General features: G+C 70.1%; 187 protein-coding genes and 1 pseudogene (1 of these 188 only partly in view). 125 read left to right on the forward strand and 63 right to left on the reverse strand.

Features of this window, described 5'->3' with window-relative positions:
- From AB0M01_RS12450 to AB0M01_RS12510, 13 genes are all read left to right on the forward strand, one after another.
- Positions 1-280: the end of a YebC/PmpR family DNA-binding transcriptional regulator gene (locus AB0M01_RS12450; protein ID WP_363668533.1), read on the forward strand. Its footprint begins 482 nt before the window's first position; 280 of the gene's 762 nt are visible here — the last part of the coding sequence; its start codon lies beyond the left edge, outside the window; the stop codon is at positions 278-280.
- Positions 281-311: 31 nt separating this feature from the next.
- Complete coding sequence (locus AB0M01_RS12455; RefSeq protein WP_363668535.1) at positions 312-773, forward strand: hotdog fold domain-containing protein; 462 nt, start codon at positions 312-314, stop codon at positions 771-773.
- Between the two features lie 47 nt (positions 774-820).
- Positions 821-1,993, forward strand: a complete 1,173-nt coding sequence (locus AB0M01_RS12460) for a GNAT family N-acetyltransferase (RefSeq protein ID WP_363668537.1) — start codon at positions 821-823, stop codon at positions 1,991-1,993.
- An 89-nt stretch (positions 1,994-2,082) separates the two neighbouring features.
- Complete coding sequence (gene ruvC / locus AB0M01_RS12465) at positions 2,083-2,709, forward strand: crossover junction endodeoxyribonuclease RuvC (RefSeq protein ID WP_363669452.1); 627 nt, start codon at positions 2,083-2,085, stop codon at positions 2,707-2,709.
- Positions 2,706-3,305 carry a Holliday junction branch migration protein RuvA gene (ruvA, locus tag AB0M01_RS12470; RefSeq protein WP_363668539.1) on the forward strand — a complete coding sequence of 200 codons (600 nt, stop codon included), beginning with the start codon at positions 2,706-2,708 and terminating at the stop codon, positions 3,303-3,305. The genes ruvC and ruvA overlap by 4 nt, the downstream gene beginning before the upstream one ends.
- A 3-nt stretch (positions 3,306-3,308) precedes the next feature.
- Positions 3,309-4,361, forward strand: a complete 1,053-nt coding sequence (gene ruvB, locus AB0M01_RS12475; protein WP_363668541.1) for a Holliday junction branch migration DNA helicase RuvB — start codon at positions 3,309-3,311, stop codon at positions 4,359-4,361.
- Positions 4,362-4,608: 247 nt separating this feature from the next.
- Entirely contained in the window at positions 4,609-5,061 is a 453-nt protein-coding gene (gene yajC / locus AB0M01_RS12480) for a preprotein translocase subunit YajC (protein ID WP_363668543.1), read from the forward strand.
- Positions 5,062-5,146: 85 nt separating this feature from the next.
- Positions 5,147-6,889: a protein translocase subunit SecD gene (secD, locus tag AB0M01_RS12485; RefSeq protein ID WP_363668545.1), complete on the forward strand. Its 1,743-nt coding sequence runs from the start codon at positions 5,147-5,149 to the stop codon at positions 6,887-6,889.
- Positions 6,889-8,073: a protein translocase subunit SecF gene (secF, locus tag AB0M01_RS12490; RefSeq protein WP_363668547.1), complete on the forward strand. Its 1,185-nt coding sequence runs from the start codon at positions 6,889-6,891 to the stop codon at positions 8,071-8,073. Before secD ends, secF begins: the two co-directional genes overlap by 1 nt.
- Before the next feature lie 13 nt (positions 8,074-8,086).
- On the forward strand, positions 8,087-8,626 hold the full coding sequence (locus AB0M01_RS12495; protein WP_363668549.1) for an adenine phosphoribosyltransferase: 540 nt from the start codon (positions 8,087-8,089) through the stop codon (positions 8,624-8,626).
- Positions 8,627-8,918: 292 nt separating this feature from the next.
- The gene (locus AB0M01_RS12500; RefSeq protein ID WP_363669454.1) at positions 8,919-11,123 is read left to right on the forward strand and encodes a bifunctional (p)ppGpp synthetase/guanosine-3',5'-bis(diphosphate) 3'-pyrophosphohydrolase; all 2,205 of its coding nucleotides are present in this window, start codon (positions 8,919-8,921) and stop codon (positions 11,121-11,123) included.
- A 175-nt stretch (positions 11,124-11,298) separates the two neighbouring features.
- Positions 11,299-13,494 (forward strand): alkaline phosphatase family protein, encoded by a 2,196-nt coding sequence (locus AB0M01_RS12505; RefSeq protein WP_363668551.1) that lies wholly within the window; start codon positions 11,299-11,301, stop codon positions 13,492-13,494.
- A 13-nt stretch (positions 13,495-13,507) separates the two neighbouring features.
- A complete protein-coding gene (locus AB0M01_RS12510; RefSeq protein ID WP_363668553.1) occupies positions 13,508-14,161 on the forward strand; it encodes a hypothetical protein in 654 nt (217 codons plus the stop codon).
- On the opposite strand, the gene AB0M01_RS12515 is transcribed toward AB0M01_RS12510, so the two are convergent.
- The 3 genes from AB0M01_RS12515 to AB0M01_RS12525 form a co-directional block, all read right to left on the reverse strand.
- Complete coding sequence (locus AB0M01_RS12515) at positions 14,158-14,895, reverse strand: phosphotransferase (RefSeq protein WP_363668555.1); 738 nt, start codon at positions 14,893-14,895, stop codon at positions 14,158-14,160. The genes AB0M01_RS12510 and AB0M01_RS12515 overlap by 4 nt on opposite strands.
- A 40-nt stretch (positions 14,896-14,935) precedes the next feature.
- The gene (locus AB0M01_RS12520) at positions 14,936-15,799 is read right to left on the reverse strand and encodes a hypothetical protein (protein WP_363668557.1); all 864 of its coding nucleotides are present in this window, start codon (positions 15,797-15,799) and stop codon (positions 14,936-14,938) included.
- Positions 15,800-15,910: 111 nt separating this feature from the next.
- Complete coding sequence (locus AB0M01_RS12525; protein ID WP_363668559.1) at positions 15,911-17,137, reverse strand: DUF349 domain-containing protein; 1,227 nt, start codon at positions 17,135-17,137, stop codon at positions 15,911-15,913.
- Positions 17,138-17,372: 235 nt separating this feature from the next.
- Here AB0M01_RS12525 and AB0M01_RS12530 point away from each other — a divergent pair, with 235 nt between their 5' ends.
- The 5 genes from AB0M01_RS12530 to AB0M01_RS12550 all read left to right on the forward strand — a co-directional run bounded on the left by AB0M01_RS12530 (position 17,373) and on the right by AB0M01_RS12550 (position 23,349).
- On the forward strand, positions 17,373-18,053 hold the full coding sequence (locus AB0M01_RS12530) for an MBL fold metallo-hydrolase (protein ID WP_363668562.1): 681 nt from the start codon (positions 17,373-17,375) through the stop codon (positions 18,051-18,053).
- Positions 18,054-18,057: 4 nt separating this feature from the next.
- Positions 18,058-19,398, forward strand: a complete 1,341-nt coding sequence (gene hisS / locus AB0M01_RS12535) for a histidine--tRNA ligase (RefSeq protein ID WP_363668564.1) — start codon at positions 18,058-18,060, stop codon at positions 19,396-19,398.
- The gene (aspS, locus tag AB0M01_RS12540; RefSeq protein WP_363668567.1) at positions 19,395-21,179 is read left to right on the forward strand and encodes an aspartate--tRNA ligase; all 1,785 of its coding nucleotides are present in this window, start codon (positions 19,395-19,397) and stop codon (positions 21,177-21,179) included. The genes hisS and aspS overlap by 4 nt, the downstream gene beginning before the upstream one ends.
- Positions 21,180-21,287: 108 nt before the next feature.
- The gene (locus tag AB0M01_RS12545) at positions 21,288-22,235 is read left to right on the forward strand and encodes a glycoside hydrolase family 19 protein (RefSeq protein ID WP_363668569.1); all 948 of its coding nucleotides are present in this window, start codon (positions 21,288-21,290) and stop codon (positions 22,233-22,235) included.
- 172 nt (positions 22,236-22,407) lie between these two features.
- Positions 22,408-23,349, forward strand: coding sequence for a glycoside hydrolase family 19 protein (locus AB0M01_RS12550; RefSeq protein ID WP_363668571.1), 942 nt, complete (start codon positions 22,408-22,410; stop codon positions 23,347-23,349).
- Here AB0M01_RS12550 and AB0M01_RS12555 read toward each other — a convergent pair.
- Positions 23,312-24,013 carry a class I SAM-dependent methyltransferase gene (locus AB0M01_RS12555; protein ID WP_363668573.1) on the reverse strand — a complete coding sequence of 234 codons (702 nt, stop codon included), beginning with the start codon at positions 24,011-24,013 and terminating at the stop codon, positions 23,312-23,314. The two genes, AB0M01_RS12550 and AB0M01_RS12555, sit on opposite strands and share 38 nt — an antisense overlap.
- A gap of 78 nt (positions 24,014-24,091) precedes the next feature.
- On the opposite strand from AB0M01_RS12555, the gene AB0M01_RS12560 reads away from it, so the two are divergent.
- The 4 genes from AB0M01_RS12560 (at position 24,092) to AB0M01_RS12575 (ending at position 27,483) form a co-directional block, all read left to right on the forward strand.
- Complete coding sequence (locus tag AB0M01_RS12560; protein ID WP_363668574.1) at positions 24,092-24,541, forward strand: helix-turn-helix transcriptional regulator; 450 nt, start codon at positions 24,092-24,094, stop codon at positions 24,539-24,541.
- 9 nt (positions 24,542-24,550) lie between these two features.
- A complete protein-coding gene (locus tag AB0M01_RS12565; RefSeq protein WP_363668577.1) occupies positions 24,551-24,979 on the forward strand; it encodes a VOC family protein in 429 nt (142 codons plus the stop codon).
- 22 nt (positions 24,980-25,001) lie between these two features.
- A complete protein-coding gene (locus AB0M01_RS12570; RefSeq protein WP_363668579.1) occupies positions 25,002-25,355 on the forward strand; it encodes a GntR family transcriptional regulator in 354 nt (117 codons plus the stop codon).
- A 118-nt stretch (positions 25,356-25,473) separates the two neighbouring features.
- Positions 25,474-27,483: a GxGYxYP domain-containing protein gene (locus AB0M01_RS12575; protein ID WP_363668581.1), complete on the forward strand. Its 2,010-nt coding sequence runs from the start codon at positions 25,474-25,476 to the stop codon at positions 27,481-27,483.
- Here the strand turns inward: AB0M01_RS12575 and AB0M01_RS12580 are convergent.
- A complete protein-coding gene (locus AB0M01_RS12580; protein ID WP_363668583.1) occupies positions 27,480-28,628 on the reverse strand; it encodes an MFS transporter in 1,149 nt (382 codons plus the stop codon). The genes AB0M01_RS12575 and AB0M01_RS12580 overlap by 4 nt on opposite strands.
- A gap of 25 nt (positions 28,629-28,653) precedes the next feature.
- On the reverse strand, positions 28,654-29,232 hold the full coding sequence (locus AB0M01_RS12585) for a hypothetical protein (RefSeq protein ID WP_363668584.1): 579 nt from the start codon (positions 29,230-29,232) through the stop codon (positions 28,654-28,656).
- 93 nt (positions 29,233-29,325) lie between these two features.
- Between AB0M01_RS12585 and AB0M01_RS12590 the strand changes: the two genes are divergently transcribed.
- From AB0M01_RS12590 to alaS, 7 genes are all read left to right on the forward strand, one after another.
- Positions 29,326-30,129 (forward strand): GNAT family N-acetyltransferase, encoded by an 804-nt coding sequence (locus AB0M01_RS12590; protein ID WP_363668586.1) that lies wholly within the window; start codon positions 29,326-29,328, stop codon positions 30,127-30,129.
- Positions 30,130-30,181: 52 nt separating this feature from the next.
- Entirely contained in the window at positions 30,182-32,653 is a 2,472-nt protein-coding gene (secA2, locus tag AB0M01_RS12595) for an accessory Sec system translocase SecA2 (protein WP_363668588.1), read from the forward strand.
- Positions 32,654-32,951: 298 nt separating this feature from the next.
- Positions 32,952-34,415, forward strand: a complete 1,464-nt coding sequence (locus AB0M01_RS12600) for a replication-associated recombination protein A (protein ID WP_363668590.1) — start codon at positions 32,952-32,954, stop codon at positions 34,413-34,415.
- A gap of 34 nt (positions 34,416-34,449) precedes the next feature.
- Positions 34,450-34,746, forward strand: coding sequence for a nuclear transport factor 2 family protein (locus AB0M01_RS12605; protein WP_363668592.1), 297 nt, complete (start codon positions 34,450-34,452; stop codon positions 34,744-34,746).
- 143 nt (positions 34,747-34,889) lie between these two features.
- Positions 34,890-35,309, forward strand: a complete 420-nt coding sequence (locus AB0M01_RS12610; protein ID WP_363668594.1) for a DUF948 domain-containing protein — start codon at positions 34,890-34,892, stop codon at positions 35,307-35,309.
- The gene (locus AB0M01_RS12615) at positions 35,306-35,551 is read left to right on the forward strand and encodes a DUF6167 family protein (RefSeq protein WP_363668596.1); all 246 of its coding nucleotides are present in this window, start codon (positions 35,306-35,308) and stop codon (positions 35,549-35,551) included. The genes AB0M01_RS12610 and AB0M01_RS12615 overlap by 4 nt, the downstream gene beginning before the upstream one ends.
- Positions 35,552-35,556: 5 nt before the next feature.
- Positions 35,557-38,226, forward strand: a complete 2,670-nt coding sequence (gene alaS / locus AB0M01_RS12620) for an alanine--tRNA ligase (RefSeq protein WP_363668598.1) — start codon at positions 35,557-35,559, stop codon at positions 38,224-38,226.
- Here alaS and AB0M01_RS12625 read toward each other — a convergent pair.
- Positions 38,216-38,347 carry a hypothetical protein gene (locus tag AB0M01_RS12625; RefSeq protein ID WP_363668600.1) on the reverse strand — a complete coding sequence of 44 codons (132 nt, stop codon included), beginning with the start codon at positions 38,345-38,347 and terminating at the stop codon, positions 38,216-38,218. The genes alaS and AB0M01_RS12625 overlap by 11 nt on opposite strands.
- Positions 38,348-38,365: 18 nt before the next feature.
- On the opposite strand from AB0M01_RS12625, the gene ruvX reads away from it, so the two are divergent.
- From ruvX to AB0M01_RS12660, 7 genes are all read left to right on the forward strand, one after another.
- Entirely contained in the window at positions 38,366-38,872 is a 507-nt protein-coding gene (ruvX, locus tag AB0M01_RS12630) for a Holliday junction resolvase RuvX (protein ID WP_363668602.1), read from the forward strand.
- A 22-nt stretch (positions 38,873-38,894) separates the two neighbouring features.
- On the forward strand, positions 38,895-40,085 hold the full coding sequence (gene mltG, locus AB0M01_RS12635) for an endolytic transglycosylase MltG (RefSeq protein WP_363668604.1): 1,191 nt from the start codon (positions 38,895-38,897) through the stop codon (positions 40,083-40,085).
- 15 nt (positions 40,086-40,100) lie between these two features.
- Positions 40,101-40,913 (forward strand): shikimate dehydrogenase, encoded by an 813-nt coding sequence (locus AB0M01_RS12640; RefSeq protein WP_363668606.1) that lies wholly within the window; start codon positions 40,101-40,103, stop codon positions 40,911-40,913.
- Positions 40,900-42,381: an FAD-binding oxidoreductase gene (locus tag AB0M01_RS12645; protein ID WP_363668608.1), complete on the forward strand. Its 1,482-nt coding sequence runs from the start codon at positions 40,900-40,902 to the stop codon at positions 42,379-42,381. Before AB0M01_RS12640 ends, AB0M01_RS12645 begins: the two co-directional genes overlap by 14 nt.
- Before the next feature lie 15 nt (positions 42,382-42,396).
- Positions 42,397-43,416: a DUF2330 domain-containing protein gene (locus tag AB0M01_RS12650; protein WP_363668610.1), complete on the forward strand. Its 1,020-nt coding sequence runs from the start codon at positions 42,397-42,399 to the stop codon at positions 43,414-43,416.
- 54 nt (positions 43,417-43,470) lie between these two features.
- Positions 43,471-44,169: an A24 family peptidase gene (locus AB0M01_RS12655; RefSeq protein ID WP_363668612.1), complete on the forward strand. Its 699-nt coding sequence runs from the start codon at positions 43,471-43,473 to the stop codon at positions 44,167-44,169.
- A gap of 101 nt (positions 44,170-44,270) precedes the next feature.
- Positions 44,271-45,863: an FAD-binding protein gene (locus AB0M01_RS12660; RefSeq protein ID WP_363668614.1), complete on the forward strand. Its 1,593-nt coding sequence runs from the start codon at positions 44,271-44,273 to the stop codon at positions 45,861-45,863.
- Positions 45,864-45,956: 93 nt separating this feature from the next.
- On the opposite strand, the gene AB0M01_RS12665 is transcribed toward AB0M01_RS12660, so the two are convergent.
- Genes AB0M01_RS12665 through AB0M01_RS12680 form a run of 4 tightly spaced genes read right to left on the reverse strand, consistent with a single transcriptional unit; the run spans position 45,957 to position 51,169 of the window.
- Positions 45,957-47,054 (reverse strand): ADP-ribosylglycohydrolase family protein, encoded by a 1,098-nt coding sequence (locus AB0M01_RS12665; protein WP_363668616.1) that lies wholly within the window; start codon positions 47,052-47,054, stop codon positions 45,957-45,959.
- A gap of 19 nt (positions 47,055-47,073) precedes the next feature.
- Positions 47,074-48,033 carry a hypothetical protein gene (locus AB0M01_RS12670; RefSeq protein WP_363668618.1) on the reverse strand — a complete coding sequence of 320 codons (960 nt, stop codon included), beginning with the start codon at positions 48,031-48,033 and terminating at the stop codon, positions 47,074-47,076.
- Positions 48,030-49,073, reverse strand: a complete 1,044-nt coding sequence (locus AB0M01_RS12675) for a hypothetical protein (protein WP_363668620.1) — start codon at positions 49,071-49,073, stop codon at positions 48,030-48,032. The genes AB0M01_RS12670 and AB0M01_RS12675 overlap by 4 nt, the downstream gene beginning before the upstream one ends.
- Positions 49,070-51,169 (reverse strand): DUF4135 domain-containing protein, encoded by a 2,100-nt coding sequence (locus tag AB0M01_RS12680; protein WP_363668622.1) that lies wholly within the window; start codon positions 51,167-51,169, stop codon positions 49,070-49,072. The genes AB0M01_RS12675 and AB0M01_RS12680 overlap by 4 nt, the downstream gene beginning before the upstream one ends.
- A gap of 312 nt (positions 51,170-51,481) precedes the next feature.
- Here AB0M01_RS12680 and aroC point away from each other — a divergent pair, with 312 nt between their 5' ends.
- The 3 genes from aroC (at position 51,482) to aroB (ending at position 54,350) form a co-directional block, all read left to right on the forward strand.
- Positions 51,482-52,687: a chorismate synthase gene (gene aroC, locus AB0M01_RS12685; protein ID WP_363668623.1), complete on the forward strand. Its 1,206-nt coding sequence runs from the start codon at positions 51,482-51,484 to the stop codon at positions 52,685-52,687.
- An 80-nt stretch (positions 52,688-52,767) separates the two neighbouring features.
- The gene (locus AB0M01_RS12690; RefSeq protein WP_363669456.1) at positions 52,768-53,259 is read left to right on the forward strand and encodes a shikimate kinase; all 492 of its coding nucleotides are present in this window, start codon (positions 52,768-52,770) and stop codon (positions 53,257-53,259) included.
- Entirely contained in the window at positions 53,256-54,350 is a 1,095-nt protein-coding gene (gene aroB / locus AB0M01_RS12695; RefSeq protein WP_363668625.1) for a 3-dehydroquinate synthase, read from the forward strand. The genes AB0M01_RS12690 and aroB overlap by 4 nt, the downstream gene beginning before the upstream one ends.
- A 3-nt stretch (positions 54,351-54,353) precedes the next feature.
- On the opposite strand, the gene AB0M01_RS12700 is transcribed toward aroB, so the two are convergent.
- Together AB0M01_RS12700 and AB0M01_RS12705 are read right to left on the reverse strand one after the other, a co-directional pair.
- Positions 54,354-55,322, reverse strand: coding sequence for a hypothetical protein (locus AB0M01_RS12700; protein ID WP_363668626.1), 969 nt, complete (start codon positions 55,320-55,322; stop codon positions 54,354-54,356).
- A complete protein-coding gene (locus AB0M01_RS12705) occupies positions 55,319-55,966 on the reverse strand; it encodes an RNA polymerase sigma factor (RefSeq protein WP_363668628.1) in 648 nt (215 codons plus the stop codon). Before AB0M01_RS12705 ends, AB0M01_RS12700 begins: the two co-directional genes overlap by 4 nt.
- A 60-nt stretch (positions 55,967-56,026) precedes the next feature.
- Here AB0M01_RS12705 and aroQ point away from each other — a divergent pair, with 60 nt between their 5' ends.
- The 3 genes from aroQ to AB0M01_RS12720 all read left to right on the forward strand — a co-directional run bounded on the left by aroQ (position 56,027) and on the right by AB0M01_RS12720 (position 59,254).
- On the forward strand, positions 56,027-56,467 hold the full coding sequence (aroQ, locus tag AB0M01_RS12710; RefSeq protein WP_363668630.1) for a type II 3-dehydroquinate dehydratase: 441 nt from the start codon (positions 56,027-56,029) through the stop codon (positions 56,465-56,467).
- A gap of 795 nt (positions 56,468-57,262) precedes the next feature.
- Complete coding sequence (locus tag AB0M01_RS12715) at positions 57,263-57,934, forward strand: response regulator transcription factor (RefSeq protein ID WP_363668632.1); 672 nt, start codon at positions 57,263-57,265, stop codon at positions 57,932-57,934.
- Positions 57,935-58,615: 681 nt separating this feature from the next.
- On the forward strand, positions 58,616-59,254 hold the full coding sequence (locus AB0M01_RS12720; protein ID WP_363668634.1) for a histidine phosphatase family protein: 639 nt from the start codon (positions 58,616-58,618) through the stop codon (positions 59,252-59,254).
- On the opposite strand, the gene AB0M01_RS12725 is transcribed toward AB0M01_RS12720, so the two are convergent.
- Entirely contained in the window at positions 59,231-62,347 is a 3,117-nt protein-coding gene (locus tag AB0M01_RS12725; protein ID WP_363668637.1) for a BTAD domain-containing putative transcriptional regulator, read from the reverse strand. The two genes, AB0M01_RS12720 and AB0M01_RS12725, sit on opposite strands and share 24 nt — an antisense overlap.
- A 219-nt stretch (positions 62,348-62,566) precedes the next feature.
- Here AB0M01_RS12725 and fxlM point away from each other — a divergent pair, with 219 nt between their 5' ends.
- The gene (gene fxlM / locus AB0M01_RS12730) at positions 62,567-63,769 is read left to right on the forward strand and encodes a methyltransferase, FxLD system (protein WP_363668639.1); all 1,203 of its coding nucleotides are present in this window, start codon (positions 62,567-62,569) and stop codon (positions 63,767-63,769) included.
- A gap of 9 nt (positions 63,770-63,778) precedes the next feature.
- Complete coding sequence (locus AB0M01_RS12735; protein WP_363668641.1) at positions 63,779-64,213, forward strand: VOC family protein; 435 nt, start codon at positions 63,779-63,781, stop codon at positions 64,211-64,213.
- A gap of 1 nt (position 64,214) precedes the next feature.
- Here the strand turns inward: AB0M01_RS12735 and AB0M01_RS12740 are convergent, their stop codons facing one another.
- Positions 64,215-64,982: a hypothetical protein gene (locus tag AB0M01_RS12740; protein WP_363668643.1), complete on the reverse strand. Its 768-nt coding sequence runs from the start codon at positions 64,980-64,982 to the stop codon at positions 64,215-64,217.
- A 139-nt stretch (positions 64,983-65,121) separates the two neighbouring features.
- On the opposite strand from AB0M01_RS12740, the gene efp reads away from it, so the two are divergent.
- Positions 65,122-65,685, forward strand: a complete 564-nt coding sequence (gene efp / locus AB0M01_RS12745) for an elongation factor P (RefSeq protein ID WP_363668645.1) — start codon at positions 65,122-65,124, stop codon at positions 65,683-65,685.
- A gap of 33 nt (positions 65,686-65,718) precedes the next feature.
- A complete protein-coding gene (gene nusB, locus AB0M01_RS12750; protein ID WP_184795649.1) occupies positions 65,719-66,129 on the forward strand; it encodes a transcription antitermination factor NusB in 411 nt (136 codons plus the stop codon).
- Positions 66,130-66,644: 515 nt separating this feature from the next.
- On the opposite strand, the gene AB0M01_RS12755 is transcribed toward nusB, so the two are convergent.
- A complete protein-coding gene (locus AB0M01_RS12755) occupies positions 66,645-67,160 on the reverse strand; it encodes a transcriptional regulator (protein ID WP_344173399.1) in 516 nt (171 codons plus the stop codon).
- A 215-nt stretch (positions 67,161-67,375) separates the two neighbouring features.
- Between AB0M01_RS12755 and pyrR the strand changes: the two are divergent.
- The 15 genes and pseudogenes from pyrR to coaBC all read left to right on the forward strand — a co-directional run.
- Positions 67,376-67,936, forward strand: a pseudogene (gene pyrR / locus AB0M01_RS12760) (bifunctional pyr operon transcriptional regulator/uracil phosphoribosyltransferase PyrR); the annotation flags it as partial.
- 179 nt (positions 67,937-68,115) lie between these two features.
- A complete protein-coding gene (locus AB0M01_RS12765) occupies positions 68,116-69,057 on the forward strand; it encodes an aspartate carbamoyltransferase catalytic subunit (protein ID WP_363668648.1) in 942 nt (313 codons plus the stop codon).
- Positions 69,054-70,346: a dihydroorotase gene (locus AB0M01_RS12770; protein ID WP_363668650.1), complete on the forward strand. Its 1,293-nt coding sequence runs from the start codon at positions 69,054-69,056 to the stop codon at positions 70,344-70,346. The genes AB0M01_RS12765 and AB0M01_RS12770 overlap by 4 nt, the downstream gene beginning before the upstream one ends.
- On the forward strand, positions 70,343-70,831 hold the full coding sequence (locus AB0M01_RS12775; protein ID WP_363668652.1) for a hypothetical protein: 489 nt from the start codon (positions 70,343-70,345) through the stop codon (positions 70,829-70,831). The genes AB0M01_RS12770 and AB0M01_RS12775 overlap by 4 nt, the downstream gene beginning before the upstream one ends.
- Positions 70,828-71,949, forward strand: coding sequence for a glutamine-hydrolyzing carbamoyl-phosphate synthase small subunit (carA, locus tag AB0M01_RS12780; RefSeq protein WP_363668654.1), 1,122 nt, complete (start codon positions 70,828-70,830; stop codon positions 71,947-71,949). The genes AB0M01_RS12775 and carA overlap by 4 nt, the downstream gene beginning before the upstream one ends.
- A complete protein-coding gene (gene carB / locus AB0M01_RS12785; RefSeq protein ID WP_363668656.1) occupies positions 71,949-75,257 on the forward strand; it encodes a carbamoyl-phosphate synthase large subunit in 3,309 nt (1,102 codons plus the stop codon). Before carA ends, carB begins: the two co-directional genes overlap by 1 nt.
- Positions 75,254-76,312, forward strand: a complete 1,059-nt coding sequence (locus AB0M01_RS12790) for a quinone-dependent dihydroorotate dehydrogenase (protein ID WP_363668658.1) — start codon at positions 75,254-75,256, stop codon at positions 76,310-76,312. The genes carB and AB0M01_RS12790 overlap by 4 nt, the downstream gene beginning before the upstream one ends.
- Before the next feature lie 17 nt (positions 76,313-76,329).
- A complete protein-coding gene (pyrF, locus tag AB0M01_RS12795; protein WP_363668660.1) occupies positions 76,330-77,166 on the forward strand; it encodes an orotidine-5'-phosphate decarboxylase in 837 nt (278 codons plus the stop codon).
- Complete coding sequence (locus AB0M01_RS12800; protein ID WP_363668662.1) at positions 77,166-77,600, forward strand: hypothetical protein; 435 nt, start codon at positions 77,166-77,168, stop codon at positions 77,598-77,600. The genes pyrF and AB0M01_RS12800 overlap by 1 nt, the downstream gene beginning before the upstream one ends.
- Before the next feature lie 142 nt (positions 77,601-77,742).
- Positions 77,743-78,111 (forward strand): hypothetical protein, encoded by a 369-nt coding sequence (locus AB0M01_RS12805; protein ID WP_363668664.1) that lies wholly within the window; start codon positions 77,743-77,745, stop codon positions 78,109-78,111.
- Positions 78,112-78,188: 77 nt separating this feature from the next.
- Complete coding sequence (locus AB0M01_RS12810) at positions 78,189-78,560, forward strand: hypothetical protein (RefSeq protein ID WP_363668666.1); 372 nt, start codon at positions 78,189-78,191, stop codon at positions 78,558-78,560.
- Between the two features lie 59 nt (positions 78,561-78,619).
- Entirely contained in the window at positions 78,620-78,934 is a 315-nt protein-coding gene (mihF, locus tag AB0M01_RS12815; RefSeq protein ID WP_184795637.1) for an integration host factor, actinobacterial type, read from the forward strand.
- A gap of 44 nt (positions 78,935-78,978) precedes the next feature.
- On the forward strand, positions 78,979-79,647 hold the full coding sequence (gene gmk / locus AB0M01_RS12820; protein ID WP_363668668.1) for a guanylate kinase: 669 nt from the start codon (positions 78,979-78,981) through the stop codon (positions 79,645-79,647).
- 2 nt (positions 79,648-79,649) lie between these two features.
- Positions 79,650-79,961 carry a DNA-directed RNA polymerase subunit omega gene (rpoZ, locus tag AB0M01_RS12825; protein ID WP_363668670.1) on the forward strand — a complete coding sequence of 104 codons (312 nt, stop codon included), beginning with the start codon at positions 79,650-79,652 and terminating at the stop codon, positions 79,959-79,961.
- A 99-nt stretch (positions 79,962-80,060) separates the two neighbouring features.
- Positions 80,061-81,278, forward strand: coding sequence for a bifunctional phosphopantothenoylcysteine decarboxylase/phosphopantothenate--cysteine ligase CoaBC (gene coaBC, locus AB0M01_RS12830; protein ID WP_363669458.1), 1,218 nt, complete (start codon positions 80,061-80,063; stop codon positions 81,276-81,278).
- 18 nt (positions 81,279-81,296) lie between these two features.
- On the opposite strand, the gene AB0M01_RS12835 is transcribed toward coaBC, so the two are convergent.
- The gene (locus AB0M01_RS12835; RefSeq protein WP_363668672.1) at positions 81,297-81,683 is read right to left on the reverse strand and encodes a VOC family protein; all 387 of its coding nucleotides are present in this window, start codon (positions 81,681-81,683) and stop codon (positions 81,297-81,299) included.
- A 53-nt stretch (positions 81,684-81,736) separates the two neighbouring features.
- Between AB0M01_RS12835 and AB0M01_RS12840 the strand changes: the two genes are divergently transcribed.
- Positions 81,737-82,735 (forward strand): YafY family protein, encoded by a 999-nt coding sequence (locus AB0M01_RS12840; RefSeq protein ID WP_363668674.1) that lies wholly within the window; start codon positions 81,737-81,739, stop codon positions 82,733-82,735.
- An 85-nt stretch (positions 82,736-82,820) separates the two neighbouring features.
- Entirely contained in the window at positions 82,821-83,780 is a 960-nt protein-coding gene (locus AB0M01_RS12845) for a hypothetical protein (RefSeq protein WP_363668676.1), read from the forward strand.
- Positions 83,781-83,819: 39 nt separating this feature from the next.
- Here AB0M01_RS12845 and AB0M01_RS12850 read toward each other — a convergent pair whose 3' ends face one another.
- Genes AB0M01_RS12850 through AB0M01_RS12860 form a run of 3 tightly spaced genes read right to left on the reverse strand, consistent with a single transcriptional unit; the run spans position 83,820 to position 86,170 of the window.
- Entirely contained in the window at positions 83,820-84,596 is a 777-nt protein-coding gene (locus tag AB0M01_RS12850) for a MerR family transcriptional regulator (RefSeq protein WP_363668678.1), read from the reverse strand.
- A 15-nt stretch (positions 84,597-84,611) separates the two neighbouring features.
- Positions 84,612-85,373: an ABC transporter permease gene (locus tag AB0M01_RS12855; RefSeq protein WP_363668680.1), complete on the reverse strand. Its 762-nt coding sequence runs from the start codon at positions 85,371-85,373 to the stop codon at positions 84,612-84,614.
- On the reverse strand, positions 85,370-86,170 hold the full coding sequence (locus AB0M01_RS12860) for an ATP-binding cassette domain-containing protein (protein WP_363668682.1): 801 nt from the start codon (positions 86,168-86,170) through the stop codon (positions 85,370-85,372). The genes AB0M01_RS12855 and AB0M01_RS12860 overlap by 4 nt, the downstream gene beginning before the upstream one ends.
- A 105-nt stretch (positions 86,171-86,275) precedes the next feature.
- On the opposite strand from AB0M01_RS12860, the gene AB0M01_RS12865 reads away from it, so the two are divergent.
- From AB0M01_RS12865 to AB0M01_RS12895, 7 genes are all read left to right on the forward strand, one after another.
- Positions 86,276-87,286, forward strand: a complete 1,011-nt coding sequence (locus AB0M01_RS12865) for a 1-aminocyclopropane-1-carboxylate deaminase (RefSeq protein WP_363668685.1) — start codon at positions 86,276-86,278, stop codon at positions 87,284-87,286.
- A 62-nt stretch (positions 87,287-87,348) separates the two neighbouring features.
- On the forward strand, positions 87,349-88,485 hold the full coding sequence (locus AB0M01_RS12870) for a winged helix DNA-binding domain-containing protein (RefSeq protein WP_363668687.1): 1,137 nt from the start codon (positions 87,349-87,351) through the stop codon (positions 88,483-88,485).
- A gap of 80 nt (positions 88,486-88,565) precedes the next feature.
- Positions 88,566-88,868 (forward strand): helix-turn-helix domain-containing protein, encoded by a 303-nt coding sequence (locus tag AB0M01_RS12875; protein ID WP_363668689.1) that lies wholly within the window; start codon positions 88,566-88,568, stop codon positions 88,866-88,868.
- A gap of 202 nt (positions 88,869-89,070) precedes the next feature.
- Positions 89,071-90,264, forward strand: a complete 1,194-nt coding sequence (gene metK, locus AB0M01_RS12880; protein WP_363668691.1) for a methionine adenosyltransferase — start codon at positions 89,071-89,073, stop codon at positions 90,262-90,264.
- 96 nt (positions 90,265-90,360) lie between these two features.
- Positions 90,361-92,394 carry a primosomal protein N' gene (locus tag AB0M01_RS12885; RefSeq protein WP_363668693.1) on the forward strand — a complete coding sequence of 678 codons (2,034 nt, stop codon included), beginning with the start codon at positions 90,361-90,363 and terminating at the stop codon, positions 92,392-92,394.
- 128 nt (positions 92,395-92,522) lie between these two features.
- Complete coding sequence (locus AB0M01_RS12890; RefSeq protein ID WP_363668695.1) at positions 92,523-93,053, forward strand: GNAT family protein; 531 nt, start codon at positions 92,523-92,525, stop codon at positions 93,051-93,053.
- A gap of 73 nt (positions 93,054-93,126) precedes the next feature.
- A complete protein-coding gene (locus AB0M01_RS12895; RefSeq protein ID WP_363668697.1) occupies positions 93,127-93,660 on the forward strand; it encodes a hypothetical protein in 534 nt (177 codons plus the stop codon).
- Here the strand turns inward: AB0M01_RS12895 and AB0M01_RS12900 are convergent, their stop codons facing one another.
- Positions 93,661-94,794: a DUF5937 family protein gene (locus AB0M01_RS12900; RefSeq protein WP_363668699.1), complete on the reverse strand. Its 1,134-nt coding sequence runs from the start codon at positions 94,792-94,794 to the stop codon at positions 93,661-93,663.
- 94 nt (positions 94,795-94,888) lie between these two features.
- Here AB0M01_RS12900 and AB0M01_RS12905 point away from each other — a divergent pair, with 94 nt between their 5' ends.
- The gene (locus AB0M01_RS12905; protein ID WP_363668701.1) at positions 94,889-96,109 is read left to right on the forward strand and encodes an MFS transporter; all 1,221 of its coding nucleotides are present in this window, start codon (positions 94,889-94,891) and stop codon (positions 96,107-96,109) included.
- Here the strand turns inward: AB0M01_RS12905 and AB0M01_RS12910 are convergent.
- A complete protein-coding gene (locus AB0M01_RS12910; RefSeq protein ID WP_363668703.1) occupies positions 96,044-97,090 on the reverse strand; it encodes a hypothetical protein in 1,047 nt (348 codons plus the stop codon). The two genes, AB0M01_RS12905 and AB0M01_RS12910, sit on opposite strands and share 66 nt — an antisense overlap.
- A gap of 81 nt (positions 97,091-97,171) precedes the next feature.
- On the opposite strand from AB0M01_RS12910, the gene AB0M01_RS12915 reads away from it, so the two are divergent.
- Entirely contained in the window at positions 97,172-97,795 is a 624-nt protein-coding gene (locus AB0M01_RS12915; protein ID WP_363668705.1) for an HAD family phosphatase, read from the forward strand.
- Between the two features lie 24 nt (positions 97,796-97,819).
- Here the strand turns inward: AB0M01_RS12915 and AB0M01_RS12920 are convergent, their stop codons facing one another.
- Entirely contained in the window at positions 97,820-98,992 is a 1,173-nt protein-coding gene (locus AB0M01_RS12920) for a hypothetical protein (RefSeq protein ID WP_363668707.1), read from the reverse strand.
- Between the two features lie 4 nt (positions 98,993-98,996).
- Positions 98,997-100,382, reverse strand: a complete 1,386-nt coding sequence (locus AB0M01_RS12925; RefSeq protein WP_363668709.1) for a C39 family peptidase — start codon at positions 100,380-100,382, stop codon at positions 98,997-98,999.
- A 197-nt stretch (positions 100,383-100,579) separates the two neighbouring features.
- Between AB0M01_RS12925 and def the strand changes: the two genes are divergently transcribed.
- Genes def through AB0M01_RS12945 form a run of 4 tightly spaced genes read left to right on the forward strand, consistent with a single transcriptional unit; the run spans position 100,580 to position 104,469 of the window.
- Positions 100,580-101,128 carry a peptide deformylase gene (gene def, locus AB0M01_RS12930; protein ID WP_363668711.1) on the forward strand — a complete coding sequence of 183 codons (549 nt, stop codon included), beginning with the start codon at positions 100,580-100,582 and terminating at the stop codon, positions 101,126-101,128.
- Entirely contained in the window at positions 101,125-102,054 is a 930-nt protein-coding gene (gene fmt, locus AB0M01_RS12935; protein WP_363668713.1) for a methionyl-tRNA formyltransferase, read from the forward strand. Before def ends, fmt begins: the two co-directional genes overlap by 4 nt.
- Positions 102,051-103,424 carry a transcription antitermination factor NusB gene (locus tag AB0M01_RS12940; RefSeq protein ID WP_363668715.1) on the forward strand — a complete coding sequence of 458 codons (1,374 nt, stop codon included), beginning with the start codon at positions 102,051-102,053 and terminating at the stop codon, positions 103,422-103,424. The genes fmt and AB0M01_RS12940 overlap by 4 nt, the downstream gene beginning before the upstream one ends.
- Before the next feature lie 49 nt (positions 103,425-103,473).
- Positions 103,474-104,469 (forward strand): DMT family transporter, encoded by a 996-nt coding sequence (locus tag AB0M01_RS12945; protein ID WP_363668717.1) that lies wholly within the window; start codon positions 103,474-103,476, stop codon positions 104,467-104,469.
- 62 nt (positions 104,470-104,531) lie between these two features.
- Here AB0M01_RS12945 and AB0M01_RS12950 read toward each other — a convergent pair whose 3' ends face one another.
- The 3 genes from AB0M01_RS12950 to AB0M01_RS12960 are packed head-to-tail and all read right to left on the reverse strand — an operon-like array spanning position 104,532 to position 107,061.
- On the reverse strand, positions 104,532-105,353 hold the full coding sequence (locus AB0M01_RS12950) for an aminoglycoside phosphotransferase family protein (RefSeq protein WP_363668719.1): 822 nt from the start codon (positions 105,351-105,353) through the stop codon (positions 104,532-104,534).
- A 13-nt stretch (positions 105,354-105,366) separates the two neighbouring features.
- On the reverse strand, positions 105,367-106,023 hold the full coding sequence (locus AB0M01_RS12955; RefSeq protein WP_363668721.1) for a hemerythrin domain-containing protein: 657 nt from the start codon (positions 106,021-106,023) through the stop codon (positions 105,367-105,369).
- Between the two features lie 60 nt (positions 106,024-106,083).
- Positions 106,084-107,061 carry a DMT family transporter gene (locus AB0M01_RS12960; RefSeq protein ID WP_363668723.1) on the reverse strand — a complete coding sequence of 326 codons (978 nt, stop codon included), beginning with the start codon at positions 107,059-107,061 and terminating at the stop codon, positions 106,084-106,086.
- 108 nt (positions 107,062-107,169) lie between these two features.
- Between AB0M01_RS12960 and AB0M01_RS12965 the strand changes: the two genes are divergently transcribed.
- From AB0M01_RS12965 to AB0M01_RS12985, 5 genes are read left to right on the forward strand one after another with little or no spacing between them, the layout of a single operon-like run.
- Positions 107,170-108,360 carry a cysteine desulfurase-like protein gene (locus tag AB0M01_RS12965; protein WP_363668725.1) on the forward strand — a complete coding sequence of 397 codons (1,191 nt, stop codon included), beginning with the start codon at positions 107,170-107,172 and terminating at the stop codon, positions 108,358-108,360.
- 21 nt (positions 108,361-108,381) lie between these two features.
- On the forward strand, positions 108,382-109,404 hold the full coding sequence (locus AB0M01_RS12970) for a hypothetical protein (protein WP_363668727.1): 1,023 nt from the start codon (positions 108,382-108,384) through the stop codon (positions 109,402-109,404).
- 24 nt (positions 109,405-109,428) lie between these two features.
- Positions 109,429-111,036 (forward strand): hypothetical protein, encoded by a 1,608-nt coding sequence (locus tag AB0M01_RS12975; RefSeq protein WP_363668729.1) that lies wholly within the window; start codon positions 109,429-109,431, stop codon positions 111,034-111,036.
- A 30-nt stretch (positions 111,037-111,066) separates the two neighbouring features.
- Complete coding sequence (locus AB0M01_RS12980; protein ID WP_363668731.1) at positions 111,067-112,434, forward strand: ROK family transcriptional regulator; 1,368 nt, start codon at positions 111,067-111,069, stop codon at positions 112,432-112,434.
- Between the two features lie 31 nt (positions 112,435-112,465).
- Positions 112,466-113,740 (forward strand): glycoside hydrolase family 125 protein, encoded by a 1,275-nt coding sequence (locus AB0M01_RS12985; RefSeq protein ID WP_363668733.1) that lies wholly within the window; start codon positions 112,466-112,468, stop codon positions 113,738-113,740.
- Here AB0M01_RS12985 and AB0M01_RS12990 read toward each other — a convergent pair.
- The 6 genes from AB0M01_RS12990 to AB0M01_RS13015 all read right to left on the reverse strand — a co-directional run bounded on the left by AB0M01_RS12990 (position 113,737) and on the right by AB0M01_RS13015 (position 118,999).
- Complete coding sequence (locus AB0M01_RS12990) at positions 113,737-114,522, reverse strand: PIG-L family deacetylase (protein WP_363668735.1); 786 nt, start codon at positions 114,520-114,522, stop codon at positions 113,737-113,739. The genes AB0M01_RS12985 and AB0M01_RS12990 overlap by 4 nt on opposite strands.
- Before the next feature lie 17 nt (positions 114,523-114,539).
- Entirely contained in the window at positions 114,540-115,385 is an 846-nt protein-coding gene (locus AB0M01_RS12995) for an ABC transporter permease (protein WP_363668737.1), read from the reverse strand.
- Positions 115,375-116,292, reverse strand: a complete 918-nt coding sequence (locus tag AB0M01_RS13000) for an ABC transporter ATP-binding protein (RefSeq protein ID WP_363668739.1) — start codon at positions 116,290-116,292, stop codon at positions 115,375-115,377. Before AB0M01_RS13000 ends, AB0M01_RS12995 begins: the two co-directional genes overlap by 11 nt.
- Before the next feature lie 165 nt (positions 116,293-116,457).
- A complete protein-coding gene (locus AB0M01_RS13005; protein ID WP_363668741.1) occupies positions 116,458-117,123 on the reverse strand; it encodes a response regulator transcription factor in 666 nt (221 codons plus the stop codon).
- Positions 117,124-117,149: 26 nt separating this feature from the next.
- Positions 117,150-117,812 carry a response regulator transcription factor gene (locus AB0M01_RS13010; RefSeq protein WP_363668743.1) on the reverse strand — a complete coding sequence of 221 codons (663 nt, stop codon included), beginning with the start codon at positions 117,810-117,812 and terminating at the stop codon, positions 117,150-117,152.
- Between the two features lie 14 nt (positions 117,813-117,826).
- On the reverse strand, positions 117,827-118,999 hold the full coding sequence (locus tag AB0M01_RS13015) for a histidine kinase (RefSeq protein ID WP_363668745.1): 1,173 nt from the start codon (positions 118,997-118,999) through the stop codon (positions 117,827-117,829).
- A 158-nt stretch (positions 119,000-119,157) separates the two neighbouring features.
- On the opposite strand from AB0M01_RS13015, the gene AB0M01_RS13020 reads away from it, so the two are divergent.
- A complete protein-coding gene (locus AB0M01_RS13020) occupies positions 119,158-119,589 on the forward strand; it encodes a DUF6069 family protein (protein ID WP_363668747.1) in 432 nt (143 codons plus the stop codon).
- Positions 119,590-119,602: 13 nt separating this feature from the next.
- Complete coding sequence (locus AB0M01_RS13025; protein ID WP_363668749.1) at positions 119,603-120,154, forward strand: class I SAM-dependent methyltransferase; 552 nt, start codon at positions 119,603-119,605, stop codon at positions 120,152-120,154.
- Here AB0M01_RS13025 and AB0M01_RS13030 read toward each other — a convergent pair.
- Positions 120,144-120,854: an FCD domain-containing protein gene (locus AB0M01_RS13030; protein WP_363668751.1), complete on the reverse strand. Its 711-nt coding sequence runs from the start codon at positions 120,852-120,854 to the stop codon at positions 120,144-120,146. The two genes, AB0M01_RS13025 and AB0M01_RS13030, sit on opposite strands and share 11 nt — an antisense overlap.
- Positions 120,855-120,935: 81 nt before the next feature.
- Here AB0M01_RS13030 and AB0M01_RS13035 point away from each other — a divergent pair, with 81 nt between their 5' ends.
- Positions 120,936-122,147, forward strand: coding sequence for an alpha-hydroxy acid oxidase (locus tag AB0M01_RS13035; RefSeq protein WP_363668753.1), 1,212 nt, complete (start codon positions 120,936-120,938; stop codon positions 122,145-122,147).
- Here AB0M01_RS13035 and AB0M01_RS13040 read toward each other — a convergent pair.
- The 3 genes from AB0M01_RS13040 to AB0M01_RS13050 all read right to left on the reverse strand — a co-directional run bounded on the left by AB0M01_RS13040 (position 122,127) and on the right by AB0M01_RS13050 (position 125,209).
- Positions 122,127-123,269: a sensor histidine kinase gene (locus AB0M01_RS13040; RefSeq protein ID WP_363668755.1), complete on the reverse strand. Its 1,143-nt coding sequence runs from the start codon at positions 123,267-123,269 to the stop codon at positions 122,127-122,129. The genes AB0M01_RS13035 and AB0M01_RS13040 overlap by 21 nt on opposite strands.
- Positions 123,270-123,347: 78 nt before the next feature.
- Positions 123,348-123,986, reverse strand: a complete 639-nt coding sequence (locus AB0M01_RS13045) for a pyridoxamine 5'-phosphate oxidase family protein (RefSeq protein WP_363668757.1) — start codon at positions 123,984-123,986, stop codon at positions 123,348-123,350.
- The gene (locus AB0M01_RS13050) at positions 123,986-125,209 is read right to left on the reverse strand and encodes an MFS transporter (RefSeq protein WP_363668759.1); all 1,224 of its coding nucleotides are present in this window, start codon (positions 125,207-125,209) and stop codon (positions 123,986-123,988) included. Before AB0M01_RS13050 ends, AB0M01_RS13045 begins: the two co-directional genes overlap by 1 nt.
- 120 nt (positions 125,210-125,329) lie before the next feature.
- Here AB0M01_RS13050 and AB0M01_RS13055 point away from each other — a divergent pair, with 120 nt between their 5' ends.
- On the forward strand, positions 125,330-125,866 hold the full coding sequence (locus tag AB0M01_RS13055) for a hypothetical protein (RefSeq protein ID WP_363668761.1): 537 nt from the start codon (positions 125,330-125,332) through the stop codon (positions 125,864-125,866).
- A 13-nt stretch (positions 125,867-125,879) separates the two neighbouring features.
- Here AB0M01_RS13055 and AB0M01_RS13060 read toward each other — a convergent pair whose 3' ends face one another.
- Positions 125,880-126,524 carry an alpha-ketoglutarate-dependent dioxygenase AlkB gene (locus tag AB0M01_RS13060; protein WP_363668763.1) on the reverse strand — a complete coding sequence of 215 codons (645 nt, stop codon included), beginning with the start codon at positions 126,522-126,524 and terminating at the stop codon, positions 125,880-125,882.
- Between the two features lie 145 nt (positions 126,525-126,669).
- Here AB0M01_RS13060 and AB0M01_RS13065 point away from each other — a divergent pair, with 145 nt between their 5' ends.
- The 4 genes from AB0M01_RS13065 to AB0M01_RS13080 all read left to right on the forward strand — a co-directional run bounded on the left by AB0M01_RS13065 (position 126,670) and on the right by AB0M01_RS13080 (position 129,173).
- Complete coding sequence (locus AB0M01_RS13065) at positions 126,670-127,974, forward strand: amidohydrolase (protein WP_363668765.1); 1,305 nt, start codon at positions 126,670-126,672, stop codon at positions 127,972-127,974.
- Entirely contained in the window at positions 127,971-128,480 is a 510-nt protein-coding gene (locus AB0M01_RS13070; protein WP_363668767.1) for a hypothetical protein, read from the forward strand. Before AB0M01_RS13065 ends, AB0M01_RS13070 begins: the two co-directional genes overlap by 4 nt.
- Before the next feature lie 23 nt (positions 128,481-128,503).
- Positions 128,504-128,797 carry a DUF3027 domain-containing protein gene (locus tag AB0M01_RS13075; RefSeq protein ID WP_363668769.1) on the forward strand — a complete coding sequence of 98 codons (294 nt, stop codon included), beginning with the start codon at positions 128,504-128,506 and terminating at the stop codon, positions 128,795-128,797.
- Positions 128,798-128,879: 82 nt separating this feature from the next.
- Complete coding sequence (locus tag AB0M01_RS13080) at positions 128,880-129,173, forward strand: DUF3027 domain-containing protein (protein ID WP_363668771.1); 294 nt, start codon at positions 128,880-128,882, stop codon at positions 129,171-129,173.
- Between the two features lie 5 nt (positions 129,174-129,178).
- Here AB0M01_RS13080 and AB0M01_RS13085 read toward each other — a convergent pair whose 3' ends face one another.
- The 4 genes from AB0M01_RS13085 to AB0M01_RS13100 form a co-directional block, all read right to left on the reverse strand.
- Entirely contained in the window at positions 129,179-130,174 is a 996-nt protein-coding gene (locus AB0M01_RS13085) for a cobalamin-dependent protein (RefSeq protein ID WP_363668773.1), read from the reverse strand.
- Entirely contained in the window at positions 130,162-131,544 is a 1,383-nt protein-coding gene (locus AB0M01_RS13090; RefSeq protein WP_363668775.1) for a SpoIIE family protein phosphatase, read from the reverse strand. The genes AB0M01_RS13085 and AB0M01_RS13090 overlap by 13 nt, the downstream gene beginning before the upstream one ends.
- A gap of 149 nt (positions 131,545-131,693) precedes the next feature.
- Positions 131,694-132,410, reverse strand: a complete 717-nt coding sequence (locus tag AB0M01_RS13095; RefSeq protein ID WP_363668777.1) for an anti-sigma factor antagonist — start codon at positions 132,408-132,410, stop codon at positions 131,694-131,696.
- Between the two features lie 272 nt (positions 132,411-132,682).
- On the reverse strand, positions 132,683-135,535 hold the full coding sequence (locus tag AB0M01_RS13100) for a S8 family serine peptidase (RefSeq protein ID WP_363668779.1): 2,853 nt from the start codon (positions 135,533-135,535) through the stop codon (positions 132,683-132,685).
- Between the two features lie 184 nt (positions 135,536-135,719).
- Between AB0M01_RS13100 and AB0M01_RS13105 the strand changes: the two genes are divergently transcribed.
- Positions 135,720-136,529, forward strand: coding sequence for a dienelactone hydrolase family protein (locus AB0M01_RS13105; protein WP_363668781.1), 810 nt, complete (start codon positions 135,720-135,722; stop codon positions 136,527-136,529).
- A 15-nt stretch (positions 136,530-136,544) separates the two neighbouring features.
- Here AB0M01_RS13105 and AB0M01_RS13110 read toward each other — a convergent pair whose 3' ends face one another.
- Together AB0M01_RS13110 and AB0M01_RS13115 are read right to left on the reverse strand one after the other, a co-directional pair.
- The gene (locus AB0M01_RS13110; RefSeq protein ID WP_363668783.1) at positions 136,545-137,768 is read right to left on the reverse strand and encodes an epoxide hydrolase family protein; all 1,224 of its coding nucleotides are present in this window, start codon (positions 137,766-137,768) and stop codon (positions 136,545-136,547) included.
- Between the two features lie 69 nt (positions 137,769-137,837).
- Positions 137,838-138,326: a MarR family transcriptional regulator gene (locus AB0M01_RS13115; protein WP_363668785.1), complete on the reverse strand. Its 489-nt coding sequence runs from the start codon at positions 138,324-138,326 to the stop codon at positions 137,838-137,840.
- A 333-nt stretch (positions 138,327-138,659) separates the two neighbouring features.
- Here AB0M01_RS13115 and AB0M01_RS13120 point away from each other — a divergent pair, with 333 nt between their 5' ends.
- The gene (locus tag AB0M01_RS13120; protein WP_363668787.1) at positions 138,660-139,916 is read left to right on the forward strand and encodes a hypothetical protein; all 1,257 of its coding nucleotides are present in this window, start codon (positions 138,660-138,662) and stop codon (positions 139,914-139,916) included.
- A 52-nt stretch (positions 139,917-139,968) separates the two neighbouring features.
- On the opposite strand, the gene AB0M01_RS13125 is transcribed toward AB0M01_RS13120, so the two are convergent.
- Entirely contained in the window at positions 139,969-141,492 is a 1,524-nt protein-coding gene (locus AB0M01_RS13125; protein WP_363668789.1) for a glycoside hydrolase family 71/99-like protein, read from the reverse strand.
- Between the two features lie 214 nt (positions 141,493-141,706).
- On the opposite strand from AB0M01_RS13125, the gene AB0M01_RS13130 reads away from it, so the two are divergent.
- The 8 genes from AB0M01_RS13130 (at position 141,707) to AB0M01_RS13165 (ending at position 156,131) form a co-directional block, all read left to right on the forward strand.
- On the forward strand, positions 141,707-142,987 hold the full coding sequence (locus AB0M01_RS13130) for an ROK family transcriptional regulator (protein WP_363668791.1): 1,281 nt from the start codon (positions 141,707-141,709) through the stop codon (positions 142,985-142,987).
- A gap of 187 nt (positions 142,988-143,174) precedes the next feature.
- Positions 143,175-144,683 (forward strand): sugar ABC transporter ATP-binding protein, encoded by a 1,509-nt coding sequence (locus tag AB0M01_RS13135; RefSeq protein ID WP_363668793.1) that lies wholly within the window; start codon positions 143,175-143,177, stop codon positions 144,681-144,683.
- On the forward strand, positions 144,683-145,798 hold the full coding sequence (locus AB0M01_RS13140; protein ID WP_363668795.1) for an ABC transporter permease: 1,116 nt from the start codon (positions 144,683-144,685) through the stop codon (positions 145,796-145,798). Before AB0M01_RS13135 ends, AB0M01_RS13140 begins: the two co-directional genes overlap by 1 nt.
- Before the next feature lie 36 nt (positions 145,799-145,834).
- Complete coding sequence (locus AB0M01_RS13145; protein WP_363668797.1) at positions 145,835-146,887, forward strand: substrate-binding domain-containing protein; 1,053 nt, start codon at positions 145,835-145,837, stop codon at positions 146,885-146,887.
- A 17-nt stretch (positions 146,888-146,904) separates the two neighbouring features.
- Positions 146,905-148,068 carry a Gfo/Idh/MocA family oxidoreductase gene (locus tag AB0M01_RS13150; protein ID WP_363668799.1) on the forward strand — a complete coding sequence of 388 codons (1,164 nt, stop codon included), beginning with the start codon at positions 146,905-146,907 and terminating at the stop codon, positions 148,066-148,068.
- Complete coding sequence (gene xylA / locus AB0M01_RS13155; RefSeq protein ID WP_363668801.1) at positions 148,065-149,225, forward strand: xylose isomerase; 1,161 nt, start codon at positions 148,065-148,067, stop codon at positions 149,223-149,225. The genes AB0M01_RS13150 and xylA overlap by 4 nt, the downstream gene beginning before the upstream one ends.
- Before the next feature lie 113 nt (positions 149,226-149,338).
- Positions 149,339-154,732 (forward strand): ThuA domain-containing protein, encoded by a 5,394-nt coding sequence (locus AB0M01_RS13160; RefSeq protein WP_363668803.1) that lies wholly within the window; start codon positions 149,339-149,341, stop codon positions 154,730-154,732.
- Positions 154,733-155,129: 397 nt separating this feature from the next.
- Positions 155,130-156,131 carry a sugar phosphate isomerase/epimerase family protein gene (locus tag AB0M01_RS13165; RefSeq protein WP_363668805.1) on the forward strand — a complete coding sequence of 334 codons (1,002 nt, stop codon included), beginning with the start codon at positions 155,130-155,132 and terminating at the stop codon, positions 156,129-156,131.
- 186 nt (positions 156,132-156,317) lie between these two features.
- Here the strand turns inward: AB0M01_RS13165 and AB0M01_RS13170 are convergent, their stop codons facing one another.
- The gene (locus AB0M01_RS13170) at positions 156,318-157,259 is read right to left on the reverse strand and encodes a DUF1996 domain-containing protein (RefSeq protein ID WP_363668807.1); all 942 of its coding nucleotides are present in this window, start codon (positions 157,257-157,259) and stop codon (positions 156,318-156,320) included.
- A 311-nt stretch (positions 157,260-157,570) separates the two neighbouring features.
- Here AB0M01_RS13170 and AB0M01_RS13175 point away from each other — a divergent pair, with 311 nt between their 5' ends.
- Both AB0M01_RS13175 and AB0M01_RS13180 read left to right on the forward strand, forming a co-directional pair.
- On the forward strand, positions 157,571-159,730 hold the full coding sequence (locus tag AB0M01_RS13175) for a discoidin domain-containing protein (protein ID WP_363668809.1): 2,160 nt from the start codon (positions 157,571-157,573) through the stop codon (positions 159,728-159,730).
- A gap of 94 nt (positions 159,731-159,824) precedes the next feature.
- Positions 159,825-160,823, forward strand: coding sequence for a LacI family DNA-binding transcriptional regulator (locus AB0M01_RS13180; RefSeq protein ID WP_363668811.1), 999 nt, complete (start codon positions 159,825-159,827; stop codon positions 160,821-160,823).
- Here AB0M01_RS13180 and AB0M01_RS13185 read toward each other — a convergent pair whose 3' ends face one another.
- Positions 160,824-161,576: a hypothetical protein gene (locus tag AB0M01_RS13185; RefSeq protein WP_363668813.1), complete on the reverse strand. Its 753-nt coding sequence runs from the start codon at positions 161,574-161,576 to the stop codon at positions 160,824-160,826.
- 66 nt (positions 161,577-161,642) lie between these two features.
- On the opposite strand from AB0M01_RS13185, the gene AB0M01_RS13190 reads away from it, so the two are divergent.
- The 3 genes from AB0M01_RS13190 to AB0M01_RS13200 all read left to right on the forward strand — a co-directional run bounded on the left by AB0M01_RS13190 (position 161,643) and on the right by AB0M01_RS13200 (position 163,474).
- Positions 161,643-162,134 (forward strand): MarR family transcriptional regulator, encoded by a 492-nt coding sequence (locus AB0M01_RS13190; RefSeq protein WP_363668815.1) that lies wholly within the window; start codon positions 161,643-161,645, stop codon positions 162,132-162,134.
- Positions 162,135-162,208: 74 nt separating this feature from the next.
- A complete protein-coding gene (locus tag AB0M01_RS13195; RefSeq protein ID WP_363668817.1) occupies positions 162,209-162,388 on the forward strand; it encodes a hypothetical protein in 180 nt (59 codons plus the stop codon).
- Positions 162,389-162,517: 129 nt separating this feature from the next.
- Complete coding sequence (locus AB0M01_RS13200) at positions 162,518-163,474, forward strand: LuxR C-terminal-related transcriptional regulator (RefSeq protein ID WP_363668819.1); 957 nt, start codon at positions 162,518-162,520, stop codon at positions 163,472-163,474.
- A 29-nt stretch (positions 163,475-163,503) separates the two neighbouring features.
- Here AB0M01_RS13200 and AB0M01_RS13205 read toward each other — a convergent pair whose 3' ends face one another.
- Positions 163,504-164,094 carry a dihydrofolate reductase family protein gene (locus AB0M01_RS13205; RefSeq protein ID WP_363668821.1) on the reverse strand — a complete coding sequence of 197 codons (591 nt, stop codon included), beginning with the start codon at positions 164,092-164,094 and terminating at the stop codon, positions 163,504-163,506.
- Positions 164,091-164,900, reverse strand: a complete 810-nt coding sequence (locus tag AB0M01_RS13210; protein ID WP_363668823.1) for a metalloregulator ArsR/SmtB family transcription factor — start codon at positions 164,898-164,900, stop codon at positions 164,091-164,093. The genes AB0M01_RS13205 and AB0M01_RS13210 overlap by 4 nt, the downstream gene beginning before the upstream one ends.
- 89 nt (positions 164,901-164,989) lie before the next feature.
- Between AB0M01_RS13210 and AB0M01_RS13215 the strand changes: the two genes are divergently transcribed.
- The 3 genes from AB0M01_RS13215 to AB0M01_RS13225 all read left to right on the forward strand — a co-directional run bounded on the left by AB0M01_RS13215 (position 164,990) and on the right by AB0M01_RS13225 (position 166,314).
- Positions 164,990-165,160 (forward strand): hypothetical protein, encoded by a 171-nt coding sequence (locus AB0M01_RS13215; RefSeq protein ID WP_363668825.1) that lies wholly within the window; start codon positions 164,990-164,992, stop codon positions 165,158-165,160.
- Positions 165,161-165,263: 103 nt separating this feature from the next.
- The gene (locus AB0M01_RS13220) at positions 165,264-165,656 is read left to right on the forward strand and encodes a YciI family protein (protein ID WP_363668827.1); all 393 of its coding nucleotides are present in this window, start codon (positions 165,264-165,266) and stop codon (positions 165,654-165,656) included.
- A 43-nt stretch (positions 165,657-165,699) separates the two neighbouring features.
- Positions 165,700-166,314: a methyltransferase domain-containing protein gene (locus AB0M01_RS13225; protein WP_363668829.1), complete on the forward strand. Its 615-nt coding sequence runs from the start codon at positions 165,700-165,702 to the stop codon at positions 166,312-166,314.
- Between the two features lie 13 nt (positions 166,315-166,327).
- On the opposite strand, the gene AB0M01_RS13230 is transcribed toward AB0M01_RS13225, so the two are convergent.
- On the reverse strand, positions 166,328-167,131 hold the full coding sequence (locus tag AB0M01_RS13230; RefSeq protein WP_363668831.1) for an SGNH/GDSL hydrolase family protein: 804 nt from the start codon (positions 167,129-167,131) through the stop codon (positions 166,328-166,330).
- Positions 167,132-167,211: 80 nt separating this feature from the next.
- Positions 167,212-167,808 (reverse strand): nitroreductase family protein, encoded by a 597-nt coding sequence (locus AB0M01_RS13235; RefSeq protein ID WP_363668833.1) that lies wholly within the window; start codon positions 167,806-167,808, stop codon positions 167,212-167,214.
- A 110-nt stretch (positions 167,809-167,918) separates the two neighbouring features.
- Here AB0M01_RS13235 and AB0M01_RS13240 point away from each other — a divergent pair, with 110 nt between their 5' ends.
- Complete coding sequence (locus AB0M01_RS13240; protein ID WP_363668835.1) at positions 167,919-171,029, forward strand: hypothetical protein; 3,111 nt, start codon at positions 167,919-167,921, stop codon at positions 171,027-171,029.
- 39 nt (positions 171,030-171,068) lie between these two features.
- Here AB0M01_RS13240 and AB0M01_RS13245 read toward each other — a convergent pair whose 3' ends face one another.
- The 3 genes from AB0M01_RS13245 to AB0M01_RS13255 are packed head-to-tail and all read right to left on the reverse strand — an operon-like array spanning position 171,069 to position 174,374.
- Entirely contained in the window at positions 171,069-171,692 is a 624-nt protein-coding gene (locus AB0M01_RS13245; protein ID WP_363668837.1) for a hypothetical protein, read from the reverse strand.
- A 14-nt stretch (positions 171,693-171,706) separates the two neighbouring features.
- Positions 171,707-173,512, reverse strand: a complete 1,806-nt coding sequence (locus tag AB0M01_RS13250; protein ID WP_363669460.1) for a tetratricopeptide repeat protein — start codon at positions 173,510-173,512, stop codon at positions 171,707-171,709.
- A gap of 46 nt (positions 173,513-173,558) precedes the next feature.
- A complete protein-coding gene (locus tag AB0M01_RS13255) occupies positions 173,559-174,374 on the reverse strand; it encodes a class I SAM-dependent methyltransferase (protein WP_363668839.1) in 816 nt (271 codons plus the stop codon).
- Positions 174,375-174,713: 339 nt separating this feature from the next.
- On the opposite strand from AB0M01_RS13255, the gene AB0M01_RS13260 reads away from it, so the two are divergent.
- The 14 genes from AB0M01_RS13260 (at position 174,714) to AB0M01_RS13325 (ending at position 194,234) form a co-directional block, all read left to right on the forward strand.
- A complete protein-coding gene (locus AB0M01_RS13260) occupies positions 174,714-176,552 on the forward strand; it encodes an ABC transporter substrate-binding protein (RefSeq protein WP_363668841.1) in 1,839 nt (612 codons plus the stop codon).
- The gene (locus AB0M01_RS13265) at positions 176,549-177,643 is read left to right on the forward strand and encodes an ABC transporter permease (RefSeq protein ID WP_363668843.1); all 1,095 of its coding nucleotides are present in this window, start codon (positions 176,549-176,551) and stop codon (positions 177,641-177,643) included. The genes AB0M01_RS13260 and AB0M01_RS13265 overlap by 4 nt, the downstream gene beginning before the upstream one ends.
- 5 nt (positions 177,644-177,648) lie before the next feature.
- Positions 177,649-178,524, forward strand: coding sequence for an ABC transporter permease (locus AB0M01_RS13270; RefSeq protein WP_363668845.1), 876 nt, complete (start codon positions 177,649-177,651; stop codon positions 178,522-178,524).
- A complete protein-coding gene (locus AB0M01_RS13275) occupies positions 178,517-179,335 on the forward strand; it encodes an ABC transporter ATP-binding protein (protein ID WP_363668847.1) in 819 nt (272 codons plus the stop codon). The genes AB0M01_RS13270 and AB0M01_RS13275 overlap by 8 nt, the downstream gene beginning before the upstream one ends.
- The gene (locus AB0M01_RS13280; RefSeq protein ID WP_363668850.1) at positions 179,332-180,219 is read left to right on the forward strand and encodes an ABC transporter ATP-binding protein; all 888 of its coding nucleotides are present in this window, start codon (positions 179,332-179,334) and stop codon (positions 180,217-180,219) included. The genes AB0M01_RS13275 and AB0M01_RS13280 overlap by 4 nt, the downstream gene beginning before the upstream one ends.
- 390 nt (positions 180,220-180,609) lie before the next feature.
- Positions 180,610-182,025, forward strand: coding sequence for a family 2B encapsulin nanocompartment shell protein (locus AB0M01_RS13285; RefSeq protein WP_363668852.1), 1,416 nt, complete (start codon positions 180,610-180,612; stop codon positions 182,023-182,025).
- Positions 182,026-182,031: 6 nt separating this feature from the next.
- Positions 182,032-184,410 (forward strand): germacradienol/geosmin synthase, encoded by a 2,379-nt coding sequence (locus AB0M01_RS13290; protein WP_363668854.1) that lies wholly within the window; start codon positions 182,032-182,034, stop codon positions 184,408-184,410.
- Positions 184,407-185,798 (forward strand): family 2B encapsulin nanocompartment shell protein, encoded by a 1,392-nt coding sequence (locus tag AB0M01_RS13295; RefSeq protein WP_363668856.1) that lies wholly within the window; start codon positions 184,407-184,409, stop codon positions 185,796-185,798. The genes AB0M01_RS13290 and AB0M01_RS13295 overlap by 4 nt, the downstream gene beginning before the upstream one ends.
- A gap of 10 nt (positions 185,799-185,808) precedes the next feature.
- Positions 185,809-186,882, forward strand: coding sequence for a family 2 encapsulin nanocompartment cargo protein polyprenyl transferase (locus AB0M01_RS13300; RefSeq protein ID WP_363668858.1), 1,074 nt, complete (start codon positions 185,809-185,811; stop codon positions 186,880-186,882).
- Positions 186,883-186,895: 13 nt separating this feature from the next.
- A complete protein-coding gene (gene ispH / locus AB0M01_RS13305; protein WP_363668860.1) occupies positions 186,896-187,882 on the forward strand; it encodes a 4-hydroxy-3-methylbut-2-enyl diphosphate reductase in 987 nt (328 codons plus the stop codon).
- A 32-nt stretch (positions 187,883-187,914) separates the two neighbouring features.
- Positions 187,915-189,057 carry a flavodoxin-dependent (E)-4-hydroxy-3-methylbut-2-enyl-diphosphate synthase gene (gene ispG / locus AB0M01_RS13310; RefSeq protein ID WP_363668862.1) on the forward strand — a complete coding sequence of 381 codons (1,143 nt, stop codon included), beginning with the start codon at positions 187,915-187,917 and terminating at the stop codon, positions 189,055-189,057.
- Positions 189,054-189,821, forward strand: coding sequence for a hypothetical protein (locus AB0M01_RS13315; RefSeq protein WP_363668864.1), 768 nt, complete (start codon positions 189,054-189,056; stop codon positions 189,819-189,821). Before ispG ends, AB0M01_RS13315 begins: the two co-directional genes overlap by 4 nt.
- Before the next feature lie 192 nt (positions 189,822-190,013).
- Positions 190,014-191,240 carry a hypothetical protein gene (locus AB0M01_RS13320; protein WP_363668866.1) on the forward strand — a complete coding sequence of 409 codons (1,227 nt, stop codon included), beginning with the start codon at positions 190,014-190,016 and terminating at the stop codon, positions 191,238-191,240.
- Between the two features lie 294 nt (positions 191,241-191,534).
- Positions 191,535-194,234 carry an AAA family ATPase gene (locus tag AB0M01_RS13325; protein WP_363668868.1) on the forward strand — a complete coding sequence of 900 codons (2,700 nt, stop codon included), beginning with the start codon at positions 191,535-191,537 and terminating at the stop codon, positions 194,232-194,234.
- Positions 194,235-194,279: 45 nt separating this feature from the next.
- Here the strand turns inward: AB0M01_RS13325 and AB0M01_RS13330 are convergent, their stop codons facing one another.
- Complete coding sequence (locus AB0M01_RS13330) at positions 194,280-196,334, reverse strand: phosphocholine-specific phospholipase C (protein WP_363668870.1); 2,055 nt, start codon at positions 196,332-196,334, stop codon at positions 194,280-194,282.
- A gap of 189 nt (positions 196,335-196,523) precedes the next feature.
- On the opposite strand from AB0M01_RS13330, the gene AB0M01_RS13335 reads away from it, so the two are divergent.
- Positions 196,524-197,171, forward strand: coding sequence for a histone deacetylase (locus AB0M01_RS13335; RefSeq protein WP_363668872.1), 648 nt, complete (start codon positions 196,524-196,526; stop codon positions 197,169-197,171).
- Here the strand turns inward: AB0M01_RS13335 and AB0M01_RS13340 are convergent.
- The 3 genes from AB0M01_RS13340 to AB0M01_RS13350 all read right to left on the reverse strand — a co-directional run bounded on the left by AB0M01_RS13340 (position 197,140) and on the right by AB0M01_RS13350 (position 201,329).
- Positions 197,140-199,797, reverse strand: a complete 2,658-nt coding sequence (locus tag AB0M01_RS13340; RefSeq protein WP_363668875.1) for an ABC transporter permease — start codon at positions 199,795-199,797, stop codon at positions 197,140-197,142. The two genes, AB0M01_RS13335 and AB0M01_RS13340, sit on opposite strands and share 32 nt — an antisense overlap.
- Positions 199,794-200,552 carry an ABC transporter ATP-binding protein gene (locus AB0M01_RS13345; protein ID WP_363668877.1) on the reverse strand — a complete coding sequence of 253 codons (759 nt, stop codon included), beginning with the start codon at positions 200,550-200,552 and terminating at the stop codon, positions 199,794-199,796. The genes AB0M01_RS13340 and AB0M01_RS13345 overlap by 4 nt, the downstream gene beginning before the upstream one ends.
- 120 nt (positions 200,553-200,672) lie before the next feature.
- Positions 200,673-201,329, reverse strand: a complete 657-nt coding sequence (locus tag AB0M01_RS13350; protein ID WP_363668880.1) for a DUF2306 domain-containing protein — start codon at positions 201,327-201,329, stop codon at positions 200,673-200,675.
- A gap of 141 nt (positions 201,330-201,470) precedes the next feature.
- Here AB0M01_RS13350 and AB0M01_RS13355 point away from each other — a divergent pair, with 141 nt between their 5' ends.
- Positions 201,471-202,337, forward strand: coding sequence for a phosphotransferase (locus tag AB0M01_RS13355; RefSeq protein ID WP_363668882.1), 867 nt, complete (start codon positions 201,471-201,473; stop codon positions 202,335-202,337).
- Between the two features lie 25 nt (positions 202,338-202,362).
- Here AB0M01_RS13355 and AB0M01_RS13360 read toward each other — a convergent pair whose 3' ends face one another.
- From AB0M01_RS13360 to AB0M01_RS13380, 5 genes are all read right to left on the reverse strand, one after another.
- The gene (locus AB0M01_RS13360; protein ID WP_363668884.1) at positions 202,363-203,316 is read right to left on the reverse strand and encodes an NAD(P)-dependent alcohol dehydrogenase; all 954 of its coding nucleotides are present in this window, start codon (positions 203,314-203,316) and stop codon (positions 202,363-202,365) included.
- The gene (locus AB0M01_RS13365) at positions 203,313-203,477 is read right to left on the reverse strand and encodes a helix-turn-helix transcriptional regulator (RefSeq protein WP_363669462.1); all 165 of its coding nucleotides are present in this window, start codon (positions 203,475-203,477) and stop codon (positions 203,313-203,315) included. The genes AB0M01_RS13360 and AB0M01_RS13365 overlap by 4 nt, the downstream gene beginning before the upstream one ends.
- Positions 203,478-203,530: 53 nt before the next feature.
- Complete coding sequence (locus AB0M01_RS13370; protein WP_363668886.1) at positions 203,531-203,956, reverse strand: hypothetical protein; 426 nt, start codon at positions 203,954-203,956, stop codon at positions 203,531-203,533.
- A 135-nt stretch (positions 203,957-204,091) separates the two neighbouring features.
- Positions 204,092-206,224 carry a M6 family metalloprotease domain-containing protein gene (locus AB0M01_RS13375; protein ID WP_363668888.1) on the reverse strand — a complete coding sequence of 711 codons (2,133 nt, stop codon included), beginning with the start codon at positions 206,222-206,224 and terminating at the stop codon, positions 204,092-204,094.
- A 139-nt stretch (positions 206,225-206,363) separates the two neighbouring features.
- A complete protein-coding gene (locus AB0M01_RS13380) occupies positions 206,364-207,413 on the reverse strand; it encodes a hypothetical protein (RefSeq protein WP_363668890.1) in 1,050 nt (349 codons plus the stop codon).
- Between the two features lie 171 nt (positions 207,414-207,584).
- On the opposite strand from AB0M01_RS13380, the gene AB0M01_RS13385 reads away from it, so the two are divergent.
- Entirely contained in the window at positions 207,585-208,943 is a 1,359-nt protein-coding gene (locus AB0M01_RS13385) for an NAD-dependent succinate-semialdehyde dehydrogenase (RefSeq protein WP_363668892.1), read from the forward strand.
- The last annotated feature ends 136 nt before the right edge of the window (positions 208,944-209,079 follow it).

Below are 209,079 nucleotides of genomic sequence, written 5' to 3' on the forward strand. Positions count from 1 at the left end.
CCTGGAGGCCGGCGCCGACGAGGTGAACGACCTCGGCGAGGCCTTCGAGGTGATCAGCGAGGCGACCGACCTGGTCAAGGTCCGGACCGCGCTGCAGGACGCCGGGATCGACTACGAATCGGCCGACGCGTCGTTCGTGCCGTCGATGACGGTCGAGCTGGACGCCGACGGCGCGAACAAGATCTTCCGGCTGATCGACGCGCTCGAGGACAGCGACGACGTGCAGAACGTTTACGCCAACTTCGACGTCTCCGACGACGTCATGGCCGAGGTTGGCTGACAGTTAGTTAACTCGCGGGTAACCTGAGGTCATGACGACTCAGGTACTCGCGCTGTGGGACAAGTTGCGGACCGTCCCGGGCGGTCCGCGGCTGTTCTCGTTCGTGTTCAGCCGGCGGGCGCCGTACTTCGGGTCGATCCGCCCGCGGTTCGTCCAGGTCAGCCCGAACTTCGCCTCGCTCGTGCTGCCCAAGCGCCGCGCGGTCCAGAACCACATCGGCACCGTGCACGCGATCGCCGTCTGCAACGGGCTCGAGGCCGCGATGGGCGCGCTCGCCGAGGCGACCGTCCCGGCCGGCAAACGCTGGCTGCCCAAGGGCATGGACGTCGCCTACCTGGCCAAGTCCACCTCGGACCTGACCTGCACCGCCGAGACCGACCCGGCCGCGTGGACCGCCGGCCCCGACGTACCGGTGCACGTCAAGGCGACCCGCGACGACGGCACGGTCGTTGTCGAAGGCACCATCAAGCTCTGGGTCACCGACCGCAAGTAGGCGGTATTGCTGTCGCCCGGTTCAGGTGGGCGACGTAGGGTCTGGGCGTGACCGATGCGCTGCGACTTGTCGACATCACCGAGGACCATCTGGACGCCGTACTGCGGGTGCGGGCGCGCTCGTTCGGTCCGTTACCCGCGTCGTCGCGGGAGCAGTGGACCAAGGACGCGGTCGAGTTCCTCACCGACGGCCGGTACGTCGGTGTCGCCGACGGCGACGAGGTGGTCGCGGCCGCGCGGATCTGGGACTTCCAGCAGTGGTGGGGCGGTCGCCAGGTGCCGATGGCCGGGATCGCCGGCGTCGTGGTGTCGCCGGAGTACCGCGGGCGCGGGGTCGGCAGCATGCTGATGCGCGGGGTGATGCAGCGGTCGATCGAGCGCGGCTGCCCGCTGACCGCGCTGTACCCGGCGACGACCGTGATCTACCGCAAGCTCGGGTACGAGTTCGGCGGCGGGCGGTACCGGTTCTCCTTCCAGGCGGCGGATCTGCGGTCGCTGGGCGGGCGCGGGGTGTCGATCCGGCGGGCCGGGCCGGCTGATGCCGGGCGGTTCCTGGAGTTGGTCGCGGAGGCGCACGAGGGTGCGCGCGCGAGCGGCGTACTGGGGTGGCCGGAGGCGAAGGTCGCGGAGTGGCTGGCCGACGACGAGGACATCTTCGCGTACCTCGCCGACGACGGGTTCGTGGTCTACAACTGGGACGGCAACAACCTGCGGGTCGACGAGCTGATCGCGCACTCGGAGGAGACCGCGCGGGCGCTCTGGGCGACGGTGGGGTCTGGGTCGTCGACTGCTCGGACTGTGCACGCGTACGTGTCGCCGAACGACCCGGTGCACCTGCTGGCGCAGCTGGAGGCCGACAAGGAGATGCAGGTGCAGCACTGGATGCTGCGGCTGCTGGACGCACCTGCTGCTGTTGCTGCGCGGGGGTTTGCTCCTGGGGTTGCGGTGGAGGCTGAGCTGCAGCTGGACGACGCTGAGGTGCCGGGGCATGCGGGGCGGTGGCAGCTGTCGGTTGCTGATGGCGCTGGCAAGCTGACGCCGTCGTCGGGGACTGGTGACGTGCTGCGGCTCGGGGCTCGTGGACTGGCCGGCCTGTACGCCGGTACGCCGCTGGCTTCGCTGCGGGCGTCGGGGCTGGCGACGGGTGGGTCGGTGCGGGACGACGGGGCGCTGGACACGGCATTCGGGGGCCCCGCGGCGTACATGCTCGACTTCTTCTGATCGCGTTGTCCACAAGCGCTCGGCGCGTCGATTTCCTGCTCGCTCGGCCTGCCGCATAGTGTTTGTCGAACAAACGTTCGGAGGTGTTCATGCGGGTGCTCGGCGTCGACCCGGGGCTGACCCGGTGCGGTCTCGGCGTGGTCGAGGGCGCGCCCGGACGGCCCCCGAAGCTGGTCGCCGTCGGTGTGGTCCGGACGCCTGCTGACCTGGACGTCGCGCGGCGGCTGGTCCAGATCGAGGCCGGCATCGAGCAGTGGATCGAGGAGCACCGGCCGGACGCCGTCGCCGTCGAGCGGGTCTTCGCGCAGCACAACGTCCGTACGGTGATGGGCACCGCACAGGCGTCGGGCATCGCGATGGTCGTCGCCGCCCGGCGAGGCCTGCCGGTCGCGCTGCACACACCGAGCGAGGTCAAGGCCGCGGTCACCGGCTCCGGCCGGGCCGACAAGGACCAGGTCACCACGATGGTCACCCGGATCCTCCAGCTGCCCGAGCGCCCGACCCCCGCGGATGCTGCCGACGCCTTGGCCCTCGCGATCTGCCACGTCTGGCGCGGGGGAGTGACAAGCAAACTGCAAGCGGCCGCACAGTCTCAGCTGGAAGTGCGGGCACAAGCACAATCCAGAGCACAACTGGCGAAGGTTCAAGCGGCGCTGGTGCAGGCGACCGCGGCCCGGGAAGCACAACTCCGGGCAGTACGAGGAGGTAAGCGATGATCGCGTTCGTGCGGGGCCCGGTGGCGGCGATCGGGCTGGACAGCGCCGTGATCGAGGTCGGCGGGGTCGGCCTGCAGGTCTACTGCCACCCAGGGACCCTCGCCGGGTTGCGGCCCGGGCAGGAGACCCAGGTGTTCACCTCGATGGTCGTCCGCGAGGACTCGCTGACGCTCTACGGGTTCGCGGACGACGACGAGAAGAGCCTGTTCGAGCTGCTGCAGACCGCCTCCGGCGTCGGTCCGAAGCTCGCGCAGGCGGCGCTCGCCGTACTGAGCCCTGACCAGCTGCGCCAAGCCGTTGCCTCCGAGGACCTGGCGATGCTGGTGAAGGTCCCCGGGATCGGCAAGAAGGGCGCCCAGCGGATCGTCCTGGAGCTCAAGGACAAGATCGGCGCACCCTCCCAGACCGTCGCCGGCCGCCCGCTGCAGACGGCCGAAGCCTGGAAGGACCAGGTCCAGGCCGGTCTCGTCGGCCTCGGCTGGTCGGCCCGCGACGCCGAGGACGCGGTCGTCGCCGTCTCACCGCTGGCCGATCAAGGCGAACCCTCCGTCCCCGACCTGCTGCGCGCCGCGCTCCGCGTGCTCTCGAAGGCGTAACGGATGGAAGAGAACGTCAGGCCACTCGTCTCCGCGGACGCGGTCGACCTCGAGGAACGCAAGATCGAGTCGGCGCTGCGCCCGCGCACGCTGGCCGAGTTCGGCGGCCAGCGACGGGTCAGCGAGCAGCTCGAGCTCGTCCTGCACGCGGCCCGTGGCCGCAACCGTGCGCCCGACCACGTGCTGCTGTCCGGCCCGCCCGGTCTGGGCAAGACCACGCTGGCGATGATCATCGCGGCGGAGCTGTCGGCGCCGCTGCGGATCACCAGCGGCCCGGCGATCCAGCACGCCGGCGACCTGGCGGCGATCCTGTCCGGGCTGAGCGAGGGCGAGGTGCTGTTCCTCGACGAGATTCACCGGATGTCGCGCCCGGCCGAAGAGCTGCTGTACATGGCGATGGAGGACTTCCGGGTCGACGTGATCGTCGGCAAGGGGCCGGGGGCAACGGCGATCCCGCTGGAGATCCCGCCGTTCACGCTGGTCGGCGCGACGACCCGGGCCGGGCTGCTGCCGGGACCGCTGCGCGACCGGTTCGGGTTCACCGGGCACCTGGAGTTCTACGAGTCGGCCGAGCTGGAGAAGATCGTCAACCGGTCCGCCGCGCTGCTCGACGTCGACATCACCCCCGAGGGCGCCGGCGAGATCGCTTCCCGCTCCCGCGGCACACCCCGGATCGCGAACCGGCTGCTCCGCCGCGTCCGCGACTACGCCGAGGTCCGCGCCGACGGCATCATCACGATCGCGCTGTCCAAGGCCGCCCTCGACCTGTACGAGGTCGACCGGATGGGCCTGGACCGCCTCGACCGCAGCGTCCTCGACGCGCTCTGCCGCCGCTTCGGCGGCGGCCCGGTCGGCCTGTCCACCCTCGCGGTCGCCGTCGGCGAGGAACGCGAAACCGTCGAGGAAGTCGCCGAACCGTTCCTGGTCCGCTCCGGCTACCTCGCCCGTACGCCGCGCGGCCGCGTCGCCACACCAGCGGCCTGGCGTCACCTTGGCCTCTCCGTCCCCAAGAACGCCACCTTCGCCGACACCCTGTTCGACGCCGAGGAGGAGTAGGGAACTGCGGGGCCCGCCGTGCACGTTGAAGCAGTACACCGTGCACCCAGTGCGGTGGACCGGGTACAGCAAGCGCACCGGACCGGACGTACGGTGCGCGAGTAACGCAAACGTGACCCGGTGTCATGCGGCACTTGTTGCCGCTCAGGGTTAGACTCCCCGGTGGCCTGACCTCGGCCATCCCGTGACGACCTGCGCGCGCAGAGCGTGCCGGGCCCCCGCAATCGACGAAGGATTCTGAGTCCCGATGCAACTGCTCGCCGTACCGATGGCCTCTTCCGGAGGTGGCGGGGGTTTCACGCTCCTGCTCCCGCTGATCCTGATCGTCGGCATGATCTGGTTCATGAGCCGCACCCAGCGTAAGCAGCGGCAGAAGCAGGCCGACACCGTCGCCGCGCTGACCCCCGGTACCAAGGTGGTCACCACCAGCGGCATGGTCGGCGTGGTCGAGGAGGTCGACGACGAGTACGTCACCCTCGAGGTCTCCGACGGCATCCTGGTCCAGTTCGTGAAGGCCGCGGTCGGCCGGGTGCTGCCCGACGACGAGCCGGCCGACGAGGCGGTCGAGGCCCCGGCGGCCGACCCGGTGGAGGACCGGGTCACCGACGAGGTGGCCGAGCGCGACACCGTCGACGTACCGGAGACGGGCGAGGCCAAGGCGCAGGACAAGAAACTGCCGCCGACGCACACCGAGAACTGAACTTCCCCGTCCTATCGGCGTGCGGCGCGCCCCGGCGTCACCCTGACACCCCGGCGCGCCCAGAAGCGCAAAGGTTGAATCCACAGTGGCATCAACGACGACATCCCGCCCAGGGCGGCTCCTGATCGTGCTCGGAGTCATCCTGGTCCTGCTGTTCGGGATCATGGGGCTGACCAAGCACTGGGAGCCCAAGCTCGGCCTGGACCTGCGCGGTGGCACCACCATCACGCTGACCGCGAAGTCCCTGGCCGGCGGCGGTGGTGTCACCGCCGAGCAGCTGTCCGAGGCGAAGAACATCATTTCGCAGCGGGTCAACGGCGCGGGCGTCGGCGAGGCCGAGATCACCACCGCGGGCCGCGACCACATCAACGTCGCGGTCCCCGGTGCCAACCAGGACAGCCTGATCAAGCAGGTCGGCCAGACCGCCCTGCTGTACTTCCGGGTCGTGTACGACGCCCAGCAGGCGGTCCCGCCGCCGGTGCCGTCGGCAACCCCGACCGGCAAGCCGTCCACGACGCCGAAGCCGAGCACCACGCCGACCGCGTCGACGACGCTGAAGCCGACCGGTTCCCCGTCGCCGAACGGCCGGGCCTGGAGCAGCGTGCTCGGCAAGGCCGCGACGCCGACCCCGACGCCGACCGCGAACCCGAGCACCCCGCCGGTGACGCCGCCCCCGGCCACCCCGCCGGCCAACCCGGGCGACCCGCTGAGCTGGCAGCCCGATGCGGCCACCACCGCGGCCTTCGCCACCTTCAAGTGCCCGGACGCCAAGACGGCCAAGCCCGAGGACAACCCGGACAAGCCGCTGATGTCCTGCGACAAGGCCGGTACCAGCAAGTACCTGCTCGGCCCGGCGATCCTCAAGGGCACCGACCTGACCGACGCCAGCGCGGGCATCCCGCAGGGCGGCTTCCAGTGGCAGGTCAACCTGAACTTCAACGGTGAGGGCGGCGACAAGTTCCTGAAGGCCACCACCGCCATCTCCCAGCGCGGCCAGGGCAACAACCTGTTCGCGATCGTGCTGGACGGCGAGACCATCTCGACGCCGAGCGTCGACGGCCCGATCCCGGGCGGTCAGGCGCAGATCAGCGGCAGCTTCACCGAGACCGAGGCCCGCGACCTCGCCAACGTGCTCAAGTACGGCGCGCTGCCGGTCTCCTTCGACGTCTCCTCGGTCGAGACGATCTCGCCGCAGCTCGGCGGTGACCAGCTCTCGGCCGGCATCACCGCGGGCATCATCGGCCTGGCGCTGGTGATCATCTTCTCCTTCCTGTACTACCGGGGCCTCGGCCTGGTCGTGGTCGCCTCGCTGGCCGCCGCGGCGGCGCTGACCTACGCGTCGGTGGTGCTGCTCGGCCAGGCGATCGGGTTCACCCTGACGCTGGCCGGGATCGCCGGTCTGATCGTCGCGATCGGTATCACCGCTGACTCGTTCGTCATCTACTTCGAGCGGCTCCGCGACGAGGTCCGCGAGGGCCGCAGCCTGCGCTCCTCGGTGGAGACCGGCTGGGCCCGCGCCAAGCACACGATCATCGCGGCCGACTCGATCTCGCTGCTGGCCGCCGTCGTGCTGTACATCCTCGCGGTCGGGGGCGTGAAGGGCTTCGCGTTCACGCTCGGCCTGACCACGCTGATCGACCTGCTGGTGGTCTTCATCTTCACCAAGCCGCTGGTCACGCTGCTGGCCCGGACCGACTTCTTCGGCCACGGCCACAAGCTGTCCGGTCTCGACCCCGAGCACCTCGGGGTGGAGCGGCTGCCCGGCCAGATGAAACCGTCCGCCCGTCCGGCCAAGTCGACGCGTAAGCCCGTGGGAGGGGAGGTCTGATGTCGAAGCTCGGAAACATCGGTGCGAAGCTGCACCGCGGTGAGGTCTCCTACGACTTCATCGGCAAGCGCAAGGTCTGGTTCGCCGTCTCGCTGATCCTGGTCGCGGTCTCCGTGATCGGCCTGGCCGTCCGCGGCCTGGCGCTGGGCATCGAGTTCAAGGGCGGCACCGAGTACCAGACGTCGGTGCAGGTCACCGACTCCACGATCGACGACTTCACCAACGCGGTGAAGGCGACCAACGCGCAGGACCTCGGCGACCCGGTCGTCACCACGATCGGCAGCGACAAGGTCCGGATCCAGACCCGGCCGCTCAGCCAGGACGACATCACCAAGGTCCGGGTCGCGATCGCCGACCAGGCCGGCGTCGCGGAGAACCAGGTCAGCACGTCGCAGATCGGTGCCTCCTGGGGTGACCAGATCGCGAACAAGGCCGTCCTCGCGCTGATCGTCTTCCTGGTCCTGGTCTTCCTGGTGATCTGGATCTACTTCCGCGAACCGAAGGCCTCGATGGCTGCGATCATCGCGCTGGTGCACGACGTGCTGATCACGGTCGGCGTCTACGCGCTGGTCGGGTTCGACGTCACGCCGGCCACCGTGATCGGCGTCCTGACGATCCTCGGTTACTCGCTGTACGACACCGTCGTGGTCTTCGACAAGGTCCGCGAGAACACCCGCGGGATCACCGGCTCGAACCGCTTCACCTACAGCGACGCGGCCAACCTGGCCGTGAACCAGACCGTCGTCCGCTCGATCAACACCACGCTGATCGCGCTGATGCCGGTCGGCTCGATCCTCGTCGTCGGCACGGTGGTGCTCGGGACCGGTCCGCTGAAGGACCTGTCGCTGGCGCTGTTCGTCGGGATCGCGGTCGGTGCGTACTCCTCGGTCTTCATCGCCCCGGCGCTGCTGGCCACCTTCAAGGAGCGCGAGCCGGGTATGCAGGCGCTGCGTCGCCGGGTGCTCGCCAAGCGCGCCCAGCAGAGCGGTACGGCGGCTCCCGCCGCCGCGGGCGCGGAGCCGGCGGGTGCGCTGGTCGGCGGCGGTACGGCGACCGCCGTACGGCCGCAGGACCGTGCTCCCAAGGCCGGTACGCCGGTGGCGTCCAGCCGCCCGGTGAAGTCGACCGGCGCGGCCGGCCGGCCGCAGCCGAGCCGTAAGCCGCGCTCCAAGCGCGGCAAGTGACGAAGGGTCGTTGATGCGTTCGCTGGAGCAGGTCCTCACCGAGGGCATCCGCGACATCCCGGACTACCCGCAGCCGGGGGTGGTGTTCAAGGACATCACCCCCCTGCTGGCCGACCACACCGGCTTCACCCAGGTGGTCGAGGCGCTGGCCGCGTTCGGCAAGGACGACGACGGCGAGGTCGTGGTCGACAAGGTGGTCGGGATCGAGGCCCGTGGCTTCATCCTGGCCGCCCCGGTCGCGCTGGCGCTCGGCGCCGGCTTCGTGCCGGTCCGCAAGCAGGGCAAGCTGCCGTCGGCGACGTTCGCCGAGTCGTACGAGCTGGAGTACGGCGAGGCGACCATCGAGGTGCACCAGGACGCGTTCGCGCCCGGTGACCGGGTGCTGGTGATCGACGACGTGCTCGCCACCGGCGGCACGGTCGAGGCCTGCCTGCGGCTGGTCCGGCGCTGCGGCGCCGAGATCGTCGGCACCGGCGTACTGATCGAGCTGTCCTTCCTGCCCGGCCGGAAGCGGCTTTCCGGCGAGCGCGTGGACGCTCTCGTCACTGTCTGAAGCCGGTCCGTACGCCGGTCCGGCGTGTTGTCCACAGGCCGTGTCCACCTCGTTGGCCGTGACCCCCTAGACTGGTGGTCTGTCGGCGGAGGGACACAACGTGGGCGAAGACCCGGCGATGACGTCAGCGGTACCGGATGTGGTGCCGCACGAGCCCCCGCGCGCGCCCGCACCGGTGCGCCCGGTCAGCTCGGCGCCGCCGCCTGCCGCCCAACCGCCGCGGATCGCGCCCGCCCGGGTGCGTGCGCGGCTGGCCCGCCTCGGCGGGACCCGGCACCCGAACCGGGCGCCGATGCTGGAGCCGCTGTTCCGGGTCGTCCGGGCCACGCACCCCAAGGCCGACCTGGGGATGATCGAGCGGGCCTACCGGACCGCCGAGAAGCACCACACCGGCCAGCTGCGCAAGAGCGGTGACGCCTACATCACGCACCCGCTCGCCGTCGCGACCATCCTGGCCGAGCTGGGTATGACCGCACCGACGCTGTGCGCCGCGCTGCTGCACGACACCGTCGAGGACACCGACTACACGATCGACGAGCTGACCAAGGACTTCAGCGAAGAGATCGCGATGCTGGTCGACGGCGTCACCAAGCTGGACAAGGTCAAGTACGGCGAGTCCGCGCAGGCCGAGACGATCCGCAAGATGGTCGTCGCGATGGCCAAGGACATCCGGGTGCTGGTGATCAAGCTCGCCGACCGGTTGCACAACATGCGCACGCTGGGCTTCCTGCGCCAGGAGAAGCAGGAGCGGATCGCCCGCGAGACGCTGGAGATCTACGCCCCGCTGGCCCACCGGCTGGGTATGAACACGATCAAGTGGGAGCTCGAGGACCTGTCGTTCTCGACCCTGCACCCGAAGGTGTACGACGAGATCGTCCGGCTGGTCGCCGAGCGCGCGCCGTCGCGCGACGAGTACCTGGCCTCGGTGATCGACCAGGTGCACGAGGACCTGCGCGCCGCCAAGGTGAAGGCCACCGTCACCGGCCGGCCCAAGCACTACTACTCGATCTACCAGAAGATGATCGTCCGCGGCCGCGAGTTCGGCGACATCTACGACCTGGTCGGCATCCGGGTCCTGGTCGAGTCGGTCCGGGACTGCTACGCGGCCCTTGGTGTGCTGCACGCGCGGTGGAACCCGGTCCCCGGCCGGTTCAAGGACTACATCGCGATGCCGAAGTTCAACATGTACCAGTCGCTGCACACCACCGTGATCGGCCCGCAGGGCAAGCCGGTGGAGCTGCAGATCCGGTCATTCTCGATGCACCGGCGCGCGGAGTACGGCATCGCCGCGCACTGGAAGTACAAGGAGGACCCGAACGCCCCGGTCCCGGAGGTCGGCGCGGGCGCCGCCCCGAGCACCGACGTCAGCACCCCGAACGAGATGCCCTGGGTGCGGCAGCTGGTCGACTGGCAGCGCGAGACCTCCGACCCGTCGGAGTTCCTCGACTCGCTGCGCTTCGAGATCAACAACTCCGAGGTCTACGTGTTCACCCCGCGCGGCGACGTGATGTCGCTGCCGACCGGGTCGTCCCCGGTCGACTTCGCGTACGCGGTGCACACCGAGGTCGGGCACCGCTGCATCGGCGCCCGGGTGAACGGCCGCCTCGTCCCGCTGGAGAGCACCCTCGAGAACGGCGACGTCGTCGAGGTCTTCACCTCCAAGGCCCAGGGCGCCGGCCCGTCGCGCGACTGGCTCGGCTTCGTCAAGAGCCCGCGCGCCCGGAACAAGATCAAGCACTGGTTCTCCAAGGAGCGCCGCGACGAGGCGATCGAGCACGGCAAGGACGCGATCGCCAAGCAGCTCCGCAAGGAGGGCCTGCCGCTGCAGCGCCTGCTGTCGCACGAGACGCTCACGGCGGTCGCCAACTCGCTGCGGTACCCGGACGTCACCGGCCTGTACGCCGCGGTGGGGGAGAGCCACGTCAGCGCCCAGGCCGTCGTACGGCGGTTGATCGAGACGTACGGCGGGGAGGAGGGCGCGGCCGAGGACCTCGCCGAGGGCCTGCGTCTCCCGCAGACCCGCGAGCGCCGCAAGCGGACCGCCCGCGGCGACGCCGGCGTCATCGTCAAGGGCGCCACGGACGTGCTGTCCAAGCTCGCCCGCTGCTGCACCCCGGTCCCCGGTGACGAGATCATCGGCTGGGTCACCCGCGGCGCCGGCGTCTCGGTGCACCGCGCCGACTGCGCCAACGTCGAGAACCTGCAGACCCAGCCCGAACGCATCGTCGAGGTCGAGTGGGCCCCGACCGCGCAGTCGGTCTTCCTGGTCGCCATCCAGGTCGAGGCGCTGGACCGGGCGCGGTTGCTGTCGGACATCACCCGGGTCCTGTCGGACTACCACGTGAACATCCTGTCGGCGGCGCTGACCACGACCCGGGACCGGATCGCCAAGTCCCGCTTCACCTTCGAGATGGGCGATCCGACCCACCTCGGGCACGTGCTGAAGGCGGTGCGCTCGGTCGAGGGCGTCTTCGACGTCTACCGCGTCACCCAGTAGTTCCTTTCTCGAGTCCGTCCGTCGGCTCGCGGCCCGGTCCGGGCCGCAGCCGTCGTACGGAATGCCCGTCGGCGTCGGTCGGCATTGGGGCCACGTTCACCTGAGCGGAGAAATGTCGCCGAGGGCCGTCGCGCACGCAGCGAGCGGCGGCAGACGCGACGAGGAAGGCACAGGCGTGACCTCAGGAGAACGAACAGGCGACCTCGACGAACCGACGACCGACCCGGCCGGGATCCGGCGGCGCTCGGTGATGCTGGGCGGCGCGGCGGCCGTCGGCGCGGTCGGGCTGGGCAGCCTGGCGAACACGGCGGCCGCGCAGGCCGCCACCGACGGCCGGCCGCACGGCATCACGAAGACCATCCGGGACCTCAAGCACGTGGTGATCCTGATGCTGGAGAACCGGTCGTTCGACCACTACTTCGGCATGATCCCCGGCGCCCGCGGGTTCGAGGACCGGCAGATGCTGCAGTACCCGGACGGCACCAACGTCTTCCAGCAGCCGGACCCGACCCGGCCGGAAGGCTACGTGCTGCCGTTCCGGATGGACTCGGCCCGGATGAACGCGCTCGGCGGCTGGGACCTCCCGCACGGCTGGCCCGACGGCCAGCGGGCCTGGAACAAGGGCGCGAACAACGGATGGGTGCAGGCGAAGTCCCCGCGCACGATGGGCTACTTCACCGAGGCCGAGATCCCGTGGGCCTACGCGGCGGCACAGGCGTGGACGGTCTGCGACCACTACCACTGCTCGATCTTCAGCGCGACGTACCCGAACCGGTACTACCTGATGTCGGGCACCATCGACCCGAGCGGCGGCAACGCACCGGGGCGCGGGTTCCAGTCGGCGTACAACAACAACGGCACCGGTTCGCCGTACACGTGGCCGAGCTTCGTCGAGCAGCTCGAGACCGCGGGCGCGTCCTGGAACGTCTACATCAGCCGGTCTCCGGGGACGAACTACGGGCTCAACATCCTGAACAAGTTCAAGGGCGTGCGGGACTGGTTCGCCTCCAGTGCGGACGTGCCGTTCGGCGCCACGACCGAGCCCGCGAAGACCGCCGCCGAGCGCGGCGGCTACCACTTCGATGCCAACGGCAAGCAGATCTTCCCGGAGCCGACGCCGCCGAACACCGACGACTTCGGGCCGGCGTACCTGAACGCCTACCTGCAGGACTTCATCACCGACTGCAAGCAGGACACCTTGCCGCTGGTGTCGTACCTGATCCCGCCGGACGCCTACCAGGAGCACCCGAGCGGCGGCGAGCGCGGCGGCTCGTACGTCAGTCGCGTCATCGAGGCGCTGGCGTCGAACCCGGACGTCTGGAACTCGACGCTGCTGATCGTCAACTTCGACGAGGCCGACGGCCTGTACGACCACGTGCTGCCGCCGGTCCCGGAGGCGGGCACGACGGACGAGTTCCTGCCGGCCTCCGGAGCCAACCCGGCCGGGCACATCGGCCCGGGTCCGCGCGTCCCGGCGCTGCTGATCTCGCCGTGGACCCGCGGCGGGCACTCGTACTCCGGCGTCATGGACCACACCTCGACGCAGCAGTTCATCGAGGACTGGCTGCTGCAGACTCAGGGGCTGAAGGTCCGGAACCCCAACATCACCGAGTGGCGCCGGAGCCTGCTGAACAACCTGGGCGGCGCGCTCGATTTCGCCAACCCCGACTTCTCGGTCCCGGCGCTGCCGAACCCGGCTCCGGAGCGCGACCGCTTCCACATGGACGCGACACTGCCGCCGATGGCGCCGCCGGCCGTCGAGCAGTCGATGCCGGTCCCGGTGACGTCGCAAGGTGGGGTGACGCCGAAGCCGGCGCCGTACCAGCAGCACGCCTTCGTCACCGTCCACCGCGGTGCCGGCAAGGTGGTCGCCACGCTGTCGAACGACGGCGGCCGGACGTCGACCGGCGTCTCGATGGCGGTCTACCCCGACGAGCACTTCCCGTTCGAGGCCACGCCGTACACGGTGCTGCCCGGCCGGCAGCGCACGCACGAGTGGGACACGACGGCCACCGACGGCCGCTACGCGTTCTCGATCTACGGGCCCGACCGGTTCGTCCGGACCTTCGCGGGCGCGGTGGTCGCGACGTCCGAGCGCGGCATTCCGGTGGTCGACGCGCACCTGGAGACCAAGGGGCCGAACCCGGTCCTCGGTCTGGTCCTGCGGAACGAAGGCAAGCACGAGTTGGTGTTCACGCTGACCCGCAACGACTACGAGGGCCGGCCCCGCACGGTCGCCGTACCGGCCAACAAGTCGCTGCGGATCGACTGGCCGACGGACCGTTACGGCTTCTACGACGTGATCATCACCGACGACAGCGAGACCGGCTTCAAGCATCGGTACGCCGGGCGCATCGCCGGGCACCGCTGAGGAAACCGAGACGATGGACAGCCTGGTCGGTGCCGCGCTGCAGTCGAGCGTGCTCGCCGCGATGACGACCGGACTGGCGACGACGGCTGACACCGTCACGCCGTCGTTCGAGACCCTGCCGAGCGGGGAGCCGATCACTTCCGGCTCGGCGGGGTCCCTCGTCAGCTATTCGATCCGCGACACGCTGATCGCGACGTGGGAGTTCCGCGTGCACCCGCGCGACCCGAGGGTGGTGCTGGGCATGCTCACCCCCGAGGTCTACGAGGAGCGCTACAACGGCTACCGCAACCTCGACGCGATCCACCGCCAGGTGCTCGACAACCTGTCCGGGACGCCGTGCACGCTACGGTCGAGCTTCACCGGCACCGGGGCTGTCGAGTGGGTGCCGTACTACGACTGGGCGCCGGACCTGACCAACCTGCACGCGACGAACTTGCAGCACGCCGTCGAACGCGTCCATCACGCTGCCCGGCTGCAAATCGTGTGGGCCGCCACGGATCTGCCGAGGCGGGTCCTTGAATTTGGTGGTGCCGGGAGCTGGCGGGACCTGATCACCAGCACCACTCCGGAATCCCTCTTCACCGGCCTGAACACGATCAACGAGCACCTCGGCCGCACGGTCTTCTCGACCCTCACGAGCTGGCACGGTGAGCGGGTGATTCTCTAGCCGTTGCGCCGCAGTACATCGAGCTCGCCACCCGGCGCATCGACGTCGAACCCGTGCTCCACCAGCCAACGGATCGCCGTGAGACTGCGCAGCGCCCACCAGCCCCGGATCACGTCCCGGTCGACGTCGTCGCCGTAGCCGGCGAGGAAGTCGTCGAGCCGCTCGGGGTGCACGAGCGTGACGCTGGCGACGTCGTACATCCCGTCACCCTGCCCCGCCTCGGACCAGTCGAGTACGCCGGTCACCCGGTCCCTGTCGACGAACACGTGCGCGACGTGCAGGTCCCCGTGCATGAACACCGGCTCCCACGGCCGCAACGCGGCCTCGGCGATCGCGCGGTTCCGCTCGATCAGCTCCGCCGGCAGCACACCGTTCGCCAGCAACCAGCCGCACTCCTCGTCGAGACTCACCGCCTTCGCGTCGATGCTCCGCCCCCGCCACCCCGGCAACGGCGCCTCGTGCAACCGCCGTACCGCCACCCCCGCCGCCCGCCAGGCCTCCACCGAAGCCGTCGAAGGCGACCCCAACCGCCCGAGCGGCACCCCCGCCACCCGCCCCAACGCCAACACCGGCGCCCGCCGCCACAACACCTCCGCCGTCGGCACCGGCGCCAACTCCATCGCCGCCACCTCGACATCGGTCCGCGCCTGATCCCCGTCAACCTTCAAGAACACGTCCCCGACCCGCAACGTCGCACACTCATGATGCGCCAGCACAACCTCGACGTCGTCCATCCGCGCAGTCTCACCAATCCCACCGGGCCTCACAACACGATTACCACCGCCGCGGGAGCCGGGGTTGCTGGCTGAGGTAGCTACCGACCGCTAGCTCCAGCGCGGGGTATCGGCCCCACAGGTCGGTGCGGCGGACGGAGATGATGTGCCAGCCGAGCGCGGCCAGCTCGTTGCGACGGCGTTCGTCGCGGGCTTCCTCTCGGGGGCGGGAGTGCCATTTGTCGCTGTCGTACTCGAGGCCTAAGCGGCGGCCGTCTTCCAGCGGCTCTGGGTAGGCGAGGTCGATGCGGTACTCGCGTTCGGGTCCTCGCACACGGGTCTGGAGGTTGAGGCGGCCGAAGCCGGCGTCGAGGAGGCGGAGGCGGAGCCAGGACTCGCCGGGGGACTCGGCTCGGCGGTCGGCGTAATACAGGATCTGGCGGGCCTGGAAGATGCCGGGGCGGCCCTCGTACGCCGTGGAGGCGGCACGGACGGCCCAGCGGTCGGCTTTGCCGGCGCGGAGCATCGCGTCGACGGCGGACAAGGCGAACGGGCGGGGGAGTTGCATCGCCAGCTCGACGGTGGTGGAGACCGGGCTGGTGACGCGGACTCCGGCGACTTCGACGGTGTCGTCGGAGTCGCGGGTCCACTGCAGGTTGACCTGCTCGGAGGGGCCGAGGGCGGTGGTCTCGATGCCGTGGATCCAGGCGGCGGTGCGGCCGCAGGCGATGGCGTCGGGTGGCACGAGGAGTGTGAACGCGGACGCGCGGAGCTCGGGGGAGTCGGGGACGCGGACGTCGACGTACACGCCTTTGAGGACCGCGCGGATCTCACCGGCGCCCAGCAGCCACCGCAGCTTGCTGCCGACCTGGCGCGCGGTGAACGGAATGCCGCAGAAGTAGAGCGGCGCTTCGTACGGGAGCATCCCCGCAGGATGACCGAAAGGCCTGTGGCCGTGCTTTCAGTTGTCCACAGGCAGGTGCCGCACCAGCTGGTACCGGCGCTCGACAGCGAGTGGTCGAGCGCCGGTACGACGTCAGCTGAAGTCCGACAGCGCGTTCTGGGCCTGCGTCAGCCACTCGCGCCGAGCCGCGATCGCCTCGCGGGCTTCCTTCGCCTTCCGCGCGTTGCCCTGGGAGTCATGCTTGGCCGCCTGCTTCTCCAGGTCCGTGATGAGGGACTGGAGCTGCTTGACCGTCGCCTCGGCGCGGGCTCGGGCCTCAGGGTTGCTGCGGGCCCAGACGTCGTCCTCGGCGGACTTGACGGCTTGTTCGACGGCGCGCAGGCGGGTGTCGATGGGGCGCATCGAGTCGCGGGGGACCTTGCCGATCTCGTCCCAGCGGTCGAGGAGGCCGCGGAGTTGGTCGCGGGCGGTCTTGGCGTCGGTGACGGGGAGGATCGCCTCGATCTCCAGCAGGAGGGCCTCCTTGGCCTGGAGGTTGGCCTGCTGCTCGACGTTCTCCTCGGCCTGTACGGCGTCCCGCGCACCGAAGAAGGTGTCCTGGGCGCTGCGGAAGCGGGCCCACAGCTTGTCGTCGACCTCGCGCGGGGCGGGGCCGGCGGCTTTCCACTGGCGCATCAGGTCGCGGAAGCGGCCCGACGTCGGGCCCCAGTCGGTCGACGAGGCGATCGCCTCGGCCTCGGCGGCCAGCCGCTCCTTGACCGTGGCGGCCTCGTCGCGCTTCGACGACAGCTCGGCGAAGTGCTGCTTGCGGTGCCGCGTGTACGTCGTCCGGGCCGACGAGAAGCGGTGCCACAGCTCGTCGTCGCTGGACTTGTCCAGCCGCGGCAGCGCCTTCCACTCGTCGAGCAGCTCGCGCAGGCGGGTGACGCCGTGCCGCCAGTCGGTGCCGGCGGCGATCGTCTCGGCCTCGGTGGCGATCTTGGTCTTGGCCTCGCGGGCCTCCTCGACCTTCGCCGCGCGCTCGGCCTTCTTCTTCTCGCGCTGCTGGGCGACCAGCGGGGTGAGGGCCTCGAGCCGGCTCAGCAGGCCGTCCAGGTCGCCGACCGCCTGGGCGTCGGTGATCGAGCTGGTCACCTTCTTCACCGCGGCGCGGGCGTCGTCGGGCGACACCGTCCCGGCCTGGACCCGCTTCTCCAGCAGGTCCACCTCGAAGGCCAGCGCGTCGTACCGGCGGGTGTAGAAGGCGAGGGCCTCCTCCGGGTTGGCGTCGGGCCACTGGCCGACCGCCCGCTCGCCGTCCTTGGTCCGGACGTACACCGTTCCGTCGTCTGCTACCCGGCCCCAGCTCTCCTCGGCCACAACTCGCCCCTTCCGGCGGTATGTACTGCGCTCGTGCCCATTCTGGTCGGCCCCTGGTCCAACTCGGTGCTCAGGGCCGCCCCGGGCGCGTCGGGAGCCTGTCCCGACAGCTATCACTGAACAATCACAAACTCCCCGCCCGGACGCAACGGTGTTGCGTCACAATCCGGTGCGAGATCGCGCCGCGGCGACCGGTAACCTTGGATGGTCCCGCACCCGTTCAGGAAGGTCAGTCGTGCTCATCGCCGGGTTCCCCGCCGGATCGTGGGGTACGAACTGCTACGTCGTCGCGACCGGCCAGGGCGCGGAGTGCATCGTGATCGACCCCGGTCAGGACGCCGCGAGCGGCGTCGACCAGGTGGTCCGGGAGAACAAGCTGAAGCCGGTCGCCGTACTGCTCACGCACGGTCACATCGACCACATGTTCTCGGTGCTCCCGGTCTGCGGCACGTACGACGCGACCGCCTGGATCCACGCCGACGACCGGCACCTGCTGAAGGACCCGATGGCCGGGATCAGCAAGGAGTCGGCCGCGCTGCTGCTCGGCGGCAACCACACCTTCGCCGAGCCCGACGACGTCGCGGAGCTGACCGACGGCCAGGGCCTCGAGCTCGCCGGCCTGCGGTTCACCGTCGACCACACCCCCGGGCACACCAAGGGCTCGGTCACCTTCACCACCCCGTACGACGGCCCCGAGGACGTCCCGGCGGTGCTGTTCTCCGGGGACGTGCTGTTCGCGGGCTCGATCGGCCGGACCGACCTGCCCGGCGGTGACCATCCCACGATGCTGCATACGCTGGCCACCAAGATCCTGCCGATGCGCGACGAGATCGTCGTCCTGCCGGGTCATGGTGGCCAGACCACCATCGGCCGGGAGAAGGCGACCAACCCCTACTTGCAGGACCTGGAGACATAGAGCAATGGCAAAGGTGACCCCGATCAGTGGGTTCCCCGAATTCCTTCCGTCGGACCGGATCGTCGAGCTGCAGTTCCTCGACACCATCCGGGAGACGTTCGAGCTGCACGGTTTCGCCTCGATCGAGACCCGCGCGGTGGAGCCGGTCGAGCGGCTGTCGAACCAGGGCGAGGACGCGGACAAGGAGATCTACGCCGTCCGGCGGCTCGGCGCGCCCGCGGACGAGAAGGTGGACCTCGGGCTGCACTTCGACCTGACGGTCCCGTTCGCGCGGTACGTGCTGGAGAACGGCGGCAAGCTGGCGTTCCCGTTCCGGCGCTACCAGATCCAGAAGGTCTGGCGCGGCGAGCGCCCGCAGGAGGGCCGGTACCGCGAGTTCACCCAGGCCGACATCGACATCGTCGGGGACGGCACGCTGCCGTTCCACTACGAGGTCGAGCTGCCGCTGGTGATCGCCGACGCGTTCAGCAAGCTGCCGATCCCGCCGTTCCGGATCCAGGTCAACAACCGGCAGATCCCCGAGGGGTTCTACCGCGGCCTGGGCATCGAGGACGTCACCGCGGTACTGCGGATCGTGGACAAGCTGGACAAGATCGGCCCGGACAAGGTGACCCAGCTGCTGACCGCGGCCGACGGTCCCGCGCTGGCGGCCGAGACGGCCAAGCAGGTGCTGCGCCTCGCGGAGATCTCGAGCACCGACACGGCGTTCGTCGAGCAGGTCCGGGCGCTCGGCGTCGAGCACGAGGTCCTCGACGAGGGGCTGGAGCGGCTCGCGGCGATCATGACGGCCGCCAACGAGCACGCCCCCGGCCTCCTGGTCGCCGATCTGAAGATCGCGCGCGGCCTGGACTACTACACCGGCACGGTCTACGAGACCCAGCTGATCGGCCACGAGTCCTACGGCTCGATCTGCTCGGGCGGCCGGTACGACTCGCTGGCCAGCGACGGCAGGACGACGTACCCCGGGGTCGGGATCTCGATCGGGGTGTCCCGGCTGATCGCCCGGCTGTTCAGCCAGGGCCTGGTCAAGGGCTCCCGCAGTACGCCGACCGCCGTCCTGATCGCGCTGAACACCGAGGACGAGCGCGCCGGGGCGATGCGGACCGCGGCGGCGCTGCGGCAGCGCGGCATCCCGGTCGAGGTGGCCCCGGCGGCGGCCAAGTTCGGCAAGCAGATCAAGTTCGCGGACCGCCGCGGGATCCCGTTCGTCTGGTTCAGCACCGACAACGGCCCCGAGGTGAAGGACATCCGCAGCGGCGAGCAGGTCGCGGCCGACCCGGCCACCTGGGCGCCGCCGCAGCACGACGTACGACCCGGCATCGAAACCCCTCAGGAGAACTCGTGATCCGTACCCATTCCGCCGGCTCGCTCCGAGCCGAGCACACCGGCCAGACCGTCACGCTGGCGGGCTGGGTGGCGCGGCGGCGCGATCACGGCGGTGTGGCGTTCATCGACCTGCGCGACTCCAGCGGCACCGTCCAGGTGGTCATCCGCGACGAGGACGCGGCGCACGGCCTGCGCTCGGAGTACTGCCTGAAGATCGTCGGCACCGTCGCGGCACGCCCCGAGGGCAACGCGAACGCCGACCTGCCGACCGGTGAGATCGAGATCATCACCGAGGAGATCGAGGTCCTGAACGAGGCCGCGCCGCTGCCGTTCCCGGTCGAGGAGCACCACGCGACGCCGGTGAACGAGGAGGTCCGGCTCAAGTACCGGTACCTCGACCTGCGCCGGCAGGGCCCGGGTGCCGCGCTGCGCCTGCGCAGCAAGGTGAACAAGGCCGCCCGCGACGTGCTGGCCAAGCACGACTTCGTCGAGATCGAGACGCCGACGCTGACCAAGTCGACGCCGGAGGGCGCTCGCGACTTCCTGGTCCCGGCGCGCCTGCAGCCGGGCTCCTGGTACGCGCTGCCGCAGTCGCCGCAGCTGTTCAAGCAGCTGCTGATGGTGGCCGGCATGGAGCGCTACTACCAGATCGCCCGCTGCTACCGCGACGAGGACTTCCGCGCCGACCGGCAGCCGGAGTTCACCCAGCTCGACGTCGAGATGAGCTTCGTCGACCAGGACGACGTCATCGCGCTGTCCGAGGAGATCCTGGTCGAGCTGTGGAAGCTCGCCGGGCACGAGGTGCAGACCCCGATCCAGCGGATGACGTACGCCGAGGCGATGGCCCGCTTCGGCTCCGACAAGCCCGACCTGCGGATGGGTCTGGAGCTGGTCGAGTGCACCGAGTACTTCAAGGACACCCCGTTCCGGGTCTTCCAGGCGCCGTACGTCGGTGCTGTGGTGATGCCCGGTGGCGCCGACCAGCCGCGCAAGCAGCTGGACGCGTGGCAGGACTGGGCCAAGCAGCGCGGCGCGCGCGGTCTCGCGTACGTGCTGGTCGGTCAGGACGGCGAGCTGGGCGGCCCGGTCGCCAAGAACCTGTCGGACCAGGAGCGCGCGGGCATCGCCGACCACGTCGGCGCGAAGCCGGGCGACTGCATCTTCTTCGCCGCCGGCCCGGTCAAGACCTCACGGGCGCTGCTCGGCGCGGCCCGGCTGGAGATCGGCCGCCGCGGCGGCCTGATCGACGAGTCGGCCTGGTCGTTCCTGTGGGTCGTCGACGCGCCACTGTTCGAGCCGGCCGACGACGCGACCGCGGCCGGTGACGTCGCGGTCGGTTCGGGCGCCTGGACGGCGGTGCACCACGCGTTCACCTCGCCGAAGCCGGACTCGCTGGCGACCTTCGACACCGACCCGGGCTCGGCGCTGGCCTACGCCTACGACATCGTCTGCAACGGCAACGAGATCGGTGGCGGGTCGATCCGTATCCACCGCGAGGACGTGCAGAAGCGGGTCTTCAAGGTGATGGGCCTGACCGACGAGGAGGCGACCGAGAAGTTCGGCTTCCTGCTCGACGCGTTCAAGTTCGGCGCCCCGCCGCACGGCGGCATCGCGTTCGGCTGGGACCGGATCACCGCGCTGCTGTCCGGCGCGGACTCGATCCGCGACGTGATCGCGTTCCCGAAGTCCGGCGGCGGCTACGACCCGCTGACCGCGGCGCCGGCCCCGATCACCCCGGAGCAGCGCAAGGAGGCCGGCGTGGACGCCAAGCCGGAGGAGAAGTCCGAGGCCAAGGGGTAGTTGCCTACTTGAGCAACGCCCTCCTGCGCGTGGGACGGTGACAACGCCGTACGAACCTGACACCAGGCTCGTACGGCGTTTCCCGTCCCTCCCGCCCCAGGAGACGCCATGCTCAAGCGAACTCTGTCCGCTGTCCTCGCCCTCGCCGGCCTCGGGCTCGCGCTGACCGCCACGCCCGCGCAGGCCGTCGGCTTCCGGACCACCGCGACCGCCCTCAACATCCGCTCCGACGCCTTCCTGTCCGCGTCGGTGGTCAAGGTGCTCGCCGGGCCGGTGAACGTCGACGTCGACTGCCAGAAGGCCGGCGACACCGTCACGGTCGCCGGCCGGCCCGCGACCCGGTGGTGGGCGCACCTGCCCGCGCACGACGGCTACGCGACCGTCGCGTACATCGACACTCCCGGCGACAAGCTGCCCGGCGTACCGGAGTGCGCGGTCAACCCGAACCCGCCGACCGGTGACGTGACGCTGGCCGACGTCCAGGCGATGTTCGGCAGCCGGATCGCCAACCCGTCGCTGGTGCAGACCGGGCTGCCGTCGCTGAACCAGGCGATGCGGGACGCGCAGATCAACACCCCGAGGCGCAAGGCGGCGTTCCTCGCGACGCTGGTGCACGAGTCGCGGCTGGAGTACAACATCCGCGAGATCGGCGACACCAGACTGTACGGCGGCCGCGGGTACATCCAGCTCACCGGCGACTTCAACTACGGCCCGGCCGGCCGCTACTTCGGCATCGACCTGCTCGGCAACCCCGAGTTGGCCCGCTCGCTGCAGTGGTCGGCACCGATCGCGCGCTGGTACTGGACCGTCGCCCGCAACATCAACCCGATGGCCGACGCGCTCAACATGGGCAAGGTGAACGCCGCGATCGGCTACCCGGCCGGCGCGGAGGACCAGCGACGCTGCGACTCGTTCAAGAACGCGCTGCGCTACCTGTCCGGGTCGGTGCCGTCGGGCGTGATCTGCACCCGCTCGAAGGCGTACGCCGGTGACACCAGCAAGCTCACCCGGGCGCAGTTCGACGCCCTCGGGCAGGCGCCGGGCACCGTCGGCTGAGCCTCCTGAAGCGCGGTGCCGTGGCAGCTACCGGCCACGGCACCGTGCGACGGGCATGGAAAGGGTTGAGTGTCGCCCAGCGTCGGGTGGAAAGTGACTACGTCGCCTCGTGGGGTAGACAACTTTTCACGACGCGACGCTCCGTCCGCCCTTCCCGCCCCGGGAGCACGTCATGCGCAGAATCCGTCATCTCCTCACCGCCGTCGTGGCGCTGACCGGCCTGACCGTCGCCGGCCTCGTCACCGCCACCCCCGCCCAGGCCGCGGTCTTCCAGACCTACGGCACCGGCGTCAACGTCCGGGCCGACGCCTTCCTGTCGTCGCCGGTCGTCCGCACGCTGCCCGGTCCCACCTCGATCGACGTCGACTGCCAGAAGCTCGGTGACCTGGTCACCGTCAGCGGCGGCTCCAGCCGCTGGTGGGCGCACGTGCCCGCGCTCGGCGGGTACGTCACGGTCGCGTACGTCGCGATCCCGCAGGACAAGCTGCCCGGAGTCGCCGAGTGCGGCGGCAACCCGAACCCGCCGACCGGCGACATCACGCTGGCCGACGTCCAGGCGATGTTCGGCAGCCGGATCGCCAACCCGTCGCTGGTGCAGACCGGCTTGCCGTCGCTCAACCAGGCGATGCGCGACGCACAGATCAACACGCCGTACCGCAAGGCCGCCTTCCTGGCCACGCTGGTTCACGAGTCGCGGCTGGAGTACAACATCCGCGAGATCGGCGACACCCGCCCGTACGGCGGCCGCGGCTACATCCAGCTGACCGGTGACTTCAACTACCGGCCCGCGGGCCAGTGGCTCGGCATCGACCTGATCGGCAACCCGGAGCTGGCCCGCGACATCCGCTACAGCGCCCAGATCGCGCGCTGGTACTGGACGGTGGCGCGCAACATCAACCCGTACGCCGACCAGCTGAAGATGGGCCGCGTCAACGCGGCGATCGGCTACCCGGCGGGTGCCGAGGACGGCCGCCGCTGCGCGAGCTTCCAGGCGGCGATCGCCTACCTCACCGGCCAGCCCGCGCCGGCGGTCAACTGCAGCCGCACCGGCAAGATGGCCGAGGACACGAGCCGGCTCACCCGAGCGCAGTTCGAGGCGATCGCGGGCGAGTAATCAACCAGGTGTGGTCTGGGGTCAGGTAGGTGACTGACCCCAGACCCGCCTCGGCGAGCATGGTCTCGAGCTCCTCGTCGGTGAAGTTCTGCACGACCACGCGCTGGGACCAGGTGTCGTCGCCGACGACGTGGGTCATCGTGGCGGCGTCGATGTCGCCCGGGAGGTGCTCGACGTCGGTGATCTCCAGCCGGTGGCCTGGGCGTTCCAGCACCGCTGGTTCCGCGAAGGATGCCCGGTCGTGGCGCTGCAGGACGACGACGCCGCCGTCCCGGACATGCTCGGCGCAAGTCGCCAGCAGGCGCTCGCGGGCCTTCGGGTCGGGGGCGTTGATCAGGAACGACATCATCAGCACGACGTCGAAGCGGCGGTCGAGGCGCAGGGTCTCGATCGGGCTGCAGACGGTCTCGGCGGAGACGTGCGCGAGCATGTCGGCGGACTCGTCGACCGCGACCACCTGGTGGCCGTGGGCCAGCAGCGGCCGGGTGATCCGGCCAGTGCCGCAGCCCAGTTCAAGAACTGTTCTGTGGTCACCGATTGCTCGGAGGACGATCTCGTCGTCCCCGTTCGGCTCGGCGTCGATGTACAGGGCGACCGGGCTCCCGTCCGGCGTGATCGCCCCCGGTCCCTCACCCCACTGGCCCGAACTGCTGCGGATCTCCATGACGGTCAGCATTCACCCACCCCCGACCCACCCGCCAGACTTTCGGCAACTCCCGAAACTCGGGTTAGCCTCAGCAGCATGACCTCGGTGCCGGCCGACCTGCTCCCGCACCTGCGCCGCGCCCGCGACGTTGCCGACCGCAACTACGCCGCCGCGCTCGACCTCGCCGCGCTGGCTGCCGCCGCGGGGGTCTCGAAGTACCACTTCCTGCGCTGTTTCGCCGCCGAGTACGGCGAGACGCCGATGCAGTACGTCACCCGGCGCCGGATCGAGCGCGCCACCGATCTGCTCCGGGCCACCAATCTGACCGTCACCGAGGTGTCCACGATGGTCGGGTACGCCGCGCTCGGCTCGTTCACGCGGCGGTTCACCGAGCTGGTCGGGGTCAGTCCGTCGGAGTACCAGCGCACGCAGACCGGCGCGCGCATCCCCGGCTGCTACGTCTTCATGCTCGGGCTCAGCTCCGCAATTCCGGCGAAGCCGGACGGGCGCCCGTCGCCGTACGGTCGAAGCACCGACGACAGCTGAGGAGCAACAGTGATCACCAACGTCCACCTGGTCACCGTCTACGTCAACGATCTCGACGAGGCGAAGGCGTTCTACACCGGCACGCTCGGCTTCGTGCTGCGCAACGACATCACGCTCAGCCCGGAGTTCCGCTGGGTGACGGTCTACCAGCGCGACCACCCGGAGCTCGAGTTGGCGCTGATGCTGCCCGGTCCGCCGATGGACGAGGAGTCGGCGGCGGCGATCCGCCGGATCATGGCCAAGGGCATGATGCACGGCGTCGGCATCGCCACCGACGACTGCCGCAAGACCTTCGACGAGCTGGTCGCGAAGGGCGTCGAGCACATCCAGGAACCGTCCCAGCGCCCGTACGGCGTAGAGGCGGTGCTGCGTGACAACTCCGGCAACTGGCTGGTCCTGGTCGAGCAGCACCCGTACGCCGCGGAGGACTTCGCCTGAGCGAGGTGGTTGGATCGGCCGGGTGGACATCTCGGTGGATCCGGCCGGCTCCGAGCCGCCGTACGAGCAGGTGAAGAAGCAGGTCGAGCAGCTGATCCGGAGCGGGGAGCTCGCGCAGGGGACGCGGCTGCCGACCGTCCGGCAGCTCGCGGGCGATCTCGGCCTGGCGGTGAACACGGTCGCCCGCGCGTACAAGGAGCTGGAGGCGGACCGCCTGGTCCGCACTGAGGGCCGGAACGGGACCTTCGTGCTCGCCGCGCGCAGCCAGGTCGACGACGAGGAGACCCGGACGGCGGCCGAGGCGTTCGCCCGGGCCGCCCGCCGGGCCGGGATCAGCCGCTCCGAAGCCGGCCGGATCCTCGACGAGGCCTGGTAGCTCGGAAACGATTCCAGATTCTCGCTCGACAACGTTGTCGAGCCCTGTACACCACGTAGCCGCGTTGTTACTGTCGCCCGCATTTGACAGCGATGTCAGCGACAGGAGAGTGGTCACGATGGTCTCGAGACGAACATTCCTGGCGGGCAGCGGCGCGGTGGCGGCCGGGGGACTGGGCTGGTTCCAGACCGGTTCGGCCGCCGCGGTGAACGCTGCGAGCACGACCGGAGGCCGCCGCTTGCTGCCGGCCTTCGCCCGCCCCCAGCACCTGCACCACGGCGATGTCAGCAAGCTGAGCGGAGGCGACCAGACCCTCCTCACCACCCTGCAGGGCGTGGTGAACCGCAGCCGCCCCGAGCTCTACTTCCTCTACTCACCCGGTGGCCCGGACGGCGTCGACGCGCGCTGGCTGCGCAACACCGGCGTCCCCACCACCCAGTACGCCGACCCGCTGGCGCTGGTCGCGAAGTACAAGCACCGCGTCCGCGGCGCGATCCTGCACGACCCCGACGTCCCCGACTCGCTCAACATCGCGACCACGCTGGCCGGACTCGAGAACGCCGTCGTCGCCGACGCGGCGCAGGCCAAGGCGCACGGGCTCCGCGTCGTGAGGGACCTGCGCGGGATGTTCGACGACGACCGCGTCAAGACCTATCGCTGGCAGCTCACCCACCTCTTCCCGCGCTGCTCGCACCAGCTGCTCGCCGGGCTCCCGCCGACGATGGTCGTGCAGGAGGAGAACCTGAACTGGCGCGAGATCGCTCGCGAGACCCGGCAGATCCGCGACGAGTCCAACCGCGGGATGTTCACCCTCGACGTCTCGCCGGCGCTCGGCAAAGGCACGGTCTACGTGCGCTTCCAGGACTCGTTCGGCGACGACGGCTGGGGCCCGTCGGTCCTCTCGGTCACCGCCAAGGCCAACGGCGCGACGATCGCGACTTTCGCCCCCGGTACGCCGGAGGAAGCGCCGTACCTCTTCGACGGCGGTAACTCCTCGATCGGCGGCGCGGGCAACCGGTTCGCCGACGGCGGCGGCTACTTCATCTACCAGTTCACGCCGCCCGCCGGAACCACCAGCCTGACCGTCACCGTCGAGATGTGGAACCAGTACCTGGTCACGGCGACCGACACCGCGCCGACCCGGATCGAGCCGTTCCCGTACTTCCGCGACTACGTGGTCGCCACCAAGGCGCTGGTCAGCTGGCTGCCGCCGAACGGCCCGACCGGCGACCTGCTCCGCGAGCACTTCGACAAGGTCGCCCCGACCACGCCGTACGCCGGCTGGTTCGCGAACGACGTCGCGGGGGAGTGGAGCGGGGTCGACCTGGCCGCGCAGGGCGGTTCCGAGGTGCTGCCCGCGGACTTCTACATGAACGGGACGGTGCACTCCGGCGTCGCGGCGCCGATCTCGGACAAGGTCAAGAAGTTCACGCCGATCAAGCCGCAGAAGAAGATCTACGTGACGCTGACCTTCGGCGAGGGCGACAACGTCCAGTACTGCCAGCGGCACATGCGCGACCTGTGGGACGACCCGCGGCGCGGCGACGCCCCGGCGAACTGGACGGTCAGCCCGCTGCTGGCCGACGTCGGTCCGGCCATCCTCAGCCACTACCAGCGCACCGCGACCAAGAACGACCTCCTGGTCTGCGGCCCGTCCGGCGCCGGCTACACCTACCCGGGCGCCTGGCCCGCCGACCAGATGGACGCGTACCTCAAGCTCTCCGGGACCTACGTACGCCGTACCGGCATGGATCTCGTCTACGCCTACAACCACCGCGAAGGTGACGCCTGGGTCCCGTTCTCCGAGGCAATCGGGCGGGCGTACGCGAAGCACACGCCGATCCGCGGCATCATCCAGTCCTGGGAGAAGGGCGACCTCCTGGTCCGCCGGGGAGGCCTGCCGGTGATCGGCAACTTCTCCCCGCCCGGCAAGGCCGCGGAGTACAAGGCCGCGCTCGACGAGCACACCAAGACCTGGACCGGCGACGCGCCGCTGTTCATCGCCGGGGCCGTGAACGCCTGGTCGTGGACACCGTCGGACGTCGCGGAACTGGCCGAGCTGCTCACGGCGCCGTACGAACTGGTCCTGGGCAACGTCTTCTTCGACGCCCTCAACAAGGTGCTCTAGGGCTCGGTCCGGGGGAGGACCGCGGAGATCGCGACCAGGACGGCGGACAGTGCCAGCGGGAGGAACATCGCCTGCTGGATGCCGACGCGCTCGACCAGCTGGCCGATGATCGCCGGGCCGACCAGGAAGGCGGCGTACCCGAAGGTGACGACGATCGCGAGCATCCGGCCGCCGCCGACGTGCCCGGCGACGGCGTACACCTGCGGAGCGACCAGACCGACCCCGAGACCGACCAGCGCCCAACCGGCCAGCAGCAGCGGGAGCGGGTCGGTGAACACCGTGACGAGGTAGCCGGCCACGGCCGTCACGCCGCCGACCCGGACGACGGCGCGACGGCCGAACCGCGCGACCACCTGGTCGCCCAGCAGCCGGACGACGACCATGAACCCGCTGACCGCGACCAGGCCGAGGGCGCCGGTCGACGGATCGATCCGGGCGACGTCGGTGACGTGCACCGACGACCAGTCGACCGCCGTGCCCTCGGCCAGGCCGAAGCAGAACGCCATCAGGCCGAGCGCCCAGGCCAGCCGGGGGATCGCGATCCGGACGCCGTTCGCCTTGTGCTCGATCCGGCGGCCGGCGGGCACGATCCGGTACGCGACCGCGATGCCGGCCAGCCCGAGCACGGCCAGCGTGCCGAGCGCCGGCCCGACATTTCCGCCACCGGAGCGATCCAGCAGGCGGCCGACCAGGACGACCGTGCCCGCGGCGGTCAGGTTGCCGAGGCTCCAGAACGCGTGGAAGCGGCTCATGATCGGCTTCGGCCGGGACTGCTCGACCTCGACGCCGAGCGAGTTCATCGCCACGTCCATCGCACCGTTGCCGAGCCCGGCCAGGATCATCCCGGCGATCGCCCACGGCAGCGAGTCGGTGACCGCGAGCGTGCCGACGCCCGAGGTCAGCAGGCAGAGCGTGACCAGCGCGACCGGCCGCGCCCCGATCCGGTCGGCCAGCCGGCCGCCGATCTGCATCGAGACCACGGCCGACACGGCCAGGCAGAACAGCAGCAGCGACAGCCCGGACGCGCTGACCCCGAGCCGGTCGCGCATCGCGGGCAGTGTGCCGCCGACACCGCCGATCAGCGCGCCGTTCACGCCGAAGAGCAGGAAGACCGCGCCGGCCGCCGTACGGGAACCCATCTGCATGGGTTCATTCGATCATGGCAAACGATTACCAGCGGTGTGCGACGTCCACGACGAGACGGTGGGCGTTGCCCGGGCCGGTCAGCAGGTGGGTCTGGAACGGCAGCCGGGCCCGGACGCCGAGCGCCAGAGTCGTCCGGCCCTCGAAGCTGCCGCCCCAGGCCACCTGGCGGAAGGTGTCGTAACCGGTCACGGCCGACACCTCGCGAAGGTTCTTCAACGGGTACGTCGGGCGCCCGGCGTCGTCGTAGGCCGGAGCCTCCACGTCGATCCGCAGCGTCGCGCCGCCGCGCGCGGGGATCGGGTCGCCGGAGCCCTCCTGGTACACGACGGGCACGTACTGCACCCGGTACGCCGTGGCCGGCCCGGCCAGGTCGACCACCAGCCGGTCGAAGCAGGCGTGCCGGCCGGTGCGGACGTTCTCGACGGTCGCCCGCCGCAGCGTATTGGTTGCCTCAGGCAACGAGCCCCAGCCCTTGGCGCAGTCGGCCGACGGTCGCGCCGACGAGGTGTCGGGAGCCGCGGCGACCGCGGCGCCGGTGGGGAGCGCGGCGACGGCGAACGCGGCCAGGCCGGTCATCGTGGTGCGGACAGGGTGTCTGAACATGGTCGTTCTCCCTTCCGATGCTCTTCTGGTGCCCACTGAGGAGACGCTCTAATAGGATGACGGTTGACGGCCGGGCGAGGAAGATGACTCCCGATGACAACTTCCGATGAGCTGCTCGACGTCTTCCACCGCCGGATCCGGCTGCCCGACGCGGACACGATCCCCGGCTGGAAGGTCGAGCACGACGGCCTCGTCCACCGCTCGTACGCCGAAGGGCCGGGTGGTGGCGGCTTCGTCGAGACCCCGCGCGGTCTCGGCGCCGACCCGGACGCGGTGATCGAGCGCGAACTGGCCTTCTTCCGCGACCGCGGGCTCGCCTTCGAGTGGAAGACCTACGCCTACGACGAACCCGCCGACCTCGGCGAGCGCCTGGTCCGGCACGGGTTCACCGCCGAGGACCCGGAGACGCTGATCCTCGGTGCCGTCGACACGATCCTGCAGCGGCCGCTGGCGCTGCCGTCGAAGGTGGTGATCCGCGACGTCGACTCCGCCGACGACTTCCACCGGATCGGCGTACTGACCGACACGCTGTGGCACAACGGGACCGAGCGGATCGAGGAGCAGCTGGCCGGGGAGGCGCGGATGTTCCCCGACCGGCTGGTGGTCAGCGTGGTCGAGGACGCGCTCGGCGGGCCGGTGCTGACCTCGGGGTGGATCCGGTTCCACCCGGGGACCGGGTTCGCCAGCCTGTGGGGCGGCGGGACGCTGCCGGAGTGGCGGCGGCGCGGGCTGTACTCCGCGATGCTGGTGCACCGGGCCCGGATCGCGCGCGAGCGCGGGTACGAGTACCTGCGGGTGGACGCGTCACCGGACTCCAGCCCGATCCTGCAGAAGCTCGGGCTGCACGCGGTGACCACCACCACGCCGTACACGTGGAGTCCGGCGGGCCCGCAGTAACACGCGGGTCGGCGTACGGAACGACCGGGGCACGTTGTACGTTTCCCAGACCATGGCTCTGAAACTCACCTCGCGCTTCCGCCGGCTCCTGCAGCGCCCCGGCTCGATCGACCTCGGCCCGTACGAGAAGCTGACCGCGGCGGTCGGCGAGGCGGGCGAGTCCTCCACCGGGCTCACCGACGAGGAGCTGACCGAGGTGGTGGCCGAGCTGCGCACCGAGGGCGGCCTGGACGAGGACGGCCTGATCGAGTTCCTGGCGCTGGCCCGCGAGGCCGGCGAGCGGGCGCTCGGCGAGCGGGCCTTCGACGGCCAGATCGTCGGCGCGCTGGCGCTGCTGCAGGGCCGCGTGGTCGAGATGGCGACCGGTGAGGGCAAGACCCTGGCCGGCGCGTTCGCCGCCGCCGGGTACGCGATCGGTGGCCGCAAGGTGCACGTGCTCGCGGTCAACGACTACCTGGCCGAGCGCGACGCGGAGTGGATGGCGCCCCTGTACAAGCTGCTCGGCGTCACGGTGAGTCATGTCGGGCAGGCGTCGACGCCCGAGGAGCGGCGTACGGCGTACCAGGCCGAGGTCTGCTACGCCCCGGTGAGCGAGGTCGGGTTCGACGTCCTGCGGGACCGGCTGGCCGGTGACGTCGCGGAGCGGGTCTCCGCGGAGCCTGACGTCGCCCTGGTCGACGAGGCCGACTCGGTGCTGATCGACGAGGCGCGGGTGCCGCTGGTCCTCGCGGGCGCGACCCGGTCCGAGGAGCTCGACGACGACGTGGTCCAGCTGGTCCGGACGCTGCGGGCCGGTGTCGACTACGAGATCGACGGCGACGGCCGCTCGGTCGCGCTCACCGACAAGGGCACCGACACCGTCGAGGAGCACCTCGGCGGCATCGACCTGTACGACGACGCCAACCTGGACAAGATGACCCAGGTCAACGTCGCGCTGCACGCCGAGGTGCTGCTGCGCCGCGACGTCGACTACCTGGTCCGCGACGGCAAGGTGCACCTGATCAACAACAGCCGCGGCCGGATCGCCAAGCTGCAGCGCTGGCCCGACGGCCTGCAGGCCGCGGTCGAGGCCAAGGAGGCCGTGCCGGTCAGCGAGAGCGGCGAGGTGCTCGACAGCATCACCGTCCAGGCGCTGATCAAGCGGTACCCGAAGCTCTGCGGCATGACCGGTACGGCGGTCGTCGTCGGCGAGCAGCTGCAGGAGTTCTACGACGTCGAGGTCGCGGTCGTCCCGCCGAACAAGCCGAACATCCGGATCGACGACGCCGACCGGCTCTACCTGACCGTCGAGCAGAAGAACACGGCGCTGGTCGAGCACATCAAGCAGATCCACGAGACCGGGCGGCCGATCCTGATCGGCACCCACAGCGTCGAGGAGTCCGAGCAGCTCAGCGACCTGCTGGAGGCCGCCGAGGTCGCGCACGTCGTACTGAACGCCAAGAACGACGCCGAGGAGGCCGCGATCGTCGCCGAGGCCGGTGTGCCGGAGACGGTGACCGTGTCGACGCAGATGGCGGGCCGCGGTACGGACATTCGGCTCGGTGGCCGTGACGGGTCGAACGGGCGCGAGCGGGCCGCCGAGCTGGGCGGTCTGTACGTCGTCGGGACCGGTCTGCACGCCTCGCGGCGGCTGGACGACCAGCTGCGCGGTCGCGCCGGGCGGCAGGGTGACCCGGGCGGGTCGCTGTTCTTCGCGAGCCTGGCCGACGAGCTGGTCACGCGGTACTCGATCACCTCCGGGCTGCGGCCGTCGCCGGACAAGGACGGGCGGCTCACCGACCGGAAGGCGATCGGGACGCTGGAGCACGCGCAGCGGGTCGCCGACGGCGCGAACGCGGAGCTGCTGCGGACCACGTGGTCGTACAGCCGGCTCACCGAGCAGCAGCGGGCGATCGTGCTGGACACGCGCGAGAAGGTGCTCGCGGAGGATCTGGCTGGGGAGAAGCTGGCGTCGCTGGCGAAGGAGCGCTACGACGAGCTGGTCGAGGCGCACGACGAGGACGTCGTGAAGGACGCCGCGCGCCGGATCGCCCTGCACCACCTGGACCGCCGCTGGACCGACCACGTCGCGTACCTCGGCGACCTGCGCGAAGGCATCCACCTGCGCTCGCTGGCCGGCGGCATCGTGCACCAGAAGCCGATCGACGAGTTCAACAAGCTGGCGATCGAGTCGTTCAAGACCCTGATCGACGACGCGTGGAAGGACGCCGCGGAGTCGCTGGAGTCCGCCGAGATCGGCTCGGAGGGCCTGGACGAGGAGAAGTCCGGCGTACCGCGCCCGACGGCGACCTGGACCTACCTGGTCAACGACAACCCCTTCGGCACCGAGGCCGACCGCATCCTCGGCCGCCTGCGCAACGCCATCAAGGGCAACGAACTGGTCACCGTCGAGGACGACACCCCCGTCGAGCTCGACGACGAGGACCTCCCCGAGGAACTCCGCGACCTGGACGAGGACGAACTGTCCGACGAGCTCCCGGAGGAGCTCCGCGAAGACGACGAGGACGACGACAAGAAGAAGTAGCCGCCCGGGGCGCGTCAGCACCAGCCGGGGCCGTGAACGGGAAGCCGGGGCCTTGGACAGGTTATTTCGTGTTCACGGCCCCGGGGTGGTATTGCCGGTCTTCAGCCGGTTGGGTGAGCGGTGCCCGGTACGGCGGGGTGTCGGTGGGCGTGGCCGGGCCGCCGACGCCGCCGACCAGAAGAAGTAGGCACCTACATCGCCTTCCGGCCGGAGCGGTCTGTAGTTGCAGGGCCTCTCCGGCCGCATCACAGCGGACCTCAGCCAACTCTCTGTCTGTCCTCCTAGGTAGGCTCGTCGGGTGACCGAAGGCTTGTTCGATCTTCCTGGTGCTCCTGCTCCCGCGCGCGGGGGTGGGAGCCTGGCGGACGCCGATCACACCTCGGCCCCGCTCGCCGTGCGGATGCGCCCGCGAAGCCTGGACGAACTGGTCGGGCAGCAACACCTGCTGGCGCCCGGATCGCCGCTGCGGCGGCTGGTCGAGGGCGACCAGCCGATGTCGCTCCTGCTCTGGGGACCTCCAGGAACAGGCAAAACCACGATCGCGGCGGTCGTCTCGCACCAGACGAACCGCAAGTTCGTCGAGCTGTCCGCGGTGACCGCCGGCGTGAAGGACGTTCGCCAGGTGATCGACGCCGCCCGCCGCGAGCTCTCGCGCCCGGGGGGTGCGGTCGAGACCGTGCTGTTCATCGACGAGGTGCACCGGTTCACGAAGGCGCAGCAGGACGCGCTCCTGCCCGGCGTGGAGAACCGCTGGGTGACACTCGTCGCGGCGACGACCGAGAATCCGTTCTTCTCGGTGATCTCCCCACTGCTCTCCCGCTCGCTCCTGCTGACGCTGGAGTCGCTGACCGACGACGACATCGCCGTACTGCTCGATCGCGCACTGACCGACGAGCGCGGGCTGAACGGTGAGTACGAGCTGGCCGCGGACGCGAAGGACCACCTGCTCCGGATGGCCGGCGGGGACGCGCGCCGGGCGCTGACGTACCTGGAGGCGGCCGCCGGGGGAGCGAAGGCGAAAGCCGCCGCCGCGGAGCCGCCGACCGCCAAGGGCGAGACCGCCACGGGCGAGACAGGCGACGGCGAGACCGCCGACGGCGAGACAGGCGACGAGCGTTCCGCCGTACTGATCGACCTGAAGACCCTCGAGACCGCCGTCGACCGCGCCGCCGTCCGGTACGACCGCGCCGGCGACCAGCACTACGACGTCACCTCCGCGATGATCAAGTCGATCCGCGGCTCCGACGTCGACGCCGCGATGCACTACCTGGCCCGGATGGTCGAGGCCGGTGAGGACCCGCGGTTCATCGCCCGCCGGCTGGTGATCTCCGCGAGCGAGGACATCGGCATGGGCGACCCGACCGCGCTCGGTGTCGCGATCGCCGCCGCCGAGGCGGTCCAGCTGATCGGCATGCCCGAGGCGCGCATCAACCTCGCCCAGGCCGTCGTCGCACTGGCCCTCGCGCCGAAGTCGAACGCGGTGATCACCGCGATCGACTCCGCGATCGCCGACGTGAAGGCCGGCAAGGTCGGCCCGGTCCCGCCGCACCTGCGCGACGCGCACTACGCCGGCGCGAAGAAGATCGGCCACGGAGCGTCGTACCAGTACTCGCACAACGACCCCCGCGGCGTGCTCCCGCAGCAGTACGCCCCCGACGTCGTCGACCAGGTCGACTACTACCAGCCCACCCGCCGCGGCGGCGAAGCGGCGTACGCCGACCGGGTCGCCGCGATCCGCAAGATCCTCCGGGACCGCAAATGACAACCCCGTACGCCGAGACCTGCCGAGCCAGCCGATGAGCCGGTCGACCGACCACGTCGAGGCCTTCAACACCGCCGTCACCACCGGTGACTGGGACACCTTCGCGACCCGCTTCGCCGCCGACGCCACGATGACCTTCACCAACGTCCCCGCCGGCCCGTTCCACGGCCGCGCAGCAATCGCCGAGGCCTACCGCACCAACCCACCCACCGAGACCATGCGCCTCCTCGACGACACTCGCTTCGCCTGGGCCTCCGGCCCCACCGGCACCATGCACCTCACCTGGACCCCCACCGGCCACGTCCAGTCCCTCACCATCACCTTCGACTGAGCCGGTTCGTCCACAGGGCCGGGAAACCCGAGTTGGTGGGGGACTGTGATCTGGGGGATGGTGTCCTGGAGCGGAGTGCGGTAGGGGCGCGCGATAAGGTCGGGCGGTCCACGTGGTCGCAACGGGAAGGTGGATCGTTTCCAATGAGCGTCGGTGAAGTCGCGGGCCTGATAGCGGCCTGTGCACTGCTCATCCTGGTGGGCCTGCTGGCCTATCCGATCCTGAAGCTGGGCAAGGTGCTCGACGAGACCCGGATCATGGTCAAGGGCGTCTCCGACTCCAGCGTCCCGTTGCTCGGCGAGGTCACCGAGACCGTCGCGACGACCAACGCGCAGCTGGCCAAGGTGGACACCATCACCGACAACGCGACCACCGTGACCACCAACGCGGCGGCCCTGGCGTCGCTGTTCGCGGCGACCGCCGGCGGTCCGCTGGTGAAGGCGGCCGCGTTCACGTACGGCGTCCGCAAGGCGCTCGGCGACAACCAGCGCCGCGACGTGGCCCGCCGGGTGAAGGACGACATGAAGGCCGAGCGCAAGGCGCGCAAGCGAGGTGACCTGTGATCAAGCGGATCCTGTGGTTCGTGATCGGCACCGCCGTCGGCGTCTACGCGGTGACCCGGCTGAAGAAGCGGGCCCAGGTGCTGGCACCGGAGAGCCTGCAGCAGTCGGCGGAGAAGGTGGCCAGCGCGATCCGGCACTTCGGCGACGAGGTCCGGGCCGGGATGGCCGAGCGGGAGACCGAGCTGCGCGACGCGCTCGGTATCGACACAGCAGATTCGACACAGCGTGAGGGCGACCGGTAACACCCATGGAAACCAGTGAGATCAGGCGGCGGTTCCTGCAGTACTTCGAGGACCGCGGTCACACCGTCGTACCGAGCGCGCCGTTGCCGTCGCCGGACCCGAACCTGCTGTTCAACGTGGCCGGCATGGCCCAGTTCGTGCCGTACTTCGTCGGCCAGCAGACGCCGCCGTACGCGCGGGCGACCAGCGTCCAGAAGTGCGTCCGGACCCTCGACATCGAGGAGGTCGGCAAGACCACCCGGCACGGCACCTTCTTCCAGATGAACGGCAACTTCTCCTTCGGCGACTACTTCAAGGAAGAAGCGGTCCGGTTCGCCTGGGAGCTGGTCACCAAGCCGCAGAGCGAGGGTGGCTACGGCTTCGACGAGTCGGTCCTGTACGCCTCGGTGTACTACGAGGACGACGAGGCGATCGACATCTGGAAGCGGGTCGCCGGGCTGCCCGACGACCGGATCGTCCGGCTCGGGATGAAGGACAACTTCTGGTCGATGGGCATCCCGGGCCCGTGCGGCCCGTGCTCGGAGATCCTGATCGACCGCGGCCCGCAGTTCGGCGCCGACCGGGACTGGGAGGCGGGCGACCGCTACCTGGAGTTCTGGAACCTGGTCTTCATGCAGAACATCCGCGGCGAGGGCGGCGGCAAGGACGGCTACCCGATCCTCGGTGAGCTGCCGAAGAAGAACATCGACACCGGCCTCGGCCTGGAGCGGGTCGCGTACCTGCTGCAGGGCGTCGACAACATGTACGAGATCGACGAGATCTTCCCGGTGATCGAGAAGGCCGCCGAGCTGAGCGGCCGCAAGTACGGCTCCGAGCACGTCGACGACGTCCGCTTCCGGGTGGTCGCGGACCACGTCCGCAGCGCGCTGATGCTGATCGGCGACGGCGTCACCCCGGGCAACGAGCAGGGCGGCTACGTCCTGCGCCGCCTGCTGCGCCGCGCGATCCGCTCGATGCGCCTGCTCGGCTACGAGGACCCGAGCCTGGTCGAGCTGCTGCCGGTCAGCCTGCAGCAGATGAAGAAGTCGTACCCCGAGCTGGAGGCCGACTTCGGCCGGATCAGCCAGGTCGCGTACGCCGAGGAGGAGGCGTTCCGCCGGACCCTCACCGCCGGTACGACGATCTTCGACGTCGCGGTCAAGGAGACCAAGGCCGGCGGCGCGCACCAGCTCGAGGGCGCGAAGGCGTTCCAGCTGCACGACACCTACGGCTTCCCGATCGACCTGACCGTCGAGATGGCCGCCGAGCAGGGCCTGAACGTCGACACCGAGGGCTTCCGCTCGCTGATGAAGGAGCAGCGCGAGCGGGCCAAGGCCGACGCGCGGGCGAAGAAGGCCGGCCACGCCGACACCTCGGGGTACCGGGAGCTGCGCGAGTCCGGGATGACCGAGTTCACCGGGTACACCGAGCTGGCGACCGACTCGCGGGTCCGCGGGCTGCTGCGCGAGGGCGTGGTGGCGAACGTCGCCGAGCAGGGCGAGACCGTCGAGGTCGTGCTGGAGAAGACTCCCTTCTACGCCGAGTCCGGTGGTCAGATCGCCGACGAGGGCCTGATCGTCGCCGACGGCGTGAAGCTGAAGGTGCTCGACGTCCAGCGGCCGGTGAAGGGCCTGATCGTGCACCGCGTCGAGGTGCTCGAGGGTGTCCTGCAGCCGGGGATGGACGTGCACGCGCAGGTCGACCACGACTGGCGGATCCAGGCCTGCCAGGCGCACTCGGGCACGCACGTCGTGCACGCCGCGCTGCGCCAGGTGCTCGGCCCGAACGCGCTGCAGAGCGGTTCGTACAACAAGCCCGGCTACCTGCGGCTCGACTTCGCGTGGTCGTCGGCGCTGGACCAGGCGACCCGCTCGGAGATCGAGGAGGTCGCGAACCTCGCCGTCCGGCAGGACCTCGCGGTGTCCGCGCAGTACATGACGCTGCCGGAGGCGCGCGAGTGGGGTGCGCTGGCGCTGTTCGGTGAGACGTACGACGAGCAGGTGCGCGTCGTCGAGATCGGCGGCCCGTGGTCGCGCGAGCTCTGCGGTGGGACGCACGTGAAGCACTCGTCGCAGGTCGGTGCGCTGACGGTGACGAGCGAGTCATCGGTCGGCGCCGGCGTACGCCGGATCGAGGCGTTCGTCGGCATGGAGGCGCTGCACTACCTGGGCCGCGAGCGGTCGCTGGTGCGGCTGCTCAGCGAGAACCTGAAGACCCGCCCGGAGGAGCTGCCGGCGAAGGTCGCGGATCTGGCCGAGCGGCTGCGGGCGGCGGAGAAGGAGCTGGAGAAGGTCCGCGCCGGTCAGGTGCTGGCGGCCGCGGGTGACCTGGCGAAGAGCCCGAAGGACGTCTTCGGGGTCGCGTTCGTCGGGGCCCGTACGCCGGACGGCGTCGGCGGCGGCGACCTGCGGAAGCTGGCGCTGGACGTGCGCGGCCGGATGCCCGCGGACAAGCCGGCCGTGGTCGCGCTGGTCGGGGTCAACGACGGGAAGCCGGCTGTCGTGGTCGCGCTGAACGACGTCGCCCGCGAGTGGCGGCTGAAGGCCGGTGACCTGGTCCGGGTCGCGGCCGAGCAGCTCGGCGGCCGTGGCGGCGGCAAGGACGACGTCGCCCAGGGCGGCGGCACGGACCCGGCGGGTGTCGACAAGGCGCTGTCCGCGGTCGAGCACGCCGTCGGCCAGCTGGTCACGGGCTGAAGACGATGAGGAGGTCGCCGACCGCCGCCCCCGCGTCGGCGACCGCCGGACCCGAGGCGTGCGCGCCCCGGGGTCCGGTCGGCCGGCGGTCCGGCGTACGGCGTACGCGCTTGTCCTGCACCCTGTCTGGGGCACACTGATGCGCCGGGGGGTGCGGGTCGCGCTGGACATCGGGGACGCCAGGATCGGGGTCGCCAGTTCTGATCCGCACGGGATCCTGGCGACGCCGGTGGAGACCGTGCGCCGTGGACCGGGGGACCTTGACCGGATCGTTACGCTCGTACACGATCTGGAGGCGTTCGAGGTCGTCGTCGGGCTGCCTCGCTCGTTGAACGGGGGTGAAGGGCCGGCGGCGGTCCGGATCCGGGAGACCACCGAGCTGATCCGCCAGAAATTGGTGGCCAGTGAGGCGGCCCGGGACGACAACCAGATCGCGACGGACGGAGTGGAACAGGTGCGGACGACGGCGGTACGGATGGTGGACGAGCGGTTCACCACGGTCACCGCCGAGCGGATGCTGCGGGAACGGGGAAAGAAGGGTGCCAAACGGCGTGCGGTGGTCGACCAGGCCGCGGCGGTCGTGATTCTGCAACACGCGCTCGACTTCGAGCGGGAGACCGGCAACCCACCCGGGAGGCCCCTGTGAACGGAACAGCGGTGGTCGAAGGATGAGCAGGACGTACGGCGACGTGGACGAGGGCGACGACCTCGACGTCGATCTCGGGCTGCGCCCGGTCAGCCGGGCCGAGCAGCGCGCGAACCGCAAGAAGCAGCGCGCCCGGCGCGGCTTCGGCTGCTTCGCGGGCATCGTGTCGCTGCTGGTGGTGGCCGGCCTGATCGGCGGCCTGATGTTCGGTTTCGGCAAGGGCCGCGACTACCTGGAGGGCCTGTTCGCCGCGCCCGACTACGAGGGCGAAGGCACCGGCTCGATCCAGGTCGAGGTGACCAAGGGCCAGAGCGCCCAGGCGATCGCCGACACGTTGGAGAAGAAGGACGTGGTGAAGTCGGCCCGCGCCTTCGAGCGGGCCGCCCGCGAGGACCCGCGCAGCACCCAGATCCAGGCCGCGACGTTCACGCTGCGCAAGAAGATGTCGGCCAAGGCCGCCCTGGCGCTGATGCTCGACCCGGCCAAGTCGGTCCGGGTCACCCGGGTCGGGGTGAACTCCGGCTGGACCAAGGACCAGGTCGCGCAGAAGCTCCAGGAGAACAAGAACGTCAAGCTCCCGCCGGGCTCGGTCGCCGCCGCGCTGGCCAAGCCGTGGTCGCTCGGGCTGCCGTCGTACGCGAAGAACAACCCGGAGGGCTTCCTCTACCCGGGCACGTACGACGTCCCGAAGAACGCTACGGCGTACACGATCCTGAAGCTGATGACCGCGCAGTTCGCGAAGACGCAGGCCGAGCTGAAGCTGCCGCAGGTCGCGCAGCGCAAGAAGGTGGACCCGTACCAGGTGGTGATCGTGGCCAGCATCATCGCCGCGGAGACCAACCGGTCGGACGACTACGGCAAGGTCGCGCGGGTGATCTACAACCGCCTCGCCCGCAACATGCGGCTGCAGATGGACTCCACGGTGCACTACGTGGCCGGTCGCAGCGGCGGCGTCTACACCAGCGACGAGGAACGCGACATCGACTCGCCGTACAACACCTACAAGTACCGCGGGCTGCCGCCGACGCCGATCAACTCGCCCGGCAAGGACACGCTGCGGGCCGCGCTGAACGCGACACCGGGCCCGTGGCTGTACTTCACGCTGGTCAACCTGGACACCGGTGAGACGGCCTTCGCGACCACCGACACCGAGCACCAGGCCAACGTGGCGAAGCTGCAGGCGTGGTGCCAGGCCCACAAGGGACGGTGCTAGTTGGTCAGGTGTGCCGTGCTCGGCTCGCCGATCGCGCACTCGTTGTCGCCGGCGATGCATCGGGCGGCGTACGCCGAGCTCGGGCTCGATTGGCGGTACGACGCGTTCGAGGTGGCCGAGGACGAGTTGCGCGGGTTCCTGAGCACGCTCGGGGACGACGTGCGCGGGCTGTCGCTGACGATGCCGTTGAAGCGGGTCGCGCTGGAGCTGGCGGACACGGTCGACCCGGTCGCGGAGCTGATCGGGGCGGCGAACACGATGCTGTTCGAGCCCGATGGGTCGCGCTCGGCGCACAACACCGACGTACCGGGGCTGGTCTCGGCGTTCGCCGAGCGGGGGATCACCGGCGCCGACACCGCCGTGATCCTCGGCGGCGGTGCGACGGCCGCGTCCACGCTCGCAGCGCTGCGCGGCGGGTTGAAGGTCAGCGAGGTGACGCTGGTCGTCCGGGACGTCGCGAAGGCCGAGCGACTGCTGGATCTCGCGGCCGCGCTCGACCTGAAGACCTCGGTGACCGACTTCCAGCAGGTCGAGCAGATCGGCGGCTTCGACCTGTGCGTCTCGACGCTGCCCGGCGGTGCCGTCGACCCGTGGGCCGAGCATTTCGCGCAGGTCGCGCCGGTCGTCTTCGACGTCGCCTACCACCCGTGGCCGACGCAGCTGGCGATCGTCGCGCACCGGATCGGTACAGAGCTGTTGAACGGTCTTGATCTGCTCGTGCATCAGGCGACCTTGCAGGTCGAGATGATGACCGGTAGGTCACCCGCGCCGCTGGCGGCGATGAGGGCCGCAGCGCGTGAGGAGCTCGACGAACGTGAGCCGCAGTGAGGATCTCTGGAACCGCCGTACCGTCCTGAAAGCCGGTGGCCTGCTCGCCGCGGGCGCGCTGGCGACCGCCGCGGGGGCGGAAGCCGTGCACGCCGCGACCAGCGGCGCCGACGCCGCCGCGGCGCCTGACTGGGCCGCGCTCGACCGCGCCCTGAAGGGCCCGCTGTTCCGTCCCGGCCAGACCGGGTACGCCGCCGCGCACCAGCTGTTCAACCCGCGCTTCGACTCGATCCAGCCGGCCGGCGTCGTCCGGGCCGGCAGCGTCGAGGACGTCCGCCAGGCGATCCTGTTCGCCAAGAAGAACAAGCTGGTCTGCGTCCCGAAGGGCGGCGGCCACTCGTACGTCGGCGCCTCGGCGGTCACCAACGGCCTGATGGTCGACGTCGGCCCGCTGCGCGGCCTGACCTACGCGAACAACGCGATCCAGATCGGCGCCGGCGCCCGCTTGTACGACGTCCACGCGTACCTCGACAAGTTCGCCCGGTCGCTCCCGACCGGCACCTGCCCGACCGTCGGCATCGCCGGCCTCGCGCTCGGCGGCGGGATGGGCATCCACACCCGCACGTACGGCCTCACCAGCGACCGCGTCCTGTCCCTGCAGGTGGTGACCGCGGACGGCGTCGTCCGGACCGCGAGCCCGACGCAGAACGCGGACCTGTACTGGGCGCTGCGCGGTGGCGGCGGCGGGAACCTCGGCATCGTCACGTCGTTCCGGCTGGCCACGATCGGCGCCGGCAAGCTCGGCTTCTTCCGGCTGACCTGGCCGGAGTCGAAGGCGGCTGCGGTGCTGAAGGGCTGGCAGCGGTTCGCGAAGGAAGCTCCGTCGACGACGTGGGGCAACCTGCACATCACCGGGACCAGCAGCGGCGCGCTGTCGATCCATGTCGTCGGCGTCTCGACGACCGGCTCGGCGACGGCCGCGGCCGCGCAGCTGGAGTCGTTCGTCGGCGCGAAGGGCTCGACCCGCTCGATCACCGTGAAGACACACATGGAGGCGGTGAAGTACCTCGGCGGCGGCACGACGAGCCCGCGGCAGGGCTGGCTGGCCGGTTCCGACGTACTGCGTGGTCCGATGGACGCCGCGACGATCAACGCGCTGATCGGCGCGGTCAAGACCGCGGCGAAGGCCAAGGTCGCCGCGTCCGCGATCCTCGACCCGCTCGGCGGCCAGGCGGCGAAGCAGCCGCCGGGCGGTTCGGCGTGGCCGTGGCGCTCGGCGCTCGGCGTCATCCAGTGGTACTCCGGCCTCCCGGCGCACCCGACGACCGCGCAGCTGCGCGCGGCCCAGTCGTTCCTCACCAACGGGCATCACGCGGTGACGAAGTTCTCCGCCGGCGGCTACATCAACTACCTCGAGGCCGGCCGCTCGAACGCGTCGTACTACGGCGGCAGCCTGGCGCGGCTGCACGCGATCAAGCAGAAGTACGACCCGACGAACTTCTTCCACGCTCCGTACACCTTCGCCTGAGTAGTGTTCCTCGCCATGAGGACATGGCGGGGGTTGGCGGGGGTGCTCGCGTTCGGGGCGGTGCTGGCCGGGGTGACACCGGCCTGGGCCTGCGCGTGCGGTGGTTACCTGGCCGACGCCGAGTCGCGGGCACGGTCGAACGGCGAGCACGCGCTGGTGTCGTTCGACGGCAGCACCGAGCAGATCGTGCTGTCGATGGCGATCCAGGGCTCGTCGAAGAAGGCGGCCTGGATCATGCCGGTCCCGTCCGCCGCCGAGGTGACGCTGGGGGAGGCGTCGACGTTCGACGAGCTGGCCCGGGTGACCGCGCCGAAGGTGGTCGAGCGGACGACGTACTGGCCGTTCCGCGACCTGGAGCTGTTCGGTGGTCGCGGCGGTGACACCGCGGGCGCGCCGCCGGGCGCCGGGGTCGACGTGCGCGGGCAGATGCGGCTCGGGCCGTTCCAGGTGGTGCGGCTCGGCGGGACGAGCCCGACCGACGTGACCGGATGGCTGCAGACCAACGGGTACGCCGTACCGGAGTCGCTCGGCACGAACCTCACGCCGTACCTGGCGGAGAAGTGGGAGATCGTCGCGGTGAAGCTGGCCCCGGAGGAGACCGACGGGGCGCTGAGCGGGGAGACGCCGCCGCTGAAGCTGTCGTTCGCGGCCGACAAGATCGTGTACCCGATGCGGTTGAGCAAGGGCGCGAGCACCAGCCAGGCCGTCACCGTGTACGTCGCGGCGCCGTACCGGGTGGATGCCTCGACCGTGCCGGACGCCTCGCTCACCCCCGAGCTCCTGTACGCCGGACGCCTCGACAGCGGCCTGCTCAAGGCGCCGGCGACCTTCCTGACCGCCTACTCGTCCTACTTCGCCCAACCCGCGAAGATCACCGACGACTACGAGTTCACCCGCGCGGCGACCGACGACTCCTTCCAGCGCACGACCTACGTGACTCGCAACGAGAGCTTCTGGAGCACGCTCGGTGTCGTGGTCGGCGGCCTGCTGCTGATCGGCGGCGGCGCCGCGGTGGTCGCCCGCCGGATCCGCTGAGGTCGTCCACAGGGTCACCCGAACGGCGGTCCGGATCGTCTAGGCTGCGGCATCGTGCCTGATCTGATCGCCGGACTCGTCGCAGCGGTGTGCTGCGCCGTCGCGGCGTACCTGCTCGGGCCCTGGCTGCTGCGACGGATCCCGGAGCCGATTCTCGACGAGGGCGACACCAAGCTCCTGTACGCCGAGCTCGCGACGCCTCGGGCCGCGGTCTGGTGCGCAGTGCTGGCCGGGCTCGCGGGCGGGTTGGTCGGCTGGCGGATCGGGTTCTCCGGCGGGTACGTCGCGTGGGTCGCGCTGGCGATCGCGGGCGCGGTGCTCGGGTACATCGACGCGCGGACGCGGTACCTGCCGTCGGCGATCATCTGGCCGACGTACGGGGTGGTGTCGGTGGCGCTCGTCGTCGCGGCGGCGGTGACGGGGGAGTGGGGTTCGCTGCGGCGCGCCGCGATCGCGGGGCTGATCGGCTTCGGCGTGTTCTACCTGCTCTGGTTCGTGCTGCCGGGCGGTGTCGGCTTCGGGGACGTGCGGCTGTCGGGGCTGCTCGGGATCGCGCTCGGTTGGCTCGGCTGGGGCGAGTTCGTCAGCGGCCTGTACGGCGGGTTCCTGCTCGGCGCGGTGCTCGGGATCGTGCTGACGCTGGCGCGGGTGTTCAAACGCAAGGAGATGTTCCCGTTCGGGCCGTTCATGCTGGCCGGCGCGGTGGTCGGTGTGTTCGCCGGTGGACCGTTGGAACGCCTTTACCTGGGGTGAAACCGGCCGGTCGGGGGATGTTCGGGATCCGCCGTCCGGGTGATGTGGCGGCCCGGTCGCGCCGACTACGGTCGAGAGCTCCACCGACCAAGGAGTCCGCCGTGCCGAACCTCAGTCGTCGTGGGCTGCTCGCAGGCAGCGCCGCCCTGATCGCCGTCCCCGCCACCGCTACCACAGCATCCGCCGCCGGCACTCAAAGCCGTGGTGGTCCGGACAAGATCCTCCCCACCGACGCCCGCTTCGCCGACCTCACCCAGCGCGGCACCAACCGCCGCTTCATCGCCGCACCCGACTACGCCCGCGTCGTCCGCTCGCCGCAGGACGCGGTCGACGCCGTCCAGGAAGCGGTCCGCGCGCACAAGCGGATCGCGGTCCGCGGCGGCGGTCACTGCTTCGAGGACTTCGTCGACCACAGTGACGTCGAGGTGCTGATCGACATGTCGCAGTACGACGAAGTCACCTTCGACGAGCGCCGGCGCGCGTTCTCGATCGGTGCCGGGGCGACGCTCGAGACCGTCTACAAGGCGCTGTTCTACGGCTGGGGCCTGACCGTGCCCGGCGGCGGCTGCCTCGGGGTCGGCGTCGGCGGCCACTTCAGCGGCGGCGGGTACGGGCCGCTGTCGCGCCGCTACGGCTCGGTCGTCGACCACCTGTACGGCGTGGAGGTGGTCGTCGTGGACGCCCGCGGCCGGGCCCGCCTGGTGCTGGCGACCCGGGACAACGAGCACCGCGACCTGTGGTGGGCGCACACCGGCGGCGGGGGCGGCAACTTCGGCGTCGTCACCCGGTACCTGCTGCGGACCGCCGGCGCGCGCGGATCGGACCCGGCCAATTTGTTGCCCAAGGCCCCTTCGTCGCTGCTCTCGACGATCACGGTCTACGACTGGAACACGATGACCAAGGACGGGTTCCTGCGCACGCTGCGGAACTTCTTCGCCTTCTACCAGCGGCACAACGCGCCGGGTTCGCCGTACGCGACGCTGTACAGCCCGTTCATCCTGACCCACAAGTCGGCCGGCGGGTTCCTGCTGTCGACCCAGATCGACGCCGGGGTGCCGAACGCGGCGAAGCTGCTCGCCGACTTCAACGCGGCGATGGTCGAGGGCGTCTCGCCCGCGCCGCAGCTGATCGACCAGGGCGAGGGGCCGTTCCTGCAGCGGACGATCCAGCGCTCGATCGCGGAGGACGTCGCGCCCTCGCGCGCGAAGTACAAGGCCGGCTACCTGCGCCGCAGTTACAGCGACACGCAGCTCGAAACGATCTACCAGCACCTCACCGACCCGGCGTACCAGGGACCGGAGACCAGCCTGCTCTTCGTCCCGTACGGCGGCCAGGTGAACACCGTGCCGTCGGACGCGACCGCGACCGCGCAGCGCGACGTGATGATGAAGATGGTGATGTCGGCCAGTTGGGAGGACCCGGCGCAGGACGCGACGCACCTGGAGTGGACGCGGGCGACGTACCGCGCGATCTACCGCGAGACCGGTGGCGTCCCGGTGCCGAACGCGGTGAACGCGGGGTCGTACATCAACTACCCGGACGTCGATCTGGCCGATCCGGCGCAGAACACGTCCGGTGTCCCGTGGCACGACCTGTACTACCTCGGTAACTACCCGCGGTTGCAGCGGATCAAGAAGGCGTGGGATCCCGGAAACGTGTTCCGGCACCGGCTTTCCATCGAACCCGCCGAGTGAGAAGCTGTCCCGGCCCGTTTCGCTGACGGGCTCTTCGACCGGCCGGGGCGCCGGGCCTGATCCTCGGGGGACGGGCCGGACGCCCCGGTCGATTCACCAACCGGGGTAGCGGTTCCGCCAGGTGGTCTCCGGCCCGTACTCGCCGTGCAACCGCTCGCGCCGGGTGAACTCGAGCACCAGGTCGTCGGCCAGCTGCAGGATCACGCCGCGACCTTCGACGGCGAACACCAGCTCGGCCGGCAGCGCGGTCTCGCCGTGCAGCGCGCCGAGGATGTTGCCGCAGATCGCGCCGGTCGAGTCACTGTCGCCGGAGTGTGTGACCGACAGTGCGAGCGCGTCGAGGAACTGGCCGGGCTCGGGATGCCTGAGTGCCGCGTAGACACCGATCGCGAGCGCCTCTTCAGCGATCCAGCCGCCACCGAGTTGCTCCAGGTCGGTCGATCCGGCAGCCGCCAGCTCTCGCGCCTTCAGCAGCGCCGCAGTCGTCTCCTCGTGCTGCGCCTTCTCTCCAAGTAGCTCCAGCGTGGCATCCAGCGCAGCGTCGAGCCCAGCCCCCTGCATGATCTCGTACACCAGCAACGCCAGCGCCCCGCTAGCGAGCTTCCCTGTCGGATGCCCGTGCGTGTACCCCGCCGACTCCGCCGCCGCATCGAACACCCAAGCACCGTTGCCCTCGTACGGCAGCAGCCCGAACGGCGCCGACCGCATCACCCCGCCGCACCCCTTCGATTCGTTCACCGCCTGGATCCCGAACGTGCCCTTCGCCCGCGCCGCGGTGAGCGCGGTCAGACAGGTGTTGCCCGGTGCCCGGCGTACGTACAACCACTGCTCGGCCTGCAACCACCCGTCCCGCTCACCGCTCGGCTTGTCGAGCAGCTGCGTGTCGAGCCAGCGGTCGAACGCGTGCTGCGTGACCGCGACGGTCAGCCCGAGCCCGCGATCGGTCCGGACGCCGGCCCGGATCAGCCCCTCGACCGCGAACAGCGTCATCTGGGTGTCGTCGGTGACCGTGCCCGGCGGCCAATTGTTGCCTCCAGCAATGAAACTCCGGACGCCGAGCGGGAACGCCGCGTCGATGCTGTCCCGGTCCCAGAACTCCACCGGCCCGCCCAGCGCGTCCCCGATCGCGCCGCCGAGCAGACAGCCTCGGACCCGCGACCGGTACGCCTCTTCCACCCCACGCTCGATCATGCGGGGGACTGTAGTCGGCTCAGGAGGGCACCGGCTCGAACCCTCCCGCGGCCCAGCGCCGCTCCGACACCTCCTGCACCCGCTGCGTCAGCGAGTGCTCCCGGGCGTTCTGCAGCGCCTGCTGCAACGCCTCCGGCAGTTCCGCCGCCAGGACCTGACCCGGTACGTCGACCCGCGCCGCCGCGCTGATCTCCCCGGCGAGCAGGTCGAGCCGCGAGCCGGCGGTGACCAGCGAGCGCGGGTCGAGATCGGCGAGCAGGTCCTCCAGCTCGTACTCGACCTTGTGCGCGTCGCGCGGGACGCCGATGTTGACGCTGGTCGCCGGGCGGCGCCCGCAGTTCTCGCCGACGTGGTAGTAGCTCGACGGCCAGTAGAGCAGGTCGCCCGGCTCCACCTCGACCGCGAACGACGACGGCACGAAGCGCTGGTAGTCGACCACGCTGCTGACCGGCTCGTCCCACGGCCGCTCGGCCCAGAACCGCATCCGCTTGCGCTCGCGCAGCCCGAACATGAACGTCGCGAACCGGTCCTTGTGCACGCCGACCGGACTGTGGTCGTAGTTGCCGTGGAACATCGTCGTGATCGCGCCGGTCAGCGGCAGCCCGACCTGCGCCCACAGCCCGGCGAAGAACTCGCGCTCCCGGCTCCACAACTTGCGGTCGAACGCGTGGAAGCCGCTGACGATCAGCGCGTACCCGCGGTCGCCCAGCCGTTCCGTCAGCCGCTCCTCGTACTGCGCTAGCGACCCGTCGGCCTGCTGCGGCAGCAGCTCCTGCCGCTCACCCTGCTGCGTCCGCTCGACCGTGAACTGCGCAGTGGGCGCCCCGTCGTACTCCTGCGCCCGTACGGCGGCCGCGAACACCTCCTCCGCCACGAACGGCACCGGCTGCACCCCACGCACCAGCACCGGCCGCTTGTCCCAGTACTCCTCAGCGAACTCAGCCCAGTCCAGCCTGTCGACAGTCACCAGGTCGTTCATGCCACTACCTCCACTGCCCGTAGCGAGTGCAGCCGCCGCAGCAGCGGCAGGTACGCGTCGTCCCGTACGTCGACCTCGCCGCGCTCCAGCTCGGCCAGCAGCGCGTCACCGCCGCCGATCGCGAAGGCGTGCCCGTTGACCGCCCACAACCACCTGTCGCCGTCCGGCATCCGGTAGATCGGTGCTGTCTGCTTCACTCGCTGTCCAGCAGCCAACTCCGACCGCTGCGGCGCCGGCACCGGCTCCAGCGCGGCTGCGCTGACCCGGCTGGCCCACTGCACGCGCAGACTCCGCTCTGTCTGATCGCTGCTGCTCAGCTCGGCCAGGCCGTCAGCTGTCTCGGCGAGCGGCTGCATCAGCTCGCCGGTTGTTGCTGTCGGCAGGTACGGCGTTGCGTCGGTCCCGCGCTTCCTGTCGAGCCCAGCGAGCAGCAGGTCGGTCACCTGCTTCGCCGCCAGCTTCCCGTCGACAGGCACGAGCAGCCGCAACCAGAGGCAGTCGGTGCCCGTCACCTCGACCGGACCGCTCGGCCACGACAGGAGGTCGCCCGCCTCCGCCAGCGCCTCTCCGGCTTGGAGCCGACCGTGCAGCACCCAGACCAGCGTCAGGTATCCGTCAGCGTTGAGCTGCTGCGGCAGCCCGTCCGTCACCACCAGCTCCGACGCCACCGGCACCACCGGTACGCCGATCTCCCGCCACAGCGGCTCGACCAGCTCCCGCACCTGCGACCAGACTGCGTAGTCGAGCATCAGCGGCTCCCGCACCCGCAGCACGAACGGCTCAGCCTGCCGGCGATGCAGGTACTCCTTCAGCGACTCGTCCTCCCGCCCGGGCAGCAGCTCACCCGGCGCACCGATCCGCCCGCTGCGCTGCTGGAACCGCACCTCCGGCAGCGCCAGGAACCGCGTCCCGTCCCGGAACGGCGCTGCCGCGCGCCGGACCACGTCGTACGCCGTACTGGCGTCGAGCGCCGGCCGGCCCTGGAGATGCTGGGGTTCGGTCGGCCAGGGGAGTGCCGTGAAGGCCGTCCAGTCGGTCATGAAACCTCCTCCGAGAGGGTGAAACGCTGCCGCAGGCGTGCGGCGTAGTCGGCGATCGGCTCCAGGCCGAGCGCTCTGCGGCGGTCGTCGACGGTGTCGGGTTCGTGCAGCGGGCAGGGGACGAGCTCGCCGTCGACGGCTTCGAACTTGGTGCCGTAGAGCTGCGGGCGTCCCTCGGTGAGGTGGAGCGCGTCGGTGAGGTAGGCGACGTGGCGCCTTGGTACGTCGACGGCTGCCGTGCACAGGTCCAGGCAGGTGCGCTGGAAGTCGGCCTGGTCCTCCAGGTGCTGCACCAGCCGGCAGGCGGCCTCGGCAGCCTCCTCGCCGACCAGCAACGGACCGGGCCAGCCGTGCTCGTCGATGACCTGCTGCAGCCAGGCTGCTCCGGCAGCGGTGAGCTTGGTGAGCCGCTCGGCGATGGTGTCGTCGGTGAACCCGCCTGCTGCCCACTGGGAGCGCCAGCCTGCGTCTACCTGATTGAGCTTGAGTAGGCGTTGCTGTACTGCGTTGAGGTCGGCGAGCGCGGCCAGCTTGAGCTGGACCTTCTCACCGGACCAGCGGTAGCTGATCAACCTCGCGGCCCACTGAAATGCCACAGCGCCGTGGTCGGCGTCCTGGATGGCTACACGTGTTGCTGGGTCGAGCAGGAGGCACGGGGTGGCGACGGGTGCCACGGCGTCGCGCAGGGCGATGCCTAGGCGGGACAGGGTGAGGCCCTTGGCCCAGTCGTGGCTGCTGGTACCGGCGAAGTACGGGACGTCGTGCCGTTCGAGCTGGTCGCGCTCGCTCGCGGTGAGGTCGTCCGGGAAGGGTGTGCCGTTGAGGAGCCAGTCGTCGAGCATCTCGGTGTACTGGTCGGTGGAGCGCAGCAGGACTCGGGTGGTGGCGGGCTTGTCGAGTACTGCGCGCAGCTGCGGGATGTTGCTGCACATCAGCGTCCAGGCGTCGAACATGCCGCGCAGGAGGCTGGGGAGGTGCGCGCCGTAGCCGACGTGGCCGGTGGTGTCGGCGACGACCGTGCGGGTCTCCTGGCGGGCCCAGGGGCTGGTTCGGCGCCAGGTGCTCAGGCCTTGATCGTCCTCTGTGAGGCACAGCGTCGGGCCGTCGGCCGCGCAGAGGCGTGGCTCGGTCTCCAGCCCGACGTGGTGGTGCTGGGCGCCGTCCCCGGCGATCAAGCCGGTCTCCGGCAGGCGGCGTACGTCTTGGAAGGCCAGCTCGAGGTCGATCGGGTAGAGCAGCGGGTCCGGGCCGCCGACGTACAGGTTGCCCTCGCTCAGGTCGGTGATGCCGAAGCCGAAGCAGGCGGCGGTCAGCGAGCCGGCGCGGTGCCAGAACCGCGTCGGGTCTGCGACCACCGCGCCGTCGAGCCCCTCCCGGATCGTCCCCCACTGGTCGGGCCGCTCGATCCACTCGTGCCAGGAGTAGCCATCGCGGGTGACGAGGTCCGTCACCGGCAGCCGGACGGTGCCGTGGTGGTTGAGGAAGGCGAAGGCGGAGCCCTCCCGCGCCAGGAACAGGCGGTCCACGTCGGCCGGGCGCGGCTTGTAGGCGACGCTGCGGTCGCCGAAGTCGACCCGGAGCACCCGGCGGCCGCCGTTGTGGGTCTCGCCGTCGTGGGCGGTCAGGCCGGTCACCGGGAGTCGCGCCGCGAACCAGAGCCGGCCGGCGTCGTCCTCGAGGCGCTGCAGGAACTCACGCAGGAATGCCAGAAACGCGCCGGCCCGGCGTACCGGCTGAAAACGGTCGGCGGCGCCGGAAAGGCAGCCGAGAAATACCGGGCCGACCAGCGGGCCGAACAATGCACCGTTGGTCGCTCGAAGAATTCCCGGAGCGGTCGTCCGCGGGAATTCCTCGCGCAGGTTATCGCAGCCCTCAGTGAGGACCACAAGCATTTGCAGCAGGTTCGAAAAGCTGGGCCGGTCGAGCAGCTCCGCGACCAGCTCGGCGTCCCCCCGGCCGCCGAGCTGCCGGGACGCCCGGACCAGACCGTCCGGTCCGGGCGTCACCACGGGTGGAAGCAGTCCGGCCGCCGTACGGGCGCGCACCGCGGACACCAGCGCGTCGCGGGCCGCTCGCGCGGCGGCCGGGTCGCTCACCGGGTCAGAAGTCGCAGTAGACCCGCACGCAGGTGCCGTTGGCACCTTCCGCGCCGGTGACCGGCAGCTCCGTCTCCAGGTCGCCGATCACCAGGTCGAGCTCGTGGGCGTTGTCCATGATGGTCCTCCTCGAATTGTCGAACGGTTCGCACTCTCTACGAATGCGGCGGCCGAAAAGTTGCCCCTTGCAGCATGCTGTCAACAGCTGGACGGATGGCCGGATCTTTGTTATGCGGGCATTTGTCCGGCGATTGATTCCCACTCCCCGGACCCCGGTCTCGCATCCTGGGGCGCCCGTGAAAGAATCGGGGCATGCTGCGCTGGCTCACCGCCGGCGAGTCGCACGGACAAGCGCTCGTCGCCGTACTCGAAGGTCTTCCCGCAGGCGTTCAGGTCACCACGGACCACGTGGCCGACGCCCTGGCTCGTCGTCGGCTCGGCTACGGCCGAGGCGCCCGGATGAAGTTCGAGCGGGACGAGGTGACGTTCCTCGGCGGGTTCCGGCACGGGCTGTCGCTCGGCAGCCCGATCGCCATCCAGGTCGGCAACACCGAGTGGCCCAAGTGGCAGCAGGTGATGGCCGCCGACCCGGTCGACCCCGAGACCCTGGCCGACCTGGCCCGGAACGCGCCGCTGACCCGGCCGCGGCCCGGCCACGCCGACCTGGCCGGGATGCAGAAGTACGGCTTCGACGAGGCCCGCCCGGTGCTCGAGCGGGCCAGCGCGCGGGAGACCGCCGCCCGGGTCGCGCTCGGCGAGGTCGCCGCGCGGTTCCTGCGGCAGGCGTACGGCGTGACGATCGTCAGCCACGTCGTCGAGCTCGGTACCGTCAAGGCGCCGTACGGCGTGCTGCCGTCGATCGCCGATGTCGAGAAGCTGGACGCTGACCCGGTTCGCTGCCTGGACGCGGACGCGAGCAAGGCGATGGTCGCCGAGATCGACGCCGCGCAGAAGGCCGGCGACACCCTCGGCGGCGTCGTCGAGGTCGTCGTCGACGGCCTGCCCCCGGGCCTCGGCAGCTACGTGCACTGGGACCGCCGGCTCGACTCGAAGCTGGCCGGCGCCCTGATGGGCATCCAGGCGATCAAGGGCGTCGAGCTCGGCGACGGCTTCGAGCTGGCCCGCACGCCCGGCTCGAAGGCGCACGACGAGATCGTCGCCGAGGACGGGACGGTACGGCGTACGAGCGGTCGCTCGGGTGGTACCGAGGGCGGGATGAGCACGGGGGAGACGCTGCGCGTGCGCGCGGCGATGAAGCCGATCGCCACCGTGCCGCGGGCGCTGCGGACGATCGACACCGCCACCGGTGAGGCTGCTGCGGCGCATCACCAGCGGTCGGACGTGTGTGCTGTGCCGGCGGCGGGGATCGTGGCGGAGGCGATGGTCGCGCTGGTGCTGGCCGAGGTGTCGCTGGAGAAGTTCGGCGGGGACTCGGTGGTGGAGACGACTCGCAACCACCGGTCGTACCTGGCTGGGTTGCCGGAGACGATCCAGCCGCGCGAGTGGGGTGCGGAGTGAGCGACTCGGCCGGCTCCGCTGCTGCTCCTGGCTCCGCTGGGGCTTCCGACTCCGCTGGGGCTTCCGGCTCCGCCGGGCCGGTGGTCGTCCTGGTCGGCCCGCCTGGCTCCGGCAAGTCCACGGTTGCTGCGCTGCTTGCGGCCAAGTTCGGCGTTGCCCACCGCGACACCGACACCGACGTGGAGACCGGTGCAGGCAAGCCGATCTCCGACATCTTCGTCGACTCCGGCGAGCCGGCCTTCCGCGCCCTCGAGCGCGCCGCGATCGTCACGGCGCTGGCGGACGACGGCGTCGTCCTGTCCCTCGGCGGCGGCGCCATCCTCGACGCCGACACCCGCGCCGATCTCGCCGGCCACACCGTCGTCTTCCTCGACGTCTCCGTCGGCGAGGCCGCCAAGCGCGTCGGCCTCGGCGTCGCCCGCCCACTGCTGCTCGGCAACGTGCGGACCCAGCTCAAGAACCTGATGGACGCCCGCCGCCCGCTGTACGCCGAGGTCGCGAAGCACACGGTCACCACCGACCACCGCGCCCCCGAAGAGATCGCCGACGAGATCGCGGAGCTGCTCGGATGACCAACCGAACCATCCGGGTCGAGGCGGCCGCGCCGTACGACGTTGTCATCGGCAACAATCTCCTCGGCGAGCTCCCCGGCCTGCTCGGCGACGGCGTCCAGCGCGTCGCCGTCATCCACCCGCGCGCCCTCCGCACCAGCGGCGACGCCATCCGCGACGACCTCGTCTCGGCCGGCTACACCGCGCACGCGATCGAGATCCCCGACGCCGAGGAAGCCAAGTCGGCCGAGGTCCTCGCGTACTGCTGGTCGGTCCTCGGCCAGGCCGGCTTCACCCGCTCCGACGCGGTCGTCTCCATCGGCGGCGGAACCACCACCGACCTCGCAGGCTTCGTCGCCGCCACCTGGCTGCGCGGCGTGAAGGTCGTCCACATCCCCACCACCCTCCTCGGCATGGTCGACGCGGCCGTCGGCGGCAAGACCGGCATCAACACCGCCGAGGGCAAGAACCTCGTCGGCGCCTTCTGGGAGCCGGCCGGCGTCCTCTGCGACCTGGCCGCCCTCGAGACCCTCCCGAGGAACGACTACGTGAGCGGCCTCGCCGAGGTCGCCAAGTGCGGCTTCATCGCCGACCCGACGATCCTCGACCTGATCGAGAAGGACCCCGAGGGCGCCACCACCCCGGCGTACGAGCACACCGAGGAACTGATCGCCCGCGCGATCCAGGTCAAGGCCGACACCGTCGGCGCCGACCTCCGCGAGCGAACCACCACCGCCGGCGGCGCGATCGGCCGCGAGGCCCTCAACTACGGCCACACCCTCGGCCACGCCATCGAACGCACCGAACGCTACAAGTGGCGCCACGGCGCCGCCATCAGCATCGGCATGGTCTTCGTCGCCGAGCTCGCCCGAGCCGCCGGCCGCCTCGACGACCCCACCGCCGACCGCCACCGCACCGTCCTGCAGTCCCTCGGCCTCCCCGTCACCTACCGCCCCGACGCCTGGCCCCACCTCCAGGACGCCATGAAACTCGACAAGAAAACCCGAGCCGACCGCCTCCGCTTCGTCATCCTCGACGCCCTCGCCAAGCCCACGATCCTGGAAGCCCCGGATCCCAGCCTCCTGATCGCCGCGTACGCCGAAGTCAGCTGAGGACTACGGGAACGCCAGCGTCGGGAACCCGTCCGGCCCGTCCGTCACCGTCCCCACGTCAACCCGCGTCGTCCCCGGGCTCCGCGTCAACCCTCCACCGCCCTTGAGCTGCGCCGGCGCGTCCAGCAGGTTGCCCTGGGCATCGACCACCTGGGTCTCCACCCGCACCCGGTCGCCCTTCCGCAGCACCTGCTGCTTGTCCCACGACCTCAAAAACACATACCCGTCGATCGCCCCACCGACGTACCAAGGCCCCACCCGATCAGCGAACACATACCGCTGCCGCACCAGCGCCACCCGCGCGTCCACCTGGTACCACCCCGCCGTCATCAGTACATCCGGCTCCCGGTCGTACGCGATGTAGGCCTGCACCGACCCCGTCCCGTCCCGCGGTGCCGCCGGGTGTCGCGCGTCCGGCGCCTCGATGGTGATCTTCGGGGCCTTGCCCTGCAGCAGCGTCAGCTCGAAGCCGTCGACGGTCTGCCCGGTGCGCGTCTTCTTCGTCGGCTCGCCGACGCACCCGTACACGCGATCGGTCGACGGGTCCTCGACCACGACGCTGTTCTCCGTCTGGCCCCCCTCGGCCCAGCTCCGCAGTTTCAAGGCGCGGCTGATCCGCCCGACCGAGTCGGCGCAGGCCCGGGCCAGCGCGTTCGCGTCGGCCGGGCTCGAAGGCCCGAGATTCAGTACGACGTCCGCCGGCTGCTTCCCGCTCTCCGCCGCCGCAGTCGGCGTACCGGCGGTCGGTGCGGCGCTCGTCGGCGTACCAGCGACCGGCGGTTCCCCGCCCACCCGCGGATCGTCGCCCAGGGCAACCACCCCGCCGACGATCACCGCGATCCCCGCCGCGGCCGACACCGGCACCACCCACCCGCGCCGCCGCCGTACCGCGCCCTCCTGATCGGCGAGCACCCGCTCCAGGATCTCCTGCCGGTTCGGCAGCGTGCGCTCAGCCGGGATCCGCGTCGTCATACCAGTCCCTCCGTGTCGAACTCGAGCAGTGATTTCCGTGCGCGGTTGAGCCGCGACTTGACGGTGCCTTCCGGTACGCCGAGCGCCCGCGCCGCCTCGGCCATCGAGCAGTCCGCCCAGACCACCAGCTCGACGACCTCGCGCTGCTTGGCCGGGATCCGGTCGAGGATCCGCCGGACCGCGCTCATCGCCCGCTCGTCGTCGACCCGCGCGACCGCGGCCGCCGAGTGGTCCGGCTCCGTGCCGTCCCGGTCGACCAGCTCCAGCCGCCCGACCAGCGCCGACTGCCGCCGCGCCGACCGCAGTACGTTCCCGCACTCGTACCCGGCCATCACCAGCAGCAGCGGCCGCGCCGACTCCAGCTGCAACGCGTCGACCTTCCGCGCCCGGGCCCGCCGCCAGAGGGCGGTGAAGGTCGCTTGTACGACGTCCTCGGCCGCCGCCCAGGACGAGGTCCGCCGGAACGCGAAGTTGTAGACGGCGTCGGCGTACCGGTGGAACAGGACGGTCAGCGCAGCCTCGTTACCCTCGCGGAGCGCCGCCCACGCCTCCTGGTCGGTCTCCAGGCCGCTCACCTGGCCCGGTATCGCCGTGGTTCTTCGCCCCATCCGCCGTACCCCCAGCGTCGCCGATCGTGTGCTCATGTCCGGGAAGAGTCCGGCACCCGGCCGGGTGGTTCGGCCGCCGGCCACTAAGGTTGCCTCGTGACCGCGCGCAAGGTACTCGTACTGAACGGACCCAACCTAGGCCGTCTCGGCTCCCGCGAGCCCGACGTGTACGGCGCGACGACGTTCGCCGACCTGGTCGCCGACTGCGAGAAGACCGGCGCCGACCTGGGCCTGACAGTCGAGGTCCGCCAGACCGACGACGAGTCCGAACTCGTCGCCTGGCTCCACGAGGCCGCCGACCACAAGTACCCGGTGGTCCTCAACCCGGCAGCGTTCACCCACTACTCGTACGCCCTCCGCGACGCCTGCGCCCAGCGCACCGCCCCCCTGATCGAGATCCACATCAGCAACCCGGCCGCGCGCGAGGAGTTCCGCCACACGAGCGTCGTCGCCGCTGTCGCGACGGGGACGATCGCGGGCTTCGGCGTGGACTCGTACCGCCTGGCCCTGAGGGCGCTGACGACGCTGACGGACTAGCGCTCCGGGGCGGAGTGCGACGCCCAGCACTGACCAAGTACTGCTCACCGCAGCGGCCGCGACCCGCCCACGCCTGTCAGCGCCGTCGGCGGGTGGTTGATCAGTGGTTGATCAGTGGTGCACGTCGGTCACATGCCTCTCAGCTCACCCAGCCCGTCTGCTCCGGCCTGCGCCTCTGGCGACTAGTGCGACGCCCACCACCCACCAAGCACCATCCGCGACCCCGGTCCCCGCTCAACCGACCTCGGTCGACGGCTGTGATCCAGGGGTTGATCGGTGGTGCACGTCGACCACCTGCGCCTTCGCGGACACCCACCACTCACCAAGTCCTCGCGGCAGGCGCGAGTGGCAATTCATCAGGCGGGCGCTCACTCGGCGGGTGCGCGTTGGTGAGTGGTGGGGATCCACTCGCAAACCGCCCGAAAACTGCATACAGCCCGTCCCCAGCAGGTTGCACGCAGCGACCGGCTTGCCCGATCGGCTGGCTGCCAGGGCAGACCGGCCGGGCAGATCTCACGCGCGCAAGGGCATGAAACGGGTGTGAGACGCCCGTGAAACGGCCCTCGGGCAGGCTGTGTCGCGGGTCGGGGTCCCGGGGGAACGGCGCAAGCCGCCGGGCCGCGGCGGTCGAACCTTGCGGATCCATCGGGGGACCTCAGGGCACGACCGCGGCGGCCCGCGGCGAGTGCCGGAGCTGCCCGTACGGGCACACCGTTCGGGACCACGACGAATCGACGAGCCTTGGGGGTTCCTGTGACTGCGGATGCGATCCGTTCCGTTCAACACTCTGGGGGAGTGCTGCCCGCGAAACAGCGCCGGATACCGGTCTGGGTGAAGGCGGCCGATCCGCTCTCGCAGTTCGGCCTGGTGCACGCGCTCCGCCCGCGCCCGGAGGTCGCGCTGGTCAGCGACGCCGACCTGCCCGGGATCCAGCAGCCGACCGACAAGCGCACCGCCCCGCCAGTGGTCGCGCTGATCGCCGTCGACTCGCTCGATCCCGTCGCGGTCCAGCTGCTCCGGTCGGCGGCGCAGCGCGGCTGCCGGCGTACGGTCCTGATCAGCAGCACCATCGACGACGACGCGCTGATGACCGCGGTCGAGCTCGGCGTCTCCGGCGTACTGCGTCGCGCCGAAGCGACCGGCGACCGGATCGTCCACCTGCTCCAGACCGCCGCCGCGGGCGACGGCAGCCTCCCGCCCGACCTGCTCGGCCGGCTCCTCGGCCAGGTCTCCCGCATGCAGCGCCACGTCCTCGCGCCGCGCGGCCTGTCCCGCACGGGCCTGTCGGACCGCGAGACCCAGGTCCTCAAGCTGGTTGCCGATGGCAAGGACACGCAGGAGATCGCCCGCGAGCTCTCGTACTCCGAACGCACGGTGAAGAACGTCCTCCACGACGTCACCAGCCGCCTGCAACTCCGCAACCGCTCCCACGCCGTCGCCTACGCACTCCGCGAAGGCCTGATCTGATCCACCCGCCGTCCCCACGGACGGCCCTTGTTTCTCCACCCGGCGCTGGAGGGTGACGCCGGGAGGAGAAGTCACACCCGAACGCCGGCCAGCCCACCGGCCCTTCGGTCCCGCGTCGGCGCCGCAAGTAGGCGCCGACGCGGCGTGCGTTGCGCGGGTAGTGAGGCGCCGACGCCGCGTGTGTTGGTGCGGAAGGTAGATCGCTGATGCGCCGATGCGCTGTGCGGGCGGCGGGGGCGCAGACCCGACGTGCGACTTCGTCCGCGGGGTTCGCGCTGCGCTGAGGCGAGACCGTTGCCCGCGTTCGGCCCGGCGTACGCGCCAGACGCTGCTGCGACCATGGACACCGTCGCCGTCCCCGGGTACGACGACCCGAACGTACGGCGTTCTGGTCAGCAGCGGAGCCGGCCGCTCGGGGCGTCGGCTGGTGGTGGCGCCGCCGACGCGGTGTGCACGCGGCGTGCGATGGCTAGTGGCGGACCGGCCCCCGGCGCGGCGTGCGTTGGTGCGGCCAACCCAGCGCCTGCCGGATCGCTGGGCGCTGACTGGAGCGCTGCGCGGGTGAGCGCGGCGACTGTCCGCGTGTGCGTCAGGCTCTGCAGCAGCTCGGCGACGGGATGCGCTGACACCCCCACGCCGTGTGGGCGAGCAGTGCACCGAGCATGTGGAAGTCTCCGTCGCATGCGGCGGATTCATCTGGTGACTCATCCTGAGGCTCAGCATCATCTGGATGGGCTTGTGGGTGGGTGGTTCGACTCTGAGCTGACTGAGCGGGGGCGGTTGCAAGCCGGGCGGATTGCTGAGGTGTTGGCGGGGCGGGTTGGTGGGCGGGTGGTTGAGGTTTGGGCGTCAGATCTGCGGCGCGCGGCGGAGGCTGCGGAGGTGATCGGGCGGCGGTTGGGGGTGGGGGTGACGACCGATGCGCGGCTTCGGGAGCGGTCGAACGGGGAGGCCGATGGGAAGCCGCAAGCCTGGTTGGAGGAGCGGCGGGTGCCGTTGCCGGAGTTCGGGGATCGGTTGGGGCATCACGACGGGCCGACTGGGGCGGAGACTCGGCGGGAGTTGGTGCAGCGGTTGTATCCGGTGCTGGAGGAGATCCTCAGGCAGCCGGTGCAGGAGCAGGTGGTGGTTTCGCACGGGTCGGCGTCGAGTTATCTGATCGCGGCGTGGATCGGGATGCCGATGGAGGCGACTGGGCGTGGGTTCTTTCCGCTCAAGGCGGGGAGCATCACGACGTTGGTGCGGAACGACAGTCATTTCAGCCATCAGGTGGTGGCGCTGAACGAGACCGCGCACCTAGGGGAGGTAGCGGGCGGCTAGCTCGTCGAGGGGGAGTTCGCGGGAGGCCTCGGTGATCTGGTCGGCGATCGGGCCGAGTGCGGCGTACGCCGTACTGCGGACGGCTGCGAGGTCGGCGAGCTCGTCGGGGACCTGGACGGGGAGCCCGAACTTGTCGCGGTGATGGGTGGTGGCCGCGAGGAGCTGGAGCGCTTCCTCGGGGCGGCCCTCGGCGACGGCCAGGCAGGCGATCGACTCCAGGGCGCCGCACATGCCCATCGAGAACGCGCTCTCTCGTGCTCTCCGGAGGCTCTCGATCGCCCAGGTGCGGGCGAGGTCGTGCTGGCCGGTCTGGCGGGCGACGATCGCGAGGTTCTCCAGGGCGATCGCTACGCCGCCGAAATCCTCCATCTCCTGCCAGTGGTCGCGGGCCGCCTCGAAGAGCACAGTGGCCTGGGGTGCGTGGCGGAGATTGCGGTGGGCCAGGCCCATGTAGTTGAGGGCCGAGGCGCGGGCCCGGCGGGTGACGCGGTCGGTGGCGCGGCAGCGCTGCTCGACCTCCTCGGCGTGGGTGAGGGTGGCGACCATGTCGCCCTGTGCGAGGCAGGTGCGGGTCAGCGACATCAGGCCGATCGTCACGCGCTCCTCGTCGCCGAGAGCGCGGAAGGCCGCGAGAGAGCGCTCCCCGATGGATCTCGCCTCGGGGATCAGGCCGCGGTTGCGGGTCAGACTGGCGAGAGTGCTGAGGCCGGCGGCGTACTCCTCGGAGTCCTCAGAGAGAACAGCCAGAGAGCGCTCCAGCCAGTCGGAAGCCTCGACCATGAGGCCACGGGCCGGCCAATACCACCAGAGTGGGGAGACGAGAGCGCTCACTTTCGCGGCCTGGTCGCCGGTGGTGAGACACCAGTCGATGGCGGCGAGCAGGTTGGCCTCCTCCGCGCCGACACCGGTGTTGTTGCGGGCGCCCATGCCCTCGAACTGGCGGACGAAGAAGCCGCACCACTCGACGTGGCGGTCGCGGAGGGGTTCTTCCTCAGCGGCTTCGCGGAGACGTTCGGCGGCGTAGTCGCGGACGGTCTCGAGCAGCCGGAAGCGGATGCTCTCGGCGTCGCCTTCGATGGTGAGGATGCAGCGCTCGACGAGTTCGGCGAGGACATCGCCGATCTGCTCGGGGTTGAGGTGCTCCGAGGGCTCGTACGCCGGGGAGAACGCAGCGAGGGCGGACGAGCTGTTGCTCGCCGGGGATGTGGGCTGGGGAGTGGAGGGCTGAGGCCCCTCCGGATTGGCGATGACCGCTTGGGCGGCTTCCGCGGTGAAGCCGCCGGCGAAGACGGACAGACGTCTCAGAGCCACGCGTTCGGGGAGATCGAGGAGTTCGTGGCTCCAGTCGAGGGCGGCGCGGAGGCTGGTGTGGCGGATGCCGGCGTCGCGGGGGCCGCGGACGAGGAGGCGGAGGCGGTTGTCGATGCGTTCGGCGAGCTGGGCCACCGAGAGGGTCCGGGTCAGACCGGCGGCCAGTTCGATCGCGAGGGGGAGGCGGTCCACGGCGGCGCAGATCGCGTCGACCTCGGGGCCCGGTTCGGCGCCGCTGCGGTTGCAGAAGAGCTCCGAGGCGGCTGCTGCTTCGAGGGGGCCGACGCGGCGCTCCTCCTCGGCGGAGATCCGGAGCAGGCGTTGCGAGGTGACGATGATCGACGTCGCCTCGCCGAACTTGAGCAGGTTCTCGACCAGCGCCGCGGTGTTCTCGACGAGGTGCTCGGCGTTGTCGAGGATCAGCAGCCCGCCGGCCAGCTCGTCGGCGCAGCGCGCGAGCGGATCCTCGGAGCTGCCGTCGACGCCGAGGATCGCGGCCAGTACGGCGACCAGGCTGTCGGTCGCGCCGAGCGGGCCGAGGTCGACCCAGCCGACGCGGCGGCCGCGGGCGCTCTCGCGGTACGCGACCTCGCGGGCCAGGCGCGTCTTGCCGACGCCCGCGCCGCCGGTCAGCGTCACGACCCCGGCGTACGGGCCCTCGCCGCTGACCTGGGCCAGCAGGTCGGCGTACTCGAGATCGCGGCCGACGAACGCTTTGTGGGCCTGGGGCAACGAGATGGTGATCGCTGGGCGGGGAGGGGCCGGTACGGCGGCTGGGCCGGTGCCGGTGCGGAGCTGGGTTTCGAGGGCGACGGTCTCGGGGGAGGGGTCGATGCCGAGCTGGTCGGCGAGGCGCTCGTGCAGGTGGTGGAGCTGGGAGAGCGCTCCCTGGAGATCTCCGGCGCGCGCCGCGGCGGTCGCGGCGAGGCGGACGGGGCGTTCGTGAAGCGGGTACTGCTCGATGAGTTGCTGGAGCTCGGATTCGATGCCGGTGGCACCGACCTCGAGGCCGCTCTCGACGCGGTCGAGGCGGAGCTCGACGCGGAGGGAGTCGAGGCGCTGGCGCTCGGCGAGGACGAAGGGGAGGTCGGGGAGGTCCTGGAGGGGGTCGCCGCGCCAGGCTTCGAGGGCGGTGGAGGCGGCGGTGTGGGCGTCGGGCCAGTTCGTCGTACGGCGGGCTGCTTCGAGGTGGGTGACTTGGTGCTCGACCTCGGTGAGGTCGACGGCGCTTGCGTCGAGGCGGAAGCCGGCGGCGGTGCGGTCGAGGGCATCGCTGTGGTCGCCGAGGGCGCCGCGAAGGCGAGAGGCGAGGACGCGGAGGCGGGCCGAGGGGCGGGAGAGTTCTGCGTCGCCCCAGAGGTCGCGGACGAGGATCTCGTCGGAGACGGCGTCGCCGTGAGCGAGTGCGAGGCGGACGGCGAGGGCGCGGACGAGGGGTTGGCGCAGGGCGATCTCGGCGGGGGCTGCGGGGTCGGTGGGGACGAGCGCGCCGGTGCGGTCCGCGGAGGGCGGGGCTGCGGAGGTGGCGGACGCGAGGGCGTCGGCCGGGTCGGCTGAGAGCGTGCTCGCGGCCGGGGTCGGGGCGAGTGGGGATGGAGTCGCGGATGCGACGGTTTCGGTTGGGCTGACCGAAGGCGCGCTCGGGGTCGGGGTCGGCGTGAGTGGGCTCAGCGTCGCGGGGGTGGCGGCTGGTGTGGGCGTGATGTGGGTCGGGCCCAGTACGCGGAAGAGGAGCCTCGGGGGTTGGTGCTGTGTGTTGTCACCACCTTGCCGGGCTGCCATCTGGAGATCCTCCCACGGGGTGGCGGGGGGAGTCAGGGGTGATGGGGTCGTCTTCGTCACGGGGAGAGGGAGAGAGCGCGGGTAGAAGGAGGTCGGGAGAGGGAACCGTAGGAGGGGCTGGAGCGGGGGCGGTGGGGGACGAGGGGAGGTGCTCCGGGGGCGGGGGCTAGTAGCGTGGAGGGTTCCAGGGGAGTCCCGGGACGGATGTGGTGGCGGCTGATGGGTGCTTTGGGCAACGAGTCTGAGTATGCGGCGGCGTTGCGGGCCGGGTTGGTCGTGGGGCTGCGGAAGCAAGGGGTGCTGTCCGACGCGCGGGTGGCGGACGCGTTTGCCACGGTGCCGCGGCATGTGTTCGTGCCGGGGGTGGCGGTTGAGGCGGCGTACGCCGATGACGTGGTGCTGATGAAGCAGGACGGCGCGGGCGTGGCGATCAGTTCGGTGTCGCAGCCTTCGATTGTGGCGTTGATGTTGGAGCAGGCGGGCGTGGAGCCGGGGCAGCGGGTGCTGGAGGTGGGGTCCGGCGGGTACAACGCGGCGTTGTTGTGGGAGCTCGTGACGCCGAACGGTGCGGTGACGACGGTTGACATTGATGGGGAGGTGACTGAGCGGGCGGGCGCGACACTAAGAACGGCCGGGTACGACGGGGTGGAGGTCGTCCGGGCGGACGGGGTCGAGGGGTGGAAAGGCAACGCGCCGTACGACCGGATCGTGGTGACGGTGACGGCGGCTGATGTGGCGCCGGCTTGGGTGGATCAGTTGGCGGTGGGCGGGCGGATCGTGGCGCCGCTGCGGGTGCGGGGGCAGACTCGGTCGCTGGCGCTGGATCTTCAACCGGACGGCTCGTTGCGGAGCCGGTCGAGTGTGAACTGTGGGTTCGTGGCGATGCAGGGGCCGCGCGCCGAGTACGAGCGAGCGGTGCGGGTGGTTGGCGACGACGTCGTACTGCGGACGGATCAGGATCAGGAGATCGAGGCGCCGGTGCTCGACGGGCCGGGGTTCGTGCGGTGGACGCGGGTGTTGATGGATCGGGACGAGCCGTTCTGTCAGCTCGATCTGTGGTTGGCGTCGGTGTTCGAGGAGTACTGCGTGTTGGCGGCGAGCCGGGCGGCGGTGAAGCGGCGGCTGGTCCGGCCGGCGTTGCGGTGGGGTGGGGCGGCGGTCGCGAAGGACGGGTCGATCGCGTACCTGACCTCGCAGGCGGGGCCGAAGCGCAATCTGGTCGAGCTCGGCGTACGGGCGCACGGGCCGAGCGCCGTGCTGCTGGCGGAGGAGGTCGCGGGGCAGGTTCGGCACTGGGATTCCGTGCTGCGCGGCGGGCCCGATCCGGTGTTCCTGGTGCATCCGGCCAGTACGCCGGACCTCCCGGAGGGGCCGCACTTCCGGACCAGAAACTGCGTCGTCACGCCGATCTGGGCGCACTAGGGTGGCGAGATGGCAACGGTCAGGCAGTTCCAGGTCACGTTCGACTGCGCCGACCCGGAGCGTGTCGCGCGCTTCTGGTGCGAGGTGCTCGGGTACGTCGTACCGCCGCCTCCGCCCGGTTTCGACAGTTGGGAGGCCTTCAACGCGTCGCTGCCGGCCGAGGCTCAGGGGTCGGCGTTCGCCTGTGTCGACCCGGACGGCGCTGGGCCGCGGCTGTTCTTCCAGCGGGTGCCCGAGGGCAAGGTCGTGAAGAACCGGGTGCACCTCGACGTACGGGTCGGGACCGGGCTGGTCGGTGCCGAGCGGCTGGCGACGCTGGAGGCCGAGCGCGACCGGCTGATCGCGCTCGGTGCGGTCGAGGAGCGGGTGCTGGTCGCGGACGGGATCAACGAGTCCTGCATCGTGATGCGGGACGTCGAGGGCAACGAGTTCTGCCTCGACTGAGCTAGCTGATCTCGCGGCCGGGGGAGCGGCCGTGGTCGCGGACGGTCTGCCAGAGCTCGTCCATGTCGGAGCGGTCGTCGGGCTCCGGTACGTCGGTCCAGCCGCTGGCCCAGGTCTCCTGGTCGTCGCGGTTGGTGTCGAAGAGGGACTCGGCGAAGGCCGAGGAGCCGACGTACCGGGTCTCCTGCTCGGGGGCGGAGTCGGTGGAGGGAGAGGCAGCGGAGGAGCGCGACGCGGGGGAGGCCTGACGGCCGGGCGCGTTGCCGCCGTTGCCGTTGGAGGCGAGCGCACGAGCGCGCTTCTGCGCGTCGATGATGCCGAGGTCCAGCTCGTCCGAGAGCAGGCGGACGGCCGCTACCTCGTTGCCGGACTTCATCAGCTCCCGGACCTGGCTGTCCAGGTCGCGCTGGGAGGGCCGGGCCTGGACTCCACGCTGAGGAGAGGTGTGCGGCGCAGGCCACGGGGAGGACTGCTGAGGCTGCTGGAACTGCACAGGCTGCTGGAACGGCCCGGGCTGGTACTGCCCCTGCTGGTACTGCTGCGGCGGCTGGAACTGCCCCGGCTGCGCGTACGGCATCGCCTGCCCGCCGGCCGGTTGCGTGTACTGCCCCAGCATCTGCGGCTGCACACCCTGCTGCGCCTGCATCCGCTCGATCAGCCGCTGGACCCGCGGCGACGGCGTCCCCGGGGTCTTGCCGCGGTTCTGCGCGTTCAACCGGCTGACGACCGTGACCACGATCACCACGATCAGCGGGATCAGGAACTCCATCGTGCGGACCCCTCTCGTACGGCGGCTGCGGACCTGCGGTTCCAGCCTAGGGCCCGCCGGGTCCGCACGAATCGGCCGATCGGCGTCGCGCCCGCTACAATCCGGTGTACCGCTGATCGATTTCGAAGGGTTCCCACGCGTGGCATCGACGAACGACCTCAAGAACGGCATGGTGCTCAACCTGGATGGGCAGCTGTGGTCCGTCGTCTGGTTCCAGCACCACAAGCCCGGTAAGGGCGGTGCCGTGATGCGGACCAAGCTCAAGAACGTGCTGTCCGGCAAGGTGGTCGACAAGACCTTCAACGCCGACGTCAAGGTCGAGGTGGCCAACGTCGACAAGCGCGACATGACCTACCTGTACAACGACGGCTCGGCGTACGTCTTCATGGACAAGCAGACCTACGAGCAGCTGTCGATCCAGCCGGACACGGTCGGCGACGCGTCGCACTTCCTGCTGGAGAACCAGGACGCCATCGTCGCGGTGCACAACGAGCTGCCGCTGTACGTCGAGCTCCCGGCCTCGGTCGAGCTCACCGTCGAGTACACCGAGCCGGGTCTGCAGGGCGACCGCTCGACCGGTGGCACCAAGCCGGCCAAGCTGGAGACCGGGTACACGATCAACGTCCCGCTGTTCCTGACCACCGGCGAGAAGGTCAAGGTGGACACCCGGACCGGGGACTACCTCGGCCGCGTCACGTCCTGACCGCCCGTCTTCGGCTGGAGCTGACAACCGAACATGTCTGCCCGTAGCAAGGCCCGCAAGCGCGCGCTGGACGTGCTGTACGAGTCGGAGGTGCGCGGCCTGCCGGTCGGCGGCACCCTGTCCGATCGCGTGGCCGACAACGACCCGCCGGTGAACGAGTTCACCGTGGCGCTGGTCGAGGGGGTCGCGGAGCACATCTCCGCGATCGACGACCTGCTCGGGACGCACTCGGTCGGCTGGACGCTGGACCGAATGCCCGCGGTCGACCGCAACATTCTGCGGATCGGCGTGTACGAGCTGCTCTTCGACGAGCAGGTGCCGGACGTGGTGGCGGTCTCGGAGGCGGTGTCGCTGGCGCGGGACCTGTCGACCGACGAGTCCCCGGCGTTCGTGAACGGACTGCTGGCCCGGCTGCTCCAGCTGAAGCCGACGCTGGGGGTTTGAGCGCCTGGAAGTAGTTGCTGCCGGGATGGATCGGTGGCAACTACTTGAAAGACGCGCGCGGGGGCGGGCTTGAGGACGCGCGCGAGGCGCGGGTTTGAAAGACGTGCGCGCGAAGCGGGATTCGCGACCCGCGAAGGATTCGGGCCCGGTACCGCCTCGGTGCGGTGCCGGGCCTGCTGACGTTCCGGTGCGGCGCGGGGGGAACGGCCCCGGCCTGATCGAGCAGTCACCGTGACCGGTGCCGGCTCGTGCTGCCGTGTGTGCAGCTCTTCCTCACTAGGTGTTTCCTGCTGAGACCCGTACGCCGCCACGCTTGGTTTTCAGGGTGCGTGGCCGGCAGAGGTGGTTCCCCGGCCGTGGAGCGCCGAGGACTTGCGGGTCAGCTGGGCGAGCGACGGGCACGTCCAGCTGCTGACAGCAGTTCGTTCAGGGGGCCCACCACAGTGAAGTGGGGCGGGCAGGCGGCCGTGGGCAAGCTGCTACGAGCCCCGACCGTCTTGGTCACGCCGTGGTACTCAGGCTCCGGCGGCCTCGGACGCGTCGTCGACGTCGCCCTTCGCCTCCGGGTTCAGCACGCCCCAGGAGATGAAGCGCTCGGTCAGTGTGGTCGGCGACTCGTCGTAGATCACGGCGAGCGTGCGCATGTCGTCCTGCCGGATCGACAGCACCTTTCCGTTGTAGTCCCCACGCTGAGCCTGGATCGTGGCCGCGTACCGCGTCAGCGGACCGGCCTCGCTCGCGTCGAGGTGCTGCAGAGCCTCCAGGTCCAGGATCAACCTGGGCGGAGCGGCTGCCGCGGCGGCCGCGCTGGCGGATCCGGGCAGCAGCTCACGGATCGGCACGCCGTAGAAATCGGCGAGCTCCGCGAGCTTCTGGACCGTGACGGCCCGATCGCCACGCTCGTACGAGCCGACGACGACCGCCTTCCAGCGACCCTTGGACTTCTCTTCCACGCCGTGCAGCGACAGTCCTTGCTGCTGGCGGATGGCGCGTAGCTTGCCACCCAGTGTCTTCGCGTATTCGCTAGGCACGCTGGTTCTTCCCTCCGACTTGTGGTCATTTCTCGGTGAAAACCAACGACCCCAGGTATGGGCCGTCGGTCGAACCCCCCACGGTTACACAGAGTAACAATATTCCGGCCCGGAGGCCAGCGTCAAGACGGCGTGTCACTTCCGATACCATGTCAAGTGGTCCGAACGTCCTTTAAAGACCCGTCCGGTGAGGCGGGAAAGGAGGAACGGTTGCGATGAACCCTGCCCCGACGACGCACGAGTCACCCGACCCGCACGCCGCGCGCACTGTTCTTGATGCATCCGACATTTCCCGGGCACTGACCCGGATCGCGCACGAGATCCTCGAGCGCAACCGGGGTGCCGACCCGGTCGTCCTGCTCGGCATCCCCACCCGTGGAGTGGGCCTGGCGGCCCGGATCCGCGACCGGATCGCCGCGGTGGAGGGGCGCAGTGTGCCCACGGGGTCACTCGACGTGACCATGTACCGCGACGACATCGGCCTGAAGCCGGCCCGCGCGCTGGAGCACACCGACATCCCGCCGGGCGGGATCGACGGCAAGGTCGTCGTCCTGGTCGACGACGTGCTGTTCTCCGGCCGGACGATCCGCGCCGCGCTGGACGCGATCGGCGACATCGGCCGGCCCAAGGCGGTCCAGCTGGCGGTCCTGGTCGACCGCGGCCACCGCGAGCTGCCGATCCGCGCCGACTACGTCGGCAAGAACCTGCCGACCTCGCTGGTCGAGCGGGTCACCGTCCACCTGAGCGAGTACGACGAGGAGGACGCGGTGGTGATCGCCGACAAGCCGGCCGCCGAGCGCCGCCCCGCCGGTACAGGTCCGGCCGCCTCCGGCGGCCGGTCTGCGGGGGAGGGATCGGGAGCGTCCGCCTCCGGCGAAGCGTCCACGGGAGTCGCCTCCTCCGACAAGGAGTCCGGCAGCGAGCAGAGCAAGGCTGACCAGGAGGTGCAGGCGCGGTGAGGCATCTGTTGAGTGCGGGCGATCTCTCCCGCGACGACGCGCACCTGATCCTGGACACCGCCGAGGAGATGCGCTCGCTGGCGGACCGGCCGATCAAGAAGCTGCCTGCGCTGCGTGGGCGCACGGTGGTGAACCTGTTCTTCGAGGACTCCACCCGGACGCGGATCTCGTTCGAGGCCGCCGCCAAGCGGCTGTCGGCGGACGTGATCAACTTCTCCGCCAAGGGCTCCAGCGTGAGCAAGGGCGAGAGCCTGAAGGACACCGCGCTGACGCTGCAGGCGATGGGTGCCGACGGGGTCGTCTGCCGGCACGGGTCGTCCGGTGCGCCGCACCTGCTGGCGACGTCGGGCTGGCTGAACGGCTCGGTCGTGAACGCCGGTGACGGCACCCACGAGCACCCGACCCAGGCGCTGCTCGACGCGTTCACGATGCGCCGCCACCTCGGGTCGCTGGAGGGCCGGCGGATCACGATCGTCGGCGACGTCCTGCACTCCCGGGTCGCCCGCTCGAACGTGCTGCTGCTCTCGACGCTCGGCGCCGACGTGACCGTGGTCGCGCCGCCGACGCTGCTGCCGGTCGACATGACCAGCTGGCCCTGTACGACGTCGTACGACCTGGACGCCGCGCTGCCGAAGAGTGACGCGGTGATGATGCTGCGGGTCCAGCGCGAGCGGATGGGCGACGCGTTCTTCCCGAGCGCCCGCGAGTACACCCGCCGGTACGGCCTGGACGTGCACCGGATGGCGCAGCTGCCCGACGAGGCGATCGTGCTGCACCCCGGCCCGATGAACCGCGGGATGGAGATCAGCGCCGAGGTCGCCGACTCGACCCGCTCGGTGATCGTCGAACAGGTCACGAACGGCGTGGCGATCCGGATGGCCGTGCTCTACCTGCTGCTGTCAGGAACCAACGAAACCACCGAGGAGCAAACCGCATGACCGCCTACCTGATCACCGGAGCCAAGATCGTCGGCGGTGAGGTCGCGGACATCCTCCTCGACAACGGCGAGATCGTGGCCGTCGGCAACGACATCCAAGCCCCCGAGAACGCTGAGCGCATCGACGCGACAGGCCTGATCGCGCTCCCCGGCCTGGTCGACCTGCACACCCACCTGCGCGAGCCCGGCCGCGAGGACGCCGAGACGGTCCTCACCGGAACCAGAGCGGCGGCGGCCGGCGGCTTCACCGCCGTGTTCGCGATGGCCAACACCGACCCGGTCGCCGACACCGCGGGTGTCGTCGAGCAGGTCTGGCGGCTGGGCCGCGAGGCCGGGTACGCCGACGTCTTCCCGATCGGCGCGGTCACCGTCGGCCGCCAGGGCACCCAGCTCGCCGAGCTCGGCGCGATGGCCGACTCCGCGGCCCGGGTCCGGGTCTTCTCCGACGACGGCGACTGCGTCTGGGACGCCGCGCTGATGCGCCGCGCGCTGGAGTACGTGAAGGCCTTCGGCGGCACCATCGCGCAGCACGCGCAGGAGCCCCGGCTGACCAAGGGCGCGCAGATGAACGAGGGAGCGCTCTCCGGCGTTCTCGGCCTGACCGGCTGGCCGAGCGTGGCCGAGGAGTCGATCATCGCCCGCGACATCCTGCTGAACGCGCACGTCGGCTCGAAGCTGCACATCTGCCACCTGTCCACCAAGGGCTCGGTCGAGATCGTCCGGGCCGCGAAGAAGCGCGGGCTGGAGGTGACCGCCGAGGTCACCCCGCACCACCTGCTGCTCACCGAGGACCTGGCGGCGTCGTACAACCCGGTCTACAAGGTGAACCCGCCGCTGCGCACCAAGGCCGACGTCGAGGCGGTCCGCGAGGGCCTGGCCGACGGGACGATCGACATCGTCGCCACCGACCACGCGCCGCACCCGGTCGAGGACAAGGACTGCGAGTGGAGCGCGGCCGCGTTCGGGATGACCGGGCTGGAGACCGCGCTCAGCGTCGTGCAGCACACGATGGTCGACACCAAGCTGCTGACCTGGGACGACCTGGCCGACCGGATGAGCTACCGCCCGGCCGCGATCGGGCAGATCAGCGACCACGGCCAGCCGCTCGAGGCCGGTGCCGCGGCGAACCTGACGCTGGTCGACCCGGCCGCGCAGCGCACCGTCGTCCCGTCGGAGAGCACCTCGCTGTCGCGGAACACGCCGTTCGAGGGCATGACGCTGCCGGGCCGGGTGGTCGCGACCTTCCTGCGCGGTACGCCGACCGTCCTCGACGGGAAGCCTGCGAAGTGAAGAACGTCCTGGGCATCGCCGGCACCCTCCTGGTGCTGGCCGTCGCGTACTACGGGATGCTGCGCGGCTGGCGCAATCGCAAGAACCGCCAGGCCGGCCTCGCGCCGCTGCCCGCCGTACCGGCGGACGACACCGAGGGCGTCGAGGGCGAGTACGTCTCCACCACCACCGCGGGCGACTGGATGGACCGGATCGCCGTGCACGAGCTGGGAGTCCGCAGCCACGCGGACCTGGCCGTGTCACCGGCCGGCCTGATCTTCCACCGCCAGGGCGCCGCGGACGTCTTCATCCCGGTCGACCACCTGACCGGCGTACGGACCGACAAGGGCATCGCCGGGAAGGTCACCGCCGACCGTTCCGGCCTGCTCGTGGTCACCTGGCGGCACGACGGCCGGGACCTGGACACCGGGTTCCGCCCACGGCACAAGGCCGACACCGCCGCCCTGACCGCATCCATCACCACCCTGATCGGAGCCGAGAAATGAGCCAGAACGCACTGCTGGTCCTCGAGGACGGCCGCGCGTTCGCGGGGACGTCGTACGGGGCGACCGGCGAGACCTTCGGCGAGGCGGTCTTCAGCACCGGGATGACCGGGTACCAGGAGACGCTGACCGACCCCTCGTACCACCGCCAGATCGTCACCCAGACCGCACCGCACATCGGCAACACCGGGATCAACGACGAGGACGACGAGTCGCAGAAGATCTGGGTCGCCGGGTACGTCGTCCGCGACCCCGCCCGGGTCCCGTCGAACTGGCGGGCCACCCGCTCGCTCGACGAGCAGCTGAAGGCGCAGGGCATCGTCGGCATCTCCGGGATCGACACCCGGGCGCTGACCCGGCACCTGCGTGAGCGCGGCGCGATGCGGGCCGGGATCTCGACCGAGATCCTCGACCCGCAGCAGCTGCTGGCCAAGGTGCTCGAGCAGCCGGCGATGGCCGGCGCCGACCTGGCCGCCGAGGTCACCACCGTCGAGCCGTACGTCGTACCGGCCGAAGGCGAGAAGCGCTTCACCGTCGTCGCGCTGGACCTGGGCATCAAGTCGATGACGCCGAAGCGGATGGCCGAGCGCGGCATCGAGGTGCACGTGCTGCCGGCCACGGCCTCGCTGGAGGAGGTGCTGGCGGTGAACCCGGACGGCATCTTCATGAGCAACGGCCCCGGCGACCCGGAGACCACCGAGCACCCGACCACGCTGCTCAAGCAGCTGCTCGAGCAGGGCAAGCCGTACTTCGGCATCTGCTTCGGCAACCAGGTCTTCGGCCGTGCGCTCGGGCTCGGCACGTTCAAGCTCAAGTACGGCCACCGCGGCATCAACCAGCCGGTGCTCGACCGGGCCACCGGCAAGGTCGAGATCACCTCGCAGAACCACGGCTTCGCCGTCGACGCTCCGATCGAGGAGTCGATCCAGACGCCGTACGGGACCGCCGAGGTCAGTCACGTCTCGCTCAACGACAACGTGGTCGAAGGGCTCAGGCTGACCGGGAACGACGGCCGCGTGCTGGCCTTCTCGGTCCAGTACCACCCCGAGGCCGCCGCCGGTCCGCACGACTCGGCGTACCTGTTCGATCGCTTCGTAGAGCTCATGGAAGGGCGGAACTGATGCCACGCCGTACAGACATCGACTCGGTGCTGGTGATCGGCTCCGGCCCGATCGTGATCGGCCAGGCCTGCGAGTTCGACTACTCCGGCACCCAGGCCTGCCGGGTGCTCAAGGAGGAGGGCTTCCGGGTCGTCCTGGTCAACTCCAACCCGGCCACGATCATGACCGACCCGGAGTTCGCCGACGCCACCTACGTCGAGCCGATCACCCCGGAGTTCGTCGAGAAGGTGATCGAGAAGGAGCGCCCGAACGTCCTGCTGGCCACCCTGGGCGGCCAGACCGCACTGAATGCCGCGATCGCGCTGCACGAGAACGGCGTCCTGGAGAAGTACGGCGTCGAGCTGATCGGCGCCTCCGTGGACGCCATCCAGCGCGGTGAGAACCGGCAGTCGTTCAAGGGCATCGTCGAGAAGCTCGGCGCCGAGGTGGCCCGCTCGGTGATCTGCCACTCAATGGACGACGTGCTCGGCGCGGCCGGGCAGCTCGGCTACCCGCTGGTCGTCCGGCCGTCGTTCACGATGGGCGGCGTCGGCTCCGGGATGGCGTACGACGAAGCCGACCTGCGCCGGATCGCCGGCGCCGGCCTGGCCGCCAGCCCGACCACGGAGGTCCTCATCGAGGAGTCCATCGTGGGCTGGAAGGAGTACGAGCTGGAGGTGATGCGCGACAAGGCCGACAACGTGGTGATCATCTGCTCGATCGAGAACGTCGACCCGATGGGCGTGCACACCGGCGACTCGGTCACCGTCGCGCCCGCGATGACGCTGACCGACCGCGAGTACCAGGTGATGCGCGACCTGGCGATCGGCATCATCCGCGAGGTCGGGGTCGACACCGGCGGCTGCAACATCCAGTTCGCGGTGAACCCGGCCGACGGCCGGCTGATCGTGATCGAGATGAACCCGCGGGTGTCCCGTTCGTCCGCGCTGGCCTCGAAGGCGACCGGCTTCCCGATCGCCAAGATCGCCGCCAAGGTCGCGATCGGCTACACCCTGGACGAGATCCCGAACGACATCACCCAGCAGACCCCGGCCAGCTTCGAGCCGACGCTGGACTACGTCGTGGTCAAGGTGCCGCGGTTCGCGTTCGAGAAGTTCCCGGCCGCCGACGCGACGCTGACCACGCACATGAAGAGCGTCGGCGAGGCGATGGCGATCGGCCGCAACTACACCGAGGCGCTGCAGAAGGCGCTGCGGTCGCTGGAGAAGCCGGAGGCCCGGTTCTCCTGGGCGGGCTCGCCGGCCACCGAGCTGGAGCCGCTGATCGAGCGGATCAGGACGCCGCACGACGGCCGGCTGCGGACGATCATGGACGCGATCCGGGCCGGCGCCACGCCGGAGCAGATCTTCGACGCGACCAAGATCGACCCGTGGTTCGTCGACCAGCTCTTCCTGCTGCACGAGACCGCCCTGCAGGTCGCGGCGGCGCCGCGGCTGACCCCGGATGTGATCCGGCTGGCCAAGCGGCACGGCTTCTCCGACCTGCAGCTGGCCGAGATCCGCGACCTCACCGAGGACGTCGTCCGCGGCGTCCGGCAGGCGCTGGGGATCCGGCCGGTCTACAAGACCGTCGACACCTGCGCGGCCGAGTTCGCGGCGACCACGCCGTACCACTACTCGTCGTACGACGAGGAGACCGAGGTCGCGCCGCGCACCGAGCCGGCCGTGCTGATCCTGGGCTCCGGCCCGAACCGGATCGGCCAGGGCATCGAGTTCGACTACTCCTGCGTGCACGCGTCGATGGCGCTGCGCGAGGCCGGCTACTGCACCGTGATGGTGAACTGCAACCCGGAGACGGTCTCCACCGACTACGACACCTCCGACCGGCTGTACTTCGAGCCGCTCACCGCCGAGGACGTCCTGGAGATCGTGTACGCCGAGATGCAGGCCGGCCCGGTGGCCGGGGTGATCGTGCAGCTCGGCGGCCAGACGCCGCTCGGCCTGGCCCAGCGCCTCGCCGACGCCGGGGTGCCGATCGTCGGTACGTCGCCGGAGGCGATCCACCTGGCCGAGGAGCGCGGCGCCTTCGGCAAGGTGCTCGCCGACGCGAACCTGCCCGCCCCGAAGCACGGCACGGCGCTGTCGGCGCCGGAGGCGCACGCGGTCGCCGAGGAGATCGGCTTCCCGGTGCTGGTCCGGCCGTCGTACGTGCTCGGTGGGCGCGGGATGGAGATCGTCTACAGCGACGCCGAGCTGGCGGCCGCGCTGGAGCGGCTGAGCGGCGGGGCCAACGCCTGGGAGCACCCGGTGCTGATCGACCGGTTCCTCGACGACGCGGTCGAGATCGACGTCGACGGGCTGTTCGACGGCGAGGAGCTGTTCCTCGGCGGCGTGATGGAGCACATCGAGGAGGCCGGCGTGCACTCCGGCGACTCGTCCTGCGCGCTGCCGCCGATCACCCTCGGGAACGCCGACATCGAGAAGATCCGGCAGTCCACCGAGGCGATCGCGCGCGGGGTCGGCGTACGGGGTCTGCTGAACGTGCAGTACGCGCTGGCCGGGGACGTGCTCTACGTCCTGGAGGCCAACCCGCGGGCCTCGCGGACCGTGCCGTTCGTCTCCAAGGCGACGGCGACGCCGATGGCCAAGGCCGCGGCGCGGGTGATGCTCGGCGCGACCATCGCCGAGCTGCGCGCCGAGGGCATGCTGCCGGCTTCCGGAGATGGCGGGACGCTGCCGCCGTCGACGCCGATCGCCGTCAAGGAAGCGGTGATGCCGTTCAACCGGTTCCGGACCATCGACGGCGGGTCGGTCGACACGCTGCTCGGGCCCGAGATGCGCTCCACCGGCGAGGTGATGGGCATCGACGACACCTTCGGTACGGCGTTCGCCAAGTCCCAGGGCGGGGCCTCGCAGCCGCTGCCGGGACAGGGCAAGGTCTTCGTGTCGGTCGCCAACCGCGACAAGCGGCACATGATCTTCCCGGTCAAACGGCTCGCGGACCTGGGCTTCCAGATCTACGCGACCGAGGGCACGGCCGACGTGCTGCGGCGCAACGGGGTCGAGGCGGTCACGGTCCGGAAGAGCTCGCAGGGTCCGGGGCCGAACGGGGAGCCGACGATCGTCCAGATGGTCCAGGACGGCGAGCTCAACCTGATCGTCAACACCCCGATCGGGATGACCCAGGGCGGCTCGCCGCGGATCGACGGCTACGAGATCCGCAGCGCGGCGGTGGCGCGGAACATCCCGTGCATCACCACCGTCCAGGGTCTGGCCGCCGCGGTCCAGGGGATCGAGGCGCAGCGCGCCGGTGACATCGGGGTCCGGTCGCTGCAGGACTGGGTGTCACGGATCCGCGGTCAGCAGTGAGTACGGCGTACCGCAAGGTGGTCCGGCCGGTCCTGTACCGGCTGGGCCGCGGTGACGCCGAGATCGCCCACGAGCAGACGCTGCACGGGCTGCGGCGGCTGTCGAAGGTGCCGGGCGCGGTCCCGGTGCTGGCGTCGACGTACGGCGCTCTGCCGGCGGGTGTGGACCGGACCGTGTTCGGGCTGCGCTTCCCGAGCCCGGTCGGGTTGGCGGCGGGGATGGACAAGAACGGGGTAGCGCTGCCGGCGTGGCGCGCGCTCGGGTTCGGGTTCGTCGAGGTCGGGACCGTGACGGCGCTGCCGCAGCCGGGCAACGAGAAGCCGCGGCTGTTCCGGCTGGTCGACAGCGAGGCCGTGATCAACCGGATGGGGTTCAACAACCTCGGCTCGGAGGCGCTGGCCAAGCGGCTGGCGGCGTACGGGGATCTGGGGTACCCGCTGGGTGTCTCGATCGGGAAGTCCAAGGTCACGCCGCTGGCCGACGCGGTCGAGGACTACGTGACGTCACTGCGGCGGCTGCACGCGTACGGCGACTACTTCGCGGTCAACGTCAGCTCGCCGAACACGCCGGGGCTGCGGGAGCTGCAGGACGCGGGGCATCTGCGCGAGCTGCTGACGGCGCTGAAGGCCGAAGCTGTTGGGAAACCCGTCCTGGTGAAAATCGCTCCTGACCTCACCGAGTCGGCGATCGACGAGCTGCTCGGCGTCTGCACCGACGTCGGCATCGCCGGGATCATCGCGACCAACACCACCATCGGCCGCTCCGGCCTGGCGCCGTCGGACGAGTGGCTCGCGACCGAGACCGGTGGGCTTTCGGGTCGGCCGCTTAGCGAGATCTCGGCCAAGACCGTCGCGCACATCCACGCCGCGACCGGGGGAGCACTGCCGATCATCGGGGTCGGCGGCATCCTCGAGCCCGACGACGCCCTGCGGCTGTTCGACGCCGGGGCTAGCCTGGTGCAGCTCTACACCGGCCTGATCTACCGCGGTCCCGGCCTGGTCCGGACGACCAACCGGCGACTGGCTTCCGACTCCCGGCAGGGAGAACTTTCATGAGAGAGCGTGATCTTGCGATGAGCAACCAGCCCTTCGGAACGCGCCTGCGCGCGGTGATGAACGAGCGCGGGCCGCTCTGTGTGGGGATCGACCCGCACGCCCACCTCCTGGACGCCTGGGACCTGCCCGACACCGCCGAGGGCCTGGCCTCGTTCACGTACGGTGTGGTCGACGCGCTGGCCGAGCAGGTCGGCGTGTTCAAGCCGCAGTCGGCGTTCTTCGAGCGCTTCGGCTCGGCCGGGATCGCCGTCCTGGAGCAGGCCACCGCGCGGCTGCGCGAGGCCGGCGCCGTGGTGATCATCGACGCCAAGCGCGGCGACATCGGGACGACGATGGCCGGGTACGCCGCGGCGTACCTGTCGGAGAAGGCGCCGCTGGCCTGCGACGCGCTGACCGTCAGCCCGTACCTCGGGTTCGGCTCGTTGCAGCCGGCGATCGACGAGGCACAGGCGGCGGGCGCCGGGCTGTTCGTGCTGGCGCTCACGTCGAACCCGGAGGGCCCGCAGTTCCAGAGCGCGCGGACCGCCGACGGCTCGACCGTCGCCGGTGCCGTGCTGGACGGACTGCGGGAGCTGAACGCCGGCGCCGAGGACCTCGGGTCGTTCGGGGCGGTGGTCGGCGCGACGATCGCGAAGACGACCGAGAATCTCGACATCCGCGGGCCGCTGTTGGCGCCGGGTCTCGGGGCGCAGGGCGCGACCGCTGAGAGCCTCCAGGAGGTCTTCGGCGACGCCGTACGCAACGTCGTACCGTCGAGCTCCCGGGAGATCCTGGGAGCCGGTCCGGACGCTGTGGCGCTGCAGGACGCCGCCGCCCGCGCCAACGACGCCTACCGCACCGTTCTGGGCTACTGATGGCCGCCTCAGGCACGACCCGCAAGGTCGCAGCAGGCGTCGCCCTCGTCGTGGCGCTCGCGATGGGTGTCACGGCCCTGATCGGCCCGATGGCCGGTACGTCGGGCGGCGGTGGCAAGGACAGCCGGGCGGAGTACTGCGCCGGCCTGCAGACCTACGTCACGCAGCTGAACACGTTCCAGGACCCCTCCGACGCCGCGAAGCTCGACCAACTCATCGCCGACGGCAACAACTTGTCGAAGTTGGCGCCGGGCGAGCTGACCGACGACTGGGGGCTGCTGGTGCAGTACCTGGAGCAGATCAAGGCCACCGGCGGCGACCAGGCCAAGCTCCAGCAGCTGAACGCGTCGATGGACCCGGGCATCGCCCAGGCTCTGCAGGCGATCCCGGCGGACGGTCAGCAGAACTGCACGACGCCCGCGGAAGATGCCTGACGCGTCACGTCACGAGCTGGTTCCGGTCCGGGGGTGCGACGTTGTTCACGGCGTGCCGTGGTGGCTGTTGACCCCCGGATTCGGAACTGTTGCGTCGACGGGCGGCGAGGGGCCGCCCGCGAGCGACAGTTAGGAACGCGCAATGCGCAAGGTGGCAGCCCTGGTGGCAGCGGTGATGATGAGCGCCGGGGTACTGACGGCGTGCTCGGGCGGCGACTACTGCAGCGAACTGCAGAACTACGCCGAGGCGGTGAAGAACCTCGACGTCAAGGACACCGAGGCGGTGGACCGGATGCAGGGCGAGGCGAAGAAGCTGTCGAAGTCGGCGCCGGACGACCTCAAGGACGACTGGAAGGTCGTGCTCGACTACGCCGACAAGGCCAAGGACGCCAAGGGCGACTCGGCCAAGCTGCAGGAGCTGGCCAAGGCCGACGGCGAGAAGATCGCGGCCGCCTCGGCGGCGATCGGCAAGCAGGCCAAGGACACCTGCAAGGTCGAGATCGGTAGCTGAAAAGCATCTGTTCACGATGGGTTGGTCACGGCCGGTAACGTCGTGACCAACCCCTCCACGACCCCCGAGGACTCACGATGCGTACCGCAGTACTGACCGCGACGATGCTCGCCACCGCCGCCGGCCTGACCGCCTGCACCGAGGAGCAGGCCTACTGCGTCGACCTGGCCGGGTACGTCGCCTCCGCGGCGAACGTCGACCCGGCCAACGTCGCCGACTACCCGAAGATCCTCGACGACGCCCGGAAGCTGCGCGAGAGCGCGCCGGCCGACGTGAAGGACGACTGGGCCGCGGTGATCGCGTTCGCCGAGAAGGCGCAGAAGGCGGGGACGGATCGTGTCGAGCTGGCTCGGCTGAGCAAGGAGACCGGCTCGGTCACCACGGCGTACTCCGCGATCGCGGCGCACGCCAAGGACGCGTGCAAAGTCGACGTCCCGGCACTGGGTTGAGCCTGCCTGGTGCCGTGTTAGGTTCACCTGCGAAGCAACCCAACGGGACAGGTGAAACGGTGCCACTTCCTTCTTTGACCCCGGAGCAGCGCGCGGCCGCTCTGGACAAGGCCGCGGCCGCACGGCGTGAGCGTGCGGAGATCAAGAACCGGATCCGGCACTCCGGAGCGTCTCCCACCGAGGTGCTGCACGAGGGGCAGACCAACGAGGTGATCGGCAAGATGCGGGTGAGCGCGCTGCTGCAGTGCGTTCCCGGGGTGGGCAAGGTCCGCGCGCAGCAGATCATGGAGCGGGCCGGGATCTCCGAGACCCGCCGCGTCCGTGGCCTCGGTTCGAACCAGATCGCCGCGCTGATGCGCGAATTCGCCGAGTGACCCGGACCGAAATCCGCGCTGCGTCGTTGGACACTGGTATGAAGATGACCATGGACAGGCCGAGCGCCACCCCGGAGGAACTGGACGCTGCTGCCCAGGCGGGCAGCGGTGCTGCCCCGACGGGCAGTGGTGAGGCGCCGGGGGAGGCGCGGCTGACCGTGCTGGCCGGCCCGACCGCGGTCGGCAAGGGCACGGTGGCCGCGGAGATCCGTGAGCGCTTCCCCGACGTCTGGATCTCGGTCTCGGCGACCACGCGCAAGGCGCGGCCGAACGAGGTACACGGGGTGCACTACCTGTTCGTCTCCGACGAGGAGTTCGACCGGATGATCGCCGACGGCGAGCTGCTGGAGTGGGCCGTGGTCCACAAGGCGGCCCGGTACGGGACGCCGAAGCAGCCGGTGCTGGACAAGCTGGCCGACGGCCGCCCGGCGCTGCTGGAGATCGACCTGCAGGGCGCCCGCCAGGTCCGCGAGACGATGCCGGAGGCGCATTTCGTGTTCCTGGCCCCGCCGAGCTGGGACGAACTGGTCCGTCGCCTGGTCGGTCGCGGCACCGAAACCGCCGAGGAGCGGGAGCGCCGGCTGGAGACCGCGGTGCTCGAGCTGGCGGCCGAGAAGGAGTTCGACGTGACGATCGTGAACGCCTCGGTTCGGGAGGCGGCCGATCAGTTGGTAAAGTTGATTCGATCACCCAACATCTCTGGAAAGAGCTGACTTTGTCTGGCAACCAGCCTGTCGCGATCGGCATCACCTCCCCGCCGATCGACGACCTGCTCACCCACACCGACTCCAAGTACAAGCTGGTCCTGTACTCGGCCAAGCGGGCGCGGCAGATCAACGCCTACTACTCCCAGCTCGGCGAAGGCCTGCTGGAGTACGTCGGACCGCTGGTCGAGACCCACGTCCAGGAGAAGCCGCTGTCGATCGCGATGCGCGAGATCAACGACGGCGTGCTGACCTGCACCGACATCGACCCCGAGGCCGAGGCGGAGGCCGCCGCGGCCGCTGCGGAGAAGTCGGCCGAGTAGTCACTCCCGATGACCGTGGGTGAGACGCCCGACAGCCCTGGTGACGCGGTCACCGGGGCTTCTGGTGTTTCCTCCGGTGCGGCGGTCAAGAAGACGTCGGTGGTGCTCGGCGTCGGCGGCGGGATCGCGGCGTACAAGGTCTGCGACCTGCTCCGGCGGCTGACCGAGTCGGGGCACAGCGTCCGCGTCGTACCGACCGCGGCCGCGCTGGAGTTCGTCGGCGCGGCGACCTGGGCGGCGCTGTCCGGCCACCCGGTGACCGCGGACCCGTTCGACGACGTGCAGGAGGTCCCGCACGTCCGGATCGGGAAGGGCGCCGACCTGGTCGTCGTCGCCCCCGCGACCGCGAACCTGATCGCCAAGGCCGCGCACGGCCTCGCCGACGACCTGCTCACCAACACGCTGCTCACCGCGCGCTGCCCGATCCTGTTCGCCGCCGCGATGCACACCGAGATGTGGGAGCACCCGGCCACCCAGGCGAACGTCGCGACCCTGCGCGCCCGCGGCATCACGGTCCTCGACCCCGCCGTCGGCCGGCTGACCGGCAAGGACACCGGCCGCGGCCGGCTGCCCGAGCCGTCGGAGATCTTCGCGATCAGCCAGCTGATGCTCGCCGACTCCGCCTCCCGCGCCGCGGGGGAGCGGGTCGCCGACCTGACCGGCAAGCACGTCCTGGTCAGCGCCGGCGGCACCCGCGAGCACCTCGACCCGGTCCGTTACCTGGGCAACTCCTCGTCCGGCAAGCAGGGCTACGCGCTGGCCCGGATCGCCGCCGCGCGCGGCGCGAAGGTCACGCTGGTCGCCGCCAACTCCGAGCTCGCCGACCCCGCCGGCGTGCACGTCGTACCGGTGACCTCGACGCAGGACCTGTACGACGAGATCACCGGTCGTGCGGCTGACGCCGACGCGATCGTGATGGCGGCCGCGCCCGCCGACTTCCGCCCGGCGAGCTTCGCCGAGCACAAGATCAAGAAGACCGACGACGGCGCGGTGCCCGCGGTCAGCCTGGTGCAGAACCCGGACATCCTGGCGACGGTCGCGCACGATCGGCAGCGCGACGATCAGGTGATCGTCGGGTTCGCGGCGGAGACCGGTGATGCTGAGCACTCGGTGCTCGATCTTGGTCGGGCCAAGCTGGAGCGCAAGGGGTGCGATCTGCTGGTCGTGAACGACGTGTCGGGTGGCAAGGTGTTCGGGAGCGACATCAACGAAGCGGTCATCTTGGATCGCTCGGGGACGGCGGTGCCGGTTCCGTCGGGGAGCAAGGACGCTCTTGCGGGCGTCATCTGGAACTTGGTCGCTACGCACTGGCACTAGGGTCGCGGGCCACTGGCACTAGGTCGCGGGGCTGACCTCCGGTCGTGTGAACAGGTTGACGAGGTTGCCGTCGGGGTCGCGGAGGATTGCCGAGCGGTTGCCCCACGGCATCGTCGTCGGCTCCTGAACAAACTCCAGGTCCTGTAGGCGAGCGAACTCCTCGTCGACGTCGCGCACCTCGAACTCGAGGAACACGCCGCGGTTGGCGACCGCCTGCACGAGCTGGTCGCCGTACAGGGTGGTGGTCAGCGTGCTGCCGGTGATCGCGAGCGTGCCCGCGGTTGTCCTCAGCTCGGCGAAGACTGGTGCTGGGCGTTGTGCGGTGATCTGAGTGAGGCGTTCGTAGAACGCGGTCATCCGGTCGACATCGTCGGTGACGATCCGGACTGAGGCGAAAGTTGTCATGCCCTGAGGCTAGGATCAATACCGGACAGATTCCGCCCGGTATTCTCAGGAGTGTGACGAGGCCGACCTCCCGAGTGCTCGCCCTCCTGGAACTGCTCCAGGCCGGCGGCACCCGCCGCGTCGGGGATCTCGCCGACCGCCTCGGCGTCGACGAGCGCACCGTCCGCCGGTACGCCGAGCACTTGGTCGACCTGGACATCCCCGTCCGCTCGATCCGAGGCCGGTACGGCGGCTACCGGCTCGCCGCGGGGTACCGGATGCCGCCGCTGATGCTCACCGACGACGAAGCCGTCGCGGTGGCGATCGGCTTGGTGGTCGGCCGTCGCGCGGGCCTCGTCCCGGACTCGAGCGCATCGGAGAGCGCTCTCGCGAAGCTCCACCGCGTTCTGCCGGCGCGCTTGGCCGACCGCCTGGGCGCGCTGCTCGCGATGTCGTCGTTCACCGCACCCCTACGCCCCACGCCGCACGTCGACACCGACATCCTGCTGACCCTCGCGACCGCCGCCCGCGACCGTCTCTCGGTCGCCCTCGACTACACCGATCGCCAGGGGCGCACCAGCGCGCGAACGATTTCCCCGGCCGGCGTGGTCGCTCACGCCGGCCGCTGGTACGTCGCGACCCCGGACCGCACCTTCCGCCTGGACCGAATCATCAGTGCAACGTTGCTAGAGGCAACAAATGATGGACTGTCGGTGGACCCTGCGAGCGCCGTACTGGAATCTCTAGCCACCACCCCCTGGACTCACCACGTGTCCGTTCGGGTGGCAGGCACCGCCGACGACATCGAGCGCCGCCTCCCACTCGGCCTCGCGATCGTCACTCCGCTCGACTCGTCCGAGGTCCGCGTCGAGCTCCGCGCCGAACGCCTCGACTGGGTCCCCGCCCTCCTCGCCGGCCTCGGTCGCCCGTTCGTCGTCGAGCATCCGCTTGAACTACGCGAACAGGTCGCCGCCCTCGCCCACCGCCTGGGCCGAAGCGTCAACGCCTCAGACCTCAGCCGGCGCGACGCGGCGTTCGAAGACCGCGTTCAGCCCGTCCTCGACCGCGCCTGAGTCGTCCTGACACTGACCCGCCACCCAGCGGCGCAACATCCCGCCCCGTGCAGGCATCGAGCGTGGTGAGACCAGGAGGTTCACCATGAACAGTTCGTCCCCGCGCCGATTCCTCGCGGTCCTGCTCGCCGCCGTACTGCTCGGCCCGGCGCTTCCGGCAGCCGCCGACGACCCGGAGTGCCCGATCCCGCCGGTCGCCGACGTGTACGCCTACCAAACCCCGGACGCGACCGCCCTGACCGGACGCATCGCGCCGGTCCCCGCCTGCCCGACCATCGCCACCGTGAAGAAGCTCGACGGCAGCGCCGAGATCAGCTTCGAGGGCGACACCTTCGAGCTCCCGCTCGGTACCGAGTCCGGGACCTGGTACCTCGCGTCGATCACCACCTGGCCCGGCGACACCCGCACCTTCGAGCCGGTGGCGCCGAACCTGCTCCGGGTCCTCGACCTGACCCGGATCACTTCGACCGCCCCGACCGGCTTCGCGGCGTACGGCGACCGCTTCACCGTCTCCGGCTACCTCGAAGGCTGGACCCCGGCCGGCGGCTGGCAGCGGATGCCCGGACGCCCGCTGACCATCCGAACCGGCAACGGCTGGGACGGCAACCCGACCGTCCCGACGGTCACCGACGCTTCCGGCGAGTACCGCCTGACGGTCCCGCTCTACAACACGTACGGCGGTGCCGCCGTCTTCGCCGGCGACGAGCAGTGGCTGAGCAGCGCCAGCTTCAACGACGTCCAGGTGCATGGTCTGGTCGACGCGAAGGCCAGCGACCGAACCCCGAACGTCGGAGAGCGCGTTCTCATCTCCGGCAAGGTCGCGCCGGGCGCCGTACCGGTGTGGCTCGAACGCCTGGTCGGCACCGAGTGGGTCAAGGTCGGCCCCACCGTCACCGCCGCGGCGAACGGCCGATACCGCCTCACCTACCGTCCGACCACCCGCGGCGTTCACCAGCTCCGGGTCTGGAACGACGGCACCGACCCCGAGACCCGCCTCGGCGTACAGCCCGCTGTTGCGAACCTCAGACTGGTGGCGCACCGCTGAGTAGTTGCCTCAGGCATATAGAGCCTGCTGCTGCGAGCATCAAACTCGTGGCGCACGGTCAGGCACTCGCTCCACCCGCGTCCAGCCCTTCCAGCCGCGCTCGGCGAGGATCTCCAGCAGGCGCGCGGCCAGCGGGGACGACTCCAGCATCGTGGTGTCCAGCAGGTCGACGAACGTGTCGTCGAAACCGTCGACCTGCAGGGCGCCGGCCTCGACCGCGAGGATCAGCCGCCGCTCGACGATGTCGGCGACCTCGATGATCCGCGGGTCGTCGAGGTCCCAGTCGAGCGCGCCGCCGACGAGTTGGTAGAACCGGACCATGTCCGGATCGTCCAGCTCCGCGTGCTTGGTCGCGATCACCGCTTCGATGTGCTGCGGGACCTGCGCGGCGACCATGATCCACGCATCGCGTTCAAGCTCGACGTACTGGTCGCCGGCGCCGAGCTCGCGCAGCTTGTCGAGGTAGCTGACGACGCTCGCGGGCAGCGCCAGGTGCTCACCTGCGGCGAGGCGCGCGAGCCGCTTGCGCGTCTCCTGCAGCCGGCGGACCTCGGCGCGCAGCTTCTTGTCGATCTCCTGCACGCCTTCGGCGAACTCCTCGGCGCCCGCGTCGAGCAGCTCCTGCACCCGCGCCAGCGGCACGCCCGCGTCGGCCAGCGTCCGGATCCGGATCAGCCGTACGACGGCTGCCGCGTCGTACGTGCGGTAGCCGGAGTGGTCGCGCGCGGGCTCGGGCAGCAGTCCGATCCGGTGGTAGTGACGGATCGCGGGCACCGTGACCCCGGCGTACGCGGCGAGCCGGCTGATGGTGAGCACGAGGGCCAGCCTGCCTCAGGCGAACCGGCGGCGGTAGGCCACCATCGCCAAGCCGTAGGCGACGACGAGCACGCCGACGCACCAGCCGAGGGCGACCCAGAGGCCGTTGCCGACCGGTTGTTCGGCGTACAGGTCGCGGACGGTGTTGACGATCGAGGTCATCGGCTGGTTCTCGGCGAACCAGCGCACCGGGCCGGGCATCGTTGCCGTCGGCACGAATGCCGAGCTGATGAACGGCAGGAACAGCAGCGGGTACGAGAACGCGCTCGCGCCGTCGACCGACTTCGCGGTCAGCCCGGGGATCACCGCGATCCAGGTCAGCGCCAGCGTGAACAGGACCAGAATGCTCACCGCGCCCAGCCAGGCGCCGATGCTCGCGCCGGTCCGGAAACCCATCAGCACGGCGACCGCGGTGACGACGACCAGCGAGACGACGTTGGCGACGACCGAGGTGAGCACGTGCGCCCAGAGTACGGCCGACCGCGCGACCGGCATCGACTGGAAGCGTTCGAAGATGCCGCTCTGCAGGTCGAGGAACAGCCGGAACGCGGTGTACGCGATCCCGGAGGCGACGGTGATCAGCAGAATCCCGGGCAGCAGGTAGTTGATGTACGCCGGAGAGCGCGATCCGGTGTCGATCGCGCCGCCGAGCACGTAGACGAACAGCAACATGAACCCGATCGGCATGATCGCGGTGGTGATGATGGTGTCCGGGCTGCGAGCGATGTGGCGCAGCGAGCGACCGGTGAGCGCGACGGTGTCACGGAGGAAGTTCACCGGAGTTCTCCTGCTGTGTCAGAGCCGACGAGCGCGAGGAACACGTCCTCGAGCGTCGGCTGCTTCTCGACGTACTCGACCTTGGCGGGTGGCAGCAGCTGCTTGAGCTCGGCGAGCGTGCCGTCGACGAGGATCCGGCCCTGGTGCAGGATCGCGATCCGGTCCGCAAGGTGCTCGGCCTCGTCCAGGTACTGCGTCGTCAGCAGCACCGTCGTCCCCGCCGCGGCGAGCGTCTCGACGGTCCGCCAGACCTCGATCCGCGCCTCGGGGTCGAGACCGGTGGTCGGCTCGTCGAGGAAGATCACCGGCGGCGCCCCGATCAGGCTCATCGCGATGTCGAGCCGGCGGCCCATCCCGCCCGAGTACGTCGCCACCCGGCGCCGCCCGGCCTCGGTCAGCACGAACCGCGCGAGCAGGTCGTCGGCGACAGCGCCCGGGTCGGGCAGATGCCGCAGCTTGGCGACGAGCACCAGGTTCTCCCGCCCGGTCAGTACTTCGTCGACCGCGGCGAACTGCCCGGTCAGGCTGATCGACCGCCGTACGTCAGCCGCCTCTCCGTTGACGTCAAAGCCGTTCACGGTCGCCGTCCCGGCGTCGGCTGAGAGCAGCGTGGAGAGGATCTTCACGACTGTCGTCTTGCCCGCGCCGTTCGAGCCGAGCAGCGCGAAGATGCTCCCGCGGGCGACGCTGAAGTCGACGCCCCGGAGGACGTCGAGCTTCCCGTACACCTTCCGCAAGCCCGCGACGCTGATCGCCGCGTCGGCTACGCCGGTTGATGGGTCGCTGGTGCTGGTCATGGTGGGTCTCCTGTTCGGTTGCGAACAGAGTGCGGGGTTGATGCAGCATCAAGGTCAACCCACCACCACTGGACAACCAGGCTCCCGCAGTGTGCAATATATTGCATGTCGCAACTCAAGAACTTCGAGCGCTACCCGCTGCTGTTCGGCCCGAGCCCGGTGCACCCCCTCGACCGGTTGACCGCGCACCTCGGCGGCGCGCGGATCTGGGCCAAGCGTGAGGACGTCAACAGCGGTCTCGCGTACGGCGGCAACAAGACCCGCAAGCTCGAGTACCTGCTCCCGGACGCGCTGGCCCAAGGCGCCGACACGCTCGTGAGCATCGGCGGCGTCCAGTCGAACCACACCCGCCAGGTCGCCGCCGCAGCCGCGAAGGCGGGGCTGAAGGCCGTGCTCGTGCAGGAGAGCTGGGTGGACTGGCCGGACCCGGTCAACGACAAGGTCGGCAACATCCTGCTGTCGCGGATCATGGGCGCCGACGTCCGGCTGGTCCGGGCCGGCTTCGGGATCGGCTTCAAGGAGAGCTGGCAGCAGGCGCTCGACGACGTCCGCGCGGCCGGCGGTACGCCGTACGCGATCCCGGCGGGCGCGTCCGACCACCGGCTCGGCGGGCTCGGGTTCGCGAACTGGGCGGACGAGGTGGCCGCGCAGGAGCGCGAGCTCGGGGTGTTCTTCGACACGATCGTGGTCTGCAGCGTCACCGGCAGCACGCACGCCGGGATGATCGCCGGGTTCGCCGGGCAGGACCGGCCGCGCCGGGTGCTCGGGATCGACGCGTCGGCCAAGCTCGCCGAGACCCGGGCGCAGGTCGCGAAGATCGCGCACGCGACCGCGGAGCTGATCGGCCTCGGCCGCGCGTTGCGCGACGACGAGATCACCGTGCTGGAGGGCTGGGCGGGGGAGAAGTACGGAATCCCGGTCGAGTCGACGATGGACGCGATCCGGCTCAGCGGGCGACTGGAGGCGATGATCATCGACCCGGTGTACGAGGGCAAGTCGATGGCCGGGCTGATCGACCTGGTTCGGTCCGGCGACATCCCGAAGGACTCGAACGTCCTGTACGCCCACCTCGGCGGCCAGCCCGCACTCAACGCGTACAGCGGGCTGTTCCAGTAGCCCCCGGCCTGTTCCAGTAGTTAGGCCAGAAGCTGACCGCTTCCCCTCCTAGCCTGGGCGACATGGACATCCCCTGGTCGGCCGTCGTCGCACGCCGCATGCAGCGCCACTACCTGCAGGAGCCTGGCGCTGATCCGGTCGACGTCGTACGGGCGCTCTGCGGTGCACACGCGCAGGTGCTGTCCGCCGGTGAGGTGTCGGTAGCAACCAGGCTGGGCAAGGCAACCAGGCGCACAGTTCAGCAGGCCCTCTGGGAAGAGCGCTCTCTGGTGAAGACCTTCGGCCCGCGCGGCACCGTGCATCTGCTGCCGACCGAGGATCTCCCGCTCTGGACGGGAGCGCTCTCCGCGTTGCCGCGGTCCGGGGGCGCGGCGACGCCGGAGATGCGGATGACACCTGACCAGATCGCCGAGGTGATCGAGGTCATCGGGGGAGCGCTCTCCGCGGATGATCTCACCGTCGACGAGTTGACCGACGAGGTCGTCGCACGCACCGGCCCGTGGGCGGGCGACCTGGTGATGCCAGCGTTCCAGGAGTTCTGGCCGCGCTGGCGGCAGGTGATTCCGGCCGCCGCGACCGCGGGTGTGCTCTGCTACGGACCGAACCGCGGCCGCAAGACGACGTACACGAACCCGCATCGCTTCACGCCGCCGTTCCGGCCCGAGAACGGCGAGGAAGCGCTCTCCGAGTTGCTCCGGCGTTACTTGCACGCCTACGGCCCGGCGACCCCGCAGCAGTTCGCGAAATGGCTCAGCACCACACCCGGCTTCATCGCCAAGCTGTTCGAGACCAGCGGCCTCGAAGAGGTCGAGCTCGACGGCGAGCCGGCCTGGCTGGTCGAAGGCGACACTGACTTCCCTGACGAGCCGGTGAAAGGCGTCCGCCTGCTCCCGTACTTCGACGCGTACGCCGTCGGCAGCCACCCGCGCGACCTCGTCTTCCCCGGCGAAGCCTCGACCCGCGCCCTGGCCGGCGGTCAGGCCGGCAACTACCCCGTGCTCCTCGTCGACGGACTCGTCGCCGGCGTCTGGCACCAGCGCCTGTCCGGCCGCAAGCTGCACGTCACCGTCGAGCCGCTCCGCACCGTGAAGCCCGCGCAACTAAGGGCCCTGGACAACGAAGTCGAACGCCTCGCCGAGATCGTCGACGCCCGCGCGACGCTCACCCTCGGCCTGATCACCGTCGGGCCGCATGCCTGAAAATCCCTGCCGGACAAGGACGATCGGCTAAACTGCTACCGATTCGATAGCGCAAGACACCTGCACCGCAAGGGGTTGCGATGGCGCCGACACACACCGCACCGATCACGGCCGCGTTCGACCTGCTCGGCCGGCGGTGGGCGCTGCGCGTGCTCTGGGAGCTGCGCGACGGGCCGGTCGGATTCCGCGCGCTGCAGGAGCGCTGCGACGACGTCTCCCCGACCGTGCTGAACGCCCGCCTGGCCGAGCTGCGCGACGCCGGGCTGCTCTGGCAGGACGAGTCGAAGGCCCACCAGCTGACCGCGACCGGCCGCGATCTGTCCCGTTCACTCAAGCCCTTGCTGGCCTGGTCGGAGCGCTGGGCGGCCGAGAACCGGCGCTGAAACAGTCGCTCGACCACGCTCACCTGAGCACCGCTGACCACGATGTAAGACGACAGTCCCACGAGGCGGACGAATCCGGTGTCCGGCACCGCACCCGGCCCGAAGTGCTGGCATACTGCCGAGGAGCATCGCCGGTGGCGGTGCGTGTGGGGCGGGGCTCAGGCTCCGCCGTGTGGACACCGAACAACCCTGAGGGAGAACCGTGGCACGGCGCCTTTTCACGTCCGAGTCGGTGACGGAAGGTCACCCGGACAAGATCGCTGACCAGATCAGCGACTCCATCCTCGACGCACTGCTGGCCGAGGACCCGAAGAGCCGCGTCGCGGTGGAGACCCTGATCACGACCGGACTGGTGGTCGTGGCCGGCGAGGTCACCACGTCGGCGTACGTGGACATCCCCGGGATCGTCCGGAACCGGATCCTCGAGATCGGTTACGACTCGTCGCTGAAGGGCTTCGACGGCGCCTCCTGCGGAGTGCAGGTCGCGATCGGCAGCCAGTCGCCGGACATCGCGCAGGGCGTCAACACGGCGTACGAGACCCGTGCAGACTCCTCGCAGGACGAGCTCGACCTGCAGGGTGCCGGCGACCAGGGCCTGATGTTCGGCTACGCGTCGAACGAGACCCCGGAGCTGATGCCGCTGCCGATCACCATCGCGCACCGGCTGTCCGAGCGGCTGTCCGAGGTCCGCAAGGACGGCACGATGGCCTACCTGCGGCCCGACGGCAAGACCCAGGTCACGGTCGAGTACGACGGTGACAAGGCCGTCCGGATCGACACCGTGGTGGTCTCCAGCCAGCACGCCGCCGACATCAGCCTGGACTCGATGCTGACGCCGGACGTGAAGAAGCACGTCGTCGACCCGATCCTCGAGCAGTTCGAGATCGACTCCACCGACTACCGGCTGCTGGTCAACCCGACCGGCCGCTTCGAGATCGGTGGCCCGATGGGCGACGCCGGCCTGACCGGCCGCAAGATCATCATCGACACCTACGGCGGCATGGCCCGTCACGGTGGCGGCGCGTTCTCCGGCAAGGACCCGTCGAAGGTCGACCGCTCCGCGGCGTACGCGATGCGCTGGGTCGCCAAGCACATCGTCGCCGCCGGCCTGGCCGCGCGCGCCGAGTGCCAGGTCGCCTACGCGATCGGCAAGGCCGCCCCGGTCGGCTTCTACGTCGACACCTTCGGCACCGAGACCGTTGCCGTCGACAAGATCACCGACGCCGTGCTCGAGGTCTTCGACCTGCGTCCGGCCGCGATCATCCGCGACCTGGACCTGCTCCGCCCGATCTACACCCAGACCGCCGCCAACGGCCACTTCGGCCGCACCGGCGACGACTTCACCTGGGAGAAGCTCGACCGTGTCGACGCGCTGAAGGCCGCCGCCGCGAAGTAGTCCTGCCTGCTGATCGCCCGGACCCGCTGGGTCCGGGCGATCGGCGTTTTCCACAGGGTGCGTGTCGTCGGGGGAGCGGCGGACTAGAGTTCCCGAGTGGCACCGAACGGGGACTCTCCAGAGCAGCTGACGCTGCTGCGTGAGACCGTCCGGCGTTCCCGGACCAAGCAGCCCGCCGACATCACCACGACGCTGCCGATCGCGCGGGTCGCGGTCGACGTGTCGCTGCCGCACCTGGACCGCCCGTTCGACTACCTGGTGCCCGAAGACCTCGCGGCCGAGGCCCAGCCGGGCGCTCGCGTGAAGGTCCGGTTCGCGGGCAAGGATCTCGACGGGTTCGTGCTGCACCGGCTCGAGACGTCGGAGCACGACGGCAAGCTCGCGCGGCTCCGCAAGGTGGTCTCACCCGAGCAGGTGCTCACGCCCGAGGTCGCGGATCTCTGTCGCGCGGTCGCCGACCGGTACGCCGGAGTCCTCGCCGACGTGACCCGCCTGGCCGTTCCGCCGCGCCTCGCGAAGGTCGAGGCCGAGGCGCTGCGCTGCACGCAGCCGACCCGCCCGGTCGAGTCGGCCTCCCGCTCCGAGTGGTCGCCGTACCCGCACGCCGACGGCTTCCTCGACGCCGTACGCCGTACCGAAGCACTGCGCGCGATCTGGACCGCCGTACCGGGCGCCGACTGGGCGCTCGCGTTCGCCCAGGCCGCGGCGGTCTGCGCGGCGACCGGCCGCGGCGCACTGTTGCTGGCCCCTGATGCCCGCGATCTCGAACGCCTCGCGCAGGCTTGTACGGCGGTCCTCGGCCGCGACGGCTTCGTCACGCTCTCGGCCGACCTCGGCCCGACCGCGCGGTACCGCGCCTTCATCTCCGCCCTCCGTGGCTGCACCCGCGTCGTGATCGGGACGCGCGCGGCCGCCTTCGCGCCGGTCGCCAACCTCGGGCTGGTCGCGCTCTGGGACGACGGCGACGACTCGTACGCCGAGCCGCGCGCGCCGTACCCGCACGCCCGCGAAGTGCTGCTGCTGCGCGCGCACCGGCAGAAGTGCGCGGCGCTGCTCGGCGGGTTCGCGCGATCGGCCGAGACGGCGGCGCTGCTCGAATCAGGCTGGGCGAACGAGCTGATCGCTGATCGCGCGGTCATCCGCGCTGCGGCGCCGGCCGTGCACATCGCGGGGGAGTCGGACCGCGATCTCGCGCGCGATCCCGGCGCGCGGGCGGCGCGGCTGCCGCACCAGGCGTTCGAGGTCGCGCGGGAAGGGCTGAAGACCGGACCGGTGCTCGTGCAGGTGCCGCGCGCCGGATACCTGCCGAGCTTGGTGTGCCAGACGTGCCGGACGCCGTCGCGCTGTACGACGTGCGGCGGGTCGTTGCGGCGTACGGGGTCGTCGGGGCCGGCGAGCTGCAGCGTGTGCGGGCGGCCGGCGACCGATCACCGGTGCCCGGAGTGCGGCGACACGCGCATGCGCGCGGCGGTTGTGGGTGCTCGGCGGACGGCGGAGGAGTTGGGGCGGGCGTTCCCGGGCGTCGTCGTACGGACGTCGGGCGGGGATCACATGCTCGACGAGATCGAGGCCGAGCCGGCGTTGATCGTGACGACGCCGGGGGCCGAGCCGGTTGCGCCGGAGGGGTATTCGGCTGCGTTGTTGCTCGACACCTGGTTGCTGCTGGCGCGGCCTGATCTGCGGGCGCCGGAGGAGGCTGTGCGGCGGTGGTTCAACGCGGCCGCGATGGTGCGGTCGGCGCGGGATGGCGGCAAGGTGATCATGGTCGGCGAGCCATCGGCGATGCCGTTGCAGGCCGTTGTCCGGTGGAGTCCTGAGGGGTATGCGACGCGCGAGCTGGAGGAGCGGCGGGTCGCTCGGCTCGCGCCTGCGGCGAAGCTGGCCGAGTTGGTCGGGTCGTCGGATGCGGTGGCGGACATGGTCGCGCGGGTTCGGGAGTTGGTCGATCCGGGGGCAGGGCTTGAGGTGCTCGGGCCGGTCGATGTCGACGACGAGACCGTGCGGGCCGTCGTACGGACGCCGCGGGCCTACGGACTCGCGCGGGTGCTGAAGGAGGCGACCGCGGCGCGGGGGACGAAGAAGCTGCCCGGTCCGCTGCGGGTGCAGGTGGATCCGGCGAGCTTCGGATAATTCGGTGGCTCGGTGTGGTGAGGCGAGCTAGGGTCGCCGGACCTGGTTTCCCGAAGGAGGTTGATGAATATGACTGCCGTGGCAGCCGTGTTCGTCATGCCCACTTTCGCTGAACCAGGAGATTTTCCATGTCACACGTCATCTCTGCCGACCTGACCACCGAGCGCCTCGTCCTGCGGTCGTGGACCGCGACCGATGTGGCCGCCGTCCTCGACGCGAGCAGCGCGAGTCAGTCGTCGCAGCTCGCCGTCCTGCGGCCGGGCCTGCGCCCGGAGCACTGGGCCGGCGACTTCCCCTCCGACGGGGACCGCGTGATCGCGGGCCTGCTCGCGACCCAGCCCGAGTGGCTCGGCGCCTTCGGCCACCGGCTCGTCGTCGAGCGCGCGAGCGGTCTGGTGGTCGGGTCGATCGGCCTGTTCTGGCCGCCCACCGACGGGGTGGTCGAGCTCGGGTACGGCGTGGTCGAGTCGGTCCGCGGCCGCGGCTACGCGACCGAGGCGACCGCCGCGCTCACGGCGTACGCGCTGAGCTCGCCGGAGGTCCACACGGTCCAGGCCGGCGTCGAGCTGTCGAACCCGGCGTCGGTCCGCGTGCTGGAGAAGGCCAGCTTCCAGCGGGTCAGCGCCGATCAGGAGACGGCTCGGTACGAGCGCCGGTAGTCCATCGAACGGGGGACCCTGTTCCCTCCGGTGGGGGATCCGTGCGGCGGGCTGCGCTGGAAGAGTCGTCGGTATGACGGGCACAGCTCAGTACGCCGTACGTTCGCACGGCGGTCTTCAGCCGCAGGCTTGGGTGGTCGGCGTCGCGCATGTCGCGGCGCTGACTGCCCTGCCCTCGTGCATCTGGCGGCTCTTCCTCGCCGCCGGCTTCTCCATGGGCTACCAGCCCGAGTGGATGGCCGCCAACGCCGGTGACGCGGCGGACAAGATCTACCTCGTCGCGCTGAGCCTGCTCACCGAAGGTCTCGCACTCCTGACCCTCGGCCTCGTCCGCCCCTGGGGCGAGATCGTCCCGTCGTGGATCCCGCTCATCGGCGGCTGCCGCGTCCGCCCGATGGCCGCCGTCGTACCGGCCTCACTGGGAGCGGTCGCACTCACGCTGCTCTGGGGCCTGAACCCGTTGATGTACACGGACCTCTTCCACGACCCCCTCGAACCACAAGGCGGCTGGCAGATCCTGATGGCCACGGCGTACCTGCCGCTGATCTTCTGGGGCCCGCTGCTCGGCCTCGTCACCTGGGCGTACTACCGCCGCCGCTGCACCTGATCAGGCCGTCTCGCTCAGCTCGTACCCCGACGCCGCGAGCAGGTGGTTGCCCAGCGCGGTCCGCGAGTACAGCACCGTCCGTCCGTCGCGGCGCGAGTCCACAACACCCGCGTTCCGCAGAATCCCCAAGTGCACGCTCAACGTCGGCGCCGACACGTCCAGCGCATGCGCCAGATGCGTCGTCGACATCGGCAGATCCAGGTGGCTGACGATCGCCGCCCGCGTCCGCCCGACCAGCTCCGCCAGCGGCGACCCCACCATCTCCTGCTGGCTCTCCCACAACCGGCCGAGCCCACGCGGGGGATAGGTGATGGTCGGCACGTGCGGTGCCCCTGTCACCGGCAGGGCCGCCGGCCACGTGAACACGCACGGCACCAGCAACACCCCCTGCCCAGCCGTCGGCACCCCGTCCGGACACACGAACGGCCGGTCGATCTCGATCCGATCGCCGCTGAGCCGCACCGACGGATGCAGATTCCGGAACAGGCGGGCGAGCCCACCCGCCGCGAGCTCGTCGAGCCGGAACGCGAGATCCTCCTGCAGCAGCGCGCGCATCCGCCGCCAGTCCGGCTCGACCGCGCGCTGCCAGTAGGTCCGGAGCGCGGCCGTGATCCGAGAGAGCGCTTCCCCGGGATCTGCGATCAGCTCCGGCAGCAGGGCGTTCGGGTTCCCGTCGTGCGTTCGCTGGAGCTCGTCCACCACCAGCTCGTACGGCGTCGCCTCGATCGCGGCCAGCCCGGCGTCGAACCCGGTCGACCTCCGCGGCGGCGCCGGCGTGATGAAGTCCGGGATGTAGCCGATCGGCGGGATCAGGGCCCGCAGCAACCGCAGCGCCTCTGCGAACTCGTAGTCGCCGCCTGCAGCGAACCCCTGGAGCTCGTCGCCGGCGGGCGAGGTGGTGCCCCGGCGGTCCGCGGTGTTGCTGCGTGGGCGGATCGCGGCGTTGGACGACGTCGAGGTGCGGTTGATGACGTCGTCACCGAGCAGCGGGCGAACCTTGCGCAACCACGGCCCGTGCACGCTGCCTGACGAGTTGTTGCTCAGGGCCCGCACGCTGGTGACCGTCTCCCAGACCGGCGAGAACGCGAACCGGATCCGGCTGACGTCGTCGGTGTTGAGCCTGATGCTGATCACGCCCACCACTCTAAAACCCGCTTGACGCCCGCGCGAGGATTAGCCCAGGAACTAATGTTCGACAGCGTCGCGACGTACCGGAAGGCTTGGTCCCATGACTGTGATCGGCTCTCCGAGGGAGCGCTCTCCGCTGCCCACCGCGTTCTGGGCGCTCTGGGTCTGCCAGCTGGTCAACCGCCTGGGCAGCTTCGTCCAGCCGTTCCTCGTGCTCTACCTGACCCAGGACCGGCACCTGTCCGCCGGTACGGCGGGCGCTGTCGCCGCCGCGGTCGGCGCCGGGTCGGTGGTCTCCCAGCTCGTCGGCGGCTGGCTCTCGGACCGGATCGGCCGCCGCCGGACCATGCTGATCGGCTTCCTCGGCACCGCGGCCGCGCTGATCCTGCTCGGCTCGGCGCGCTCGCTGGAGACCATCGCCGCCGCCGCGTTCGTGGTCGGCCTGACCGGCGACCTGTTCCGCCCGGCCGTGCAGGCCACGGTCGCCGACCTGCTCCAGCCGAGAGAGCGCGTTCGCGCGTACGGGCTGCTGTTCTGGGCGATCAACCTCGGCTTCTCGGTCTCCACGGTCAGCGCCGGCGTCCTGGCGAGCATCGGCTACAACCTGCTGTTCTGGATCAACGCCAGTACGTCGGTGATCGCGGCGCTGGTGATCTGGCGGATGGTCCCGGAGACCCGGCCGGTGCTCGACGACGAGACCCCGCGGCGCGCGCTGCTGCCCGTCGTCCTGCGCGACACGACGTTCCTGCTGATGGTCCTGCTGCAGATCGGCTACGCGACGATCTACTTCCAGGGCTACTCGACCCTCCCGCTTGCGATGGCCGCGGACGGCCTGCCGAGCTCGACGTACGGGTTGGTGATCGGGCTGAACGGCGTGGTGATCGTCGTCGTGCAGCCCTTCGTCAACCGGCGCCTCGCCGCGCTGGACCGGCCGAAGCTGCTGGCGGGTTCGATGCTGATCGTCGGCGTGGGCTTCGGGATCGGGGCTGCGGTCGACAGCTGGTGGGGGTACGGGCTGTCGGTCGTCGTGTGGACGATTGGTGAGATCGGCTTCGCGGCGGTGATCGGCGCGGTCTTCGCAGATCTCGCGCCGGTCGATCTCCGCGGCGGCTACATGGGCCTGGCCGGCAGCATGTCGTTCGGCCTCGGCAGCGTGATCGGGCCGCTCCTCGGCACCAACACGCTGGAGCACGCCGGCCCGATCGTCGTCTGGCTGGCCTGCGCCGGGCTCGGCGCCGTGTTGTTCCTCGGCCAGCTAGCGCTCTCCCCGGCCCTGCACGCAAGAGCCGCCGAGAACGCCGCCGCTGTTCCCGCGCCCTGACCACAGGACCTCTTGCAGATGCTTGCCGGCGTCGTTGGAACCCATTCTTGAAGCTGCACGCAGCAAGACTTCGGAGTCCCGCGACACCGCGAACCCGCTCACCTGCGGCACGATCTCCGGCACCAGCTCGACAGCACTCCTCAGGTCCCCGGCCCGTACGAGCGAAGCCAACAGATACCCCGACAAGCTGTACCGGCTCCGCGCACCCGTCGCCGTCTCCAGCGTCTCGGCGAAGATCCGCGCCGCCCGCTCGTCCTCCCCGAGCCCCGACCACATCGTCGCCTCGAAGATCGCGAACTGCCGCGGATCCACCCACCCCGCCCACTCCGGATCCGACCCCGACGCACCATCGAGGTACCGGCTCTCAGCCCGCGCGAACGCCCGCGTCGCCTCGCGACGCAACCCCATCAGCGCCAGCGCCTGCGCCTCCCGCGCCAGGAACAACGCCGACACCAATCCACTCGCCCCATCCAGCACGGGCCGCACCAACTCGAGCACCCGCTCCGGCCGCCCAGAGGTCAGCGCCTGCAACGCGAGGTTCTGCACCGTCAGCAGTTCCAAACTCCGATGCCCAGCCCGCCGCAACAACCCCAGCGCCCGCCAACTCGCCCGCTCAGCCGCTGCCGCGTGCCCCGCATCGTGCAGAAACCACCCGTACACCTCAAGCAACTCACCCAGCCCTGCCTGCAGGTCCCGCCCGACCCCGCGCTCCGCGGCCGCGCTCTCCCCGCGTTCTGCGGCCGCACTCGCCCGGCGCTCCGCGGCCGCACCCGCGCTGCGTTCCGCGGCCGCGCTCTCCCCGTGCTCCGCCGCCCCGCGCTCCGCCCCCGCGCCGGCCCCACGCCCGACCGCCGCCCCCGCCAACCCCTCGTACGCCGTACGCACCACCGGCCGCGCAACCCTCGCCGCCTCCGCCCCGCCCCACCGCTGGTCGACCTCGAGCAACCTCCGCACCACCTCGTGCAGCTCGTCCGCGACCACGCTCCGAACCTACCCACCCACCCCCAGCACCCGCCCGGACACGGCGACTCCTCGCCAACCCCGTCGCATAGGGTTGCCCCCATGACGGAGCCGACGATCGACGTGGTGGTGTTCGACATCGGGGGAGTCCTCCTGGACTGGAACCCGAACTACCTGTACGCCGACCTGATCCCCGACGACGACCAGCGCCGGCACTTCCTGACGGCGATCACCACGCCCGACTGGAACATGCAGCAGGACGCCGGCCGCCCCTGGGCCGAGGCCGTCGAGGAGCTGACCGCGCTGCACCCCGAGCACGCCGAGTGGATCGCCGCCTACGACACCGGCTGGCTGAAGATGGTCAAGGGCCTGCTCCCGGGGACGCCCGACCTGCTGAAGGAGCTCCAGGAGCTCGGCGTCCCGACGTACGCGCTGACGAACTTCTCCGGCGAGAAGTGGGAGATCGCCAAGGAGACCTTCCCGATCCTCGACTCGTTCACCGGTGAGATCGTCTCCGGCCACGAGCAGGTCGTGAAGCCCGACGAGAAGATCTACCGCCTCCTCGTCGACCGCTTCGCGCTGGACGCCACCCGCACGTTCTTCACCGACGACGTCCAGCGCAACATCGACGGCGCTCGCGCCGCAGGCCTGCAAGCCGAGCTGTTCACGTCCGCGGACACCCTCCGCGACAAACTCCGCGACCGCGGCCTCGCACTCAAGCCCTAGCCGGCCACGCACGCCCTGGCGCGTTCAGCTCGCTCCGACCGCCAGGGCCTCCGTGTACTTCGACCCGCCACCAAGGTGCGCGGCCTCGACGATCAGCATGTCGTCCTGGCACGTCGGCGCGGTGATCGCCGTGTCCGGCGGCGTGCTGTAGATGACCTCCGGCTTCGCCACCCCCGGCCGCCACCGCTGGATCTGGTACGACTCCACCCCGCCCGTCATCAGGCGGACCTCCCAGTGGATCCAGCTCCCACAGGCGACGATCGTGTCGGTGACGATCGACCCGAGCGCTCGCGCCGCACCACCCGGAGCCTCCCGCAGGTAAGCCCGGCTCTGGTACTGATCAGGATCATCCGCCCCGATCTCCGACCAGACCGTTGCCCCGCGCAACGTTGCCCCGCTCCACTGGATGCAGTTCTTGCTCGCGGCAACCGGCTGCGCGGCGCCGCCGGCCAGTGGCGCCGTGAACAACCGCTTGCACCGCTGCGAGCTCTGCGGCGCGGTGATCGTGCTGTACGTGACCGAGTCCGCCGACACGACCGGATCCGCGATGTACCCCGGATCCGGCACGCACGTCACGGTCCGCGCCGCCAACGTGTCCAGCGAGGCGATCACCAGGCACGACCGCTTCTTCGCGTCGGTGCTGCTGTAGGCGAACGTCCCGTCGTACGCGCCGATCTCCGGCTCGGAGATCCGGGGGAGCGCTCTCTGCGTCGCGAGATCCGTTCTCGCGCCGGTCCCGAGGTCGTAGCGGAAGGCCCGGATCTGCGGGTTCGGCCCGTCGGAACGGATCTCCTCGATCAGCGCCCAGCGGTCGTCGATCACCACCGGCGACTGCGCGACGAACCCGGCCGGCGGAGCGTGCCGTACGACGACCTTCTTGCTGGCCCGGTCGGTCACCGTGGTGATCCCGGCCTCGTCGCTGCCGCGGGTGACCAGGTACTTGCGCTGCTGGGTGACGACGTGCTGCCCGTCGACCGGCTGGCGCAGGAACTTCGTCCACACCGGCTTCCCCGTCGAGGTCCCGGGCGTCGGCGTACCGGACGGCGGCTGGCTCGGCGTACCGCCGGGTCGCGGCGGCGTGCTGCTCGGCGTACCGGACGGGCTCGGAGAACCGGAGGGAGCGCTCTCCGGTGATCCCGAGCACCCGGCCGCCAGGACGGCGACCGCGGTGACGGGGATCAGGATTCGGCGACGCATCGGCCTACAGACCGATGTTCTTGAACTGGTTGGCCAGCGTCGCGTTGAACATCGCGGTGGCCGGGATGTTGCGCGGGCCGTCGGTCACGTTGCCGCGGCTGTTGAAGCGGCGCTCGTTGAACACTTCGAAGATGCCGATCGTCTTGGCCTTGGTGTCGTAGCCGCGGCCGACCTGGTAGTGCCCGCTGTGGTTGAAGGCGAGATACGGGAAGTACCGCTTCAGCAGCTGCACGTGCTCGATCACCGGCGCCGGGGCGCCGTCGCCGAGATGGTTCTGGTGCACCTGGAGGAACTTGGCCGGCGTCCAGTGGCCGACGTTCTGCACGATGTAGGTGCCGGCCGCCAGGTCCCAGTTGGTCTTCAGGTTGGTCTGCTTGACCATCGCCGAGATCGCCGTCCCGGAGGTGGTTGCGCCGAGGTCTTTGGCCCAGGACGCCTGGGTGTCCTTCTGGTTGTCGTCGGCCCAGTCGATCGACTGGAAGGTCGCCGGGCCGCACCAGTACCCCTTGTCCTGCGAGGTCTGGAAACCCTTCATGATGTAGTTCGCGGCCGGCTTCGGCTTGGAGACCGTCGGCGGCTTCATCGGCGGCGGCGTCGGCTTGGTGGTCGGCCCACCCGGCGTCGGTACGACGGTCAGTCCGGCACTCGGCGGCGCGACGCTCGCACCGCCCGCCGGTACGCCGGTCCGCGTGTCCCCGCTCGAGGCGGTCGCCGGCTCGTCAGCGACCTCCAGCTCCCGCAGCGCCCGCGCCTTGTCACGTCCGTCCCACGCCGCCTGCATCTCCTCCAGCTCGGCGTTGGTCCGCTCGCCCTTCGTCATCGCCGCCCGCTCGGCCACGAACGCCGCCGGGCTCAGCGCCCCGGTCGCGATGTCCTGCTCGGCCGACACCCCGGCCCGGAGGTCGTCGCGCGTCGCGTCCGGCTCGACCACCGTCGAGCTGATCTGTGCTCCGGTCGGCAGCGTGTCCACGAACCCGAGCCCGAGACAGTAGTTCTCGGTCTCCAGCTTGAAGCACCGCATCACCTGCTTGGACTGCTCCGCCGCCGTCGCCCGCAGCGTCAGGTTGCTCGGCGACGTCGCCGCGACCTGCCCGGCCAGCTCGCTCCAGCTCCGCGCCACCGGCGGCTCGGCCACCGTCGCGTCGTCAGCCGGCGGCGTGGACGGTGTGGACGGCGTCGAAGGCTCGGCCGACGGCGACGCGTCGCCGGCCGGCGTCGTACCGTCCGTGGGCTCGACCCGGTCCGAGACCGGCGGCACCACCTCGCTCGGCCCGCTCGCCGGCGCGGCACCGTCCCTGGGCACGAACTCGTAGGCCCGGGCCTGCGGTGCCTGCGTGAGCAGGACCCCCAGGGTGATCAGTGCGGCAGCCCCCCGTGTCGCTGTGCGCATGTTAACTCCCGTTGGGCGTGTGACTTGTGTGACTGTAGGTACGCCTGAGGCCACACTACGTGCTCACGGCAACAACTGGGAGTGGCGTCCCCGAATTACAACGGTGTGATCGCTCGCCACCCCCGAACCCACCGCGCCGTGGCCCGGTGGGAGCCCGCCACTAGACTTACGTGGTCCTGCCCCGCGAAGGAGTCTGTGTGTCGGTCCAACCCATCCGCCTGTTCGGCGACCCCGTGCTGCTGACCAAGGCCGACCCGGTCGTCGACTTCGACGCCGAGCTGCGCCGCCTGGTCGCGGACCTGACCGACACCATGCAGGCCGCGCCCGGCTCCGGCCTGGCCGCGCCGCAGATCGGCGTCGGCCTGCGGGTGTTCACCTACAACGTCGACGGCGAGATCGGTCACCTGGTCAACCCCGAGCTCACCCTCGGCACCGAGGAGCAGTTCGGCCCGGAGGGCTGCCTGTCGATCCCCGGCCTGACCTTCGACTGCCGCCGCGCCGAGCACGTGATCGCCCGCGGTTTCAACATGTACGGCGACCCGGTGCTGATCGAGGGCGACGACCTGCTGTCGCGCTGCATCCAGCACGAGACCGACCACCTGGACGGCGTCCTGTTCGTCGACCGGCTCGACCGGGAGACTCGCAAGGCCGCGATGAAGGCGATCCGCGAGGCGGAGTGGTCGGGCCTGTCCGGCCCGCCGCAGATCAAGGTGTCCCCGCACCCGACGAACGGATTCGGCCTGTGAGACTCGTCTTCGCCGGCACCCCCGAGGTGTCGGTCACCGCACTCGAAGCGATCGTTGCCAGCGGCCATGAACTCGTTGCCGTCGTCACCCGTCCCGACGCGCCCGCGGGCCGCGGCCGCAAGCTGGTCGCCTCCCCGGTCGCCCAGTACGCCGAGCAGCTCGGCGGCGTCGAGATCCTCAAGCCGGTCAAGCCCAGCGACCCCGAGTTCCTCGCGCGGCTCGCTGAGATCGCCCCCGACTGTTGCCCCGTCGTCGCGTACGGCGGACTGCTGCCGCAGGCCGCGCTCGACATCCCGCCGCACGGCTGGATCAACCTGCACTTCTCGGTGCTGCCCGCCTGGCGCGGCGCGGCGCCGGTGCAGCACTCGATCATCGCCGGCGACGACGTCACCGGCGCGAGCACGTTCCGGATTGTGAAGGCGCTCGACGCGGGTCCGGTGTACGGCGTACTGACCGAGCCGATCGGCGCCCAGGACACCTCCGGCGACCTGCTGACCCGGTTGTCGAAGTCCGGCGCGAAGCTGCTCGTCGACACCCTCGACGGGATCGAGGCCGGCGTCCTGCAGGCCGTCGAGCAGCCGGCCGACGGCGTCACGATCGCGCCGAAGCTGACCGTCGAGGACGCCGAGATCAACCTGAACCACCCCGCGCGGCAGATCGACCGGCTGGTGCGTGGGTGCAATCCCGCGCCCGGCGCGTGGACCACGTTCCGCGGCGAGCGGCTGAAGGTGCTCGCCGTCGCGCTGACCGACGAGGAGCTGGCGCCCGGCGTACTGGACGCGGCGAAGTCGTCGGTCAAGGTCGGCACCGGCAGCAAGGCGATCGAGCTGGTCACCGTCCAGCCGCAGGGCAAGAAGCCGATGGCCGGGGCCGACTGGGCCCGCGGCGTCCGGATCACCGCAGACGACCAGTTGGGCACCGAGTGAGCGACCGCAGTCCCCGCAACCGCGCCCCGCAGAAGCGCCCCGACAAGGTGCGGCAGGTCGCGTACCGGGTGATCCGTCAGGTGAACGGCGAGGACGGCTACGCCAACCTCGCCCTCAACAAGGCGCTCCGCGACCAGCGCCTCGGCGGCCGCGACGCCGCCTTCTGCACCGAGCTCGTCCACGGCACGCTCCGCTGGCAGGGCACGTACGACGCCTTCCTCGCCCGCAGCGTCTCCCGCCCGCTCGCCGACCTCGACCCGGAGCTGCTCGACCTGCTGCGACTGGGCACGCATCAGCTGCTGCGGATGCGCGTCGACTCGTACGCCGCGGTCAACGAGATGGTCACGCTGACCCGCGCGGAGGTCGGCCAGAGCCGCAGCGGTTTGGTGAACGCAGTCCTCCGCAAGATCAGCCAGCGCAACCTCGACCAGTGGATCGCCACGGTCGCCCCGAAGCCGGAGGAGGATCGCCTCGGCTACCTGGCGATCGCGAAAGCCCATCCCCGCTGGGTCATCGAAGCTTTTTCTCAGGTCCTGGATGAGGTAGAACCCGTCCTCGACGCTGACAACGAACCGCCGAAGGTCACCCTTGTCGCGCGCCCCGGGCTCTCCGACGTCGACGAGCTCATCGAGGCCGGCGCCAGCCGCGCCCGCTGGTCGCCGTACGCCGCCGTGCTGCAAGGCGGCGGCGACCCCGGTCGCATCCAGGCCGTCGCCACCGGCCGCGCCGGCGTCCAGGACGAAGGCTCGCAGCTCGTCGCCACCGCTCTCGCCACCGCGCCAATCGAGGGCAACGACGCCCGCTGGCTCGACCTCTGCGCCGGCCCCGGCGGCAAGTCCGCCCTGCTCGCGGCGCTCGCCAACCAGGGCGAGGCGGTCCTCACCGCGGTCGAGCCGCAGAAGCACCGCGCCGAGCTCGTCCGCTCGAACCTGCGCGCGATCCCCGGCGAGCACCAGGTCCTGGTCGGCGACGGCACCAAGCCGACCTGGCCCTCGGGCTGGTACGACCGCGTCCTCGCCGACGTCCCGTGCACCGGCCTCGGCGCGCTGCGCCGCCGCCCGGAGGCCCGCTGGCGCCGTACGCCGGACGACGTCGCCGAGCTGCGCCCGCTCCAGGAGGCCCTGCTCGCGGCGGCGATCACCTCGGTCCGCCCGGGCGGCGTCGTCGCGTACGTGACCTGCTCGCCGCACCCGTCGGAGACCCGCGGGGTCGTCGATGCCGTGCTGGCGCGCCGGCCGGACGCCGTACTGGAGGACGCGCGGGCGCTGTTCCCCGGCGTACCGTCGCTCGGGGACGGCCCGGACGTGCAGCTCTGGCCGCACCTGCACGGCACCGACGCGATGTACCTGGCGCTGATCCGCCGGTCCTGAACCGTGGACCGGTGTCAGGCGCATTGAGTCGAACGGTCATGATGGAGGGGTGACAACGACCGACACCCGCCCTGTACGCAGCAGCCAGCAGCTCCAGATCCTCGGGCTCGCCGCGTCCTTCGGCATCGGTCTGCTGGTCGCGATCCAGTCCCGCGTGAACGGCGACCTCGGCAACCGCCTCGGCGACGGCGTCGCCGCCGCTTTGATCTCGTTCGGCTCCGGACTGGTCGTGCTGCTGGTTGTCTCCGCGCTCGTCCCGCGCGTCCGCGAAGCACTCGGCCAGGTCTGGCACACCATCCGTACGCCGTCCGCCGGCGCGGGCGGCCCGCTGCGCTGGTGGCAGTGCATCGGCGGCCTGGCCGGCGCGTTCCTGGTCGCGACCCAGTCGATCACCGTCGCGGTGATCGGCGTCGCCGTCTTCACCGTCGCGGTCGTCGGCGGCCAGGCGATCAGCAGCCTCGTCGTCGACCGCCTCGGCTTCGGCCCGGCCGGCCCGCAGCCCTACACCCCGCTGCGCGTGGTCGGCGCGATCGTCGCCCTGCTGGCCGTCGTACTGGCAGTTTCCGACCGCCTCAGCCACCCGTCAGGCCTGCTGCTGGCGATCCTCCCCGCGGTCGCCGGCATCGGCACCGCCGTCCAACAAGGCATCAACGGCCGAGTCGCCCGCACCGCCTCCGGCGACGCCTTCGGCGCCCTCGCCGCCGGCACCATCAACTTCATCGTCGGCACCAGCGCCCTGCTCGTCGTCTTCCTCGTCGACCTGGCTTTCCGCGGCGCTCCCCGCCCGCTCCCGACCGACCCCTGGCTGTACGTCGGCGGCCTCTGCGGCGTCGTCTTCATCAGCTCCGCGGCTGCGGTCGTCCGCATCGTCGGCGTGTTCGTCCTCGGCCTGGGCACGATCGCGGGCCAGCTCATCGCCAGCCTCCTGATCGACCTCTTCGCCCCGGCCGCCGACACGGAGGTCACCTTCTCGGTCGTCGCTGGCACGTTCCTCGCCCTCGCGGCGGTGGTCATCGCCGCGATCCCGAACCTCCGCCGAAGCTGAGGGTCAGCGGCACGCCGCGATCCCCAACGTTCACCGAGCCCAACCGCCGCCGAAGCTGACGGTCAGCGGTACGCCGCCCGCAGTTCGGTGATCCACTCATGGGCGAACTGGCGGCCGTTCGGGAACTGGTCGCCGAGGTCCCAGCGCCAAGTGGTGATCATGGCGAGGACGAGCAGGCGGCAGTCGCGGACCAGCGACTGGTCGGCATCGGGATAGTGGGCGTCGACCTCCTCCGGCGCGTGCGCGAGGTCGAACTCGACCGGCCCGCGGCAGCAGGTTTCGAGGTCGATGAAGCGCGGGCCTGTCGTGGTGGCGAGCAGGTTGCCGGGGTGGGGTTCGCCGTGCAAGAGCTGCTCGGCGGGGCGGCGGGCCTGGATCGCTCGCGTGAGGTTCTGGAGCGAGGTCGTGAGGAACTCGCGGTCCTCGGCGCCGAGGTCTGGCGTTTGGCTCGGGTCGGAGAGCAGTGCGAGAGCGCTCTCCACGCGATCTGTGTAGTGCGGCGACGGGAGGTCGACCTTGCGCATCGCGGCGTGGAGATCGACCAGCGCTTCGGCGTACGCCGGGGGAGTCGCCGCGGGCAGTGGGTCGTAGAACGTCCACAGCGTGACGACGAAGCCGTCGCGTTCGTAGGTCCGCGGCGCGACCCGCGGTTCGAGGGCCGCGATCGGGCCGCCGAGGTCGGTCAGGCGCAGCGCGAGGTCGATCTCGAACTGCGCGACCTGCTCATGCTCGGGCGCGACCCGGGCCAGGACGTCGGCCGGGAGCACCCGCAGGATCAGCTTGTTGGAGTTGTTGAGGACAGTGGCGTCCTCGGCCGGCAGTCCGAGCTCCGCGGCGATCGACAAGGTCGCCGTGACGGCACGCTGGATCTCTGTCGGCTCCATGGAGTCCTTTCGGTCAGGTGTTCCTGATCAGTCGGGTGTACCCGCCGTACGCGCGCTTGCCGAGCAGCGGCCAGAGCACGCGCCCCGGCGCGGGCAGTTCGCCGAGGAAGTCGCGCTGCTCCTGCGGCGTCGCGTCCTCGAGGATCGCCCCCAAGAACAGCAGCCGTTTGCGCTTGTCCGCAACGGATTTCGCGCCGCGCTCACCGACCTTGCCCCACTCCTCGACGCTCAGGTGCTCCGCGATCACCGGCAGGATCGCGCTCTCTTCCTCTCCCATGTGCTCTTCGAGGACCGCCGAAGCCTCCCGTACGGCGGCCGCCAGCTCCCGCGCCTCGACCAGGCTCGCGCTCCGTCCCCACTGCGGCGTCAGCTTCTCGATCCGGTCGAGCGCGGCACCGAGCGCCGCGTGCTGCGCCTCCATCCGGTGCACGAGGTCGAGGTGCAGCGTCGCGCGCTCCAGCAGCAGCGGCCAGATCAGGTCGTCCTCGGCCTCGTGGTGGTGGTGCAGCGCGGCGACGATGTCGGTGAGGTGCTCGGCGAGCACCGCCGCGCGCTCGGTGTCGCCGGCGCGGACCCCTTCGATCAGGCCCGGTAGCAGCCGGAACTCGCGCCGGAACACCCGGTGCACCACGACCATCGTGTGCGTGTCGGGTCTGGTAGCAGTGCTCATGGTGTCGCCCCCTGTGCGGTGAAGCCGGCGGCCGCCCTCCCCGGGACCGCCGGTTTCAGCTCACGGTACCGGCGCGGCCTCGGGTTGCAGAGGGGTTTTCCGCTTCCTGCCCGAACGGGCCGGACGCCGTACGACGCCCTGTGACACCGCGACTCCGGTGAGCACGACCAGCGCACCGACCGGCTGGTACCAGGTCAGGTGCTCGCCGAGGATCAGGACGCCGACCGCGATCGCGAAGATCGGCATCAGGTAGGTGACCATCGACGACATGGACGCGCCGATCAGCCGGATGTTGCGCATGCTGAGTACGAACGCGATCCCGCTGCCCAGCCCGCCGAGCGCGAGCACGCTGCCGATCACCTCCGGCGACAGCGTCCACGGCATCGGCGGCGCCTCGCCGGTCACGATCGGCGCCACCACCGCCAGCTGGACCGTTGCGCACAGCAACAAGCTCGCGGAGAGCGCGGTCCCGGACAATGTGCTCCCGGCAACGAACCGCTTCTGGTACGGGACAGCGAGCCCGTAGCAGACCGCGGCGGCCATGCAGAGCAGCTGACCGGTCAGGTCCGCGCCGCCCTCGATGTTCCAGGCGCCGAGCACGACCAGCATCCCGAGGAACCCGATCAGCAGCCCGGCCACCCGCTGCGCGGTGAACTTCTCGGTCCGGAACACCAGGACGGCGACCGGGAGCACGACCAGCGGGGTGATCCCGTTCCAGATGCCGGCCAGCAGCGAGGGGACGCGCTGCTCGCCGTACCCGAACAGCGTCCACGGGATCGCGGACCCGATCGCGCCGATCACGAACGTGTGAGCCCAGAGCCTGGGATCGCGGGGGAGCGCTTCCCGCTTGATCACCAGGATCGCCACCAGCACGGCGGACCCAGCGATCACCCGCCCGAGCGCGAGGTACATCGGGTGCAGCTCACGCACACCGACCGAGATGAACAGGAAGCTGCAGCCCCAGATCGCGGCCAGCGTCAACATGGTGGGAAGCCAGGCCCGGACGGGCGGCTTGTCAGGAGTCGTCAGGGTGCTCACTCCTGACATCTTGCAGTACGCCGGGGACAATTTCCTCTTTCGTTCCGGAATTGGGCAGATCCTGACCTCGTGCTCGCGCTCTCCGGTCGGGCAAGGAAGGATGGGGGTATGCCTGACTTCGATGTCGACGCCGTCCGTAAGCAGTTCCCGGCTCTCTCTGAAGGGGCAGCGCACTTCGACGGCCCCGGCGGGTCGCAGACTCCGCAGGCCGTCGCCGACGCCGTGGCGCGGACGATGGTCTCGGCGATCTCCAACCGCGGCCGGCTCACCCCGGCCGAGCGGCGCGCCGACGACATCGTGATCGAGGCACGCCAGGCGATGGCCGACCTGCTCGGCGCCGACCCGGGCGGCGTCGTCTTCGGCCGCAGCATGACGCAGTTGACCTACGACATCTCTCGCGCGCTCGCCAAGACCTGGGGGCCGGGCGACGAGGTGATCGTCACCAAGCTCGACCACGACGCCAATGTCCGCCCGTGGGTGCAGGCGGCCGAGGCGGCCGGCGCGACCGTCCGCTGGCTCGCGTTCGACCCGGCCACGACCGAGCTCGACGACATCACGCCGCTGCTGTCCGACCGAACCAAGCTGGTCGCGGTCACCGCGGCGTCCAACCTGCTCGGCACCCGCCCCGACCTCGACGCGCTCGCTGCCGCCGTACGGCGTACCGACGCGCTCCTGTACGTCGACGGCGTCCACCTCACCGCCCACGCGCCGGTCGACATGGCGTTCGCCGACTTCTACGCGTGTTCGCCGTACAAGTTCTTCGGCCCGCATTGCGGTGTCCTCGCCGCCTCCCCGGCGCTGCTCGAAACGATCACGCCGGACAAGCTCCTCCCGTCCAGCAACGCCGTTCCGGAGCGCTTCGAGTTCGGCACGCTGCCGTACGAGTTGCTCGCCGGGACGACCGCCGCGATCGACTTCATCGCGGGCCTCGGAGGCGTCGGCGAGAACCGGAGAGAGCGGTTGCTGAGTTCTCTGATGTTGCTGGAGATCCACGAGGACACGCTCCGCGCCGAGCTCGAGTTCCGGCTCGCCGCGATCGACGCGGTCACCCTGCACGGCAAGGCCGTACGCCGTACGCCGACGCTGTTGTTCAGCGTCGCCGGCCACGAGCCCGCGGCGGTCTCGGCCGCTCTCGCCGCCCGAGGCGTGAACGCGCCGTCGGGTTCGTTCTACGCGATCGAGACCGCGCGCCACCTCGGCCTCGGCGACACCGGCGCGACCCGCGCCGGGCTGGCGCCGTACACGAACCAATCGGACGTCGACCGCCTGGTCGAAGCTGTGGAACACCTCGTGAACTGACCGCCAAGGAGGCACCGCCCCATGCCGACCAAACCGATGCTCGTCGCCGCGCTCGCGGCCGCCTTCCTCGTCTCTGCCCTGACGTCCCCAGCGGAGGCGGCTCCGCTGGCGGCGCCCTCCGATCCGGCCCGCGCGGAGCTGCGCGGGATGCTCGAGAACGTTGTCGGTGCCACCGGCAAGCGGTACAACACCCGCGACGACGCCGGCCACGTGATGGACACCGTCAAGATCATCCAGGACAGCACCGGCGGCTACCTCGCCGTCTCGCACCACCTGGCGACTGACGGGCACTTCCGGGTCAATCTCGCGACCTCGACCGATCTCCTGAACTGGCACTGGGAGCGCGAGCTCGCGGGGAGCAACACCGGCCCGGCCTCCCAGCCGACGATCGCCCAGGCGTCGAACGGCGGTTTTGTGCTCGCCTGGGAGCAGGAGCGGCCCGGGGGAGGCGACAACCACCTCGCCTTCCGGTACTACGCCAACCGCGCCGACCTCCTGACCGGTCGTGTCGGCCGTTCGTTCGACGCCCCGCGGCGGCTCTCCACCTGCGCCGAAGGAACGCCGAACATCTACAAGATCACGCTCTCTCCGGACATCGACCACTCGACGATCGACCTCGGCGGCCACTTCTGGTCGAACTGCGACGTCGACCGCCAGCAGCGCGGCACGCTGCGGAACTTCAACGCCTGGACGACGTCCGCCCAGCCGACGTTCGACAACGCGCTGCTGCACTGGGGCGTCAAGGGCAACATCGGCGACCGGGACCAGATCGGCTTCCGCGGTTACAGCTTCGGCCTGATCGAGGGCCAGTTCACCAAGGGCGACTTCGGCTCGTGGCGGACGTTCGTCTACGACTACCAGACCGGCAACGCGGACCAGACGACGATCCGCACCGACGGCGGCAGTACGGCGTTCGCGAACCCGACAGTGAGCGCTCTTCGCGCTCCGAACGGCGCTCCCGCGCTGCTGTTCACGCTGTTCGTCCCGAGCGAGGGTGCGGCGCCGGGAGAATCAGGAGAACTCGTCTACTACAAGACTTACTAAAGTCTGTGGGGTAAATTCGCTCCGGTGAGCGAACCCCGCCAGGTCTTCGTCCAGGTCAACCCCACCGACGCCCTCGCCGCAGCGACCCGCGAGGGCGACCGGTGGACCACGCGCGGCGCCGAGATCACCTGGTCCGAGGCCGCCACGCCGAGCGTCGCGCCCGGCGACGCTCGCGGTGGTCAGATCACCGTCAGCGCTCCCGGCGCGATTTCCCGCGTCGCGCTCCGCTGGGAGCGCGCTCTCCCGGAGCACGCGCTCGTTCTCGGCGACGCCTGGGAACGCTCGTACGGCGATCTCCAGTGGCGCCACCTTCAGCCCGAGCGCCTCCTCCCGTGGTACTGGCTCGCCCACGACCAACTCACCGGCGCAACCACCGGCATGGGCGTCGACGTCCACCCGGCCGCCTTCTGCTCCTGGACCGTCGACCGCACCGGCGTCACCCTCTGGCTCGACCTCCGCAACGGCGGCGGACCGACCCACCTCAACGGCCGCAGCCTGAAAGCAGCAGTTGTCCGCGAGTTCCCAGACGCCGGCACCCCTTGGAAGACCCTCGAAGCCGCCACCGAAGCAATGAGCGCCCACCTCCCAGCGCTCCCCGACATCGGCCCGGTCGTCGGCGCGAACAACTGGTACTACGCCTACGGCGAAGGCTTCGACGAGAAGGCCGTCCTCCAGGACGCCGCCACGATCGTCGAACTGGCCGACGGCCACCCGGTCAAACCGTTCAGCGTTGTCGACGACGGCTGGAACCCGGGCGGCAACGGCTCCGGCGGCCCCTGGGAGAGCGGGATCCCGGGGCTCTTCGACGACATGGCCGGAACAGCAGCCGCGGTCAAGCAGCTCGGCGCACGCCCCGGCCTGTGGTTCCGCCCGTTGCTGTCCCGAGAGAGCGGTCCCTGGGGACATCCCCTCGGCGGCGAAGCCCCGGGCCGCGCGCTCGACCCGACGTACCCAGAAGTCCTCGACCTGGTTCGCGGCGACCTCCAGCGGTTCCGCTCCTGGGGCTTCGAGCTGGTGAAGCACGACTTCAGCACGTACGACGTGTTCGGCCGTTTCGGCCCGGCGATGGGTGCGCGACTGACCGACGCCGGCTGGCAGTTCCACGACCCGACCCGGACCACCGCCGAGATCGTGCTCGACTTCTACCGCGAGATCCGCGCCGCCGCCGAGGACCTCGTCCTGATCGGCTGCAACACCGTCGGGCACCTGGCCGCCGGGCTGGTCGACGTACAGCGCAGTGGTGACGACACCTCCGGACGCGACTGGGAACGGACCCGGAAGATGGGCGTGAACTCGCTGGCTTTCCGCTTGCCTCAGCACCGCCGGTTCTTCACCCTCGACGCCGACTGCGTTCCCTGTACGCCGCAGACGCCGTGGGCGCTCAACGCGCGCTTCCTGGACCTGGTCGCGCGCTCGGGGAGCGCTCTCTTCGTTTCTGTGGACCCGGCCGCCCGGACCGCGACCACCGATCGGGAGCTGAGCGACGGTATACGGTTGGCGCTCAGTGGGGGTGATCAGCTCGAGCCGCTGGACTGGCTCATGAACACGACGCCGAACTCCTGGGGGACCAGCGCCGGCACCATCCACTACGACTGGTCGCTGCCGTGGGGCGCCGACCCGGCTGCCGGGTGAGGTGAGCGCGGTGCGAGGACAGGGGGAGTGGTGAGCACCGAGCAGCCGCCGGCTGTGGTCCGCCGGGGTACGAACCTGGACCGCGTCGGGGGATTCAACGACAGCGTCGTCCTGGACGCGATCCGCCGCGCCGACCAGCTGCTGAGCCGCGTCGAGCTCGCCGCCGCGACCGGTCTGTCCGGCCAGGCGATCTCCAACATCACCCGCCGCCTGCTCGACGCGGGTCTGGTCCGCGAAGCCGGCCGCCAGAAGAACGCCGGCCTCGGCAAACCGCGCACCCTGCTGGAGCTGGAGCCCACCGGCCAGTACGCCGTCGGCGTCCACCTCGACCCCGCGGTCGTCACGGTCGTCGTCCTAGACCTCACCGGCGAGATCGTCGCCCGCCGCCGCGCCGAAACCGAAGTCGTCGCGGCCTACGCCCAGCACTCGCCGCCACCCCGCGAGACAACAGCGCCTTCCCGCGACGACCCCGACGCGCTCATCAGCGGCATCGCCGCGATGGTCGAGGAGGTCATCACCGAGGCCGGCGCCCCACGCGACCGCATCGTCGGTCTCGGCATCGCCGCCCCCGGCCCGATCGACGTCGAGCGCGGCGCGGTCGTCGATCCACCGAATCTCACCGCCTGGCACCGCGTCCCGCTTCGCGACGCCCTGCGCGACCGGACCGGCCTGCCCGTCCTGCTCGACAAGGACGTCACCGCCGCGGCCTCGGCCGAGAAATGGGCCGGCGGCCCGAACGGCCGCGGCAGCTTCGTCTTCTTCTACCTCGGCACCGGCATCGGCGCCGGTCTGGTGATCGCCGACGAGGTCGTCCGCGGTACGTCGGGCAACGTCGGCGAGATCGGCCACGTGATCGTCGACCCCGACGGTCCGCTGTGCTTCTGCGGCCGCCGCGGCTGCGTCGGCGAGACCAGCCAGCCGCGCTACCTGGTCCAGCAGGCCGTCCACTCCGGATTCATTGCCCGCGGCATCAACCTCGACGACCGGCACGCCGTCGACGTCGCCTTCGCCGAGCTCTGCGCGACCGCCGCCGACCAGCCCGGCGCGGCCCGCGAGATCGTCACCGCGCTGGCCGGCCGGATCGCCAAGGTCGTCGAGGACATCGCCAACCTGCTCGACCTCGAACGCGTCGTCTTCGGCGGCCCGCACTGGGACCGCCTCGCCCCGTTCTTCGGCGACTCGATCCGGGAAACGCTGAGAGAGCGCTTCCTGGTGCGCTCGGTGCACCCGTTCGACGTCGCCGGCACGGCTCTCGGCGCCGACGTCGGCGCGGTCGGCGCTGCCAGCCTGGTCCTCGACCACACGTTCTCGCCGAACCCGTCCGTGCTGCTGCTCGGACCACCGGAGAGCGCTCCCTCCGGATCCCGTCCCGCTCCCGGTGTGAACACTGCCGGGTGAAAATCCTGTCCCGCTGAAAGGTGATGTGTTGATGATCGACCCCGACGTGCTGGCCCGCGCCACCGAGGAGGTCCGCCAGGCCACCGGCGACCCGGTGATCGCGACCATGTTCCAGCAGTCGATGGCGCAGAACCTGCCGGCCGTGGCCGAACGGCTGCCCGACGGTACGACGTTCGTGCTGACCGGTGACATCCCGGCGATGTGGCTGCGCGACTCCGCCGCGCAGCTGCGGCCGTACCTGGTGCTGTGCGCCGACGACCCCGGCCTGCAGGACGTGCTGATCGGCGTACTGCACCGCCAACTGGAGTACGTCGCGCTCGACCCGTACGCGAACGCCTTCAACCGCGAGGCCAACGGCGCCGGCCACACCACCGACCTGACCGAGATGTCGCCGTGGGTGTGGGAGCGCAAGTACGAGATCGACTCGCTGTGCTTCCCGCTCGACCTGGCGTACAAGCTGTGGAAGATCACCGGCCGCGCCGACGTGATCGACGAGCGGTTCCGGACCGCGGCGGTCGCGATCCTGGACCTGTGGACGGTCGAGCTCGACCACGAGGCGAACTCGCCGTACCGGTTCGAGCGGCACGGCGAGCCGGCCACCGACACGCTGGTCCGCGAGGGCCGTGGCCGCTGGACGCAGCCGACCGGGATGTCGTGGAGCGCGTTCCGGCCCAGCGACGACGCGACCGAGCACGGGTTCAACGTGCCCGGCAACATGTTCGCCTCGGTCGTGCTCGGGTACGTCGAGGTGATCGCGACCGAGCTGCTCGGCGACCCGGCGCTCGGCGCCCGCGCCAAGGAGCTGCGGGCCGGCATCGACGAGGGCATCGCGCGGCACGGCACCGTCGAGCACCCGTCGTACGGGCGGGTCTTCGCGTACGAGGTGGACGGCGCGGGGGAGCGGTTGCTGATGGACGACGCGAACATGCCGAGCCTGCTGTCGGCGCCGCTCAGCGGGTACGCCGCCGTCGACGACCCGACGTACCTGGCGACGCGGAAGCTGCTGCTGAGCCCGGAGAACCCGTACTACTACAGCGGTACGCACGCGTCGGGGATCGGCAGCCCGCACACGCCGCCGCACTACGTCTGGCACATCTCGCTCGCCGTCCAGGGCCTGACCGCGACCTCGGCCGAGGAGCGCGCGCAGATCCTGGAGACGCTGCGCGACACCACCGGCGGGACCGGGCAGATGCACGAGGGCTTCCACGTGGACGACCCGAACCAGTACACGCGTGAGTGGTTCTCGTGGGCCAACGCGATGTTCTGCGAGCTGGCGCTGGCGCACGCTGGGCGCCGGTTGATCTAGAGGCGCTCGAAGAGGTCTTTGTTCCACCCAGCGACATCGAGGACGGCTCGGAGAAGTACGGAATCCCCGAGCCGTCCTGTCAGTAGTTCTTCGATGGGTGCTGTGCCCAGCCCAGGTCGGTAGACATCCAGTGCTTGTCGTCGACGCTGCTCCGCGCTGTGCCCGCTCTCCCGGCCCGCGCTCTCCACACCCACGCTCTCCTGGCCTGCGCTCTCCTTCTCACCGCCGGCCCGGATCTCCTCCAACGCCACATCGTCGCCGGCTCCCACTACCCGCCCCGACCCAACCGGCCGCCCGGCCAGCTTCTCGACAGCCTCCCGCCCCGCGACCACATCCGCCGCCCGCAGCCGCGCCCCCAGCGCCGTCCCGTCGGTTGCCTCCCGCACCGCCGTCCCGATCGCCACATGATCCGGATGCCCGGTCAGCCCGTCCCGCCCCACGCTCAGCACCAGCTCCGGCCGCACGTCCACCAGCGCCCGCCGTACGGCCTGGACCAAGATCGCGCTCTCCGCCGCAGCAACGCTTCCCGCCCCAGCGCCCCCGCGATCCACCCACTCGCCGGCCTCCCCGAGCCACCCCCACTCAGCGATCCCCAACAACGCGCACGACTGGCTCAGCTTCTCGCCGCGAACCCGCCGCGCCTCCGCCTCACCCAGCCCCGCATCCTCCGACGCCTCCCCACCGGTGGCGACCCGCAGCACCACCCGCCAGCCCGCGTCGGAGAGCGCGATCACCGCCGCTCCCGTCGCGAACACCTCGTCGTCCGGATGTGCATGCACCACCAGAGCAGTCCTCACCGCTACACGACATCACGCCGCCGGGTCGTCACCATCGCCAGCCCGGCGAACACCACGCCGTACGCCGCCAACGTCACCAGCGCCCGCCCGCCGCCAACGGCGTCCCGCACCCCAGGCGGCGCATCCACCGCGACCATCCCCGTCACGCTGAACACCAGCGCCCCGGCGTTCGCCCCCGGCAACGCGTCGGTCAGCACCTCCAGATCCGGCAGCAGGCTGCTCGCGACCCCGGCGAGCAAGGTCTCGATCCCGAGGATCCACACCACCCCGAGCCCGATCGGCAGCGCAACGTTGCGGAAGGCAACAGCCAGCAACGCGCCCGCCAGACACCAGATCGCCAGCACCAACCATCCACCAGCCAGCGCGCGAACGATCTCCAGCGCACCCGGCCACGCCATCGACCCACCCTCGGCCGCTGCGATCCCGATGCTGCACAGCGCACACGCCACGAAGATCCCCAACACCCACACCGCCAGCATCGTGAACAACCCGAGCAGCTGCCCGCCGAGCACCGAGATCCGCCCAGACCGCTGCGTGAGCACGGTCTTCAACGTTCCCCACGTGTACTCCCCGCCGACCACGATCGCGCCGAGAACAAGGGAGAGCGCTCCCGCGAACACCGGGAACCCACCGATCGTGTTGTCCAGCACGCGCCCCGGCAACAGCCCTCGCAACACCTCGGCCGGCGGGATCCCCGTCGTCTCCGGGTTCCCGTCGCCGGCCAGGTAGCCGACGTACGGGAGCACGTACCCGAAGATCAGACTGAGCACGAGCCCGGCCCCGAACAGCACCCAGACCGCCGACCGTTTCCGCAGCTTGATCAGCTCCGCGCGATAGCTACCTAGCATGAGCCTTCTCCTCCGTGGTCAGCTCGAAGAACACGTCCTCGAGCGCTCTCTCCGTACTGCGCAGTTCCGACACCGCGATCTCCGCCTGCACCAGCAGCCGGTTGATCTCGGCGGCGCGGTCCGGCGAGACCTTGGCGCGCAGCGTGTCGTCGTACTGGTGCACCGCGTCGGCGCCGAGAACATCCCGGAGAACCGAGTGAGCGCTCTCCAGCGGTCTCGCGCGGATCACCAGCTCCTGCTGGCCGCGCAGTTCGTCGACGTCGTGCTCGGCGACCATCCGGCCGGCGTTGATGATCCCGACCCGGTCGCAGACCTGCTGGACCTCGCCGAGCAGGTGGCTCGACAGCACGACGGTCCGCCCGTCCGACCCGAGCTCGCGGATCAGCCGGCGCATGTCTCGCATCCCGGCCGGGTCGAGCCCGTTGGTCGGCTCGTCGAGGATCACCAGCTCCGGGTCCTTGAGCAGCGCCGCCGCGACCCCGAGCCGTTGCTTCATCCCCAGCGAGTACGTCGAGAAGCGGTCCTTGGCGCGATCGGCCAGGTCGACCAGTTCGAGCACCTCGCGGACCCGGGCACGCGGCACCTCGGCGTACTCGGCGAGCAGCCGCAGGTTGTCGAGACCGGACAGGTACGGGTAGAACGCGGGCGACTCGATCATCGAGCCGGTCCGCGCCAGGACCCGCGCCTGACCCGGTGCGCCACCGAGAATCTCGACGCGGCCGCTGGTCGGCGCGATCAGGCCGGTGAGAATGCGCAGCGTCGTGGTCTTGCCGGCGCCGTTGGGCCCGAGGAACCCGTAGACCTCACCCGGCCGGACCACCAGATCGACACCATCGACCGCGAGGGTGTCGCCGTAGCGCTTGGTCAGGCCGTGCACCTGAACCATCGGAGCAACTGTCGTTTCCATGCTCCGACAGTGCCGTTCCGGAGGCGGTGCGCGCGTCGCCCCGGAGGAGGCATCGGTCGTACCGCCGGGGGAGTACTACCCGAGCCCGGCCGGGCTCCTGCCCCAGGTGGCGCGGGCTGCGTTGGCCCCGCAGGCTCCGTGGACTCCGCCGCCGGGGCCGGACTGCTACCCGAGCCAGCCCGGCCGTACCAGCCCGGTCTGGTACGCCAGCACCACCAGCTGCGCCCGGTCCCGCACCCCGAGCTTCACCATCGCCCGGCTCACATGCGTCTTCGCCGTCGCCGGACTCAACACCAGCCGCGCCGCGATCTCGTCGTTCGACAACCCCTCGCCGACCAGCGCGACGATCTCCTTCTCCCGCTCGGTCAGCACGTCGAGCTCCTTGCTCGCGTGCGGCTGCCGGCTCCGCGTCGCGAACTCGGCCACCAACCGCCGCGTCACCCCCGGGGACAGCAACGCGTCTCCCCGCGCCACCACCCGCACCGCCTGCAGCAGCTCCACCGGTTCGGTGTCCTTCACCAGGAACCCACTCGCCCCGACCCGCAACGCCTCGAACACGTACTCGTCCAAGTCGAACGTCGTCAGGATCACCACGTGAACATCAGAGAGCGCTTCCTCGGCCCCGATCTGCCGCGTCGCCTCCAGCCCGTCGGTCCCCGGCATCCGGATGTCCATCAGCACCACGTCAGGCTTCTCCGCCCGAGCCACCTCGACCGCCGCGGCCCCGTCCGAAACCTCACCGATCACGGTGATGTCGTCCTCGGCGTTCAGCAACGCCCGGAACCCGGCCCGCACCAGAGCCTGATCGTCCGCCAGCAGCACCCGAATCATGCCGCCCACGCTAGGGCATCGAACGGTCAGGCAAGTCCCGCGTCGTGGGCCAGCAGCGCGATCTGGGTCCGGTTCCCCAGCTCCAGCTTGGTCAGGATGTGCGAGATGTGCGCCTTCACCGTCGCCAGGCTCATGAACAGCTCCGTCGCGATCTCCGCGTTCGCCTTGCCCTGCGCGACCGCCAGCATCACGTCGTACTCCCGCGGGCTCAACCGGGAGAGCGCTCCCTGCGCCTCCGTGTGCGCGTCAGCCTGCGTCGCGGCCCGGTCCATCAACCGCCGCGTGATCGCCGGCGACAGGATCGGGTCACCGGCAGCGACCCGCCGTACGGCGTCCACGATCTGCGCCGGCGGCGTGTCCTTCAGCAGGAACCCACTGGCCCCGGCCCGCAACGCGTGCAGCACGTTCTCGTCGGTGTCGAACGTCGTCAGCACGATCACCTCCGGCGGGTTCTTCCGCTCCCGCAACCGCCGCGTCGCGACGATCCCGTCCACCCGCGGCATCCGCAGATCCATCAGCACCAGGTCGGGGAAGTGCGCGTCGATCGCGCCCGGCACCTCGTCCCCGTCGGCCGCCTGCGCGACCACCGCGATCCCGTTCGCCCCGTCGAGCATCATCTCCAGGCTGGCCCGGACGAGCGCGTCGTCGTCCACCACCAGCACCCGGATCGCCGCCGCTGTGTCACCCATAGGCGCCACCGTAGTCACTCCGGCCAGGGCAACGCAGCATGTAGCCGGAACTCGCCCGCCGTCTTCCCGTGGTCGAGCGTCCCGCCGGCCAGGTTCACCCGCTCGGTCAGCCCGACCAGCCCGGTCCCGCTCCCGGGCGCAGCTGGTACGCCGTTCCCGCCCGGGTTCCGCAGCTCGATCACCAGCCCGTCACCCGGCCGCCCTTTCACGACGACGCTGACCGGCCGCCCGGCCGCGTGCTTGCGCGCGTTCGTCAGCCCTTCCTGCACCACCCGGTACGCCGTGCGCCCGGTGGCCGGCGGCAACGTCTCGGCCGCGCTGACCTCGGCGGCGTACGAGATCGCGCTCCCCGCGTCTCTCGACTCCTGCACCAGCGCGTCGAGATCGCCGAACGTCGGCTGCGGCCGCCCGCCGGGCAGCTCGTCGATCTCGCCGTCGCGCAGCACGCTGATCACCTCGCGCAGTTCGTCGAGCGCCTGGTGCACCCCGGTCCGGATCACGCCCGCGGCCTGCGCGAGCTTCTCCGGCGACGAGTCCGGCCGGTACTCCAGCGCTCCGGCGTACGTCGCGAGCAAGGACAGCCGGTGCGCGAGCACGTCGTGCATCTCGCGCGCCATCTTCGTCCGCTCCAGCATCCGGGCCTCGGCCACCCGCCGGCCTTGCTCGCTCTCGGCCCGGAGAGCGCGCTCTCTCAGTGATCCGAGCAGCGCCCGGCGCGCCTGCGCCCACTGCCCCCAGGCCATCAGTGCGGCGTGCACAGCGACATCGACGATCACGTACCAGAAGAGGTTCAGCCCCTCGACCGGCCGCCAGAGCCACTGGATCAGGTGCCCGACGGTCCCCGCGAGCGCGATCAGCACGGCGGTCTTGAGCGGCCGCCGCTGTGCGACCGTGAGCGTCCCGACCGTCGACGGCGGCGTCGCGGCGGGGGAGAGGACGGCGAGCGCGGCCAGCGCGAGCGCGGACTGCACCGGACGCCGGGCCAGCGGGACAATGAGGCCGACGGCAACGATCCCGACGATCACGTCGAGGATCAGGTACCGCGATCCGTCCGGACCGGACTGCCGCCCGAAGATGGTGGCGGCGGTGAGCACCCCGACCGAGGCCACCCCGACCACGTCGCCGACCCACCGCGGGGGCTCGCCCGGGATCCGCAGCTCGGACTCGTTGGAGCAGGTCGCGTTCATGCCCCGAGCCTAGATCCGGCCCGGGCGGGCGACCACCGACCAAAGTCGATACCGGACCGACTTCCGGGCAGGCGGCGACAGCCCCGCGGCCGATGCCCGGGATCGCGCTCTCCGGCGACTCTGGTCGCACATCGCCCCGCTCACCGGAAGGCACGAAGATGACCATCACAACGAACAAGCCCCGCACCCGCGTCGAGGGCAAGAGCCGTCTGGCCGTCGTCGGCGCGACCTCGGCCGCGGCCCTCGTCGCCTGGGCGATCCTCGGCCCGCTGGCCGGGATCGACCTGCAGGCCGAGCAGGGCTCCTCCACGATCGACATCACCTGGGTCTCGGTCTTCGTCTCGGCGACCCTGATGGGGTTCGCCGGCTGGGGCCTGCTGGCGCTGCTCGAGCGGCGTACGGTCAACGCTCGCAAGATCTGGACGGTCATCGCGGCCTGCGCCTGCATCATGTCCCTCGGCAGCCCGCTGGTCGCCGGGATCGGCATCGGCGCCAAGCTGGGGCTGGCGTCCCTGCACCTGGTCGTCGGCGCGATCGTGATCACCGGGTTGCACCGCACAGCCCTGTCGCCGTGCGAGCGCCGCAACTAGCATGACCACCGAGATGAGGAACTGGAGCGGCTACCGGACGGCGAAGCGGGACCTGATCCGCTCGCTGTCCGGCACGGTCCTCGAGATCGGCGCCGGCAGCGGCGCCAACTTCGCCGACCTGCCGGCCGACGTCGACTGGATCGGCCTGGAGCCGAACCGCCGGGCGCGCGCCCAGCTCGCGCGGACAGCTCCTCGACGCCAGGTCCTGGACGCCGGGGCCGAGCAGATCCCGTTGCCCTCAGCAAGCATCGACGGCGTTCTGTCGACCGTCGTGCTCTGCTCGGTCGCCGACCTCCCCGCGGCGTTGGCCGAGCTGCACCGAGTCCTCCGTCCCGGCGGCCGCTTCGTCTTCGTCGAGCACGTCGCCGCACCGCGCGGCAGTACGACGTACCGTCTGCAAAAGCTCGCCGCCCCGATCACCCGCCGCTTCGACCGCGGCTGCAACCCGGCCCGCGACATCCAGACCGCCATCGACCTGTCCGGTTTCAGCACGCTCCAGCTGGAGCACTTCACGATGCCGGGCCTGATCCCCATCCCGTTCATCGCCGGCGCCGCTACCAGGTAGGCGAGGACAGCCGAGCCGCCCGGTAGAACCCCTCGATGTGCTCAGTCACCAGCTGCGCCGCATCCTCACCCCGGCCGCTCCTGATCGCCGCCACGATCCCGTGGTGCTCAGCCCGTAGTGCGACCGCCGTAGCGTCCCAGTCGGGCAGGTTCGGTACGGCGGCCAGCACGTACTGGTGGATGGCCGACCGCAACGACCCCATCACCGCAGCGATCAGCACGTTCCCCGCCAGCCCCGCCAGCGCGACGTGGAACTCCGCGTCGAGCAGGTGGAACTCCTCCGGCGACAGCCCGTCCGCATCCATCCGCTCCAGAAGCCCCTCCGCCTCGGCTAACTGCAACCCGGTGTCAGAACCGAACCGCGCCGCCGCCTCCCGCGCCGACCACGACTCCAGCAGCACCCGCGTCTGCACGATGTCCTGCATCGGCAGATGACTGGTGGCAAGGTGCAACCGCAGCAACGCCGTCAACGGCGCAGCAGGCTCAGCCACGATCACCGCGCCCGCCTCCGGCCCAGACCCAGTAGCAGTCCGTACGACGCCCAGCGCCTCCAGTACCCGCACCGCCTCACGCACCGACGGCCTGCTGATCCCCAGCTGCTCAGCCAGCGCCCGCTCACCCGGCAGCCGCCCACCCAGCCGCAGTCGCCCGGCTGCGAGGTCAGCCTCGACCTGCTGCAGCACCAGCTCGTAGTTCTTCACAGCCGCGAGTCTAGCTGTGTGGTCGGACCACAGGCTATGCTGTGGTCCGACCACACTCGCGCGACTTCCGAGGATGCCCCGATGACCGAACGCCAGATCCCTCGCTGGTCCGAGCTGAAGCCGCTGCTGCGGGCCAAGCCGGTCACGGTGAACCCGACCGAGCGCCGGCTGGAGAAGGCGCTCACCATCGCGGACCTGCGCGCGATCGCCAAGCGCCGGACGCCGCGCTCGGTGTTCGACTACACCGACGGCGCGGCCGAGTCCGAGATCAGCCTGCAGCGGGCCCGCCGGCTGTTCGCCGAGATGGAGCTGCAGCCGTCGATCCTGCGTGACGTCGGCGACCTCGACCTGAGCACCGACATCCTCGGCCGCCGTTCCGCGCTGCCGTTCGCGTTCGCGCCGACCGGCTTCACGCGAATGATGAACCACGAGGGTGAGAGTGCGGTCGTCAAGGTCGCGCAAGACGTCGGCATCCCGTACGCGCTGTCCACGATGGGCACCACCTCGATCGAGGATGTCGCTGCCGCCGGCCCGGATGCCCGCAAGTGGTTCCAGCTGTACGTGTGGCGCGACCGCGACGCGGGGGAGGACCTGGTCAAGCGCTCGGCCGCCGCCGGGTACGAGGCGCTGATGCTGACCGTCGACGTACCGGTCGCCGGTGCGCGGCTCCGCGACGTCCGCAACGGCTTCACCATCCCGCCGTCGCTGACCGCCAAGACCGTGCTCGACGCGTCGCTGCACCCAGCCTGGTGGGTCAACCTGCTCACCACTCGCCCGCTGACCTTCGCCTCCCTGTCCAGCTGGGGTGGCACGGTCGCGGAGCTGCTGGACCAGCTGTTCGACCCGACGATGACGCTGGACGACCTGAACTGGATCCGCTCGATCTGGGACGGCCCGCTGATCATCAAGGGCATCCAGACCGTCGAGGACGCCCGCCGGGTGGTCGATGCGGGCGCTGACGCCGTCGTACTGTCCAACCACGGTGGCCGCCAGCTGGACCGGGCGCCCACACCGCTGCGGATCCTGCCGGACGTCCGCAAGGCCATCGGCTCCGACGCCGAGGTCTACCTCGACACCGGCATCATGAGCGGCGCTGACATCGTCGCAGCGATTGCTCTGGGCGCTGACGCGTGCCTGGTCGGCCGCGCGTACCTGTACGGCCTGATGGCCGGCGGTCAGCGCGGCGTCGAGCGGGCAGCGCAGATCCTCACCACCGAGGTCAAGCGGACCATGGCGCTGCTGGGCGTCCCCAGCGTGGCTGATCTGAACCCGTCACACGTCCGCTTGCCCTGACGCGTCCAACGGCAGGTGGGCGATCACGCGCAGCCCACCTGTCGGCGTACGGCTGGCAGTCAGTGTGCCGCCGAGCGCTGTCGCCCGCTCCCGCATCCCGGCGATGCCGTTGCCCTCGCGGGGCGGACCGGCCAGCGACTCACCGTCGTCGTCGACCTGCAGCACGAGCGTCTCCTCGCCGTACTGGATCCGGACGGTGGCAGCTGTCGCCTTCGCATGCCGTACGACGTTCGTCAGCGACTCCTGGATGATTCGGAACGCCGCCCGGTCCAGCCCGGTCGGCAGCGGCCGCGGATCGCCATGCACGACCGTGTGCACCTCCAGCCCGGCGCGCGACGTGTTGCCGATCAGGTGATCGAGCCGCTCCAGACCAGCGACCGGCTGCCGCGGCGCTGACTCGTCGGACTGCCGCAGGATGCCCACGATCGACCGCAGCTCGACCAGCGCCTCCTTGCTCGCATCCTTGATCGCCGACAGCGCCGGACCGGCCTGCTCGGGCTTGCGATCGACCAGGTGCAACGCGGTCGACGCCTGCACGTTGATCAGTGAGATGTGGTGCGCGACGACGTCGTGCAGCTCCTGGGCGATCCGCAGCCGCTCCTCGCTGGCGCGGCGCAGCTCCTCCTCCTCGCGGGTCTTCTTCGCCGCCATCACCCGGTCGCGATGCGCCCGGAACAGCTCGGCGAGGAACCCGAGGACGAGGAAGCAGGTGCCGACGAGCAGGATCTGGTACACGTTCTGGTCGTTGATCCCGAGCACGAAGCGGCCCAGGACGTGGCCGGCGTACAGGGCGGCGATCGCCGTCCAGCCCGCTGACCGATGGCCGGCGCGGATCGCGGCGAAGACAGCGATCACGAAGCTGAAGATCACCGGCCCGTACCCGTACTCGCGCAGCATGTAGAACAGCGTGGAGACGGCCGTCGCCCACAGCACCGGCACCGGGTGGGTCCGGAGCCAGTACAGCGACACCGATCCGATCAGCACGAGCACGACCAGCAGCCAGTCGGCCGCGCGGCGGCCCGGCTGGTTGTTGCTGGCGCCGATCGACCCGACCACGGCCACGAGTGAGACGAACGCCGGCAGGGCGATCCGTCGTACCTGGGGCCAGAAGGTCGTCGTCACTCTCAGAACACTAGAGGCCGCGACGCCGACGTGTCGTCGTCGCCACGGAGTACTCGCGCCTGCTTCACCCGGAGTACGTCAGTACTTGACGTTGTAGATGCCTTCCTCGTACGTCGGCCCGTAGTACTGCTCAAGCTCGGCCAGGTCGTCGTTCGGCCGGTCCAGCGCCTTCGCGATGGTGGCCCGGTTCGGGACGGCGTCCGGCTCCCAGTTCTCGGGCTTCCAGACCTTCGAGCGCAGGAACGCCTTCGAGCAGTGGTGGAAGATCTCCTCGATCTCGACCAGCAGGGCCAGCTGCGGGCGGTTGCCCTTGACCACCATCTGGTCGAAGAACGGCGCCTCCCGGACGATCCGGGCCCGGCCGTTGATCCGCAGCGTCTCGCCGCGGCCCGGGATCAGGAAGATCAGCCCGACGTTCGGGTTGGTGACGATGTTGGTGAAGCCGTCGATTCGCCGGTTGCCGGCCCGCTCTGGGATCGCGATCGTGCTGTCGTCGAGGACCAGTGTGAAACCGGCCGGGTCGCCCTTGGGGGAGACGTCGCAGCTGCCGTCGGCCGCCGACGTCGCGATCAGGCAGAACGGCGATGCGGCGAGCCAGTCCTTGTCGAGGTCGTGGAGCTCCTTGCGGACCTTGGCCGACGCGTGGGAGAGCGGCTCGGGGACGACCTCGCGCAGCTCTTCGTGGGTAGTGATCTCGACCAGTCCGGGGATGTCCATCAGGCGGCGTACTCCTCTACCGGTGAAGGCTGGACCGCCTGGCTGGCGGGCCGAGTCCGTGCGGCCCATCGTACGGCGGGACCAGTCGCGCAACTGGTCCCCAGGAACAGCGCTCCGACCACCAGCCACCCGATCGGACCCCACCCGAGGATCAGCGTGGTCAGCAGCACCGGGCCGAGCATCCGGGCGATCGCTGGGCCGGTCCCGAAGAATCCCTGGTACTGGCCCTGCTGCTCGGCGGGCGCGAGCCCGAAGCTGATCTCCCAGGAACCGGAGGCGAGTTTCATCTCGCCGAAGGTCAGCAGGGCGGCAGCCGCACCCAGTACGACGGCCGTCGCGGCCGGGGGAGCGCCGAAGGCGGTCAACCCGAACACCGCACAGGCGGCGAGCATCGCGATCCCGGCGACCCGCACCGACCGTGTCGCCGTCCGCAGGTTGGTGACGCTGCGCGCGACCCGGACCTGGAACGCGGTGACCCCGAGCGTGTTGATGACCAGCAGCGACGCGACGACCCAGCCCGGGGCGTTGGTCCGCTCGACGATCCACAACGGCGCGATCAGGCTGAGCAGCGGCATGAACATCAGCATCACTGCGTTCAGGAGCGCCAGTACGGCGTACGGGCGGTCGCGCAGCACCGCGAGCCGCGGCTCACCCTGCACCCGTACGGCGACCTGGACGCGCGGCACTCGGGTGAGCAACACCGCCGCGACCAGGAAGCTCACGGCATCGATCGCGAACACCGTCAGGTACGCCGGGGCCGTGTCGAACTTCAGCGCGACGCCACCGAGCGCGGCCCCCACGGCGAGCCCACCGTTCGCCGTCGCCTGCAACGTCGCCCGGATCCGGGTCCGCTCAGCCGGCGAAACGAGCCCCGCCAGCAAAGCCTGCCGCGCCGCGGTCAGCCCGGTCTGGCTGCTCGCATAAGCGATCGCGGCCACGATGAAGAGCGGGAAGCTCCGGACCACCAGGAACGATGCGACTGAGAGTGAGGTCGCCAGCGCCAGCACGATCGCCACCACCCGCGGCCCGCACCGATCGGCGAGATGCCCCAGCGGCACTCCGGTCAGGAACCCCACCAGCCACGCGATCGTCAGCCCGAGGCCGACCTGACCGGTCGACAACCCGACCACCCGCGTGAAGAACAAGGCCGACGTGACGATGAACGCCCCATCGCCCACCGAGCTCACCAACTGCGCCGCCGCCAACCGCTTCGAGGTCGTCATACTCCGACCCTAAATCTGCAGCGGCCCAACAGTACGGTCCATTCTGGGTGCACTCAGATGGGCCAATATTTCCCTGTGGACAACCGCGGAATCTCCCGGTTTTCACGGCATCTTCTCTGCATGACCTTCACAGACCTCCCCACCGACTGGCGCCTGCGCGCCCTCACCGACCCGACCCTCACCCGCGACGTCGTCGACCTCTACTCCACCGCCGGCGACCGCAGCCGAGGCGCCCTGACCCTGATCATCTGCGACCACCACGACCACTTCAAAGGCGCCATCGCCATCGACCTCCGAGACCTGATCCCCGACCCGACCCCGGGCCAAGCAGTCCGCCACCGCTCCCGCCGGCGGCACCCCACCATCGCGGCGCCCACCGCGATCGCGCCCACCTCCGCACGCCCCATCAACAAGGCCGCCGCCCTACGCCCCGTCATCCGCCCACTGCAGGTCTACCCCGGCGGCTCGCTCGTCCTGGCTCTAGGCCGCCGAGGCCCCTCCACAACAACCGTCACCGACCGCGAATGGGCAGACGCCGCCACCCGAGTCTGCCGCTCCCTGGGCGTCCGTCTGCTCGGCTTCTACCTGGCCTCCCGCGACACCGTCTTCCTCGCCGACCTCACCACCGAAGCCGCCGACCTACCGATCGCCGCCTGAGGAGCACCCCATGTCACCGCACCCCGCGAGGCCTGAACTGCACACTGATCCGCGGCCCGATCCGCCCGGACGCCTTCGGAATCGCATGCTCCCAAGTCCGCTGACAGGACCCACCCATCACGATCAGATCCCCATGCCCCAACGGATACCGAATGGTCGACCCGACCGGCCCACTCACCGACCCCGGCCGAGGCCGCAACGCCAGCACCCGAGGCTCACCCACCGAAAGGATCGCGACCATCGTGTCCTCCCGCTCCCCGCGCCCCAGCTTGTCCCCGTGCCAGGCCACGCTGTCGCGCCCGTCCCGGTAGTAGCACAACCCGGCAGTCCGAAACGGCTCACCCAGCTCCTCGGCGTAATGCTCGCTCAACATCTCCCGAGCCTCGTCCAGGATCGGCAGCGGCAACGTCACGTTCTCCCCGTAGAAGCACAACAACCGCGGCACCTCGACCATCCGGTCGTACATCTGCCGCCGCTCCTCCCGCCACGGCACGTCCACGGCGAGCCGCTCGTACACCTGGTCGGCTCCCGACAACCACCCCGGCAGCACGTCGATCCACGCTCCGTGGCTCAGCTCCGTCCGCTGCACCGCGTCCAGCGACCCCAGCTCCGGATCAGCGAACGCATCCAGCAAGGACGCTTGAAGGTCAGCACCCATGCCGCCACTGTACCCGAGATTCGAACATACGTTCCCCTGACCGTCGATCGTTTGACCGACGCCCACCGGCACCTGAAACCAGTGGTGCCCCTGAGGCGAATGAGGCACCTTCCACCCTGCCCCTCACCCACGAAAGACTGCCCCCATGACCAGCACCCTGATCCGGAACTGCGCAGTCCTGGTCACCCCCGACTCAGGCGACTGCTCCGTTCAAGACGCCCAGGACATCCACATCACCGACGGCACCATCAGCGCCATCACCCCCACCCGACAGACCCCACCGTCTGACGCAGAAGTCCTCGACGCGACCGGGCTCCTGGCCATCCCCGGCCTCACGAACGCCCACACTCACACCCCGATGGTCCTGATGCGAGGCGCCGCCGAGGATCTCTCCCTCGACAACTGGTTCAACCAGAAGATCTGGCCCATGGAAACCAACCTCACCCCGGAACGAGTGAGAATCGGCGCCCGCCTGGCCTGCGCAGAAATGCTCCTGTCCGGCATCACGTCCTTCGCCGACCACTACTTCCACGCCGACCAAGTAGCCCAAGCAGCCGCGGAACTAGGCATCCGAGCCGACTTGGCCCCCACCTTCTTCACCTCCACCGGCCCCGAAGCAAGAGAAGCCTCCTTCGACACAGCCCGCCAGATCCGCGCCCTGAGCAATCCCCGAATCACTGCGAGCCTAGGCCCGCACGCCCCCTACACCGTGTCGGAAGAAGACCTGACGCGCACCGCAGAAGTAGCCCGCTCCGAGAACTTCCGAATCCACCTCCACGCAGCAGAAACCCAAGAACAAACCACCTCCTCCCTGACCCACCACAACGCCACCCCCATCCGACTCCTGCACCGCACCGGCATCCTCGAAGCCGGCGCCCACCTGGCCCACGCCTGCGCCCTCGCCGACGAAGACGTAACCCTCCTGGCCCAACACGCCGACCGCACCGTCATCGCGACCTGCCCCAAGATCTACCTGAAACTTGCCATGGGCAACACAACCCCCATCCGGAGCCTCCAAGCCGCAGGCATCCCGATCTCGATAGGCACAGACGGAGCAGCAGCCCACAACACCCAAGACATGTGGGAATCCCTCCGCCTGACGGCCCTCACCGAAAAGCACAAGGAACAGGACGCCACCTGGATGTCCCTCTCCCAAACCCTCCGCCTGGCCACCCACCCCAACACCCTCACCCCAGGCCACCCAGCGGACATCACCCTGGTAGACCTCTCAGCCCCCCACAACCAGCCCCTCCACAACCCCCTGGCAGCCCTCGTCTACTCCATCCGCCCCGCCGACGTGATCCACGTCCTGGTAGCCGGCCACCTGGTAGTCCACAACCAGTCCCTGACCACCGCCGACCTCCCCGAGATCCTCAACCAGGCCAACGAAGTAGCCGACTCGCTGGTAACCCTCACCACCCCCGACACGATCCAGCACTACGCCCCATGACCCCCACCGACAAGGACTTCAACGTCCTCCGCCCCTCCATCAACCGCGAGTACGGTCCCAAACCACTCCCATCCCACCGAGACCACCAGATCCACACCCTCCTGTCCGCCGCCGTCCCCGGCCTCTCCTTCCAAGCCCTCAAACTCAAAATGCCCCTGGGAGCAGCCGGCGTCCTGGCCACCTACGCCGAACGCGCAGCCTCCCTGGCCGTCCGAGACAGAGACGCCAACAAGATCCGCACCGCCCTGATCGCAACCGCCATAGCTCTGGACCTCACCGACGACTTCCGCGACGTCATCCCGTCCCTGGCCCTCCTCTACCGAGCCGCCGAACTCATCGACCTGGACCCACCCACCGAGTTCCGCACAGCCGCCACCCTCCTCGACCTCCAAGCCCCCGAACTCACCCAGTTCCCCAGGCGTTCGCCAGCAGACCGCTCGATCCAAGCCATGGCCTACATCGAATCCACCGACGACCAAGGCTTCAGATTCCAACGAACCTGGTAACAACACCCACCCCAGGAGCCCCCGTGCCGAACCCAACCCACCACGCCGGCACCGACCCCGCCGAACGCAAAGCAATCCACCGCCGCTGGGTCCAACACCGAACCCGCTTCCCCGGCGACTCCGGCTACCTCGACTCCTGGACCGAACAACAGTGCGGCGCCTGCCGCTTCTGGTTCCCCCTGGCCGGCAACCTAGGCAACGACTACGGCGCCTGTGCTAACGCCACCTCCCCGCATGACCGGACCGTCATGTTCGAACACGACGGCTGCGACGCCTTCACCCCCTCAGGCACCTGGGCCATCCCTGAAGAGATGTAGCCGAGCAGACTGGCCACCTCCAACCGCTCCCTGGTACCGCCTTCTACGAACCCAGTAGCCCCGAATCCACCCAGGAGTCTCAGTGCCGAACGCACCCCACGACGCCGGCACCAACCCCGACGAGCGGGATGCCATCCACGCCCGATGGGTCGCCCCAAGAACGCGGTCCACCGCCGACCCCGCCTACCTCGAGGCCTGGTACGACGAACAATGCGGCGCGTGCCGCTTCTGGTTCCCCCTCGCCGGCGACCTCGGTCACGACCACGGCGCGTGCGCAAACCCCGCGTCGTCCCACGACCGCGCCGTGATGTTCGAACACGACGGCTGCAACGCATTCAGCTCGTCAGGCACCTGGGCTGTCCCCGAGGAGATGTGAGCCGGTCAGGCCCCCGTCGGCCAGGACTCTGTGACGAGCTTGTGGGAGAGCGGGTAGTCGCGCAACTCCGTCCTCAGGTGGAGGCCCAGGGCAACGGTGTCAGACGGGTCAGCTCGACGCGCACCGAGCAGCTCCGCGATCCACTGCGCGGTCTGCGGGATCGGGCGCGGATCGCCGGTCAGCAGCGCGGCCCACACGGCGTGCAGTGTCTGGTTGACCGCGTCCTCGACGATCTCAAGGCTGGGGTCGACGTCCCAGGCCGCCTGCAGACGCCCGGCGATCTCCCGATGGGACAGCTCCAGCGTCGCCTGCTCCGCCGACGCTTCGGCAGGCAGTGGTTCGGCTGCCGGCACAACCGTCGGCAGTTCACGCGCAGCCAGTACGGCGCTCGGCGCGTCGGCGGCCCACGCGGTCGCGCCGAGAGCGCGAGCCCGTACGTCGTCCAGCCCGAACGCCGCTCCGCCCACCACGATCGGGATTCCCGCCGTCGTACTGGCTTCCACGAAACGCCGCGTCGTCGGCAGCGCTCCCAACATCGAGCAGCTGACCGCCAACGCGTCCGGCCCGTGATCCTGCAGGTACTGCCCGAGCCGCAGCGGCGAAGTCGATGCGCCGAGCAGCGTCGTGTCCCATCCGTCGGCCCGCAGCGCGCAGTCGATGATCATCGCCGGCAGCGCGTGCCACTCCCGCTCAGCGCAAGCCACCAGCGCCTTGCCCCGAGTCACCGGCAGCTGCCGCGTGTACCGCGCGACAGCCTCGGTCGCCGCCGCAGCCACGGCCGTCGCGGCGTGCTCCTCGGCGACCGTCCAGTCGCCGCGCTGCCACCGCGTCCCCACATTGCGCTGGGCAGTCGCAACAACGTCGGTCAGTACGACGACCGGCGGCACACCCTGCGCCAGCTGGTTCTCCACGACCTCCAACGCCGCCGACGTGTCGACGGTCGCCAGCGCGAGCTCAAACGCGTCGAGAGCGTCGTTCGCCGGTACGGTCAGCTCTGCCATCCGAGTGATCCTCCGCAACTGATCGCCAGCAGCGCGATGTCGTCATGAGCGCGGCCGTCCAGGTGCTCGACGACGTCCTGCTCGACGGCGCCGCAGATCGCGTCAGCGCCCGCACCGGCGTACTCGCCGAGCAGTCGCAGCAGCCGGTCCGTTCCGTAGAACCCATCCGCACCGCGCGCCTCCTCGACGCCGTCGGTGGACATCAGCAGCGCATCGCCCTGCTCCAGACGCACGGTGATCGCCGGGTACGCCACCTCGGGTACGACGCCGGCGACGGTGCCCTCGATCGGCAGCTGCTCGGCACGCCCGTCAGCCCGGACGAGGACGGGCCCGGCATGACCTGCGACAGCGACCTCGACCTCAGCGGACAGCCCGTCCGCGGCCGGGCGGATCCGCAGACAGACCAGCGTGATGAAGCGGTTCGACGGATCCTGCGAGAACACCGTGTTGAACGCCGACAGCAGTGCACCCGGCTCGCGCTCGAAGTGCGCGGCCGTGCGGATGCTCTGCCGGGCGCGTCCGGTCAGCACCGCGGCATCGACGCCCTTGCCGCAGACATCACCGAGGACGGCGAGCCATTCGTCACCCGCGCGGAACACGTCGTAGAAGTCACCGCCGATGTCGAGGTGCTCCACCGCCGGCCGGTATCTCGCGGCGAGATCCACGCCCGGGACCGTGGGAAGCTCCGGCGGCACGAGGCTCTCCTGCAGCGCGGCCGCGACCCGGCTGCTCTGCTCGTACAGCCGCGCGGAGTCGAGGGCGAGCGACGCCCGCGCCGCGAGCTGCTCACCGATGGCGACGTCAGCCTCGGAGAAACCGCGCCCCTGACCGCGAACCATCACCAGCGCCCCGAGAGTGACTCCACGCGCCGTCAACCCGAGCCCCAGCACGTCGACAGGACGCAGAGCCGCGGCCTGTTCCCGCAGCGCGGCGTGCGGAACCATGCTGGCCAGCGCGTCGGAACTCATCTCCTCGAGCGCCACATGCAGCAGCTCGGTGTGCCCGGTCGTCAGAATCCGCTCGAGCACCTGCCCGGCGATCATCCGCCGGGAAACCTTCACACTCGCCGCCGGGTCCTCACCACCCCAGACCGTCAACGCCCCGGTCCGCGGGTTGATCCACACCAGCACAGCCCACTCAGCAAGCTCCGGCTGAACCCCCGTCAGCAACTGCAGCACACACCGCCGCAGATTGAGCGACCCGGTCATACTGACCCCGATCTCCTCGACGATCTCCGCCCGCACACCAGCCGACTCCACCGGCACGCCGAACGCCTCGCCGCGGCCACCAACCAACTCACCGCGTACGCCGGACGCGTCGCCGCGGACGTGAACGGACTCACTCCGTACGCCGGACGACTCCGCCCGCACATCGCCAGGACCTGCAGCGTCACCTTCAGCGCGGTGGACTGCGCGAGCTGCGGCTGACTCGGCTGCAACGCCAGCCGCCTCCGCCCGCACCCCGGACGCCTGCTCCAGCAGCGAGCCCCCGGTCTCACCCGGTCCGCTCTCCCCGGGCATCATCCGCGATCACGATCCCGCCCCGGCGGCGGCCCCTCAGCCTGTGGCACTCCAGGCGCAGGCGACGCCCCACGACCCTCCGGCGAGTACGGCACGGACGGTGCATCTGGCAAGTGAGGCAAACGAGTCTCCTGAGCTGAGCCCGGCGCCTGCACTGCACCTGGCGGGTTGGACGAGCGGGGTTCCTGCGCTGGGCCTGGCATCTGCGCGGGGTCTGACACTTGCGTGGAGCTTGGCACCTGCACCTGGTCCGGCATCTGCGCCGCGTCTGGCATCTGCGCCGAGCCCGGTACCTGCGGTGGACTCGACGGCTCCTCGGCGGATCCGCTGGCACCACCTTCACCAGCCGCAGCAAGCTGCTGCTCGGCAAGAACAGCAGTCAGCCCGTCAAGCGTCGGATAAACCGTGAACACCTTGTCCAGCTTCGTGATCCGCAGAATCTTCTGAATCCGCGGTCGCGGACCAACGACAACCAGCGCCCCACCATGCGCGAGCGACTCCTTGTGCGCCCCCACCAGCACCCCGAGCCCAGAAGAGTCCATGAACTCGACCTCAGCCAGATCCACCACGATCGGATGCGCCCCGAGCAGTGTCTTCAGCAGTCCGGTCAGCTCCGGCGCCGTCTCCAGATCGAGATCACCACAGACCCGCACCAGCGGACCAGGCCCGGAAGTATCGAGTTCGAGAGTGAAGGAGGTTTCGTCGTCGGTGAGCACGTCGGCTCCTCACCCCGTCACCCGCCGTGGTGCCAGGAGCCGGTCAGACGACCCACAGAACGCGGGCCAGGGCAGTGGCTACAGGTCCGAACCACCGAATCGACCCTCACATCTATCACCCACCACCGACCGGTTCAACTACCCCGGCGCGCCACCACCCGCCGTACACACGCCCTCAACACAACTGCACCCCCTGTGATAAGGACCAGCAAGCACCACGCGCCCTGCCCGAGAAGAACCGGGCAGGGCGCGTCGTGGTCAGGCGAGCGACGTCAGCTCACCGTGAAGCTCTTCGCGGGACTGACTCCGGTGGCGTGGTCGCCGTCGGACTGGAAGACGACGCGGTAGGTGTAGCTGGCGCGGGCGGTGGGCTTGATGGAGAAGCCGTAGTTGCCCGTCGAGTTCAGCTTCGTCGACGTGATCGTCGTCCAGGTCGACCCGGTGGACCGCTGCAGGTACACCGGCGAACCGGCGTGCTGCGGGCGGACGTAGCCGTAGAACGTGGTCGACGCACCGAGCTTGATCGCCGTCGCCGACAGGTTCGCGGTCAGCGTCGGGCGGACGTCCGTCGTCCAGTTGCCGGTGCGGGAGCCGAGCAGCTCCGGCGAACCGTTGTAGCCCCACGCGAAGATCGTGGAGTACGTCGGCTGGTAGGTGACGGAGTACGTACCGGTGGCGCTCGTCGTGACGCGGGTGATCTCCCGCCAGGTCGAGCTGTTCTTGTTCCGGCCGTACAGCGACACCAGTACGCCGGCCAGCGGCGCCTTCGTGTCGACCCGCACAACGCTGCCGCTCAGCGTGACCTTGCCGCCGAAGTCCAGCGCGGTCGCGTTCGCGGTCATCGTCGTGTACGTCCCGGTCAGGTTCGCCGCGACCGACGAGCTCCACTTGCCGCTGCGGTCCTTGACCCAGGCCCGGAACGCGTAGCTCGTGGCGTTCGCCAGGCCGGTCGCCGTCGCGCTCGACGCCGGACCCATGTACGCCGGGGTCCCGGTGTTCGGGGCGCCCGGAGCAACCGTCCCGGCGTTGCGCCGGACGACGACCTGGTCGAGGTCGGTGATCCCCGGCAGCGTCCACTTCATCGCGGCCGCGGCGTACTGCCCGGTCACGGTGAAGTTGGTGATCGGCGCCGGGGCGACGTCGACGGTGCGGAAGAAGACGAAGTACGAGCCTGGCATCGTCGCGCCGCCGGTGTCCTTCACCGCGCCGACGACAACCCGGTACGGCGTGTTGTCCTGCAGCGTCGCGGTCGGGTCGATCGTGAGCTTCTTGGTCGCCGGGTCGTACGACGGCGTGCTCGCGACGACCGCGCCGGTCTTGCCGTGCAGCAGGCGGACCGTCGTGGTGTTCACGCTCGCCGGGTCGAGGTCACGCTCGAAGGTGAACGTGGGGGAGGCGGTCTGCGAAACGCCACCCGCGAGGTCGGCGGGGGAGGTGTCGCGGACCCAGTAGCGGTCGCCGACAGCCGAACCGCCGGTCGAGCTGGCGGCGACGGACAGCGTGTACGGACGGCTGTCGCGGGAGCCGTTGAAATTGGTGACCTTGAAGTAGGCGCGCCCGGCGGGGAGCGTCAGCCGGACGGTCTCGGGGTTCTCGTCACTGGCGTCGGCGAAGCCGATGAGCTGGAGCTGGTCGTTGTAGATCCACAGGATCGGGTCAAGGTTCTGAGCCCGGTTATCGTCGTCGTAGGTCGGCGGAGTCAGCGTGACGAGGACGTTGCGCGCGGCGGCCGACTGTGCGGAGTACCAGTCTTCCTCGCCCTCGGTGCCGATTGCACCGGTGATGGACGCGTGCGCCATCGGCGTCGCCCGGACCGCGACGTCGTTGCCGTCCGGGCCGGCGGCCCAGAACTCGGGCGCCCACGTCGCACCGAGCGCGTTGGCGGCGTCGAGAATGCCGGCGCCGTAGAACGGGTCGCGGCCGCGCGGACCCGCGTCGCGGGCGGTGTTCTTGAGCTGCGCCTCGATCTGAGCCGGGCTCCAGCTCGGGTACTTGTTCCGCAGCATCGCCGCGACTCCCGCGACGATCGGTGCGGAGAACGACGTGCCGGCGCCGATGCCGTAGGGAAGCTGGTTCGGCTGCGTGAAGCGTCGCGGCAGCGCGGACAGGATGTTCCAGCCCGGAGCAGCGATGTCGACATTGTCGCCCCAGGAGCTGAATGTGGTCAGCACGCCGTTGGAGTCGGTCGCGCCGACCGACAGCACCTCGGGGAGGGAGCCCGGGTAGTGCGCGACGTTCGAGTACTCGTTGCCCGAGGAAACGACCACGACGATGCCCTTGGCAATGGCCGCCTTGATCGCGTTGTGCATCACCGCGTTGTAGCTCGGGCCGCCGAGGGACATGTTGATCACCCGGGCGCCGTGCGAGGCGGCCCAGTTGATGCCGTCGACGATCGCCGAGTCGCTGCCCGAGCCGTTGGCCTGGAGCACCTTGACCGGCAGGATCCGCGCGTTCCAGGCGACACCAGCCATGCCGCGGCCGTTGTTGGTGTTGCCCGCGATGATGCCGGAGACGAAGGTGCCGTGACCGTTGTCGTCGTCGGTGGCGCTGTTCTTGAGGAAGGCGTTGTAACCGCTCAGGATCCGGCCCGCGAGTTCCGGGTGGCCCGCGTCGACGCCGGAGTCGAGCACGGCGACGGTCTGCGCCCCGGCGGACTTGCTCAGGTCCCACGCTTGCGGCATCCGCACCGTCGACAGGTATCCCTGGTCGCTGCGGTAGTACTCGTCGTTCGGCGTCGCGTCGGCCTGGCGGGTGTAGTCGAGCGATGCAGCCTCGACGCTCGGTTCGGCCTGCAGCTTCTTGAGCAGCTCAGCCGCGGGGGCGGAGCTGGAGACCGTCACGTAGTCGCCGGTCGACAACGACGCCGCCTGGCGGCTGTTGTGCTTGGCAAGCACCGTGCTGCGGGCCTTGCTGGTCGACTTCGCCGAGAACTTGACCATCACGGTGTGCGGGTCGAAGGCCTCCGGCGCGGCACCCTTCGCGGGCGCGGCTGGTGCGGGCAGGCGCTTGAACGCGGTCGGCTGGGCCGCGGTGACGCTGGCCGAGCTGAGCACGACCAGGCCGGACGCGACCAGCGCGGCCGGTAGGCCCAGCTTCAGGAGGTGGGACGGGCGGATGGGTAACACAGGACCCCCCCAAGGGTCTCAGAGTGACATTCTGGGCCGGAGTATGTCAGAGCCAGGGGACAGTTTTGGGGGCGCCGGGATGTCAATAGCTGCAATTCTTGGCACCGGGGGATTCAGTACGACGTACGCGGGGAATCGCCGCCGGCGGTTCCAGGGTGGGTTCACCGGTTGAGGAGTCGTGGCGATGGCTGATGGGGCTGCACCGAGGGCCGAGCTGGCGGGGTGGGCGAAGGCTCCGTTCGCGGGTGGTGGGCTGACCTTCGACTGTTACGAGAAGGGGGCCGGGCCGGGGGTGGTGCTGATCCCGGAGATCCCGGGGATCACGCCGGAGGTGCTCGGGCTGGCGGAGCATCTGGTGGCGGAGGGGTTCACGGTGGTGGTGCCGTCGCCGTTCGGGACGCCGGGGCGGGAGGCGACCGTCGGGTACGGCGCGGCGGTGTTCGCGCGGTTGTGCGTCACGAAGGAGTTCCGGGCGTTCGCGGTGGACGCGGAGCGGCCGATCACGAAGTACCTGCGGGCGGTCGCCGCTGATCTTGCCGCGCGTACGCCGGGACGCGGCGTCGGCGTGATCGGGATGTGCTTCACCGGTGGGTTCGCGTTGGCGACCGCGGTGGAGGACGTCGTCCGGGCGCCGGTGATGAGTCAGCCGGCGACGCCGTTCCCGCTCGGGTCCGCCCGGCGGCGGGATCCTGGGGCGTCGCGGCAGGAGCTCGAGCTGATCGCGGAGCGGACTCGCAGCGACGGGCTGTGCGTGCTGGGGCTGCGATTCACGAAGGACCGGGCGGTGCCGGCGGAGCGGTTCGCGACGTTGCGGGAGTGGCTCGGGGACGCGTTCGAGGTGATCGAGCTCGACTCCGGGCCGGGGAACGCGGGTGGGTTCGGGAAGGGTGCGCATCAGGTGCTCACCGCCGAGGTGCGGGAGACGCCGGGGCACCCGGCGCTCGCGGCCCGGGCCCGTACGGTCGAGTTCCTCCGCGAGCAGCTCGGCAAATAATGGCGCCCTGGGCAACTATCGGAGGGTGCGGAAAGTACGACGTACGTCGTCTGTCCATTCCTCAGGGATCTCCCACGGGATGAAGTGCCCGCCACGCGGGTGGCAGGTGATCGAGGTGTGGTTGTACCGACCCGCCCGGTCGCTGGCGAGAAGGCTCTCGATCCGCTCCGAAGCACTCCCGACCCCCGGCGGGTTCTCGTAGTCGACGAACGTGATCCCGGTCGGCGCCTCGACGACCGGCTGCCGGTCGTGCGAGGGCGCCCAAGGGTAGCGGTTGTTGTTCGCGTACGTGCGGATCGACGTCTCGATCGCGTCGCCCGCCCAGAAGATCGTTGCGTGGGTCAACAGCTCGTCCGGTGAGAACACGGTCAGCACGTCCCCGTCGTCGTCGCTCCACTTGTCCCAGCGCTCGAGCAGCCAGGCGAGCAGGCCGGCGGGGGAGTCGGAGAGCCCGAACGCGAGCGTCGTCGGTGCGAGCATGTGCGCCGACAGATGCACGGCGAAGCGCTTCTCGACCTCGAGCAGACGAGCCCGGACCTCAGGCGAGAGCCCCTCGGGAACAGGTCGACCACCAGTGATGTCCCAAGCGCGTTCGCCGTTGAAGAAGTCCAGCTTCAGTGCAGACCCGATGTGTATCCCCAGCAACTCGTCCGCGTACTTGTGGCCGAGCTGTCCGGTCACCAACGCGCCCACATCGTTCCCGGCGGCGGCGTACCGGGAGTACCCGAGCACCTCGGTCATCAGCGAGTGCCACACATCGGCGATCTTCCAGAAGTTCAGGTCCGGCTGCGCGAGCGGCGTCGAGAAGCCGAAGCCCGGGAGCGACGGCACGATCACGTCGAAGGCGTCCGCGGGATCACCGCCGTACGCCGCCGGGTCGGCGAGCCGGTCGATCACCTTCGCGAAATGCCAGAACGTCCACGGCCAGCCGTGGCTCAGGATCAGCGGGACCGGCCGCGGCCCGACGCCGGCCTTGCGCAGGAAGTGCACCGGTACGCCGCCGACGTCGACCCGGTAGTTCGGGAACGCGTTGATCGCGCTCTCCGACGCTCTCCAGTCGAACCCGTCGGCCCAGTACGCGACCAGCTCCTGCAGGTCCGTACGCCGTACGCCGTAGTGCCCGTCCTCGTTGCCCGCGTCGAGCGGCCACTTGGTCGCGCGCAACCGGGCGCGAAGGTCGGCGAGGACCTCGTCGGAGACGTGGATCGGAGTCGGGTCGAGCGGGAACGGTGTCGGCATGGAAGGCCTCACAAGGAGCGGTTGGAGCGGTCGGAGCGGTCGGAGATTGGGGCGGTCGCGGCGTTCGAATCAGTCGGCGTGGTCGCGGCGGTCTGATCGGTCGAGGCCGTCGCGGCGGTCGGAGCGGTCGGCGGAGGCGATCTCGGTCAGGCGTTGCAGCACCCCGGCGGATCCCGCCAGGAGAGCGCGATCTTCGGGGCTCAGCTGGTTCACCAGCTCGGTCAAACGCTCGACCCGGCTGGTTCGGCGCGAGTCGACGATCGCCCGGCCCTCGGGGGTCAGCGACAGCAGCATCGCGCGCCCATCGCGCGCATCGGGAGCACGCGAGACCAGGCCGTCGCGTTCGAGCTTCGCGACCAGGCTGGTGAGCGCCGGTTGCTTGAGCTGCTCGGTGGCGGTCAGGTCGGTGAGCCGGAGCGGGCCGCGGCGGGCGAGCGTGTGCAGGACCGACAGGGTGGAGAAGTTGAAGCGGCGGACGGACGGCAGCCGGATGAAGATCGTGGTGAAGTCCTCGATCGCCGTCGTCAGGGCCTCGAGATCGGGGGTCTGCGCGTCCACGGAGGCAACCATATCAATTTTCGATGTAACCGGGAGCGCTGGACGACCGGCCGGTTTCGCTGCGTGTGGTTACCGACACGTGCTGACGGCAAGTGTTAAGGGCGCGTTGGGAATTACGCCCGCGGGATTGCCCGGGAGCCCTGCGGGCATTGGAAGAGGTGGACGAGGTGACCGTCGCGCCCAGGTCGATCAGGCGCGTCGCACCGGCTGGGGTCGTTGCTCTGCGCAAGGCTTGTTCAGCCCTGTGTGACGCTCGGTGATTTGCTCTGGTCGCACCCCCTGCGGGCATGGCACCATCGGCCACCGGGGAGACACGTCATCAGGGGGCGGCGAATGGCGAGAGCCAAACGAGCGAACCGCGGCGACACCGAGAGGTCGCGCTGGTCGAACGGTACGACCGACGACAGCCGGCACGATTCCGGCTGGGGCAGCCAGGTGGTCGTGGGCGGCACCCAAGCTCAATCACCAGGCGGTACCTGGGCACCCGGTACGCCGATGCCGATCGCGACCGGTGGCACTGGTGAGGCCGCCGCTCCGAACCTGGCCGGCGCCGCCGCGAAGAAGACCGCGGACGACGCGACGCCGAAGCCGGAGGGCGCGGGCGCAACCAAAGCCGCTCCCGGCGCATCAAGCCCCACGGGCGATCCCGAGACCGAGAACCAGTCCCACAGCACGACGGATGAGACCGCCGGGAAGAACTCCGGTCAGGCCGCCGCAGCGAGAACAGGTGAGACCGCCGCAGTGAGCACGGGTCAGACGGCCGGCGTGATGCCGCCCGAGAACGCGCGGGAGCGCTCTCCCGAGAACGCGGGAGCAACCGCGCCGCGCAACGCAAACGCACCGCACAACGCGAACGCGGCGCAGAACGCAGCCGCTCCGCAGAACGCGAACGCGCCGCAGGACGCAGCCGCTCCGCACAACGCGAACGGGCCGCAGAATGCAACCGCGCCGCCCAACGCGAGCGCTCCGCCCAACGCGAACGGGCCGCACAACACCGACGCTCCGCACAACACCGACGCTCCGCACACCACCGACGCCCCGCGCAATGTGGACTGGCAGTACCAGGCCGCGATCAACGGGCGCACGGTCCCGGTCGGGCCACGCCAGGCCGGGTTCGGTACGCCGGTCCGCGTGGACGAGATCGCGCTGGCCGCGAAAGCGCTCTCCGAGGATCTGCTCGCCGCGACCCAGGGGATGCCCGAGACGGTCGAGTCGCGCCAGCTCCGCCGGGACCTCGACGAGGCCGTCGAGACCTTCCGCGCGGTCGCCAGCGAGCTGCAGTCGACCGCGGGAAGCCTCGTCCGTCTCGCCGCGAGCGAGGGACAGGTCTGTGGCGTGACCTGGGGTGTGTGCCCCGATCACGGCCTCACGCTGATGAACGTCGGCGGCGAGGTCGCGACCTGTCACGTGCTGGGCTGCCACCACGAGCAGCAGGGCCCGAGCGAGCGGTGCGCGCAACCGGTCGCGTACAAGGTCGTCGACGTGGCCGGTCCCGCGCTGTTCACCTGCGCCGGCCACGCCATCGCCTGCCGCCTGCACCTGGACGGCGCCGTCATCACCCTCGCGACGGACAGCCTCGAGCTCCTCTGACGCACAAACGACCCCAGCCTGCAGAGGCTGGGGTCGTCTGCACAGAGAAGAGTCAGGAGATCCGGCAGGACGTCAGCTGATCGTTCGCGTTCGGTGACAGCGTCGTGAAGTTCGGCTGGTTCGCGTTCCACGTCCACGCCTGACCGCCGAAGTTGTCCTCGCTGTACGCCGTGACCGTCCACCCGGCCGGGATCCGCACCGACGAAGCCCAGTTGTCCTGCACGCCGGCCGCCTGCAACGCAGCCCGCGTGTAGTTGCCCTTGGCAAGCGCAGCCCCCGCGGCGCCCAGGTAGTCCACGTGCTCGAAGAACACCACCCCACCGGTGCCGGCAGAAACCACCGGCGGTGTAGGCCGGTTAGGTGTCAACGGGATCTGCCCCTTGAACATCCGCCCACCGTCGTTGGTCAGCCGCAGGTAGTAGTCCGAGGAGCAAGCCGTCCCGTCCTCGTCCAGCGCCCGGATCCCCGACCCGGAAGGAACGAAGGCCGCGCTCTCCGCGGTCTTGGCGATCTGGTTGCCCTCGTTGTACTCGTCGAACATCGAGATGTACATCCCCTGCACGCCGACCCGCGTCAGGTTGTAGAACTGCCGCCACATCAGGTCGCCGTGCCGCCGGTGCCCGGACTGCAGGTCGCCCGGGATCACGCACGGCTGGTAGTCGATCCCGAAGGCGTTGCAGTCGGCCTGGTCCTGCTGGTTCACGTTGTTGTAGTAGTGATCCGCGCCCGCGACGTCCTGGATCCGCCCGACCATCCACGGCGAGATCATGTCGAACGCGTGGTACACATCGAGGTAGCCGGAGCGTGAGTCCTCGACCCCGCGCCGCCAGTGCGTCGGCACCCCGCCGATCACGTAGCACCCCTGGCCCTTGAACCAGTTGACGACGTCCAGGCACACCGACGCCGGGAACGCCTTGTTCGGCTCGTTGAAACCGAACCCCCAGATGCAGACGACCGGCTTCCCGTTCTGCTTCGCGTACATCGGCGAGGCCGTGTACGCACGCATCTTGTTGGTCCAGTCCTGCTTCATCTCCGACTGCATGTTCTGCCAGTCGGTCGCGTCGTACATGATGTAGAACTTCCGCCCGTACTGCTCGGCGGCCTGCCGCACCTTCGCCGCCATCGCGTCGCGGGTCGGCCCCTCACCGCCGAACGGGTTGAACCGCTGCAGCGCGGCGGTGTCACAGCCGTGCTGCTGCATCCACTGGAAGTGCGTGTTCACCGTCTGCTGGTCGTACGACGAGAACAGCCGCGCGGGCTGCCCGTTGCCGAGGTTCGCGTACGCCGTCTGGTACGTCGCGGAGTAGTCGCGGACGTCGGGCCAGCTGCCGAGCGCGTTGTTGGACGGGGACGGCGGCTGTCCCCAGTTCCGGCTCCAGTGCCACCAGCCGTTGATCGGGGCGCCGTCGCCGGCGCAGGCGAACCAGCCCTGGTAGCCGACGGTGATCTTGCCGACCACGTCGCCGGGCGGGCTGGCCTGCGGGGCCGCGGAGGCGGACAGAGCGGTGCCGGCCGTCGAAGCGGCGGCGGCGGTGGCCGCGGAGGCGGCCAGGAACGTACGTCGAGTCAGTGTCATGGTGCAGGCTCCTGAAAGGGGCGGACAGGACTGCGGAGAGTGGCCGCAAAATATCAACAACAGAATGAAAATCCAAGATCGAAACTGTTTCGCTCCGACCTCTTGACGGCAACCACGCGGGTACTTAGTTTGTTGCCTCAACAGACTAAGTCTGTGACTGGCATCACACTAATGGGTGCCGTTCTCCTGTCGGGGGAGAAGGGGTGGGGGTCTGGTGACGCTGACCGACGGCAGTCGGCCGGGCGGTGGCGTGGTCGCGGCCGACCATGTCTCCCTGCGCCGCAACAACCTCTCCGTGGTCCTGCGGCACGTCCGGTCCGCGGGACCGAAGTCGCGGGCCCGGATCGCCGCCGACACCGGCCTGAACAAGGCCACCGTCTCCAGCCTGGTCGCCGAGCTCGTCGAGCGTGGTCTGCTCCGGGAAGGCCGCGCCGAGTCCGAGCGCGGCGCCCTCGGCCGCCCCGGCCAGCTGGTCGAGCTGGACGGCAGCGCGGTCTGCGGGGTCGGCGCCGAGATCAACGTCGACTACCTGGCCGTCACCGCGCTCGACCTCAGCGGCGACACCGTGATCGAACGCCGCGTCCCGCTCGACGTCGCCCACCTCGACCCCGGTACGACGCTCGACCACCTCGCCGAGCTCGTCGGTGAGGCGGTCACCGCGGTCGAGGCCCGCGGCGGCCAGACCGCCGGCGTGACGCTCGCGGCGCCCGGCCTGGTCGAGAGCTCGACCGGCGCGCTGAAGCTCGCGCCGAACCTGAAGTGGGGCGAGCTGCAGATCGTCGACGCGATCCGCGACCGCCTTGGCGGTCCGGCGTACCCGGTCCGGGTCGACAACGAGGCGAACCTGGCCGCCCTGGCGGCGTACTCGGAGCTGCGCAAGGACGCCGGGAGCAAGGTCGAGGACATCGTGCTGCTGACCGGCGCGATCGGTGTCGGTGGCGGGATGGTCGCCGGCGGGCACCTGCTGCGCGGCGGCAGTGGCTTCAGCGGCGAGGTCGGGCACATGCCCGTCGCTCCGGCCGGTGGGATCTGTGGCTGCGGCCGGACCGGCTGCTGGGAGACCGTGGTCGGGCTGACCGCGCTGCTCAACAAGGCGACGGACGCCGACGACCCCGTGCGTGACCCGTCGCTGGACGTCGAGCAGCGGCTCGCCGAGATCACCCGGCGGGCCGAGGCCGGGGGAGCGCGCACCCTGCGCGCGCTGGCCGACGTCGGGACCTGGCTGGGCATCGGCGGCGCGATCCTGGTGAACATCCTGAACCCGGACGTCCTGGTCCTCGGCGGCTACTTCGCCGTCCTCGGGCCCTGGCTGAAAGAACCGCTGGAGAGCGCGATCCGCGACCGCGTGATCGCTCCGGACGGCGGCGGCTGCCGGGTCGTCCAGTCCGAGCTGGGCTTCACCGCGGCGGTCCGGGGCGGCGCGCAGATCTCGCTCGACCAGGTCTTCCTGGACCCGACCCTGATCGGCCGCGAGGCGACCGGAGTCGCGCAATGAGCGAAGCGGCGGTGGGACGTGGGTCGCGAGGCGACCGGAGTCGCGCAATGAACGAGGCACGCGCGGGACGAGGGTCGCGAGGCGACCAGAGTCGCGCACTGAACGAAGCACCCGCGGGACGAGGGCCGCGGCGATGAGCACGGCGGGGACGAAGGATCTGGGCGGGGCGAGGACGAGAGGTGATGGGGTGGCCGACGAAGAACTGTTGCGGATGACCGGGATCGTCAAGGAGTTCCCCGGCGTCCGGGCGCTGGACGGCGTCGATCTCGACGTCCGCCGGGGGGAGGTGCACTGCCTGCTCGGCCAGAACGGCGCCGGCAAGTCGACGCTGATCCGGGTGCTGACCGGCGCGCACCAGCCGGACCAGGGCACGATCGTTGTCAACGGCAACGAGGTTGCGCTGAACAGCCCGACCGCCGCGATCGATCTCGGGATCGCCGCGATCTACCAGGAGCTCGACCTGGTGCCGGACCTGAGCGTCGCCGAGAACGTGTTCCTCGGCCACGAGCCGGCCCGGTTCGGGATGACCCGGCGGCATGAGGCCAACACCAGGGCCCGCGAGCTGCTCAAGGGCCTCGGCCACGGCGAGATCCCGGTCGGCCGGACCGTCGGTCTGCTGCCGGCCGCCGGCCAACAGGTCGTGAGCATGGCGAGAGCGCTCTCCCGTGACGCTCAGCTGATCGTGATGGACGAGCCCTCCGCGGTGCTCGACTCCGAGGAGGTCGGCAACTTGTTCCGCGTGATCCGCGACCTCACGTCGCGCGGCGTCGCGGTCATCTACATCTCGCACCGCCTGGAGGAGATCCGCGAGATCGGCGACCGGGTCACCGTGCTCAAGGACGGCGCGACGGTCGCCACCGGCCTGGACGCGCGCCAGACCGCGACCTCGGAGCTGATCCGGCTGATGACCGGCCGCTCGATCGAGTACGTCTTCCCGCCGCGCGCCGCGATCGACAAGAACGCGCCGACGGTCCTGGAGGTCACCGGACTGTCCCGCCCGCGCGAGTTCGAGGAGATCGGGTTCGAGGTCAAGGCCGGCGAGATCCTCGGCTTCGCCGGGCTGGTCGGCTCCGGGCGGTCCGAAGTACTGGAGACCGTGTACGGCGCGCGCAAGGCCGCGACCGGCGAGGTCCGCGTCGACGGCGTCACGCTGCGCCCGGGCCGGGTCCAGGCCGCGGTCAAGGCCGGCGTCGGGCTCGCGCCCGAGGAGCGCAAGAGCCAGGCGCTGCTGCTCGACGAAGCGGTCTACAAGAACATCACCGTCTCGACGATGCAGCGCTTCGCCAGCGGCGGGTTCCTCAACGGCCACGCCGAGAAGAAGGCCGCCGAGGAGTTGACCAAAGCGCTCGACGTACGGCCGCAAGGCGTCGACCATCCGGTTCGCAACCTGTCGGGCGGCAACCAGCAGAAGGTCGTGCTGGCCCGCTGGCTGCTGCGCGACTGCCGGGTGCTGCTGCTCGACGAACCGACCCGCGGCGTCGACGTCGGCGCGCGGTCGGAGATCTACGCGCTGATTCGCAAGCTGGCCGCCAACGGGGTCGCGATCGTGCTGGTCTCCAGCGAGGTCGAGGAAGTGCTCGGTCTGGCCGACCGGGTCGTGGTGATGCGGGAGGGGCGGGCCGTGCACACCGGTCCCGCGCAGGACATCGACGAGCACCGGGTCCTGGACCTGGTGATGGAAGGAAGTGCCGTGTGATGAGTGAGGAAGTCGCACGTTCGGAGCCGGACGCGAAGGTCCAGGACGCGGTCCCCGGTACGACGCCAGCCGGTACGACGCCCGCCGGTACGACGGCCTCGACGCAGGCCACCACCCGCCAGCCCGGCGCCCCACGCAACGGCGGCGGTACGGCGGCGCTGCTGCGCTCCGGGATGGGCCGCAACGTCGGACTGATCGTCGCGCTGGTCCTGCTCTGCGTGGTGGGCCTGATCACCGCCGGCGACACCTTCGCCACCAGCGCCAACCTGCTGACGATCCTGCGGCTGGCCGCGGTGATCGGCGTGGTCAGCATCGGGATGACGTTCGTCATCACCGGTGGCGGCATCGACCTCTCGGTCGGCGCGATGCTCGCCCTCGCGTCGGTCTGGGCGACCACCCTGGCCACCCAGCAGATGGCCGCCGACTTCCACTGGATCTTCATGGTCAGCACCGCCCTGCTGGTCGGCGCCGCCTGCGGCCTGGTCAACGGCCTGCTGATTGCCTACGGCAAGATCGTCCCGTTCGTCGCGACGCTGGCGATGCTGGCCGGAGCGCGCGGCCTGGCCGAGATCATCTCCGACCGCAAGACCCAGATCATCACCGTCAACCCGTTCCTGGACGTCTTCGGCGGCTCGGTGATCGGCGTACCGGTGCTGGTCTGGATGTTCGTGATCGTCGCCGCGCTCGGCTGGGTGCTGCTCAACCGGACCACCTTCGGCCGCCGGACGTTCGCGGTCGGCGGCAACGCCGAAGCGGCCCGCCTGGCCGGTATCAAGGTCCAGCGGCACACGGTCGCGCTCTACGTCCTGGCCGGTCTGTGCTGCGGCATCGCCGCCGTGATGCTGATGGCCCGGACGACGACCGGCAGCTCGACGCACGGTCAGCTGTACGAGCTGGACGCGATCGCCGCGGTCGTGATCGGCGGGACGCTGCTGTCCGGCGGCCGCGGCACGATCGTCGGCACCGTGTTCGGCGTACTGATCTTCACCACGCTGAACAACGTCTTCACCCTGAACAACCTGAGCATCTCCGCACAGTCGGTGGCCAAGGGCGTGATCATCGTGATCGCGGTCCTCCTCCAGCAACGGCTGGCCGCCCGCTCGAGCACCACCTAGATGTCGAACACAACCCTGCACACGAGGAGGACAAGGATGTCCGCACGACCCGCCCGCTTCCTGAAGGTGGCCGGTATCGCCGGCCTGAGCTCGCTGGCGCTGATCGCCTGCACCAGCAACACGCCGGAGGCCGAGAAGACCTCCGACACCGGCGCCACCCAGGCCGTGGCCGGCGGCAAGAACGACGAGCCGGGCAAGAAGGTCCGGATCGGCTTCTCGGCCCCGGCCGCCGACCACGGCTGGATGGGCGCGATCACCAAGGCCACCCAGGCCGAGGCGAAGAAGTTCTCCGACGTCGAGCTGATCGTCGCCGAGGGCACCAACGACGTGAACCTGCAGATCAGCCAGGTGGAGACCTTCATCAACCAGAAGGTCGACGCGATCGTGCTGCTGCCGTTCGACGGTGCCGCGCTGACCGCGGTCGCCACCAAGGCGATGGACGCCGGGATCACCGTGGTCAACGTCGACCGCGAGTTCGGCAGCACCTTCGCCGCCCGGACCACCGTGCTCGGTGACAACAAGGGCATGGGTGTCTCGGCCGGCACCTACATCTGCCAGGAGCTGAAGGGCAAGCCGGACGCGGTGGTCGCCGAGATCGCCGGCATCGACTCGCTGCCGCTGACCCAGGCCCGCAGCCAGGGCTTCAAGGAAGCCCTCGCGGACTGCGGCCTCAAGGTCAGCAACCGGGTCCCGGCCGAGTTCACCGTCGAGTCCGGTGAGAAGGCCGCCGCGAACCTGCTCCAGGCCGCGCCGAAGATCGACGCGATCTGGAACCACGACGACGACCAGGGTGTCGGCGTCCTGGCCGCGATCAAGAACTCCGGCCGCAAGGAGTTCTTCATGGTCGGCGGCGCCGGCTCGGCCAACGTGATGCGCGACATCAAGGCCGGCAACACGGTGATGCGGGCGACCGTCATCTACCCGTCCACGCAGGGTGCGGACGGCGTCCGGCTGGCTCGGCTGCTGGTGCAGAAGAAGTCCCTCGGCGACCTGGTGGAGGTCGAGGTGCCGCGCACCGTCCAGCTGTACGCCCCGGTCGTCACCAAGGACAACGTGGACCAGTACCTCCCGACCGCGTTCGAGAGCTGAGAAAGGGAACACACGGTATGACGAACCTGGGCATCGGCCTGATCGGCTACGCCTTCATGGGGGCCGCCCACTCGCAGGCCTGGCGCAACGCGCCGCGCTTCTTCGACCTGCCGCTGCACCCGGACCTCAACGTCCTGTGCGGCCGCAACGCCGAAGCGGTACAGGCTGCCGCCGGCAAGCTCGGCTGGAGCACGACCGAGACCGACTGGCGGGCGCTGCTGCAGCGTGACGACGTCCAGCTGGTCGACGTCTGTACGCCGGGCGACAGCCACGCCGAGATCGCGATCGCCGCGCTCGAGGCCGGTAAGCACGTGCTCTGCGAGAAGCCCCTGGCCAACACGGTCGCGGAGGCGGAGGCGATGGCCGACGCCGCGGCCAAGGCGGCCGCGCAGGGGATCAGGTCGATGGTCGGGTTCACCTACCGCCGGGTCCCGGCCATCGCGCTCGCGCGCAAACTGGTGGCCGAGGGCAAGGTCGGGACCGTCCGGCACGTCCGGGCGCAGTACCTGCAGGACTGGATCGCCGACCCCGAGGCGCCGCTGTCGTGGCGCCTCGACAAGGAGAAGGCCGGCTCCGGCGCGCTCGGTGACATCGGCGCGCACATCGTCGACCTGACCCAGTTCATCACCGGTGACCGGATCGCGGAGGTGAGCGGCCGGCTGGAGACGTTCGTCAAGGAACGCCCGAAGGCCGAGGCGCACAGCGGCCTGTCCGGTACGGCGAGCGCCGAGCGCGGCCCGGTCACCGTCGACGACGCCGCGGTGTTCATCGCGAACTTCCGCGGCGGCGCGCTCGGCGTCTTCGAGGCGACCCGGTTCGCCACCGGCCGCAAGAACGCGATCCGGATCGAGATCAACGGCTCGAAGGGCAGCCTGGCCTTCGACTTCGAGGACATGAACCTCCTCCACTACTACGACGCGACCGAGGACGCCGAGACCGCCGGCTTCCGGCGGATCCTCGCGACCGAGCCCGTGCACCCGTACGTCGCCGCCTGGTGGCCGCCCGGCCACCTGCTCGGCTACGAGCACGGTTTCACCCACCAAGTGGTCGACCTGGTCACGGCGATTGCCGAGGGCAAGGACCCGGAGCCGTCGTTCGCCGACGGCCTCCAGGTCCAGCGCGTGCTCGCGGCCGTCGAGGACAGCTCGAACTCCCGAGAATGGCAGGAGATCCCCGAATGAACGCATACACCCCGAGCAAGGCCGACAAGTTCTCGTTCGGACTCTGGACGGTCGGCTGGGAAGGTGTCGACGTCTTCGGTACGGCGGTCCGCGCGCCGCTCGACCCGGTGCTCGCGGTCGAGAAGCTGGCCGAGCTGGGCGCCGCCGCCGTCTCCTTCCACGACGACGACCTGGTCCCCGACGACGCCCAGCGCCAGGCGGTGCTGGCCCGGTTCGGCAAGGCGCTGTCCGACACCGGCCTGGTCGTCGAGATGGCCACCACGAACCTGTTCAGCCACCCGGTCTTCAAGGACGGCGGCCTGACCGCCAACGACCGCGACGTCCGGCGCTACGCGCTGGCCAAGATCCTGCGCAACGTCGACCTGGCCGCCGAGCTCGGCGCCTCGACGTACGTGCTGTGGGGCGGTCGCGAGGGCGCGGAGTCCGGCGGCTCGAAGAACGTCCGGGCCGCGATGGACCGGTACAAGGAGTCGATGGACCTGCTCACGACGTACGTGCGCGAACAGGGCTACGACCTGCGGTTCGCGCTGGAGCCGAAGCCGAACGAGCCGCGCGGCGACATCCTGCTGCCGACGATCGGGCACGCGATCGCGTTCATCAACGACCTCGAGCACCCCGAGCTGGTCGGGATCAACCCCGAGGTCGGGCACGAGCAGATGGCCGGGCTGAACTACGCGCACGGGATCGCCCAGGCGCTGTGGCACGGCAAGCTGTTCCACATCGACCTGAACGGGCAGCACGGGCCGCGGTTCGACCAGGACCTGCGCTTCGGTGCCGGCAACTTGCGCGAGGCGTTCTGGACCGTCGACGTCCTGCAGGGCGCGGAAGGCCAGCCCGGGTACGACGGCTACGTGCACTTCGACTACAAGCCGCCGCGCACCGAGGACCTCGACGGCGTTTGGGAGACCGCCCGCGGCTGCATGCGCAACTACCTGATCCTGCGCGAGAAGGTCGCGGCGTTCCGGGCCGACCCCGAGGTCCAGGAGGCGCTGGCCGCGGCCCGCGTGGCCGACCTGTCGCAGCCGACGCTCGGCGCGGGGGAGTCCCTCGACGAGCTGCGCAAGGCGACGTACGACCCGGAGACGCTGGCCGCCCGCGGCCTCGGCTTCGAGAAGCTCGACCAGCTCGCGATGGACCACCTGCTCGGCGTCCGCTGACGCACTTTCTGCAAGTAGCTGTTCGCAAGTAGCTGTACCAGGGCCGACGCCCGGGGACCCGCCCCGGAAACCGATGGAGCGCGCACCTTATCCGACCCATAAGGAGCACCCTCATGCACCAGCTACGCAGGCGCCTGCACGGCACGGTGGTCCGTGCCGTGCTGCTGGCGCTGATCGCCGCCTTGGCGATCCCGCTCAGTGCCTTGCCCGCGCGGGCCCACCCGGGCCACGGGGACGAGACGTTCAACGCGCTGATCTTCAGCAAGACCGCCGGGTTCCGGCACGACTCGATCCCGGCCGGGATCCAGGCCATCAAGGACTTGGCCGCGGGCAACAACTTCACCGTCACCGCGACCGAGGACGCGGCGATGTTCAACGACACCGAGCTGGCCAAGTACGAGGTGGTCATCTGGCTGTCGACGACCGGTGACGTGCTGAACGCCGACCAGCAGGCCGCGTTCCAGCGCTACATCCAGGGCGGCGGCGGGTACGCCGGTGTGCACGCGGCCTCGGACACCGAGTACGAGTGGCCCTGGTACGGCAAGCTCGTCGGCTCCTACTTCGACAGCCACCCGGCCGGTACGCCGAACGCCAACGTCAAGGTGGAGGACCACGCGCACCCGTCGACCGCCGAGGCGCCGACGACGTGGAACCGCACCGACGAGTGGTACAACTACCGGACCAACCCGCGCGACAGCGTGCACGTGCTCGCCTCCCTCGACGAGACGTCGTACGCCGGGGGCAACATGGGCCCCGAGCACCCGATCGCGTGGTGCCAGGACTACGACGGCGGCCGGGCCTGGTACACCGGCATGGGCCACACCATCGAGTCGTACGCCGACCCGGTCTTCCGCACCCACCTGCTCGGCGGCATCAAGACCGCCGCGGGCGTGCAGCCGGCCGACTGCGGCGCGTCGCTGAGCGACAGCTACCAGAAGGTTGCCCTCGACGACGACACGTCGAACCCGATGGAGCTGACCATCGCCAAGGACGGCCGGGTCTTCTACATCGACCGCAACGGCGCCGTGAAGATCGTCAAGACCGACGGGTCGGTGGTCACCGCGGGGACGCTGAACGTCTACACCGGTCAGGAGTTCGGGCTGCTCGGGATCGCGCTCGACCCGGCCTTCGACACCAACGGCTTCCTGTACCTGTACTACTCGCCGGCCGGCGCCGAACCGTTCGACCGGGTGTCGAGGTTCAAGGTGAACGGCGACACGCTGGATCTGGCGAGCGAGAAGCAGGTCATCCGCGTCGACACCCAGCGCGACCAGTGCTGCCACGCGGGTGGTGCGCTGGAGTTCGACAACAACGGCAACCTGTTCATCGCCACCGGTGACAACAGCAACCCGTTCGACTCCGACGGGTACTCGCCGATCGACGAGCGGGCCGGCCGTTCTGCCTGGGACTCCCAGCGCAGCGCGGCCAACAGCAACAACTTCAACGGCAAGGTGCTGCGGATCCACATCGAGGCCGACGGCTCGTACACGGTTCCGGCGGGCAACATGTTCCCGCCTGGCACCGAGAAGACCCGGCCCGAGATCTACGCGATGGGCTTCCGCAACCCGTTCCGGATCGGCATCGACCCGACCACCAACCACCTGTTCGTCGCCGACTACGGCCCGGACGCCGGGCAGGTCTCGCCGACGCGTGGCCCGGACGGCCGCGTCGAGTGGGACATCCTGGACAAGCCGGGCTTCTACGGCTGGCCGTACTGCGTCGGCAACAACACGCCGTACAACGACCACGACTTCGCGACCGGGACCTCCGGTGCGACGTTCAACTGCGCGGCGCCGGTGAACAACTCGCCGAACAACACCGGCATCACCCAGCTGCCGGCCGCGATCCCCGCGAGCCTGTGGATGGGCAAGTCGACCACCGGCGTACCGGAGATCGGTGGCAGTGGTGCGCCGATGACGTCCGGTGCGTACAAGTTCGACCCGGACAGCGACTCCGACCGCAAGTGGCCGCAGTACTTCGACGGCAAGGCGGTCTTCGCGGACTGGAACGACAGCCGGCTGTTCTCGGTGCAGCTCAACGACGACCGGAACAAGGTCGCCGACGTGTCCCGGATGCTCGGCAAGCTGAACTTGATCCGGCCGCACGCGCTGCAGTTCGGGCCGGACGGCGCGCTGTACGTGATCGAGTGGGGCAGCGGGTTCGGCGGCAACAACGCCGACTCCGGCATCTACCGGATCGACTACGTGCAGGGCAACCGGGCGCCGATCGCGCAGTTCACGACCGACAAGGTCTCGGGTCCGGCGCCGCTGACCGTGGCCTTCGACAGCACGGGATCGCGCGATCCCGACGGGCAGCCGATCACGCTGGCCTGGGACTTCGACGGCAACGGGACGACGGACTCGACCGAGGCGAAGCCTTCGCACACGTACACGACACCGGGTGTCTTCACCGCTCGGCTGACGGTGACCGACAGCGATGGCCGGACGGCGGTCTCGAACCGGTCGATCACCTCGGGCAACACCGCGCCGACGATCTCGATCGAGGCCCCGCTGGACGGCGGCTTCTTCGACTTCGGCGACACCATCAAGTACAAGGTGACGGTCACCGACCCCGAGGACGGGACGGTGAACTGCCAGGACGTGATCACCCAGCCCGCGCTCGGCCACGACGAGCACGCGCACGGGTACGAGCAGTACCACGGCTGTGAGGGGACGTTCCCGCTTCCTGGTGACGAGGGGCACGTCGGCGCGAACATCTTCGGCATCGTGACGGTGAAGTACACCGACAAGGGTGCCCCCGGCACCGGTGCGATCACCACCGAGAAGGTCGTGCAGCTGCAGCCGAAGACCCGCGAGGCGGAGTACTTCGACGAGACCGGTGGACCGGGCTCCACGCCCGGCGTACAGGTCGAGGACACCGGTGACACCGCCGGTGGCGGCAAGAACATCGGGTTCATCGAGGACGGCGACTGGTGGGGCTGGAAGCCCACCAACCTGACCGGTATCGACCGGATCGAGCTGCGGGCGGCCTCGCCGGACGCGGGTGCGACGGTCGAGGTTCGGCAGGGTTCGCCGACGGACGGTCCGGTTGTCGCGACGATCCAGGTGACGCCGACCGGCGCTTGGCAGACGTACGGGAACTTCTCGGCGGCGGTCAGTGGTGCCGCGCTGACCAGCGGGCCGCTGTACTTCGTCAAGACGACGGGTCAGCTGAACGTGAACTGGGTGAAGTTCCTCGGCAAGGGCGTCACCGAGAACCAGCGACCGTTGGTCACGGCAACGGCTTCGGTTGTCCAGGGCAAGGCTCCGCTGAAGGTGGACTTCACCTCCGCGGCGACCGACCCCGAAGGGGACCTGCCGCTGTCGTACGCCTGGAGCTTCGGCGACGGCGCGACCGGGACCGGTGAGTCGCCGAGCCACACCTACACCGTGGCCGGGACGCACACCGCGACCGTCACGGTGACCGATGCGCGCGGTGCGAAGGGGACCGCGAAGATCGTCATCAAGGTCGACTCGCCGGCACCGCCGACGTGTCTGACCGGCCGCTCGGACGGCTTCGAGGGCACCGCTCTCGACACCGGCCGGTGGAGCGAGGTTGTCCGTGGCAACCAGGAGCTGACGGTTGCCGGTGGCAACCTGGTGCTCCCGCTGACGGCGACCGACATCTACGGCACCGGCAACACCGGTACGCCGAACATCGTGCTCCAGCCGCTGCCGGCCGGAGCCTGGCAGGCGACGGCGAAGCTGACCATGCCCGCACGACTGGCCTACCAGCAGGCCGGCCTGATCGTGTACGGCGACGACGACAACTACGCCAAGATGGTGCTGCAGGGCCGGTCGACCGGCGCTCCGTCGGCGAACGACCGGATCTTCCAGTTCATCCGCGAGGAAGCCGGTACGCCGAACGAGGTGGCCGCGTCGAACACCGCCAACCTGGGAGCGGCCTACCCGGACACGGTCTGGGTCCGGTTCACCAGTGATGGCGCCAACCTGAAGGCGGCGTACAGCGCGGACGGTGCGACCTTCACCGAGATGAGCGAGACCAAGCAGTTGGCCGGGATCAGCAACCCCCGGATCGGTCTGTTCGGCCTGGCCAACCGGACCGAGGCGCTGCCGCTGTCGGCACAGTTCGACTACTTCAGCATCACGCCGGACGACACGGCCGAGGTCCCGACCCCGGACGACGAGTTCGCCGGTACGGCGCTGGACGCGTGCCGCTGGTCCGCGATCGTGCGGCCCGACCCGGCGGCGTACCGGGTGACCGGTGGTGCGGTCGAGATCGACACCAGCAATGGCGACATCTACCAGGGCACGGCCACGAACCCGAAGAACCTGCTGCTGCAGCCGGCTCCCGACGGTGACTGGACGATCGAGACCAAGGTGGACGGCTCGGCGTTCAACGAGGCCTACCAGCAGGGCGGCCTGATGGTGTACGGCGACGACGCGAACTACGTGAAGCTCGACTACCTCGCGACCAACGCCGCGGGCTCCGCGGTGACCCGGGGGATCGAGCTGCGCAGCGAGGTGAACGACGTACTCGTGTCGCCGCAGCCGAACGCTCCGGCCCCGACGCAGGGAGTCTGGTACCTGCGGCTGGCCAAGAGCGGGACGACGTTCACCGGCTCGTACAGCGCGGACGGACTGGCCTGGACCGCCCTCCCGGCCGTGACGAACCCGGCGCTGGCCTCGGCGAGCTTCGGCATCTACGCCTTCGGGGTCGACCAGACCGCGTCGAAGACGGCGAAGTTCGACTACTTCAAGCTGGTCCGGGACACGGTCGCTCCGCAGGTCAGCCTGTCGCTGAACCCGTCGGCGCCGTCCGGGCTGAACGGGTGGTGGAACGACGCGGTCGTCGCCACGGCGATGGCGACCGACAACCAGCCGGGGCAGGTGTACCTGGAGCAGAAGGTCGGCGACGGGGACTGGTCGGAGTACACCGCTCCGGTCAGCTTCGGGACCGACGGGACGCACACCATCCAGGTGCGCGCCTCGGACACCGCGGGCAACGTGTCGGCGCCGGAGTCGGTGACCGTGAAGGTCGACCGGACGGCGCCCAAGTCGGTGGTGACCGGCTTGGCGGCCGGTGGGAAGCTCGGCGTCGCGTCGACGGTCGCGGTCGCCGCGACCGCCGAGGACGCGCTCTCCGGGCTCTCCGCGGTGACGCTGCGGGTGGACGGCAAGGCGCTGCCCGCCGGCGGGAAGCTGGACGGCGTCGCGCTCGGGCTCGGTGCGCACGAGCTCACGGCGACGGCGGTCGACAAGGCCGGCAACACGTCGGTGACCAAGGTGCCGTTCACCGTGGTCACGTCGTACGCCGAGGCGGTCAAGCTGGTCGAGCGGTACCGGGTCGCCAAGACGTTGCCACTGGCAACGGCAACGGTGATGAAGGTGCAGCTCGGCCTGGCCGAGCAGGCGCAGCGCAAGGGCCTGAAGGTGGTCGAGAGGGTCGCGCTGGACCTGTACCTCGCCCAGGCAAGGACGGTGCGGGACGTTCCCGCCCGGACCCTGCTGACAGCTGTCGGGCAGGACCTGAGGAAGAAGATCTGACCCGATGAAGACGTCGCTGAGCGGGACCGCACCCTGTCCGACGCGGAGAGGCGTGCAGGAGCTCCCGAGCGCCCTGGTGGTTCGGCCCCACCTGGACGCACGGGAGAGCGGTCCCGCCCAGCGCCGGGGGCTTCACCGCCCCGTCCCCGGCGCCCGGCCAAGCGCTCCGGCCAGGCGCCGGGGACATCCCCTGAACCCTGCGAGGCAACTGCCTGGCTCGACGGGTGCTCACCAACCAAGTACCGGCCACCGACCGAGGGTTGGTACTTGAAAACCCAGCCCCTTCCGACCTCCCACCCGCAGGCCCTCGTCCGCTCCACCGCTTTCCCTCACCTCAGCTTTTCCCGCCCGCCCCAGCCCGGCTGTTCGTCGTACCAACTGAAGGAGTACAAGGAAAATGGCTCGACCGATCACCCTGTTCACCGGCCAGTGGGCCGACTTGCCGTTCGAGGAGGTGGCTCGCCTGGCCTCGGAGTGGGGCTACGACGGGCTCGAGATCGCCTGCTGGGGTGACCACCTCGACGTCCGGCGCGCGGCCGAGGACGACGCCTACGTCCAGAACCGGCTCGACATCCTCGAGAAGCACAACCTCAAGGTCTGGACGATCTCCAACCACCTGCTCGGCCAGGCGGTCTGCGACGACCCGATCGACGCCCGCCACCAGGCGATCCTGCCCGCGCACATCTGGGGCGACGGCGACCCCGAAGGCGTCCGGCAGCGCGCGGCTGAGGAGATGGGCGTCACCGCCCGCGCCGCCCGCCGGCTCGGCGTCGACGTCGTGGTCGGCTTCACCGGCTCGGCGATCTGGAAGACGGTCGCCATGTTCCCGCCGGTGCCGCAGTCGATGGTGGACGCCGGGTACGCCGACTTCGCCGACCGCTGGAACCCGATCCTGGACGTCTTCGACGAGGCCGGCGTGAAGTTCGCGCACGAGGTGCACCCGTCGGAGATCGCCTACGACTACTGGTCGACCACCCGCGCGCTGGAGGCGATCGGCCACCGCGAGGCGTTCGGTCTGAACTGGGACCCGAGCCACTTCGTCTGGCAGGACCTCGACCCGGTCGGCTTCCTGTGGGACTTCAAGGACCGGATCTACCACGTCGACTGCAAGGACGCCAAGCGCCAGGTCGGCAACGGCCGCAACGGCCGGATGGGTTCGCACCTGGCCTGGGGCGACCCCCGGCGCGGCTGGGACTTCGTCTCCACCGGCCACGGCGACGTCCCGTGGGAGGCCTGCTTCCGGATGCTCAACACGATCGGGTACGCCGGCCCGATCTCGGTCGAGTGGGAGGACGCCGGCATGGACCGCCTGGTCGGCGCCGCCGAAGCCCTGCAGTTCGTTCGCACCCTCGCCTTCGACCCACCCACCGCCTCCTTCGACGCCGCGTTCTCCTCCTAGTCAGCCGTCTCCTCCTCACCCCCCGCCCCCGCAATCGCGAGCCCAACCGGGGGCCTTGAACACCAATTCGGGGCCTTGAACAAGACATACCTTGTTCGAGGCCCCCAGTTGGTGTTCAAGGTCGCGTGTTGTGGTGGGGCGCCTGTGGTGCCGAGGTCCTGCCCAGACCCCGGCACCACAGGTGTTCTAGGGGCGTCCGGGCAACCGGTAGTTGTCGCCGAGGACCTGTCCGCGGTTGGGCTTGTAGAGGTCGAAGCCCTTCGAGTTGCACTGCAGGCCACCGTTGATGCAGTGGCTCACCAGGGCCGCCAGCGTCGGGACGTCCCAGGCGTTGAAGAAGTCGTAGTGCCAGGTGTACCCGCGTCCGCTGGCCAGCCGGACGTCGGTCACGTCCCCGTCCGCGGGGAACGCGATCTTGAACTCCAGCATCGGCACCGGGTTCGGGTGACTGGCCGGGCAGGAACCGTTGACCGGGTAGGCCATGTGGCTCTTGTGGTCCGGGGTGTCCAGATCACGTCCGTTCCAGCAGCTCGGGGCCTGGTACCGGATGTTCAGCTGGGTCCCGGCGGGGCAGTTCGTCGGGAAGTCCCAGTTGTGCGTGCTGTCGCCGCACTCCCAGCCCTCGACGGCGCCGGGTGAGGTCCTGAAGTCGTTCAGGGTCGCGGTCGGGCTGCCGACGACGTACCGGAGGCCCGGCGGGAACGGCCGGACTGCCTGGTAGTCGAGGATGCCGGACTTGTAGTAGATGACCTGGTGCCAGGTCTGCTGCACGGGCTGGCTGCTGCCGGGTCCGCGGAACATCGTCGGCCACCAGTACGCCGACAGGTCGTCGGGGTTGAGGCAGGTGGTCGCGTAGGCGCCGGCAGCGTTCAGGCTGCCGAGCGTGGTGGAGGCGTTCGTCGTCTTGTTGCCGACGAAGCTGTGCTCGTGGGACGCGCCAGGCATGTTGGGGAACACGATGGGGTCGTCGGTGGCCCGGTGGTTGACCGTGCAGTTCACCTGGAACTCGTGGTGGGTGACCAGGTCGTCGGCCTGTGCCTGGGTGCCGGCGACGGCGGTGAGGACAGCGCTGAGGGTCAGGGCGGCGGTGCCGCCGGCGAACAGGATCTTCTTCCTTCTGCTGAACACGGATCTCCTCCTGTCGGGGGATTCCGCGGGGCGGTGGGCAGGAACTGGGTACTACGCGGCCCGCGGTCTGGGAATCGCGGGAGAGCGCTCTCTGGAACAGAGTCGATCGGGCCGTCCGCGCTGTCAAGTGGTCCCCGGTTCCGGAACCGGCTGAGCGTGAACGAGCGGTTGACAAGGCGTCCGGCGGCGGCCACGATCGGACCGCGAGAGAGCGCTCTCTGACTCTCGCGCACCGTTCCCGGCGGCTGCCCCGCCGGGTTCCGGTCGCTGTGCCGTACCGCCTCACGCACACAGCGAAGGAGCACCACTCGATGATTTCTCCTACTCCGCCACGACGACGAGTGCGGTCTTTGCTCGCGGCAACTGTCGCGGCCTCCACCCTCTTGCTCGGCAACCTCGTCCTGCAGGCCGCACCGGCCCAAGCGGCGACCCTGCTCTCCCAAGGCCGCCCGGTCACCGCCTCCTCCTCCGAAGGCGCCGGTACGCCGGCCGCCGCCGCCGTCGACGGCGACCTCAACACCCGCTGGTCCAGCGTGTTCAGCGACCCCCAGTGGCTGCAGGTCGACCTCGGCTCGGCGGCGACCGTCAGCCAGGTCGTGCTGCGCTGGGAGGCCGCGTACGCGACGGCGTACCGGGTGGAGATCTCCGACGACGCCCAGACCTGGCGGCCGCTCGCCAGTACGGCGACCGGCGACGGCGGCACCGACACGCTCGCCGTCAACGGCTCCGGCCGCTACGTCCGGATGACCGGCACCCAGCGCGTCGGCGGCTACGGCTACTCGCTCTGGGAGTTCGAGGTGCACGGTACGCCGGGCACCGGCGGCCCGCCGCAGGGCAACGGGACCGTCCAGGTCGCCGGCAGCCAGGGCAACTGGCGGCTGCTCGTCAACGGCCAGCCCTGGCAGGTCAAGGGCCTGACCTGGGGACCGGCCGCGGCCGACGCGCCGCAGCACCTCCCGCAGCTGAAGTCGATCGGCGTCAACACCGTCCGCACGTGGGGAACCGACGCGAGCTCGAAGCCGCTGTTCGACTCCGCGGCCGCGAACGGGATGCGCGTGATCGCCGGCTACTGGCTCCAGCCCGGTGGTGGACCCGGCAGCGGCGGCTGCGTCAACTACGTCACCGACACGACGTACAAGCAGAACATGCTCGGCGAGATCCGGCGCTGGACCACGGAGTACAAGGACCACCCCGGTGTGCTGCTGTGGAACGTCGGCAACGAGTCCGTGCTCGGGCTGCAGAACTGCTACTCCGGCGCGGAGCTGGAGACGCAGCGGATCGAGTACGCCAAGTTCGTCAACGAGGGCGCCAAGGCGATCCACGCGATCGACCCGAACCACCCGGTCACCTCGACCGACGCGTGGACCGGCGCCTGGCCGTACTTCAAGCAGTACTCACCCGATCTCGACCTGCTCGCGGTCAACTCGTACGGCAACGTCTGCCAGGTCAAGCAGGACTGGATCAACGGCGGCTACACCAAGCCGTACATCCTGACCGAGGGCGGGCCCGCGGGTGAGTGGGAGGTCCCCAACGACGCCAACGGCGTACCGAACGAGCCGACCGACCTCCAGAAGCGCGACGGCTACCTCCAGGCGTGGAACTGCATCACGGGGCACACCGGGGTCGCGCTCGGCGCGACACTGTTCCACTACGGCAACGAGAACGACTTCGGCGCGGTCTGGTTCAACATCGCACCGGGCGGCGAGAAGCGGCTCTCGTACTACGCGATCCGGCAGGCGTACGGCGGCCCGGCGGGCGGCAACACGCCGCCGGTGATCACCGGGATGTCGCTGAGCCGGACCACCGACGTACCGGCCGGTGGGACCATCTCGGTGAACGTCGCGGTCAGCGACCCGGACGGGGATCCGCTGACGCACGAGTTCAAGGTCGGCGGCAAGTACATCGACAACAGCGGGTCGCTGGTGACGACGCCGTCGTCGGGCAACGGGCCGTTCACGGTGACCGTGCCGCAGCGGCTCGGGGTGTGGAAGCTGTACGACTACGTGCGCGACGGCAAGGGCAACGTGGGGATCGAGACCCGGTCGTTCCGAGTCGTCGCCCCGCCGGTCCAGGGCACGAACGTCGCCCGGGGCAAGCCGGTGACGGCGTCGTCGTACCAGCAGGTCGGCAACGGTGCGCCGTACCCGCCGTCGAACGTGACCGACGGGAACAACACGACGCGCTGGGCCAGCGACTGGTCGGACCCGCAGTGGATCCAGATCGACCTGGGGTCGGTGCAGTCGTTCGACCGGCTGCAGCTGATCTGGGAGGGCGCGTTCGCGCGGGCCTACCGGGTCGAGGCCTCCGACGACGGCGCGAACTGGCGGCAGGTCTACACGACCGCCGACGGGAACGGTGACGTCGACGATCTCGCGGTCGCGGGGTCGGGGCGGTACGTGCGGCTGACCGGGACCCAGCGGGGGACCGGGTTCGGCTACTCGCTGTACGAGTTCGGCGTCTACCGGCGCTGAGATCCTCCTCGGTCCGGCGGCCTCGTGGGGAGGCCGCCGGGCCTGTGGACAACCGACAGGGGACCGAGCGTTGCCAGAGATAACATCCGTTGCCATGACCCGGACGCCCACTTTGGAAGACGTCGCGACGGTCGCCGGCGTGTCCCGGGCGACCGTGTCGCGCGTGATCAACGACGTCGCCACCGTCGCCCCTGCGCTGCGCACGAAGGTGCAGCACGCGATCAAGAAGACCGGCTACCGCCCGAACTCGGCCGCGCGTGCGCTCGCGGGCAGCCGTGCGGGCGCGGTCGTGCTGGTCGTCTCCGGCTCCGACGGCACCGCCGAAGAGATCTTCGACGATCCGTTCTTCGGCCGGGTCGCCGGCGGCATGATCGCGCACCTGGGCGCGCTGGGCATCCCCCCGATCGTCGTCGCCGCCGACTCCGACCGGGCCCGCGCCGACTCCGTCGCCCTGATCCGCCACGGCCGCGCCGACGGCGCCGTCCTGGTCTCCACCCGCGCCGACGACCCGCTGCCCGGCGTCTTCGTCGACGCCGGCATTCCCGCCGTACTGTTCGCCCGTCCGGCCCTGCCCGCCCCGATCAGCTACGTGGACCTCGCCCACGAAGCAGGCGCTGCCCTGGCCGCCGACCACCTCGTCACCAGAGGCTGCCAACGAGTCGTCACCATCGCCGGCCCCACCGACGTACTGGCCGCTCAGGACCGCCTCACCGGCTTCCGCCAGGCGATGGCCCGGCACGGCCACGCCCACGTAGCAGTAGCCCACGGCAACTTCACCCAGGACAGCGGCGAGTCCGCCATGCACCACCTGCTCTCGACGGTCCCCGACCTCGACGCCGTCTTCGCCGCCAACGACCTGATGGCCGTCGGAGCCCTCCGAGCCCTCCGCGACACCGGCCGCCCCGACGTAGCCGTCATCGGCTTCGACAACAGCAAACCGGCGATCAACGCCGACCTCACCACCATCGCCCAGCCCCTGGAGGACATGGCCGCCGAGATGTCCCGCCTCCTCCTGGCTCAGATCGCCGACCCCACCCAGGGTCCACAGTGCAGGATCTTCGAGCCCAGCTTGGTCATCCGCGCGACGGCTTGATCAGCCGAGCAGCGGTTCGGTTTGGTCCTGCAGGTAAGGGATGTGGAGTTGGTGGGCCCAGCGGTTGACCTCGGTGGCTAGTGCCTTGGCGGCTTCTTGGTTGCCTTCGTCTTTGGCTAGGACCGCCAGGAGCGCCTGTTGGGCGAGGGTGGCGGGGACGTGGCCGGCGGTCTGGCGTTGTTCGGTGGAGAGTTGCCAGTGGGTACGGGCTCGGGGGAGGTCGCCGGCGGTGTGGGCGTGGTCGCCGAGGTGGCGGTGGGCGTAGGAGGCCTGGAGGGTGTCGCCGGTGGTGTTGCAGAGGGCCAGGGAAGCTGAGTACCGGGTGAAGGCTTCCTGGGGGAGGGCGTTGAGGTTGTCGGCGATGAGTCCTTGGTAGAAGAGGATCGTGGCTCGGCGGGAGTCGTCGGGGGCGGTGGCTTCCAGAGTTTTGGCTTGGGTGGCCAGGGCTTCGTCGGGGGCTGGGGTGAGGAGCTTCAGGAAGTAGGAGTGGCGGAGGTCGAGGAGGGCGCGGTCCCAAGCCTGGGTGGGGGTGAGTTCGAGGGTGGCCAGGGCGGCCAGTGCGGCGGGGGAGTGGGTGGTGCGTTGGGCGAAGTCCTGGTCCACGGCCAGGTCGGCGAGGGCCAGGGCGAAACCAGGACCTTCGGCAGGGCTGACCTCGGCTGACTCGAGGAGCGCGCGGGCGGCGTCCCACTGGGCTGCTCGGGCGAGCAGGGTGGCGGCGGTGAGGAGCTGGGGGAGCGGGAGTTCGGCCATGGCGCGAGGGTATTTCGACGTCGAAAAGTTTGACAACTAAGCTTCAGTCGCTGAACAGTACGACGGGTGAAGGATTCGATCGACGACCACATCGCGCTGTGGTCGCAGGAGCAGGCCGATCTCGACGGGCGGGTCGAGGGGATCGTCGTGCGGATGCAGGTACTGACGCGGTACCTGGATCGGCGGCGCGACGCGGTGCTGGCGGCGTACGGGTTGCAGTGGTGGGAGTTCAAGACGCTGCACATGTTGCGACGCGGCGGTACGCCGTACCGGACGACGCCCGGTGCGCTCGCGAAGCAGCTGGGGATGTCGCCGGCCGCGATGACGAACCGGCTCGACGCGCTCGAGCGGCACGGGTACGTCGAGCGGACGCACGATCCCGACGACCGGCGGAAGGTGGTCGCGACGTTGACGCGGGCCGGGCGTGCGGTGTGGGAGCGGGGGATCGACGAGATCCAGCAGGTCGAGCAGGAGCTGGTGCGGACGCTGACGGCGAAGGATCAGGACGTGCTGGAGGCGCTGCTGCGGCGGCTCGTCCAGGTGACCGAGGACGAGTGATGTCATGAACGGGGGTTCTGGTTCGACGTACCGGTGAAGGCACCGACGGGGTGCCGGGAGCTGGAGGTCGGGCGATGGACGGGTTGGGGCTGTTGGTGGCGCGGGAGAACGTGACGCAGCAGGTGCGCGAGGGGGACCCGGGGAAGGACCGGCGCCTCGGGCCGGTCATCCAGGTCGGGTGGCGCTGGGTCGTCGGAGTCGTGCGGGAGATCGGGCGACTGGAGACCCGGAGGCGTGGCACAGTCCTGCGTTGACGGAGAAGACCACGCCGTACGTCTTCCGGACGGTCACGGCGGTCACGAGCAGTAGCGTGCCGTAGATCTCCCGCTCCCGGCACCCGGGAGATCTACAGTGGTGCGGCGTTCAACTGGTAGACAGGACAGATGCAGCAACTCCGCGCGCTGGGGATCTCAGCTCAGGCCGAGGCCATCTACCTCGACCTGATCGCGCGTGGTGCCCTCGATCTCGCCGATCTGGCCGAGCGGCACGGGACCGAGCTCGACGTCCCGCTGGGTGAGCTGGCCGCGGTCGGGCTGGTCGAACGCTCCGACGACAAGGTGCTGCCGCAGCCGCCGCACCGCGCGATGGAGGCGGTCGCGCAGTGCCGGACGAAGGAAGCGGAGCTGGCCCGGGAGAGCGCTTCCTTGCTCTCCGAGCTGTGGACCGCGGGGATCGGCCAGCAGACGTACGTCGAACTGCTGCCGTCGCTCGAGGTGACCCGGAGCGTGATCAACTCCGTCCAGGTCGACGCCGAGCAGCGGGTCCGCGCGATGACGGTGGGCAACATCGCGACGCCGACCAATCCGCAGATCGTCGAGGGCCTGTTCGACGCGCTGGCCCGCGGCGTCACCTACGAGGTCATCTACGGCACCCGCGTCCTGCAGGACGCGAACGCGCTGCGGATGGTCCAGCAGTGCGTCGACGCCGGCGAGCAGGCCCGCGTCTTCCCCGACATCCCGCTCAACCTCACGATCGTCGACGACCGCTGGGCCCTGCTGGCCGCCCGTACGACGGTCGGCGAGATCGTGAACTCGGCAGCGATGGTGGTCCACCAGTCACCGTTCCTGACCGGGCTGGTCGGGATCTTCGATGCGCTCTGGCGGGTCTCGGTGCCGATCACCGGGGGCACCGAGAACACCGAGGCGATCGGGGCGCCGGCGCTGGAGACGAAGCGGTTGCTCACGTACCTGAGCGCGGGCCTGACCGACGAGTCGATCGCGCGGGAGTTCGGCGTCAGCGAGCGGACGATCGCGCGCCGGATCAGCAGGCTGCAGGAGACGCTGGGCGCCCAGACCCGTTTCCAGCTGGGCGTCCAGGCCTCGCGGCAGAACTGGCTCTGACCCCGGTACGGCGTACCGGCTCGCCCGCCTCAGCGCGCCCGCTCGTAGACCAGCGCCATCTCGCCCAGCTCGCCCGTCTCCTGGTGCGCCAGCGTCCACTTCGTCGCCGGCAGCCCGTCGTCGAACAGCCGGGCGCTCCCGCCCGCGATCTCCGGCACCACCATCAGGTACAGCCGGTCGATCAGGTCCGCGGCGAGCAGCGGCTTGATGACGCTGGAGCTGCTGCAGACGAGGATGTCGCCCTCGCCGTTCTCTTTCAGCTCTGCGACGACCTCAGGAGCCGGCGCGTTCACCAGCCGGCTGTGCTCACCCGGCGGCTCGGTCAGCGTGGTCGAGAAGATCACCTTCTCCACGTCGGTCAGCCAGCGCGCGTATCCGCGGTCGTGCGGATCGGCGGTCTCGTCCTCGGCCAGCGGGGGCCAGTAGCCGAGGAAGCCCTCGGCGTTGAGCCGGCCGAGGACGCAGGTGGTCGCGCCCTCCCAGATCCGGGTCAGCTGGTCGCGAGCGACCTTGGTGGTCACGTACGGCCCGATCGCGGCGAAGTCGGCGGGCCCGCCGGCGCCGTGGTACCGGCCGTCGAGGGTGATCGCCAGGTTCGCGCGCACGGTGCGATTGCTCATCTCGGTGTTCCTTCTTCCTTGATTCGTTCGGTGAGGTTGTCGAGCACCTGCGTCCAGCCGGTCTCGATCCCGGCGATGTACGGGACCGCGTCCACGGTCGTCTCGGAGATGCTCACGTCGAGCCGCAGCCGCGTTCCGTCCGGTACGGCGGCCAGGCTCAGGTCGTAGTCGGCAGAGAACGAGATCGCGCTCTCCGCGTCCAGAACGGACAGCCCGAAGCTGAGCCGGCGCGCGTTCTCCGCGCGCCGGACCACGCCCTCGGACCGGTACCGCCCACCGTCGGCGTCGCCGTACACCAGGACGACGCGACCGCCGGCGGCCGGTTCGAGCAGGCACTCGACGACGGTCAGCGAGGGCGGGGCCCACCAGTTCGCGAGCAGCTCGGGCTCGGTCCAGTGCCGCCACACGGCGTACGGCGTACCGGCGAGGACTCGCTCGAAGGTGAAGCCGCGGCCGTCGGCCCAGCGGTCGGCCTTCGCGAGCACCGTGTCGGCCTCGATCGCCGCCCGGTACCGCTCGAGGACGTCGCGGTCGCCTGCGTGCGCCTCGGTGGACTCGACCAATGCCTGCAGCCGCAGCCCGAACGCCCGCAACGGCTCGGTCTCGAGCGCGTAGACCCGCCGCTGTCCCAGCGGGACCACCGCGACGACGCCTGCGCGGGCCAGCGTTTGCAGATGCTTCGTCGTCTGCGGCTGGCGGAGGCCGGCCAGTTCGGCCAGCTCACCGACCGTCCGCGGGCGCTCGGCCAGCAGCTCCACGATCCGCCATCGGGCGCGGTCGCCGAGGGCTGCTGCGATCTCTTCCATGCCTTGAGTATTCACCGATCTGAATATTCTTGTCAATGAATATCTAGGCACTGGTTTGGTGACGGCGCGCTGAGGCTAAGATGCCCAGGGTGACCGAGGGGACAGGCGCTCATGCGCAGCGCTCGCAGACCTGTGGTGCGACCGCCGAGATGAACACACCAGGCGTCAGCGCGCACGACCAGCACATCTGCCGCCGGCCGGCGGACCACGGCCCGGACCACCGGTGCTCGGTCTGCCCGCACCAGTGGACGGCCAGGTAGCCCTGCCGGATTACCGCTCCGCCTGAGGGTGTCGAGAACGCGATATCGGCTCCGACGTTGCTGACGGAGGCGCCGAGGTGGCGCCGTACCGGGAGGAGCTGGAATGAAGTACATGCTGCTGATCGACTCGAACAAGCGGGACTGGGACGAGATGCCGACCCTCTGGTCTGACCAGGACGTCAAGGTGATGGTCGAGTACATGCACGACCTCAACCGCGACCTGCAGGCGTCCGGTGAGCTGGTCGAGGTCCGCGGGCTGACCGGCCCGGCGAACATGAAGACCGTGCACGCCGACGACGACGGCGAGGCGATCGTCACCGACGGCCCGTTCACCGAAACCAAAGAGGTCCTGGCCGGCTACTGGGTGATCGACGTCGCGAGCGAGCAGAGAGCGGTGGAGATCGCTCTCCGGGTCTCTCTCACGCCGGGTCCGGGCGGCCGCCCGACCAACCAGAACGTCGAGATCCACCCCGCCGACGCCGAGCCCCCGGCGTAATTCGCTCGCCGGGCCGCGGCCCGGCTGGCTAGCGTCGGCGCTCATGGATCCGAAGGAGATCGTCCGGCGCGGGTACGACGCCTTGTCGGAGCGCTACGACAAGGCGTACGACGGGGAGTCGAAGTACCGGGGCTGGATCGACCAGCTGACCGCGCGCCTCGACGCCGGGAGCCGGGTGCTCGACATCGGCTGCGGCAGCGGCCTCCCGCTAGCCCGCGAGCTGGCTGCTGCCGGTCACGCCGTGACCGGGGTCGACATCAGCGAGGTCCAGATCCGGCGGGCGCGGGAGCTGGTGCCGGCGGCGGAGTTCATCCAGGCCGATGCGGCGTCGCTCGATTTCGCTGCCGCGTCGTACGACGCTGTGGTGTCGTTCTACGCGTTGATCCACCTGCCGCTGGACGAGCAGCAGTTGTTGCTCGCGAAGATCGCGCGGTGGTTGCGGCCAGGTGGGTGGTTCGTCTGTACGACGGGCGACCGGCCGTGGACCGGTGTCGACGACGACTGGCTCGGCAGTGGCGTCACCATGTGGTGGAGCCACGCCGACGCCGACACCAACCGCGCGTGGATCACGGCGAGCGGGCTGACGGTGGAGACTCAGGAGCGCGTGCCCGAAGGAGCGAACGGGCACGCGCTCTTCTGGGCGCAACGGCCGGAGTGATCCGGGCTGCGGCCTAGGCCGGCCCGTCCTCGAGCTGCCGTACGACGTACTCGGCAACAGCCCGCATCCCCGCCTCGTTCGGGTGATACGGAACGACCCCGCCGAGCCGCGGCGACCGCAGACTGAACCCGGTGGTCCACGGCTCCGCCGACCCCACCGCGTGCTCCTTGCTCACCCCGGAGACCGCCACCAACTCGGCCCCCGACTGCTCCGCGGCAGCCGCGAACACCCCCGCGAGCCGGTCAGCCATCAGCGCAACGCTCGGGAGCTGTTCCTCGTTCAGCGGTACGTCAAGGCGCGGCCGCGTCATCGGCCCGATCACCGCGAGGTAGTCGACGAGCAGGATCCGCGCCGAGGGAGCGCGATCTCGGATCTCACGGACGATCTCGGCGAGTCGCGCGGTGGTTTCGTCGTACGCCGTGTCGTCGCGCAGGTAGCTGACCCGGGCGCGGATCCGGTTCGCGACCCGGCGGCCGAAGAGCGTGGCGGGCTTGGCGAGCGTGTTCATCAGGCTGCCGCGGATGAACGCGCCGATGTACTCGAGATCGTTGCCCCCGGCGGTCACCGTCACCAGCGCGGTCTCGGGTCCGACGGCATCGATCTGCGGCGCCGCGTCGTCCTGCCGGTCGGTCAGCAGGTGCGCGGTGGTCGCTCCGGAGTACGTCACGTCGACGAGATCCAGCCCGAGCCGCTCGGCGACCAGGCGCGGATAGTTGCGCCCCGACCGCCCGGCGGCCTTGTCGACCACCGGCGAGATCCCCGGCCCGGCCGCGAACGAACTGCCCAGCGCGACGTACCGACTCCCAGAAGCGATCACCCCGCCAACCTACCGGCGCCCCGGGATCGCGCTCTCAGGTGGCCAGCGATCGCGCTCTCAGTTGGCCGGCGATCGCGCTCTCAGCTGGTCCAGCGGCCGCGGTGGACCAGGTCCTCCGTCGGCTTGCGGCGCTTGCTGAGGTTGCGGGGTGGTTCGTCGGAGTAGCCGATCGAGATGGCGCCGATCGGCATGAAGTTGTCCGGTACGTCGAACTGCTCGCGGTAGACCGGGATGCGGTCGGCGGGCAGTCCGAAGAAGCAGGCGCCGAGGCCCTCGTCGACCGCGGTCTGCAGGATCAGCAGCGCGGACATGCCGGCATCGATGTCCCAGTAGGGAACCGGCCACCAGTCCTCGGCGCGGTCGGTGTGGCCCTTGTCGGGTTCGGCGTAGCGGTCGAGGTAGGCGTCCTTGTTGGAGTGGACGACGATCAGCAGCGGGGTCTCGATGTTCGCGGCCAGCCAGTTCTCCGGCTCCTCCTCGGGTCGGGCGGCGTCGCGGAAGCGCGCGATGTCGTCCTGGGTGTCGAGCACGAGGTACCCGAAGCCCTGCGAGAAGCCGGCCGACGGCGCGCGGAGCGCGTTGTCGAGGATCCGCTCGACGATCTCCTCCGGCACCGCCCGCTGTACGTCGTACCGCCGAACCATCCGCCGCCGTCGCACCACATCCTGAAAGTCCATGGGGGCAAGGTACGTGCTCAGCCGTCGCCGCGGTACGGGAATTGGCGCCGGACGGCGAGGCACCGGCGCCGATGTGCCGCGAGCCCGCCGGGCGCGGCATACTCCACGCCGTGAGTGACGACTTCGGGAGTTCCGGGATCAGAGAGCGCGTTCTGGCGGGCTGGGCGGCGGCGCCGGTGCGGTTTCGGGAGGACGCGAACGCCGAGGAGGATCTCGCGCTCGGCGGGTACCTCGACCGGGTGGTGGTCGAGCTGGCGCAGAACGCTGCGGACGCGGCCGTGCGTGCGGGGGTGCCGGGGCGGGTGCGGTTCTCGTTGCGCGGGCAGACCCTCGTCGTCGCGAACACGGGTGCGCCGCTGACGGCGGCCGGAGTCGAATCGCTGGCGACGCTGCGGGCCTCGGCGAAGCGGGACGATGATCTGGAGCGGTCCGGCGGGGATCTGCGGCAGCTCGATCCGCGGGCGGTCGCGGTGGGACGGTTCGGGGTCGGGTTCGCTGCGGTACTGGCGGTGAGTGATGAGCCGGTCATCCTGTCGCGGAGCGGTGGCGTGCGGTTCTCGCGGGCGGATACTGCGGCGGCGGTCGCGGCGGTCGGGTCTGATGGGCTGGATCTCGAGGTACGCCGACGCGACGGGCAGGTGCCGGTACTGCGGCTGCCGTTCGAGGCGGAGGGGGAGGCGCCGGAGGGCTTCGACACCGCGGTGATCCTGCCGCTGCGCGACGACGCGGCGGCTGAGCTCGTACGGCGGTTGCTCGCCGACGCGGGCGATCCGCTGCTGCTCGCGCTGCCCGGGTTGGAGCGGATCGAGATCGACGTCGACGGCGAGGAGCGGATGCTCGCCGACGTGCTGTCGCGATGGACCGTACGGCGTGCTGCGGGAGTCCTCGACGAGAACGCGAGAGAGCGGTTGCTGGCGGACCGGACGACCGAGGAGCGAGCGCGGCCGTACTGGTCGGTGCTGTGGGCGCTGCCGCGGTCCACGGAGACGCTGGTGCCGCGGACGGTGTTCGCACCGACGCCGACGGACGAGTCGTTGTCGCTGCCTGTGTTGCTCTTGGCAACCTTCCCGCTGGATCCGTCGCGGCGGCACGTCGCGAAGGGTGCGCTGACGGATCACCTGGTGGAGAAGGCGGCACAGGCGTACGCGAGACTGCTGGAGACCCAGGCCGAGGCGGGCGCGGACGTACTGCCGCTGGTGCCGACCGGGCTCGCGGCCGGTGCGCTCGATGGGGCGCTCCGCGTGGAGATCATGAAGGTGCTACCGGGGACGCCGCTGCTGCGGGGACTTGGTGGCGACGACCAGGGCGAGGAGATGCACGCCGAGGCGCTTCCGCGCTTGGTGGCGCCCCGGGATGCCGTGGTTGTGGCCGGCGCTGATGAAGCCTTCGACGTCGTGCTCGCGCCGATGGTGAGTGGGCTGGTTCGGGAGCGGCGGCAGGATCGGGCTGCTCTCGAGGCAATTGGCGTGCGGCGGCTCGAGCTGGCTGAGGTCGTCGACCAGCTCGGCCAGGTGGCGCAGCCTCCGGCGTGGTGGCGGGAAACGTATAGAGCGCTCTCCGGGATGGTCACGGATGCTCTCCTGCGTGAGTCCTTGGGGACGTTGCCGGTGCCGCTCGCTGACGGGCGGCTGGTACGCGGCGTTCGTGGGCTGCTGCTGCCGGGGCGCGAGCTGCCGAACGACGTGCTCGCGACGTTCGGTGAGTACGGCGTACGGGTGGTGCATCCGGACGCGGTGCACGAGACGCTGGAACGGCTGGGAGCGCTCCCCGCGACTCCGCGGACGTTGCTGGAGGACAGCGCGGTGCGCGCGGCGGTGGAGAACTCGGCGGACGCCGACGCCCCGGAGTTGATCGCGTCTGCCGTGCTCGGCGTGGTCGCGGTTGATCCGGCGCAGGCGGACGGGCTGTGGTGGTTGTCCGACCTCGTCCTGCGTGACGCCGACGGCGAGCTGGTGCCGGCGAACGCGTTGGTGGTCGCCGGGTCCGAGGCCGAGGCGGTGCTCGACGAGGAGGAGGTCGCGCCGATCGCGGGCGACCTGCTGGAGCGGTACGGCGTCGAGGCGCTTTCAGCCGTTGGCGTGCTGAGTTCGCTTGGCGTCGTTGCCGCCGCTGACGTGGTGCTGGACGAGCTGCCGGAGGAGCTGGCGGATCTCGACGGGATCGAAGACTGGGCCGACGATGTGGCGCCGGACGGGTCGCGGTACGGCGTGACCGTTGGCGAGCTGGTCGCCGTACGGGATCTTGACTGGGTCGTCGACGACGCCTGGCCGCGGGTGCTGGAGATGTTCGGGACGTCGCCGGAGCTGCGGCGTGCGCTGGTGGACCGGCCGCGGGTGGTCGGACCGGATGATCGGGCGTACGGCGTACCGTCGTATGCCGCGTGGTGGATCCGCGAGCGAGTGCTGCTGGAGGACGGCGAGCCGCTGGCGGGCCGGGCTGACCCGGAGGTCGATCCGGTGCTGGCGAGCCTGCTGGACCCGGCGCCGGAGTGGACGAGGCGGTTGGACCCGGAGGTGCGAACGGCGGTCGGGCTGGTACGGACTGTGGCTGACCTCGATGTCGACGGCGTCGGCGAGTTGCTGGACCGGTTGGCAGATCCGCGGCGGGAGATCGGAGAGAGCGCGATCCTGCAGCTCTGGCAGCAGCTGGGAACGCTGAAGGTGTACCCGGACACCGCACCGGACCGCGTGCGGGTGCTGGGCGGAGAGGCCGAGCTGCCGAACTCCAATGATGACCTGCACGGTGTCGAGGGGGAGGTACTGAGTCGGGTGGTCCCTGCAGCGGACGCGGTGGTTGCCGACGGTCCGATGTGGCTGCAGCGAACGGATCTCGGTGGGTTTGTGGTTGCGTTCGGAGTCGTCGCCGACGGACTGAGTGATCTGCTGGAAGTGCCGATGGCCGGCGAGGTTGCCGGGGGCAAGGTCGAGGGGACGGGAACGGCGGCCGAGGTCCCCGCGATCGTGCGGGAGTTGGTGCCTCAGGTGCCTGAGATCTGGTGGGAGCACGAGGAGCTGCTGGTCGACGGGGTCGAGGTCTCGTGGTGGGTCGACGAGAGTGGTGAGCCGCACGCGGCGACGTTCAACGGGCTGGCGAAGGCGCTCGCTTGGGCTGCCGGACGTTGGGATCAGCGGCACGTGATCCTGGCGATCCTCAGCAACCCAGGTCGCGCGTCGGAGCTGCGGATCGACGCAACGTTCGACCTCGCTCCGCCGAGCGCCTGAGGAGATCAGGAGGGGAGCGGAGTCTACGGCGAGCTGAATTCAGCTCGCCGTGACGCCCTGCTGGTAGTCGCTCGATTGCTCCTCGGCGTCGAGCGGGCGACCGGCCGGCAGCGCGTCCAGGACCTCGCGCGGCGCCAGCGAACGGTACGCCGCATCCGGCCGCGCGCCGAGGGCGTCGTTCACCGTCGAGAACGCGATCCGCAGCGCGACGAACACCGTGAGGCCGAAGATCTGGCGGTCGGTCCAGCCGGCCGCCCGGAGCGGCTCGAGATCCGCAGCCGTCGTTGCGTTCGGGTCGCGGGTGATCTTCCGGGCCCACTCGGAGAGCGCGATCTCCGCCGGGGACAGCGGAGCGTCGTCACCGCCAAGGACGGCCGCCGCATGCGCCCCCGAGGTCTCCCCGGCCAATTTGGTGCCCCAGGCAACGGAACAGTAGGTGTCGCCGAGCGTCGAGGCCATCGCGGTGACCAGGATCCCGCGGGTCCGGAAGTCGAGATCGTGTTCCTCGACCACCGAGCCGATCACCGCGAACAACGCGTCCTTCAGACCCGGTTGGTACGACCACAGCCGCGTCAGGTTCATCACGAACCCGAGATCCTCCTGCTCGGCGGCGAAGCTCGCCTGCATCGCATCGTCAGGCGAAGGGAACGGCAGAAAACTCATCAGAGCAAGTCCAATCAAGAAGAGAAGGAATCGAAGAGCCCCTGCAGCAGCGGGTTCTCGATGTCGGCCGCGATCAGTCGCGCCGAGCTGACCGCCTGGGTGTCACCCACCCGGCCGAGATGCAGGTTCCCGCGGACGAGCAGTTCGCGCATGTCGCACCGCGCCGCCAGCCCGACGAGCTGGGTCGCAAATGACCGCGACCGCTCCACATCCCCATGATCCAGAGCAGTCTGAGCCGCAGCATCGAGCACATGCCCATGGATCCACTGATACCGGTCCGGCTCGCGACTCGACCGCAGCGCGGCCTGATCGAACCAGTGCACAACGCCCGGATAGTCCCCCCGCGCAGAAGCCAGCAACCCGAGCCCCCGGGCCGCGATCCCTTCCCAGCAAGGATCGCTGACCTGGCACCCCAACGCCCAAGCCTGCTCGAACCCGTCCGCCGCGGCATCAACCTCCCCGGCGTACAGATCCAGCTCCGCCAGCAAAGCCTGCGGCCAAGGCAGGAACGCGACCCACCGCTGCTGCCGCACGAGATCCAGCGACTCGGCAACGACCGCCCGCGCCTGGCTGTAGCCCCCACGCAGTAAGTGCGCCCGCCCGAGAATCGACAGCGACCACGCCTGCTGCCGCGCATCACCGCAGCGCGCGGCCAGCTCGACCGAGTCGCCCAGATGCCGCAGCGCGGCCGGATAGTCGCCGAGGTCCGACGCGTTCATCCCCCGTACGCCGAGAATCGCCGCGTTCTCCTCGTCGCTCTCCGCGAGAGCAGACGCCCGCGCGAGCCACGCCTCGGTCGTCGTACGCCGCCCGGCCTGGACCTCGACGAACCCCAGCTGCCGGTACGCCGTCACAACCGTCGCGCGATCACCAGCGCGCTCGGCGACGAGAACCGCCTCCTGCAACGTGATCGCGCCCTCCTCGTCGCGTCCCCGTACGGCGTGCACGAGAGCGCCGCCGAGAGCGACGAGAGCGCGACCTTGCAGCTCCGTGTCGCCGCAGCGCGCGGCCTCGGAGACCGCTCTCCGAAGGCACTCCAGCCCCGACTCGACAACCCCCGCGGCAACCGCCGCGCGGCCGGCTTCGAAGGCGCTCAACGCACTCGCCCGGCTGCCGACCGCACTCAGCGTCGGGCCGCGATCGACGGTCGATGCCTGGCGCAGCGTGGCCGACGCCTCGACACCCAGCTCGCGTCGCAGCATGTCCTCGCAGACCGCGACCTGCCGCAGAGCCGCCGGCCGATCGCCCGCGACCGCGAGGCTGCGGACGAGGAGTTCGTGGTTGCCTTGTTCGAGCGGGTTGGCCGCGACGGCCCTGCTGGCGAAGGGGATCGCGTCCCGTGCCCGCCCCGCCGCGACGAGCCCGACGGCGGCTTCCCGCAGCCGGGACTCGACGGCGGAGGCGACCCGGTGCCGCTCGACCATCAGCCAGGACTCGAAGTCCGGGCAGCTGTCGAGCTCGACCCCTTCGAGCAGCTCGCCGTCGATCTCCAGCAACTGCGCGGGCTCGGCGAGCGAGAGCACCTGCAGCACGTCCACACTCAGGCCAGCATCGAGCGAAAGCGTGACCGGATCGCCGGAAAGCATTGGAGAATTGAAGGCCAACGCCCTCCGCAACTCAGCCAGCGTCCACCGCAGCGCCCCCAGCGGATCCTCGGCATCCGCGAACAGCAACTCCGCAAGCCGTTTCCGCGACGGCGGACGCTCGGCGAGCAGGACGTAGGCGAGCAGCGCCCAACTCTTCCGCCCCCGCGGCGCCCGCACGGCGACTCCGTCGTACAAGATCGCCGGCCGGCCCAGCAGCCTGATCTGCCCCTCCATACGTCCCACCCCCGATCCTCAGTGTGGACCAGCAGGTCCGCAGTTGTCAGCGACGGACGCCGACCGCCTCCAGGTACTCCGCGTGCGCGGCGATCGTCCCGTCGTCGGCCTGGTTGAACGACCGCGGTACGTCGGCCAGTTCCGCCGCGAACTGCGCGCGGTCCGGCTCCGACAACGTCGAGGCCAGCTTGGTGATCGGGCCGTAGAACTCGCGGAACCACTCCGAGAAGTGCTCGGCCGAGTGGTAGCGGAAGACATACTGCCGCCGCGACAGCGCGACCCACTCGACCCGGTCGCCGAACAGCTCGTTCAGGTGCTCCTCGGTGCCCCACAGCACGGCGGGCTTGACCCCGGCCGGCGGCGGCGCCCACTTGCCGACCACCTTGAACATCTGCCCGATCATCCCGGTCGGGGTCCAGTTGGAGAGCGCGATCTTGCCGCCCGGCTTCGTCACCCGGACGAGCTCGTCCGCGGCCCGCTGGTGGTTCGGCGCGAACATCACGCCGACGGTGCTGAGCACGAGGTCGTACGCCGCGTCCGGTACCGGCAGGTTCTCCGCGTCGCCTTCGGTGAAGGTGACGGGCAGGTGCTCGGCGGTCGCGCGCTCACGGCCCTGCTCGAGCAGGTTGGTCGCGTAGTCGACGCCGGTCGCCTCGGCAAAGCGCCGAGCAGCGGCGAGCGCCGCGTTGCCCTGGCCGCAGGCGACGTCGAGGGCGCGCTGCCCGGCCCGTACGTCGGCCGCCTCGACGAGCAGCTCGGCGATGATCTGCAGGGTGTTGCCGACCCGGGGGTAGTCCCCGGTCTGCCACCCGGCGCGCTGCTTGTCCTTGATCGCCTCGAAATCGACGGTGGTGCTGGTCATCAGTGGTCTCCCCCTGGAAGTGGTTGGTGGAGCCAGTCGACGCAGCCACCGTGTGACGCGCCGTGTGACAGCACGAAAACCCCAACGATCACAGAGCGCGAGCCATCGTTGTCAGAGGTTGGTATATCGACTGAGCAGCGGATATCGGCGAATTCTCCAAGCCAGGCAGCAAAGTCTTGCCATCGTTGTCATCGCTACTTATAGTCCGAGAAACGTTTCAATCCGTGATCCCGCAGCCAGCGCAAGTGAAACGGAGACGCCTTACGTCACACCGGCCGGGCGCGATCCACCGCGCCGTCCGCGGCCGAGAACCACCCTCGGACCGAAGGAGATCCGATCGTGAACGACGCACCCCGCCCGCAGTTCGAAGACGTCCAAGCCGTTGTGCGCCACCAGTTGAGTCGGCGCAGCGTGGTCGGGGGAGGTGCGGCGCTCGGGCTCTCCGGTCTGCTGGCCGCCTGCTCCGGCGGCGGAGGCTCGTACTCCGACAAACCGGCCAACCAACCGGCCGCCACCAAGTCGGTGCAGATCGGCAAGGCCAACATCCCGACGCCGCGCGACCAGACGGTCGTGATCGGCCAGGTCGAGTACAACGTGTTCGACAGCTTCAACACGATGATCCCGAACGGCTGGCAGTCCGGCGCCGGCTTCGAGTCGGTCTGCCGGGAGGCGATGTTCTACCTGAACCTGGCCAGCGGCGAGCTGAAACCGTGGCTGTGCAAGGAGTACAAGTACAACGACGACTTCACCGAGCTGACGCTGAACTTCGAGCCGAAGGCGAAGTGGAGCGACGGCAAGCCGCTGACCGCGAACGACTTCAAGTTCACGGTGCTGCTGCTGAAGGACCGCAAGGACCTGTTCGGCGGTGGCGGTGACCTGGGCGAGTTCGTGCAGTCGATCGACGTACCGGACGACCACACCGCGGTGGTGAAGCTGAAGAAGCCCGGCCCGCGGATGCACTACAACTTCATCGCGGCGATCGCGAGCCCGATCATGGAGATCCTGCCCGAGCACGTCTGGAAAGGGCAGGACCCGACCAAGTTCAAGGAGAACCCGCCGACCCGCAGCGGCCCGTACAAGCTGAAGCAGACGATCCGCAGCCAGCGGATGTTCGTCTGGGAGAAGAACCCGGACTACTGGGCCAAGGACGAGGTCGACCCGCCGCCGCAGTACATCGTCTACCAGAGCACGGCCAAGCAGCTGGACTCGGCGGCGCTGGCCTTCGAGCGCGCCGAGTTCGACGTCGGCTCGATCGACGAGCAGCACGCCAAGCAGCTGCGCAACACCGGCTACCCGGCGATGGTCACCACCCAGTTCCACGACCCGAACCCGCGGATCATCTGGCCGAACTGCGACCCGGCCCGCGGCGTGATCGGCGAGCCGAAGATGCGGCAGGCGATCAACTACATGATCGACCGGGAGAAGATCGGCACCTCGATCTGGCCGGTGAAGGTGCCGGCCGCGATCTACCCGTGGGCCGACTACCCGAGCAACGACCCGTGGAAGAACGACGCGCTGGCCGAGAAGTACAAGTTCGAGTACAGCCCGGACAAGGCGACCGCGCTGCTGGACGAGATCGCGCCGAAGAACGCGGCCGGCAAGCGCACGTACAAGGGCAAGGAGATCAACCTCGAGATCATCACCGCGGCGCCGGTCGACGGTCCGGAGTACGCGATCGCGAACGTGATCAAGACCGACCTGGCCAAGGTCGGCGTGCCGGCGACGCTGCGCAGCCTGAGCGGTCCGGTGCACAGCGAGAAGTTCGAGCGCGGCGAGTACGACCTGGACTCCAACTGGGACGGCTTCGCCTTCGACCCGCAGCAGCTGTACGCGAACTGGACCAGCGACAAGGCGCAGCCGATCGGCAAGAACGCCGCCGGCAAGAACAAGCAGCGGCTGAAGGATCCGGCGCTCGACGCGGTCTCGGCCAAGCTCGCCGTGCTTGACCCGAAGAGCGACGAGGCCAAGCCGCTGCTCGAGCAGGCGCTGGAGATCTACTTCCAGCAGCTGCCGCTGATGCCGGTGATCCAGACCGGCTACCCGTCGTACTTCAACACCACGTTCTGGACCGGGTGGCCGACCGACGAGGACCTGTACCAGGTGCCGCTGAACTGGTGGCCGCACTTCATCTTCGTGCTCGGGAAGCTGAAGGCGACCGGTCAGAAGGGACCGGCGTGACCGCAACCGCGCCGCCGGCCGAGGCCGTGGGGGAGAGCGCGGAGAGCGCTCCCTCCCACGGGATCCGGGCCTGGCTGGCGCGGCACCCGCTGGCGGCGTACGCGATCCGCCGGTTCGGGCTCTACCTGGTCGAGCTGTGGGGCGCACTGACGATCGCGTTCTTCTTCTTCCGGCTGATCCCGGGCGACCCGATCCAGACGCTGATCCAGACCCTGCAGCAGAACTACGTGTACAACCAGCAGGCCAGCGCGGAGGTGATCGCGCGCTACCAGACCGAGTTCGGCCTGGACGGCAACATCTTCAGCCAGTACCTGAAGTACATGGAGAACCTGATCCTGCACGGCGACCTGGGACCGTCGCTGATCAACTACCCGACGCCGGCCCAGGACGTGATCCTCAGGTCGTTGCCCTGGACAATCGGTCTGCTCGGGATCGCCGCAGTACTCAGCTGGGTGTTCGGCGTGGTCATCGGCGCCGTGGCCGGCTGGCGGCGCGGCAAGCTCAGCTCGACGATCCTGACCAACCTGTCGATCGCGCTCTCTCATGTCCCGTTCTTCTTCGTCGCGCTGATCCTGGTCTACGTGTTCGCCTACACGCTCGGGCTGCTGCCCGCGCGATCGGCGTACGACTCGACGATCAGTCCCGGGTTCAGCCCGGACTTCATCGGCAGTGTGCTCAAGTACGGCTTCCTGCCGGCGATGTCGATCGTGCTGATCGGGACGTTCAGCTGGATCCTGTCCACCCGGATGCTGATGGTCCCGGTGCTCGGCGAGGACTACCTGGTGTACGCCGAGGCGAAGGGCCTGAAGCCGTGGCGGATCCTGACCCGGTACGCGCTGCGCAACTGCTACCTGCCTCAGATCACCGCGTTCGGGATCTCGCTGGGATTCATCTTCAACGGCAACGTGCTGGTCGAGCAGCTGTTCAACTACCCCGGACTCGGGACGACGCTGGTGACCGCGATCCAGCAGCTCGACTTCAACACCATCCTCGGTGTCACCGACATGGCGATCTTCTCCGTGCTGACCGCCGTGCTGCTGCTCGATCTCCTGCTGCCCCTGCTTGATCCTCGCGTCAAGTACTGGAAGTGATCGCGATGAGACTACTGACCGCGACCGGACACACGATCCGGCACAGCCCCCGGCTGGCGACCGGGCTGGCGATCCTGGCGGCGATGGTGCTGCTGGCGGTCTTCAGCCCGCTGATCGTCGGTGCCATCGGCAACGGTGACGACCCGCTCGAGTTCGCGGCGTACGAGAAGTGGCTGGTGCCCGGGCCGGACCACCTGCTCGGCACCGACCAGTTCGGCCGGGACGTGCTGGCGATGGTGGTGAGCGCGACCTCGGTCTCGCTGCAGATCGGCGCGATCGCCGGCGTGATCTCGACCGTGGTCGGGGTGATCGTCGCGTTCGTGGCCGGGTACAAGGGCGGCTGGGTGGACGGCGTGCTGTCCACGTTCACCGGGATCCTGCTGGTGATCCCGACCTTCCCGCTGCTGATCGCGCTCTCGGCGTACGCGAAGAACGTCAGCCTGTTCCAAGTCGGCGTGATGATCTCGATCTTCAGCTGGCCGTTCGCGGCCAAGACGATCCGGTCCCAGGTGCTCAGCCTGCGCTCCCGCCCGTACGTCGACCTGGCCCGGGTCAGCAAGGCCCGGGACCTGGAGATCATCGTCACCGAGCTGCTGCCGAACCTGCTGCCGTTCATCGGGGTCGGGTTCGCCTCGTCGGCCCTCGGCGCGATCTTCGGCCTGGTCGGCCTGGAGGTGATCGGGCTCGGGCCCGGTGGCGTCATCGATCTGGGCCAGATCATCTTCAACGCGATCAACACCGGCGCGCTGACGCTCGGCGCCTGGCCGATGTTCGTGGTCCCGATCGTGCTGCTGACGTTGCTGTTCGCGGCGCTGAACATGATCAACATCGGCCTCGAAGAGGTCTACAACCCGCGGCTGAGAGGAGTGGCCGGTGAGTGACGACGAGATCGTCCTGGACATCTCCGGTCTGGAGGTCGCCTACTCCACGAACAAGGGCGAGGTGAAGGCCGTCGCCGGTCTCGACCTCGCCGTCCGCCGGGGCGAGATCCTCGGTATCGCGGGGGAGTCCGGCAGCGGCAAGAGCACGCTCGCCGTCGCCCTGCTGCGGCTGCTGAAACCACCGGGCAAGGTCACCGCGGGGAGCGCGATCTTCCGTCCCCGCGGGCGTTCTCCGGTCGACCTGCTGAAGGTCGACGGCGAGGAGCTCCGGGTCCTGCGCTGGAGCGCGCTCTCGTACCTGCCGCAGGGATCGATGAGCTCGCTGAACCCGGTGATGCGGATCGGCGACCAGTTCCGCGACGTCATCCTGGAGCACGCGCCGGAACGCAAGAACACGCTCTCCGAGCTGATCCCGCGGTTGCTCGGGCAAGTCGGGCTGGAGCCCGAGGTGGCCCGGATGTACCCGCACGAACTGTCCGGCGGCATGAAACAGCGAGTGCTGATGGCGATCTGCGTCGCCCTCGAACCCGACCTGGTGATCGCCGACGAACCGACCACGGCGCTCGACGTGACGATCCAGCGCGTGATCCTGCAGAGCCTGGTCGACCTGCAACGCGACTTCGGCGTCACGCTCGTGGTGATCTCGCACGACATGGGCGTGCACGCGCAGCTGGTCGACCGGGTCGCGGTGATGTACGAGGGCAAGCTCGTCGAGGTCGGCGACGTACGCCAGGTCTACAAGCGGCCGCAGCACGAGTACACCCGGCAGCTGATCGAGTCGATCCCGCGTCTGGGGAGGAGAGCATCGTGACCAAGACGATCGAGCTCAGTGGCGTCCAGCAACGGTTCCACGCCCGCGGCGCCGCCGGCGGTTACCTGACCGCGGTCGAGGACGCGAGCTTCACGCTCTCCCCGGAACCGCCGCAGGTGGTCAGCCTGGTCGGCCAGAGCGGCAGCGGCAAGTCCACGATCGCGCGCAACGTGCTCGGCCTGCAGAAGCCGACCAGCGGCACCGTCAAGTACGGCGGCAAGGACATCTTCAAGCTCGACCGCACCGAGTACGACGACTACCGCCGCAACGTGCAACCGGTCTTCCAGGACCCGTACGCGATCTTCAACCCCTTCTACCGCGTCGATCGGGTGCTCTGGAAGGCGGTCAAGAAGTTCGGCCTGGCCAAGACCCAGGCCGACGGCCTGAAGCTGATCGAGCGGTCACTGGAAGCCGTGAAGCTGGAGCCCGAACGTGTCCTCGGCCGCTACCCGCACCAGCTGTCCGGTGGCCAGCGGCAACGGGTGATGCTGGCAAGGATCCACATGCTCCGGCCGGCCTTCGTGATCGCCGACGAACCGGTGTCGATGCTCGACGCCCAGGTCCGCCGGTTGTTCCTCGACATCCTGCTGGACTTCCAGCGCGAGCACGGCATGACGACGCTGTTCATCACCCACGACCTGTCCACCGTCTACTACCTCGGCGGCCAGGTGATGGTGATCAATCGTGGCCGGATCGTTGAACGAGGCCCGGTCGACACCGTCATGCACGAACCCTCGCACCCGTACACGCAGCTGTTGCTGGACTCGATTCCACAACCCGACCCCGACCAGCGCTGGACCGGCCGGATCGAGGTCGACGAGCTGTCCGGTACGGCGGAAGCGGGCACGCCGAAGGCGGCCGCACCGGAGACCCCGATCATCTGAAAGACGTATTGAGTCGGGGTGCGGCAGCCATTAATTCGGGGTCGTCAGGGCTTTGCAAGATCGTCACTCTGTGCGTCTCTTGACGCCCGAGGTGAGGGCTCGGTTACCGTGAGTTCGTATCCAGCCGGACTGGCCGAGCGTGGGGCGAACTGGGCGCCCCGAGCAGTCGTCCGCCGGCCAGTTCCGTCCCGCACCGGTGTTGCCGCCGGTGCCTGGGCGGGCGCTCGGCTGGACCACTCGCCGTCGAACCACTGACTGCTGCCTGCCCACAACGCCTTTCTGCCTGCCCGAGTAAGAGCCGTCCGTCCGATCGCTGACGCCTGCCCGGATGTCCCCGGGCCGCTGCGTGCTGCGACCGGGCGGTCCGAACCGAATGGTGGTGCATTCCGCGTGACCCTGACCGAACCGGCGTCGTCCGACGCCCAAGCGCAGCGACCGCAACTCAGCCTCGGGACCGCCGCCGCGCGGAACCTGGCGACCACGACCAAGTCCGAGCCGCAGATGCAGGGCATCACCTCGCGGTGGCTGCTGAAGATGCTGCCCTGGGTGCAGGTGAACGGCGGCGCGTACCGGGTGAACCGCCGGCTCAGCTACGCCGTCGGCGACGGCCGGGTCACCTTCACCACCAGCGGTGCCGAGGTCCGGGTGATCCCGCAGGAGCTGTGCGAGCTGGCGCTGCTACGCAGCTTCGACGACGTCGAGGTGCTGACCGCGCTGGCCGATCGCTTCGAGCAGCAGGAGTTCCAGCCCGGTGACGTGATCGTGGAGCGCGGACGGCCCGCGGACCGGATCTGCCTGATCGCGCACGGCAAGGTGAACAAGATCGGCGCCGGCAAGTACGGCGACGAGTCGGTGCTGGAGACGCTGGCCGACGGCGACCACTTCACCTACCGGGCGATCCTGGAGTCCGAGGACTACTGGGAGTACACCGTCAAGGCGATCACGCCGTGCACGCTGCTGACGCTGTCGCAGGACTCCTTCGAGGACCTGGTCGGCCGCTCGGACAGCCTGCGCGCCCACATCGAGGCGTTCCGGGCCAACCCGCAGCCGGAGTCCGACGAGTTCGGAGAGGCCGAGATCGCGCTCTCTGCCGGTCACGAGGGTGAAGCCGACCTGCCCGGTACGTACGTCGACTACGAGACGACGCCGCGCGAGTACGAGCTGAGCGTCGCGCAGACCGTGCTCCGCGTGCACAGCCGGGTCGCCGATCTCTACAACCACCCGATGGACCAGACCGAGCAGCAGTTGCGGCTGACCATCGAGGCGCTCCGCGAGCGCCAGGAGCACGAGATGGTGAACAACCGCGACTTCGGCCTGCTGCACAACGCGGACCTGAGCATGCGGATCCCGACCCGGAGCGGTCCGCCGACCCCGGGCGACATGGACGAGCTGCTCGGCATGGTCTGGAAGGAGCCGGCCTTCTTCCTCGCCCACCCGCGGTCGATCGCGGCGTTCGGGCGCGAGTGCACCAAGGCCGGGATCTACCCGGACAGCGTCGACTTCGGCGGGCACCGGGTGCCGGCCTGGCGTGGCGTCCCGATCTTCCCGTGCAACAAGATCGGCGTCAGCGAGACCCGGACCAGCTCGATCATGCTGATGCGCACGGGGGAGGACAGCCAGGGCGTCGTCGGCCTGCAGCAGACCGGCCTGCCCGACGAGTACGAGCCGGGGCTGTCCGTGCGCTTCATGAACATCAACGAGAAGGCGATCATCAACTACCTGGTCAGCGCCTACTACTCGGCCGCCGTCCTGGTGCCGGATGCGCTCGGCATCCTCGAGGGTGTCGAGATCGGCCGCGAGGGCTAGTACCGGATGAGAGCGCCGAAACCACCGGGAGCCGCCGCCCGGCTCGTCTCCCACGTCGGGCGGGACGCGACAGACGAGCCGGGCGGCCCACCACCGGGTCAGCACACCAGTACGCCGGCCGCGAGGGCCGAGAGCAAGCAGCCGTACCAGCTTCCCGACTTCTACGTCCCGTACCCGGCGCGGCTCAACCCGCACCTGGAGCAGGCCCGCGAGCACAGCCGTGCCTGGGCGTACGCCTTCGACATGATCGACGTACCCCAGGACGGCAAGGCGATCTGGGACCTGCACGACTTCGAGTCCCACGACTACGCCCTGCTCTGCGCGTACACGCACCCGGACGCGAGCGCCGCCGCGCTCGACCTGGTCACCGACTGGTACGTGTGGGTCTTCTACTTCGACGACCACTTCCTGGAGCTGTACAAGAAGACCCAGGACACCGCCGGCGCGAAGGCCTACCTGGACCGGCTGAACGCGTTCATGCCGGTCGAGGGGCCGATCACGGAAACGCCGGAGAACCCGGTGGAGCACGGTCTCGCCGATCTCTGGAACCGGACCGTCCCGTCGATGTCGGCGGGCTGGCGGCGCCGGTTCGTCGACACCACCGAGGCGCTGCTGGCCGAGTCGCTGTGGGAGCTGTCGAACATCACCGCCGGCCGGCTGGCCAACCCGATCGAGTACGTCGAGATGCGCCGCAAGGTCGGCGGCGCACCGTGGTCGGCGAACCTGGTCGAGTACGCCGTCGAGGCCGAGGTCCCGGACGAGGTCGCGCACCTGCGGCCGATGAAGGTGCTCAGCGACACGTTCTCCGACGCGGTGCACCTGCGCAACGACCTGTTCTCCTACCAGCGCGAGGTGGAGACCGAGGGCGAGCTGAACAACGGCGTACTGGTCGTGGAGCGCTTTCTCGGGTGCTCTCCGCAGCGCGCGGCCGATCTGGTGAACGACATCCTCACCTCGCGGCTGCACCAGTTCGAGAACACGGCGCTGACCGAGGTGCCGCCGTTGCTGGAGGAGCACGGCGTCGGTCCGCAGGGCCGGCTCGACGTCCTGGCGTACGTGAAAGGCCTGCAGGACTGGCAGTCCGGCGGGCACGAGTGGCACCTGCGGTCGAGCCGGTACATGAACGACGGCGGTCAGGCGGCGACGCTCGGGCCGAGCGCGTTCCTGGACGGCCCGAAGGGGCTCGGGACGTCGGCGGTCCGGATCCTGCAGTCGATGGTCTCGTCAGCGCCGTACCGGGTCCGCAGTCACACGCACCGCCCGTACGACGTGGCCGAGCCGTACGAGCTGCCCGAGCTCTACATGCCGTACGACGCGAAGCTCAGCCCGCACCTCGGCCGGGCCCGCGCCAACGTCCTGGAGTGGGGCGAGCGGATCGGGATCACCGACGGGCTGGTCTGGGACCGGCACCTGCTGGAGATCGCGGACCTCGCGTTGTGTGCCGCCGGCATCCATCCCGACGCCGAGCCGGACGCGCTCGACATCTCCACTCAGTGGCTGGCCTGGGGGACGTACGCCGACGACTACTACCCGGTGGTCTTCGGAAGAACGCGCGATCTGGCCGGTGCGAAGGCGCAGAACCAGCGGTTGTCGCGGCTGATGCCGCTGGACGTCTCCGGGGAGGCCGGTGCGGGAGCGGCCGGCGGGATCGCTCCCGCGAACGGGCTGGAGCGCGCTCTCTCGGATCTCTGGACGCGGACCGCCGGGCCGATGACGCCCGAGGCGCGGACGGCGTTCAAGGCCGGGATCGACTCGATGACCGACAGCTGGCTGTGGGAGCTGGCGAACCAGACCCAGCACCGGATCCCCGACCCGGTCGACTACCTGGAGATGCGCCGGCGCACCTTCGGGTCCGACCTGACGATGAGCCTGTGCCGGATCGGGCACGGCCGGACGGTTCCGCCGCGGATCTACCGGACCCGGCCGATCCGGGCCCTGGAGAACGCGGCCGCCGACTACGCCTGCCTGCTGAACGACGTGTTCTCGTACCGCAAGGAGACCCAGTACGAGGGCGAGCTGCACAACGGCGTCCTGGTGGTCCGGAACTTCCTGGACTGCGACCTGCCGACCGCGTTCGCGACGGTGGCCGCGCTGATGGAGGCGCGGATGAAGCAGTTCGAGCAGCTGGTCGCGGTCGACCTGCCGGTGCTGTTCGACGACTACGACCTGGACGACGACGCCCGCCGGGTGCTCACCGGGTACGCCGAGGAGCTGCAGAACTGGATGTCCGGGATTCTCGTCTGGCACCAGGGCTGCGGCCGGTACGACGAAGCCGAGCAACTGCACATCCCCCGGAAGCTGCTGGGCGGCACGCCCGGGCTGGGGACGTCGGCGGTGCGGATCCCGCGCCCGGCGAGTGAGAAGCGACTGGAGGGTGCACTGTGACGACATCCGAGACCGAGACCAAGCCGCAGCTCAGCCTGGGCACCGCGGCGGCGCGGCAGCTGGCCAGCACGACCAAGTCCGTCCCGCAGATGCAGGGCATCTCGCCGCGCTGGCTGCTCCGGGTGCTGCCCTGGGTGGAGACCAAGGGCGGCGCCTACCGGGTGAACCGCCGGACCAGCTTCGCGGTCGGCGACGGGCGGCTGAGCTTCTCCGTCGCCGGTGCCGACGTCCGGGTGATCCCGCAGGAGCTGACCGAGCTCCCGCCGCTGCGTGAGCTGGACGACGCGGATCTCCTGCAGGAGCTGGCGAACCGGTTCGGGCTGGAGGAGTACGAGCCGGGCTACGCACTGACCGAGTTCGGCAGCCGGATCGACGACGTGCTGCTGGTTGCCCACGGCAAGATCAGCAAGGTCGGCGTCGGCCGGTACGGCGACGGCACCGACCTGGGGACGGCGGCCGACGGCGACTACTTGGGCGAGCAGCTGTTCCTCGACCCGCCGGAGAGCATCTGGGAGTTCACCGCCCGGACGACGACCCGGTGCACGGTGCTGCGGCTCACCAGGCAGTCGCTCGACGACCTCAAGGACCGCTCCGAGACGTTGCGGACGTACCTGGACGAGATCCGGTCCCGGCCGCGGCAGCCGCAGAACAAGAACGGAGAGGCCGAGATCGCGCTCTCCGCGGGACACGCCCTGGAGGACGACCTGCCGGGGACCTTCGTGGACTACGACCCGGCGCCGCGCGAGTACGAGCTGAGCGTCGCGCAGACGATCCTGCGGGTGCACACCCGCGTCTCCGACCTCTACAACCACCCGATGAACCAGACCGAGCAGCAGCTCCGGCTGACCATCGAGGCGCTGCGCGAGCGCCAGGAGCACGAGCTGATCAACAACCGCGACTTCGGACTGCTGCACAACGTGGACTTCAAGCAGTGCCTGTACCCGCGCAGCGGTCCGCCGACGCCGGACGACTTCGACGAGCTGCTGACCCGGCGCCGCAAGCCGCGCGCGCTGATCGCGCACCCGCGGGCGATCGCCGCGTTCGGCCGTGAGTGCACCAAGGCCGGCGTCTACCCGGAGAGCCAGCTCGTCGACGGCCACCGCGTCCAGTCCTGGCGCGGGGTTCCGATCCTGCCCTGCAACAAGATCCCGATCCACTCCGACAACACCACGTCGGTGCTGGTGATGCGGACCGGGCTCGAGGACGAGGGCGTGATCGGGCTGCGCCAGACCGGGATCCCGGACGAGGTCGAGCCGGGGCTGAACGCCCGGTTCATGGGGATCGACGAGAAGGCCGTCACGTCGTACCTGGTCAGTACCTACTACTCCGCCGCGGTGCTGGTCCCGGACGCCCTCGGCGTCCTCGAGCACGTCGAACTCGGCGGATGAGGAGCGCGCGATGACGACAGTCGAACAGACCGGACCGTCCACCGACCCACCGGTCCAGCGGGTGCAGAGCACCGAAATCCCGGCCCAGCAGTTGCTGGCCTGGTCGCGGGACCAGGTCGAGCCGGCGCTGCGCGAAGCGGTCGGAAGGATGCCGCTGGCCACGCAGCGGATCACGAACTACCACTTCGGCTGGGAGGATGAGGACGGTACGCCGACCCGCGCGGACGGCGGCAAGGCGCTGCGCCCAGCGCTCGCGCTGCTCGCTTCACAGGCCGTCGGCGGTACGGCTGCGGCCGGCGTACCGGCCGCGGTGGCGGTCGAGCTGGTGCACAACTTCTCGCTGCTGCACGACGACGTGATGGACTGCGACACCACCCGCCGGCACCGGCCGACGGCGTGGACGGTCTTCGGGCTGGGTCCGGCGATCCTGGCCGGTGACGCGCTGCTCAGCCTGGCGTTCGACGTACTGGTTGCCAGCGGCCACCATGCTGCCGACGAGGCGGCGAAGGTCCTCGGCCAGGCGGTGCAGGAGCTGGTCGAGGGGCAGTTGGCCGACGCACACTTCGAGACCAGAAACGAGGTCGCGCTCTCCGAGTGCGTCCGGATGGCCCAGCTGAAGACCGGCGCGCTGCTCGGCTGCTCGACCGCCCTCGGTGCGTTGCTGGGTGGTGGACGGCCTGATCAGGTCGATCACCTGCGGCTGTTCGGCGAGGACCTCGGGCTCGCGTACCAGTACGTCGACGACCTGCTCGGGATCTGGGGCGATCCGCGGGTGACCGGCAAGCCGGTGCACTCCGACCTGCGGCGGCGCAAGAAGTCGTTGCCGGTGGTCGCCGCGCTGACCTCGGGCACGGAGGCCGGCCAGGCCCTGAGCAGCTTGTACGGCGGGACGCAGGACCTGTCCGACGCCGAGCTGATCCGCGCGGCGGACCTGATCGAGCAAGCCGGATCGCGCTCTCAGAGCCAGGCCCAGGCCGACGCGCTGCTGACCGCTGCCCTGGGGGAACTGCGGTCGGCGGCGACCGGGCGGCCGGCGGACGACCTGGAGCGGCTGGCGCGATTGGCGACCCGCCGGGACCGATGAGTTGGGGGGAGCTATGCCGAGAAGTACCGAGGATCCGAGCGGACTGACACCTGAGCCGCCGGCTGCGACCGCGCGCACGATCCTGCTCGCGTCTCCGCGCTCGTTCTGTGCGGGGGTGGAGCGGGCGATCGAGATCGTCGAGCTGCTGCTGGACCAGCGCCGGCCGCCGGTCTACGTGCGCAAGCAGATCGTTCACAACAAGCATGTGGTCGCTGATCTGGAGAGCCGGGGAGCGGTGTTCGTCGACGAGCTCGACGAGGTCCCGGACGGCGCGACCGTCGTGTTCTCCGCGCACGGCGTCGCGCCCGCCGTCCGGGCCGAGGGAGAGCGGAGGGGGCTGGACGTGGTCGACGCGACCTGCCCGCTGGTGACCAAGGTGCACGCCGAGGCCCGCCGGTACGCCGCCCGCGGCGACACCGTGGTGCTGATCGGGCACGCCGGCCACGAGGAGGTCGAGGGCACGATGGGTGAGGCGCTCGACCAGACGGTGCTCGTGGAGAGCGTCGAGGACGTGGCCGCGCTGGAGGTCGAGGACCCGACGCGAGTCTCGTACCTGACCCAGACCACGCTCGCCGTCGACGAGACCAGCGCGATCCTCGATGCCCTGCGCAACAAGTTCAAGGGGCTCCGGGGACCGGACTCGGCGGACATCTGTTACGCGACCACGAACCGTCAGGAGGCGCTGGGAGCGCTCTCCGAGGAAGCCGATCTCGTTCTCGTGGTCGGTTCGGTGAACTCGTCGAACTCGGTCCGCCTGGTCGAGCTGGCCGAGCGCCGGGGCACTCCGGCGTACCTGATCGACGACGCGTCGGGGGTGCGCGAGGAGTGGCTCGACGGCGTCCGGGTGATCGGTCTGACCGCGGGGGCGTCCGCGCCGCCGCGGCTGGTCGAGGGCGTGATCGAGGCGTTGCGTGCGCGCGGTCCGGTGGAGGTGGTGGAGCGGGAGGTCGCCCAGGAGACCATCCACTTCACGCTGCCGGTGGCGGTGAGGAACCCGTGACCGCGGTGCAGGGTGCGCCGGCTGGAGGTGCGGTGTCCGATGCGCCGGCAGGACGTGCTGCGTCCGGCTCCCCGGTCTCGCTCGGGGTGCCGACGCTGCCGCCGGCCCGGCGGAAGTCGCGGCAGTTGATGGTCGGCAACGTTCCGGTCGGCGGTGGCGCGCCCGTCTCGGTGCAGTCGATGACGACGACGCCGACCTCCGACGTGAACGCGACACTGCAGCAGATCGCGGAGCTGACCGCCGCGGGCTGCCAGATCGTGCGGGTCGCCGTACCGTCGCAGGACGACGCGGACGCGCTGCCGGAGATCGCGCGGCGCTCGCAGCTGCCGGTGATCGCCGACATCCACTTCCAGCCCAAGTACGTGTTCGCGGCGATCGACGCGGGCTGTGCCGGGGTCCGGGTGAACCCGGGCAACATCCGCAAGTTCGACGACCAGGTGGCTGGGATCGCGCGGGCCGCCGGGGCGGCCGGCGTACCGATCCGGATCGGGGTGAACGCGGGGTCGCTCGACCAGCGGCTGCTGGCGAAGTACGGGAAGGCGACACCGGCCGCGCTGGTCGATTCGGCGCTGTGGGAGTGCTCGCTGTTCGAGGAGCACGGGTACCGCGATCTCAAGATCTCGGTGAAGCACCACGACCCGGTGGTGATGATCGCGGCGTACCGGGAATTGGCCCGGCGCTGCGACTACCCGCTGCACCTCGGCGTCACCGAGGCCGGGCCGTTACTGCAGGGAACCATCAAGTCGGCGGTCGGTTTCGGCGTACTGCTGGCCGAAGGCATCGGAGACACGATCCGGGTCTCGCTGTCGGCGCCGGTGGTCGAGGAGGTCAAGGTCGGTGCGGGAATCCTGGAGTCGCTCGGGCTGCGGGAGCGCTCTCTGGAGATCGTCTCCTGCCCGTCCTGCGGGCGCGCGCAGGTCGACGTCTACACGCTGACCGAGAAGGTCGCGGCGGCGTTCGAAGGTTTCCCGGTGCCGTTGCGGGTCGCGGTGATGGGTTGCGTCGTGAACGGGCCCGGAGAGGCCCGCGAGGCCGATCTCGGGGTCTCGTCGGGCAACGGGAAAGGACAGATCTTCGTCCGGGGTGAGGTGGTCCGGACGGTACCGGAGAGCCAGATCGTGGAAGCGCTGCTCGAGGAGGCGCTGGCCCGCGAGTGGGGAGGAAACGACGAATGACGATGACCTTCAGCGGTCTGTTCTGGGTGGTCGGGCTGATGATCGTGACCGCCGTCCTGGCGGTGATCCTGCGCAAGGCCCGGCAGCGGTTCGGGCGGGAGGCCAACAACGAGGTCGCCGGCCAGGTGTTCACGATCGTCGGCGGGGTGAACGTCGTGATCGCGGCGTTCGTGCTGATCTCGCTGTTCGACGCCACGTCGTCGGCCAAGGACAACACCTACCAGGAGGCGAACTCGCTGGTCGCGGTCCGCTGGGCCAGCGACTCGCTGGCCGAGCCGGCGCGCTCCAAGATCGAGGATCTCGCGCAGCAGTACGCGACGCAGGTCGCGGAGGAGGAGTGGCCCGATCTGCGCACCGGGGCGCCGGTGAGCGAGCGTGGCTGGGAGCTGCTTTCCCAGCTGCAGAACGAGGTGGAGCGCGTTCCGACCAAGACCGATCGTGAGGAGGACAGCCGGGTCGAGGCGTCCACGCAGCTGTGGAACGTGTACCAGGCCCGGCAGGTGCGGCTGAACTCCGCCGGGAGCGGGGTGAGCGCGGTCGTGTGGTTCGCGATCGTGGTCGGCAGCGTGATGTCGATCGGGCTGATGTTCATGTTCGGCGGGCCCGGGGTCTACTCGTACGCCGTGATCGTGGCGATGTTGTCGGGGGCGATCGCGTTGATGGTGTTCGCGATCTACCAGCTGCAGAACCCGTTCAGCGGTGGGGCGAACGTCGGGCCCGATGCGTTCGTGGCGGCGCTCTCGCGGTTGAGTCGCGGAGGGTGAGTGCGGATGCCGGGTGGGGCTGTTCGTGAGGTTTCGGGTGAGGCCGGAGGCGCTCGTCGGGTGAGGCGATCGCGGCGGGGTAGAGGATCTCGCCTTGTCGGCCTGGTGCTGCCGGAGTTGCAGAACCCGATCTTTCCGCGGGGCAGGGGGTCTCGCCTTCGGCGGGGTGGCGCCTTGGGGTTGGCGGCCGGGTTGGCGGTCCTTCCCGTCGTGCTGGTCGCGGGGGAGTCGTCGGCTGACTCGTCGTGCTCGGTGCTGCAGGTGGACGCCGGCGGGCCGGTGTCGCTGTCGCGGCTGCGGCGGATCGAGCTGCCGTCGGGGCGAGTGAGCGATCTCGGCCGGCTCTCGTACCAGGTCGATGCGTTGGGGTACTCGCGTACGCAGGACCTCGCGTACGGGATCGCGGTGCGCGACAAGCACGGCTGGCTGCACCACGATCCGCACCTGGTGTCGATCACCCGGCGCGGGACCGTGACCGATCTCGGCGAGATTCGCCGCGGGGTCGGCGGGATCGCGGACCCGGTCGCGGGAGCGGTCTCCGGGAACCGGCTCTATCTGCGTGACACGCTGCGGCTCTACACGGTCGACATCGACCCCGGCAGCCCGACGTTCAAGAAAGTCCTGCGAGTGGTCAGGCTGAAGACGCTGATCGGGACGCTGACGCTCGACGACTTCGCCGTCGACTCGTCGAGCGGTTTGCTGTACGGCGTGTCGACGCTCGGGATCGGGCCGGCGAAGATCGTCAGCATCGATCCCGGCAGCGGGACGATGCGGGCGGTCGCCGTGGTGCGCGGCGTGCCGTCGATCGCGTCGTACAGCTCGGTGGTGATGTCGGGCCGGACCCTGTACGCCGTGCACACGCATCCGGGGCTGCGGAGCCGGATCGTGAAGATCGCGCTCTCCGGGGAAGCTCGTGAGGTCGGGTCGCTGCCGTCGGTGTGGAGCGGGGACGCTGCTGGTTGCCTTGGGCAAGTGGTCGTGCCACCGCCGCCTCCGCCGCCACCACCCCCACCGCCTCCGCCTCCGCCCTCGAAGCCGCCGAAGCCGCCGAAGGTGACGCCGAAGCCGCCTTCGCCGCCGCGGACCGTGCGCCCGCCCGCGCCGCGACCGACGCCGAAGCCGCCGTCGGTGGTGCGGCCGACGCCCACACCCACGCCTCGGCCGACGCCCACCCCGACGCAGGCGATCGAGCTGCCGCCGCCTCCGCCGCGGACGACCCCGACGCCTCGGCCGACACCCAGGCCGCGGCCGCCGGAGGTGACGCCGCCGCTCGTCAGCGCGGCGCCGCGGTTGGCCGCCGTACCGAAGGAAGAGGACCGGACGGTACAGGTGCTGCGGCGGTGGTCGATGGCGACGTTGCTGGTGATCCTGAGCGGCGGTGCCGCGATGGCAGCCCAGCGCCGGATGCGGAGGTCGTGACGTGCGCGGACGCGCGGGAGTGGGGAGGTGCGACCAGGTCGCGTGAGGAGGCGGCCTGGTGGGGAGATTGAAGATGAGTCCGGCTCAATTCGACTGGGGGTCGGCGGTGCTCGGAAACAGGGAGCGGTCACACTATGTGCGTGAAGCGGTTGACTCAGCGTAGTTTGAACGACACAAACGGCCAGCGGGCCGCCGGACGGACACGGAGGGTGGCCATCGGCCGCCCGGTGGGGACGTTCTAGGCGAGTGGCGGTGCGTAGGGCGAGTGGTGACCGGCCGGAAGGACCTCGGCTGGTGGGTAGGGAACGCGAGACGCGGCTGCTCCGGGCCGCGCTGGCGGCGGCACCGAGTCTGGTGCTGGTGGTCGGAGAGGCGGGAACCGGCAAGAGCCGGCTCGTCGCCGAGATCGCGCGGGACCATCCGGCGCGCTGGCTGACGGGTCAGTGTCATCCGATTCAGGACCAGGCGCCGCTGACCCCGGTGCTCGAGGCGCTGGCTCCGGTGATCGACGCGCGACCAGGCACGGGTACGCCGTGGCGTGGCGAGCTGGTCCCGGGGATGCGGCACTCGGTGTTCGCGCGGGTGACCGAGGTGCTCGGCGGGCTCGGCCCGGCGGTGCTGTTCCTGGAGGATCTGCACTGGGCCGATCGGGGGACGCTGCAACTGCTGCGGTTCCTGGCGAGCCGGCTACCGCGCGAGGTGCGGTTGATCGGGACGTACCGGCCGGAGGACACGCGCTCGGCCGGCGAGATCACGGCGCTCGCTGGATGCGTTCGCGCGGGGACGCGGACGACGGAGATCCGGGTGCAGCCGTTGCTGGCGGCCGCCGTACGGGAGATGGCGACGCGGCTGCTCGGGGTGGACGCGCTGCCGGAGCCGGTGGCGAACGAGTTGTTCGAGCGGACGGGTGGGTTTCCGTTCGTCGTCGAGGAGTTCCTGCGGGACCTGCCGGTCGGGCCGGACGGGCTGATCTCGGCGGTGGAGCGCGCTCTCGCGGAGACCCGGGCGCCGGTGGCGTTGCGGGCTTCGGTGACGATCAAGCTCGAGCAGGTGTCCGAGGCCTGTCGGCGGGTGGTGTGGGCGGCCGCCGTACTGGATTCGCCTGCGGCGGACAGTCTGGTCGGCGCTGTCGCCGAGGTGCATGGGATGGAGCTGACGGAGGCGGTTGACGTCGGGTTGGCGCGCGGGTTGTTGGGGCAGGTGCGGCCGGGGTTGTACGACCTTCGACATGCATTGGCTCAGCGGGCGGTGTACGAGACGATCCCGCCGGATGAGTTGCGGCGGTTGCATCGGCGGGCGGCCGAGGCGTTGGCCGCGCGGGAACCGGGAGCGCATGCGCGGATCGCGGATCACTCGCGGCGGGGTGGGCTCATCGACGTTTGGCTGGCGCAGGCGGAGTTGGCGGCCGGCCAGTTGGTCGCGGCGGGAGAGGCGGAGAGCGCGATCTCGCAGTTGCTGGAGATGCTCCGGGTGGAGGTGCTGCCGTGGGGTGACCGGGCGCGGCTGGCGACGCGGCTCGGGCAGGCGGCGGTGGAGTCGTCGCTGTGGGCCGAGGCGGTCGTTGCTATCCGGATGGTGCTTGATGAGGCGTTGGTGCCAAGCGTTGAGAGGGGTCGGCTCCGACTGGCTCTCGGCGTCCTGCTCCACGATCGGGCGGGGGAGTTCGGTACGGCGCGCCGGGAGCTCGCGGCGGCCGTCGCGGAGCTTGCGGACGATCCGGCGAGCGCGGCCTGGGCCATGTCCGCGCTGGCGGTGCCGACCTCGGGAGCCGAGGAGATCGCCGAGCATCGCGCGTGGATGCATCGGGCGCTGAGGCTGCTGGGGGAGACCCGGCTGTCGGCGGGGGCTCGCGGTGTCGCTGGCGCCGGGGCTCTGGATGATGCGGCGGGGGCGGGTGTTGCTGGGGTCGGGGCTCGGGTTGATGCGGCGGGGGCCGGTGCTGGTGGAGTCGCCGGGGTGATGGTGCGGCGGAACCGTGCGCGGCTGGGGGTCGCGCTGGGCGACCTCTCCGGGGTGGACGAGTCGGCGTATTCGGCGCGAGGGCTCTTGTGGCTGGGGCACGATCGCCGGAGTGCGGCGTTGCCTGCTGGGGTGGGGACGCGGTCGTGGCAGGCCTGGCTGGCGGGGGACTGGGAGCTGTTGCCGGAACGGTTGCTGAGGGCAAGGGTCGTGGGGGAGACCGCGCCGCTCGTTCAGGCGGAGCTGGACCTCATCGACGGACGGATGCGGCTGGCTCAGGGTGATGTCTCCGGAGCTCGGGAGCTCTTGCTGGCCGTCGGTGGGGAGTTGCCAGTACGAGCCGCAGCGCTGGCGACGGTCGGGCGGTTGCATCTGGCATCGGAGCAGGCCGGCGCGGCGCTGGAGGTGATCGAGGCGTTCGTCGAGGTCGTCCGCCGCAAAGACGGGTGGGCCTGGGCGAGCGAGTTCGTCGCGACGACGTGTTTGGCGATCGATGCGGTCGGGCGCCGGGCGGACGCGCTCGGGTTGCTGAACGAGTTCGAAGCCGGCCTCGCCGGTCGTGACGCGCCCGCCTCCGTTGCCGCGAGCAAACTCGTGCGCGCCTTCGTCGTCGGCGACCTCCCCTTCGACGACGCGGCCGCGGCGTACCGCGCGATCGGGCGTCCGTACGACGAGTGCCTGGCCCTGGAGGAGAAGGCCCGCCGGGCCTTGGATGTCGGCGACTCGACGCAGTTGGTCGCGCTCGCGTCGACGTACGAGAAGTTCGGCGCCCGCTGGGACGCGCGGCGCTGCCGCGACGCGCTGCGCGAAGCAGGGATCACCGTCACGACCCGCCGAGGCCGCAGAGGCTACGGGAACGCGCTCTCTCCGCGGGAGAGGGAGGTGGCCCGCCTGGCCGCCAAGGGCCTGAGCAACAACCGCATCGCCGCCGAGCTGACGGTGTCGGTCAGCACGGTCGAGGACCACTTGACGAACGCGATGCGGAAACTGAAGGTGCGCTCCCGCCACGACCTGGGTCCGTTGGTGAATCCATGAACCCGAACCCGCCGCGCAGGGTTGGGACTGCGCGGCGGGTGGGGGTCAGCGGGTGTGGATGCCCGGGTCGGACAGGCTCGGCTTGCCGGTCTCCACGTGGCCGGCCAGGCGGCGGGTCCAGGCGTCGTCGGCGGTGCTAGTGAGGCTGACGTCGTACCAGCTGTGGCTGTTGTGGAGGTCGACGGTGTAGCGGGCCGACGTGCCGGCGCGGACCTTCAACTGCTTCGGGTGGCCGCCGTACGCGTTGGTGACGGTGATGTGGTGGTCGACCGTGGACGAGTTGGTGATCGTCAGGTCGAGGTCACCGGTGCGCGCGTTGTGCCGCGCCTTCACCTCCGGACCCGGGACCGGCTTGCCGCGGAAGCTGCGCAGGAAACCGTTCGGGCCGTACACGTCCAGGTCGTACACGCCGTGCGAGTACGTCGTGTTCCAGCTGTCCGCGAGGGTCTTGCCGGCGCCGGTGGTGTACGTCCACGGACCGTCGGTCCGGTTCGCCGCCGCGACGTGGAACTGCGCGGCCGCCTCCGGGCCGGACTCGAACGAGAGCGTGTACTTGCCGGTGCTCGGCGTCACATTGCCGTCGACAACAGGTGCGTACGGCAACGGCCGGGTCTTGCGGCTGCCGCGCTCCTGCACCGGCAGCTTGCCGACCGCCGGCGGTACGGGCTTGTAGTCCGGGTGCCGGTCGCCGTCCGGCGGCTGGTACGACGAGGTGTCGGGCAGCCGCGCGGGCCGGCTCTGCTCGGTGCTGAAGTCGAACGCCGAGGTGAGGTCGCCGCAGATCGCGCGCCGCCACGGCGAGATGTTAGGCTCCTTGACGCCGAACCGGCGCTCCATGAACCGGATCACCGACGTGTGGTCGGACACCTCGGAGTTCACGAACCCGCCGGTGCTCCACGGCGACACGACGAGCATCGGAACGCGCTGCCCGAGCCCGTACGGGCCGGCGGCGTACTTGCTGCTGCCGGCGAAGAGATCAGGGCCGACGGCAACGGTCGACAGGCCCTGGTTGGCCGAGGCCGGCGGGAACGGCGGGACGACGTGGTCGAAGAAGCCGTCGTTCTCGTCGTAGGTGATGAAGAACGCGGTCTTGCTCCACACCTCGGGGTTGGAGGTGAGCGCGTCGAGGACCTGGGAGATGTACCAGGCGCCGTAGTTGGCCGGCCAGTTCGGGTGCTCGGTGAACGCCTCCGGCGCCGCGATCCAGGAGATCTTCGGCAGCTTGTTGGCCTTCACGTCGGCGCGCAGCCGGTCGAACAGACCGTCGCCGGCGGCAACGTTCGTACCGGTCCGGGCCTTGTCGAAGAGAGCGCTCCCCGGCTGGGCGTTGCGGTACTTGTTGAAGTAGAGCAGCGAGTTGTCGCCGTAGTTGCCGCGGTAGGCGTCATCGATCCAGCCCCAGCCGCCGTCGGCGTCGAGCCCGTCGCCGACGTCCTGGTAGATCTTCCAGGAGACACCGGCGCGTTCGAGGCGTTCGGGGTACGTCGTCCAGTCGTAGCCGAGCTCGTCGTTGCCGAGCACCGGGCCACCGCCGGTCCCGTCGTTACCGGTGTACCCGGACCACAGGTAGTACCGGTTCGGGTCGGTGGACCCGATGAACGAGCAGTGGTAGGCATCACAGATGGTGAACTTGTCGGCCAGCGCGTAGTGGAACGGGATGTCCTCGCGGGTCAGGTAGGCCATCGTGGTCGCGGTCTTGGCCGGGATCCACTGGTCGTACTTGCCGTTGTTGACGGCGTGGTGCCCGTCGCCCCAGCTGTGCGCGAGGTCCTGGATGAACTGCATCCCGAGGTCGTTCACCTGCGGCCGGAACGGCAGCACCTCCCGGGCGCCGTCGGACTGGTGCCACACCGACTTCCCGTTCGGCAGGTTCACCGGCCGCGGGTCACCGAACCCGCGCACCCCCTGCAGGGAGCCGAAGTAGTGGTCGAACGACCGGTTCTCCTGCATCAGGACGACGATGTGCTCGACGTCCTCGATGGTCCCGTGCCGGCGGTGCGCCGGAATCGCGGCGGCGGTCTCGATACTGCTCGCCATCGCGGCCAGGGCGGCGGAGCCCCCGGCCATCTGCAGGAACCGGCGACGGTTGACTTCTGCCATGCTGCATCTCCTCGTGGGCGGTCGAACGGAGCTTTCCCCATCAGCACTGCGGCGCGGACACCCGTTCGAGAACACCCGAAGACCAACACATGAACGAGCACCGCGCAGGACGCTACGCGCGAAACTGCCCGTTAACAAGATTAAACGCGCACTGAATTGCATGCCGGGAGCTGCGTAGGCTCCTCATTCATGACCGACTCCGTCTGGTACGTCGCCTACGGCTCCAACCTCGCTCAGGGCCGCTTCCACTGCTACGTCACCGGCGGCCGTCCTGCCGGCGGAAAGCGCGACTACCCCGGCTGTCGCAACCGGCGGCTGCCGACGGACACAGCCGCAGTCGAGATCCCTGGCGGGCTGGTCTTCTCCGGCGAGTCCGCGGTGTGGGGCGGCGGCCGAGCGTTCTACGACCTGAGCGAACGCGGCTCGGTCGCCGGGCGGGCGTACCTGGTGACGCGTGAGCAACTGGGTGACGTCGCCGCGCAGGAGATGTACAGAGAGCCGGGGAGCGCTCTCGCGCGGGATCTCGTGGGCGCGCTCGACGAGATCGAGTCGGTACGGGTGCTGGGCCCGGGCCGCTACGAGACGGTCGCGCGGGTGGGCGAGCGGGACGGCGTACCGATGTTCACCGTGACCGACGTGGGGGCGGGTGAGCTCGAGCCGGCCGCGCCGAGTGCTGCTTACTTGTGGTGGATCGCGGCTGGGCTGCGGGAAGCGCACGGGTGGAGCGCCCGGCGGATCGCGGAGTATCTCCGCCGGGCGCGAGGCGTCGTCGGTGCGTGGGAGCTGGATGCGCTCCTCGCACTTGCTACTCGTACTGAAGCGCCTCCAGCGGGTTGAGGCGGGCCGCTCGGCGGGCCGGCCAGATGGCGGCGAGGATGCCGACGACGATGGACAGGACGGCGAAGATGATCAGCTGGGAGGCCGGGACGGCGAAGCTGACTTCTTCGAGGCGGGCGGCCAGGAGCAGCGCCAGGCCGAGGCCGAGGACGATGCCGATGGCGGCGCCGATCAGGGCGGTGATGACGCTCTCGTGGCGGATCATGCGTTTCACCTGGCCGCGGGTGAGGCCGACGGCGCGGAGCATGCCGAGCTCGCGGGTGCGTTCGAAGACGGTCAGGACGAGCGTGTTCACGATGCCGAACAGGCTGACCAGGACCGACAGCGCGAGCAGGACGTACAGGACGTTGAGGATGCTCTTGATGCCGTCGGTCTGCGACTTCTTGAACGCGTCGCGGTCGAGCGCCTTCGCGTTCGGGAACGTGCTCAGCGTCCGGTCGAGCGCGGCCGTGTTCTCCGCGGTGACCCCGCCGTCGAGGTTGACGAACGTGTAGACGTTCAGCGGCTGCGGGTTGTTCGCGTCGAACGCCGCGGTCGACATCGTCACGTTCCCGAACGGCGAACCGCCCGCGGGCGGCCGGAACACCCCGAGCACCTTCAGCGTCTGCGCCTTCCCGGTCACCGTCGTCAGCGCGAGCTGCGACCCCGGAACCAGAGCGTGCTCGTCGGCGTAGTCCGCGTCGACGATCGCTCCATCGCTTCCGAGCGAAGCCAGCGACTGCTGCGACCCCGACCGCCAGTCGAATGTCAGCAGCTCTGGCGCGGCCGCATCGACTCCGGTGATCTGAATCCTCTCCCCGTACGCCGACGCCTGCCCGCCGCGCACACTCGTCACCGCCGACACCCCAGGCGTCGTCGCCACGGCGGCGGCGACCTCCGGCGGCAGCGGGCTGAAGTTGTTCTGCGCCGTGATCGCGTAGTCCGCGCTGAAGATCCCGTCCACCGCGTCCTCGAACGGCTTGATGATCCCGGCGCCCAGCGTCGCGACGAGCGTCACCAACGCGAGCCCGATCATCAGCGCAGCCGCCGTCGACGCAGTCCGCGCCGGATCGCGCCGGCTGTTCTGCCCGCCGATCGTCGTCGCCGGCCCGTCCGGCAGCACCCGCGGGAACTCCGCCGTACGCCGGAACGCGCGCTTGACCAGCCAGACCAGCGCCAGCACCGGCCAGACCAGAATCGTCAACGTCACCACCGACCATCGCGCCACCGGATCGGACGCCGCCGCCAGCGGCTTCACCAGCCGCGCCGAGAACAGCGCGACACCGATGAACAACAGCAGCACACCACCACCGAGCATGCTCAGCAGACCCGACGTCGGCAGCCCGTCGACGAACAGCCCGACCACCACCAGCGCGATCCCAGCGATCGCCAGCAGCGCCGCGCCGATCGGCCGGTACCGGTTGAAGCGACCAGGCACCGGCTTCGCCCCTTCCCGTACGGCGGCGATCGGCGGCACCCGCGTCGCCCGCCACGCCGGCCGCAGACTCGCGAACACCGTCACGAGAATCCCGACCAGCAGCCCGACCACGATCGTGCGCGTCTGGAACACGAGCCCGTTGTTCGGCAGCGTGAACCCGACCGCGTCGAACAGGTTGAACAGCCCGGTCGCGATCCCGAGCCCGAGCAGCAGCCCGGCGACCGACGCCAGTACGCCGGTGATCAGCGCCTCCAGCACCACCGACCCGAGGATCTGCCGCCGCGAGGCGCCGAGCGTCCGCAGCGTCGCGAACTCGCGGGTCCGCTGCGCGATCGTGATCGACAGCGAGTTCGCGATCACGAACGACCCGACGAACAGTGCGATCCCGCCGAAGACCAGCAGGAAGGTGCGGAAGAAGTCGAGGAACCCGCTGGTGTCGGCGGCGTCCGCGGCGGCCTGCTCCTCCGCCGTACGGACCTGGGTCCCGGGCGGGAGAACCTTGCCCACGGCATCGACCAGTTGTTGCTGCGTCACCCCGTCCTTGGCGGCGATCAGGATCTGGTCGTACTGGTTCCCCTTGCCGAACAGCTGCTGCGCCGTACCGAGCTCGAACCCGGCCAGCGTCGCCCCACCGATCGACGCGACCTGGCCGAACTCGACCAGCCCGGAGACCCGCATCCGCTCGGCCGGCCCGCGGGCCTGGACGCCGATCTCGTCGCCGGGCGCGAACCCCTTCTCCTTCGCGGTCTGGGTGTCGATGACGACCTCGCCCGCGCCCGGCCAGTTGCCGCCGACCAGCGTGAGCGCGTTGAACTGCGGCAGCGCCGGGTTGACGCTGAAGCCGAGGTTGGGCGCGCCGCCGAAGACGATCGCCTTCCCGTCGCGGCCGATCAGCTGCGCCTCGCCGAACACGCTGCCGTCGGCGGCGCCGACCTCGGGCAGCTTCTCGATCACCGGCAGCGCACTCGCGGCGAACGGCGGTGCGACGCCGCCGGCGGAGTCCGTGGTGGTGTCGAACGCGGTCTTGCCGGTGACGGTCGCGTCGGTGTTCTTGTAGTTCTCGGAGAAGATCGAGTCGAAGGCGCCGGTGATCGAGTCGGTCAGCACGTACGTACCGGAGATCAGCGAGACACCCAGTACGACGCCGATCGCGGTGAGCGCGGTCCGGAGCTTACGGCTGAGCATCCCGGCCAGCGCGAACCGGATCACTGCAGGTCCAGCGTGTCGATCACCTGCAGGATGTCGTGCTGGCTGATCCGCCCGGTCTCCTTCACGATCCGGCCGTCGGCCAGGAACAGGATCCGGTCGGCCATCGCCGCGGCGCGCGCGTCGTGGGTGACCATCACCGTCGTCTGCCCGTACTCCTCGACCGACTGCCGCAGCAGCTCGAGGATCTCCTTGCTGGTGCGGGAGTCGAGGTTGCCGGTCGGCTCGTCGGCGAACACGACGGTCGGCTGCGAGACCAGCGCCCGCGCGATCGCGACCCGCTGCTGCTGACCGCCGGACAGCTCGGCCGGGCGGTGCGTGAGCCGGTCGGCGAGCCCGACCCGCTGCACCAGCGCGTCGAAGTACGCCGGGTCGGCGCGCCGGCCCGCGATCGTCAACGGCAGCAGGATGTTCTCCCGCGCGGTCAGCATCGGCAGCAGGTTGAAGAACTGGAAGATGAAGCCGATGTGCTCGCGGCGCAGCTTGGTCAGCTGGTCGTCACCGAGGGTGGTGATCTCGGTCCCGGCGATCCGGACCGAGCCGGACGTCGGCCGGTCCAGACCGGCGAGCAGGTGCATCAGTGTCGACTTGCCGGAGCCGGACGGCCCCATCACCGCCGTCAGCTGCCCGGGTTCGATCCGGACGTTCACGCCGTGCAGCGCGCGGACGGCGGTGTCGCCCTCGCCGTACACCCGGACCAGGTCCTCGGCGAGTACGGCGTCAGTGGTCTGGTTGATTGGTTCGTCCGTGCCGATCATTGCCCCTCCCGGCAGATCAGCGGCCCCCAGCCGATCGTGTCCTCCCTGATCTGCCGAGTCTGCTCCCGCCGCCCGCGCGACCACAACGCCTTTCCGGGACAAGTGGGGGACCGGTCAGGGTCACCCGCGCGGCTGCGGACTGGTCCGGAGCCACCACTCCGCGAACGCCACGTGCATCGCGAAGGCCAGCCAGAACGCGACCGCGAACGCGTCCGGGAAGTCCAGCCAGCCGGCCGCGGTGAAGACGAAGATCCAGATCCGGATGGTGCCGACACCGATCCCGACCGCGAACGCGCGGATCATCCAGCGGCGATGCTGTACGACGTCGTCGCGCTTGATCGCCCGGAAGGCGTTCACCAGGCAGACCAGGAACCACAGGCCGAAGACCACCGACGCGCCGGCCTCGCCCGGTCCGCCGTACGGGTGCAGTACGCCGAACACGATCGCGAACGCGCCGCCGAGAAGCGCGCAGCTGAGCAGCACGCGACCGAGGCGGCGGTGCAGCGTGTAGTGCTTGGAGCGGATCCGGTGGGCGAGCTGGATCGGGGCGCCGATCAGGTAGACGACCGACGGCGCGATGTGGAGGTAGGCGAGCCACGGGTGCTCGACGTACGCGCGATCGATCTCGTCGGCGGGCAGTGTGCCGTCGGCGAGGTGCGGTACGTCGCGCAGCATGCGGCCGACGGCGAACGCGAGGACGATGCCCGCGAGCAGGACGATCAGGCCCTGGACGAGGCGTAGTTTGCTGGGCTTCAGTGTCACCTCGGTCTGCGTCATCAGCGCCTCCACCTGCCGGCCGCCCCTCCGCGGACCCGGCCGGATCCGGCGACTCGGTTTCGACGCTACGGACGGCCGCTTTCAACGGCCTGTCATCGAAAACGGGTCGTACTCACGGATGACAGCGGCGAGGATGACCGGATGGACGAGGTGCTGAAGTTCTGGGGACTCGCGGGATCCGTGCCGCGGCCGGTCGGGCTGGGCTGGAACAACACGAGCTACTTCGTCGGCGACTTCGTCCTTCGGGTGCACCTGAACGCCGGGGTTCCGGAGTACGAGCACGCGGTGCTGCGCGGACTGGGAGAGCTGTCGTTCGCGGTGCCGGAGCCGGTGCTGACGGAGGACGGGCGGACGTGGGTGCCGTTCGGGGAGCGGGTGGCCAGTCTGTGCCGGCGGATTCCGGGGGAGCATCCGGAGCGGTCGGATCTTCGGCAGGTCGAGGCGTGCGGGCGGGCGCTGGGGGAGTTGGACGTCGCGCTGGCCGAGCTCGAAGGACTGCCGGTGCGGAAGATGTGGAACGGCGACCTGACGGAGGTGCATCCGCTGGTGCCGAGTCCGGCGGACCTGGAGGACGATGTGCCGGGAGTGGGGGAGGTGCTGGCCCGGATCGGGCCCCGGGACGACCTGCCGGTGCAGGTGATCCACGGCGACATCGGACCGACGAACGCGCTGGTCGTCGGAGAGCGCGTCACCGGGATCCTGGACTTCGAGTTCACCGGGCCGGGGTACCGGGCGATGGATCTCGAGACCGGGCTGTCGAGCTTCGGCGGCGACGAGTGGACGCTGCCGAGACCCTGGCCGGTCAACGACGCGTTCCGGCGCGGGTACTTCGAGCGGATGCCGTTGAGCGACGGCGAGATCGCGGCGCTGCCCTGGCTGCAGATGGTGCGCGAGGCAACGACCTTCGTGCACTGGGCCGGACGGTGGCGGGCCGGGCTCACGTCGTACGACGACCTGCGCGGCCGCGCGGAGCGGATGCTGCAGGTCGCCGAGCTCGTGGACTGGTGAGATCGCCGGGGAGCGCTCTCCCGGATCAGATCGTGATCACGAGCTTGCCGCGCGGGTGGCCGTCGCGGAGATGGTGGATCGCCTCGGCGGCCTCGTCGAGGGTGTAGGTGCGGTCGATCGCGGGCTTCACCTGGCCCGCCTCGATCAGGTCGCGGAGCTCGACGTAGTCCGCCGCGCGCTCGGAGCTGATCAGGCCTTTCAGCTGCTGGCCGACGAAGAGCGAGAGCAGCCCGGCCCACAGCGTCCGGCTCATGCCGCCGAGCAGCCCGCTGGTCTCGCTGCCGATGATCACCAGCCGGCCCTTCGGCTTCAGCGCGCGGCGCAAGATCGCGAGAGAGCGGTTCCCGCCTGTGTCCAGGATGAAGTCGTACGCCGCCGCCGGCAGCTCGTCGCGGGTGTAGTCGAGAGCCTCGTCGGCGCCGAGCTCGCGGACCAGGTCGAGCTTCGGCGTACTGCAGACGCCGGTCACGTGGGCACCCGCGGCCTTCGCGAGCTGTACGGCGTACGAACCAACGCCGCCCGCGGCCCCGAGCACGAGAACGCGCTCTCCGGCGCGAATCCCGCGCGTCCCCTGCAGCGCCGTCCCGCCGGAGACCGGTACGGCGGCCGCCTGCTCGAAGCTCAGGTTGGCCGGCTTGCGGGTCAGCTTGTCGACGCGGCCCACGGCGTACTCGGCGAACGAACCGCTGCGGCACGTCCCGTACACCTCGTCGCCGACCTCGAAGTCGGTCACCCCAGGCCCGACCGCCTCGACCACCCCGGCGACGTCCCGCCCGCTGACTCGCACCCGCGGCGCCCGCAGCCCGATCCAGAGCCGGACGATCTTCGGCTCGCCGGCCATCAGGTGCCACGTCCCCTGATCGACTCCCGCCGCCTTCACCTTCACCAGCACCTCGTTGCCCCCAGCAACAGGCTGCGCGATCTCGCCGACCCGGAGCACCTCCGGCGACCCGTACCGGTCCTGCACGACTGCCCTCATGATTCCTCCCCTGGATACTGGAACACGTCCTCGAGCGGCACCCCGAACACCGCCGCGATCTGGAACGCGAGCTCGAGCGACGGCGAGTACCGCCCCTGCTCGATCGCGATCACCGTCTGCCGCGTCACCCCGATCCGCCGCGCCAGCTCGGCCTGCGTCATCTCGTCGTGGGCGAACCGCAACGTGCGGATCGCGTTCGTCACCCGCGTCGGCTTCACCACGGCAGCCCCCGCCGGTAGGCGACGATCCGCGCCACCGACCCGAGCACGGCGGACAGGAAGAACGCCAGGTAGACGGCGTTGGCGATCCAGAAGTGCTCGACCTTCAGCATCGCCAGCCCCATCGCGGTGACCCCTCCGATCACCACGAACGACTGCCCGACCTGCTCCCCGAACCGCGCGATCTCCCGGTCCCGCTGATCCATCTGCGGCCCGTCCTCCTTGCCCCCGGCCGCCGCGACCACCACCTCCAGCACGATCGCCGCCACGATCGCGAGCCCGATCGACCAGAGCATCACCCCGACGTACGGGGTGTCGCCCCAGCTGCCGTCCACCCGCCCCAGCACGATCACGGCGTACACCAGGTACCCGATCACCGACACCGTCACGAACACCCAGGCCCGCTTCTCCTGAAACGCCACCGCAACCCCCTGAGTAAAAAATCTTTGACACCTCGAAGGTAAAGCACACCAGACACTGTGTCAAAGATTCTTTACAGATCGCGGCAAACGAAAGCCGGGCGGGGGAGTCCCTCGCCCGGCTTCGCGTTTCAGGAGCTACTTGGCGAGCGCCACGCAGCTCGTCGTGGACTTCTTGGTGGGGTCGGACTCGGAGACCGCCGTCAGGGTGACCTTGCCGAGGGCGGCCGAGCGGCCGTCGTACTTGGCCTGGACCGGGACGGCGACGGTGGAGCCCGTCTTGGCGGTGGTGAGGGCGTTGGGCAGGTTGACCGACCAGCCGCGGCCCTCGACCTTGGCGGTGAGGCGGTAGACGTCGCTGGTCAGGTACTTGCTGACGTCCTCGGGGTGCTGGCCGGCGGGGGTGGCGGTCTTGCCGGTGTTGGTGAGCGGGAAGTTGCAGGTCGCGAAGCCGGCGCGGCCGGGGAGGCCGACCGTGGGGAGCAGGCGGACGCCGCGCTTGGCGGGGCCGGCGCCGTCGAGGGAGCGGACGGCGACGGTGTACGACAGGATTCCCTTGCTGTCGCGCTTCACGTTGGTGACGTAGAAGTGCAGGCGGTTCGCCTGGTCGACGTACTCGTACTCGCTGCCGGAGTTCGTGCCGGCATGGAAGAGCGCGTCGGACAGCTGGCGGTAGTCGCCGATCGTGATCGGGACCTTGGTGCCGTCGGGCAGGACGTAGTCGGTCATGTTGATGTCCTGCGGGTTGGCGTCGATCACCCACTCGAACGGCGCCCGGTCCTGGTCCTTCGTCTTGGCCAGCAGTACGCCGGAGTCCGGCGTGAACGAGTCGGTGCCCATTCGGTCGACGACCTCGAGCGTGTAGTTCTGGTACCCGCGGCCGTCGCACAGCGGGTCGGTCGCCGTGCTGCACGCGGGCGCGAGGTCACCGCCGCCGAGCGTGATGTTGATGCCGGACAGCCCGGCCGGACCCGGCTGCGCGACCCGCGCGGTCACGTCCGCGACCACGACGCCGGACTGCGCGAGCGCGGCCCGGTCGAGCCGGAGCACGTTCTGCTCGTCGACCATCTCTAGCTTGATCTTGTTCCGCAGCATGTGCTGCGCGCCCATCGACGCGCCGCCGGTCGCGGGGATCATCCAGCGGCTGTGCGGACCACCCGGGCCGTTGAAGCTGCCGCGGCTGAGCATCTCCCAGATGCCGGTGTACGCGCGTCGCGGCGGTACGCCGTACGGGTTGTTGTAGTTGTCGCCGATGCCGAGGATGTGGCTGAACTCGTGCGCGAACACGCCCATCCCGGAGCTCTCGGCCTGTGTCGACGAACCGCCGCCGGCGTTCGGCCAGATCGAAGCGCCGGCCTGCCAGGAGGTCCAGTCGACGTACCGGGTGTCGGACCAGTTCGGCAGCGCCGGGTCCGGCGGTCCGAACTCGTCGGTGACGTCCTCCTTGGTCGGGAACTTCATCATCCCGAACTCCTGCCAGGTGGACGACTCGTCCTGCCCGGCGCTCAGGAAGAAGACGAAGTCGAACCCGGCCGGGACCTCGGCGCCCTGGTCGGCGACCCAGGCCGCGCGGCCGTCGGTGCGCAGGTCGCGGTCGCAGTTGTCGCCGGCCGGGCAGGCGCCGTCGCCCTGGAACTCCATCGCGTACTCGTGCGACTTGCCGGGCATCCGGTACGGGCCGAACGCGTCCAGCTGGACGCCGTACCGGCCGCCGGAGTCCTCCATCCAGTACTCGTGCAGCGTGTGGCCGCGGTTGAGCGCACCGGGCTTGTTGAGGAAGTCGTGGTAGAACTGCGCGACCTGGTCACGCGGTACGCCGTTGGCTTCGGCGCTCGGGTTGCCGAACGGTGTCGAGTTCTTCGGCTGGGTGACGACGAAGTCCTTGTCGGGGTAGTCGACCAGGACGAGCGCGCCCTTGAAGGTGCGCTTCGACCCCTGGACGGCGGGGTCGGACCAGTTCGTCCCCGGCGGCTTCTTGTAGTCCGACCAGGTCATGTGGTCGGGGTTCTCCCAGTTCTGGGGATCGATGGGCGCACCGAACGCGCCGGTGCCGTTGGCCGGACCGGCCAGGCGGTTCGCGGCCGGCGCCGGCTGCGACTGCTGCCACGGCTGCTGCTGCGGCCAGTGGTCGAACTGCCAGGCGTTGACAGGGTCGGGCTGGGCGGCGACGGTGGCCGGCGCGGGCGACGCGAGCGCCACTCCGGCGACGGCCGCGGCGGCGAGCACGGTCACCAGCCGCAGGACAGGACGGGACTTCCGTTGAACGGGCACGGGCGGTATCCGATCGACGATGGGCGGGGAACTTCCTCCGACGGCCGCGCCGCCGGGCAATTCTTGCCCAAGCATGCCCCGTTGACCGTGCTGGCGAACAGTAGCGATCCGACGGTTTTCCCCTGTCTTGTTCAACCGGTCAAGCTGCTGCCCAGCCGGACAGATAGGAGAGGTGGTGAGAGGTCCCGAGTGCAATCAGCTTGCTGCGGGCGCCGAGAGTTTCGACCGAACCCGCGGCTCCGCGCGCGATCAAGCCGTCGCCCCACGAGTACTCCGGCCCCGAGAAGCTGCCCGACTCGACGATGCCCCGGCAGACGACTCCCGCCGCGAGCGCCTGCTCGCCTTCTACACCCGGATTGGCCACTCGCTCGCGAACGTAGAGCCAGTGGTCGGAGCACGAGTACTTGACATTCATGTGAACGCTCGGAAAGCGGCCCGGCTCGGCGCCCGGATGAACCACCCCGTAGTCGCCGAAGCGCAGGTCGCGCGGTCCGGCCGCGCTGGCCGCCTGCCAGACGAGCTCCTCGTACCGAGGTTGCTCCCAGGCGTGGGAGTGGCTGAGCAGCTTGGGAACAGATCCGCTGAGCAGAGTCCTGGACCGGAAGGTGGCCTGGCGCTCGAAGTCGTCGAGCAGGCGGACCACCTGCGCCACGACCGGATCGGCCGCGGAGTCGACGTACCCCAGATCCAGTACGAGGTCGGTCGTGGCTGGATCGATCCCCGGCTGCGCGACGAAGTCGGCCACCTGGCGTGGCGAGATCGTGCTGACCCGGGCTCGTAGAGCGCATCCGTGGCCGATCTCCTCGCCGAGGCGCCAGGTGGCGGCGATCTGCTGCTGATCGGCGTCAGCTGGGATGACCGGGACGAACGGCGCCGGATCCGGCCGGAGCAGGTCGGTGGTGTCGGCCAGCAAGTCGTACAGCGCCTCCAGCGCGCCCGCGCCGCCCTGCGGAAAGCGGCCGTCGGCCGGCAGGTGACTCGCATCGACCATGGCGAGGCAGTCCCGGTCCTGCAGCTCGTGGACCGCCCGAACGACGCGCTGGAGCAGTCCGTCTCTCGGCTTGTCCGGTTCGAGCTCGAGACTCAGCAATGGCTGGGCTCGCAGGGTCGGGCCGAGGCTGCTCACTGCCTCGAGCTCACCGCGTTTCGAGCGGAGCGCGATGACGGGCCAGGTGTCGGTGGGCGCCATCGCTCCTCCAGTCACTCAACGTCATGAACTTCAACGGTAGGTGAAGGGTTGGGCGGTCGCAGCGACACGTCCAGGGCCGGATGAGAGATGAGATGACTGTATACAGTATGTAGAGAAGCCGTTAGCCTGTGCTCTTGCGCACTGTCGTAGAGAACGGAGGACTCGTCCCCCATGTACTCAGTCACAGACCCGGCCACGGGTGAACTGGTCGAGGAGATCGAGAACGCCAGCGACGAGCAGGTTCGGGCGGCCATCGAGCGGGTGCACACCGGCTTCGCGGCCTGGCGGCGACGGCCGGTGGCCGAACGGGCCGCGATCGTCGCGCGGGCGGCGGACCTGTTCGCCGAGCGGGCCGACGAGCTGGCGGCGATCATGACGCTGGAGATGGGCAAACGGATCAACGAGGGCCGCGGTGAGGTCGGCATCGTGGTCGACATCTTCCGGTACTACGCCGAGCACGGCCCGGACCTGCTGGCCGACGAGCCCATGAAGGTCAAGACCGGCGACGCGATGATCACCAAGGAGCCGATCGGCGCGCTGCTCGGCGTGATGCCGTGGAACTTCCCGGTCTACCAGGTGGCCCGCTTCGTCGCGCCGAACCTGGTGCTCGGCAACACCATCCTGCTCAAGCACGCCTCGATCTGCCCGCGCGCCTCGGTGGCGATCGAGCAGATCCTGTACGACGCCGGCGTACCGGACGACGCCTACGTGAACGTGTTCGCGTCCAGCCGGCAGGTGCCGTGGATCCTCGCCGACCCGCGGATCGTCGGCGTCTCGCTGACCGGGAGCGAAGCGGCCGGGATCTCGGTGGCGGCCGAGGCGGGCAAGAACCTGAAGAAGACCGTGCTGGAGCTCGGCGGGTCCGACCCGCTGATCGTGCTCGACACCGACGACCTCGACGAGACCGTCAAGGCGACCGCGACGGCCCGGATGCGCAACTGCGGCCAGTCCTGCAACGCGCCGAAACGGATGATCGTGCTCGCCGACCTGTACGACGAGTTCGTCGACAAGCTGACCAAGCGGGTTTCGGAGTACTACGTCGCCGGTGACCCGTCAGACCCGAAGACCACGCTGCCGCCGCTCGCGTCGATCGCCGCCGCGGATGAGGTCGCTGAGCAGGTCGCGACGGCGATCGAGCAGGGTGCGACGCTGCGCACCGGCGGGCACCGGGTCGGGCCCGGCGCGTACCTGGAGGCGACGGTCCTGACCGATGTCACGCCGGAGATGGACGCCTACCGCGACGAGATCTTCGGCCCGGTGGTGCTGGTCTTCAAGGCCGAGACCGAGGAGGAGGCGATCGCGATCGCCAACGACTCACCGTTCGGGCTGGGCGCGAGCGTGTGGGGGACCGATCCCGAGCGGAACACCCGCGTCGCGCGGCAGATCGAGGCGGGGATGGTGTACCTGAACAGCGCCGGCGGGTCGTCGGCGGATCTGCCGTTCGGCGGGATCAAGCGGTCGGGCCTCGGCCGGGAGCTGGGGCCGGCGGGCATCGAAGAATTTATGAACAAGAAGAGCATTCGACTGTGAGCAGAGCCGGGGGGGGGGGGGCGGCCCCCCCCCCCCCCCCCCCACCCAAAAAAAAAATAAAAACAACGGCGGGGCGTGGTGGACGATGGGTGGATGGTATGGGTGCAAATCTAAAAACATGTGCACCACACTGCTC

Origin of the sequence: Kribbella sp. NPDC051770, assembly GCF_040681455.1 — a bacterium.
Classification (GTDB): Bacteria; Actinomycetota; Actinomycetes; order Propionibacteriales; family Kribbellaceae; genus Kribbella.

Excerpts from the sequence above, each read along its gene's own strand:
- AB0M01_RS12555 (WP_363668573.1), bottom strand. The coding sequence starts at position 24,013 with ATGGAGATCCGCAGCAGTTCGGGCCAGTGGGGTGAGGGACCGGGGGCG.
- AB0M01_RS13110 (WP_363668783.1), bottom strand. The coding sequence starts at position 137,768 with ATGCCGACACCGTTCCCGCTCGACCCGACTCCGATCCACGTCTCCGAC.
- AB0M01_RS13070 (WP_363668767.1), top strand. The coding sequence starts at position 127,971 with ATGACCCCCACCGACAAGGACTTCAACGTCCTCCGCCCCTCCATCAAC.
- AB0M01_RS12550 (WP_363668571.1), top strand. The coding sequence starts at position 22,408 with ATGCGCAGAATCCGTCATCTCCTCACCGCCGTCGTGGCGCTGACCGGC.
- AB0M01_RS12895 (WP_363668697.1), top strand. The coding sequence starts at position 93,127 with ATGACGGGCACAGCTCAGTACGCCGTACGTTCGCACGGCGGTCTTCAG.
- AB0M01_RS13055 (WP_363668761.1), top strand. The coding sequence starts at position 125,330 with ATGACCTTCACAGACCTCCCCACCGACTGGCGCCTGCGCGCCCTCACC.
- AB0M01_RS13300 (WP_363668858.1), top strand. The coding sequence starts at position 185,809 with ATGACGACAGTCGAACAGACCGGACCGTCCACCGACCCACCGGTCCAG.
- AB0M01_RS12865 (WP_363668685.1), top strand. The coding sequence starts at position 86,276 with ATGTCGCAACTCAAGAACTTCGAGCGCTACCCGCTGCTGTTCGGCCCG.
- AB0M01_RS13140 (WP_363668795.1), top strand. The coding sequence starts at position 144,683 with ATGAGTGAGGAAGTCGCACGTTCGGAGCCGGACGCGAAGGTCCAGGAC.
- AB0M01_RS12575 (WP_363668581.1), top strand. The coding sequence starts at position 25,474 with ATGGTCTCGAGACGAACATTCCTGGCGGGCAGCGGCGCGGTGGCGGCC.
- AB0M01_RS12495 (WP_363668549.1), top strand. The coding sequence starts at position 8,087 with ATGCGTTCGCTGGAGCAGGTCCTCACCGAGGGCATCCGCGACATCCCG.
- AB0M01_RS13200 (WP_363668819.1), top strand. The coding sequence starts at position 162,518 with ATGCAGCAACTCCGCGCGCTGGGGATCTCAGCTCAGGCCGAGGCCATC.
- AB0M01_RS12985 (WP_363668733.1), top strand. The coding sequence starts at position 112,466 with ATGATCGACCCCGACGTGCTGGCCCGCGCCACCGAGGAGGTCCGCCAG.
- AB0M01_RS13020 (WP_363668747.1), top strand. The coding sequence starts at position 119,158 with ATGACCATCACAACGAACAAGCCCCGCACCCGCGTCGAGGGCAAGAGC.
- AB0M01_RS13205 (WP_363668821.1), bottom strand. The coding sequence starts at position 164,094 with ATGAGCAATCGCACCGTGCGCGCGAACCTGGCGATCACCCTCGACGGC.
- AB0M01_RS12515 (WP_363668555.1), bottom strand. The coding sequence starts at position 14,895 with ATGGACGACGTCGAGGTTGTGCTGGCGCATCATGAGTGTGCGACGTTG.
- AB0M01_RS13050 (WP_363668759.1), bottom strand. The coding sequence starts at position 125,209 with ATGACGACCTCGAAGCGGTTGGCGGCGGCGCAGTTGGTGAGCTCGGTG.
- AB0M01_RS12500 (WP_363669454.1), top strand. The coding sequence starts at position 8,919 with ATGCTGGAGCCGCTGTTCCGGGTCGTCCGGGCCACGCACCCCAAGGCC.
- yajC (WP_363668543.1), top strand. The coding sequence starts at position 4,609 with ATGCAACTGCTCGCCGTACCGATGGCCTCTTCCGGAGGTGGCGGGGGT.
- AB0M01_RS12805 (WP_363668664.1), top strand. The coding sequence starts at position 77,743 with ATGCGCAAGGTGGCAGCCCTGGTGGCAGCGGTGATGATGAGCGCCGGG.
- AB0M01_RS13185 (WP_363668813.1), bottom strand. The coding sequence starts at position 161,576 with ATGGCCGAACTCCCGCTCCCCCAGCTCCTCACCGCCGCCACCCTGCTC.
- AB0M01_RS13210 (WP_363668823.1), bottom strand. The coding sequence starts at position 164,900 with ATGGAAGAGATCGCAGCAGCCCTCGGCGACCGCGCCCGATGGCGGATC.
- AB0M01_RS12965 (WP_363668725.1), top strand. The coding sequence starts at position 107,170 with ATGCCTGACTTCGATGTCGACGCCGTCCGTAAGCAGTTCCCGGCTCTC.
- AB0M01_RS13330 (WP_363668870.1), bottom strand. The coding sequence starts at position 196,334 with ATGGCAGAAGTCAACCGTCGCCGGTTCCTGCAGATGGCCGGGGGCTCC.
- AB0M01_RS13360 (WP_363668884.1), bottom strand. The coding sequence starts at position 203,316 with ATGAGGGCAGTCGTGCAGGACCGGTACGGGTCGCCGGAGGTGCTCCGG.
- AB0M01_RS13365 (WP_363669462.1), bottom strand. The coding sequence starts at position 203,477 with ATGACGCAGGCCGAGCTGGCGCGGCGGATCGGGGTGACGCGGCAGACG.
- AB0M01_RS13385 (WP_363668892.1), top strand. The coding sequence starts at position 207,585 with ATGTACTCAGTCACAGACCCGGCCACGGGTGAACTGGTCGAGGAGATC.
- xylA (WP_363668801.1), top strand. The coding sequence starts at position 148,065 with ATGAACGCATACACCCCGAGCAAGGCCGACAAGTTCTCGTTCGGACTC.
- nusB (WP_184795649.1), top strand. The coding sequence starts at position 65,719 with ATGTCTGCCCGTAGCAAGGCCCGCAAGCGCGCGCTGGACGTGCTGTAC.
- aroB (WP_363668625.1), top strand. The coding sequence starts at position 53,256 with ATGACCAACCGAACCATCCGGGTCGAGGCGGCCGCGCCGTACGACGTT.
- AB0M01_RS12670 (WP_363668618.1), bottom strand. The coding sequence starts at position 48,033 with ATGAACGACCTGGTGACTGTCGACAGGCTGGACTGGGCTGAGTTCGCT.
- AB0M01_RS13180 (WP_363668811.1), top strand. The coding sequence starts at position 159,825 with ATGACCCGGACGCCCACTTTGGAAGACGTCGCGACGGTCGCCGGCGTG.
- carB (WP_363668656.1), top strand. The coding sequence starts at position 71,949 with ATGCCACGCCGTACAGACATCGACTCGGTGCTGGTGATCGGCTCCGGC.
- AB0M01_RS12510 (WP_363668553.1), top strand. The coding sequence starts at position 13,508 with ATGGACAGCCTGGTCGGTGCCGCGCTGCAGTCGAGCGTGCTCGCCGCG.
- AB0M01_RS12705 (WP_363668628.1), bottom strand. The coding sequence starts at position 55,966 with ATGAGCACACGATCGGCGACGCTGGGGGTACGGCGGATGGGGCGAAGA.
- AB0M01_RS13220 (WP_363668827.1), top strand. The coding sequence starts at position 165,264 with ATGAAGTACATGCTGCTGATCGACTCGAACAAGCGGGACTGGGACGAG.
- AB0M01_RS12920 (WP_363668707.1), bottom strand. The coding sequence starts at position 98,992 with ATGCGTCGCCGAATCCTGATCCCCGTCACCGCGGTCGCCGTCCTGGCG.
- AB0M01_RS12590 (WP_363668586.1), top strand. The coding sequence starts at position 29,326 with ATGACAACTTCCGATGAGCTGCTCGACGTCTTCCACCGCCGGATCCGG.
- AB0M01_RS12905 (WP_363668701.1), top strand. The coding sequence starts at position 94,889 with ATGACTGTGATCGGCTCTCCGAGGGAGCGCTCTCCGCTGCCCACCGCG.
- AB0M01_RS12860 (WP_363668682.1), bottom strand. The coding sequence starts at position 86,170 with ATGACCAGCACCAGCGACCCATCAACCGGCGTAGCCGACGCGGCGATC.
- AB0M01_RS13035 (WP_363668753.1), top strand. The coding sequence starts at position 120,936 with ATGACCGAACGCCAGATCCCTCGCTGGTCCGAGCTGAAGCCGCTGCTG.
- AB0M01_RS13025 (WP_363668749.1), top strand. The coding sequence starts at position 119,603 with ATGAGGAACTGGAGCGGCTACCGGACGGCGAAGCGGGACCTGATCCGC.
- AB0M01_RS12725 (WP_363668637.1), bottom strand. The coding sequence starts at position 62,347 with ATGGCAGCCCGGCAAGGTGGTGACAACACACAGCACCAACCCCCGAGG.
- AB0M01_RS13005 (WP_363668741.1), bottom strand. The coding sequence starts at position 117,123 with ATGATTCGGGTGCTGCTGGCGGACGATCAGGCTCTGGTGCGGGCCGGG.
- ispH (WP_363668860.1), top strand. The coding sequence starts at position 186,896 with ATGCCGAGAAGTACCGAGGATCCGAGCGGACTGACACCTGAGCCGCCG.
- AB0M01_RS13255 (WP_363668839.1), bottom strand. The coding sequence starts at position 174,374 with ATGACCAGCACCACCGTCGATTTCGAGGCGATCAAGGACAAGCAGCGC.
- AB0M01_RS12835 (WP_363668672.1), bottom strand. The coding sequence starts at position 81,683 with ATGACAACTTTCGCCTCAGTCCGGATCGTCACCGACGATGTCGACCGG.
- AB0M01_RS12545 (WP_363668569.1), top strand. The coding sequence starts at position 21,288 with ATGCTCAAGCGAACTCTGTCCGCTGTCCTCGCCCTCGCCGGCCTCGGG.
- AB0M01_RS13355 (WP_363668882.1), top strand. The coding sequence starts at position 201,471 with ATGGACGAGGTGCTGAAGTTCTGGGGACTCGCGGGATCCGTGCCGCGG.
- ruvB (WP_363668541.1), top strand. The coding sequence starts at position 3,309 with ATGGAAGAGAACGTCAGGCCACTCGTCTCCGCGGACGCGGTCGACCTC.
- alaS (WP_363668598.1), top strand. The coding sequence starts at position 35,557 with ATGGAAACCAGTGAGATCAGGCGGCGGTTCCTGCAGTACTTCGAGGAC.
- AB0M01_RS12845 (WP_363668676.1), top strand. The coding sequence starts at position 82,821 with ATGAACAGTTCGTCCCCGCGCCGATTCCTCGCGGTCCTGCTCGCCGCC.
- AB0M01_RS13290 (WP_363668854.1), top strand. The coding sequence starts at position 182,032 with ATGAGAGCGCCGAAACCACCGGGAGCCGCCGCCCGGCTCGTCTCCCAC.
- AB0M01_RS13225 (WP_363668829.1), top strand. The coding sequence starts at position 165,700 with ATGGATCCGAAGGAGATCGTCCGGCGCGGGTACGACGCCTTGTCGGAG.
- AB0M01_RS13315 (WP_363668864.1), top strand. The coding sequence starts at position 189,054 with ATGACGATGACCTTCAGCGGTCTGTTCTGGGTGGTCGGGCTGATGATC.
- AB0M01_RS13145 (WP_363668797.1), top strand. The coding sequence starts at position 145,835 with ATGTCCGCACGACCCGCCCGCTTCCTGAAGGTGGCCGGTATCGCCGGC.
- AB0M01_RS13160 (WP_363668803.1), top strand. The coding sequence starts at position 149,339 with ATGCACCAGCTACGCAGGCGCCTGCACGGCACGGTGGTCCGTGCCGTG.
- AB0M01_RS12740 (WP_363668643.1), bottom strand. The coding sequence starts at position 64,982 with ATGGAGTTCCTGATCCCGCTGATCGTGGTGATCGTGGTCACGGTCGTC.
- AB0M01_RS12925 (WP_363668709.1), bottom strand. The coding sequence starts at position 100,382 with ATGCGCACAGCGACACGGGGGGCTGCCGCACTGATCACCCTGGGGGTC.
- AB0M01_RS13250 (WP_363669460.1), bottom strand. The coding sequence starts at position 173,512 with ATGGAGGGGCAGATCAGGCTGCTGGGCCGGCCGGCGATCTTGTACGAC.
- AB0M01_RS13105 (WP_363668781.1), top strand. The coding sequence starts at position 135,720 with ATGGCTGATGGGGCTGCACCGAGGGCCGAGCTGGCGGGGTGGGCGAAG.
- hisS (WP_363668564.1), top strand. The coding sequence starts at position 18,058 with ATGGCAAAGGTGACCCCGATCAGTGGGTTCCCCGAATTCCTTCCGTCG.
- AB0M01_RS12970 (WP_363668727.1), top strand. The coding sequence starts at position 108,382 with ATGCCGACCAAACCGATGCTCGTCGCCGCGCTCGCGGCCGCCTTCCTC.
- AB0M01_RS12955 (WP_363668721.1), bottom strand. The coding sequence starts at position 106,023 with ATGAGCACTGCTACCAGACCCGACACGCACACGATGGTCGTGGTGCAC.
- AB0M01_RS13350 (WP_363668880.1), bottom strand. The coding sequence starts at position 201,329 with ATGACGCAGACCGAGGTGACACTGAAGCCCAGCAAACTACGCCTCGTC.
- ruvC (WP_363669452.1), top strand. The coding sequence starts at position 2,083 with ATGCGGGTGCTCGGCGTCGACCCGGGGCTGACCCGGTGCGGTCTCGGC.
- pyrF (WP_363668660.1), top strand. The coding sequence starts at position 76,330 with ATGAGCAACCAGCCCTTCGGAACGCGCCTGCGCGCGGTGATGAACGAG.
- AB0M01_RS12870 (WP_363668687.1), top strand. The coding sequence starts at position 87,349 with ATGGACATCCCCTGGTCGGCCGTCGTCGCACGCCGCATGCAGCGCCAC.
- AB0M01_RS12770 (WP_363668650.1), top strand. The coding sequence starts at position 69,054 with ATGACCGCCTACCTGATCACCGGAGCCAAGATCGTCGGCGGTGAGGTC.
- AB0M01_RS13195 (WP_363668817.1), top strand. The coding sequence starts at position 162,209 with ATGGACGGGTTGGGGCTGTTGGTGGCGCGGGAGAACGTGACGCAGCAG.
- ruvX (WP_363668602.1), top strand. The coding sequence starts at position 38,366 with ATGCGCCGGGGGGTGCGGGTCGCGCTGGACATCGGGGACGCCAGGATC.
- ruvA (WP_363668539.1), top strand. The coding sequence starts at position 2,706 with ATGATCGCGTTCGTGCGGGGCCCGGTGGCGGCGATCGGGCTGGACAGC.
- AB0M01_RS13380 (WP_363668890.1), bottom strand. The coding sequence starts at position 207,413 with ATGGCGCCCACCGACACCTGGCCCGTCATCGCGCTCCGCTCGAAACGC.
- AB0M01_RS12995 (WP_363668737.1), bottom strand. The coding sequence starts at position 115,385 with ATGCTAGGTAGCTATCGCGCGGAGCTGATCAAGCTGCGGAAACGGTCG.
- AB0M01_RS12810 (WP_363668666.1), top strand. The coding sequence starts at position 78,189 with ATGCGTACCGCAGTACTGACCGCGACGATGCTCGCCACCGCCGCCGGC.
- AB0M01_RS13060 (WP_363668763.1), bottom strand. The coding sequence starts at position 126,524 with ATGGGTGCTGACCTTCAAGCGTCCTTGCTGGATGCGTTCGCTGATCCG.
- AB0M01_RS12610 (WP_363668594.1), top strand. The coding sequence starts at position 34,890 with ATGAGCGTCGGTGAAGTCGCGGGCCTGATAGCGGCCTGTGCACTGCTC.
- AB0M01_RS12700 (WP_363668626.1), bottom strand. The coding sequence starts at position 55,322 with ATGACGACGCGGATCCCGGCTGAGCGCACGCTGCCGAACCGGCAGGAG.
- AB0M01_RS13235 (WP_363668833.1), bottom strand. The coding sequence starts at position 167,808 with ATGGACTTTCAGGATGTGGTGCGACGGCGGCGGATGGTTCGGCGGTAC.
- AB0M01_RS12735 (WP_363668641.1), top strand. The coding sequence starts at position 63,779 with ATGGCAACGGTCAGGCAGTTCCAGGTCACGTTCGACTGCGCCGACCCG.
- AB0M01_RS12605 (WP_363668592.1), top strand. The coding sequence starts at position 34,450 with ATGAGCCGGTCGACCGACCACGTCGAGGCCTTCAACACCGCCGTCACC.
- AB0M01_RS13045 (WP_363668757.1), bottom strand. The coding sequence starts at position 123,986 with ATGGACATCCCCGGACTGGTCGAGATCACTACCCACGAAGAGCTGCGC.
- AB0M01_RS12665 (WP_363668616.1), bottom strand. The coding sequence starts at position 47,054 with ATGATCGAGCGTGGGGTGGAAGAGGCGTACCGGTCGCGGGTCCGAGGC.
- AB0M01_RS13065 (WP_363668765.1), top strand. The coding sequence starts at position 126,670 with ATGACCAGCACCCTGATCCGGAACTGCGCAGTCCTGGTCACCCCCGAC.
- carA (WP_363668654.1), top strand. The coding sequence starts at position 70,828 with ATGAGCCAGAACGCACTGCTGGTCCTCGAGGACGGCCGCGCGTTCGCG.
- fxlM (WP_363668639.1), top strand. The coding sequence starts at position 62,567 with ATGGGTGCTTTGGGCAACGAGTCTGAGTATGCGGCGGCGTTGCGGGCC.
- AB0M01_RS13335 (WP_363668872.1), top strand. The coding sequence starts at position 196,524 with ATGACCGACTCCGTCTGGTACGTCGCCTACGGCTCCAACCTCGCTCAG.
- AB0M01_RS12675 (WP_363668620.1), bottom strand. The coding sequence starts at position 49,073 with ATGACCGACTGGACGGCCTTCACGGCACTCCCCTGGCCGACCGAACCC.
- AB0M01_RS13010 (WP_363668743.1), bottom strand. The coding sequence starts at position 117,812 with ATGGGTGACACAGCGGCGGCGATCCGGGTGCTGGTGGTGGACGACGAC.
- AB0M01_RS12455 (WP_363668535.1), top strand. The coding sequence starts at position 312 with ATGACGACTCAGGTACTCGCGCTGTGGGACAAGTTGCGGACCGTCCCG.
- AB0M01_RS12520 (WP_363668557.1), bottom strand. The coding sequence starts at position 15,799 with ATGCTCCCGTACGAAGCGCCGCTCTACTTCTGCGGCATTCCGTTCACC.
- AB0M01_RS12950 (WP_363668719.1), bottom strand. The coding sequence starts at position 105,353 with ATGGAGCCGACAGAGATCCAGCGTGCCGTCACGGCGACCTTGTCGATC.
- AB0M01_RS12650 (WP_363668610.1), top strand. The coding sequence starts at position 42,397 with ATGAGGACATGGCGGGGGTTGGCGGGGGTGCTCGCGTTCGGGGCGGTG.
- AB0M01_RS13165 (WP_363668805.1), top strand. The coding sequence starts at position 155,130 with ATGGCTCGACCGATCACCCTGTTCACCGGCCAGTGGGCCGACTTGCCG.
- AB0M01_RS12560 (WP_363668574.1), top strand. The coding sequence starts at position 24,092 with ATGACCTCGGTGCCGGCCGACCTGCTCCCGCACCTGCGCCGCGCCCGC.
- AB0M01_RS13015 (WP_363668745.1), bottom strand. The coding sequence starts at position 118,999 with ATGAACGCGACCTGCTCCAACGAGTCCGAGCTGCGGATCCCGGGCGAG.
- AB0M01_RS13125 (WP_363668789.1), bottom strand. The coding sequence starts at position 141,492 with ATGACACTGACTCGACGTACGTTCCTGGCCGCCTCCGCGGCCACCGCC.
- AB0M01_RS12720 (WP_363668634.1), top strand. The coding sequence starts at position 58,616 with ATGCGGCGGATTCATCTGGTGACTCATCCTGAGGCTCAGCATCATCTG.
- AB0M01_RS12890 (WP_363668695.1), top strand. The coding sequence starts at position 92,523 with ATGTCACACGTCATCTCTGCCGACCTGACCACCGAGCGCCTCGTCCTG.
- secF (WP_363668547.1), top strand. The coding sequence starts at position 6,889 with ATGTCGAAGCTCGGAAACATCGGTGCGAAGCTGCACCGCGGTGAGGTC.
- gmk (WP_363668668.1), top strand. The coding sequence starts at position 78,979 with ATGACCATGGACAGGCCGAGCGCCACCCCGGAGGAACTGGACGCTGCT.
- AB0M01_RS13270 (WP_363668845.1), top strand. The coding sequence starts at position 177,649 with ATGAGACTACTGACCGCGACCGGACACACGATCCGGCACAGCCCCCGG.
- AB0M01_RS13245 (WP_363668837.1), bottom strand. The coding sequence starts at position 171,692 with ATGAGTTTTCTGCCGTTCCCTTCGCCTGACGATGCGATGCAGGCGAGC.
- AB0M01_RS13000 (WP_363668739.1), bottom strand. The coding sequence starts at position 116,292 with ATGGAAACGACAGTTGCTCCGATGGTTCAGGTGCACGGCCTGACCAAG.
- AB0M01_RS13345 (WP_363668877.1), bottom strand. The coding sequence starts at position 200,552 with ATGATCGGCACGGACGAACCAATCAACCAGACCACTGACGCCGTACTC.
- mltG (WP_363668604.1), top strand. The coding sequence starts at position 38,895 with ATGAGCAGGACGTACGGCGACGTGGACGAGGGCGACGACCTCGACGTC.
- AB0M01_RS13120 (WP_363668787.1), top strand. The coding sequence starts at position 138,660 with ATGGCGAGAGCCAAACGAGCGAACCGCGGCGACACCGAGAGGTCGCGC.
- AB0M01_RS12875 (WP_363668689.1), top strand. The coding sequence starts at position 88,566 with ATGGCGCCGACACACACCGCACCGATCACGGCCGCGTTCGACCTGCTC.
- AB0M01_RS12800 (WP_363668662.1), top strand. The coding sequence starts at position 77,166 with ATGGCCGCCTCAGGCACGACCCGCAAGGTCGCAGCAGGCGTCGCCCTC.
- AB0M01_RS12580 (WP_363668583.1), bottom strand. The coding sequence starts at position 28,628 with ATGCAGATGGGTTCCCGTACGGCGGCCGGCGCGGTCTTCCTGCTCTTC.
- AB0M01_RS13175 (WP_363668809.1), top strand. The coding sequence starts at position 157,571 with ATGATTTCTCCTACTCCGCCACGACGACGAGTGCGGTCTTTGCTCGCG.
- secA2 (WP_363668588.1), top strand. The coding sequence starts at position 30,182 with ATGGCTCTGAAACTCACCTCGCGCTTCCGCCGGCTCCTGCAGCGCCCC.
- AB0M01_RS12915 (WP_363668705.1), top strand. The coding sequence starts at position 97,172 with ATGACGGAGCCGACGATCGACGTGGTGGTGTTCGACATCGGGGGAGTC.
- AB0M01_RS13150 (WP_363668799.1), top strand. The coding sequence starts at position 146,905 with ATGACGAACCTGGGCATCGGCCTGATCGGCTACGCCTTCATGGGGGCC.
- AB0M01_RS13085 (WP_363668773.1), bottom strand. The coding sequence starts at position 130,174 with ATGGCAGAGCTGACCGTACCGGCGAACGACGCTCTCGACGCGTTTGAG.
- aroC (WP_363668623.1), top strand. The coding sequence starts at position 51,482 with ATGCTGCGCTGGCTCACCGCCGGCGAGTCGCACGGACAAGCGCTCGTC.
- AB0M01_RS12585 (WP_363668584.1), bottom strand. The coding sequence starts at position 29,232 with ATGTTCAGACACCCTGTCCGCACCACGATGACCGGCCTGGCCGCGTTC.